The sequence below is a fragment of the Stenotrophomonas sp. MMGLT7 genome, assembly GCF_021168555.1.
Classification (GTDB): domain Bacteria; phylum Pseudomonadota; class Gammaproteobacteria; order Xanthomonadales; family Xanthomonadaceae; genus MMGLT7.
In genome coordinates, this window is record NZ_JAJOZS010000005.1 from 56,531 (window position 1) to 287,216 (window position 230,686).

The following is a 230,686-nucleotide window of genomic DNA, read 5'->3' on the forward strand; positions in this document are numbered from 1 at the left end:
TTCAGCGGCGGCGGGGATAGCTCCTCCCCGTCCAACGACACCCCGGGCGCAAGCGCGCCGAACACGGAAATCCAACAATGAAGACGACCAAGCTCCTTCCCGCCCTGCTCGCCGCCGCACTGGCGGCGGCGACGCCCGCCATGGCCGCCGCGCCGCAGCCTGCGGCGGCCGCCACCGCCGCCTCCAGCCCGGCCGCGCAGCTGGTGATGACCAACAGCAGCCGCGTGCTGGCCACGCTGGAACAGCGCCGCGCCGAGTTCAAGGCCAACCCGCAGGCGCTGCACCAGTACGTCAACGCGCAGCTGAGCCAGTTCTTCGACCGCGACTACGCCGCGCGCCTGGTGCTGGGCATCCATGCCCGCGGCGCCTCCGATGCGGACATCAAGGGCTTCGCCGATGCGCTGGTGGCCAACCTGACCCAGCGCTACGGCTCGGCCATGCTGAGCTTCGAGGGCCATCCGAGCTTCCGCTTCAAGTCGCAGACCCCGCTGCCGAACAACATCGGCGTGCGCGTGTCCACCGACCTGATGCGGCCGGGCAACGATCCCACGCCGGTGGACTACCTGGTGCGCAACGTCGGCGGCCAGTGGAAGGTGTTCGACGTGATGATCGAGGGCGTGTCGTACGTGCAGACGTTCCGCAACCAGTTCGACGCGCCGCTGCGGCAGAAGTCCATCGCCCAGGTCACCGCCGACCTGCGCGCCGGCAACCTCAACGTGGCCGATCCGGCCGCCAACGGCAAGGCCGGCAATGGCCGCTGAGCAGGCCGCCACGCTGCAGCGCCAGGGCGACGCCCTGGTGTTCGCCGGCGCGCTCGACCGCGGCGCCGCCACCGCACTGTGGCAGCAGGCGCTGTCGCAGCTGCAGGGCGTGAGCCGCATCGACCTGGCCGCGGTGCCGCGCGTGGACAGCTCGGGCCTGGCCCTGCTGGCCGAACTGTGCGCCCGCGGCAACGGCATCGCGCTGGCGCAGGCGCCGGCCGAACTGGCCGAACTGTGCGCCGCCTATCGCCTCGATCCCCACCTGGAGTTCCAGGCCTCCTCCGTCCAGGATCCGGTATGAATCTTGTCCGCATGCTTTCCGTCCGCACGTTCTGCGGGCTCGCGCTGGGGGCCGTGCTGACGGCCTGCGCCAGCCAGCCGCAGCGCCAGCCCGCACCATCGCCTTCCTCCGCCCCGGCGGCGGCGAGCGCCACGACCGACACCGCCGCGCCGGCGCAGCAAGCGGCCGCTGGCGAGGCCGGGACGCCGACCCAGGCGGACGACGATTTCGCGGCCCTGTACGGCGGGGAGTCGGCCGGCGGCGGCGTGGCCTACGACCCGTGGGAGAACTACAACCGCCGCATCCACCGCTTCAACGTCGGCGTCGACCGCTACGTCGCCCGTCCCGTGGCGACGGCCTACACCAAGGTCGTGCCGGGCCCGGCGCGGCGGCGCGTGACCGACTTCTTCCGCAACCTGACCTCGCCGGCGACCATGGTCAACCAGGTGCTGCAGGGCCGCCCGGGCGATGCCTGGGTCACCTTCGGCCGGTTCCTGATCAACACCACGGTCGGCATCGGCGGCCTGTTCGATCCGGCCACCCGCGACGACGTGCCGCGCACCAGCGAGGATTTCGGCCAGACCCTGGCGGTCTGGGGCTGGCGCAACTCGCGCTACTTCGAGCTGCCGTTCCTGGGGCCGCGCACCGTGCGCGACACCTTCGGCATCGCCGGCGACACGCCGCTGTCGCCGATCCGCTACGTCGAACGCGACCGCATCCGCTTCGCCCTGCAGGGCCTGCAGCTGGTCGACACCCGGGTCAAGCTGATGCCGCTGGACGACCTGCGCGCCAACGCGCCGGACGAGTACGCGCTGATCCGCGACGGCTGGATGCAGCGGCGCAACTACATGATCCAGAGCGATCGCGAAGGCCGCGGCGGCAACGACGAACTGAACGAGGACAGCCTGATCCCCAGCAGCTCGGTGCCGATCCCCTGATCCGGCGTGGTGGTCCTGCGACGGCAGGCCATGAACGAAGAAGGCCCGGGAGCGATCCCGGGCCTTTGTGCTTGCGCTGGTGTCGGGCGGCGCTGGCGGCAGCGGGCCGGTACGTGGCCCGGGCCGGCACCGCCGGGGAAGCAACGACCCGTAGGAGCGATGTAGGAACGACTTCAGTCGCGATGGGCTTTACCGGGAAGGCCCCATCGCGACTGAAGTCGCTCCTACGAAGGCGGATGCCGGCCGCGCGGCTTACTGCGCCAGCGCGGCGTCGATGGCGGCCAGCAGGCGCGGGTCGGCGGCGGTGACGTCGGGGGCGAAACGGCCAGCCACCTTGCCGTCGCGGCCGATCAGGAACTTCTCGAAGTTCCACAGCACGCCCGGCGCCGGATTGGGCTCGATGCCGAAGCCGGCCAGCTTCTCGCGCATCGGGCCGTCGCCGGTGGCCTGCGGCTGCGCGGCGACCAGCTGCGCGTACAGCGGGTGGATGCCTTCGCCGGTGACGGCGATCTTGGAGAACATCGGGAAGGTCACGTCGTAGGTGAGCTGGCAGAACTGCTGGATCTCGGCCTCGCTGCCCGGCTCCTGGCCCTTGAAGTCGTTGGCCGGGAAGCCCAGCACTTCCAGCCCGGCATCCTTCTTGTCGCGGTAGAGCTGCTCCAGGCCTTCGTACTGCGGGGTCAGCCCGCACTTGGAGGCCACGTTGACCACCAGCAGCACCTTGCCGGCGTAGTCGCCCAGGGTGGCCGGCTGGCCGTCGATGGTGGTGAGCGCGATGGTCTGGATCGATTCGGTCATGGCCATGGTCTTCGGGGAAAGGGGCGACAGGTTAGCGCGTGTGTCGACCGCGTGGTCGGGAGCGGGGGATCCCGGGCCTCCCGTGGCAAGCCGTGTGTGTAGGCGCTACGGGGCGATGCGGCGGCGGCCTGCGGGCTCATTGCTCCGGCGGCGGCACGTCGGCGCCGAGCAGGCCGGCGCTCTCCTCGCTCGGCAGCGATTCCACCTCGCGCAGCTTGCGCTCGATGGCGCGGGTGCGCACGCCGGTGTTGTCGATCTGCTTGCTGGCCTGCTCGAGCTTGTTCTTGACCGAGTCGAGCACCTCGCCGAACTTGCCGAACTCGGTCTTGGCCGCGCCGAGGATGCGCCATACCTCGGCCGAGCGCTTCTCGATCGCCACGGTGCGGAAGCCCACCTGCAGGCTGGTCAGCAGCGCCAGCAGCGTGGTCGGCCCGGCCAGGGTGATGCGGTGCTGGCGCTGCATCGCCTCGAACAGGCCCGGGCGGCGCAGCACCTCGGCGTACAGGCCCTCGGTCGGCAGGAACATCACCGCGAACTCGGTGGTGTGCGGCACCGCCACGTACTTGCGGATCTCCAGCGCCTGCTTGCGCACCGCGCGCTCGAGCGCGTCGCCGGCAGCGCGCACGGCGTCGGCGTCGGCCTTCTCCTGCGCGTCGAGCAGGCGCTCGTAGTCCTCGCGCGGAAACTTGGCGTCGATCGGCAGCCACACCGCGGCCTCGGCCGAGGAGCCGGGGAACTTCACCGCGAACTCCACCCGCTCGCTGCTGCCGGGCACGGTGGCGACGTTGGCCGCGTACTGGTCGGGCGCGAACACCTGCTCCAGCAGCCCGGCCAGCTGCACCTCGCCGAACACGCCGCGCGACTTGACGTTGGTCAGCACGCGCTGCAGGCCGCCGACGTCGGCGGCCAGCTTGGTCATGTCGCCCAGGCCCTGGTGCACCTGCGCCAGCATCGTGGTGACGTTGCCGAAGCTCTCGGTCAGGCGCGTCTCCAGGGTGGCGTGCAGCTTCTCGTCCACGGTCTGGCGCATCTGCTCCAGGCGCGCGGCGTTGTCGGCCTGCAGGTCCTTGAGCCGCGCCTCCAGGGTGGCGCGCATCTCGCCCAGGCTCTGCTGGTTGCGCTGGCCCAACTCGACCAGGCGCTGGCCCAGGCCCTCGGCGAAGCGCTGCTGCGATTGCCCGGCCTCCAGCCGGCCCTTGCGCGCGTCCTCGGTCAACGCCTCGCGCAGCAGGTCCAGGCGCTGGTCGGTGCGGGTGGACAGGTCGGCCAGGCTGCGGGCGAAGCCGTCGATGCGCGACTCCTGCTGGCGCGAGAACGACTCCAGCTGCTCGCGCAGCTCGCCGCGGCCGGTGCGCGACTCCTCGCGCAGGGCCTGTTCCAGCGCCGAGGAATCGGGGCGGCGCAGCAGCAGCACCAGTTGCAGGACGATGACGGCGCAGAGCAGGGCGCCGAGGATGAGGAATTCGGATTGCATGGCGCCAGTGTAGCGGGCGCCGTCTCATCCGCTGCGCCGGCTGCTACGCTGCCGGTTCCCGGCCCCCTCCCCATACCCGCGATGCTGCAGCTCTACGGCAAGTCCTCCTCGATCAACGTGCGCAAGGTGCTGTGGCTGTGCGACGAACTCCCGCTTGCATACGAGCAGCACGCCTACGGCAGCGGCTTCGCGCCGGTCGATACCGAACCGTTCCGCCGCCTCAATCCGAACGCGCAGGTGCCGGTGATCCGCGACGGCGACTTCGTGCTGTGGGAATCGAACACGATCTGCCGCTACCTGGCCGCGCGCGAGCGGCGCGCGGACCTGCTGCCGGACGACCCGCGCGAGCGGGCGCAGGTCGAGCAGTGGATGGACTGGCAGGCGACAGACCTGAACACGGCATGGCGCTACGTGTTCATGGCGCGCGTGCGGCGCAGCCCGGCCTATCCCGACGCGGTGGCGGCCGAGGCCAGCCTGGCGCAGTGGAACGGCTTGATGGCGATCCTGGACGCGCAGCTGGCCCGCACCGGCGCGTACGTGGCCGGCCCGGCATTCGGCCTGGCCGACATCGTGCTGGGCCTGTCGACCCAGCGCTGGCGGATGACCCCGGGCGACAAGCCGGCGCTGGCGGCGGTCGAGGCCTGGTTCGCGCGGCTGTGCGAGCGCCCCGGCTTTCGCCGCCACGGCTGCAACGGCGAGCCCTGAGCCCGATTCGAGGCCGGGCAATCCCTGCCCCGGCAGCGGCGACCCGGACGCGGCGACGGTCCGAAGCCCTGCAAGGGCGATCCTGCGGGAACTCCACCGCAACCGCCGTCCCCAGGCGCGGCCTCCGGGCCTCTGCCGGCTACGCGCCGCCGCCGCGTCTGCGATCATGTACGCCCCCACGCGCCGTGTTCCGCCGATGAAGTCGCTGCCTTTGCTGATGCTGGGCCTGGCCTGCCTGCTGCCGTTGCCGGCCACCGCCGGCAATTCGCAGACCCTCGTCTCGCCCGCCGCCCTGCCGGCGGCCGACACCCGGCCCAAGGTGTTCCTGGCCGGCAGCATCGAGATGGGCAAGGCCGGCGACTGGCAGCGGCAGGTGCAGCAGGCGCTGGCCGACGAGGGTGTGCTGATGCTCAACCCGCGCCGTGCCGACTGGAACCCGGCCTGGCGCGCCGAGGCCGACGAGCCGGAGTTCCGCCGCCAGGTGGAATGGGAACTGGCCGCGCTGGAACAGGCCGACATCGTGCTGATGTACTTCGCGCCCGGCACGCAGAGCCCGATCACCCTGCTCGAATTCGGCCTGTACGCGCGCTCGGGCAAGCTGCTGGTGGCCGCGCCGGCCGGTTTCTGGCGCAAGGGCAACCTGGACATCACCGGCGACCGCTATGGCGTGCCGCGCTACGACGACCTGCCGGCGCTGATCGCCGCGGTGAAGCAGCGCCTGGCCGCGCAACGCGCGCGCTGATCCCGGCGCGACGACCGCCATGCCGTGGATGGGCATCAACGATACCGGCACCTTCGTGATGGCCGTGGTGCTGTTCCTGATGCTGCCCGGCCCGGGCACCTTCACCCTGCTGGCCGCCACCGGCCGCGGCGGCGTGCGCGCTGGCTACGCCACCCTGGCCGGGCTGATGCTGGGCGACCAGTTGCTGATCGCCGCCGCCGCGACCGGGGTGGCGGCGCTGTTGCAGGCGCATCCGGCGCTGTTCGCGGCACTGCGCTACGTGGGCGCCGGCTACCTGGCCTGGGTGGGCGTGCAGCTGCTGCGCGAACCCGCGGCGGCTGGCCCTGTCGCGCCGCCGCCGCGGCAGGGGCGGCGCTGGTTCCGGCAGGCGCTGCTGGTGGGCGTGCTCAACCCCAAGGCGATCCTGTTCTACATGGCCTTCTTCCCGCTGTTCATCGACCCGGCCACGCAGCGCGGCGTGGCGACGCTGGCCACCATGGCGGCGCTGATCGCGCTGTTGAGCATCGCCTGGTGTTCGCTGCTGATCTTCGGCGGGCGCTTGATCGCCCGGCTCCTGGCCGGCCATCCGCGGCTCGGCGCATGGCTGCGGCGCGGGGTCGGCGTATGCTTGATCGGGTTCGGATTGCGACTGGGACTGGAGGCCTGATGCGCCTTCCGGCCCGGTCCGGAGCTCGGGATGGCGATCCACTGCAAGCGCGCCTATGAGCCGGCCGTCGACGGCGACGGCCGGCGCTTCCTGGTGGACCGGCTGTGGCCGCGCGGGGTCGGACGCGCCGCCTTGGACGCCGAATGGCTCAGGGGCGTGGCGCCCAGCGACGAGCTGCGGCGATGGTTCGACCACCGGCCCGAGCGCTGGGACGCGTTCCGCCGGCGCCACTGGCTGGAACTGGCCGCGCATCCACGACGCCTGGCGCCGCTGCGCGACGCCATCGCCGCCGGCCCGGTGGCGCTGCTCCACGGCGCCCGCGACACCGCGCGCAACCAGGCCGTCGCGCTGCGCCAATACCTGCTGGCCCACCGCCGGCGCGGCCGAGCCGGCCGCGCTCTGGCAATGCTGCGCCGCATTCGGCGAAACTCGACGGCTTGTCTTCTCCCGCTCGCCCCACGAGGCCCGCATGCAGTCCTGGCTCCGGCGCAAGTCCATCGACACGATCACCGTCCACGAACCCGGCCGGCGCCTGGTGCCCACGCTGGGCTGGCCGCACCTGGTGGCGCTGGGCATCGGCGCGATCGTCGGCACCGGCATCTACACGCTGATCGGGGTGGGCGCCGACAAGGCCGGCCCGGCGGTGCTGCTCTCGTTCGTGGTGGCCGGCCTGGTGTGCGCCTGCGCGGCGCTGGCCTACGCCGAGATGGCCACGATGATGCCGGCCGCCGGCAGCGCCTACACCTACAGCTACGCCGCGCTGGGCGAGGCAATCGCCTGGGTGGTGGGCTGGAGCCTGGTGCTGGAGTACTCGCTGGTGGTGAGCACGGTGGCGGTGGGCTGGTCGGGCTACTTCGTCGGCTTCCTGGAATGGATCACGCTCAACAGCGGCTGGGACGTGACCCTGCCGGCGGCGCTGGCGGCCGGGCCGCACGCCGGCGGCGTGGTCAACCTGCCGGCGATCGTCATCACCTTCCTGGTCGCCGGGCTGCTGATCGTCGGCACGCGCGAGAGCGCCACGCTCAACGCGGTGCTGGTGGTGTTCAAGCTGATCGCGCTGGCGGTGTTCGTGGCGGTGGCGCTGCCGGCGTTCGACATGGCCAACCTGCAGCCGTTCATGCCGTACGGCTTCCCCAAGTCGATCGGTGCCGACGGCGTCGAGCGCGGGGTGATGGCGGCGGCGGCGATCATCTTCTTCGCCTTCTACGGCTTCGACGCGATCTCCACCGCCGCCGAGGAGACCCGCAACCCGGGACGCGACCTGTCCATCGGCATCGTCGGCTCGATGATCGGCTGCACGCTGATCTACGTGCTGGTGGCGCTGGCCGCGGTGGGCGCGCTGAGCTTCACCGTGTTCGGCAAGAGCGCCGAGCCGCTGGCGCTGATCATGCGCGAGCTCGGCCACGGCACCGCGGCGCTGGTGATCGGCGTGGTCGCCATCGCCGCGCTGCCGACCGTGCTGCTGGCGTTCTTCTACGGCCAGAGCCGGATCTTCTTCGTGATGTCGCGCGACGGCCTGTTGCCGCGCGGCCTGTCCAAGGTCAACCCGCGCACCGGCACGCCGGTGACGATCACCGTGTTCACCGCGGTGCTGGTGGCGGCGATGGCCGGCGTGGCGCGGCTGGACGAGATCGCCGCGCTGGCCAATGCCGGCACACTGGCCGCGTTCACCGCGGTGGCCGCCTGCCTGCTGGTACTGCGCGTGCGCGAGCCGGGGCGCGAGCGCAAGTTCCGCACCCCGCTGGCGTGGATCGTCGGGCCGCTGGCGATCGGCGGCTGCCTGTACCTGTTCTGGAGCCTGCCGCACCGCACCCAGCTGTGGTTCGCGTGCTGGAACGTGCTCGGCGTGATCGCCTACCTGCTGTACGGGCGGCGCCACAGCCTGCTGGCGCGCGGATGATCCAGCCCCGGCTGCGCGAGGCCGCGGTCTGGACCGTCCGCTACGGCCTGACCAGCCTGTTCGGCTTCCTCTCCGGGCTGGCCATGGGCCGCTGGCTGGATACGCCGTCGGCCGACATCGGCGCGCTGTGGTGCGCGATCGCCGGCATGACCACGCTGCAGACCACCGTCAGCGAGACCTGGACGGCGATGCGCGCGCAGCTGCTGGGCACCTTCACCGGCGCGGTGATCGCGGCGGTGTACCTGGCGCTGCTGCCGTTCAGCGCAATCGGGATGGCGCTGTGCATCGCCGCCACGGTGCTGGCGTGCCGGCTGTCGCGCTACGCCGACAACGGCCGCCAGGCGGCGGTGAACGTGGCGGTGATCATGGTGATCTCCAGCCTGCATCCGGACCTGAACCCGTTCGCCAACTCGGCGCTACGCTTCGCCGAGGCCTGCGTGGGCACCGCCATCGCGCTGCTGCTGATGCACCTGTGGAACAGCCGCGAGTACCTGCGCCGGTGGAGCACGGCGCGGCGCGGCCGCCACGACTGAACCGCGCATTGCGGCCATGGCAAACATGCCCGCGCGCTCGCGGACTATCCTTTGCATCCTCCCGGCACACGAGACGCGGCGATGACGAGAACGACCCTGCTGGCCTCGGGACTGGTGCTGGCGCTGGCCGCGCTGGGCGTGGGCCTGGCCGTCGGCACCGCCTCCTCCGGCACCACCACGCACGCGCAGGCCCGCACCGAGGCGGTCGCGGCCGCGGCCGACGCCTTCCTGGCCACGCTCGATGCCGGCCAGCGCGGCAGGGTGCAGTTCGACTTCGATCCGAAGCAGGCGCCGGCCATGGCCAACTTCCCGCGCGGCACGCCGCCGGCACGGGACGCGGCGCCCGGCCAGGGCCGCGATGCCGAGGCGGCAGCGGACAGCGGGCGCAACAAGGGCGAGCCGGCGCCCGGCGGTCGCGGTGGACCTGGCGGGCCTGGCGGGCCTGGCGGCCCCGGCATGGGGCCGGCCGGCGGCTTCGTCGGCGAGCGCTACGGGCAGGCGGTGTGGTCCAACTACCCGGTCAGCGACGTGCCGCGCCCGGGCCTGGCGCTGGGCAGCCTGGACGCGGCCCAGCGCGCGGCCGCCATGCACCTGCTGCAGACGCTGCTGAGCCCGCAGGGCTACCGCAAGGTGCTCGACATCATGGGCTCGGACCAGGCGCTGTCGGAGACCGGCACCAACTACGCCTCCGGCACCGACCACTACACGCTGGGCATCTTCGGCCAGCCCGGCAGCGGCGCGCCGTGGATGGTGCAGTTCGGCGGCCACCACCTCGGCCTGAACGTGGTGATCGCCGGCGAGCACGGCGTGCTCACCCCGACCCTGACCGGCGCCCAGCCCTCGCTCTACAGCGTCGACGGCCGCACGGTCCGCGTGCTCGCCGGCGAGAACGACAAGGCCTTCGCGCTGCTCGATGCGCTGGACGACGGCCAGCGCAAGCAGGCGATCCTGGACTACCGGGTGAACGACCTGGTGCTCGGCCCCGGCCATTCCGGCGAGACCATCGTGCCCGAGGGGCTGCAGGCCTCGCGCATGGATGCGCGCCAGCGCAAGCTGCTGCTGGCGGTGATCGCCGAGTGGGCCGGGATCGTGGACGAGGCCTACGCGCAGCCGCGGATGGCGCAGATCGAGGCGGGGCTGGACCAGACCTGGTTCGCCTGGAGCGGGCCGACCACCCACGAACCGGATCGCAACGGCAGCGCGTACTACCGCATCCAGGGCCCGCGGCTGCTGATCGAGTTCTCGCCGCAGGGCGTGGGCGGCGACCCGACCATGCACGTGCACACCGTGTACCGCGACCCCGGCAACGACTACGGGCGCGCGTTCACTGCGCAATGAGGCCGCCGCGCGCCTGCACGCTGCTCGCCGCGCTGCTGCTGTTCGGCCTGGCCGCGGCGGGACCGGCGCCGGCGCACCGGCTGGACGAGTACCTGCAGGCGGCGACGCTGGACCTCGGCAGCCGCCGCGTCGAGCTGCAGCTGCACCTGGTACCGGGCGTGGACGTGGCCGCGCAGGTACTGGCCACGCTCGACGCGGATGGCGACGGCCGGCTCTCCGACGCGGAGCGGCGCGCCTGCGTGGAGCGGGTGCGGCGCGACCTGGTGCTGGCGGTGGACGGCACGCCGCTGCCGCTGCGGCCCGTCGCCGCCGCCTTCCCGGAGCCGGCGGCGATCGCCCGCGGCAGCGGCGAGATCGTGCTCGGCTTCGAGGCCGAGCTGCCGCCGGGTCCGGGCGAGCGCGTGCTGACCCTCACGCACGCGCATCCCGATCCTGCCGCGGTCTACCTGGTCAACACCCTGGTTCCGCGCGAGCCGGGCATCGCGGTGCTGGCGCAGCGGCGCAGCGCCGACCAGTCGTCGTACCGGCTGGCGTTTCGCACCGACGCACCGCGCACGCCGGCGGCGGCCCGCGCGCCGGTGGACAGCGGTCCGCCGGTGCTGCTCACCTACTTCGTGCAGGGCGTGCGCCACATCCTCGGCGGCTACGACCACCTGCTGTTCGCCTGCGCGCTGGTGCTCGGCGCGGCCACGCTGCGCGAACTGCTGAAGGTGGTCACCGCGTTCGTGCTGGCGCATTCGCTGACGCTGGTGCTGGCGGCGCTGGACCTGGTGCACCTGTCCGCGCGCGTGGTCGAGCCGCTGATCGCCGCCAGCATCGTGTTCGTGGCGCTGCAGAACCTGCTGTGGCCGCGGACCGCGCACGGCCGTGGCCGGCTGGCGGTGGCGTTCGGCTTCGGCCTGTTCCACGGGCTGGGCTTCGCCGGCGGCCTGCTGGAGTTGATGCAGCACCTGCCGCACGCCGCGCTGGTGCGCGCCATCCTCGGTTTCAGCCTCGGCGTGGAGGGCGGCCACCTGCTGGTGCTGCTGCCGCTGTTCGCGCTGCTGCAGGCGCTGCAGCGACGTGGCGGCGCGCAGGCGCCCGCGCGCCTGCGAACGGTGAGGCGGCTGGGCTCGGCCGCGATCGCCGTCGCCGGTACCGGGTACCTGGGCCTGGCGCTGACGGCGGCGGCCTGAGCGGCAGCCGGGCCGCGCATGCCCGTGCCGTCGCGATGCGGCCGGCCGCATGCGCAGCGAAAACTCAGGCCAGCGCGCCGGGCGATTTCAGGTAGCGCTCGCGGATCGCCTTGGCCGACCAGTAGGTGAGCGCGGCCACCAGCCCGGTCGGGTTGTAGCCCAGGCCCTGCGGGAACGCCGAGGCGCCGGGCACGAACACGTTGTGCACGTCCCAGCTCTGCAGGTAGCGGTTGAGCGCGCTGCTGGCCGGGTCGGTGCCCATGATCGCGCCGCCGTTGAGGTGGGTGGTCTGGTAGCTGGTGGTGTCGAAATGGTCGCCGAAGTCCTTGACCAGCACCCGCACCGCCTGCGGCCCCATCGCCTCGGCGATGCCGCGCAGCTTGGCCGCCATGAAGCGGGTCATGCGGATGTCGTTGTCCTTCCAGTCGAAGGTCATGCGCAGCAGCGGCAGGCCGTAGGCGTCGGTGTAGGTCGGGTCCAGGCCGAGGTAGTTGTCGCGGTAGCTCATGTGCGCGCCGTGCGCGTCCATCGACACCGTGTGGGTGTAGTGCTCGGCCACCGCGTCCTTCCACGCGCTGCCCCAGTTGGGCGTGCCCTCGGGCACGGCGATGCCGCTGATCGGCTTGACCCCTGCCTGGTTGACCCACATCGGCGAGCCGCCGACGAAGCCGTGCGGGCCGTGGTCGAAGTGGTCGGCGTTGAAGTCGTCGATGGCGATGCCGTTGCCGCCGGCACCGATGAATTCGTTGCTGTGCACGTCGCCGCCGAAGAACGCCTTCACCGTGGCCATGTTCTGGTAGGCGAAGTTGCGCCCCACCGTACCCTGCCCGGTCGCCGGGTCGTACGGGGTGCCGATGCCCGACAGCAGCATCAGCCGCACGTTGTGGAACTGGAACGCGGAGATCACCACGATGTCGGCCGGCTGCTCGACCTCGCGTCCCTGCGCATCGACGTAGGTCACGCCGGTGGCGGTCCTGCGGTCGGTACTGAGGTTGACCCGCAGCACGTGCGAGTGCGGGCGCAGTTCGAAGTTGGGCATGCGCCGCAGCGCCGGCAGCACGTTGACGTTGGGCGAGGCCTTGGAATAGTTGTAGCAGGCGTAGCCGCTGCAGTAGCCGCAGAAATTGCACGGCCCCATCTGGCAGCCGTAGGGGTTGGTGTACGGGCCGGAGGCATTGGCCGAGGGCAGGTCGTAGGGGTGGTAGCCCAGCTGTGCGGCGGCATCGCCGAAGCGCTGCGCCGACACCGTGCGCTTCTGCGCCGGCAGCGGGAAGTCGTCGGAGCGGTCGGGCGCGAACGGGTTGCCGCCCCTGCCCTGCCCCACCACCTGGCCGTTGACCGACCACGCCGTGCCGGAGGTGCCGAACACCTTCTCGGCGAAGTCGAAGTGCGGCTCCAGTTCCTCGTAGCTGACGCCGAAGTCCTGGATGGCGATGCCCTCGGGCAGGAACGCCTTGCCGTAGCGCTCGAGGTAGTGGCTGCGCAGCCGCAGCTCGACCGGATCGACGCGGAAGTGCACGCCCGACCAGTGCAGGCCGGCACCGCCGACGCCATCGCCGGGCAGGAACGCGCCGAGCTGGCGGTACGGCAGCGCGGTGTCGCCGACGCCGTGGCGGATGGTCACGGTCTCGCGCGAGAGGTCCTGGAACAGCTTCTTGCGGATGCTGTAGGTCAGCTCGTCGAGCACCTGCGGGTAGGCGCCGTCGGGCTGGGTGTCGCGCATCGCGCCGCGTTCCAGCGCGACCACCTGCAGCCCGGCCTCGGCCAGTTCCCTGGCCATGATCGCGCCGGTCCAGCCGAAGCCGACGATCACCACGTCGGCCTTCTTCATCGTCCTGGCCATGCTCAGCCCCGCTGCCCGTGGATCGACACCGGCGGCAGCGGATAGGCCACGTCGCGTTCCACCCAGTCCATAAAGTCCGCGCGCGCACCGGGGAAGCCGATCAGCTTCCAGCCGGCCAGGCCGCGGTTGCCGCCGTGCTGCGGGTCGCAGAAGAAGCCTTCGCGGGCGTTGCCCAGCAGCAGCGCGAAGAACGCCTTCGACGGCAGCGCACCAAATACGATCGCGCCCTGCTCCAGCTGCCCGAGCACCGCATCCTGCTGCGCCGGCGCGAGTTCGGCGAACGGCTTGCCGTGCCGATCGCGGCAGGCGGCGTCGGCCTCGGCGATGCCGAGGCGGTAGATCTCGCGCGGCGCCAGCCGCAGTTGGTAGCCGAGCGTGGCCGCCGCCTCGGGCTGGAACGGCCCGCGCATGTACCACAGCTGCCCGTGCGCCCACGGCGTGGCCATCTGCCGGTCGATGTACTCGGGCACGCCGGCCTCCAGCGCGCCGGGACCGCGCGCGTCGGCGGGAATCAGCCGCGCCAGCGCCGCGCGCAGGAACGTCCATTCGGCGGCGTCGAAGAACGCGGGCCGGTAGTCGTCCGCCGCGGCCGTGCCGCGGTCGCCGTTGCCGCAGCCGGCGGCCGCGGCGGCCGGCGCGACCGCCAGCGACAACTTGAGGAAGCGGCGGCGGGAGGGGGAAGTGCTATCGCTGGACATCATTGTCTCCTTGGAAAAAGCCATTCCTTCTCCCGCTTGCGGGGGAAGGTGCCCGAAGGGCGGATGGGGGCTGCCTGGAGCGTGGGAACGCCACAGCAAAAGCCCCTCATCCGGCGCTGCGCGCCACCTTCTCCCGCAAGCGGGAGAAGGGAGCTGCCGGTCTACGGATTCGGTCAGAAAGACATGCACCGAACTGGATGGAACATGTGGACGATCCGTTGTACCCGCCGCGGCCCTCCCGCCTGCGGCGTACTGCGGTGTTTCCCTCCCGGACTTGCCGCCGTCGCCGGTGGCAAGACGATAGCCACGAACCCTCGCCTCACTCCTCGCCGCTGGCGTCGGTCGGGTCGTGGGCATGGCCCTGCCCGGGCTTGCCCTCCTCGCCCAGGCCGGCGCGGATCTTCTTCACCTGCGCGGGCGTCACCGCCGAGGCCTGGTTGCCCCAGCTGCTGCGCACGAAGGTGCCCAGCTGCGCGACCTCCTCGTCGTCCAGGCGCCAGCCGAAGCCGGGCATGCCCAGGTTGGACGGCGAGACGCTGGTGGACGGCAGGCGGCTGCCGGCCAGGATCAGCCGGACCAGCGAGGTCGGATCGTCGGCCAGCACCGTCGGGTTGCCGGCGATGGCCGGGAACACGCGCGTGTAGCCGTGCGCGTCGGTGCGGTGGCAGGCGGCGCAGCTGTCCACGTACAGCTCGGCGCCGCGGCTGTCGTTGACGCCGGCCTGCAGCGCCTTGGCGGTGCTGTCGTCGGCCGTGTAGCTGGACGGGTCGTCGGCCGAGGCCGGCAGCGTCTTCAGGTAGGCGGCGATGGCGTGCAGGTCCTCGTCGCTGAGCAGCTGGGTGCTGTGCACGACCACGTCGGCCATCGGCTGGCCGATGACCGCGGCGTGGTCGTTGCGCGCGCTGCGCAGGGTGTCGACGATGTCCTGCTCGCTCCAGCGGCCGAGGCCGTCGGCGTCGTTGCCGCGCAGGTTGACCGCGTTCCAGCCGTCGATGACCTGCCCGCCGGCCAGGTACTGCGCGCCGGACTCGTCCAGCGCCTTCTCCTGCAGGGTCAGCGCGCGCGGGGTGTGGCAGCTGCCGCAGTGGCCGGGGCCCTGCACCAGGTAGGCGCCGCGGGCGATCTTCGGATCGGGATAGCGCGCCGGGTCGAAGGCGACCTTTTCCGGGTCCGGGGCGAAGGTCTTGCGCCAGATCGCCAGCGGCCAGCGCATCGACAGCGGCCAGACGATGCCGGGCTTGCGGTTCTCCGCCGCGACCGGCTCCACGCCGTGCAGGAAGTAGGCGTACAGCGCCTTGATGTCGTCGTCGCTCATGCGCGCATACGACGGGTACGGCATCGCCGGGTACAGCGTGCTGCCGTTGGGCTCGATGCCGTGGCGCACGGCGCGGTCGAACTGGTCCAGCGTGTACGTGCCGATGCCTGTGTCCGCGTCCGGGGTGATGTTGGTGCTGTAGATGTCGCCGATCGGCGAGGCCACCGCCAGCCCGCCGGCGAACGGCTTGCCGCCGGGCGCGGTGTGGCAGGCGGTGCAGTCGCCGGCCGCGGCCAGGTAGCGGCCCTTCTCGATCAGCGCGGCGTCGGCGGCCGCCGGTGCCGGTCCGGCGATGGCACGGGTCCGGGTCGGGACCAGCGCGTAGGCCAGCGCGGCGAGGAACACCAGCACGGCGATGGCGACCAGGATGAGCAGAAGTTTCTTCATGGCCGTCTCCTCACGCCTGCACCAGCGGGCCGGGGTTCTTCAGGTACTGCTCGCGGATCGCCGCGGCCGCCCAGTAGGCCAGGCCGCCGACCAGCCCGGTCGGGTTGTAGCCGTTGTTCTGCGGGAAGGCGTTGGCGCCGATCACGAACACGTTGGGCACGTCCCAGCTCTGCAGGTAGCGGTTGAGCGTGGAGGTCTTCGGGTCGTCGCCCATGATCGCGCCGCCGCAGGTGTGGGTGCTCTGGTAGTTGGTGATGTTGTAGTGCGTGCCCGGCTTCTTGGCGTCGCCGGAGATGGCGACCGGGTCGAGCACCTTGCTCATCTGCATCGCCTTGTCGACCAGGAACTGCGAGGCGCGGATCTCGTTGTCGTGCCAGTCGAAGGTCATGCGCAGCAGCGGCCGGCCGAAGCCGTCCTTGTAGGTCGGGTCCAGGCTCAGGTAGTGCTGGCGGTAGGACATGCACGCGCCCTGTACCTCGTAGTAGAACGAGTGCCGGAACGAATCGACGATGGCCTGCTTCCACGGGCTGCCCCAGCCGGGGGTGCCGGGCGGCACGTTGATGCCGCGCACCGGGCCGGCGCCGGGCTGGCGCGCCCAGATGATGCCGCCGCCGACGAAGCCTGCCGCGGCGTTGTCCAGCTGCTTGCCGTTGAGGTCGTCCATGGTGGTGCCGGCGCCGCCGTTGCCGATGAAGCCATTGGCCTGCACGTCCTTGCCGAAGAACAGCACCACGCGGTTGAGGTTCTGGTAGGAGTAGTTGCGGCCGACGGTGCCGGTGTTGCTTTGCGGATCGTAGGCCTGGCCGATGCCCGACAGCAGCATCAGGTGCACGTTGTACAGCGAGAACGCGCACAGCAGCACCAGGTCGGCCGGCTGCTCCACCTCGCGGCCCTGGGCGTCGAGGTAGGTCACGCCGGTGGCCTTCTTGCCGCTGCTGTCCAGGTTGACCTTGAGCACCTGCGCGTGGGTGCGCAGCTCGAACTCCTTGCGCTGGCGCAGCACCGGCAGGATGCAGGCGTTGGGGCTGGCCTTGGAGTAGTTCAGGCAGCCGTAGTCGCTGCAGAAGCCGCAGAAGTTGCACGGCCCCATCTGGCAGCCGTACGGGTTGGTGTACGGGCGCGAGGCGTTGGAGGCCGGGATCGGGTACGGGTGCCAGCCCATCTCGCGGGCGGCGCCGTAGAACAGCTCGGCGCCGAGGTAGTTCGGGTTCGGCGGCAGCGCGTAGTCGCGCGCGCGCGAACCCTCGAACGGGTTGCCGCCCTCCTGCACCACGCCGTTGATGACGCCGGCCTTGCCCGAGGTGCCGCACACGCGCTCGAACATGTCCAGGTGCGGCTCCAGATCCTCGTAGCCGACCGGGAAGTCCTGGATGGTCATGTCGGCAGGGATGAAGCCGCGGCCGTAGCGCTGCTCGACGTTGCTGCGCAGCTTGAGGTCCTCCGGCAGCGGACGGAAATGGCAGCCGGACCAGTGGCTGCCGGCACCGCCGACGCCGGTGCCCGGCTTGAACGAGCCCATCTGCCGGTACGGCACCGCGGTGTCGCCCGGGGCGTGGCGGATGGTCACCGTCTCCTGCGCCAGGCTCTGCAGGTAGCGGCGGTGCACCGAACCTTCCAGCTCGTCGACCACGCGCGGGTAGGCGAAGTCGGGCTGGGTGTCGCGGTCGGCGCCGCGCTCCAGCGCGACCACGTGCAGGCCGGCATCGGTCAGTTCCTTGGCCATGATCGCGCCGGTCCAGCCCATGCCGACGATGACGGCGTCCACTTTCGGTTTCACTGTCGCCATGCTCAGCCCCTCCTTCCTGCCAGGTCCACCGGGCCGAGCGGGTACGGCTTGTCGCGCACTTCCACCCAGTCCATGTAGTCGGCGCGCATGCCGGGGTAGCCGATCATCTTCCACGACCCCATGTCCTTGTTGCCGCCGTGCACCGGGTCGGCGAAGTAGCCGTTGCGCACCTCGCCCAGCAGGTAGGAGAAGAAGGTCTTGGCCGGGATCTCCTCCAGTTCCAGCTTGCCGGCCTCGGCGGCCTTGAGCAGGTCGTCCTGCTGGCCGGGGTCCAGGTCGGCGAAGGCCTTGCCGTCGAAGCTGCGCCTGCAGTGCGCGTCGAGCGCGTCCAGCCCGGTGCGCAGGATCTCGCGCAGCGACAGCCGGCCCTGGTAGCCGAACTCGGGCGCCGCCTCCAGGTACGGCCCCTGCGTGTACCAGATCGCGCCGTTGGCGTACGGGGTGGCCATGTGCCGGTCGATGAACTCCGGCACGCCCAGCTCCACCGCGCCCGGTCCGATCGCGTCGTGCGGGATCAGGCGGTCGGCGATGGCGACCAGCAAGGCGTACTGCGCGGTGTTGAAGAACGTCGGCCGGTACCGGGCGGTGGCCGCGGCGGCCCCCCTGGTAGCGCTACCAGAGTCGCCGGACGAACACGCCGGCAGGGCGGCGGCGATCGGGATCAGGCTCAGGCTCTGGAACAGGCGGCGTCGCGACAGCGAGGCCCCCTCGTGCTTGGATTCGGACATGGCTGGCTCCGGAAAGGCGGCTGGCGCGTGGGCAAGCGGCAGGGCGACGCACCGCGGGTGCGTCACTCTGTCGCAGGTGGTCAGGGTACAACAGATGCCGAAACCGGTTGTCCACGCTGCCACACCGCTTCGATCCTCTGGCTGTCGGCGATGTCGCGGGACGGATCGCCGGCGACCACGATCAGGTCGGCGCGCTTGCCGGCGGCGATGACGCCGCGATCGTCCAGCCCCAGCAGCGCGGCGGCATCGTGGGTGGCCATCCGGATCGCCTGCAGCGGGGTCAGCCCGGCCTGCACCGCCAGCTGCAGCTCGCGATGCTCGGCGAAGCCCGGGATGCGCAGCGGGGTGGCGCCCGAGTCGGTGCCGAAGCCGACCTTCACCCCGGCATCGACCATGCGCTTGAGGTTGGCCTGGTTGGTCTTCAGCGCGCCCTGCCAGGTCTTGAGCTTGGCGGGGTCCGACAGCGTCTTGCTGCGCCAGGCGGCATCGTCGAACTCGGCCGCCAGCTGCGGCTGCAGCGCGGCGCGGAAGAACGGCGACTTCATCCACGCCGGCTGCTCGGCGTAGATGAAGAACGCCTCGTCCAGGTCCAGCGTGGACACGTACCAGGTGCCGGCGGCCTTCATCGCCGCGATCAGCTCATCGTCCACCGGCGCATCGCGCACGCCGTGGGCGAGGACGTCGGCACCGGCGGCGACCAGCTTCTTGGCGTCGTCCAGGTAGTACACGTGGGCAGCCACGCGCAGGCCGAGCCTGTGCGACTCGTCGATGACGGCGCCGTAGATCTCCGGCGTCATCTTGTGTTCGAGGGTGTGGTTGAAGTCGTCCACCCAGACCTTGACCAGGTCCGGCTTGCGCGTGGCCATGTCGCGCACCGCCGCGCGCGCCTCCTCGGTCGTGGCCGGGCGGTAGAGCTGGTCGGGGCCGACGTTCATCGGCGGTGCGCCGTCGGGCACGCCGATGCCGCGGTCGGCGCCGAACACGTCCGCGCCCGGCAGGGTGCCGGCATGCGCCTGCGCCCGCAGCGACTGGAACAGCGGCCCGTTCATGCCCAGCGAGGTCACCGTGGTCACGCCGTAGCGCTGGAACTGCCTGAGCTGGCGCTCGATGTTGGCGCGGGTGTAGTTCTGCGGCCCGGCGCCGGTGCCGTCGGTCATGCCCAGGTGCGAATGGTCGGAGATCAGCCCGGGCAGCACGCTCCTGCCGCGCAGGTCGATCTGGCGCGCGCCGGCGGGCACGTCGACGTCGGCATCGGGGCCGACCGCGGCGATGGTGCCGTCCTCGATCAGCACGGTGGCATTGGCGACCGGGGTGCCGCCCTGGCCATCGATCACGCGCACGTGGCGCAGCGCCACGGTCTCGGCCGTGGCGGTGAAGGCGGTCGCCAGTCCCAGTGTCGCCAGCAGCAGCGGCAGCAACGTGGCCCTGCGGGATCCAGCTCGATGGATCGGTTTCATGGTTCGTTCCTCGTCGGTCTAGGGGGCCGCATTGCGCCCGCTTGGAAGTCCCTCCCTTCTCCCGCGTGCGGGGGAAGGTGCCCGAAGGGCGGATGGGGGTTGCCTGGAGCACCGGGAAGCCACAGCAAAAGCACCCTCATCCGGCGCTGCGCGCCACCTTCTCCCGTGAACGGGAGAAGGGATTTCGTTCGCTGCCTCTCTCACTGCTTCTGCCGCTTCCTCCTCTTCGCTGCCATGGCGGCCGCAGCGCTCACTAGCGGCAGCAACGTGGCCCTTCGGGATCCAACTGGATGGATCGGTTTCATCGTTCGTTCCTCGTCGGTCTAGGGCCACACTGCGCCCGCCTGGAAGTCCTTCCCTTCTCCCGCGTGCGGGGGAAGGTGCCCGAAGGGCGGATGGGGGCTGGTTGGAGCACCGGGAACCACAGCAAAAGCACCCTCATCCGGCGCTGCGCGCCACCTTCTCCCGCACGCGGGAGAAGGGATTTCGTTCGCTGCCTCTCTCACTGCTTCTGCCGCTTCCTCCTCTTCGCTGCCATGACAGCCGCAGCGCTCACTAGCGGCAGCAACGTGGCCCTGCGGGATCCAACTGGATGGATCGGTTTCATCGTTCGTTCCTCGTCGGTCTAGGGCCGCACTGCGCCCGCCTGGAAGTCCTTCCCTTCTCCCGCGTGCGGGGGAAGGTGCCCGAAGGGCGGATGGGGGGCTGGTTGGAGCATGGGAAAGCCACAGCAAAAGCACCCTCATCCGGCGCTGCGCGCCACCTTCTCCCGCACGCGGGAGAAGGGATTTCGTTCGCTGCCTCTCTCACTGCTTCACTAACCCTGTTTCCTTCCTCCTCTGCCATGACGGCCGCAGCGCTCACTCCTCGATATGGCTGTCCGGCTCGCCGCCCAGGCGGCGGCCGGCGTCGAGCGCGGCGATCACCGCCATGTCGTCCTCATCCAGCGCGAAATCCCACAGCGCCATGTTCTGCGCCATGCGTTCGGGGTTCTGCGACTTGGGGATGGGCACGACACCAAGCTGCAGGTGCCAGCGCAGGATCACCTGCGCCACGCTGCGGCCGTGCTTGTCGGCCAGCGCCTGCAGGGCCGGCGCGTGCAGCACCTCGCCGCGGCCGAGCGGGCTCCAGGCCTGTACCGCGATGCCGCGCTCGCGCAGCCACTGGTGCAGCACCGCCTGGCTGAAGTCCGGATGCAGCTCGATCTGGTTCACCGCCGGCAACACGCCGGTCTCGCGCTGCAGCCGCTCGATGTGCGCCGGCTGGAAGTTGGACACGCCGATCGAACGGATGCGGCCTTCCTCCTGCAGCCGGATCATCGCCTTCCAGCTGTCCACGTAGCGGTCGAACATCGGCAGCGGCCAGTGGATCAGGTACAGGTCCACGTAGTCCACGTCCAGCCGTTCGAGGCTGGCCTCGAAGCCGCGCAGAGTGGCGTCGAAGCCCTGGTCGTGGCCGCGCAGCTTGGTGGCCAGGCGGATGTCGGCGCGCGCCACGCCCGAGTCGCGCAGGCCCTGGCCGACGCCGGCCTCGTTGCCGTAGCGCGAGGCGGTGTCGACCAGGCGGTAGCCGGCGCGCAGCGCCTGCGCCACCGCGGTGCGCGCCTGCGCATCGTCCATCGGCCAGGTGCCGAAGCCGATGCGCGGCAGCTGCATGCCGTCGTTGAGATCGAGGGTTGTTTCCATGGGGCACTCCTCAGCTTGGATGGAACAGGCACCGGCACGTCATCGGCCGACGACCCGCAGCCCGGGCAAGCGCAGCACGACCGGGACACCGGAAGGCGCGCGATCTTCGTCCCGGGCGCGCTGCACTTGCCCGGGCTACATGGCCATGCGGCGGTCAGGACGCCGCCGGCACCGGCGCATCCGCGGCGATGAGCTTCTCGTGCCGGAGCTCGGCCCAGAAGTCGGCGGGGATGGCCACGCCCATCGAGGCGACGTTGGCCCTGGCCTGCTCGGCGGTGCGCGCGCCGGGGATCGCCGCGGCCACCACCTCCGGGGCGATGGCGAACTGCAGCGACGCCGTGCGCAGGTCCACGCCATGGCGCTCGCACACCGCCTGCACCCGGCGCCGCTTGTCCGGCGCCCAGTCGGGCACGCTGCCGGAGTACAGGTAGCGGTCGCGCCCGACCAGGTAGCCGGCCAGCAGCGGCGAACCGACCACCACCGAGATGCCGCGCTCGGCCAGCCTGGGGAAGGTCTGCTGCAGCGCGCGCTCGTGGTCGAGCAGCGAGTACTGGCAGGCCAGCAGGAAGATGTCCGGGTCGGCCTCGGCCACGCAGCGCAGCGCCGGCTCGGGATCGTTCACGCCCATGCCCCAGGCCTTGATCAGGCCCTCCTCGCGCATCTTCGTCAGCTCAGGGAACGCGCCCTTGGCGGCCTGCTCGAAGTACTCCGGCCAGCGCTCGCCGATGTCGCCGTTGCTCGGCGCCAGGTCGTGGACGAAGACGATGTCGATCTGCGACACGCCCAGCCGCTGCAGGCTGTCCTCGATCGAACGGCGCACGCCGGCGGCGCTGTAGTCGTAGCGGTAGTCGAACGGCGAAGGATCCTTCCACGAGGTCTTGGGCGGGGTGTGGGTGGCGGTCAGCAGGCGCCCGACCTTGGTGGACAGCACGTAGTCGCCCGGCGCGTGGTTGTGCAGGAAATGGCCGAAGCGGCGCTCGCTCAGGCCCAGCCCGTACCATGGCGAGGTATCGAAGTAGCGCACTCCGGCGGCATAGGCGGCCTCCAGCGTCTGCTCGCTCTGCAGGTCGGTGGACGGCGCGAAGCCGTTGCCGATCGCGACCCCGCCCAGGCCCAGCCGGGTCGGAGGGCGGAAGCGGCCGCCGGCGCGCGGCGCGTTGCCGGGCAGCGGACCGGGACGGACGCTGCCGCGGGTCGGCAGCAGGCTGCCGGGCACCGTCGACTGTGCCAGCAGCGGGCCGGCGGCCAGGGCGGCGCCACCGATGGCGGCGGCGGAAAGGAAACGGCGTCGTGCGTTCATGCGTCCTCCTGGATCTGTGGATGGGGATGGGCAGGGGCGGCAGGCCTTCGCATGGCCGCCACGGTCACGGCGCCGCGGCCAGTTCCTCCAGCTTCAGCACCTGCAGCTCGCCCTGGACCCGCGGCGCCAGCGCCTGCGCCAGTGCCTGGAAGTGCGCGCTGCGCTCGTGCGCGGCCATGGCATCGCCATCGGCCCAGCGCTCGACGAAGACGAAACGGTCCGGATGCTCCCGGTCGCGGTGCGCGGTGTACTCGTGGCAGCCCGCCTCGGCGCGGCTGGAGGCCACGCAGGCGGCGATGGCACGGGCGACGGCCGGCGCCTGCCCGGGCTTGGCCTGGACGATGGCGACGACGCGGATCTCGCTGGACATTGCCTGACTCCTTGAAGTGTCGGATGGAAGGCCGTGGCCGGACTCAGGGCGAAGCGGTGGCCGCGGTCAGCGTGGGCGCCGGCTCGATCGGCGCGCGCACTAGCAGGTACGGTGGCTGGCGCAGGTCGCGGCCCTGGTTGAAGCCGGGCAGGCGATCCCATTGCCCCAAGGTTACGTACACGTGCGTGGCGGTGGCGTAGATGCCGTCCGGCCAGACGATGCGCGGGTCGCGCACGACCACGTCGAAGCGGCCATCGGGCCAGCGCCGCAGGATCGCGTCGTGCTCGCCGTCGGTGATGTACAGCCGGCCCTGCGGGTCGGTGGCCATGCCGTCGGCGAAGCCCTTCTCGCCCAGGTCGGTGACCGCCGCGGCCAGCGTGGCCTCGTCGTTGCCGAAGTCGGCCAGCACCGCGGTGGGGATCGAGTACAGGCGGCGGCTGGTCAGCGGCGCGTAGTACAGCGTCTGCGAGTCGGCGCTCAGCGTGATCGCGTCGGCGCCGCCGACCGGGAAGGTCGGGTGGCTAGGGCCTGTCATCCATTGCCGAGTAGGCCGCGTTGGGTCTGCAGGGCCGTCAGGTGGTGCCGCGTGGCGCCGCGCCTGACTGGCCGTCAGGTCAAGCCGCGCGGCGCCGGCTGGCGGCCCTGCAGACCCAACCCGAAGGGCCGCTCCTGCGCGCACCCGGGGCTGCGTCATCGCTCGGGCGTGGACGCACGTCCACTTCCTCCCTCTTCCTTGCCCCGCGCGCGCGCAGGAGCGGCGCGACCTGCTCGGCAATGGATGACCGGCCCTAGCGTCGTAGCGCATCGGCTTGCCGTCCAGGATCGCCAGCAAGCCGGGCTCGGGCCGGGTGGAGACGTGGTCGCCCAGCACCCGGCGCTGGCGGCCGCTGGCCAGGTCCACCACCACCAGCGCCGGCGCGGTGCCGAACGAGGAATCGCTGATGTAGGCGGTGCCGCGGGCGCCGTGGCTCAGGTCCACGCGCAGGTCGTTCATGTGGCTGTCCTGCAGCAGCGCCGGCGCCTCGAGCACGACGCTGGCGATGGTCCTGCGCGTGTCCGGATCGAAGCCGACCACCTTGGCCGCGCCGTCGGGAATGCCGTCGATGCCGGCGCGCTTGCCGTCGTCGATCACCCACAGGTTGCCGCGCGCATCGGTGGTCATGCCGTGCACCGACACCAGCCACTGCGCATAGGCCGCGCGCGATGGCAGGCTCGTGGCCGCATCCGGGAACGGCAGCAGCCGGCCGTCCACCACTTCGCCCAGGGTCATGCCGGCATGGTTCTCGGCGTGGCGCGGGAAGCCGACGAACACGCGCCCGCCGGGCGTCACCGCGATGCCGGAGGGGCCGGGGCCGTCGAAGCGCGCCACCACCTCCATCGAGCCGGCCGGCACGCTCGCCGGGTCGGCGGCGTCGGCGGCCCACGCGGCCGGCGCCAGCAGGGCCAGCACGCAGCCGGCCAGCCAGGCGCAGGGCGTTGTTTTCCCGGGCTTTTCCATCACGTTCTCCAGGTAGATGGGCGCGGCTCGCCGGAGGTGCTGTCGCGCTCGATGATGCGGAAGCCGCTGTCGATGCGCGGCGAGGCCGGCCGCCGCCCGGCCAGCCGCTCCAGCAGCAGCGAGGCCGCGCGCCGGCCCATGCCGTGCTGGTCCACCGCCACCGACGAGATCGACGGGTACAGGGCGGCGGCGATCTCCAGGTCGTTGAAGCCCATCAGCGCCAGGTCGCGGCCGACCTGCAGCCCGCGCCGCTGCATCTCGAACACCGCGCCGGCGGCGAGGTCATCGTTGGCGAAGAACACCGCCTGCAGCTGCGGGTGGCGCTCCAGCAGCTGCGCCAGCAAGCGCCCGCCGAGCGCGATCGAGAACGGCTCGTCCACGCGCAGGTCGTAGCCGGCGGGCAGGCCGCGCGCGGCCAGCGCGGCGGCGAAGCCCTCGGCGCGGCGCGCGCTGCGCACGTCGTTGGCGGCCAGCGTGCCGGCATAGCCGATGTGCCGGTAGCCGCGGTCGGCGAACCAGTGCGCGACCGCCTCGCCGACGGCGCGGTGGGAGAAGCCGACATTCATGTCCAGCGGCGCGTCCGCCAGGTCCATGAACTCCACCACCGGCAGCCCCGCCGCCACCGCCTGCCGCAGCCGCGCGGCGGTCTGCGGCAGGTGGTCGACGCCGGCCAGCAGCAGCCCGGCCGGGAACCAGCCCAGCAGCGTGGACACCAGCTGCGCCTCGGTGGCGGGCAGGTACTCGGTGGTGGCCAGCAGCAGCTCGTAGCCTTGCCGCTCCAGCACCTCGTGCACGCCATGCAGGAACGGCACGTAGACCGAGTGCGCCAGGGTCGGGATCAGCACCGGCACCACCCGGCTGCTGCCCGAGGCCAGGCCGCTGGCGACGTGGTTGGCGACATAGCCCAGCGCCTCCATCGATTCCAGCACGCGCTCGCGCAGGTGCGGCGACACCTTGTCCGGCTCGCGCAGCGCGCGCGAGGCGGTGATCTGGCCGACGCCGGCATGCGCGGCGACGTCCTTCAGGGTGACGCGGCGCGCGCCGGCGCGCGGCCTGCGGGGCACGGCAGGGGTCATGGCCGGGACGCCCGCAGGCGCGCAGGCCAGCGGGCAACGGTGGATCGGCAAGCGGAAGGCACGTTCTGCTCCACGGCGGCGGCAATCGCCGAGCGGCTATGGTAGCGCTACCATCGACGGCGGCGGTCGAACCCGCGTGAAAGCATCGTCCGGGGCCGCGCCATCGCCGGCGCGGCCCCGGACCCGATCAGAACAGGCGGATGCCTTCGAAGGGGTTCCAGCTGGTGCTGCCCTTGATCCGGTGCAGGTAATACGCGTAATTGGCGCTGGTCGCCACCAGCAGCGACCAGGCGATGCCGAGCACGCGCCCGGCTGCCTCGGGCAGCAGCGACGCCACCAGGATCAGCAGCAGCCACAGGCCGACCAGCGCCAGCGCCTTGCGCCACATGCCGACCACGAGGAAGAAGATCCAGGAGAAGAAGAACGCGTAGAAATTCACCCCGAGCTTGATGCGATCGAGGAAGCCCAGCGAACGGAAGTACTCCTTGTAGCCGGGGCTGCCGGGCGCCCCGTGGCGGGCGAAGGCGTCGAAACGGAACTGCCACTTGGGGCTGTATTGCGAGAAATCCTGTTCTTGCATGACACGACCTGTTGGATGAATCCGTTCATGATACCGGGATTCGGCATCGCGCTCATCGCCGCGCCGCGCACGCCGGCCTGCTCCACACCCCCATTGCCGGGCCTGGCCCGCCGCCAGGACCAGGCCGTCTCCCCCCGCGCCGGGCCAGCGGGGACGCTGTCCGGCTCAGCCCATGACGCGGGCGAACGCCTGGCGGAAGCGCGCCATCTCCTCGGCGGTGCCCACCGAGATGCGCGGGCGCGTCGGCCAGATCGGCCAGTTGCGCCCCACATGCACCCCGAGCTCGGCCATCGCCGCGGAGAACTCGGCGGCCGGGCGCCCCACCTCGACCAGGAAGCAGTTCGAATCCGATGCCGAACACGCATGCCCGCGCGCGGTCAGCCAGTCCACCGTGGCCTTGAGCACCCGCCGGTTCTCGCCGCGGCGCTGCGGCACCACCTCCGGGTCCTGCATGCTGGCGATGCCGGCCGCGGCGGCGGTGACCGGCACGTAGTTGGCCGAGAAGAAATGCTTCATCCGCGCCAGCAGCTGCGGACGCGCCACCGCGAAGCCCAGGCGGATGCCGGCCATGCCGTAGAGCTTGGAGAACGTGCGCAGCACGACCACGTCCTCGCCCGTCCCGACCAGGTCGATCGCCGAGCGCTCCTCGGAGAAGTGGATATAGGCCTCGTCCACCACCAGCACGCTGCCGGCGGGCTTGTTGGCCAGCGCGTACTCGATGTCCCGGCGCGGGGTGACGGTGCCGGTGGGATTGTTGGGGCTGCAGATGTAGAGCATGCCCGCCTTGGGATCGGCGGCGCACATCGCGCGCACGTCGTGGCTGTAGTCCTCGCGCAGCGGGACGCGGTGGATCTGCGCGCCGATCCGGCCGGCGGTGCGCCACGGGTTCTCGTAGCTCGGGTCGGCGGTCACCAGGCTGGCCTGCGGCGAGGCGAAGGCCAGGGTGGCGAACTCCAGCGGCTCGCTGGAGCCGGGATAGGCCACCACGTGGTCCGCCGGCACGCCCTCCTGCTGCGCGAACACCTCGACCACCCCCTTCTGCAGATCCCTCAGGTAGCGGTTGCCGTAGGGCAGGATCGCGGCCATCGCCTCCTGCGCCGCCTGGCACGGCCCCAGCGGGTATTCGTTGGCGCCGATGTAGACGTCGCCGGTGGCCGGCACGCCGAACGGCAGCGGTTTGTTCGCGGCCGGGGTGCGCGCCAGCGCAGGCAGGCCCAGGCCGGCCAGCGAGGTGGCCGCGCCGGCGGCCGACAGTTGCAGGAAGGAACGGCGGGAGACGGAAGCGGACATGGCAACTCTCACGGTGGGGGAAGAGGTCGTGATCGGGAAGCGATGCTTGGCTCAATCGGCCGCGGACGCGGCGGCAGCCTGTCCCGCAGCATAATCCTGCACACGCTGCAGCACCTGCAGCAGATTGCCGCTCCAGATGCCGGCGATCTGCCGCTCGCTGTAGCCCTTGCGCAGCAGCCAGGCGGTGATCTTCGGCAGGTCGGCCACGCTGCGCATGCCCTCCACGCCGCCGCCGCCGTCCCAGTCCATGCCGATGCCGACGTGCTCGGGGCCGGCCACCTGCAGCAGGTGCTCCAGGTGGGCGAAGAAATCGTCCAGAGTGGCCTGGCGCACCGGATACTGGCGGTCCAGCTCGCGCTGCCGCCGGGTCAGTTCGGCGCCCTGGGCGATGGTCAGGCTCTCCCAGTCGCCGCCGAACGCCTGCATCAGCTGCTCCTCGGCCTGCTTGCGCTCGGCGCTGGCGCCGCTGTCGATCAGGTAGCCGCCGTAGGAGTTGACCTGGATGACGCCGCCCTTGGCCGCCAGCTTGCGCAGTCGCGCATCGTCGAGATTGCGCGGATGGTCGTAGATGGCGCGGGCGCCGCTGTGCGAGGCCACGAACGGCACCGGCAGTTCCAGCAGCTGGTCGAACACCGCGTCGGAGGCGTGCGACTGGTCGATGACGATGCCGCGCCGCACCGCCTCGGCCACCAGCGCCCGGCCGGCCGGGCTGATGCCCTGCCATTCCGGGCCCTTGGGATCGGTGGCCGAATCGGCGAACTCGTTATTGGCGAAGTGCGCCAGGCTGAGCATGCGCAGGCCCGCCTTGTCGTAGAAGCTCAGCAGGCTGGGATCCTTCGCCAGCGGGCTGGCGTTCTCCATGCTGACGAACACCACGCGCCTGCCGTCGGCCTTGATGCGGCGGGCATCGGCCGGCGTCAGCGCCAGCGCGAACTGCCGCGGATGCGCGGCCAGCATGCGGTGGATCTCCAGCAGCCGCTGCAGGCCGGCATCGCGGTCGTCCTGCAGTGCCTGGGCGCTGCGGTCGCCCTGGCCGGTGTAGACCGCCCAGAAGCCGCCGTCGAGCGCGCCGGCGACCATGCGCGGGTAGTCCACCTGCGCCAGCGCGTTGTCCGGGTGCGCGGCCAGCACGTCGAAATCGGGCCGGGCGAGGTTGGCCGGGGTGTCGAGGTGGCTGTCCAGGGTGAGCAGCCGGTTCTGCAGCGCGGTCGCCCGCGCCAGCTCGGCCCGGGTGAACTCGACCGCCTGCGCCGACGGCGCACAGGCCAGCGCCAGCGCCAACAGCAGGGAAAGACCGCGCAGTTTCATGATGCCTCGCAGGGGGACGGGGAAAGGGGACACCGCGATGGTAGGCGAACCGACAGCCCCCGCAGGAGCGACTTCAGTCGCGATGGGGCTGTACCGGGAAGGCCCCATCGCGACTGAAGTCGCTCCTACGGCGGGTCAACGGCGTGCCGCGAGCTGCAGAACCAGCACTCCTCGCGGCTGCCGATCGGCGCACCGGGCGGGATCGGCTCGGGTTCGGCGATCGGCTCGGCCAGCGCGCGCAGCTGCGCCGGCGCACCGGTCAGCATGTCGGCCAGGTAGCGGCAGTGATCGGTTTCCAGCGCATCGCCGCGGCAGTCGCGCAGGCGCTCGCCGAAGCGCTGCGCGGCCCCGCGCACCGACGCCAGCGCGGTCGAGGACATGCGCCTGTCCTCCAGCACGCTGGCCAGCCAGGCGGCGTAGCGGGCACGCACGCGCCGCTGCAGTTCCTGCTGCCGCGCCGGCAGGCGCTGCCCCGGCGCCAGCGTGGCGCCGATGCGATCGAGCAGCTGCGGCAGCGACAGCTGCGCCGGGTCGCGCCGGGCCTGTTCGGCCAGCCGGTTCAACCGCTCCGGCGCCAGCAGGCTGTCGAACACGACGTCGGCCGCGGTCTCGGCCGCGCTGGGCAGGTCGAACACGCGTCCGCCGCGGCTGGGCAGCAGCTCGATCTCGTACTGGCGGTCGGGCACGCCGGACTGCATCGACGACAGCAGCTCGATCACCCGGTCCGGCAGGTCCAGCACCTGCGGCTGCAGCGCCGCCAGCAGCCCTTCCAGCGCCGCCTGCTGGCGCGCGGCGGGGATCGTGGCGGCGACGCCATGGCCGTCGCCCTTGACCGCGTAGGCATAGTCGACGCCGCCGATCAGCTTGGCCGCGGCGGCGACCTGGTAGCGGTGGAACAGGTAGATCGGCACCACCACGCGGCGCAACTCGGCCATCGCGGTGCCGTCGGGCAGGCTGTCGGCACCGAAGCGCCGCAGCGCGATGTCGCGCACCTGCAGCGCGTTGGCCAGCCCGGCGACCGCGTCCTCGCCGTCGTCCCACATGTTGCCGTAGGGCTGCGCATCGCCGACGCCGCGGGTATCGGCGTCGGTGACGAAGCGGTAGCCGCGGGCCTGCGCCTCGGCGGCCATGCGCGACAGCGCGGCGGCCTCGTCGGTCCCGGCCGGGAACTGCCGGTACAGCCAGTCGATGGCGAACCGGTCCCACGCGCCGACGCCGCGCGCGTAGGCGTCGGACAGGTCCAGGCGGCCGTCCTGCACCCGCACCCGCGGCGCCGGGTAGTCCATCACCGAGGCGCGGTCGGCGTAGCTGCTGCCGGCGAAGTTGTGCGCCAGCCCGAGGGTGTGGCCGACCTCGTGCACCGCCAGCTGGCGCAGCCGCGCATGGGCCAGTTCGATCGGGTCGTCGGCACCGCCGCCGCCCTCGCCGGCGGTGCCGAGCAGGCCGCGGAAGATCATCTGGTCCTGGCGTACCCGCAGCGAGCCCAGCTGGACCACGCCGCGCACGATCTCGCCGGTGCGCGGGTCCACCACCGAGTAGCCGGTGGACCAGCCGCGGCTCTCGCGGTGGATCCAGTTGATGACGTTGTAGCGCGCATCGGCCGGGTTGACGCCCTCGGGCAGCAGCTCGACCCGGAACGCATCGACGAAGCCGGCCGCGTCGAACGCCTGCGCCCACCAGCGCGCGCCCTCCATCAGCGCATTGCGGATGGACTCGGGCGCGGCGCGGTCCATGTAGTAGACGATCGGCTTGACCACCGGCGAGCGCGCCGCGCCCGGGTCGGTCTTCTGCAGCCGGAAGCGCCGCGCCAGGCGGCTGACCACCGGCCGCTCCAGGTCAGCGGCATAGTCGGTCACCAGCACCTGCGCCGAGGTGCCGCTGCGCGGGTCGTGCGGGCGCGGCGCGAATCCCGGCCCGGGCAGGCGGATGAAGGAATGGTGCACGGTGAAGGTCAGCGCGTGCGCATCCGGCGCCACCCGCGCCACGTCGCTGCCGGGCTCGTCGGCGACGAAGGTCTGCACGGTCTCGAACTCGACGTTGTCCGGGAACGCCAGCACCTGCGCCGGATCGATGTAGCCCAGCGCCGGGGCCGGCTTGTAGCTGCCCTGCCCGGCCTTCTTCAGCCGCCCGGCGATGTCCACCGCATCGCGCTGCAGGAACCCGGCCAGGTCCACCAGCACCGACCCGTCGGCCTGCTCGGCGGCGATCTCGCCCGACCACACCGTCGAGGGCAGGAACGAGGCGCGCACCGCCTCGGCCTCGCCGCGATCGGCGTCCACCGCGCGGAAGCGATGGTTCTCGAACTGCGCCAGCACCTTGTTGCCGACGCGGCGCAGCGCCAGCACCTGGGTCGCGCCGAGCGCGGCACGGTCCAGGCCGACGCCGGTGGCGCCCAGGCCTCCGGCGATCGAGGGCTGGTACAGGTAGCGCCCGAGCACGCCATCGGCATCGGCCCGCGGCAGGCGGATGCGCGCATGCGCGCCATCGCGGTCGGCCTGCACCGGGAACAGCCCGGGCTGGAACGCCGCCGGCGACGGAACCGCGGCCGCAACGGCCGCCGTCGCAGCGGCCATCGATCCGCAGCATGCCAGCGCCAGCAGCAGCGGCGCGCACCAGCGTGCGACCGCGCCGCCGCGACTCGCGCCAAGGCGCTCCCCCGGGGAGCGCCACCCCGCATCCGCCATCGCCGTCACCAGCGGTAGTTGACGCTGGCGTAGACGTAGCGCCCGTTCCAGCTCATCGGCGAGAACAGGCTGTACAGCGCGCCGGTGTCGGTGGTGTCGTTGACCCGCCCGGGGCGGGTGTCGAGCACGTTGTCGGCGCCCGCGGCGAAGTCCCAGCTGCCCAGCGCGTAGCGCGCCGACAGGTCCAGCGTCCACTTCGGCCCGAACCATTCGTCCAGCGCGGCGCTGGTGTTGCTGTAGGTCTTGTACCAGCCGTAGCGGTTGACCGTGCCGTGGAACGACCAATGCCGGCGGGTGTCGTAGTCGGCGCCGAGGTTGAGCTTGGTGCGCGGATTGGTATCGGCCAGCAGGCCCAGGCGCTCGCGCCGCTCGACGCGCTGGGTGTTGACCCCGAGCTGCTCCAGGATGGCCGGGTTGGCCTTCACCTTGACCACCTCGTTGTCGTTGTACGACCAGCTCAGGCTGGTATCGAGGCGATGGCCGCTGGCCAGGTCGAAGCCGTACTGGCTGACCAGCTCGACGCCGCGGGTGCGCGTATCCACCGCGTTGGAGAAGTAGCTCAGGCTGCTGTAGTTGGCGGTGATGCCCTGCTCGGCCAGGTAGGCCTGGGCCGCCTCGGAACCGATGTTGAGGTTGGAGGAGACGTTGATGCGGTCGTCGATGCGGATGTAGAACGCATCCAGGCTCAGGTTCCAGCCGTCGAGCGGGTTGAGTACCAGGCCGAGGGTCGCGCTGCGCGACTTCTCCGCCTTCAGCGGCTCGGCGCCGAGCAGGCTGGCGATCCGCGAGGTGGCCGGGAAGGTGCCGGTCTCCACCAGCACGGTGCCGTTGCCCAGGTCCTGGTACTGGCTGGTGATGTTGGAGTAGTACTGCTGCACCAGGGTCGGGGCGCGGAAGCCGGTGGACACGGTGCCGCGCAGCGCCACCCGCGGGGTGAAGTCGAAGCGGCCGGACAGCGCGCCGGAGGTGGTCGCGCCGAAGTCGCTGTAGTCCTCGCGCCGCAGCGCCAGCGACGAGGAGAAGCGCTCGCTGATGTCCGCCTCCAGGTTCACGTACTGGGCCAGGTTGTGGCGGCGCCACTTGCCCGGCGTGGGGCCGGTCAGGCTGCCGCCGCTGCCGTACAGGCTGTAGATGTCGCCCTGCCCGATCCGGTACTGCTGGCGCAGGTACTGCACGCCGAAGGCCACGGTCAGCGGCCCGTGCAGGCCGGCGACGTCGAAGTCGCGGCTCAGGTCGAGGTCGGCCACGTCCTGGGTGTTCTTGAAGTTGCTGCCCTGGATGCGGAACGGCGTCCAGCCGTAGGCGTTGTAGTAGTCGGCGTTGACCATGTCGTAGCGCTGGTCGTACTCGTTCTGGCCGTGGTTGAGCGAGAGGTCGTAGTACCAGCCGTTGCCGATGGCGCCGCGCAGGCCGGCCACGACCGAGCTGTCGCGCACGATCGGGATGCCCATCGGCAGGTAGCCGTCCGGGTAGATGTCCTTGATGTTGTTGGAGGCGTTGGCGGCGCGGAACACCAGCGCGGTGTCGTAGCGGCCGCGGCGGTACAGCGCATCGACGTAGAGTTCGGCGGCGTCGCTGAAGGCGTAGTGCCCGCTCAGCGCGGCCTTGTTGGAGCGCACGTCCGGATCGCCGCGGCGGCTGGCGACGGTGCCGTAGGCGGCGCTGCCGATCGCGCCGCTGCCGTAGTAGGGGCCGCTGCGGTTGGTGTAGTCGTTGTTCTCGAACTCGGCGCTGACGTGGATGCCGCCGTTCTCGCCGAGCCTGAAGCCGGCATCGCCGGACAGCTGCCGGCGCAGGCCGTCGCCCTCGCTGTAGCCGCCGTACTTGAAGCCGACGTTGCCGCCCTCGTCGCCCTGCTTGAGGATGACGTTGATCACGCCGCCGATCGCGTCGGAACCGTAGCGCGCGGAGGCGCCGTCGCGCAGCACCTCGATGCGGGCGATGGCGCTGATCGGGATCGCGTTGAGATCCACCGGGTTGGAGCCGCGGCCCACCGCGCCGCCCATGTTGAGGAAGGCGCCGTTGTGGCGGCGCTTGCCGTTGACCAGCACCAGCACCTGGTCGGGCGACAGCCCGCGCAGGGTGACCGGGCGCACCACTTCGGCGCCGCTGATGGTCACCGGCTGCGGGAAGCTGATCGCCGGCACCAGCCGTGCCAGCGCCGCGGCGAACTCGGTGGTGCCCAGGTTCTGCAGCTGCTCGGAGCTGATCACGTCGATCGGCTGCAGCGAGCTGGTGACCGTGCGTTCGCCGGTGCTGGTGCCGGTGACGATCACCGTGTCCAGGGTCTTGGAGGAGCCGGCGGCGGTGGCAGCCTCCTGCGCGTGCGCAGGAAGGACCAGGGCCGCGGCGATGGCCGCGGCCAGCAGGGAGTTGTTGATCATCGTGCCCGTCTTGTTCAAGGAAAGGTGGAGGTGGTGCGCATCCTTGCGAGCGGTGCCGGCGATACGTTCCCTGCCGCCGCCGGACATGATCCCTGCGCGGCGCGCCCGCACAGATAACCGTTGCTCATCAACAGATCCCCTGCGCGCAGGATCGCGGCCCGGCCGACGGGCATGGACCAGGTAACGCGGACCCGGGGGTCCTAGGGGATATTCCGGAAGGCATGCGCCCGACCTCGCGACATTGGCAGGGATGCCCCATCTGTCCGTTTGCCTGAGGGCACTACCCCTTCGGCGGCCGCGGCGATGCCGCTGCGCTCTCCAGATTACGTGTCACGCCGGCCGCGCGGTCCTTCTGCCTGAGAGTTTCCGGGGCGGTTGCTCCTTCGGCGCCAGCGCGTGGCTGGTCTCTCCCGTGCGGCCGTGGCGCATCGCGGCCCGTACGGCCGCGACGACGCTTCCGATCCAGTAGGCCACGCGGCTTTCGGCAGGGTCAACGCGGGCGAAGGGTAGGTCCGGCGACCGCGGGTAGGCGCGCGCGCAGGGCGCCCGCGGCGAGCGTGTCCGCATCGGCTGCGGATGCAGGATCGTCGTCGAAACCTCGGAACGGGGCTGGCACCCGAGCAGCCCGGGCAAGCGCAGCGTACCGGGATGTCAGATGACCCGGGCTACGGACATCGTCGGCCGGGCGATGCAGGGATCGGCGCCGCCGCAGCGCAGGCGCCGCCGGCGCCCGGCTACTTCCGCGGCAGGCGGCGATCCATGCCCGGTCTCAGTCCAGCACGCGGCAGAACACCGCCTTGAGGTAGCGCGATTCCTGTGCGTTGGCCATGAACGGATGGTCGGGCCCGGCGCCGGCGACCTTGAGGATCTGGATCGTGCGCCCGGAGAAGAACGACGCGCGCCGCAGCATGTCCAGGAACTCCTGCTCGGCCACCAGTCCGGTGCAGGAGAACGTGGCCAGCAGCCCGCCGGGCTTGACCACGCCCAGCGCCAGCTTGTTCATGTCCAGGTACTTCTTCAGCGCGGTGATGACCTGGTCGCGGTCGCGGGTCAGCTTGGCCGGGTCCAGCACCACCACGTCGTACTGCTCGCCGCGCGCGGCGGCGTCGCGCAGGTACGGGAAGATGTCGGCCTGCACGAACCTGAGCTTGACGTCGTTGAGCCGCGCGTTGCCCTTGGCGATGGCGATCACGTCCTCGTCGATGTCCACACCGACCACTTCCTCGGCGCCGCGCACCTTGGCGTAGACGCCGAAGCCGCCGGTGTTGCAGCACAGGTCGAGCACGCGCTTGCCGGCCACGTGCTGGCTCAGCCACTGCCGGTTCTCGCGCTGGTCGGCGAAGAAGCCGGTCTTGTGCGCGCCGGCCGGGTCGGCACGGAACTTCACCCCGTACTCGCTGATGATCGCCGGCTCGGTGCCGGTGCTGTCGCGGAAGTCGAACGACTCCTGCTTCTGCACGTGCTCCTCGGCGAAGCTGTGGAAGCGGCAGCCGGGAAACTGCGCGCGCAGGGCGTCGTAGATCCACTCGCGGTGGCGGAACATGCCGGCGGCGAAGAACTCCACCACCAGCAGGTCGCCATAGCGGTCCACCACCAGCCCGGACAGGCCGTCGCCCTCGCTGTGCACCACGCGCCAGGCGTCGGAGACGGCGTCCAGCCCGAGCACCTCGCGCCGCAGCGCCACCGCCTCGGCGATCCGGCGCGCGAACCAGCGCTCGTCCACCGCCACCTCCTGGCGCGTCTCCAGGATGCGCACGGCGATGCGCGAGTGGCCGTTGTAGAAGCCGCGCCCGATCCACTCGCCATCGACGCCGACCACGTCCACGATGCTGCCCGGCCTGGGCTTGGCGGCGGGCTTTTCCACCAGTTTCTGGAAGATCCAGGGGTGGCTGGAGCGCCAGGCGTTCTTGAGACGGACCACGGGGACGGGAGTATTCATCCGCCCATTGTATCGCCCGCGTTTGACGCGTTCGCCGCGCACCCGCAGAATGCCCGGCAGAAGGGGAGTAGCTCCCGACGTTGTCGCCGTCATTACGGGCCGCATGCGATCAATGCAGGGCCCCGGTGCAACGGCAGCCGGTGCGCCGGCTGTGAGCGAGACCTTCGCCGCGACGGCGAAGGCCCCCCTGTTTCCGGAATCCCGCAGGACTTCCGTGCAGCAGCCAGCCTTCGCGGCCACTGGCTCGTTCACTCACTCCAACGGGAAATCCGATGCAAACGATAGGCAATGTATGGCTGTGGAGCGGCTTCGCGATCGTGGTGATCGCGGCGCTGCTGGCCGACCTGGTGCTGATGCGCCACGGCGGCCCGCACAAGGTCACCTTCAAGGAAGCGCTGTGGTGGTCCATCGGCTGGGTGCTGCTGGCACTGAGCTTCAATGCCGGGCTGTGGTGGTACCTGCAGCAGACCGCCGGCGAGGCGGAGGCCAACCGCATCGGCCTGGAATTCCTCACCGGCTACCTGGTGGAGAAGTCGCTGGCGGTGGACAACATCTTCGTGTTCCTGCTGATCATGGGCTATTTCTCGGTCCCCGAGCACCTGCGCCAGCGCGTGCTGGTGATCGGCGTGCTCGGCGCCATCGCCTTGCGCGCGGTGATGATCTTCGCCGGCGCGGCGCTGCTGAACCAGTTCCACTGGCTGCTGTACGTGTTCGGCGCGTTCCTGCTGTTCACCGGCATCAAGATGTGGTTCTCCGCCGGCGACGAGCCTGACCTGGAATCCAACCCGGCGCTGCGTTTCATGCGCAAGCACCTGCGGCTGACCCCGCAGTACCACGGCAACCAGCTGGTGGTGGAGAAGGAGGGCAAGCGCTGGTTCACGCCGATGTTCGCGGTGCTGATCCTGATCGCGGTGACCGACGTGATCTTCGCGGTGGACAGCATCCCGGCGATCTTCGCCATCACCATGGACCCGTTCATCGTGCTGACCTCGAACGTGTTCGCGGTGCTGGGCCTGCGCGCGATGTTCTTCCTGCTGGCAGGCGCCGCCGACCGCTTCCACCTGCTGCCCTACGGGCTGGCGGTGATCCTGGTGTTCATCGGCACCAAGATGATGATCGTGGACCTGTACAAGATCCCGGTGCTGGTGTCGCTGGGCGCGGTGGTGCTGATCCTGGCCGCGACCATGATCCTGAGCGTGCTGCGCCCGGCCAAGGGCGGCCACGGCGCCTAGGCGCGGCACCTGGGCGCGCCGCGGCCAGGCGGGATTCGGGAGTAGGGATTCGGGATTGGGAAGGGGCAGCGGCCGGGCTCCTGCGAATCCCGAATCCCGAATCCCGAATCCCGAATCCCGAATCCCGAATCCGCGATTGTCCCGCCGGCGCTGTCCAATGTCCCGTCGGCGCCGTCTTGCAAACCGGCGAGCAACCGCCATTCCACAGCCATGGACATCGCCCACACGCCCACCCCGCCCGATCCGCAGGCCCAGCGCCGCCACGACCGCGGCCGGTTGCTGCGCGCCTTCAACCTGAGCCTGGGCTGCGTGCTGCTGCTGGTGGCGGTGTTCGCCGCGCAGGGCCATTTCGACTGGCGGCCGCTGGCGGTGGCGCCGCTCGAGGCGCATGGCCTGTGGGGCCTGCTGGGCGCGCCGCTGCTGCACGGTTCGCTCTCCCACCTCGCCGCCAACGCCTCGGCGCTGCTGATCCTGGGCACGCTGGCCGGCAGCGTCTACCCGCGCGCCACGCTGGCCGCGCTGCCGCTGCTGTGGCTGGGCTCGGGCCTGGGCGCGTGGCTGCTGGGCGACCTCGGCAGCCGCCACCTGGGCGCCAGCGGCATCACCCACGGGCTGATGTTCCTGGTGTTCGTGCTCGGCCTGCTGCGCCGCGACCGCGCCGCCATCGCCGCCGGCATGATCGGCTTCCTGTTCTACGGCGGCATGCTGCTGACCGTGCTGCCGCACGAGCCCGGCATCTCCTGGCAGTCGCACATGGGCGGCGCGGTGGCCGGCATCGTCGCCGCGCTGCTGTTCTACCGGCGCGATCCGCAGCCGCCGCGCAAGCGCTACAGTTGGGAAGACGAGGAGGATGCCGACGCGGACGCCGGCGCGGACCTGCGCGACGGACTGGAACCGCCCTCGCCGGCCCAGGTACCGGTGCTGTGGCAGCGCCCGGCCGACGACGCGCGCGGCGTGGTGCTGCGCTTCCCGCCGCGCGAGCGCACGCCGCCCTCCTCGGATGCTTCCCCCTAGACCGCAGGCCCCGTAGATCCCGTAGGAGCGACTTCAGTCGCGAACGGGCTTCACCGGTAAGGCCCCATCGCGACTGAAGTCGCTCCTACGGGGCGATCCAGGTTGCGCCGGAGCGCTCAGCGCGGCGTGTCGGTCCGGTCCACCGCGCGCCGGCCCAGCGCCGGATCGTCGGTGAAGAAGGCATCGATCCCGGCGTCGAGGTAGCGCCGGATCTCGGCCACCGATGCGGCCTCGTTGCGCGCGGCCGGGTCGCCGCCCTGGTTGAGGTCGGCGGCGATGAAGTAGTTCTCGGGACGGAACGTGTACGGCTGCACCTGCAGCCCGGCCGCGTGCGCGTCGCGCACCAGCGCGGTCGGCGCCTGCAGCCGCTTGTCCGCATCCAGCGGGATCACCAGGCGCAGTTCCGGGCCGATGGCGTCGGCATAGCCGGCGACCTCGCGCAGGCCCTCGGCGGTCATCAGGTCGGCATAGCGGCGGCCGGCGGCCGGGCCGTCGCGATCGGGCAGCGGATAGCGCGCCGGCGCCAGCAGCTGCAGCAGGCGGATGTTGGAATCGCGCCCGATCTTGTTGCGCAGCTCGCGCAGGTTGCCGCTCTCGAACGACTGGATCGTCACCGGCGCGCTGCGGGTGTAGGCGTGCGCCTGCAGCGTCGCCAGCACCTTGTCCTCCATCGCCAGGCCGATCGAGCGGAAGTAGCTGGGATGCTTGATCTCGGGGATCAGGCCGATGCTGCGGCCGGCGGTGGCCGCCTGCGCGGCGAGGAAGTCGATGATCTCGTCCAGCGTGACGATCTGGAAGCGCCCGTCCCACTCCGTGCTGCGCAGCTGCGGCAGGCGCTCGCGCGCGCGCAGCGTCTTCAGCTCGGCCAGGGTGAAGTCCTCGGTGAACCAGCCCTCGATGCGCTCGCCGTCGATGGTCTTGACGGTCTTGCGCGCGGCGAACTCCGGGTGCTCGGCGACATCGGTGGTGCCGCCGATCTCGTTCTCGTGGCGCGCCACCAGCGCGCCGTCCCGGGTCGACACCAGGTCCGGCTCGATGAAGTCGGCGCCGTCGGCGATGGCCTGGGTGTAGGCCGCCAGGGTGTGCTCGGGCCGCAGCGCGCTGGCACCGCGATGGGCGTAGACCAGCACCTTCCCGGCGATGGGCGCATCCGCAAGCGCGGGCGTGGACAGCAGGATGCAGCTCAGCAACAGCAGCGCTCGGTTCATCGGGAAGATCTCAAGGATATCGGAACGGGATGCGCGCGCCGGCCCGCGCGGGCGGTGCACGCCGCCGTGTGTGCGGCGGGGACGGACAGCGGCGGCAACGGCCCGCGCAGCGTACGCGCGGGCATCGCCTCCCGCCTCCGCGGCGGCGCCGCTCCCGGCCCGGGAACGGCGGCGGCGGCCGGGCATGCGCGCACGTGCACGGCGCTCAGAACGCCGCGTCCAGGGTCAGGAACGCCTGCCGCGGCGCACTGGCATGGAACGACAGCTGGCGCCCGTTCGGGTCGCTGTTGGTATAGCCGCCCAGGTCGGCGGCATAGCGCTTGTCGGTGAGGTTGGCGACGTTGAGCGAGACCCGCAGCGCGCGCAGGAAGCCGACCTGGCCGAAGTCGTAGCCGGCGCCGGCATCGAACGTGGTGTAGCCGCCGAAGCCCTGGTCGTTGGTGTAGGTGTAGTAGCGCTGGCCGGTGTACTTGCCGCGCAGGCTGGCGTTCCAGCCGTTCCAGCGCCAGCTCAGCTCGCTGGACAGCATCACGTCGGGGATGCCGACCACGCGCTTGCCGGCGATCGGCACGGTGGCGCCGGCCTGCTGGTAGTCGTCCTCGTAGGTGCTCTTGTTCCACGAGGCCGAGTTGTACCACTCGATGGTGCCGGTGGGCTTCCAGATGAAGGTCAGCTCGGCGCCCTGGCTCTTCACCGAGCCGACGTTGTAGTAGCGGGTGATGCAGCCGGGCGTGCCGACCAGGATGCTGGCGCAGGGATTGAGCGAGAGCAGGCGGTTGTCGAAGATCGTGTGGTACAGCGCCGCCGAGGCCTGCACGCTGTCGCCGCCGTAGCGCCAGCCGCCCTCGAAGGTGGTCGATTCCTCCGGCTTGAGGTTGCCGCGGCTGTCGTCGAAAGAGGCCTGGCTCACCGACAGCGGGCCGGTGGTGAAGGCGGACAGGTTCTGCGCGTAGGAGGCGAACAGCTCGTGGCCGCCGCCCAGCTGCCAGCCCAGGCCGAGCTGCGGCAGCAGGCCCTTGCTGGCATTGATGCGGCCGCTGGCGTACGGGCTCTCCACGTCCTGCGCCGATACCGCGCGCACCGAGTTGTGCGGGCTCTTGACGCCGATGTCCACCGCCAGCCGGTCGTCCAGCAGCCTGAAGCTGTCCTGCAGGTACAGCTGCTTGGTGATGATGGTGTAGTCCTGGCGGAACAGGCGGCGGTCGGGATTGCGCAGGTACTTGTCGTCGCTGACCGGGCCGTCGATCCAGTAGAAGTTGCGCTCGATGTCGTGGTCGTTGTGCTCGTACCACACGCCGGCCTCCAGCCGGTGCATGCCCAGCTCCCAGCTCAGCGAGGCCAGCGCGCCGGTGCGGTCGATGTAGTAGTTGGTGGAGCGGATCGAAATCGGCAGTTCCTGCGGCGTGCCCGGGTTGGACTTCTGCCCCGGCGCCCACCAGTGGCCCTGGCCCTCGTTCTTGTGGTGGTAGACCTGAGCGCGCGCGCTCAGCGTGTCGCTGAAGCGGAAGTCGCCGGACAGGTAGTACAGGTCGTCCTTGCGCAGCGCGCGGCTCTGGTAGTAGGCGTCGTCGACGTTGTCCACGCCGCCGCTGTAGCCGCACTTGCCGGCGTCGTAGGTGGCGCTGGCGCAGTAGGCCGCGGCCAGCGCGCGTTCCCAGTCCGGCGCGTACAGGTTCCAGTCCCAGCCCAGCCCGCGCGCCATGCCGCTCTTGGAGAGCATGGCGTAGTCGGCCTGCGAGGTGCGCGAGGTGTCGGCGAAGGCGGTCAGCTTGACCGCATCGTTCTGCCACACCGCCTTGCCGTTGAACTGGCGCGTGCTGGTGCGCGAGTACGGGCTGGCCCACATGTCGGCCTCGGCGTTGATGCCGGAGACATAGGCCGAGAAGCCGTCGTGCTCGCCGGTGTCGATGCGCAGGTAGCTGCGGCGGTTACTGTCGCTGCCGAAGGTCTGGCTGGCGCGGCCGCCGAACTCGGTGGACGGGTCGTCGCTGAAGTACTGCACCGTGCCGCCGAGGTTGCTGGTCGAGGCGGTGCCGACGTTGCCGATGCCCACCGCCAGCTCGGCGCCGCCGAAGTTCTCGGAGATCAGCGCGCGGCTGATGTTGAGGCCGTTGAAGTTGCCGTAGGCGTTGTTGCCCAGCGGCAGGCCGTCGAGGGTGTAGCCGAGCTGGGTGGTGCCGTAGCCGCGCAGGCTGATCGACTGCGACTCCTCGTTGGCGCCGTAGGCGTCGTTGGACTGCACGTTCACCCCGGGGATGCGCCCGAGCAGCTTCTGCGGGCTGGTGCCCGCCGGCAGCACCTGCTGGTCCTGCACGCCGATGCGCTGCACCTGGCGGGTCTGGCCCTGGCCGATCACCGAGACCGCGTCGAGCTGCTGCACGGACGTATCGGCACCGCCATCGGCAGGCGCCTCGTCGGCGAGAGCGCCGAACGGAACCAGCAGGGCGGCGAGAATGGCGGACGCGAGGACACGGCGATTGTGCATGGGGGTGAGCACCGGGAGGCGAATATCAGCGTGCAAGGGTGCGACCGCGATCTTTCACTTTCGCGTCACTGCGGTGACGCTTTCCGACATGCCACGCGACTGCCGCGAAAGCGTCACATGGCGGCGCTAGGCTCGCGCCGTCCTTCCAAGCCGGTGGTGAAGCAGGTGGTGGCCTCGTCCCGTTCCCGTTACGTCGCCGCATCGTCCGGCCTGTTGCTGTGCGTGCTGCTGTCGTCCTGCAGCAGCGATGGCGGCGCGCGCGCGGCCGCCGCCGCTGCTGCGCCGGCGGCACCGGGCTCGGTCATCGCGCTGGATGCGCGCGGCTATCTCGATCCGGCCGCACTGCCCGACAGCCTGGCGCTGGTACCGCCGCCGCCCGCGGAGGGGTCGCCCGCCATGGCGCTGGACAGCGCCGTCGCCTCGCGAATGCTCGCGCTGCGGGATTCGCCGCGCTGGCAGCAGGCGCGCAGCGATGCCGCGCTCGCATTTCCCGCCGCGGCCAACCAGTTCTCCTGCGCGCTGGGCATCGAGGTCTCGCAGCAGCGCACGCCGCACCTGATGCGCCTGCTCGGCCGCACGCTGCTCGATGCCAGCAGCGCCACCAGCGCCGCCAAGGCGCGCTACCAGCGGCCGCGCCCGTTCGTGTCCAACCAGGCCCCCGTGTGCACGCCCGAGGACGAGGCCAGCCTGCGCGGCAATGGCGCCTATCCCTCCGGGCACACGGCCATCGGCTGGGCGTGGGGCCTGGTGCTGGCCGAGGCCGCGCCCGAACACAGCGCGGCGCTGCTGCTGCGCGGGCGCCGGTTCGGCGACAGCCGGCTGGTGTGCAACGTGCACTGGCAGAGCGACGTGGTGCAGGGTCGCGTGATGGGCGCGGCGGCGGTGGCCGCGCTGCACGGCAACGCCGAATTCCGTGCCGACCTGCAGGCGGCACGCAAGGAGATCGAGGACGCGCGCCGGGCCGGTGCGGTTCCGGCGCGCGACTGCACGGCGGAAGCATCGGCGCTGGCCGCGCCATTGCCGACGGCGCTCTAGGGCGCGGCCCGATCCGCGCCACGCGAAGCGGCGCCCCCTTCCCCGCCCGGCCATCACGATGGCGGGCAGCGCATGCATCCGGCGGCGATCTCGTACCGTTCGCGGCGATGCCGTGCCACGGTGTCCGATCCTCGAACCGAACCGCCTGACCAGGTCGCCGCATCGCCAAGGCGACGCCCGCAGCCACGCAGGCCTGTCCGGGTTTACCCTTAGCCGTCCGTTTCGCAGACCGGAGGCCATCGCTTGAAGATCGCCATGCTGCACCTCACCGACGGCCAGCACTGCGCGGCGGTGGTGGACGAGCGCGAGCGGCGCTGCTGGCCGGTCGCGGAACTGCTGCCCGGCTTCGACGGCGACATCCTCGCACTGATCCGCGACTGGGAGCGGATTGCGCCCCGACTTGCCCCCTCCGGCCACGGGCGGCCGCTGGACGAGGCGCGCTGCCTGGCACCGCTGCGACCGCCGCGCAACCTGTTCTGCGTCGGCAAGAACTATCGCGCGCATGCCGCCGAATTCGCCCGCTCCGGTTTCGACCGCACGGCCGCAGCCGGCGAGGACGCACCCGAGGCACCGGTGATCTTCACCAAGACGCCGCAGACGGTGATCGGCGACAGCGAGCCGATCCCGCGCCATGCCGGGACCACCGCTGCCCTGGACTACGAGGCCGAGCTGGCCGTGGTCATCGGCCGCGGCGGCCGCGGCATCGCCCGCGAGCGCGCGATGGAACACGTCTGGGGCTACACCATCGCCAACGACGTCACCGCGCGCGACCTGCAGGCGCGCCACCGGCAATGGTTCCTGGGCAAGTCGCTGGACGGCTTCTGCCCGCTGGGGCCGTGGCTGGTCAGCGCCGACGCCTTCGATCCGGCGCGCGCGCGCATCCGCTGCTGGGTCGACGACGAACTGCGCCAGGACGCCTGCACCGGCGATCTGATCTTCGACATCCCCACGCTGATCGCCACGCTCTCGGCGGGCATCGCCCTGCAGCCGGGCGACCTGATCCTCACCGGCACCCCGGCCGGCGTCGGCATCGGCTTCGAACCGCCGCGCTTCCTGCAGGCCGGCCAGCGCGTGCGCATCGCCATCGACGGCATCGGCACGCTGCAGAACCCGATAGGCGCGTAGAGCCGAGCTCGCTCGGCTGGAGCCTTCCCAGTAACGCCCAGCCGAGCAAGCTCGGCTCTACGCGGGCAGGCGCGCACATTCCAGGTGTCCCTCATGCCGCCGCGATCGGCGTTGGCCTATGCTCCGCGGCAGCGCGGCTACAACCGCCGCTCAGTGCGGAATCGGCAATGAACCATCGACACGGGCACTCGGACACGCATCGCGAGAACCGGCCGGACGTGGCGTCCCAGTCCACGACGGATCCGGTCTGCGGCATGACGGTCGACGCGCAGCCGCCGCACCACAGCCATTACCAGGGTCGCGATTTCCGCTTCTGCAGCGCGCATTGCAAGACGAAGTTCGATGCCGACCCGCAGCGCTACGCCGCCAGCCAGGAAGACCACGCGGCGGCGGCGGATACCGCAACATCCACCGGCGTTCCGCCGCGGGCCGCCACGATGCTCTACACCTGCCCCATGCATCCGCAGGTGCGCCAGGACCGCCCCGGCCACTGCCCGATCTGCGACATGGCGCTGGAGCCGGTCGCCGCTGCGCAGGCGCACGCGTCGGACCCTGCCGCGGCCACGGCGAGCCACGATCACGCACACGCCGCCCACCCCGCACAGCCGCCGTCCCGGCCAGCCGCCGCGCCCCCGCCGCCGGGCACGATCTACACCTGCCCGATGCACCCGCAGATCCACCAGGACCATCCCGGCCACTGCCCGATCTGCGGCATGGCGCTGGAGCCGGTGCTGCCGTCGCCGGACGAGGAGGAGAACCCGGAACTGCGCGACTTCTCGCGGCGCTTCTGGTGGACCCTGCCGCTGTCGGCGGCAACCATGCTGCTGGCGATGTTCGGCCACGCCCTGCACCTGTTCGACATGCGCACGCAGAGCTGGGTGGAACTGGCGCTTTCGCTGCCGGTGGTGCTGTGGGCGGGCGCGCCGTTCTTCGCACGTGGCTGGCAGTCCGTGCGCAACCGCAGCCCCAACATGTGGACGCTGATCGCGCTGGGCACCGGCGCGGCGTTCGTCTACAGCGTGGTGGCGACCGTGGCCCCCGGCGTGTTCCCGGCCACGTTCTCGTCGATGGGACGGGTCAACGTCTACTTCGAGGCGGCCGCGGTCATCATCTCGCTGACCCTGCTCGGGCAGCTGCTGGAGCTGCGGGCGCGCGCGCAGACCTCTGCGGCGATCCGCGCGCTGCTGGGACTGGCCCCGCGCAGCGCGCGCCGCATCGATGCCGACGGCAGCGAGCACGACGTGCCGCTCGAACACGTCGCCATCGGCGACCACCTGCGGGTGCGCCCGGGCGAGAAGGTGCCGGTGGACGGGGTGGTGCTCGAAGGCGGCAGCGCGGTGGACGAATCCATGCTCACCGGCGAGCCGCTGCCGCTGCGCAAGCACCCGGGCGACCACGTGATCGGCGCCACCCTCAACACCTCCGGCGCGCTGGTGATGCGCGCCGAGCGCGTCGGCAACGACACCGTGCTGGCGCAGATCGTGCAGATGGTGGCGCAGGCACAGCGCTCGCGCGCGCCGATGCAGCGACTGGCCGACGGCGTGGCGCGCTGGTTCGTGCTGGCGGTGGTCGCCATCGCGGTGCTGACGCTGCTCGGCTGGGGCCTGTTCGGCCCGCAGCCGCGCTGGATCTACGGCCTGCTCAACGCGGTATCGGTACTGATCATCGCCTGCCCGTGCGCGCTGGGGCTGGCCACGCCGATGTCGATCATGGTCGCCAGCGGCCGCGGCGCCTCGCTGGGCGTGCTGTTCCGCGATGCCGCGGCGATCGAGAACCTGCGCCGCGTCGATACGGTCATCGTCGACAAGACCGGCACCCTGACCGAGGGCCGGCCGGCATTCGAACGCGTGCTGCCGGCCAACGGCTTCGACCCCGACGAGGTGCTGCGGTTGGCCGCCAGCCTGGACCAGGCCAGCGAGCATCCGCTGGCGCAGGCCATCGTGCGCCAGGCGCGCGAGCGCAAGCTGGCACTGTCGCCGGCGCAGGATTTCGAGTCGGCATCCGGCATCGGCGTGAGCGGCCACGTCGACGGCCACGCGCTGGCGCTGGGCAACGCCGCGCTGATGCAGCGCCTGCAGGTCGCCATCGACGCCGGCACCGCGCCGGCCGCCGAGCAGCTGCGCGGCGAAGGTGCCAGCACCATGTTCCTGGCGGTGGACGGGACGCTGGCCGGGCTGCTGGCGGTCTCCGACCCGATCAAGCCGAGCACCGCCGACGCGATCGCCGCGCTGCACGGCGAAGGCGTGCGCATCGTCATGGCCAGCGGCGACGGCATCGCCACCGCGCGCTCGGTGGCGGCCAGGCTCGGCATCGACGAGGTCCATGGCGAGGTCACTCCCGCCGACAAGCTGGCGCTGGTGGAGAAGCTGCAACGCGAGGGCCGCGTCGTGGCGATGGCCGGCGACGGCATCAACGATGCACCGGCGCTGGCTCGCGCCGACATCGGCATCGCCATGGGCACCGGCACCGACGTGGCGATGAACAGCGCCCAGGTCACCCTGGTCAAGGGCGACCTGCGCGGCATCGCCACTGCCCGCGCCCTGTCGCGCGCCACCGTGCGCAACATGCGGCAGAACCTCGGCTTCGCCCTGGTCTACAACGCGCTCGGCATCCCGCTGGCGGCCGGCCTGCTGTACCCGCTGACCGGCCACCTGCTGTCGCCGATGTTCGCCGCGCTGGCGATGAGCCTGAGCTCGGCCTCGGTGGTGGGCAATGCGCTCAGGCTGCGGCGCACGCGGCTGGTCTGACGACAGCCGGAGACCATGGCCGCCGTGGGAGGAGCGTGAGCCGCGAGGGGATCTGCTTTTACCCCCTCCCTTGCGAAGCAGGGGAGGGTTGGGGAGGGGTGCCTTTGCTTTGTGCGCTAGCGAGCGCCTTCCCTACCCTCACCGCCCTGCAGCCACACCGGCACCGGCAGGCCACGCCCAGCCAGGAAGGCCGCATCGAACAGCTTGGCGCGGTAGCGCGTGCCGGCATCGGCCAGCACCGTCACGATGGTGTGGCCCGGGCCCAGTTCACGCGCCAGCCGGATCGCCCCGGCCAGGTTCACCCCGCTCGATCCGCCCACGCTCAGGCCCTCGTGCTCGACCAGCTCGTGGATCAGCGGCACCGACTCCTCGTCGCCGATCGACCATGCGCGGTCGATCGGCGCACCTGCGAAGTTGGCCGTCACCCGGCTCGAACCGATGCCCTCGCTGATCGAGCCGCCCTCGGCCTTCAGCACCCCAGTGTTGACGTAGCTGGCCAGCGCCGAGCCGGCCGGGTCGGACAGCGCGATCACCACGCCCGGCCTGCGCGCCTTCAGCGCCCGCCCCACCCCGGCCAGCGTGCCCCCGGTGCCGGTGGCGCAGACGAAGCCGTCCACCGCGCCACCGCTCTGCTCCCAGATCTCCACCCCGGTGGTGCGCTCGTGCCAGTCGCCGTTGGCGGTGTTGTCGAACTGGTCGGCGAACCAGGCGCTGCCCGGCGCCTGTGCGTTCATCGCCTCGGCCAGGCGCCGGGCGACATGCGCGTAGTGGCCCGGGTCGGCATAGGGCACCGCCGGCACCAGCCGCAACTGCGCCCCGGCCGCGCGCACGGCGTCGATCTTCTCCCGGCTCTGCGTTTCGGGCATGGCGATGATGGCGCGGTAGCCGCGGCTGGCGCCGACCAGCGCCAGGCCGATGCCGGTGTTGCCGGCGGTGCCCTCCACGATCGTCGCGCCCGGGCGCAGCAGGCCGCGCGCCTCGGCATCCAGGATCAGCCCCAGCGCCGTGCGGTCCTTGATCGAGCCGCCGGGACTGAGGAACTCGGCCTTGCCCAGGATCTCGCAACCAGTGCGTTCGCTGGCGCGGCGCAGGCGGACCAGCGGGGTGCGGCCGATCAGGCCGGAGACATCGGGGGATGCGTTCATCGGATCGTGGTGTCGGGCAGTGGGGTGATGGGAAGGGAAACGCGCGTGTTCGCGTGGGAGGATGCGTCGGCAGGGTTGGCGGGAAGCATCTGGCGCGGATGCGCTGCGCCTGGCCAGGTATAGAGTTGCCGGACGCGACTGCTCTCTGTTCGGTGTCGGCCTATGGCATCGCCCCTGGTGCGAGCGGCTTTCTTCGGAGCAGGCCGCAGTCGGTGGCGACCCACGCGAAGGCCCGCCGGCCAATCCCGCGTCGCGCCCGCGCATCCCCGCCCTTCGGCAACGGCGGGTGCATCTCAACCGCTACCAATAGCCTTGGGCGTATCGGCACGTGCGCCCCACTCGGTCCACGAACCGTCGTACAGCGCCCCCTCGGGCAGGCCGGCCACGGCCAGGCCCAGCAGCAGGATCGCCGCGGTCAGGCCACTGCCGCAGCTGGCCACCACCGGCCGGCTGCCATCCACGCCGGCGGCGGCGAAGCGCGCACGCAGCGCGTCCACCGGCAGGAAGCGGCCGTCGGCCTGCAACAGCTCGCCGAACGGCAGGTTGGCGCTGCCCGGGATATGCCCGGAAGGCAGGCCCGGACGCGGCTCCGGCGCCTGGCCGCCGAAGCGGCCGGCCGCGCGCGCATCGAGTACCAACTCGGCGCCGCTGGCGAGATTCGCGCGCACGTCGCCCAGCCCGCGCAGCAGCTGCGCACGGGAATCCACGTGGAACGCCGCGGCCGGCTCGACGACCGGCTCGCCCGCCTCCACCGCCTGCCCTGCCGCAGTCCAGGCCGGCAGCCCGCCATCGAGCACCGCCACCGCGTCGTGGCCGAACAGGCGCAGCAGCCACCACGCCCGCGCCGCCGAGAACAGCCCCTTCTGGTCGTAGACCACGATGCGCGCATCGTTGCGCAGGCCCAGTTCCGCGGCCAGCCGCGCGAAGCGGCCCTGCGTCGGCGCAATGTGCGGCAGCGTGGTATCCGGATCGGAGAACAGCTCGATGTCGAAGAAGCGCGCGCCCGGCACGTGCGCCTGCCGATACAGCGCCGCCCCATCCTTGCCCTCGGCCGGCAGGTAGTCGCTGGCATCGAGCACGATCAGGTCGGGATCGTGCAGATGGGCGGCCAGCCAGGCCGCGTCGACGAGGGGTCCGAAAGCGCTCATGCCGCTCCTGCACCGTTGGATGTAGATGATCCGCCAGCGTGGCACTTCCGCGTCCGCAGGGGAAGCGGACCGGAGCACACCGGGGGGAAGCGCTGGAAACCGCTCGGCATATGCTTATGCCGGTCGTGCGGAAACCATCCGAATCGTTCGAGCGGCCATCTTGGGTAGGAAGTAGGCGGCGACCGGGCCGGAGCCAGAGAGGCTCACTTCCCGATGCAGAAGCTCGAAAAGATCTTCCCCAGCAAGTCATCGGCACTGATCCGCCCGGTGATCCCACCCAGCGCCTCGTGCGCCAGACGCAGTTCCTCGGCAGCCAGTTCCAGGCGTTCGTGGTCCAGTTCAGCGGCGGCGGCTTCTAGGTGTTCGCCTGCCTGCAGCAACGCCTCGACGTGGCGCGCGCGTGCGCTGAACTCGCCCTCGCTGCCCTCGCCCGCATCGCCTTCGACCACCGCGCGCAGTTGCCGGCGTAGCTGCTCCAGGCCCTGCCCGGTCACCGCCGAGACGTGGATCGCCGCGTCGTCCGCCGCCGGCCACTGCGGCAGCAGATCGCATTTGTTGTGGATCAGCAGCCGGTGCGGCACCTGCGCGAGCGCATCGTCCAGTGCGGCCAGGCCGGCGGCCGGGTCGCGCGCGTCCAGCACCACCAGCGCCAGGTCGGCGCGCTGCAGTTCGGCGCGGGCGCGGCGCATGCCCTCGCGCTCGATGGCGTCGCCGCCTTCGCGCAGGCCGGCGGTGTCGACCAGTTCCAGTTCCACACCGTCGCTGCGCACGGTCTCGCGCAGGGTGTCGCGGGTGGTGCCGGCGACGTCGGTGACGATGGCGCGCTCGCTGCCGGCCAGCGCGTTGAGCAGCGAGCTCTTGCCGGCGTTGGGCGGGCCCACCAGCACCGCCTGCACCCCGTCGCGCAGGCGGCGGCCGCGCTCGGCCTCGCGCAGCAGCTGCGCCAGCGCCTCGCGCACCTGCGCCAGGCCGGTACGCACCTGTTCGCCACCTAGGGTGTCGAGCGGTTCGTCGGCGAAGTCGATCGCCGCCTCGACGTGGATGCGCAGCACGGTGATGCGATCGGCCACTTCTTCCACGCGCTGAGAGAACACGCCGTCGAGCGAGCGACGGGCGGCACGGGCGGCACGGATGTCGCCGGCGGCGATCAGGTCGGCGATCGCCTCGGCCTGGGCCAGGTCGAGCTTGCCGTTGAGGAAGGCACGCTCGCTGAATTCGCCGGGCCGCGCCTGCCGCGCGCCCAGCTCACGGCAGCGCGCCACCAGCAGTTGCAGCGCCACCGGGCTGCCGTGCGCCTGCAGTTCCACCACGTCCTCGCCGGTGAAGCTGTGCGGGGCGGGAAACCATAGCGCGATGCCGTCGTCGATCGCCTGTCCGCACGCATCGGCAAAGCGCAGGTAATGGGCGTGGCGCGGACGCAGCGTGCGCCCGCCGATGGCGCTGGCGATGGCATGCGCACGCGGCCCGGACAGGCGCACGATGCCCACGCCGCCGGCTCCGGCGGCGGTGGCGATGGCGACGATGGTGTCGGTGGACGATTCGGTCATCGGCAGATTGCAGCACGTCGCCGCGCTGGCGGAAACCGCGTGCATCGCGCAAAGCCGGTCGGAAAGCCGTGGCGCATCGCCGACGCCGGGCACGCGATGCTCGCCATAGACCTCATGCGAAGTCCGGCCACAAGGCTTGCCATGTTCGGCCCCTGCATTCCCGCTCCTGCGAATCCCCAATCTCCAATCCCGAATCCCGGATCCCGCCCCCCCACCAAGCAGGAGGCCCGCCTCGCGGCGGGCCTCCCGGCACATCACTTCGCGACGTTGTCGTGGATGATCTTGCTCGGCTCCTCGCCGTGCTGCTTGATCATCCACCACTGGATCAGCAGGCCCAGTCCGCCGCTGACCACCCAGTACAGCACCAGGCCGGCCGGCATGAAGGCCATCATCACGCCGAACACCAGCGGCATGAACTGCATCATCTTGGCCTGGGTCGGGTCCATGCCCGCGGTCGGGGTCAGCTTCTGCGTGGCCCACATCACCGCCATGTTGAGCACCGGCAGGATGAAGTACGGATCGCGCGCGGTCAGGTCCTGGATCCAGCCCAGCCACGGCGCCTGCCGCAGCTCCACCGATTCCACCAGCACCCAGTACAGCGCGAAGAAGATCGGCATCTGCACCACGAGCGGCAGGCAGCCGCCCATCGGGTTGATCTTCTCCTTCTTGAACAGCTCCATCATCGCCTGCTGGTACTTCTGCCGGTCGTCGCCGTAGCGCTCCTTGAGCTGCTGCAGGCGCGGCTGGAACTTGCGCATCTTGGCGCCGGACTTGTACTGCGCCGCCGACAGCGGATACAGCGCCAGGCGCAGCAGCACCACCAGGCCGATGATCGCCCAGCCCCAGTTGCCGAGCAGCGCGTGGATGTGGTTCAGCACCCAGAACAGGCCCTGGCCGATCACCGCCATCAGCGAGAAGCGGCTGTAGTCGACCACGCGGTCCAGGCCCTTGACGTCTTCCTTGGCGATCGCGCCGACCAGCTTGGGGCCGACCCACAGCCGCGCCTGGGTGGTCGCGCTCTGACCCGGCGCCACGGTGAAGCCGGGGCCGCGCAGCTCGGCCACGTCGCGCGGACCGTCCTGCGCCAGCACGTACAGCGAGGCCTGGTCGGCCTGCGGAATCCAGCTGGTGAAGAAGTGGTGCTGCAGCAGCGCGATCCAGCCGCCGGTGATCTGGCGGTTGAGGCCGCCGTCGTCCATGTAGTCCTTGAACGCGCGGCGCTCGTAGCCATCCTGCGGGCTGTACCAGGTGGCGCCGTTGAAGCTGAACGAGTCCGGGTTGGTCATGCTGCGATCGACGATGCCGGGCACGCGGCTGAGCTTGCGGAACACATAGCCGCTCCAGCTCGCGCTGCCCTGGTTGATCACCTCGTCCTTGACCTGGATCGCATAGCGGCCGCGCTCCAGGGTGAAGCTGCGGCGGATGCTCACGCCATCGGGTCCGTTCCAGACGAACGGCACCACCAGAGTGTCCTGGCCCTGCGCAAGCGCGAACTGCGCCGTGCCCGGCTGCTCGAGCTGGAAGCCGCCCACGCCCGGCACCGGCGACTTGTCGCTGGCCCAGCCACTGATGGCGCTGTAGGGATGCGTCGGGTCCTCGATCAGCAGCTTCACCGGCGGCGCGTCCGGCTCCTTGCTCTGCGGGAACTTCAGCAGTTCGGCATCGAGCACGCTGCGGCCATCAAGCACCAGCCGCAGCACGTCGGTGGTGACCGTCACCCGCGGAGCGGCCTGGCCGTTGGCCGGCGCCGCCTCGGCGGTGGCCGCCGCTGCCGGCGCCGCGCCGGGAACGTTGGCCTGCGGGACCGCGCCGGCGGCGGGAACGGCATCGGCGTCGTTGGCGGCCGGGACCGCAGTGGCGGCGGGAACGGACGGCGGCGGTGCCGCCTTCTCCCGGTTCCACTCCATCCACAACAGCACAGCCACCATCAGCCAGGCAAAGATCAGGAATACACGGGTCTGGTTCATCAGGCGGCAAACTCGGCTCAGCCGGAAGGGAAATCCGGCGTGGAAATGGAGGGAACATCGGCGCGCGAAGGCCGCGGCATTGTGCCGCCCGGCGCCGGGTGGGGCAATGCGCCGGCACGGCGCAGCAGCCGCAGGAAGGCTTCGCGCAGCTGTGCGTTGCTGCTGCGCGAGGCGCCGGCGCGGGCCACCACGACATAGTCGCCGCCGGCCAGCGCGGGCAGGATCTCGCGCATGCTCTCGCGCAGCACCCGCTTGATGCGGTTGCGCGCCACCGCGCGGGTGTCGACCTTGCGCGAGACCGCCATGCCCAGCCGCGCCGGGCCGTCGCCGGCGCGCCAGTGCAGGCTGAACAGCGGCTCGGAGATGCGCCGGCCGTCATTGAAGACGGCAGTGTATTCCGCGCGCAAACGAACCCGCGCAGAGCGAGGGTATCGCTTGCGCGGGTCGGTGGTGTTCACGGTGACGATTGCGGCGGCCGCACGCGGCGGCGCGGCAATCAAGCGCTCAGGCGCTTGCGGCCCTTGGCACGACGGCGGGCGAGGACCTTGCGGCCATCAGCCGTCTTCATACGGGCACGAAAGCCGTGGTCGCGCTTGCGCTTGAGGTTGCTGGGTTGGAAAGTGCGCTTGGTGGCCATGGGGGCCTCTGTATGAATGAGACGGAAAGAACCGGAAATTCTATAGATGCCGCCCCCCTGCAGTCAACCTCCCGTGAAGTAGGGAACGCGGGCGCCTGTGGACCAGGCTGTGAACAAGCGGTGGGAAAACATTCCCGCGTCCGCCCTGCGGTGATAGTCTGATCCATCCATTTTCCCCTTGTGCGGCCCGTGGCGCAGCGCGTCACGCTGCAGCCGCGCGGTCCTGTGACGAACCTACCTGATGGATGTCTGGCCCCGTTGCCTCGAACGCCTTGAAGCCGAATTCCCGCCCGAGGACGTTCATACCTGGTTGAAACCCCTGCAAGCCGAACCGCGCAACGGCGCGCTGGTGCTGTATGCGCCCAACGCGTTCATCGTCGACCAGGTGCGCGAGCGCTACCTGCCGCGGATCCGCGAACTGCTCGGCCACTTCGCCGGCAGCGACGAGGTCGCGCTGGAGATCGGCTCGCGCCCGCGCCCGGTGGAAGCGGCCGCGCCGGTGGCCCCTGCCGCGGTGCAGGCGGCGGTGGCGGTACCGGCGGTACCGTTCGCCGGCAACCTCGATTCGCACTACACCTTCGCCAACTTCGTCGAGGGCCGCAGCAACCAGCTCGGCCTGGCCGCGGCGACCCAGGCCGCCTCCAAGCCCGGCGACCGCGCCCACAACCCGCTGCTGCTGTACGGCGGCACCGGCCTGGGCAAAACCCACCTGATGTTCGCCGCCGGCAATGCCATGCGCGCCGCCAACCCCGCGGCCAAGGTGATGTACCTGCGTTCGGAACAGTTCTTCAGCGCGATGATCCGTGCGCTGCAGGACAAGTCGATGGACCAGTTCAAGCGCCAGTTCCAGCAGGTGGACGCGCTGCTGATCGACGACATCCAGTTCTTCGCCGGCAAGGACCGCACCCAGGAGGAGTTCTTCCACACCTTCAACGCGCTGTTCGACGGCCGCCAGCAGATCATCCTCACCTGCGACCGCTACCCGCGCGAGGTCGAGGGCCTGGAGCCGCGGCTGAAGTCGCGCCTGGCCTGGGGCCTGTCGGTGGCGATCGACCCGCCCGACTTCGAGACGCGCGCGGCGATCGTGCTGGCCAAGGCGCGCGAGCGCGGCGCCGAGATCCCGGACGACGTGGCGTTCCTAATCGCCAAGAAGATGCGCTCGAACGTGCGCGACCTGGAAGGCGCGCTCAACACGCTGGCCGCGCGCGCCAACTTCACCGGCCGCGCGATCACCACCGAGTTCGCCCAGGAAACGCTGCGCGACCTGCTGCGCGCCCAGCAACAGGCCATCGGCATCCCCAACATCCAGAAGACCGTGGCCGACTACTACGGCCTGCAGATCAAGGACCTGCTGTCCAAGCGCCGCACCCGCTCGCTGGCGCGTCCGCGGCAGATGGCCATGGCGCTGACCAAGGAACTGACCGAGCACAGCCTGCCGGAGATCGGCGACGCCTTCGCCGGGCGCGACCACACCACGGTCCTGCACGCCTGCCGCCAGATCAAGAGCCTGATGGAGACCGACGGCAAGCTGCGCGAGGACTGGGACAAGCTGATCCGCAAATTGAGCGAGTAGCCGGCTGGAAGCGGGCCGGTCGGCCGGCCCGGCCGGCGGCACGGCGGTGGCAGGTGGTCATGGTGGGAAAAACGGTGCACGATTTCCGGACAAATCGGGGAGAATCTGTGGATAAATAGACGTCCGCGTCGGCCCGGAAATCTATCCACAGCTTTTCCCTCAGGTCCAGGCCGGGTAATACAGAGGCTTGTGTCCCCGCAAAATCCAACAAAAACAAAGACTTGAACCTGTTTTCAACCAATTCTGCCGCTACCATCACCACCAAGCTTTTGATTTATTCCACATCTTTTAAAGCATAGGGGCACGGAACCACATGCGTTTCACACTGCAGCGAGAAGCCTTTCTCAAGCCACTGGCCCAAGTGGTCAATGTGGTCGAACGCCGCCAGACACTGCCGGTGCTGGCCAACTTCCTGGTCCAGGTCAAGGACGGACAACTGTCGTTGACCGGCACCGACCTGGAAGTGGAGATGGTCTCGCGCATCGCGGTGGACGATGCCGAGGACGGCGAGACCACGATCCCGGCGCGCAAGCTGTTCGAGATCGTGCGTGCCCTGCCCGACGGCAGCAAGGTGACCGTCTCGCAGTCCGGCGAGAAGGTCACGCTGCAGGCCGGACGCAGCCGCTTCACCCTGGCCACGCTGTCGGCCAACGACTTCCCGTCGGTGGACGAGGTCGAGGCGACCGAGCGCGTGGTCGTGCCCGAGGCGGCGCTGAAGGAACTGATCGAGCGCACCGCCTTCGCGATGGCGCAGCAGGACGTGCGCTACTACCTCAACGGCCTGCTGTTCGACCTGCACGACAAGACCCTGCGCTGCGTGGCCACCGACGGCCATCGCCTGGCGCTGTGCGAGACCGAGCTGGAAGGCGGCTCCGGCGCCAAGCGGCAGATCATCGTGCCGCGCAAGGGCGTGACCGAGCTGCAGCGGTTGCTGGAAGGCGGCGATCGCGAGGTCGAGCTGGAAGTCGGCCGCAGCCACGTGCGGGTCAAGCGCGACGACGTGACGTTCACCTCGAAGCTGATCGACGGCCGTTTCCCCGACTACGAGGCGGTCATCCCGATCGGTGCCGACCGCGAGGTCAAGGTCGACCGCGAAGCCCTGCGTGCCTCGCTGCAGCGTGCGGCGATCCTGTCCAACGAGAAGTATCGTGGCGTGCGGGTCGAGGTTTCGCCGGGCCAGCTGAAGATCAGCGCGCACAACCCGGAGCAGGAAGAGGCGCAGGAAGAGATCGAGGCCGACACCAAGGTGTCCGACCTGGCGATCGGCTTCAACGTGAACTACCTGCTCGACGCACTGTCGGCGCTGCGCGACGAGCACGTGGTGATCCAGCTGCGCGACGCCAACTCCTCGGCGCTGGTGCGCGAGGCCGGCAGCGCCAAGTCCCGCCACGTGGTGATGCCGCTGCGGCTGTAACGGCAGGTTCCACGTGGAACGCAAGCGACGCCCGGACTGGTTTCGGGCGTTTCTCGTTCTGGCCACGGCATTTGCGCAGGCGTTATCCCCACTTCCCTGCTTGTGGCTTCCCCCGATTGCTGTGAAGCCATAGGGTGGCCCCTGTCCCACCATCGCGGAGCCACGCGACGCAAGGATGCTGCCGGTCCGCGCAGGGTGATTGAGACCCCCAGGCTGTCGGTCCGCCCGCGGTTGGGGCCATTGCGGCGGTATTGCCGGGTGTTGCGGCGGGCCTCGGCCCGCCCTATGGACTTGATGGGACGATTTTCCCTGGAGAAGTGGCATTGCTCACTCCGTGCCCCTGGCGCGGTCGTGCATACCCCGATCATCGCCATTGCCTTATCCTGCTTCCCTCCCGTTCTCCATGGACCCTGGCACGACGCTGTAGGGATCCGGCCAAGCCCTACCCGCCATGCAGGTCAATCGCCTCGTTCTCTCGCAAATGCGTCGCTTCGTCGACGTCACGCTCGAACCACGGGCGGGGATGAACCTGATCGTCGGCGACAACGGCGCCGGCAAGACCACGTTCCTGGAGGCCCTGCACCTGATGGCCTACGGCCGCAGCTTTCGCGGGCGCGTGCGCGACGGCCTGGTCCGCCACGGGGAAGAGGCCTTGCAGGTGTTCGTCGAATGGCAGGAACCCGGGAGCGACGGCGCCCCCCGGTCGCGGCGCGCGGGCCTGCGCCACAGCGGTCAGGCATGGCAGGGGCGGCTCGACGGCGAGGACATCGACCAGCTCGGGACCCTGTGCGCGGCGCTGGCGGTGGTGACCTTCGAGCCCGGCAGCCATGCCCTGGTCAGCGGCAGCGCGGACTGGCGTCGGCGCTTCGTCGATTGGGGCCTGTTCCACGTGGAACACGACTTCCTCGGCCTGTGGCGCCGCTATGCACGTGCCCTGAAACAGCGCAACGCACTGCTCAAGGCCAATGCTTCCGCTGCAGCGCTGGACGCCTGGGACGTGGAACTCGCACAGGCCGGCGAGCCGCTGACCTCCCACCGCCAGCACTACCTGGACCGGCTGCAGGCCAGGCTGCTGCCGCTGGCCGGGCAGCTGTCGCCCTCCCTGGGCGTGCAGTCGCTCGAGTTTTCCCCCGGCTGGCGGCGCCAGGAGGTCTCGCTGGCCGATGCCCTACTGCTTTCGCGCGAGCGCGACCGCGTCGCCGGCTATACCTCGGTGGGTCCGCACCGTGCGGACTGGAGCGTGCGCTTCGCCTCGGGGATGGGCCGCGAGGCCCTGTCGCGCGGACAGGCCAAGCTGACCGCGCTGGCCGCGCTGCTGGCGCAGGCGCAGGACCATGCACAGGAAAAGGGCGACTGGCCGCTGGTGGCACTGGACGACCTGGCCTCCGAGCTCGATCGCCACCACCAGCGGCGGGTGATGGACTGGCTGGCCGCGACGCCGGCGCAGGTATTCGTCACGGCGACGGAGGTGCCGGCCGCCCTGGCGGGGAACGTGCAGCCGGCGGCCGTGTTCCACGTGGAACACGGCCAGGTCGATCCGGCCGTTTGACCGCCGTTCCCGGGGAAAACCCCCGCAACTGCTATAATTTGATCCGTTTCCCCTATTCCCCCGGCGTATCGCGGCCCCATCGCGATTGCCCGCGTTGTGGAGCCCATGGCAATCGCATGACCGAAGAACAGAACCAGACGCCCTCGACCGCCAACAACACCTACGATTCCAGCAAGATCACCGTCCTGCGCGGGCTGGAGGCCGTGCGCAAGCGGCCCGGCATGTACATCGGCGACGTCCACGACGGCACCGGCCTGCACCACATGGTGTTCGAGGTGGTCGACAACTCGATCGACGAGGCGCTGGCCAAGTACGCCGACAACGTCGAGGTCAGGATCTTGCCGGACGGTTCGGTATCGGTATCCGACAACGGCCGCGGCATCCCGGTCGACATCCACAAGGAAGAGCACGTCTCCGCGGCCGAGGTGATCCTCACCGTGCTGCATGCCGGCGGCAAGTTCGACGACAACAGCTACAAGGTCTCCGGCGGCCTGCACGGCGTCGGCGTATCCGTGGTCAATGCGCTGTCCGAGCACCTGTGGCTGGATATCTGGCGCGACGGCTTCCACTGGCAGCAGGAATACTCGCTGGGCGAGCCGCTATACCCGCTCAAGCAGCTCGAGCCCTCGGACAAGCGCGGCACCACGCTGCGCTTCAAGCCGGCGGTGGAGATCTTCAGCGACGTCGAGTTCCACTACGAGATCCTGGCCCGGCGCCTGCGCGAGCTGTCCTTCCTCAACTCCGGGGTCAAGATCGCGCTGATCGACGAGCGCGGCGAAGGCCGTCGCGACGACTACCACTACGAGGGCGGCATCCGCAGCTTCGTCGAGCACCTGGCGCAGCTGAAGACCCCGCTGCATCCGAACGTGATCTCGGTGACCGGCGAGCAGAACGGCATCGTCGTGGACGTGGCCCTGCAATGGACCGACGCCTACCAGGAGACGATGTACTGCTTCACCAACAACATCCCGCAGAAGGACGGCGGTACCCACCTGGCCGGCTTCCGCGCCGCGCTGACCCGTACCCTGACCAACTACATCGAGCAGAACGGCATCGCCAGGCAGGCCAAGATCACCCTGTCCGGCGACGACATGCGCGAAGGCATGATCGCGGTGCTGTCGGTCAAGGTGCCCGACCCCAGCTTTTCGTCGCAGACCAAGGAAAAGCTGGTCAGTTCCGACGTGAAGCCGGCCGTTGAGAGCACGTTCGGCGCAAAACTCGAGGAATTCCTGCAGGAAAATCCCAACGAGGCGCGTGCCATCGCCGGCAAGATCGTCGATGCCGCGCGCGCCCGCGAGGCCGCGCGCAAGGCCCGCGACCTGACCCGCCGCAAGGGCGCGCTGGACATCGCCGGCCTGCCCGGCAAGCTCGCCGACTGCCAGGAGAAGGACCCGGCCCTGTCCGAACTGTTCATCGTCGAGGGCGACTCGGCCGGCGGCTCGGCCAAGCAGGGCCGCAACCGCAAGAATCAGGCGGTGCTGCCGCTGCGCGGCAAGATCCTCAACGTCGAGCGCGCGCGCTTCGACCGCATGCTCGCCAGCGCCGAGGTCGGCACCCTGATCACCGCGCTGGGCACCGGCATCGGCAAGGACGAGTACAACCCGGACAAGCTGCGCTACCACCGCATCATCATCATGACCGACGCCGACGTCGACGGCTCGCACATCCGCACCCTGCTGCTGACGTTCTTCTACCGGCAGATGCCGGAGCTGATCGAGCGCGGCCACGTCTACATCGGCCTGCCGCCGCTGTACAAGCTCAAGCAGGGCAAGAGCGAGCTGTACCTGAAGGACGACGCGGCGCTCAACGCCTACCTGGCCAACAGCGCCGTGGAAGGCGCCTCGCTGGTCCCGGCCGCCGGCGAACCGCCGATCGAGGGCGTGGCGCTGGAGAAGCTGCTGATCGCCTACGCCTCGGCCAACGACGTCATCGCCCGCAACGCGCACCGCTACGACCCGCGCTTGCTGGCGGCGCTGATCGATTTCGCCCCGCTGGACCCGGCACACCTGGCCCGCGACACCCACCAGCGCGAGGAACTCGATGCGCTGGAGGCCAAGCTCAACGCCGGCAGCATCGGCAGTCCGCGCTACAAGCTCGAGATCCAGCTCGGCAGCGAGCACCGCCTGCCCGCGCTGGTGGCCACGCGCCGGCACATGGGCGAGGAACTGATCCAGGTGGTGCCGTTGTCGGCCTTCGAAAGCGGCGAACTGCGCCCGCTGCGCGAGGTGGCGACGCTGCTGCACGGGCTGATCCGCGAAGGCGCGCAGATCGTGCGCGGCAGCAAGTCCCAGCCGATCACCCAGTTCGCGCAGGCGCAGGCCTGGCTGCTGGACGAGGCCAAGAAGGGCCGGCAGATCCAGCGCTTCAAGGGCCTGGGCGAAATGAATCCGGAGCAGCTGTGGGAGACCACGGTCAACCCGGACACGCGCCGGCTGCTGCAGGTGCGCATCGAGGACGCGATGACCGCCGACCAGGTGTTCAGCACGTTGATGGGCGACGTGGTCGAGCCGCGCCGGGACTTCATCGAGGACAACGCGCTCAAGGTCGCCAACCTCGATATCTGACACCGCCCGGTCCACCGGCGCCGCCTCGCATGCAGCGTGGCGGCGTGCCATCTCCTCCCGAGAAGCGATGACCCCCGCCCCCGTTGCCGCCTCGTCGCCGAACCGCAGCGCCCCCGCCCCGCTGCGTTCGTTGCTGCTCGCCTTCGCCAGCGATGCGCTGATCGCCGCCGGCGTGCTGGTGCTCGCCAGCCTCGCCGCGATGCTGGCCTGGGGGCTGTACCGCGGCTTCGAGCTGGCCCGGCAGGCGCGGGCCGGCGGCGCCGCGCCGGTGGCCGAGGCCATCGTCTCCCAGGTCGGGCAGCCCGGCGCGCTGGGGCAGATGCTGATCGCCCTGGCCGGCACGTCCATGGCCGCCCTGGTGCTGTACTTCTGGCGGCGTCCGGCCAGCGCCGAGGAGCGCGCCCGTTCGCGCCAGGCGTGGCGGCAATCGTCAACCTGGGGCTGGACGCTGCTGGTGGCGCTGGCGGTGTTCGTCGGCAGCAGCGCGATCGCCTCGTTCTTCGAACGCTTCGGCATCAAGCCGCTGCCGACCAACCTGGCCATGGTCAAGGAGGCGCTGCTGCACTGGCCCGCGTTCCTGGTGCTGTTCGCGGTGGTGCTGGCGCCGGCCTACGAGGAACTGCTGTTCCGCCGCGTGCTGTTCGGACGCTTCCTGGCGGCGGGGCGGCCATGGCTGGGGCTGCTGCTCAGCAGCGTCGCCTTCGCGCTGATGCACGAGATTCCCGGGCTCAGCGGCAACGGCCCGGCCGCGATCTGCCAGCTGTGGCTGATCTACGGCGGCATGGGCGCGGCCTTCGCCTGGCTGTACTGGCGCACCGGCAGCCTGTGGGCGCCGATCCTGGCGCACGCCCTGAACAACGCCACCGCCCTGGTCGCCATGCGCTGGTTCGGCGCCAATTGATCTGGTTGCTTGAAAAAGCCAAGCCGGCGGTGCAAGACTCCGGTGCATGGCACAAGGGGATTCCATGAAGGCGTTATGGCTCGGGTTTGCGGTCGCGGCCCTGCTGGCCGGCTGCGCCACCACCACCTCGCCCACCGGGCGCCGGCAGGTCGTGGGCGGGGTTTCCCAGCAGCAGCTGGACCAGCTCGGTGCCCAGGCCTTCAGCGAGACCAAGAGCAAGGAAACCGTCAGCCGCGACGGCAAGCAGAACGGCTACGTGCAGTGCGTGGTCAACGCGCTGGTGGCGCAGCTGCCGCCGCAATGGCGCAGCACCGGCTGGGAAGTGGCGGTCTTCGTCGACAACGAGCCCAATGCGTTCGCCCTGCCGGGCGGCAAGGTCGGCGTCAACACCGGCATCTTCACCGTGGCCAAGAACCAGGACCAGCTCGCCGCGGTGCTCGGCCACGAGATCGGCCACGTCATCTCGCGCCACCACGAGGAACGCATCACCCGGCAGATGGGGGCGCAGACCGGCCTGGGCATCCTCTCCATCCTTGCCGGCGCCGCCTACGGCAGCGGTGCCGCCGACACGGTCGGCCAGCTCGGCGGCATGACCGCGCAGACGGTGTTCCTGCTGCCGGGCTCGCGCACCCAGGAGAGCGAGGCGGACGTCGTCGGCCAGCGGCTGATGGCGCAGGCCGGCTTCGATCCGGCGCAGGCGGTGAACCTGTGGCAGAACATGATCCAGGCCAGCAGCGGCCGCACGCCGCAGTGGCTGTCCACCCATCCCGATCCGCAAGCCCGCATCCAGGAGCTGCGCCGCGACGTGCCCGCGCTCGAGCCGGTCTATGCCGAGGCGCAGCGCGCCGGCCGGCGTCCGAGGTGCGGCTAGGATGCGCCGTCCGTTGCCAAGCCGGCGGCGCCGGCCCCGCGCGCGTTCGCCGCAGGGAAGAGCGACATGGACGTGCGTCCACGCCCCAGCCATGACGCAAATCCGCGTGCGCGCGGCCGCGTCGCGACCGCTTCGGCAAGGGGCGGGAGACATCGCGAGACATCACGGTGTCACTGTTGCAGGACAACATCGAAAACCTTTTCCGCCGCAGCCGGTTTCTGTTAGTTTTGCCGGCTTCGCGTGTTTTGGCCTTACCGCATCATTCAAGTGCCGCATCGGCGGCTCACCGAGGTGAATCATGAAGTTCCAAAATCGCAAGCACGCCCTGTTGTCCCTCGTCATCGCCTCGGTACTGGGCGGCGTGGTGGTGACTGACGCGGTTGCACAGGCTCGCGGTTCGGACCGTTCCGATGATCGCCGCGGTCGCAAGGCACAGAAGGCCGAAGTGCTGTTCCCCAATGCCACCCGCGAGGAGCCCAAGGTCAAGGCCTCGTCCCGGATGGGCAGCAAGCTGCAGAAGCTGATCGACACCTACAACAACGGCGAGGACTATGCCGCCGTGCGTACCCAGGCCGACGAGATCCTGGCCAACGGCTCGGCCAACGAATACGACAAGTCGCTCGCCGCGCAGCTGGCCGCGCAGGCCGCCTACAACCTCGACGACGTCCCCGCCGCCGAGAAGTACCTGCAGCAGGCGCTGCAGCTCGGCGGCCTGGACAACAACGGCCACTACCAGTCGATGCTGATGCTGGCCCAGCTGCAGCTGCAGGACGACGCGACCATCAAGGAAGGCCTGGTCACTCTGGACCGCTACCTGGACGAGACCAAGTCCAACCGTCCCGAGGACCTGATCATCAAGGGCCAGGCGCTGTACCAGACCGAGCGCTACCAGGAGGCCATCCCGGTGCTGCAGCAGGCCATCGCCGCCTCGCCCGAGCCCAAGGACAGCTGGAACCAGCTGCTGATGGCGTCCTACGCCGAGGCCGGCCAGACCGGCGAGGCGGTGAAGACGGCCGAGGCGCTGGCGGCCAGGAGCCCCAACGACAAGAAGACCCAGCTCAACCTGGCCAGCATGTACATGCAGGCCGACCAGATGGACAAGGCCGCCGCGGTGATGGACAGGCTGCGCGCCAGCGGCCAGCTCACCGAGGAGCGCGAGTACCGCCAGCTCTACTCGATCTACGCCAACACCGACAACAAGGAAAAAGATGTCATCGCGGTGATCAACGAGGGCCTGGAGAAGGGTATCCTCAAGCCGGACTACCAGACCTATCTGGCGCTGGCCCAGTCCTACTACTACACCGATCAGGTTCCGCAGGCCATCGAGAACTGGAAGAAGGCCGCGCCCTTGTCCAAGGATGGCGAGACCTACCTCAACCTTGCCAAGGTGCTCCACTCGGAAGGACGCATCCCAGAGGCCAAGCAGGCCGCCCAGCAGGCACTCGCCAAGGGTGTCAGGAAGCCGGACGATGCCAAGAAAATCATCAATCTGAAGTAGGCGGCAAAAAAGCCCTCTCGACCGCGCCGGAACTGTAGTGCGGGCCGCAGGGATTGGTATAAGCTTGGGTTTACTGCGGTGCAGCAAAAACGCCGCCTGAATCAGGATTCGGCCCCAGGTCGGGATCCCACCCCCCATCCACGAGCCATTGGCGCATGACGGAACAACTGATCGTTCACAGGCATACCGAGACAAAAGAGCGCGGCCTGAACTGGGCTCGCATCTTCGGCATCGCCTTCGTAGTTGCATTGCATCTGGCAGCGCTGATGCTGCTGCTGATTCCTGCCGTGGCTCCCAAGGCGCCGGCCGAGAAGGAGCGCAACATCGCGGTGACCATCGTCGATGCGCCGCCACCGCCTCCCCCGCCGCCGCCGCCGCCGCCGCCGCAGGACAAGCCGCCGCCGCCGGTCAAGAACCTGGCGCCGCCGAAGGCCTCGCCGATCCCGCCGCCGCCGGAAGCCCCGGTGGTCGACGTGGCCGAGCCGCGCCCGAGCGACATCGTGGTGCCGCCGTCGCCGCCCGCGCCGCCGTCGCCGCCGGCCGACATCAGCGCCAGCGTGGACATCTCGTCCAAGAACATGAACCCGCCCAAGTACCCGCCGGCCGCGTTCCGCGCCGGTGTCCAGGGCGAGGTCATCCTGATCGTGGATGTCGATGCCAACGGCAACGTCACCAACGTTTCGGTCGAGAAGTCCAGCCGCAACCGCGATCTCGACCGAGCCGCAATGGACGCGGCACGCAGGTGGCGTTTCAATCCGTCCATCGTCAACGGACAGAAGTCCGCCGGTCGCGTCCGCGTCCCGGTCAACTTTGCCCTGAACTGATTGCCGCGGGCCGGTGCGCCGGCCCACGGAATCCGTGTTATTCCAGTTAGCACCACCCTTCTTCAACACACACAACAAAGGTAAGCGTCATGCTGCAGGAAATCTTCATCGCCGCCGCTGCCGGGGGCACCAATCCATCGGCCGCTCTTTCGCAGATGGGTTTCGAGCACTTGATCTCGGAAATGACCGCCAATCCGGGCGAGTTCGCCGTCTCCTGGGTGGTGTTGCTCACCCTCATCTTCATGTCGGCCGCGTCCTGGTACTGGACGGTCATCAACATCTTCCGCGCCACCCGCCTGAAGAGCCAGGCCGCGCGGGTCACCAGCCTGTTCTGGGACGCCCCGAACGCGCAGGAAGCCATCCGTGCGATGGAAGAGCAGCCCGCTTCCGAGCCGTTCTCCAAGATCGCCCTGGACGCCGCCCAGGCCGCCGCGCACTACCAGCGTGCCGAAGGCGTCGGTGCCGGCAGTGCCGAGAGCCTGAGCCGCTCGGAGTTCGTCGATCGCGCCCTGCGCCAGGCCGTCGCCCGTGAGAGCGGCAACCTGCAGTCGGGCATGATCCTGCTGGCCACGGTGGGTTCGACCTCCCCGTTCGTCGGTCTGCTCGGTACCGTGTGGGGCATCTACGGCGCCCTGATCAAGATCGGCGCCAGCGGCAACGCCGGCATCGAGGCGGTGGCCGGCCCGGTCGGCGAGGCGCTGATCATGACCGCGATCGGCCTGTTCGTCGCCATCCCGGCGGTGTTCGCCTTCAACTTCTTCAGCAAGATCAACAGCGCGACCATCGCCAAGTTCGACACGTTCGCGCACGATCTGCACGACTTCTTCGCCACCGGTTCGCGCGTTCACTGATACCGGCATCGACGTTAGTCACCGCAACGATATAGACGGAGCCCGTTATGGCTTTCAGTAGTGGTAACAGCAGCGGCCCCATGGCCGACATCAACGTCACGCCCCTCGTGGACGTGATGCTGGTGCTGCTGATCATCTTCATCATCACCACCCCGCTGATGTCCCACAAGATCCAGGTGGAACTGCCTCGCGCCAATCTCGATCAGAACCCGGACGAAGCGGAAAAGCGTTCGGCTCCGATCACGCTGGCGGTCACGGAAGATGGTTCGCTGTACTGGAACGACGAGCTGATCACCAAGGATGCCCTGGAGTCTCGCCTGTCGACCGCCGCCCAGCAGACGCCGCAGCCGCCGCTGAACCTGCGTGGCGACCGCACGACCAAGATGAGCACGATCAACGAGATCACCAAGATCGCGCAGAGTCAGGGCATGCTGGACATCGGCTTCGTTGCGACCAAAGACAGGGGGCAGTAGGCCATGGCATTCAGTAGTGGCAACAAGGGCCCCATGGCCGACATCAACGTCACGCCGCTCATCGACGTGATGCTGGTGCTGCTGATCATCTTCATCGTCACCGCGCCGATCATGACCTATCCGATCTCGGTCGACCTGCCGCAGCGGGTGCTCAATCCGCCGCCGCAGACGACCGAGCCGCCGCCGCCGATCGAGTTGCGCATCGACGCCAGCAACCAGGTCTTCTGGAACAACAGCCCGGTGGCGGTGAACATCCTGCAGCAGCGGATGGAAGACGAGGTGCAGCGCGATCCGACCAACCAGCCGGAGCTGCGCATCGACGCGAATCCCGACTCGGAGTACGAGGTGATGGCCCAGGTGCTGGCCGCCGCCAAGAACGCGCAGATGAAGCGGATCGGGTTCGTGCAGCAGTAACAGGATTCGACGCAACAGATCCATTGCAACATCCAGTCATGACGCGACTGCAACGCCACCGGAAACGGTGGCGTTTTTTTTGGGGATTTCCGCGGGCTTGCTCGATCGCAGGTCTGCCCTATGCGGCCGCCGTGCGGGCGCTGCCGATTGCCGGCGGATCGGCGAAGATCCGTGCTCTTCCGGCCCGTGGCTGGCGCGAAGCGGACCCGGGCCCGCTCTATGTCGAGCGGAGTTGCCGATGAAGAATCCGTAGTCCGGGCAAGCGAAGCGACCGCAACGACCACCGGTGATCCGGGTGAGCTTCGCTCGCGCCCGGGCTAGGAACTTCCGGGCGCCCGGAGGTGCGGACGCGATCAGCCGTGGGCGGCGAGGATGCGCAGGTAGCTGCCGACGGTGGCGGTCAGGCCGGCGTAGAGCGCCTCGCCGATCAGGGCGTGGCCGATCGACACTTCCTGCACGCCCGGGATCGCGTCCAGGAAGGCCGCCAGGTTGAGCTGCGACAGGTCGTGCCCGGCGTTGACGGCCAGGCCCGCGTCGCGGGCGCGGCGGGCCGTTTCCGCCAGGCGAGGCAGTTCCCGCTGCGCCTGACCGGCGGCGAACGCCGCGGCGTAGGGGCCGGTGTACAGCTCGATGCGGTCGGCGCCGAGGTCCGCGGCGCGCTCGATCAGGGGATTGCCGGCATCGACGAACAGGCTCACGCGGCAGCCTGCCACCTTGAGCTCGGCGATCAACGGAAGCAGGCGCTCGCCGTCGCGCCCGAAGTCGAAGCCGTGGTCGGAGGTGAGCTGGCCGTCGCCGTCCGGCACCAGCGTGACCTGCGTCGGGCCGAGCTCGCTGCACAGCGGCAGCAGCCCCGGATAGCCCGCCCGCGGCGGCGCGAACGGGTTGCCCTCGATGTTGAATTCGGCGCCGTGCTGCGCGGTCAGCCGCGCCAGCGCCCGCACGTCCTCGGCGTGGATATGGCGGCGATCCGGGCGCGGGTGCACGGTGATGCCATGCGCGCCCGCGTCCAGGCAGGCCGCGGCGGCGGCCACCACGTCCGGATCCTGGCCGCCGCGGGAGTTGCGCAGCACCGCGATCTTGTTGACGTTGACGCTCAGCCGGCACGTCAGGGGTGGGGACAGGGGCACGTCAGCGGATCGGTTCGGAGGCGGCGGCGACCGCCTTGCGTGCGGCCGCGGCCTCGCGCAGGCGACGCAGTTCGGCCGGGTCGACCATCGTCGCGGCGTCGCCCTGGCTGTCGCCGACGCGTTGCAGGTACCAGCCGCGGATCCACAGCAGCAGCAGCACCAGGGCCGCCAGCAGCGACAGCACCAGCAGCGACATGTGCGGGGTGGAAAATGCCAGGATCAGCGCGCCGACGGCAAGCAGCAGGAACAGCCAGTGCATGGACGACCCTCCCAGGTGGACCGGCGCAGTGTAGCGCCGCGATGCGGGCGCGTTCCACGTGGCGGGCCCGGCACGCGACGGACGGTCGCTGGCGCCGCACGAGCGCGGCGCCATGCTGTGGCCGCAGAGCGCTGCCGGGGCTAGAGCAGCGGCGAGGTCAGGCGCGCGAATGCCTCGGGCAGCCGGTAGCGCCACACCGAGCGGTTGCGGTCGTTGCGCACCCGCACGGCGCTGGCGAAGTCGCTTTCCAGGATCCGCGACAGCCGGGCGCACAGCTCGCGGTCGTGGAACAGCATCGAGACCTCGAAGTTCAGCCGGAAGCTGCGGTTGTCGAAGTTGGCGCTGCCGACGATGCACAGATCGTCGTCGGCAAGCAGGGCCTTGGTGTGCAGCATGCGCGGCCCGTACTCGTAGATCTTCACCCCGGCCTGCAGCAGTTCGTCGAAGTACGAGCGCGCGGCATAGGTGACCAGGCGCGAGTCGCTCATCTTCGGCACCAGCAGCCGGGTATCCAGGCCGGCCAGCGCGGCCGACGTCAGCGCCATGCGCGCGGCCTCGCCGGGGACGAAGTACGGCGTCACCAGCCACACCCGCCGCTGCGCGTCCTGGATGGCGCCCACATGCACCCGGTGGATCGCTTCCCACGCCGAATCCGGTCCCGACACCAGCACCTGCGCCTCGATCGCGCCGTCCTTGCGGCTGGGTGCATCGGCCGGCCACAGGTGCGGGATGTCGAACGCCTCGCGGCCCTGGCCGGTGGCGTAGATCCAGTCCTCGACGAACACCAGCTGCAGGCTGCGCACGACGTGGCCCTCCACGCGCAGGTGCAGGTCGCGGTAGGCGTCGGGCAGCAACAGTTCGTTCTCCTCGTCGGTGATGTTGATGCCGCCGGTGAAGGCGATGCGGCCATCGACGATGACGATCTTGCGGTGGGTGCGCATGTTCACCCAGGGGCGCTTGAACGGCTTGAGCAGCTGCGCCGGATGGAACCAGGCCATCTCCGCGCCGGCATCGAGCAGGGGCCGCAGGAAGCGCCGGTTGACCTGGGAGGAACCCACCGCGTCCAGCAGCAGCCGCACCTTGACGCCGGCGCGGGCGCGTTCGATCAGCGCGTCGCGCACGGCGGTGCCGCTGCGGTCGCGATTGAAGATGTAGTACTCCAGGTGCACGTGGTCGCGGGCGGCGGCGATGGCCTGCTCGATCGCGGCGTAGGTCTGCCCGCCGTCGACCAGCCACTGCACGTCGGTGGCGCTGCTGGGGGCCAGCCCGGTGGTGGCCTGGCCCACGCGCGCCAGCTCGGTGCAGTCGGCGTCGGGCGGGCAGATCTCGCTGTAGTGCTCCATGCCCGAGCGCGAGCGGCCGCGGCGCAGGCGCTGGCGCTTCACCCGCTGCGGCCCGAGCAGGTAGTAGATGAACAGGCCCAGGTAGGGCAGCGCCGCCAGCGACAGCATCCAGCTCAGCGTGGCCACCGGTTCGCGCTTCTGCAGCACGATCCAGCCGATCAGCCACAGCAGGTACAACACGTAGGCGGCGGTGATGTAGGCCGAGATGTGGGGAATGCCGGACAGCCAGTGCCAGGCGGAGTTCAGGGTCGCGAGCATCGGTGGATTCCAGGGGGCGCCGCCGGGTCCGGCATGCGACGGGATGCGATGGGGAACAGCGGGCAAGTGTATGCCGGCGGATGCGCGCAGCCCGCCGGAGGGTGCAGGGAGGCGGTGTGCCTGCCGGCTGATCCCTGCCCGGGAACCGCCCTTGCCCGCCATGGCGGCCCGGCCGGCGGGGACTCGATGCGTGCTCCTGCTCGCCGCGCAGGTCCCGTGCCGCCGGCATGGCGGGTTCCGTCCCGGCGCATGGAGCACAGGACGCGGATGAAGCGTTCATCCGGCCCCGCGGCGCCATCGCAGGCCCTGCGACAAGTCGCCGCTAGGCTGTGCCGATGGCAACGGCAATCAAGGGGCGCGGCTCCGGCGGGCACCTGCCCGGACGCTTCGAGGTCACCGTCAGCGAGGCGGTGGACGACGGCTGGCATGGCGAGGAGGGCGAGGAGTTCGCCGCCCCGCGCCTGCGCACGCAGGTGCGCGAGGAGACCGCGCGCAGCATCATCAGCCGCAACAGCTCGCCGGACGTGGGCTTCGACCGCTCGGTCAATCCCTACCGCGGCTGCGAGCATGGCTGCTCCTATTGCTTCGCGCGGCCCACCCACGCCTACCTCAACCTGTCGCCGGGGCTGGATTTCGAGACCCGCATCTTCGCCAAGACCAATGCGCCGGAACTGCTGCGCAAGGAGCTGTCGCGCCCGGGCTACGAGCCGCAGCCGATCGCGCTGGGCATCAACACCGACGCCTACCAGCCGATCGAGCGCAAGCTGCAGCTGACCCGGCGGCTGATCGAGGTGATGCTGGAGACGCGCCATCCGTTCACCCTGATCACCAAGAACGCGCTGATCGAGCGCGACCTCGACCTGCTGGTGCCATTGGCCGAGCAGAACCTGGTGAGCGTGGCGTTCTCGGTGACCACGCTCGATGCGCACCTGTCGGCGCGGCTGGAGCCGCGCGCCTCGGCCCCGCACGCGCGGCTGCGCGCGATCGCGCGCCTGAGCCAGGCCGGCGTGCCGGTGGGGGCGATGGTCGCGCCGGTGATCCCGTGGGTGAACGACGCCGAGCTGGAAGCGGTGATGGAAGCCGTGCGCGACGCCGGCGCCAGCTCGGCCGGCTACGTGCTGCTGCGGCTGCCGCACGAGGTGGCGCCGCTGTTCCGCGACTGGCTGCAGACCCATCATCCCGATCGCGCCGCGCACGTCATGAGCACCATCCAGCAGCTGCGCGGCGGCAAGGACTACCAGGCCGCCTTCGGCACCCGCATGCGCGGCCAAGGCGTGTATGCCGACCTGCTGGCGCGGCGTTTCGCGCTGGCGAGCAAGCGCCTGGGTTTCGACCGCGATCGCCATCGCGGGCTGGACTGCGGCCGCTTCGTGCGGCCGCCGCCGCCGCGCCGCGATTCGCCGCAGGGGCAGTTGTTCTGAGGGTGGGATTGGGGATTAGGGATTGGGGATTGGCAACGGCCGCAGTCCCGCGGTCGGGACATGGCGCGCCAGCGAGGCGTCACCGCGCGCCAGGATCGCTTTTGACGAATCCCCAATCCCTAATTCCTAATCCCGCCCATAAAGCACCTGTGCGCCGCGAGGAGCTGTTCTGAGGGGGGGATTAGGGATTGGGGATTGGCAACGGCTGCAGTCCCGCGGTCGGGGACATGGCGCGCCAGCGAGGCGTCACCGCGCGCCAGGATCGCTTTTGACGAATCCCCAATCCCCAATCCCTAATCCCGCCCATAAAGCACCTGCGCCGACTGGAACAGGATCCAGCTGGTGGCGATGAACTTGTCGCCGCCTTGCGGGCGGTTGCCGCGGTGGGTGTGGGTGAAGGCGGTCGGGGCGATCAGCAGGCTGCCGGTGCGCGGGGCGACCTTGCGCTGCTGGAACAGGAACTCGGTCTCGCCCTCGCCGAAGCCGTCGTTGAGGTACAGCGTCCACAGCAGGTGGCGGTGCAGCGTCTCGGCGCCGGCATCGCGCGGGTACAGCTCGCAATGCCAGTACGGATAGCCGCCCTGCCCGGCCTCGTACCACTGCAGATTGACTGCGCCCGGGCGCAGGCAGGTGCGGGCCAGCCCCGCCAGCGCCTCGCCGTCCATGCCGGCGAAATCCTCGGCGCGCAGCCGCTGCGGCTGCCCGTCCGCTCCCTGCACCTGCAGCATCAGCGGTGAGATCAGCGCCTGCGGATAGCGGCGCAGGTAGCGCAGCAGCCCGGCGAACACCGCCTGCTGGATCTGCCGGTCGATGTCGGCCCAGTCCGGCAGCCCGCTGATGCGCAGGTCGCGGCTGCGCTTGAGTTCGGGGAACACGCCGCTGCCGATGGCGCCGGGCTGCAGCTGCGCGCTGGCCTGCAGGCGGGCGACGATGGCCGCGCAGGTCGCCGCGGGCAGCGCGTCGTCGATGATCTCGATGAAGTCGGGGTTTTCCATGGCGCCGACGTTAGAGCATTTTCCCTGCAATGTTTACAGTGCCGTCGTTCGCGCGTAGGCGCAGGACCCAGTGCCTCTCCCGGCCAGATCGCGGTCGCGCCACTGGGCTCCCGCCTGCGCGGGAGCGACGATGCAGGGGCCGTTCCGAGTGCTCGACTCGAATGCTTTGGCAGCGTGCCGCGGCCAGGGCGCGACATAACCGCGCACCGCGGCACGGCCCCTGTGCGTCGTCGCGGGCAGCGCCGACAATGGGAATCCCCCCCTGCTCCCCCCCGTTGCCATGATCCGATCGCTGTATCTCGCCGGTCCCGACGTGTTCCACCCCGATGCCGTTGCACACGGCCGCAGGCTCAAGGCCCTGTGCGCCGAGTTCGGCTTCGACGGCCTGTTCCCGCTGGATGCGCAGGTCGACGACCAGCCCATCGACCACCCGGGCGAGCGCGCGGCGTGGATCTACCGCGCCGACATCGGCCTGCTCGATCGCGCCGACGCGGTGCTGGCCAACCTGGATTTCTTCCGCGGCGCCGAGCCCGACAGCGGCACCTGCTTCGAGCTGGGCTATGCGGTGGCCAAGGGCAAGCCGGTCTACGGCTACGTGCCCGAGTCCGGCACCTGGGCCGAGCGCATCCGCCGCCGGCATCCGCAGCTGGCCGGGCGCGATGCCGCCGTCGATGCCGATGGCTGGGAGCTGGAGGAGTTCGGCCTGCCGCTGAACCTGATGCTGGCGGTGCCGGCGACCATCGTCGTGGGCGGCCCGCGCGAGGCGCTGCAGCGGCTGCGCGCCGACATCGGGGCCTAGAACCGGCTCACGATCTTCCCGTAGGAGCGTCGTAGGAGCGACTTCAGTCGCGATGGGGCGTTACCGGCGAGGCCCCATCGCGACTGAAGTCGCTCCTACGGTGCTCTTACAGTTGGCTCTCGCTGCTTGTCATTCCCGGGCCATAGCGACCGATCGGCACCACGCACCCCACCTGGCGGCCCTGCACACCCGACGCGGCCTACCCGGCAATCGATGGCATGCCCTGACGGCCAGCGGCGTCCGCGGAGCCGTGCGGGCTCCACGGAAGGCGGGGTTCAGGCCTCGCGCGAAATGGCGGCGATGGCCGGGGTGCGCCAGCCCGAGCGCGCACCCCACAGGAAGAACACCAGCCCGAGCGCCGCCACCACCACCAGGTCGATGCCGTAGGGCAGGTAGCCGTGGCCGCCGAAGGTGGTGCTGCCGGCCCACGACACCAGGGCGATGGCCGGCAGGTAGGCGATCATCCACGCCGCGCCCTTGAGGTGCTTGCCGAAGCCGTTCCAGCCCTGCTTGGCCTGGTAGTAGAAGTACACCGGCAGCGCGACCGCCATCAGCAGGATGATCTCGCCGGTCAGCGGCCAGCGTGCCCAGTACAGCAGCTCGGTGGCCATCACGAAGGCGGCGGCGGCCACCACCGGCATGGCGAACACGCGCAGCGGCCGGTGGACGTCGGCCGCGGTGCGGCGCAGCGTCATCGCGCTGACCGGGCCGGTGAGGTAGGAGATGATCGTCGCCACCGAGATCACCGCCGCCAGCGTGCCCCAGCCGCGGAAGAAGAACAGGAACAGGTAGGACACGGCCAGGTTGACGAACATCGCCGGGCGCGGCACGCCCCAGTGCGCGTGCACCTTGCCCAGCACCCTGGGCAGGGTGCCGTTGCGCTCCATGCCGTAGAGCATGCGCGCGGTGGTGGCGGTATAGGTGATGCCGGTGCCGCTGGGGCTGACGAAGGCGTCGATGTACAGCAGCATCGCCAGCCAGTGCAGGTTGACGATGATGGCCAGCTCGGCGAACGGCGAGCGCAGGTCGATGCCGTGCCAGCCGGCCTTGGCCAGCAGTTCCGGCGGCACCGCGCCGAGGTAGGCCACCTGCAGGATCACGTACACCACCGTGGCCAGCGCGATCGAGCCCAGCACCGCGAAGGGGATGCTGCGGCCGGGGTCGCGCGCCTCGCCGGCCAGGTTCACCGGGCTCTGGAAGCCGTTGAAGCTGAACACGATGCCGGCCGTGGCCACCGCGGTCAGGATCGCGGCGAAGTCGAGGGTGTGCGAGTCGCCATGGATGCCGACGGAGAAGTTCTCGCCGTGGAACCCGCTGGCGATCAGCGCCAGGCCGGTGGCGGCCGGCACCACCAGCTTGAACACGGTGATCAGCGAGTTGGAGCGGGCGAACAGCTTCACGCTCCAGAAGTTCAGCAGGAAATACCCCAGCACCAGCACTGCGGCGATCAGCAGGCCCGGCACCGACAGCTCGCCGGCGCCACCCGGCGCCTGCACGTACAGGTCCTGCGCCCATTGCCACGGCCAGGAGGCCATGTACTGCACCGAGGCCTCGGCTTCCACCGGGATCACCGAGACGATGGCGATCCAGTTGGCCCAGCCGGCGATGAAGCCGACCAGCGAGCCGTGCGAGTAGTGGCTGTAGCGCACCATGCCGCCGGACTCGGGGAACATGGCGCCCATTTCCGCGTAGGACAGCGCGATCGTGGTGACGATCGCCGCGCCCAGCACCCAGGCCCAGATCGCGCCGGGGCCGGCCAGGCCCGCCGCGCGCCAGGCGCCGAACAGCCATCCCGAGCCGATGATCGAGCCCAGTCCGGTGAGCATGAGGGCGAACGGGCCGACTTCACGCCGGATAGGACTGCTGTTGGGCATCGGGGGACCAGTGAGAGTGAGGGGAAAACGGGCGGCAATCCGATTCTCGCAAATGCTGCGGTGCAATATCAGCCCTGCGGCGTGCCGTCGCAGCGGGACGGGCGGGAATCAGCGACGGGTACCAGTTACGGATCTTCTCCCGGATGGGACGAAAAGGTTCGCCCGCTTCGGGCCGCTGCAGCGCACCGCGCATCCACGCGCGTGCGAGCCAGTGGCCCGCACGTCCCGTGCCTTCGTCGCGGAGGCGATGCCCGGCATCGCCCAAAGGCGCGAAGCCCGCGGCAGTGCCGGCGCCGCGGTCCAGGCCAGCCTCACTGCCTGGCGTTCGCGTCGTACTGGCGGTAGTAGTGCTCGGCCTCGGCGACCTCGTTCTTCGAGCCCAGGAACACCGGCACGCGCTGGTGCAGCTGGGTCGGCTGCACGTCGAGGATGCGGCCGCGGCCGGTGCTGGCGGCGCCGCCGGCCTGTTCGATCAGCAGGCCCATCGGGTTGGCTTCGTACATCAGCCGCAGCTTGCCCGGCTTGTCGGGTTCGCGCTTGTCCCACGGGTACATGAAGATGCCGCCGCGGGTGAGGATGCGGTGCACCTCGGCGACCATGCTGGCCACCCAGCGCATGTTGAAGTCCTTGCCGCGCGGGCCTTCCGTGCCAGCCAGCAGGTCGGCCACGTAGTTCTGCACGGCCGGGTCCCAGTGGCGCTGGTTGGACATGTTGATGGCGAATTCCCTGGTGTCCTGCGGCACCTTGAGGTCGCGCTGGGTGAGCATGAACGAGCCCTCCTCGCGTTCCAGGGTGAAGGCGTGGGTGCCGTGGCCGATGCTCAGCACCAGCATCGTGCTCGGCCCGTAGATGCAGTAGCCGGCGGCCACCTGCCGGGTACCCGGCTGCAGGAAGCTGTCGTCGGTGGGCACCTCGGTGCCGGCCGGCGCGCGCAGCACCGAGAAGATGGTGCCGACGGAGACGTTGATGTCGATGTTGGAACTGCCGTCGAGCGGATCGAACAGCAGCAGGAAGTCGCCGCGCGGGTACTTGTCCGGCACCGGCTGGCTGTGGTCCATCTCCTCCGAGGCGCAGGCCGCCAGGTGGCCGCCCCAGGCATTGGCCTCGAGCAGGATGTCGTTGCTGAGCACATCCAGCTTCTTCTGCGCCTCGCCCTGGATGTTGCCGGTGCCGGCATCGCCGAGCACGCCGCCCAGGGCGCCCTTGCTGACGGCGATGGAAATGCGCTTGCAGGCACGGCCGACGATGCTGATGAGCTGGCGAAGCTCGGCATCGATGTGTCCGGCGTGCTGTTCTTCGATCAGGAAGCGGGTCAACGAGGTCGGCATGGACGGTACAGCCTCACGGGGATTCGAGACCGTCATTGTCGCCATTTGCGCCGTTCATTTCGATGAAATGCCATGTCGGCCCGCAAAAGCCGCGGTTGCAGGCCGCCGGCCGGCTTGCCCATCCGCCCTGACGCGACCGCCGGCTGCGGCGGAATCCTCGATGGCGCAGGCGGCTACGGCTCCATCGTCGCGGTGGGCCTCGGTCCATAGGCTTCGGCCTCGCAGCCCCCGCCAACGGGGCCGCTCCACCTCGTGGCAGCAACGGCCATGCACGAAAAAGCCGGGAGGCTCGCGCGCTCCCGGCTCGGGTTGCTGCACGGTGGCCGCGATCAGCCCTGGCTGACCTGCGCCACCGCCTGGGCCACGTACTCCAGGTTGTTGCTGTTGAGCGCGGCCACGCAGATGCGGCCGGAGCCGACGGCGTAGATCGCGTAGTCCTGGCGCAGGCGCTCGACCTGGGCCTTGGTCAGGCCGGAATAGGAGAACATGCCGGCCTGCTGCTGGATGAAGCCGAACTGGGTCGCGCCGTGGGCGGCCAGCTTCTCCACCAGGCCCGCGCGCAGCGCATGGATGCGCTCGCGCATGCCCGTCAGTTCCTGCTCCCACGTCGCCCGCAGCTCGGGGCTGCCGAGCACGCCGGCCACCAGCGCCGCGCCATGGGTGGACGGGCTGGAATAGATGGTGCGGATCACCCGCTTGACCTGCGACAGCACCGCCCTGGCCTCGCCGGCGCTGGCCGCCACCACGCTCAGCGCGCCGACGCGCTCGCCGTACAGCGAGAACGACTTGGAGTACGAGCTGGCGACGATGTAGTCGTCGATGCCGACCTCGGCCAGCACGCGCACCGCGTAGGCGTCGTCGTCGATGCCCGTCTTGAAGCCCTGGTAGGCCAGGTCCAGGAACGGGAACAGCTGCTTCTCCTTCAGCACCTGGGCCACCTGCTGCCACTGCTCGTGGCTCAGGTCCACGCCGGTGGGGTTGTGGCAGCAGGCGTGCAGCAGCACCACCGTGCCGGCCTCCAGCTTGTGCAGGTCGGCGAGCATGCCCTCGAAGTCCAGCCCGTGCGTGGCCGGCGAGTAGTAGGCGTACTCCAGCAGTTCGAAGCCGGCGGCGGCGAACACCGCGTGGTGGTTGCCCCAGCTGGGGTTGCTGATGGCGATGCGCGCCTGCGGCAGCAGCTTCTTGAGCGTGTCCGCACCCACCCGCAGCGCGCCCGAGCCGCCCACCGTCTGCGCGGTGGCCACGCGGCCGGAGGCCAGCAGCGGGGAGTCCTCGCCGAACAGCAGCTTCTGCGTGGCCAGGTTGTAGGCCGGCAGACCGTCGATCGGCAGGTAGCCGCGCGGCTTGGCGTCCTGCGCCAGCTGCTGCTCGATCTGGTACACGGCACCGAGCAGCGGAATGCGGCCGTTCTCGTCGTAATAGATGCCTACACCCAGGTTGACCTTGTTCGGGCGGGGATCGGCGTTGAAGGCCTCTGTCAGGCCCAGGATCGGATCGCCTGGAGCCAGTTCCACGTTTGCAAAGAAGGACACGGCGGTACTCGTTGGAGGACTAGGGAGGGGGGAGGACTGCACCCCTGCGCCCCGCGCAGGAGCCAAACCGATTCATCCTAACAGGACGCGGGCCCTTGCGCTGCCCGCGTTTCCATACCGTGGAGTGTGGGTGCGAGCCGGTGTCGTATCGACGATCATAGGCGCATGTCACATGCCCCCCTCCCCCCGCTGTTCGCATGCGGCGTGCTGGCGTTCGGCTTCGTGCCGGTCGTGCCCGCCACGGCGGCCGACGCCGCCACCGCTACCCTTCCCACCGTCCAGGTCCAGGCCGCGCGGGTGCGCGGGGTGGACGACTTCGACCTGCCCGCCTCGTTGAGCAGCATCGCCGTCGACCGCGATGCCAACCGGCCGCAGGTCCAGCTGTCCGAAACCGTCGCCGGCGTGCCCGGCCTGCTCGCGCGCGACCGCCAGAACTACGCCCAGGACACCCAGCTCTCGATCCGCGGCTTCGGTGCGCGCTCCAGCTTCGGCGTGCGCGGCGTGCGCCTGCTGCTCGACGGCATCCCCGCGACCATGCCCGATGGCCAGGGCCAGCTGTCCCACTTCAACATCCTCGGTGCCGAGCGCGTGGACGTGCTGCGCGGGCCGTTCTCGGCGCTGTACGGCAATTCCTCCGGCGGCGTGCTGCAGCTATGGAGCGCCGACGGCCAGCAGGGCGATCCGTGGCGGCTGCGCACCACCTACGGCAGCAACGGCACCTGGACCGCGGCCGCGCAGCTGCTCGGCCAGCAGGGCATCGCCCACTACAACCTCGCCGCCACCCACTTCCGTACCGACGGCTACCGCGACCACAGCCGCGCCCGCCGCGAGTCCGTCAACGGCAAGCTGGGCCTGGACCTGGCGCCGGGCAAGCGGCTGGACCTGCTGTTCAACTACCTCGATTCGCCCGACGCGCAGGATCCGCTGGGCCTGAGCCGCGAGCAGGTCCGGCAGGACCCGCGCCAGGCCACCTCGGTCGCGTACCAGTACAACACCCGAAAGTCGGTGCGGCAGGCCCAGGGCGGCGCGATCTACACCCAGGAGATGGGCGCGCAGACGCTGCGGCTGATGGGCTACGCCGGCAGCCGCTCGGTGGAGCAGTACCTGGCGATCCCGCCCGCCGTGCAGGCCAACCCGCTGCATGCCGGCGGCGTGATCGACCTGGACAGCCGCTACGGCGGCGCCGATGCGCGCTGGGCCTGGCACGGCGAACTGGCCGGGCGCCCGTTCGAACTGACCGTCGGCGCCAACGCCGACCGCCAGCGCCAGCATCGCACCGGCTACGAGAACTTCGTCGGCTCCACCCTGGGCGTGAAGGGCGCGCTGCGCCGCGACGAGATCGACACCGTCAGCAACGTCGACCAGTTCGCGCAGGCGTGGTGGCAGTTCGCCGAGCGCTGGTCGGCGCTGGCCGGGGTGCGCCATACCGAGGTGCGCTTCAAGTCGAGCGATCGCTACGTCACCGCCAGCAACCCCGACGACAGCGGCCGCACCGACTATTCCGGCACCCTGCCGGTGGCCGGGCTGGTGTTCCGCGCCAGCGACGACCTGCGCCTGCATGCCTCGGTCGGGCGCGGCTTCGAGACCCCGACCTTCAACGAACTGGGCTATCGCGCCGATGGCGCCGCCGGGCTGGCGCTGGACCTGGCCGCGGCCAAGAGCCGCAACTACGAACTGGGCGCCAAGTGGCGCGCCCCCAGCGGCGCGCAGGCCGAGGCGGCGCTGTTCCGCGCCGATACCGACGACGAGCTGGCGGTGGCCAGCAGCAGCGGCGGCCGCAGCACCTACCGCAACATCGGCCGCACCCGCCGCGAAGGCTTCGAGGCGCAGTGGCGCCAGCCCATCGGCCAGGACATGCAGCTCGACCTGGCCTACACCTGGGTCGACGCCACCGTGCGCAGCCCCTACGCCACCGGCAACGCCAATGCCGTCGTCGCCGCCGGCTCGCGCCTGCCCGGGGTGGCGCGCCAGCAGTTCTTCGCGCGCTGGCAGTGGCAGCCGCGCACCTGGCAGTTCGCCGCCGAGGCGGTCGCCTCCGGCGACACCGTGGTCGACGACCTGGCCAGCGCCGCCGCGCCCGGCTACACGGTGTTCAACCTGGAGGCCTCGCGGCGCTGGCAGACCGCGCACGGAGCGCTGCGCACCTTCGCCCGCATCGACAACGTGCTCGACCGCGACTACATCGGCTCGGTGATCGTCAACGACGGCAACGGCCGCTTCTACGAGCCGGGTCCGTCGCGCGGGTATACGGTCGGGTTGCAGTGGGATTTCGACCGCTGAGCGCAAAGGCCGGCGCACGGCCAGGCGATGCGCCCATTCCTGGATGACGGCGGCGACCTGCCAGGGGCAGACAAGGACGGGAATTCCCGCGAGTATGGGGATCCGCTTCGGGACCCCGGGATCAGGTGCGCACGTCGATGACTGCGATTAACTTCAAGGAAAAGCTCGCCCGCTTCTCAGAGCACTGGTCGCCTCGCGTCATCGCCGAGATGAACGACTACCAGTTCAAGCTGGTCAAGCTCCAGGGCGAGTTCGTCTGGCACTCGCATGCCGATACGGACGAAGTGTTCATCGTGCTGGACGGCTCGATGGACATCGAGTTTCGTGACAAGGTAGTACCGCTGTCGCCGGGGGAGATGTACGTGGTGCCTGCGGGAGTGGAGCATCGCCCGGTGGCACCGCAGGAGTGCTGCGTCCTGCTGGTGGAGCCGCGCGGCGTGGTCAACACGGGCGAGGCCGGGGGGGCCTACACCGCGGCCAACGATGTCTGGGTATAGCGCACCGGACACTCCGTTCAGGCCGCCTTCCCGCGGCTCGCCCTGGTTCAGGCATCAGGCATTGCATCCATGGCCAGACGAATCCTCATCATCCAGGGCCACCCCGCCAGGCAGAGCTTCTGCGAAGCCCTGGCCCGGGAGTACGAGCGCGGTGCACGCGAATCGGGACATTCGGTCAGGACGCTGACCGTGCGCGAGCTGGGGTTTGACCCGGTCCTGCACGAGGGATACCAGGAAATCCAGCCGCTGGAGGCGGATCTGGTCCTGGCCCAGGACCAGATCAAGTCCGCAGACCATCTCGTCTTCGTCTATCCGACCTGGTGGGGAGGCATGCCTGCGTTGCTGAAAGGTTTCGTCGAAAGGGTCTTTCTGCCCGGTTTCGCTTTCAGGTACCGGCAGGGATCCCCGTGGTGGGACAAGCAACTCACGGGAAAATCCGCGCATGTCATCACCACCATGGATACCCCGCCGTGGTACTCCCGGATCTTCTACAGGGACGCCGGCATCAACCAGATCAGGCGCACGATCCTGCAGTACTGTGGCGTCGGTCCTGTCGCCGTCACGCGGATAGGCCGCGTCAAGGACGCCTCCGACGCCTGGAAGCAGGCGTGGCTGTCGAAGGCCAGGCGTTTCGGGAACAATGCCTGACGATTCGCTCGCACCGATGCCGCCGCGCGACGCGGCTTGATCCGCGTCGTCCGCCCTCTCAGCCATGCTCATTACCGTCAGACGCTGTTTCGATCCCTGGGAGGCGCATATCCTCCGGGCCCGCCTCGAGGCCGAGGGTATTCCGGCGAGCGTCGCCGGCGACCAGCACGTCATCGCGAACTGGCCCTTGTCCGTGGCGCTGGGCGGTGCCGCCCTGCAGGTCCCGGGTGGATACCTGGAGCCGGCGCAGGAGGTCATCGCCGCCTATCACGCGGGCAGGCTGGAGCAGGACCTGATCGCCGAGTACCCCGAGGCGGCCGATACCTGCCCGGCCTGTGGGTCGGCGGCGGTGGCGGGCTCCGTTCCCACCGGGCAACGTGTCCTCCTGCTCGCCGTGTTCCTGCTGGCCTCGGCGTCCTTTCCCACCAGGGCGTCGCGGATGCGGTGCAAGGAATGCGGCCATGGCTGGCGCTACGGGGAAACGATGGACGGCCCTGCCGGGCAGGCCTGACAATCCGCGCCGGCGGCGCCACGCGGTGCCGCCTGTTCCCCTTCCGCGTTGGAGTGCCCGTGAAGTCGCTGCTGCTTCTGCCGATCCTGGCAATCGTTTTTTCCGATGCCCATGCCGATGCCGGCTGCGAGCGCCTGGCGCTGGACCCCGAAGTCCCTGCCGGAATCGATGGCCGCTACGAGATCGTCGGCAAGGATCCGCTCACGGGCAACGGCTACACCGGGACGCTCGCGGTCGCGCTTGGCAAGAACAGCTATACGCTCGCTCGTACGGTCGGCACAGACACCGTTCGCGGAGAGGCCTGGTTCGAACGTTGCGGGGTGGACAGGATCATGATGCTGGTCGTCCGGTACCGTGCCGAGCCGGCGATCGCGGCGGTCTGCTTCAACCGCTCCGATGCCGACAACTACTACCGCATGTCCTGCAGGACCCGCCAGGGCGGCTCCGGCCGCAGCGGACTGGAAGCCTGGTTCCAGCAGGAGTAGCGAGGTGCCGGGTGCGCCGCGGCCGCCGCGATCGTCGGCCCGCCGTACCGGTGCTGGTGTGCAGGCGACAGGCCACCAGGGGAAACGTCCTGCAGCACGTCCCTCTTCCGACGCATCGTCCGTACTCCCCGATTGCGCAGCCATGCTCATCGTCCGACCGATCTCCAGCACCGACTCCATCGACGAACTCACCGCGCTGCTGCACCGCGCCTACGCGCGGCTCGGCGCGATGGGGCTGAACTACACGGCCGTCGACCAGACATCCGAGGTCACCCGCAAGCGCATCGAGGGAGGACGATGCTACGTGGCGTACCGGTCCGGCAGGCTCGCCGGGACGGTCCTCGTACAGCCCACCTACGCGGAGAACGAGTGCGGGTACTACACCCGGCCGGGGGTTGCCGCGCTTCACCAGTTCGGCGTCGAGCCCGGGTTGCAGGGCCTGGGCATCGGCCGCGCGCTGCTGCAGCGGTGCGAGGCGTGGGCGGCCGGGCATGGATTTTCCGAGCTGGCCATGGACACGGCCGAGCAGGCCGCGCACCTGGTCGCCCTCTACTCCCGGCTCGGCTACACCCAGGTGGGCCATGTGCAGTGGCCCGGCAAGTGCTATCGCAGTGTCGTGCTGAGCAAGCGCCTGGAGTAGTTCCCGCGCCTGCTCGAGCGGGCCGATGGCATCCGTCCACGCCTGCCGGGAGCGGTGGCAGGGAAACGCCCGAGAACCTTCCACGACCTCGAGCCGGAGGCAGCACATGCCGAGCGGGCGCCGTGGCGATGGCATGGGGCGGGCGTTCGCCCATCGCTCGGCACTCGTGGCGCAGGTCGTACCTCGCATTGCTTGCCGCCGACCGGCGATGCCATCGCTTCGGTGATCGCGGCCGGCTGCGCCGCGCTGGGCCGAGGCCTGCCCCATGACCCTCGCACGGCTTCCGTCGTCGTCGATGGCACCTGTCAGCGCCTGCGGGGAGGGAGTGGCGGCGGCGAAGGACCCATAGACCAAAGTCGCAGCTGCGACGACTTGTCCGATTGCGTTCCGCCGTGGGACCCTGTTGTCTGACAACCGGACAGGTGCCGATGCTCCAGCTCGAACGCCCCGATACGCTGGTCGACCGTGTGGTCAGCTCGATCCGCAGCGAGATCCGCGCGGGGCGGCTGGCGGCGAGTTCGCGCCTGCCCACCGAGCACCAGCTGGCCGAGCAGCTGTCGGTGAGCCGCTCGGTGATCCGCGAGGCGGTGGCGCAGCTCAAGGCCGACGGCGTGCTGGTCAGCCGCCGCGGCGATGGCTCGTACATCTCGCAGACGCCGGCCGGTCAGGTGTTCCGCCTGCCCGGCGCGCGCGGTGGCGTGCCGGACCTGGTGCAGATGTTCGAGATGCGCCTGTGGATCGAGAGCCAGGCCGCCGCCGTGGCGGCGGCGCGGCGGCGGCCGGCCGACCTGCAGCGCATGCGCCGGGCGATCAAGGTGATGGACGACAACGCCGACGATTTCGCGGTGTCCTCGGCGGCCGACGTGGAGTTCCATCGTGCCATCGCCGCGGCCTGCCGCAACGACTACTTCACCGCCTTCCACGATTTCCTCGGCGGCCAGCTGGCGCAGGCGCGGCTGGCGGCATGGGAGAACTCGGCGCGGCTGAGCGGTGGCGCCCGCAGCGCGCAGGCCGAGCACCGGGCGCTGTACGCGGCCATCGCCGACGCCGACAGCGTTCGCGCCGGCGACTGCGCGCGCACGCACCTGCAGGCTTCCGCGCTGCGGCTGGGCATCGCCCTGCCGCAGACGGGATAGCGCTCTCCATGTCCGCGCCGTCGCGCCGCCGCATCCCCGATTTGTCTGACAACCCTACAAATACAACGGAACCCCAATGACCTACGACTTCTGCGTGATCGGTGGCGGCATCGTCGGCCTGGCCACGGCGATGCGGCTGCTGGAACTGCACCCCGGTGCTTCGCTGGTACTGCTGGAGAAGGAGCAGCGCCTGGCCGCGCACCAGACCGGCCACAACAGCGGCGTGATCCATGCCGGCGTGTACTACGCGCCGGGCAGCCTGAAGGCCGATCTGTGCAAGCGCGGCGCACAGGCGACCAAGGACTTCTGCGACGCGCACGGCATCGCCTACGAGGTCTGCGGCAAGCTGCTGGTGGCGTCCAACGCACTGGAGATGGAGCGCATGGAGGCGCTGCACAAGCGCGCGTTGACCAACGGCCTGAACATCGTGCGCCTCGACGCGGATGAGCTGCACCGGCGCGAGCCGAACATCGTCGGCGAAGGCGGCCTGTTCGTGGACAGCACCGGCATCGTCGACTACCGCCAGGTATGCGAGGCGATGGCGCGGGTGATCGCCGACGCCGGCGGCGAGGTGCTGCTTGGGCAGCGGGTGGAGGCGATCCAGGAGACCGGCGAGCAGGTGCTGGTCGAGGCCGGCGGGCGCACCCTCGCCGCGCGCAGGCTGGTGGTGTGCGGCGGCCTGCAGTCCGATCGCCTGGCGCGCATGGCCGGGTTGCAGATCGAGCACCAGATCGTGCCGTTCCGCGGCGAGTACTACCGCCTGCCGGCGGCCAAGAACGGCATCGTCAAGCACCTGATCTACCCGATCCCCGATCCGGAGCTGCCGTTCCTGGGCATCCACCTGACCCGCATGATCGACGGCGGCGTCACCGTGGGGCCGAACGCGGTGCTCGGCTTCGCCCGCGAGGGCTATCCCAAGTTCTCCGCGAGCCTGCGCGACATGGCCGAGTACGGCCGTTTCCCGGGCTTCTGGCGCACGATCTTCGAGAACCTCGGCTCGGGCCTGACCGAGATGAAGAACTCGGTGTTCAAGCGCGGCTACCTGGAGCAGTGCCGCAAGTACTGCCCGTCGCTGCAGCTGGAGGACCTGCAGCCATGCGAGGCCGGCATCCGTGCGCAGGCGGTGATGCGCGACGGCACGCTGGTGCACGACTTCCTGTTCGTGCAGAGCCCGCGAATGCTGCACGTGTGCAACGCGCCGTCGCCGGCGGCCACCTCGGCCATTCCGATCGGCCAGATGATCGCCGACAAGATCCTCGGCAACGCCTGATCCATCGCGGTCCGGCGCATCCGCGGCGGGCCGCCAATCCATTCGAACGAGGGAGGGAAGCAATGTCGCAAGTGGACAACACCGCCGCAGGGACGGCGGAAACCGATCAGCAGCGCAGGACCCGGCTGCGCAAGGTGGCCGGTGCCACCATCGTCGGCTCGATGCTGGAGTGGTACGACTTCTACCTGTACGCGACGATGGCCGCCATCGTCTTCTCCAAGGTGTTCTTCGACCCCAGCGATCCGCAGACCGCGGTGCTGCTGTCGTTCTCCACCTTCGCCATCGGCTTCATCGCCCGTCCCTTCGGCGGCGTGCTGTTCGGCCACCTCGGCGACAAGTTCGGCCGCAAGCGCATGCTGGTGGTGACCTTCTGCCTGATGGGCATCTGCACCGCGGCGATCGGCCTGATCCCGGGCTATGCCAGCATCGGCATCGCCGCGCCGATCCTGCTGGTGCTCATCCGCATCGTCCAGGGCCTGGGCGCCGGTGCCGAGCTGGCGGCGGCGGCGGTGACCTCCTACGAGCACGCCGCCGAGAACAAGCGCGGCAGCCAGGGCGCGTGGCCGGCGCTGGGCCTGAACCTGGGGCTGCTGCTGTCCTCGCTGACGGTGTACGTGCTCACGCTCAATGGCGATGCGTTCCTGATCAACGGCGGCTGGCGCATCCCCTTCATCGGCTCGATCGTGCTGGTGGCGGTGGGCCTGTGGGTGCGCAACTCGCTTCCCGAGACGCCGGAGTACCAGCAGCTCAAGGACGCCGGCGACGAGGCGCAGAAGCCGCACGTGGAGAAGATGCCGCTGATGACGCTGTTCCGCAACGACCTCAAGGGACTGGCCGTGGTGTTCTTCGTGGCCATCGGCTACAACGCGCTCAGCTACATCTTCAAGACCTTCTCGCTGGCCTACCTGACCCAGTACCAGGGCGTGAGCGCGCACGTGACCTCGCTGTCGGTGACCATCGCCAGCGTGGTGGCGATCTTCGCGGTGCCGCTGTTCGGCCGCCTGTGCGACCGCTGGAGCAGCAAGAAGGTGCTGATCACCGGCGGCCTGCTGTCGTGCGTGCTGGTGTGGCCGTTCATGGCCCTGCTCGAGACCGGCCAGCCGATGTGGATCTACCTGGCCATCGCCGTGGGCACCGGCATCCTGGCGCCGATGATGTTCGCGCCGCAGGGCTCGTTCCTGAGCCGGCAGTTCCCTACGCATACGCGCTCGTCCGGCGTGGGCACCGGGCGCGAGATCGGCACTGCGGTGGCCGGCGGCCTGGCGCCGCTGGGCGCGCTGGGACTGGTGGCGGCCTCGCCCACGCACTCCACCACCGGGGTGGTGGTGATCCTGCTGACGGCGGCCTTGATCCTGGTGGTCGCCGCCGCCTGCGACCAGGGTGGCAAGCATTCGGCGTACAAGAACTGAGTGGGTCTGGCGGAGGCGGGGCATCGCCTCCGCCAGACCGCGTCGTCCCAGCCTGCGCTGCTGCCTCGCTGTAGGAGCGACTTCAGTCGCGATGGGCTGTACCGGGAAAGCCCCATCGCGACTGAAGTCGCTCCTACAGGGGATCGAGGGGCGCTGGGTTCCGACTGATCGGCGTGTTGCCCGACAACCGGGTCCGCGCTCAGCCGTCGCTGCCCGGCCGCAGCCGGCGGTACAGCGTGCTGCGGCTGATGCCCAGCCGGCGCGCGGCCTGCGAGACATTGCCGTCGCACGCGTCCAGTGCCTGGCGCATCGCCGCGATGGTCAGTGCATGCAACCCGCCTTCCGCCGCCTGCATGGATGACGCGGGCGCCGTGGCCGACGGGTCGGGCGCGGCCCGCGCCATGCCGCGTTCGCGCGGCAGGTAGGCCGGCAGCGATTCCACGCCGATGCAGGCATCGGCCTCGCTCAGTGCCGCCAGGGTGCGCAGGCACGCCACCAGCTGGCGCAGGTTGCCGGGCCAGGCGTGGTCGGCCAGCGCGGCCAGGGCATCGACGTGCAGGCGCCTGCCCTGCCCGATCCGCTGCCACAGGTCGCGCACCAGCCGCGCGCGCTCGGGGTGGTCGCGCAGCGCCGGCACGTGCACCGTGTGGTGGGCGATGCGGTAGTACAGGTCGGGGCGGAACTGGCCCTCGGCGATGGCCTGGTCGAGGTCGCGGTGGGTGGCGCAGACCAGGGCGAAATCGAGCTTGACCGGCTTGCCGCCGCCCAGCGGCGACAGCTCGCGGTCCTGCAGCACGCGCAGCAGGCGCGGCTGCAGCGCCAGCGGCATGTCGCCGATCTCGTCCAGGAACAGCACCCCGCCCTCGGCCTGGCGCAGCAGGCCGGCGTTGCCCTGCTTGCGCGCGCCGGTGAAGGCGCCCTCCTCGTAGCCGAACAGCTCGGCCTCGATCAGTCCTTCCGGCAGCGCGGCGCAGTTGACCGCGACGAACGGCTTGCCGGCGCGCGCGCTGCGCCGGTGCAGTTCGCGCGCGAACACTTCCTTGCCGGTGCCGGTCTCGCCCTGCACCAGCACCGGCAGCTCGGCGTCGAGCACGCGGCGGGCGCGTTCGAGCGCGGCGTCCAGTGCGGCGTCGAACAGCGGACCGTCGGGGGGCGGCCGCGCGGCCGCGGCCGACACCGTGATCGGCGCGCGTGTCGTGCGTGCGCGTGGCCGCGTGGCGTCGGCCGCGTCGATGCGGCCGTACAGCGCCCTGCCCTGGCGGTCGAGCAGCGCGCCGTCGTCGTGCAGCCGCGACAGCGGCTGCTCGAACAGCGCCTCGTATGGCGCGCGTCCCAGTTCGCTGCGGTCCAGGCCGAACAGCTTCAGCCCGACGGCGTTGGCCGCCACCAGCCGGCCGCCGCGGAAGCCGAGCACGCCTTCGCGGCTGGTGCCCAGCAGCGCGGGGTCGTGGTGCACGCGCAGCAGCTCGGCCTCGGCGATGCCGTCGTCGAACCAGCGGTGCTCGATGTTAGCCGCCGCCATGCGCGCCAGGCCCATGGCGTGCATGTGCTGCACGCTGGCATCGCCGGAGATGTCGAGCACCCCGGCGAGGCGGCCGTAGGGGTCGAAGACCGGGGTGGCCGAGCAGCTGAGGATGCCGTGCGGGGCAAGGTAGTGCTCGCCACCGCGCACCTCGACCGCGCGGCCCTCGACGATGGCGGTGCCGATGGCGTTGGTGCCGACCACGTTCTCGCCCCAGCACACGCCGGGCATCAGCGCCACCCGCCCGGCCTTGTCGAGGAAGCCGGGGCTGCCCTCGGCATCGAGGATCCAGCCGGCCTCGTCGGTGAGCAGCACGATGCTGCCGGTGGCGGCGGTGTCGGCCGACAGGCCTTCCAGTTCGGCGCGTGCCAGCCGCCACAGTTTCTCGTGGCGTTCGCGCAGCTCGCGCAGGTGTCCGCGCGGCAGCGGGTCCAGGGCCGGATTGCGGTCCAGCGGCAGGCCCTGGCGCTGGCAGCGCCGCCACGACTGCAGGATGGTGTCCGGGACCGCGCCGGCCAGCGCGGCGCCGCGTTCGAAGAACGAGCGGCGGGCATGGCCCAGGCGATGCTGCGACGGTAGCTGTGCCATCGGGTGCTCCTGTGTCGCAAATTGCGACAGCTGTATCGACCGGTGTCCCGATAGACAACACAGCCGGCGCAGGCTTGCAATGGCCGGGCGTGGCGCGCCGCAGCAAGAATCGGCGCTGTCCCGCGACACCGCGGGGTGCGACAGGCTGTCGCACCGCAGCAGCGAAAAGTTGGCATCGGCCTTGCGCATGCCTTGGGGACCCGCACCGGGTTTTCACCCCAAACGCATTCGCAGGAGACACCGATGAACGCCGTCACGTCCGCCAAGCCCCACTCCACCGACCCGCAGTCCATCTTCAAGCAGCGCTACGGCAACTTCATCGGCGGCGAGTGGACCGAGCCGAGGAGCGGCCAGTACTTCGACAACACCTCGCCGGTCAACGGCCGGGTGATCACCTCGGTGGCGCGCTCCAACGCCGACGACATCGAGGCCGCGCTCGACGCCGCGCACGCGGCCAAGGACGCCTGGGGCCGGACCAGCGTCGCCGAGCGCGCCAACGTGCTCAACCGCATCGCCGACCGCATCGAGCAGAACCTGGAACTGCTGGCCTATGCCGAGACCTGGGACAACGGCAAGCCGATCCGCGAGACGCTCAATGCCGACATCCCGCTGGCGGTGGACCACTTCCGCTACTTCGCCGGCGCGGTGCGCGCGCAGGAAGGCTCGCTGAGCGAGATCGACCAGGACACCATCGCCTACCACTTCCACGAGCCGCTGGGCGTGGTCGGGCAGATCATCCCGTGGAACTTCCCGCTGCTGATGGCGGTGTGGAAGCTGGCGCCGGCGCTGGCCGCGGGCAACTGCGTGGTGCTCAAGCCGGCCGAGCAGACCCCGGCCTCGATCCTGGTGCTGCTGGAGGTGATCGGCGACCTGCTGCCGCCGGGCGTGCTCAACGTGGTCAATGGCTTCGGCCTGGAGGCGGGCAAGCCGCTGGCCTCGAGCAACCGCATCGCCAAGATCGCCTTCACCGGCGAGACCACCACCGGGCGGCTGATCATGCAGTACGCCAGCCAGAACCTGATCCCGGTGACGCTGGAGCTGGGCGGCAAGTCGCCCAACATCTTCTTCGCCGACGTGATGGCCGAGGACGACGACTTCCTCGACAAGGCGATCGAGGGCTTCGTGCTGTTCGCCTTCAACCAGGGCGAGGTCTGCACCTGCCCGTCGCGCGCGCTGATCCACGAGTCGATCTACGAGCGCTTCATGGACAGGGCGCTCGAGCGCGTGGCCGCGATCAAGCAGGGCAACCCGCTCGACCCCAACACCCAGGTCGGCGCGCAGGCCTCGTCCGAGCAGCTGGAGAAGATCCTGTCCTACCTCGACATCGGCCGGCAGGAAGGCGCCGAGGTACTGATCGGCGGCGAGCGCAACAACCTGGACGGCGACCTGGCCGGCGGCTACTACGTCAAGCCGACCGTGTTCAAGGGCCACAACAAGATGCGCATCTTCCAGGAGGAGATCTTCGGCCCGGTGGTGGCGGTGACCACCTTCAAGACCGAGGAGGAGGCGCTGGCGCTCGCCAACGACACGCTCTACGGGCTGGGCGCCGGCGTATGGAGCCGCGATGCGTCGCGGCTGTACCGCGTCGGCCGCGGCATCCACGCCGGGCGGGTGTGGAGCAACTGCTACCACGCCTATCCGGCGCATGCCGCGTTCGGTGGCTACAAGCAGTCGGGCATCGGCCGCGAGAACCACAAGATGATGCTCGACCACTACCAGCAGACCAAGAACCTGCTGGTGAGCTACTCGCCCAAGGCGCTGGGCTTCTTCTGAAGCCTGCCCGCCGGCGTACTCCCTCCCCCGCGGGATCGTTCGTCTTCATCGCAAGGCAGGACATGCTTCCTTCTCCCGCGTGCGGGAGAAGGTGGCGCGCAGCGCCGGATGAGGGTGCTTGGCTGTGGCGTTCCCATGCTCCCGGCAGCTCCCCCCATCCGCCCTTCGGGCCCCTTCCCCCGCACGCGGGAGAAGGGAGCTTGTCCCACGCCTGTTGCGATGAAGAGAGAGGAACGTCGATGCCAGGCAGCCGGTTCCCCGCGCGGCCTGCCCTCTTCTCCATCCGTCCCAGCTTGCAGCGAGGAACACCGCATGGCCGTCACCGAAGAAACCCTTTCCGCCACCGTCGCCCGCAGCAACACGCCGACCGACACGCTCCGGCACTGGCTGGCCGGCTTTGCCGACGCGCTGGCACGGCGCGACATCGATGCCGCCCTGGCCTGCTTCGCCGAGGACTGCCACTGGCGCGACCTGGTGCTGTTCAGCTGGAACATCGTCACTGCCGAGGGCAAGGGCGGGATCCGCGACCTGCTCGAGCAGCGGCTGCACGACACCGACCCCTCGCACTGGCAGGTCGAGGGCGAGGCCAGCGCCGCCGATGGCGTGGTCGAGGGCTGGATCGGCCTGGAGACCGGCGCGGCGCGCGGCAAGGGCTACGTGCGCCTGAAGGACGGCCTGTGCTGGACGCTGCTGACCAGCATGCGCGAGCTCAAGGGCTTCGAGGAGCCTCGCGGGCGCCGCCGCCCGCTCGGCGCGCAGCACGGCCATGGCCATACCGACAAGCGCAACTGGGCCGAGCGCCGCCGCGACGAGGAAGCCGCGCTCGGCATCACCGAGCAGCCGTACTGCCTGATCGTCGGCAGCGGCCAGGGCGGACTGGGCCTGGGCGCGCGGCTCAGGCGCCTGGGCGTGCCGACGCTGATCGTGGACAAGGCCGAGCGCCCGGGCGACCAGTGGCGCGGGCGCTACAAGTCGCTGTGCCTGCACGACCCTGTCTGGTACGACCACATGCCCTACCTGCCCTTCCCCGATCACTGGCCGGTGTTCACCCCCAAGGACCAGATCGGCGACTGGCTGGAGATGTACGCCAAGGCGATGGAGCTCAACGTCTGGAACCGCACCGAGTGCGTCAAGGCCGACTTTGATGAAGCTGCCGGGCACTGGAACGTGACGGTGATGCGCGACGGCGTGCCGGTGCGGCTGCAGCCGACCCAGCTGATCCTGGCCACCGGCATGTCCGGCGTGCCCAACGTGCCCAGCTACCCCGGCGCGGAGAGCTTCGCCGGCCAGCAGCACCATTCCAGCCAGCATCCCGGCGGCGACGCCTGGCGCGGCAAGCGCGCGGTGGTGATCGGCGCCAACAACTCGGCCCACGACATCTGCGCCGACCTGGTCGAGCACGGCGCGCAGGTGACCATGGTGCAGCGCTCGCCCACCCACATCGTGCGTTCGCAGACGCTGATGGAGGTGGTGCTGGGGCCGCTGTATTCGGAACAGGCGCTGGAGAACGGCATCACCACCGACAAGGCCGACCTGCTGTTCGCCTCGATCCCGTACAAGGTGATGCCGCAGTTCCACCGCCCCGCCTTCGACGAGGTGCGCCGGCGCGACGCCGACTTCTACGCGCGGCTGGAGAAGGCCGGCTTCATGCTCGACTTCGGCGACGACGACACCGGCCTGTTCATGAAGTACCTGCGCCGCGCCTCGGGCTACTACATCGACGTCGGCGCCTCCGAGCTGATCGCCGACGGCAGCATCGCGCTCAGGAGCGCGCCGGGCCTGAACGTGGACCGCATCGAGCCCGACGCGGTGGTGCTGAGCGACGGCTCGCGGCTGCCGGCCGAACTGATCGTCTACGCCACCGGCTACGGCTCGATGAACGGCTGGGCGGCGCAGCTGATCAGCCAGCAGGTGGCCGACAAGGTCGGCAAGTGCTGGGGCTACGGTTCGGGCACCACCAAGGATCCCGGCCCGTGGGAGGGCGAACTGCGCAACATGTGGAAGCCCACCCGGCAGCAGAACCTGTGGTTCCACGGCGGCAACCTGCACCAGTCGCGGCACTACTCGCTGTACCTGGCGCTGCAGCTGAAGGCGCGCTACGAGGGCCTGGACACGCCGGTGTACCGCCTGGCGCCGAGCCACCACGTGCAATGACGCGGCGGCCGCGCCCGGCCCGGCCTGCGCGCGGCAGCGTCGTCCGCTCCACTTCCCCAACCGACGAGGACGCAACACATGAGCAATCGAGTGGCATTGGTCACCGGCGCCGGCCAGGGCATCGGCCGCGCCATCGCGCTGCGGCTGGCCCGCGACGGCCTGGCCGTGGCCGTGGCCGACCGCAACGCGGCCACCGCGCAGGAGGTGGCCGGCGAGATCGACCGCGCCGGCGGCACGGCCATCGCCCTGGCCGTGGACGTGACCCGGCGCGAGCAGGTGTTCGCCGCCGTCGATCAGGCCCGCCAGCGCCTGGGCGGCTTCGACGTCATCGTCAACAACGCGGGCATCGCCCCGACCACGCTGATCGAGGAGATCACCGAGGAAGTGGTGGACCGGATCCTCGACGTCAACCTCAAGGGCGTGATCTGGGGGACGCAGGCGGCGGTGGCGGCGTTCAAGGCGCTCGGCCACGGCGGCAAGGTCATCAATGCCGCCTCCCAGGCCGGCCATGTCGGCAATCCCGAGCTGGCGGTGTACTGCGCCAGCAAGTTCGCCGTGCGCGGCTTCACCCAGACCGCCGCCCGCGACCTGGCGCCGCTGGGGATCACCGTCAACGCCTACTGCCCGGGCATCGTCAAGACGCCGATGTGGTTCGAGATCGACCGCCAGATCTCCGAGGCCGCCGGCAAGCCGCCGGGCCATGGCACCGCCGAGTTCGCCAAGCGCATCACCCTGGGGCGGCTGTCCGAGCCGGAGGACGTGGCCGGGCTGGTGTCGTGGCTGGCAGGCCCGGACTCGGACTACATGACCGGGCAGGCGGTGCTGATCGACGGCGGGATGGTGTTCGTCTAGCTGCCGGAAGCCACCCGCCCCGGCATGCCGGTCGCCGCCGCCCATGCGGGCGTGGCGTGCCGGAAACCGGGGATCTCGCGGTCGCCGGAGTGCAGCCGCCGGTAAGATGGTTCTTGATCTGAATCAAAGCCTGCCTGCGCAATTCGCTCGCAGACTGACGATTGATCGTTTTCCCTTCCCCCACTCGATTGGTCACACCAGAAGAAGGAAAGCAGACATGCAGAAGACAATGAAAGCAGCCGTGGTCCGTGAATTCGGCAAGCCGCTGACGATCGAGGAGGTGGAAGTTCCGCGGCCCAAGGCCGGCGATATCCTGGTCAAGATCGAGGCCTGCGGCGTCTGCCATACCGACCTGCACGCGGTGGACGGCGACTGGCCGGTCAAGCCCAATCCGCCGTTCATTCCCGGCCACGAGGGCGTCGGCCACGTGGTCGCGGTCGGCGAGGGCGTCACCCACGTCAAGGAGGGCGACCGCGTCGGCATCCCGTGGCTGTACTCGGCCTGCGGCCACTGCGAGCACTGTCTGGGCGGCTGGGAGACCCTGTGCGAGAAGCAGGAAAACGCCGGCTATTCGGTCAACGGCGGTTTCGCCGAGTACGCGCTGGCCGATGCCGACTATGTCGGCCTGCTGCCCAAGAACGTCGGCTTCGTCGAGATCGCGCCGATCCTGTGCGCGGGCGTGACCGTCTACAAGGGCCTGAAGATGACCGATACCCGCCCGGGCGAATGGGTGGTGATCTCCGGCATCGGCGGGCTCGGGCACATGGCGGTGCAGTACGCCAAGGCGATGGGGCTGAACGTGGCCGCGGTGGACGTGGACGACGCCAAGCTCGACCTGGCCAAGCGCCTGGGCGCGACGGTCACGGTCAACGCCAAGACCACCGACCCGGTGGCCTACCTGAAGAAGGAGATCGGCGGCGCCCACGGCGCACTGGTCACCGCGGTCTCGCCGAAGGCCTTCGAACAGGCGATCGGCATGGTCCGCCGCGGCGGCACCGTCGCCCTGAACGGCCTGCCGCCGGGACAGTTCCCGCTGGACATCTTCGGCATGGTGCTCAACGGCATCACCGTGCGCGGCTCCATCGTCGGCACCCGCCTGGACCTGCAGGAGTCGCTGGATTTCGCCGAGATGGGCAAGGTCAAGGCGACGGTGTCCACCGAGAAGCTGGAGAACGTCAACGACGTGTTCGAGCGCATGCACAAGGGCCAGATCGAAGGCCGCGTGGTGCTGGACTTCGCTGCCTGACGGCAGCGGCGCCTGTCCGGGAGGCGGGGAACGCCCGCCTCCCTGGGTTCGCGCTTCGCGCCGCGATTCCCATGGGGCGGCCCTGGCCCGCCGCGGAAGGCTACGCCACGGCGGGCCGGGGCCCGCCCTGTTTCGCTGTTGTAGGAGCGACTTCAGTCGCGATGAGGCTTTACCGGTAGGGCCTCATCGCGACTGAAGTCGCTCCTACGGAAGCCTTGGCTTGATCGCTGCAATGCCTGTTCCCGCAGCAGCGCGATCCCCCTGTCCGGAGACGCTCGCCATGTCCGATCCGCCGCTCCAGGTGATGGCCACGCAGCCGGCGCTGCAGCTGATCGATACCCTGCGCGCCCGCCACGGGCCGCTGCTGTTCCACCAGTCCGGCGGCTGCTGCGACGGGTCCTCGCCGATGTGCTACCCGGTCGACGACTTCATCGTCGGCGACCGCGACGTGCTGCTCGGCCAGATCGGCGGCGCCGACTTCTACATCAGCCCGTCGCAGTTCGAGTACTGGAAGCACACCCAGCTGATCATCGACGTCGTGCCCGGCCGCGGCGGCATGTTCTCGCTGGAGAACGGCGAGGGCGTGCGCTTCCTGGTGCGCTCGCGGCTGTTCCGCGACGAGGAGCTCGCGCAATTGCGGCAGGCCGGGCGGGTCTAGCCCGGATGGGCCAGGGGCGCTGCCGGCTTGGGCCGCAGGATCGGGCGACGACGTCCCGGTTCCTTTCCTCGCCGGTGCAACCCTCTCAGCGCAGGACAGGAACAGACAAGTTCCCTTCTCCCTCCCGCCTGCGGGGGAAGGTGGCGCGCAGCGCCGGATGGGGGGCTTTTGCTTTTGCTTTCCCATGCGCCAGACAGCCCCCATCCGCCCTTCGGGCACCTTCCCCCGCAAGCGGGAGAAGGGAGCTTGGCGGTTGCTGTCTTGCGATGAGGAAGTAGCGCAGGCGGAACCGTGCCGAAGGTGGATGGGGCAAGCGCGCACTGCGCCTGGGCGCAGGCATGCGCGGCCCCGGGCCAGCCTCAATCCGGCGCCTTGGCCGGCACGAACGGCGAGACCGGATCGCTGGCCGGGAATGTCTCCTCCAGCGCCTCGTCCTGGTTCTCGCTTTCGCGGCGCTTGCGCTCGTGGCGCTCGTGCTCGCTTTCCGGCTTGCCCGATCCTGGCGCCTCCGGCGGGTCCTTGCGATCGCGGCCTGCCTGCACGCCGGACTGCTCCACCGGCGGCTTGCCGGGCGCCGGCAGGTCGTTCGGCACCGGCAGCGCCTGCGGGTCCTGCGCATCGTTCTCGCCGGGCAGTACCTCGTCCGGGGCGCGGCCGGCGCCGCGCTCGTCGTTCTCGTCTGCGTCGTGCTTGCCGCGCTGCTCGCCGGGCAACGGCGTCTCGTTCTCGCGCAGGGGATCTCGTGGCATGGTCGTGTCCTCGCTTGCAGGGACTGCAACTGCATACCCAGGCCGGTGAAAACGCCGCGAATCGCACGAACCGAACATTGCGATCACGCCGGCATCACCGCTGCGGCGCTACTCGTTGGCATCCCACCCCGGGATACCCGCCATGACTCCCTCCGAACGCCGCCCGGACCGTTCGCTGGTCCACTGTCATCTCGATCCGCTGCCGCGCCGCTGGCGTCGCCGCTGCGCGCTGCCGGCCGAGCCCCTCGCCACCGCCCAGGACTTCGTCCAGTACACCCTGCGCGACTATGCGCAGCGCCGCTGCCAGGGCGGGCCGTCGTGGCGCGACCTGCGCCCGGCCTATGCCTTCGCCCTGGCCACGCACGCCGCCGACTGGCCGCGCGGCGCCGGCGACACCGAGGGCGACCTGGCCCAGCAGTGGGAGCAGATGCGGGCCGAGTCGCGGCTGGACTGGGCGCGCGCGCGGACGGTGGTGGAGGACGCCTGGCGCGCGCTGGACCACATGCCGGCCGCGGTCGTGCACGGGGCGCGGCACTGATGGCGCGGCCGATCTGGACCGGCACGCTGTCGTTCGGCCTGCTCAACGTGCCGGTGTCGCTGATGTCGGGCGAGCGTCGGGTGGACCTGCAGTTCCGCATGCTCGACTCGCGCGACGGCAAGCCGATCCGCTTCGAGCGGGTCAACGCCGAGACCGGCGAGGAGGTGCCCTGGAAGGACATCGTCAAGGCGTTCGAGTACGACAAGGGCAGCTACGTGGTGGTCGACGAGGACGACATCCGCTCGGCCGCGCCGGAGAGCCACGAGACGGTGGAGGTGGAGGCCTTCGTCGATGCCGGGGTGATCGACCCGCGCTACTTCGAGAAGCCCTACATCCTGGTGCCGGGCAAGAAGGCCGAGAAGGGCTACGTGCTGCTGCGCGAGACCCTGCGCGACTCGGGCAAGGTCGGCATCGCCAAGGTGGTGATCCGCACCCGCGAGTACCTGTCGGCGGTGATGCCGCAGGGCGATGCGCTGGTGCTGCTGCTGCTGCGCTACCCGCAGGAGCTGGTGGATCCGCAGGACTACGCGCTGCCGGGCGAGCCCGCCGCCGCGTACCGCATCAGCGAGCGCGAGCGGGAGATGGCCACGCAGCTGATCTCCTCGATGTCCGGCGAGTGGGACCCGGACAGCTACCACGACGAGTTCCGCGAACGCCTGCATGCGCTGCTGCGCAAGCGCATCAAGGCCAAGGGCGGCACCACCAGGGTGGAGGAGGTGGCCGAGCCGCGCGAGGATGCCGCCACCAACGTGGTCGATTTCATGTCGCTGCTGCGCAAGAGCCTGGACGCGAACAAGCGCACCCCGGCCAGGAAGGCCGCGCTGAAGAAGGTGCCGGTGAAGAAGACGCCGGCGAAGAAGGCCGCCAAGCCGGCGGGCAAGGCCACGGCCAAGCCGGCGCAGAAGGCGGCCAGGAAGACGGCCGCGCGCCGCAAGAGCGGCTGAGGCGCGCATGTCGCTGCGCGATTACGTCCGCAAGCGCCGCTTCGACCGGACCCCGGAACCGGCGGCCGGGCCGGCGCCGGGCACGTCCGCCGCGCGTTCGCCGAAGGCACCGATCTTCGTGGTGCAGTTGCACCATGCCAGCAGCCGCCACTACGACTTCCGCCTGCAGGCCGGCGGCGTGCTCAAGAGCTGGGCGGTGCCCAAGGGGCCCTCGCTGCGGCCCGGCGACAAGCGCCTGGCGGTGCAGGTGGAGGACCATCCGCTGGGCTACGCCACCTTCGAGGGCGACATTCCCGCCGGGCAGTACGGCGCCGGCCACGTGGACGTGTTCGACCACGGCACCTGGTCCTGCCAGGGCGATCCGCTGCAGGCGCTGGCCTCCGGCAAGCTCGACTTCGAACTGCAGGGCGACAAGCTGCGCGGGGCCTGGACGCTGGTGCGCACGCGCATGACCGGGCGCCAGCCGCAGTGGCTGCTGATCAAGCGCCACGATGGCCATGCCGCCGACGTCGAGGCCGACGACCTGGTGCAGGGGCCGGCACCAGCACCGGAACCGGGCCGTGGGCGCGCGGCGCGGAGCGGGCGCCGCGCTGCAGCGGCCGCCACCGATCCGCCCGCAGCGCCGGCCAAGGCCAAGACCAAGACCGCGGCGAAGGGCAGGGCACGCGGCAGCGCGGCGGCTGCACGCGCGCGCCAGGACTGGCGCGCGCAGGCCCTGGCCCTGGACGGCGCCCGCGACGCGCCGTGCCCGGCCGGGCTGGCGCCGCAGCTGTGCACGCTGGTGCCGCAGGCACCCGAAGGCGAGGACTGGCTCAACGAGATCAAGTGGGACGGCTACCGGCTGCTGGCCGACCGCGTGGACGGCACGCTGCGGCTGCGCTCGCGCAACGGCCTGGACTGGACGGCGAGGGTGCCGGCGGTGGCCGAGGCGGTGGCGGCGCTGCCGGTGGACGACCTGCGCCTGGACGGCGAGCTGGTGGTGCTCGATGCCGAGGCCCGCAGCGATTTCTCCGCGCTGCAGGCGGTGCTGGAGGGCAGCGCGCGGCAGCCGCTGCGCTACGTGGTGTTCGACCTGCTCGGCGTGGCCGGCGTCGACCTGCGGCGCACCCCGCTGCTGCAGCGCAAGCAGCTGCTGCAGGCGCTGCTCGGTCCCGGGCCGGGCGTGCTGGCCTACAGCGACCACGTCGTCGGCCATGGCCGCGAGGTCTATGCGGCGGCGGCGGCCAAGGGCTACGAGGGCATCGTCAGCAAGCGCGCCGCCGCGCCCTACGGCGGCGGCCGCGACGGCGACTGGCGCAAGACCAAGCGCGGCGAGGGCGACGAGTTCGTCGTCGTCGGCTACACCGATCCCAAGGGCGCGCGCAGCGGCTTCGGCTCGCTGCTGCTGGCACGCCTGCGCGACGGCGCGCTGCAGTACGTGGGCCGGGTCGGCAGCGGCTTCGACGAGGCCACGCTGGCGCGGCTGTCGGCGCGGCTGCAGTCGCTGGCCACGGCGCAGGCGCAGGTCGAACTGCCGCCGCACGTGACGTTCCCGCTGCGCAGCGTGCACTGGGTGCGCCCGCAACTGGTGGTGGAGGTGGCGTTCCGCGGCTGGGCCAAGGAAGGGCTGCTGCGCCAGGCCAGCTTCAGGCGCGAGCGCCCGGACAAGCGCCTGGCCGACCTGGCCTCCACCGACACCGACCCGCCGGCGCCGTCCGCCGGCGCCGCTGCGCCGCCGCGCCGTCCTCCATCGCGCGACCCGACGCGTCGCGCCCGCGCCACCGGAGCTTCCGCCATGTCCGCCAGCGCCACCGTCGCCATTACCCATCCCGAACGCGTGGTGTACCCGGCCGCGGGCATCAGCAAGGGCCAGGTCGCCGACTACTACCGCAAGGTCGCGCGCTGGCTGCTGCCGGAGGTGGCGCGCCGTCCGCTGTCGCTGCTGCGCTGCCCGGACGGCGCCGGCGGCGAGTGCTTCTTCCAGAAGCACCATGGCCGCGGGCTGGGCGCGCACGTGCATGCGATCGCGCTGGAGCAGAAGAGCGGGGTGGAGGACTACCTGTACATCGACGATGCCGACGGCCTGCTGGAGCTGGTGCAGATGAACGTGCTCGAGCTGCATCCGTGGGGAGCGACGGTGGACGACCCCGAGCATCCGGACCGGCTGGTGTTCGACCTGGACCCGGGACCGGGCGTGGACTGGACGACGGTGAAGCAGGCCGCGCGCGACATCCGCGCGCGCCTGCGCGAGGCCGGGCTGGAGAGCTTCGTGCGGCTGTCCGGCGGCAAGGGCCTGCACGTGGTGGCGCCGATCGTGCCGGGCCCGGACTGGGACAGCGTGCGCGGGTTCTGCCAGGCCTTCGCCCAGGCGCTGGCCGAACACGCGCCGGAGCGCTACATCGCCACCATGAGCAAGGCCCGGCGCGAGGGCGTGATCTTCGTCGACTGGTTGCGCAACGGCCGCGGCAACACCAGCGTGTGCAGCTGGTCGCTGCGCGCGCGCGAGCACGCCAGCGTGGCGATGCCGCTGCGCTGGGAGGAGCTGGGCGGGATCGATTCGCCGCAGGCGTTTGCGCTGGACAAGGCGCTGCAGCGCGCCGCGCGCCTGCGCCGCGATCCCTGGGATGGCATCAAGCGGCTGCGGCAGGCGCTGCCGGGGTAGGGGGATCCTGCCGCCGCCGGATGCGCCTTGCGTCGGTGCCGGCGGCCAGGTGGCGGCACCCGCGCGGCGGCAATCGAAGGCCTGCTCCCCTCGGGCGAGAGGACACGGATTGGGTGCCGGTGGCGCCCGTGCGCGATGAAAGCGCACGGCACTCGATGCCGACCGGCGCCGGGAAGGCTTCCCGCCGCCGCCGGCCCTACGATCAATGGGCGGGGGCGGGGCAACCGTGGCGATCGCGAACGACCGCGCGTCACTGATCCAGATCAAAGCCGCTATCGCCGCCTGCGCGCAGGATCGGCTCGCATCGCGAGCGAGGAGGTCAGCATGCAGGAAAGGATGAACGCCATCCCGGCCCATGGGCACGACGTGCTTCCTGCGGCCGCGGCGACGGGCGTGCCGTAGGCAGGGGACATCCACCAGGCATGCGCACGCATGCGCAGCGGCCGGGCCGGCGCGCGCATCGTGGCCGAAACCGCGGCACCGGCCGCACCAACACCATTCGACCCCGGCGCCTGCCGGACGGGACCCTCGCGATCCCGGCCGGTCCGCGCCGGTACCGATCATCGACCGCCCGTCCCGTCGGCCGCCACCGAGCGAGCCGGCCGGACACCGATCCTCCACCCCGCGGGGCGGCCTCACAAGGGCTTTCTAGAGGAGGTATCCACCATGATCCACGGACATCACGCATGCCGCCGGGCACCAGGCTCGCGCGGCTTCACGAAGCTTGCGGCATCGCTGCTGCTGGCCACGCTCGCCGGCAACGCGGGCGCGGTCGAGTTCCAACCCGGCGGCTACGATCCGGTCGCACCGGGCACCAGCCTGTTGCTGCTGTATGCCCAGCACGCCGAGCGCGACCGCTACTACCAGTCGGACCGGCGCAGCGATGGCATGGGGCTCAGTTCCGACGTCGGCATCCTGCGCTACCTGCACTCCTTCAAGCTGGGCGAGCGTGCGGTGATCGAGCCGCAGGTGCTGCAGCCGTTCGGCCGGATGAGCGGCAATGGCGCGGCCAACTCGCTCGGCCATACCTCCGGCATCGGCGACACCATCCTGGCGGTGACCCTGGTCACCTGGCTGGACGAGGACAAGCGCAACATCCTGGGCTTCACCCCGTACCTGTACCTGCCCACCGGCCGCTACCACGCCGGCTCGGCGCTGAACATGGGCGAGAACCGCTGGCGGCTGGTGCTGCAGGGCGCCTACAGCCATCGCTTCTCCGGGCGGTGGGCGCTGGACCTGGGCGCGGAGGCCTCGCGCGCCAGCGACAACGACGAGTACGGGCAGACGCGCGCCACCCTGAGCGAGCGCACCCGCTACGAGTTCCAGACCTACCTGCGCTACAACCTGGGCAGCCTGACGGAACTGTCGCTGGGCGGCGGCCATGTCGTCGGCGCGGCCACCCGCATCGATGACGTCGACCAGGGCGACCGCCTGGCCACGACCTACGCGCGGCTGACGCTCAACCGGGTGTTCTCGCCGAACTTCCAGCTGCAGGCGCAGCTGGGCAGGGACCTGGACGTGCGCCAGGGCTTTGCCGAGGACGCGCGCCTGAACCTGCGCCTGCTCTGGGCGTTCTGAAACCGGCGGGCCGCGCCGCCGCCACGGCGCGGCCCGCCACCGGCACTGCCGCCGCGAACGCCCGCCGCGTCGGTCGGGCGGCGCGGGCGGACCGGTCATCGCCGCGACGGCTTGGCGGTCGCGGCGGGGCAGGCTTTTTGCGCTGCAGCAATCACGGGTGTAATTAAGACGCTGGACGGTCGCCCCGCCCATTGCGTCTAGGGCGCCTTCCTGCAGTGAACCAGGGGACCGTCGTGCCGCGGTGGTCCGGTCGCCGCGGGAGGATGTCCGCAGGCAAGGGGTGGGTGATCGCCCGGACCCCTTTCAGCCTGTCGGGAGCCGTGCCGTGAATATCTTGCTGTCGGATGCCATCGCCTTCTGCCGCGCCCAGCTCGCCGCGCTGGGCACGCCCGCGCACATCGCCGTGGACGTCGCCGAACACCTGGTGGAGGCCGACCGCGCCGGCTATCCCAGCCACGGCATCTCGATCCTGCCCAAGTACCGGCAGGCGATCGACGACGGCCACCTGCACGCGGCCGCCGAGCCGCAGTGCCGGCGCGCCGACGGCGTGCAACTGGCCTACGACGGCGTTCTCGGCTTCGGCCAGCACGTCGGCAAGCGGGCATTCGCCGCCGCGGTGGAGCGCGCCCGCCTGGGCGGGCTGTGCGCGGTCACGGTCGCCGGCACCCATCACTTCGGGCGCATGGGCCACTACGGCGAGCAGGTGAGCGGGCAGGGCATGGTGCTGCTGGCCTGGTCCAACGTCATCGGCCGCGGGCCGATGGTGGCACCGTTCGGCGGCAGCCAGGCGCGGCTGACCACCAACCCGGTGTGCTTCGCGCTGCCCCTGCCCGGCGGCCGTCCGGCGCTGGTCCTGGACATGGCCACCAGCCAGATCGCGATCAACCGGGCGCGGATACTGGCCGAACGCGGCGAACCGGCCGCGGCGGGGACGCTGATCGACGCACGGGGGCGGCCGACCACCGATCCGCAGGTGATGTTCGCCGATCCGCCCGGGGTGCTGCTGCCGTTCGGCGGCCACAAGGGCTACGGCCTGGGCCTGGTCACCGAACTGCTGGCCGGGCTGCTGTCCGGCGGCGGCACCGTGCAGCCGGCACACCAGCATGGCGCCAGCGTGGCCACCAACAACCTGTTCGCGCTGGTGATCGACCCGGCGCGCTTCGCCGACCCGCAGTGGATCGAGCGCGAGGCGGCCGCCTACATCGACTACCTGCACGCCTGCCCGCCGGCGCCGGGCTTCGCCGCGGTGCAGTACCCGGGCGAGTTCGAGGCGCGCAACCGCGCCGCGCATGCGGACTTCATCGAGATCGACGACCCGACCTGGCACGCGCTGCAGGCACTGGCCAGCGACCTGGGGACCGCGCCGCTGGCCGCCGGCTGAGCCTGCCCGCTGCCCTTCAGCCCGCGGTCGGTGCGCGGCCGCGCGCGCTCGAGCAGGCCAGTCCCAGCACGATCGCGGCGAAGCCGGCGGCATGGTACGCATGCAGCGGCTCGTGCAGGAACAGCACCGACAGCAGCGCGCCGAACACCGGCATCAGGTGGATGAACAGGCCCGCCCGCGCCGGCCCCACGCGGGCCACGCCGAGGTTGTAGAGCAGGTACGCCAGCACCGACGGGAAGATGCCGACGTAGGCAAACGCGGCCAGCGCGTGCGCGTTCCACTGCGGGCGCAGGCCGCCGGCGAACTCCCACAGGAACAGCGGCAGCAGGCACACCACGGCCACGCCGATCTGCGCCTCCATCAGCCCGATCCGGTCGATGTCGGCCGGCATGCCACGCAGCCACAGCGTGTACAGCGCCCAGCAGACCATGGCCGCGAACACCACCAGGTCGCCATGGGAGAACTGCAGCGCCGCCAGCCGCGTCCAGTCGCCGTGCAGCACGATGGTGAGCACGCCGGCGAACGACAGCGCCAGCCCCAGGTACTGCCACGGGCCCAGCCGCTGCCGGTAGAACAGCGCGCCGAACAGCACGATCAGCAGCGGGATGAAGGAATTGAGCAGCAGGCCGTTGGTGGCCGTGGTCGAGCGCAGCCCGGCGTAGACCAGCGAGTTGAACGCGGCCACGCCGACCACGGCCAGCCCCAGCAGCCGCCAGCGATGCTGCCAGTAGCGCGGCAGGTCGCGCCGCAGCGGCCGCCAGGCGAACGGCAGCAGGCAGGCGAAGGCGATCAGCCAGCGGCCGAAGGACAGCGTCATCGGCGGCACGTCGTGGCGGATCGCGCGGCCGACGACGAAGTTGCCGGCCCAGAACAGCGGCGGCAGCACCAGGATCAGCAGGCCGGCCAGGTCCGGGCGGGGGCGTTGGTTGCCGGTCATGGGATTCCTGTGCGATGGCGGTCGCGCATGATCGCGCGTGGTGCGCGGGGCGTCATCCCGAGGCGGGAAGCGAAAGTTGTTTCCTTCTCCCGCTTGCGGGGGAAGGTGCCCGAAGGGCGGATGGGGGTTGCCGGGAGCATGGGAGGGTCTACAGCCAGAGCGCCCTCATCCGGCGCTGCGCGCCACCTTCCCCCGCAAGCGGGAGAAGGGAGTCATGCCGGCGAGCGCGCGCTGCAGCGTCTCAATGCCCGCCGCAGCAATCGTTCCAGCCCCTGCCCTTGGGGGTCTGGCCGATGCCCGGGTTGAAGCTGTTGGTCGGGTCGAGCTGGCGGTAGAACTGTTCCAGCGCCGGCTTGGCCGGGTACAGGTGGCCGACGTTGTGCTCGGCCGGGTACTCGGCGCCGCGCTTGTCCAGCAGCGCCCACATCGCGTGCTCGATCGCCAGCGGGTTGAGGCCCTTCCTGACGATGTAGTCCTGGTGGAACACGTGGCAGAAGAAGTGGCCGTAGTAGAGCTTGGCCACCAGCGTGTCGTCGATGTCCGGCGGCAGCGTCTCCACCCAGTCGCGGTCGTTGCGGCGCAGCGCCACGTCCAGCGCCACGATGTCCTCCACCTCGCGCCGGTGCACCTCGCGGTAGCGCACCGCCGCGCCGGCCACCGCGAAGCGGTGCAGGAACGCCTTGCGGCCCTCGTCGGCATCGCACTTGAACCAGCCGCCGGTGGTGGAGGCGGCGAAGTGCTGCTTGAGGAACACCTCGGTCAGCGGCGCCATCGCCGCGCTGACCTTGAGCAGCAGGTGGTGCTCGTAGCGCTGGCGGAACTGCCGCATGCGCACCGGCAGGTGGCTGGGCAGCAGTGCCATCAGCGCCTGCATCGTCCGGTCGGTGACCCCGCGCAGGCCCAGCCGCTCGAAGAAGCCGTCGATTCGGCTCTTGAGCGCGAACGCGGCCGGCACCTTGTCGGTGCCCAGCCTGTCGATCAGCAGGAAGGTGTCCTTGCCGTACTTCTCGCCGATGTCGTAGGCGTCGCGGTGGATGTACTCGCCGCTGATCGGCAGTTCGTCGAAGGCGGTGAGCATGTAGCGGCGGATCTCGGTCAGGTCGTCCGGCGCGTTGCTGCCGATGTAGAACACCGCCGCGTCCTCGCGCGGGAAGGTGTCCAGCCGCACCGCGAACACCGCCAGCCGCCCGGCCGAGCCGGCGGCCTCGTACAGGCGCACCGGATCGGCGTTGTAGCGCGCCGGCGTCGGCGCATCGACCTCGCGCACGTGCTGGCCGTAGTACGGATCGGAGGCGGCCAGCTGCGGATCGTCGTGGATGTCGGCCTCGGCGTAGTCGCCGGCCTGCAGCCGGGCGAGGATCTGCTCGGGCTCCTGGCCCAGCTCGATGCCGAGGTGGTTGACCAGCCGCAGCACGCCGTCGTCGTCGAGCCGGGCGTACAGCGCCAGCTGGGTGTAGGCCGGGCCGCGCCGCACCAGCGCGCCGCCGGAGTTGTTGCAGATCCCGCCCAGCACCGAGGCGCCGATGCACGAGGAGCCGATCACCGAGTGCGGCTCGCGGCCCAGCGGGCGCAGCTCCTGCTCCAGCCGGTCCAGGGTGGCGCCGGGCAGGCACACCACCTGGCGGCCATCGTGGATCAGCTGCACGCCGGCCAGGCGGCGGGTGGAGAGCATGACGACCTCGCGGTCGTAGTCGTCGCCGTCCGGGGTGGAGCCGCCGGTCAGGCCGGTGTTGGCCGCCTGCATGATGACGATGCGCCCGGCCTCGACGATGGCCTGCAGCGCCTTCCACATCTCCAGCAGGGTGCCGGGCACCACCACCGCCAGCACCGGGCCCTCGCCGAAGCGATAGCCCTTGCGGTAGCGGCGGGTGGCCTTGTCGCCGGTGAGCACGTGGCCGGCGCCGACGGCATCGCGCAGGCGCTGCAGCAGGGTGTCGGAGGGAACGGCGGAACGGTCCATGGCGGTGTCTCCCGGATGTTGTACGCGATTATCGGCCTTTGGCCCCATGCCGGCGTGGGCCGTGGTCTGCCAGCGCCGCCAGCGGCTTGCGTGCAGGAGCAGCCCTACGTGGCCTCCGCGGCATGAGCCGCGAGGGCTTTACCGGGAAGCCGATTGGCGCTCACCGTCAGTTCTCTTATCGAAACCGAACGTCGTCCCCGCGAAGCGGGGACCCAGCGACTTTGGCCTGTGCCGCGGTAAGGCACTGGGTCCCCGCCTTCGCGGGGACGGCAGCTGGAAAACAGTGGCCCTGAGTGAGGCTGGCACCCGACGGTAAGGCCCTCGCGGCGCACGGCCCGTATCGCCGCTCCTGCAGAAATGGCAAGACCATCGCTGCCGGCGGCGATATGCCGTCACGGCGACACCATCGCCTCGCGGGTCACGCCGGTGAGCGAGTCGCGGGTGATCCCGGCTATGGTCTTGGCACCGGTCAGCGTCATCGCCACGCGCATTTCCTTCTCCATCAGCCCCAGCAGGTTCTCCACCCCGGCCTGGCCGGCGGCGGCCAGTGCGTACACCCAGGCGCGGCCGAGCAGCACCGCGTCGGCGCCCAGGGCGATCATGCGCACGATGTCCAGGCCGTTGCGGATGCCCGAGTCGGCCAGGATCTTCAGCTCGCCCTTGACCGCGTCGGCGATGGCCGGCAGCGCGCGCGCGCTGGACAGCACGCCATCGAGCTGGCGGCCGCCGTGGTTGGACACCACGATGCCGTCGGCGCCGAACTTCACCGCGTCGCGCGCGTCCTCCGGGTCGAGGATGCCCTTGATCACCATCGGCCCGGTCCAGAACTCGCGGATCCATTCCAGGTCCTTCCACGAGATCGACGGGTCGAAGTTGGCCGCCAGCCAGCCGATGTAGTCCTCCAGCCCGGTCGGCGTGCCGCGGTAGGCGGAGATGTTGCCCAGGTCGTGCGGGCGTCCCCACAGGCCCACGTCCCAGCTCCAGCGCGGATGGGTCGCGGCCTGCGCCATGCGCCGCAGCGAGGCGTTGGGCCCGCTCATGCCCGAGTGCGCGTCGCGGTAGCGCGCGCCGGGCGTGGGCATGTCCACGGTGAACACCAGCGTGGTCACGCCGGCGGCCTTGGCGCGCTCGAGCGCGTTCTTCATGAAGCCGCGGTCCTTGAGCACGTACAGCTGGAACCACATCGGCCGGTCGATGACCGGCACCACTTCCTCGATCGGGCACACCGACACCGTGGACAGGGTGAAGGGAATGCCGCGCGCGGCCGCGGCGCGCGCGGCCTGCACCTCGCCGCGGCGCGCGTACATGCCGGTCAGCCCGACCGGTGCCAGCGCCGCCGGGATCGCCAGCTTCTCGCCGAACAGCTCGGTGGACAGGTCCAGCGCGGTCATGTCGCGCAGGATGCGCTGGCGCAGCGCGATGTCCTCCAGGTCCGAGACGTTGCGCCTGAGCGTGTGCTCGGCATAGGCGCCGCCGTCGATGTAGTGGAACAGGAACGGCGGCAGCCGGCTCTGGGCGGCGGCGCGGTAGTCGGTGGATGCGGAGATGATCATCGGTCTTGGGAACTCGGGGGAAGTCGGGAGAATCGCGCCAGCCGGGCCTCGTCCTCGTCCAGCGAGCGCAGCGTGGTGTGCACGAATTCCAGGTGGCGGTGCACCGCCTCGCGCGCGGCCGGCGCGTCGCCGGCCAGGATCGCCTGCATCACCTCGCGGTGCTGCGCGGCCAGCTGCTCGAAGGTCTGCGGCAGCGTGTACATCTTCCGCCGGCTGTTGGAGACGTTGGAGTGCAGCAGGTCGAACAGCCCGCGCATGACCTGGGTCAGCACGGCGTTGTGCGAGGCCTCGGCGATGGCCAGGTGGTACTCGGCGTCGCGCCGCGACACCTGCGTCGGGTCGTCGCCGCCATGGAACGGCAGCATCGCCTCGTACGCGGTGCGGATGCGCGCCTTGTCGGCCTCGGTGGCGCGCAGCGCGGCATACCAGGCGGTGGCGCCCTCCAGCGCGTGGCGCACCTCGAGCACGTCGTAGCCGTACTCGGGCAGGCTGCCCAGCAGCGCCGCCAGCGGGGCGACGATGCCGGCGCCGGTCCAGTCGTCCGCCGCCGCGCGCACGTAGGTGCCGCCGCCGTGGCGGCTCTCCAGCACGCCCTGGCTGGAGAGCTTGCCGATCGCCTCGCGCAGCGACGGCCGCGACACGCCCAGCTCGGCGGCCAGCTGGCGCTCGGCCGGCAGCCGGGCGCCGGGCTGCAGGCCCTGCGTCGCGATCAGGGCCTGCAGTTGCTCGGCGATGCGGTCGGACAGGCGCATCGCGGGATTACGGGATCATCCAGGTGAACACGTAGGCCTGCAGCGTGGTGATGATGCCCACCATAACGGTGAAGGCCAGGCTGTGCTTGAGGGTGAAGCGCAGCAGGTCCGACTCCCTGCCGGCCAGCCCCACCGCCGCGCAGGCGATGGCGATGGACTGCGGCGAGATCATCTTGCCGGTGACGCCGCCGGTGGTGTTGGCCGCCACCAGCAGCACCTCGGGCACGCCGATCTGCTGCGCGGTGGTGGCCTGCAGCGCGGCGAACAGCGCGTTGGAGGAGGTGTCCGAACCGGTCAGGAACACCCCCAGCCAGCCCAGGAACGGCGAGAAGAAGGTGAAGGCATGGCCGGTGTGGGACAACGCCAGCGCCAGCGTCGCCGACAGCCCGGAGTAGTTGGCGATGAAGGCGAACGCCAGCACCATGCCGATCGAGTAGATCGGCGTCTTCAGCTCCTTGAGCGTCTCGCCGAAGGTGGCCACCGCCGCCTTCGGGCGCATCTGCAGCAGCACGATGGCGATCAGCGCGGCGAACAGGATCGAGGTGCCGGTGGCCGAGAACCAGTCGAACTTGTAGATCGCGTCGTACGGGGTGGCGGTAGGCACGATCGGCGGCATCTTGTCCACCAGCTGGTGCAGGAACGGCACCGGGATGTTGAGCACCCAGTGCGCCAGCGCGCCGTCCTTGGCGAACAGCGCCTTGAACGGCTTCACGCTCCAGATCGTCACCATCACCGTGAGGATGATGAACGGCGACCAGGCCTTGATGATGGTGCCCAGCGAATGCTTCTGCCCGGCACCGGCCACCAGCGCGGCAGCCGCCTGCGGCGCGGCCTCGCCGGCCTCCTTCTCGAAGCGGAAGATGCGCCTGGGCTTCCACACCTTCAGGAACAGCGTCAGGCACACCATCGAGGCGATCGAGGAGGTGATGTCCGGCAGCTCCGGGCCGATGAAGTTGGAGGTCAGGTACTGGGCGATGGCGAACGCGCCGCCGGCCACCAGCACCGCCGGCCAGGTCTCCTTGACGCCGCGCCAGCCGTCCATGATCGCCATGATCCAGAACAGCACGATCAGGGTCAGGAACGGCAGCTGGCGCCCGGCCATGGCGCCGATGTCGAACGCGTCCAGCCCGGTGACCTGGCCGGCGACGATGATCGGGATGCCCATCGCGCCGAACGCCACCGGCGCGGTGTTGACGATCAGGCACAGCCCGGCCGCGTACAGCGGCTTGAAGCCCAGCCCGACCAGCAGCGCGGCGGTGATCGCCACCGGCGCGCCGAAGCCGGCCGCGCCCTCCAGGAACGCGCCGAACGAGAAGCCCACCAGCAGCATCTGCAGGCGCTGGTCCTCGGTGATCGACAGGATCGAGGAGCGGATGATGTCGAACTGCCCGGTCCTGACCGAAACCTTGTACAGGAACACCGCGCCGACGATGATCCAGGCGATCGGCCACAGCCCGTAGACGAAGCCGTACACCGCCGAGGCCAGCGCCCGGTCCACCGGCATCCGGTAGAAGAACAGCGCCACCGCCAGCGCGATCAGAACCGTGAAGGTGCCGGCCAGGTAGCCCTTCATCCGCACCACGGCCAGGGCGACGAAGAAGAACGCGATCGGCAGCAGCGCGATCAGGCTGGACAACCAGAGGTTGCCAGCGGGGTCGTAGATTTGTTCCCAAGCCTGCATTTCCCACTCCCGGGCATCGGTTGGATCGGATGGTCCGCGAAGCGGTCCGTCGGATATTGGTCATACCAATCAAGCGGTGGTGTGACCAATTGCCGCGGATTACAGGGGTTGGGCCGGGCGGGGTCAATTAGACCATTGGTCGAACGAGGGTCTATTGGTCATACCAATGCCGGGTTGGCGTAATCGGTTCTTCAGGAGAATCGCCGGCAGTACGGCAGGATCGGCAGTCAGTGGACGAGCAGGTTCGTGTAGCAGCGTAGTGGATCGAATCGCGTGAATCGAATGAATCGAACGGTTGATGTAGAATGAAACCGGATACTGCCCAACGGAGGGCGAGATGCAGACATTCACCGCCAATGATGCCAAGACCCGCTTCGGCGAACTGATCGACCGGGTCCAGCGGGAGCCTGTGCGCGTGACCCGGCGCAATCGGGTCGTCGGCGTCATGGTGTCCGCCGAGGACTATGACGCCATGCGCGCGTTCTATGCCGACCGCTTGCGGCACACCTTCAAGCAGAGCGCCGAGGACGCGGCCGCAAAAGGCCTGACTGAGGAGAGGCTAGAGCAGTTGCTTGCCGATGAGGATTGAACGCGTCGTCATCGACACCAACGTCCTGATCAGTGCCGCGCTGTCCGCGCGATCCGCTCCGGCCCGGATCGTGGATTGCCTGCTGCAGCACGCCACGCTGGTGTTCTCCCGCCCTACCTTCGACGAACTGGAGACAAGGCTTTGGCGTCCGAAGTTCGATCGTTATCTTGATATTGAGCGCCGGCAGCGGCTGTTGCACGACCTCGCCGCGATCGCGGAGTGGGTGACCTTGCCTGATCCCGCCGGAGCGGCCTACAGCCGCGACCCCGACGATGACGTGTTCATCCACACCGCATTGCACGGCAAGGCGCAGTGGCTGGTCAGTGGAGACCGGGATCTGCTGGAGTTACCGCTGGGCCCAGGATTGGAGATCTTGTCTCCGGCGCAGGCGTTGGAACGATGGCGCCAGGATTGAAAGCGTAGCCCGGCGCCGCTGACTAACGTCGGGCCTACGGCGTCCGACGTTGCACAATCCCGTTGACTTGCATCACCAACGAGAGGCTTGCCTGCGGCGGAGAAAGAGGTCTGATCCGCTTGCCCCCTCTGTTCGATTGACCACATCGCAGAGTTCGCTGGGAACGCTGGCCTGCGCGCGCTGTTACAAGGCCAGGGCATCGAGATCGCCTGCGGGGCCGGCGACGGCGAGACGCTGTTGGCCGCGTTGCTGGACACGCCGGTGGACGTGGTGCTCAGCGACATCCGCATGCCCGGCGTGGACGGCATCGCCGCCCTGCAGCGGCTGCGCGCGCGGGGCGACCGCACCCCGGTGCTGCTGCTGACCACCTTCGACGATGCCGACCTGCTGCTGCGTGCGACGGAGGCCGGCGCGCAGGGTTTCATGCTCAAGGACGCCGCGCCGGAGGACCTGCGCGAGGCGATTGCCCGCGTTGCCGCCGGCGATACCCTGCTGCAGCCCGTGAGTACTGAGCCGGTGCGCGCGCGCTACCGCTACCGCGACGAAGCGCCGCCGCGCGACATCTTCGGCGAGCGCGAGGTAGCGATCCTGCGGCTGCTGGCTGGCGGCTATTCCAACAAGGAGATCGCGCGCACGCTGTTCCTGGCCGAAGGCACGGTGAAAAACTACGTCTCCACCATCCTCGACAAGCTCGGCACCCGCGACCGCACCCGCGCCGTGCTCAAGGCGATCACGCTGCGGGTGATCTGAGCGCGGGCCAGGGCGCCGTGGGCAGGATCGATCCCGGATGCGGATGGCTGCCGCTTTCTTTTGAAGGCGAGGCCCGGGTAAGCGCTGTCCAAACCCGTGCGTAGCCGACGTAGCTGCCCTGGACGCGCGCTGGTGGAGCGTGCCCGGGTGCCGGCCTGCTGCGGGACAGTGGATCGGGGCCGGTGCCGCGCCGCTTCGATACGCTACCGGGGCAGCGCCAGCCCGCGCATGTCCTCGATGGTGCGATACCCCTTGCGCTGCATGAAGGCCTGCAGCCCGTCGATGCAGTCGGTGAGCGCGCGCGGGTTGTTGAAGGTCGCCGTGCCGATCTGCACCGCCGTGGCACCGGCCATGATGAACTCGACCGCGTCGCGCCAGCTGGCGATGCCGCCCAGGCCGACGATGGGGATGCGCTCGGCCGGCGGCAGCGCCGCCATCGACAGTGCCAGGTCGTAGACCATGCGCAGCGCGATCGGCCGGATCGCCGGGCCGGACAGGCCGGCGCGCACGTTGCGAAACAGCGGCCGGCCGCTTTCCACGTCGATGGACACGGCCTGGAACGTGTTCACCAGGCTCACCGCGTCGGCGCCGGCCAGGCGCACCGCATGGGCGATCGCGGTCACGTCCGGCGCATTCGGCGACAGCTTGACCATCAGCGGCTTGGAGGTCGCCGCGCGCACCGCGTGCGTCACCTGCGACGCCGACTGGCAGTCCAGGCCGAAGCTCATGCCGCCCTGCTTGACGTTGGGGCAGGAGATGTTCAGTTCGATCATCGCCACCGCGCTGGCGTCCAGCCGCTGGGCGCCCTCGACGTAGGACTGTAGCGACGAGCCGGACAGGTTGGCGATGCACACCGGCCCCAGCTGCAGCATCGCCGCCAGCTCGTGCTCGATGAAATGGGGGATGCCCGGGTTCTCAAGGCCGATGGAATTGATGATCCCCGACGGCGTCTCGATCAGCCGCGGCCCGGCGTTGCCGCCGCGCGCTTCCAGCGTCAGGCCCTTGGAGCAGATGCCGCCGATGCGGCCGACCTCGACCAGCGGCGCGTACTCGCTGCCGTAGCCGAAGGTACCCGAGGCGGCGATGAACGGGTTGGCGAAACGCACTCCGGCCACTGTCGTGGAGAGATCCGGTTCTTGCTGCGCGGCGCGCGGCTGCGTCGGTTCGGCCGGCAGGGGGGCCTGGTCGAACACCACGCTGTCGCCGGCGAACACCGGCCCGTCGCTGCAGCAGCGGCGGTTGCCGTCCCGGGTGGTGATCGTGCAGCCCAGGCAGGCGCCGGCGCCGCAGGCCATCGGTGCCTCCAGGCTGAGCCAGCAGGGCACGCCGGCCTCGGCGCAGATGCGCTGCACCCAGGCAAGCATCGGTTCCGGGCCGCAGGCATGCACGGCGGCGTACGCACCGCGCAGCCGCGCCGCGTCCAGCACGTCGGGGAGCCGGCCGCGGACGCCGCAGGAACCGTCATCGCTGGTCAGCACCAGCCGCGCCGGAACGACATGGTCCAGGCCGTAGGCGCCGCTCCTGAAGCCGGCATAGACGTCGTAGCTGCCCGGTGCGAGCGTGGAGGCGAATCCGGCGATCGGCGCGACGCCGATGCCGCCGCCGACCAGTGCGATGCGGGCCGGCGCGCCCGGCGCCTTGGCACTGTCTGGCGCCGGCCGCGGAAAGGTGTTGCCCAGCGGGCCGACCAGCTCGAGCACGCTGCCGGCGGCGGCTGCGCACAGTTCCGCCGTTCCCGCGCCGCGGCGCAGGATCAGGAATTCCAGTTCCAGGGAGTCGTCGCCGCAAACTGGCTGCGTCGGCGCGATCGCCCGGTACACGCTGATCGGCCGGCCCAGGAACACCCCGGACGGGCGCGAGCGCAGCATGTAGAACTGCCCCGGTTGCGGCCGGGCGGCGTCGTCCAGCGCCAGCCGCAGCAGGAAGACATCGGCCTGCACGGCGACGCAGGAAAGCACGCGGCCGGCCGCGAAGGCGGGGCGCGAGATGGTCTTTGCGCTGGAAGCGGACATGGGGACGGGAACCGGGATGATGACGACCAGAGCAGCGCATGCCGCACAGGCCAGCCTGCATGCACGCGATGCCGCCGGAGCGGGTGCCGCCGGGTTCCATCCCGCGCCGCCGCACTCCGAACCTTGCGCGCAAGCATGGGCGAACGCGCGGGGGACCGCCTTGCGCTCGATCAAGGGTGCGGTGCTCCCGCAGTGCCTGCTTCCAGGGAAGGCCCTGGTCGCCGCTCCCGCGCAAGCGGGAGCCCAGGGACGTTGCCTCGATCCGCACGAAGGTCCCTGGATGGCCAGCCGCTCGGCTGTGGTGGAGCACTTCGGCTGCCGAAAAGCGTTTCCCGCGTTCGCACACTGCTGTCAGGGGAAAACGCAGGGGCCGAGAACCTGTTATCCGAAGTGACGCGGTTCATCCCCGGAAAATTCGAATCGTCGTCCCCGCGAAGGTGGGGACCCAGGGACTTTCGCAGTGAAGTCAGCCTGCTACGAAATCTCTCGATAGCCTCATCCTTCAGGGCACGGGCACTGGGCCCCGCTTGACCAGCCATACGGCTGTGGAAAGCCGCAGGGAAGACGAGTAAATGGATGCCGACGCCACGATCCAACAAGTCTCGTCGTCGCCCAGCGACGTCGCAACGACGTTGCCGCAAACCATTACCGACAAAGCAGGAAGACTTCCCCGGGCATCGGTGCGCATGGCGGGGACCCGGTGCTTTCCCGGCCAGATTGCGGTCAAGTGGCTGCGCTCCCGCCTACGCGGGAGCGACGATGCAGGGGCCGTTCTCGAACTGACTGACTCGAAACTGCCCTAGCGCGCCGGTCGGTCGGCAACCGGTGCCTCTTCCTGGGGGCGCAACCGCGCCGCGGTCCGCGCCAGCACTTCGATCCCCTCCCAGTCGCGTGCCTCGACCAGCGTGCGCGGCGTCAGCCATGAGCTGCCGATGCACAGCACGTTGCGCAGCCGCAGGTAGTCCGCTGCGCTGGCGGCGGTGATGCCGCCGGTCGGGCAGAACCGCACCTGCGGGAACGGGCCGGCCCAGGCCGACAGCAGCGCCGGGCCGCCGGCCGCCGCCGCGGGGAAGAACTTGAAGGTGTCCAGGCCGCGCTCCAGCCCGGCCATCAGCTCGGAGGCGGTGGCGATGCCCGGCAGCACCGGCATTCCGCAGTCGCGCGCGGCGTCGTACAGCCGCGGCGTGGCCCCGGGCGAGACGGCGAAGGATGCGCCGGCCCGGCGCACGGCCTGCAGTTGCTCCGCGTCGAGCACCGTTCCGGCGCCGATCGCCGCTTCCGGCAATGCCTGCGCCATGGCGGCGATGGCCGCGACCGCGGCCGGGGTGCGCAGGGTCACCTCGATCACCGGCAGGCCTCCGCGCAGCAGGGCGCGGGCGACGTCCACCGCCTCGTCCACCGCGCCGGGCGTGAACACCGGGATCACCGGGGCGCGCCGCAGCAACGCGCGCAGGGCCCGATCAGCGCCGGACATCGAAGCGACCCTGCTCGTCGGCCAGTGCCTGCACCTCGGCCGCCGACACGCGGTTGAAGTCGCCGGGGATGGAATGCTTGAGCGCGGCGGCGGCCAGCGCGAAGCGCAGCGTCGCCGCGTCGGCCAGCCCCTCGATCAGCCCGTGCAGCACGCCGGCGGCGAAGGCGTCGCCACCGCCGATGCGATCGACGATGCCGGCCAGTTCCAGCGGCGGCACCGTGGTCTGTTCGCCGTCGCGGCGGAACATCCGCGCCGACAGGGTGTGGTGGTCGACGCTGAGCGCCACCCGCTCGGTGCAGGCCATGACCTGCAGCGCGGGAAACTCGGCGAACGCGGCCTCGGCGGCCGCAGCGCTGCGCGCCTGCGGGTCGTCCTGGCCGAAGCGGTGGCCGAGCACCACCTCGATGTCACGATGGTCGGCGAACAGCACCTGGGCGTGGCGCAGCAGCTGGCGCAGCAGGGCCGGCGCGTCGCCGCCCCAGCGCTGCCACAGGCGCGGGCGGTAGTTGCCGTCGAAGGAGACCTTCACTCCGCGTGCGTGCGCGGCCGCAGCCGCATCGATGGCCGCGGCCGCGGCGCCTTCGCCCAGCGCCGGGCTGACACCGGACAGGTGCAGCCACTGCGCCCCCTGCAGCAGCGCGTCCCAGTCGTAGCCGGCGGGGTCGGCCAGGGCGAAGGCCGAATCGGCGCGGTCGTAGATCACCTCGCTGGGACGATGGATCGCGCCCGGCTGCAGGAAATACAGGCCCATGCGGCCCTGGCCACGGGCCAGCGCGGCGGTGTCCACGCCGTGCCGGCGCAGCTCGCCCAGCGCGGCCTCGCCGAGCGCGTCGCCGGCGACGGTGCCGGCCATGGCCGCGGCATGGCCGAAGTTCGCCAGCGACACCGCGACATTGGCCTCGGCACCGCCGACATGGACCTCCAGCAGCGGCGATTGCAGCAGGCGCTGGCGCCCGGGCGGGGCGAGCCGCAGCAGCAGTTCGCCGAAACAGATCACGCGTGTGGACATCGTCCCTCCCAGGAGCGCCAGGCCGTTCTCGTCGCCGGCATCATAGGGCGGCGACGGACTATTGACCATCGGTGTCATGGCCATTGGCCGGCTACCGGGCCATGGAGAGAGTCGAAATAGCACGGGAATACGGTGCTGCGCCGCAAGATGTGACGCGATTGCGACCCTGTTAGCGTAATGACCAGCGGTGTCATCGACGCCGGCCGCCGCCCGCAGCGCCCGGCCGGGACCTGAAGGTGAAACGGGTTTCAAACCCTGGGAGGGGTCACAACATGCAGCAGCATTTCCGCCGCCGGCCGACACCGGTTACCTTGCTCGCGCTCTCGATCGGCCTTGCCCTGCAGGCCGGCGGCGCGTGGGCGCAGCAGGCCGAAGCCGAGGCGCCGGCCCCGCAGGATCCGGTGACCCTGGACTCGGTCAACGTCACCGGCTACCGCGCCAGCGTCGAGCGCGCGCTGGACATCAAGCGCAGCGAATCGGGCATGGTCGATGCCATCGTCGCCGAGGACATCGCCAACTTCCCCGACCTCAACCTGGCCGAGTCGCTCCAGCGCATTCCCGGCGTGGTCATCACCCGCGACGCCGGCGAGGGCCGCAACATCTCCGTGCGCGGCCTGGGCCCGGACTTCACCCGCGTGCGCATCAACGGCATGGAGGCGCTGACCACGGTTGGCGCCTCCGACCAGAGCGGCGGTTCCAACCGCAGCCGCGGCTTCGACTTCAACGTCTTCGCCTCGGACCTGTTCACCCAGCTGATCGTGCGCAAGACCGCCTCGGCCGACGTCGAGGAAGGCTCGCTCGGCGCCACCGTGGACCTGCGCACCGCGCGCCCGTTCGACTACGACGGCTTCACCTTCGCCGCCAGCGGCCAGGCCGGCTACAACGACATGGCGCGCAAGGCCGATCCGCGCGTGGCCGCGCTGATCGCCGATACCTGGGCCGACGGCCGCTTCGGCGGCCTGCTGTCGGTGGCCTACTCGGAGCGGCAGCTGCTGGAGGAAGGCAGCAACAGCGGGCGCTGGGCCAACGGGCCGAGCAACGGCGGCTTCAACCCGGCCTCGCCGTTCGCCGAGGCGATGGCCGAGGACGTGTTCCATCCGCGCTTCCCGCGCTACACGCTGATGGAGCACGAGCAGAAGCGCCTGGGCGTGACCGGCTCGCTGCAATGGAAGCCCGGCGATGCCACCCAGTTCTCGCTCGACGGTCTGTACTCCAAGATCGATGCCAAGCGCACCGAGAAGTACATCGAGGCGATTTCCTTCAGCCGCGGCGCCTCGCAGGGCGGCAAGCCGCAGACCATCGTCAACGACGGCTACGTCGACCCGGCCACCGGTGCGCTGCTGTACGGGCGGTTCGACGACGTGGACATCCGCTCCGAGCAGCGCTACGACGAGTGGAACACCGTCTTCAAGCAGCTCGCGCTCAGCGGCGAGCACCGTTTCAGCGACGCCTTCAGGATCGACGGCCAGATCGGCACCTCCAGCTCCAAGCACAGGAACCCGATCCAGACCACGATCATCATGGACAAGCTCGACGTCGACGGCTACAGCTACGACTACCGCGGCAACAGCCGCTTCCCGGTCTACGACTACGGCATCGATCCCACCGACGGCAGCGGCTGGACGCTGGCCGAGATCCGCCTGCGCCCGCAGTACGTGGAGAACACCTTCGACACCGGCAGCCTGAATTTCGAATGGAACCTGGGGCCGGGCTTCAGCCTCAAGGGCGGGGTGCTGGCCAAGGACTACACCTTCAAGACCAACGAATGGCGTCGCAATTCGGAGGTGTCGGTGCCGACCTTCGCCGATGGCACCACCATCGTGCCGGTCAACATGACCGAGCTGGCCAACCTGGGCGGCATCACCGGGCACCCGGGCAGCTGGGTGGTCCCGGACCTGGGCGCGGTCGCCGACGCGCTGGACATCTACAGCGGCAACGGCACCTTCGCCCTGGCCGAGCGCGTGGTCAACGCGCGCCGCGTCGAGGAGAAGGATCGCGGGGTATGGCTGATGGGCCAGTTCGGCTTCGACATCGGCGCTATCCCGTTCAGCGGCAACCTCGGCGTGCGCTACGTCCGGACCAAGCAGGCGTCGACCGGCTACGCCACCGTCAGCGGCACGCCGGTGCAGACCACGGTCGAGCGCAAGTACGACGACACCCTGCCGTCGCTGAACCTGGTGGCCGAGATCAGCCCCGACTTCCTGATCCGCTTCGGCGCGGCCAAGGTGATGTCGCGTCCGGGCCTGGGCAGCCTGACCCCCGGTGTCACCGTCAACGTCTCCGGCGGCGCACGCACGGTCAGTGGCGGCAATCCGGACCTGGAGCCGATCCGCGCCAAGACCGCCGACCTGGGCTTCGAATGGTATTTCCAGGAAGGCGCGATGCTGGGGCTGGCGCTGTTCTACAAGGACATCGACAGCTTCGTGCAGACCACCCGGGTGGTGCAGCCCTACGCCTCCAGCGGCCTGCCGGCCAGCCTGCTCGAAGGCACCGGCGCCGACGTCAACGACGACTTCGTCTTCAGCGTGCCGCTCAACACCCCCGGCGGCGACCTGAAGGGGGCCGAGTTCAACTACGTCCAGCCCTTCGCCTTCCTGCCGGGGCGCTGGAGCAACCTGGGCCTGCAACTGAACTACACCTACGTCGACTCCAAGATCCAGTACCTGACCGCCACCGGCGCCGACTCGCTGGAGACCGACCTGACCGGGCTGTCTAAGAACTCGTACAACGCCACGCTGTTCTACGAAGGCCGGCAGTTCAGCGGCCGCGTCTCCTACACCCACCGCGACGACTACCTGACCCAGGTGCCGGCGACGGAAGCCGGCTTCGACGTGCACGGGATGAAGGCGATCAACACCGTGGACGCGTCGCTGAGCTGGAAGATCGACGACCGCCTGGAGCTGAGCCTGGAAGGCATCAACCTGACCAACGAGGCCTCGGACGAATGGGTCGGCTCGGCCTGGCAGCTGCCGCTGCAGTACAGCGAGACCGGCCGCCAGTTCCTGCTGGGCGTGCGCTACAAGTTCTGATGCCGTGCGGTGCCTGGCTCCCGCTCGTATCCCCACCCGGCCGGAACGGTCGGGTCGGGCCCGTGACTCTTGCGCGGTACGTATGAAAGACACCGGCTCATCGCCTGCGCGGGGACGACGGTCCTCATCCTCCCTTGCGAAGGGGAGACCCGAACGGGACAGGGGCAACGAGGCAACGAAAGGAAACGCGAGGGACGTGAGCGCCATGGCGTCGGTCGTGCTGCGGCGCAGGATGCGCTTTGCCTCGGCAACGGTAGCTTCGCGCCTGTCCGCCGCTGCCGATCCCGCCACGGCCTGCGCCGGCCGGTTGCGCGGCAGGGCTTCGGACTCTCGTTAGAAATCCACAAGGAATGCCATGCCGGGCCACCTTCGCCTGCCGATGCCGTACGCACTGCTGCTGATCGTCCTGCTTGGCATCCCCGCCGCCGCCACCGCGGCACCGGATGCGCAGGCGCCACGGCTGCTGTTCAAGGTGTCCGCCGACGCCGACGCCGACGCCGGCTTCGCCGCCGACGTGGCCGGCGGCGATGCGCTGCCCAACTTCCGCGACAAGGTGCGGCGGGTGCCCACCGGGGTGAAGGGCGACGCCATCGAGTGGGCCGACGACGGCGTGCTGGCGTGGAACGCGCCGGGCAACGTGTACGCCCAGCGCGGCACGCTGGCGTTCTTCTGGCGCTCGCGCTACCCGGTCGGCGAGGCGCCGTTCGTGATCTTCCGCGTCGGCTACGCCGACCACAGCAGCTGGGACATGGCCTGGCTGCGCATCGACTGGAACGGCCACGGCTTCGATGCCTTCGTCACCGACGCCAACCTGGCGCGCACGCGGGTGTCGTTCCGGCTCGACGCGCCGCCGGCCGCCAGCGACTGGACCCACCTCGCCTTCGCCTGGGACGAGACCCGCGGCGTGCGGCTGTACGTCGACGGCCGCGAGGTGGCGCGCGAGGACTGCGCGCGGGCCTGCCGCGACGGCGGCTCGCTGGACTTCGATGCGGCGCTGGACCAGTTCGGCCTGGCCGGGCGGGTGATGTCGCCGCACCAGGTGCAGAGCCGCTACAACTTCCTGCGCGGCAGCGACTTCGACGAGATCCGCATCTACGACCGCATGCTCGACGCGGCCAGCGTCGCCGCGCTGGCACGGCTCGCCGAGCCGCGCGGTGCCGAGCCGGCAAGCGCGGACGATGCGCACGCCGCCTGGCTGCATCGCCACGGCTGGGACCGTGGCCGCGCGCCGCCGCCGCTGGAGGCGCCGGTCACGCGCATCCGCAAGGTCGAGTTCGCCGATGCCCGCGACCTGAAGCAATGGATGTGGAAGGCCACCGACGGCATCGCCGAGACCACCTGGCCCGGCGTCTACAACCGCTCGCGCCTGCCCGGCCGCAACGACTACTTCCAGCTGCCGGACTGGAACGTCTACGTCGAGGGCGGCAAGGCGCTGGAACTGACGCTGCCGGACGAGCCGTTCAACCGCATCGAGATCCGCGGCGCGGCATTCGGCCAGGCCAGCTGGCGCGGCGGCGACGGCACGGCGCAGCCGCTGTTCTCGCGGGCGCAGGGCACGCTGCGCAGCGTCGACCAGTTCGAGCGTCGCCGCGGCGGCACGCTGCGCTTCGCCAACACCGAGCAGGAGACCCCGATCCAGGAAATCTGGGCCTACGACGTCGATGCCGGCGCCGAGCCGGAAGGCAGCGCCAAGCTCGCCTACAGCGTGCGCAGCGACACCGCGCCCGACTACGACAACCTGGCGCCGCTGCGCGACTACATCGACGGCCGCTACCCGCCCGGCGAGCGCGATACCGTGGTGGCGCTGCCGGCGCGCGCACCGGCGCGCATGCGCACGCTCGCCGCGCCTGCGGCCGACCACCAGCCGGTCGTGCACGTGCTGGTGCCGTCCGGGCTCGGCGATCCGCCGCCGGACCAGCCGCTGATGCGCAGCTGGGCCTATGGTTGGGAGCACATGCACGACGGCCTGGACGGCATCGCCCTGGACCTGCCGGCGCTGGATCTGCCGGCCACCCACGCCGGCACGATCCCGCTCAGTATTCGCGTCAAGGACCCGATCTGGCCAGCGCGCGACATGCTCGACGTGTCGGTCGCGGTGCGGCCGGGGCAGGCGCGCACGCTCTGGCTGGACCTGCGCGACCGCATCCTCACCGGCGACGGCCTGATGCTGTCCATCGCCGCCGCCGCGCCCGGCTTCGATGCGCGCGCGCTGGACGGCATGAACCTGCGGCTGGTGTTCAAGCCGCGCGAGCAGGCCAGGGCCGAGCACCTCGCCGACCGCTTCAACCAGGTCAAGGACAACTGGGGCTTCCTGGTCGAGGAGCACACCAGCTCCAAGCGCCAGCGGCTGTACCGGCGGCTCGATGCCGACATCGGCGACCTGCTGCGGGTGGACCCGGAGCACGCGCCGGGCCGCGCCTACTGGAACGACATCGTCTACGGCAACCAGCCCCCGCCGCCGGTGCAGCTGCCCGAGCCGCCGGCGGGCGTGCCCGGCTGGGCGTTCTGGCAGCTGGAGAACCTCAAGGCCACGCGCCGCTACATCCACTGGTGGATCGACCAGCGCCAGGTGGACTACGGCGACTTCGGCGGCGGCATCTCCGACGACTCGGACCTGCTGCAGCAATGGCCGGGCGTGGCGCTGATGGGCGTGGACCCGGACCGGCTCAACGCCTCGCTGACCGCCCTGTCGGACGCGGCCTACCGCAACGGCATGTTCAGCGGCGGGCTGTCCACCATCGAGACCGACGAGCTGCACGCCTACGAGGAAGGCATCAACCTCGACAGCGCCATGCTCTACCTCAACTGGGGCGACCCGCTCACCGTCGAGCGGCTGATGGCGACGGTGCGTGCGTTCGACGCCGTCATCCAGCCCAACCCGCAGGGCCACCTGCTGTTCTCCAGCAACTGGTTCGGCGGGCGCAAGGTCTACCGCGAGCCGAACTGGCAGTGGCAGAAGCCGTACTCGTTCCCGATCCTGCACCCGGCGCTGCTGCTGGGCGGCTACAACGCCGACCCGCGCAGCCGCCGCATCGTCACCGGCCTGGCCGACGGCTACCTGGCCCACGCGTACACCGACGCGCAGGGGCGCTGGGCGCTACCCAACGAGATCAACTGGAAGACCGGCGAAACCCGTGGCGGCGAGCTGTGGCAGGGCAGCGGCGGTGCCGACACCCTGCACACGTTCTGGGCGGCGTGGCGCTGGAGCGGCGATGCGCGCTACCTGCGGGTGTTCGACTACCGCGTCGCCGACAGCGGGCCCAACGGCCTGTCCAACCTCAACGAGAACGTTCTGGACCTGCTGGGCCGGCGCGAGGACTGGGGCGCACGGCTGGCCCGGTCGGCCGATGCCGGGGCGACGGATTTCCCGCAATACGTGGCCTGGGAGAACAGCGGCGACCCGCGCTGGCTGGAGGCGCTGTACCGCGAGGAGACACGGCAGAAGCTGCGCGACGCCTACCTGATGACCGAGGGCCACTGGTGGACCGATCGCGTCGAGTCGACCACGGTGAACCTGCAGCGCGCGCGCCTGGGCGGGGTGGCGCTCAAGCGCAACCAGACCTGGCCGGGCCACACCGTGAGCTGGCGCTTCGCCGATCCGGAGGCCGCCGTGCAGGTCGCGCTGGCGCTGCCGCGGCCGCAGTCGCAGCGCTTCACCGTCATCGCCTACAACGCCAGCGGCAGGCCGCAGCGCGCCGCCATGACCGGCTGGAACGTCGATGCCGGACAGTGGCGCATGGTCTCGGGCATCGACCGCGACGGCGACGGCCGCATCGACGGCCAGGCCGCCACCCGCGACTTCGCGTTCGAGAAGAGCGCATCGGTGGATGTCGAGTTCCCCTCGGGCAGCACCGTGGTGATGCAGTTCGAACGGCTCGCCGCCGCCGCGGTCCCGGTCGAGCAGCGGCCCGACCTCGGCATCGGCCGCGGCGACGTGCGCATCGCCGGCGATGCGCTCCAGGTCACCGTGCACAGCCTCGGCCACGCCGACGCCCCGCCCGGCATGGTGGTGCTGGAGGATGCGCGCGGCCGCGAGCTGGCCCGCGCCGGCTTCCCCGCGCTGCCGGCGCCCCGCGACCTGCAGCCGAAGACGGCCCGGGTCAGCCTGCCGCTGCCACCGGGCTTCGACCGTACCGGTGCGCGGCTGCGGCTGCAAACCGACGGCGACGTGCCCGAGGTGACGCGGCTCAACAACGCGATGGCGGTGCCGTGACCGCGTGAACCCGGCCCCTCGGGACCGGCTCCGGGCGCGGCACTCGACCGGTCACGCGACGATCGCCAGCAGCGCCGTGGTGGTCGCCGGCACGCCCACGGCTCCCCGACCCGCGCGCCCGCCGCGGGTCGCCCATCGATGCGATCCGGTGTGCGGCGGTCGTCGCGGCCATCCCGTTCCCGACGAGCTGGCCGGGACGGGTAGGGGCCTGGACCTGGACCTCGGTCGATGCCCGCAGGCCGCCGGCGGCGCTGGATGCTTGTTGTAAAATGCGCATCATTCGCATTTAATGCCGGGTCGATAGGTGCCGGCGTGATCCGCTGTGGCGATGAGCCGCCCGGGTCATGCGGCGCCTTTTCGGCTTGTGGCCGCACGCGGCCGATTCCCACCCTCTGCAGGCACCCCAAATGCATTCCACGTGCTCCGCCCACCCGCGATCCGCCAGCGCCTTCAAGATCCCTTCGGCCGTACCCGCACGTGGCAACCTGCGGCTGGCGATCTGCCTGGCCTTGGCCTGCTCGTCGGGCTCGGCGCTCGCCGCAGCCGATGAGGCATCGACCAGCGCGCAGGCCGGCGGCGACAGCGCCACCGACCTGGACACGGTGCTGGTGGTCGCCCAGCGCGCCGAGCGCGTCAGCAACGGCGCCCTCAACCTCGACCTGGCCATCAAGGACACCCCGCAGTCGATCAGCGTGGTGACCCGGGAGCAGATGCAGCAGTTCGGCACCGACAGCGTCAACGAGGCGCTGCGCCTGGCCACCGGCATCCAGGTCGAGGAGTGGGAAACCAACCGCACTACCTTCACCTCGCGCGGCTTCGATATCGAGAACACCCAGATAGACGGCATCGGCCTGCCCAACGACTGGGGCATCGTCACCGGCGCGCAGGACACCTTCGGCTACGAGAAGCTTGAGGTGATCCGCGGCGCCAACGGCCTGCTGACCGGGGTGGGCAACGCCGCCGGCACGATCAACTACGTGCGCAAGCGTCCGACCAACGAGGAACAGGGCGCGGTCGGTGTCAGCTACGGCTCGTGGGGCACCACCCGCGTGGAGGCGGACTACTCCACGCCGTTCACCGCCGACGGCACCTGGGCCGGGCGCATCGTCGCCGCGCACGAGGACGGCGATTCCTGGCTGCGCGGCAAGCAGGACAAGCGCGACTTTCTCTACGGCGTGATCGATGGCCAGGTCGGCGAGAACGGCACCCTGGCGGTCGGCTATTCCTGGCAGAAGGGCAGGACCGACGGCCCCATGTGGGGCGCGCTGACGTTCATGAACAGCGACGGCAGCCAGGCCGAATGGGGTCGCAGCGCCTCCACCACCCAGGACTGGACCTACTGGAACACCACCACCCAGACCGCGTTCGCCGAGTATACCCACCGGCTCGGGGCCGATTGGCAGCTCAAGCTGTCCTACAACTATCGCAATGTCCGCGACGACGACAAGCTGTTCTACGGCACCGACCTGCTCGGTACCGGCCTGGAGCCGGGCACCGGCCTGGGCCTGTACGGCTATCCGTGGGCGGGTAAGGACAAGATGGCCGCCCACCTGGGCGCGGCCACGCTCGATGGCCATTTCGAGCTGTTCGGCCGCGAGCAGGAAGTGATGTTCGGGGTCAGCTGGGCCAAGAGCCAGTACACGGGCCGGGAGTATGCCAATGCGGTGTATCCGAGCGACGATCCGCTTGGCTATGGCTACATCACCATGCCTGGGTTCCCGTATGCCGGCGATTTCGTCGCCGAGCCGGACTGGGGCGACCTCTCCGTCTACAGCACCTTGAACCAGCGGTTGAAGCGTGCGTTCGGCGCCACCCGGCTTGAGTTGACCGACCGGCTCAAAGCCGTTGTGGGCTTCAACTATGCCGAGTATCACCGCGATGGCGTCAACTACGGCGTGGCCTTCAGCCAGACCGAAAGCAAGACCAGTCCCTACGGTGGCCTGACCTTCGATTTCAGCAACCATGTTCTGGGCTACGTCAGCTATTCGGACATCTACCAGCCACAGAGCCAGTCGGACGCCGACGGACGTTACCTCGACGCGACCAAGGGCAAGAACTACGAGGCCGGCATCAAGGCCGACTGGCTGGACAAGCGCCTGCTGACCACGCTGGCCGTGTTCAAGGCCAGGCAGGATGGCCTGGCCACTCTTGCCAACGGCCTCAACTCCGAAGGCCAGACCTATTACACCGGCGTCGATGTCCAATCCAAGGGCGTCGAATTCGAGGCTACCGGCAAGGTCAGCGACAACCTTGACCTGGTGTTCGGTTATACGGCCCTCAAGTTGACCGGCGAGGACGGCGACGACACCTACCGGTGGGTGCCACGCCGCACTGCCAACCTGTTGCTCAGCGCACGGCTGCCGGGCTACACCGCGCTGTCCTACGGCATCGGCGGACGCTGGCAAAGCGAAGTATCGAATGTGGAAACCAGCGGCTATGCCGTGCGCCAGGGCAGCTACGCGGTGCTCAACGCGTTCGCCGCCTGGGACTTCCTGCCCAACGCCACGGTACGGCTCAACGTCAACAATCTCACCGACGAGAAATACATCAACACCCTGCGCTACAGCGGCTACTACGGCGCGCCGCGCAACTACACGCTGAGCCTGAACTGGCGGTTCTGAGCGGCCGCCCCGACCCGCGCAGGCACACGGCATCGATGTCCGCCGGTGGCCGCAACCGGCCGGTCGCCCGGATCCCCGCGCGGCATGCATCGTGACCGCCTCCGTGGTCGGCTGCCTGTCGCTCTGCTAGATTGCGCCCCTTGCCGGGCACAGCCGCCGCCATGCCCTCCATCGTCCGATCGTGGAGAGTGCTGCTTGAGCAGGGTTGGCCCATTGCCGCGGGTTGTCGATCGCCGGGCGCTGACGGGCGGCGGCGGTCATTGGCCGCCGTCCGCTGCCGTGCCCGCACCCGCCGCGACCGCGTGCGGAGCGGCGCCATGACCGTGCTCTACCTGGCCTTGGCGCTGGCCTCGGCGCTCGGTTTCTACCTGGCCAGCGCGCACCAGCGATTGGTCCCGCGATGGCGCGCGCATGCGCGTGGATTGCGCCTGCTGGCATGGGCGCTGGCGCTGCTGGCGACGATCGCCGCCGTCGCCGCGCTCGGCGTCTGGGCCGGGGTGTTCTCCGCGCTGACGATGTTCATGCTGGGGGCGGTGGCGCTGCCGTACCTGGATGCCTGGCGGTGCCTGCGCCTGGAGCGTGGCGATGTGGGGTAAGTCGCTGGCGGCCGCATTGCTCGGCCTGCCGCTGGCCACCCTGCTGGTGGGCCTGGCGGCGCTGCTGTGGCCGGGGTCGCTGCAGGTGAACGCGCTGCCCTGGCTGTTGATGCTGTTCCCGGTATGGATCGGGGTGATGGCGGTGGCGTTCGCGTTCGCCAGCGGCCTGCGCGCGTGGTTGTGGCTGGGGGGCGCCACCGCGCTGTGCTTTGCGCTGCTGCAGGCGGCAAAGGCGCTGGGCTGGACGGAGCTGGCGCCATGAAGGCGGCGACCTTGCGCAGCTTCCTGGCGGTGCACAGCTGGGTCGGGCTGATCGCCGGCATGGCGCTGTTCATCGCCTTCTACGCCGGGGCCATCACCGTGTTCAGCCACCAGCTCAACGACTGGCCGCGGCCGGCGGCGGGCACGGCGAGCGCGCCCGAGGATCCGGTGCCGGCGGCGCAGGCGCTGATGGACGCGGTGCTGGCGCAGCATCCACGCGCGGCCGAGTCGTTCTTCCTGGTACTGGCCGGCGAGCATGGCCCGGTGCCGCGGTTGTACTGGTACGAGCAGACGCCGCAAGGGGACTTCGGCCACCTGTTCGAGCCGGGTGCCGACGGCGCGCCGCGCGAGCTGCCGTGGCGCAACGGCTTCGTCGATTTCCTCTACGACCTGCACTTCACCGCCGGCCTGCCGCGCACCTTCGGCACCTACCTGTTCGGCGTGGTCAGCATCCTCTACGGACTGGCGCTGGTCAGCGGCGTGGTGATCTACGCGCCGGTATTGCTCAAGGACCTGTTCGCATTGCGGCCGGGCAGGAACGTCAAGCGGCTGTGGCAGGACGCGCACAACGCGATCGGCATGCTGTCGCTGCCGTTCCACGTGGTCTTCGCCTGGTCGGGCGCGGTGCTGTGCCTGGGCCTGTTGCTGCTGTCGCCATTCCAGTACCTGGTGTTCGGCGAGCGGCTGATGCCGCTGCTGCAGGTCGACTTCGAGCTGACCCCGCACGTGGAGGCGGCCGCCGTGCCCGCGCAGATGCTGCCGGTGGCCGAACTGCTGGCGCGCGCACGCGCGGCCAGCCCGGGGCTGCGGCCCGACAGCCTGTCCTACCACGACGCCGGCGACGCCAATGCCCGCGCCGAGGTCTACGGCAGCAACGACCAGCGCCGGCTCAACACCCTGGGCGGGGTGGCGCTGGAGGCGGCCACCGGCAAGGTGCTGCGGGTGATGGAGCCGCACACGATGTCGCCGGGCGTGGCCTCGCTGCGCGGGCTGCAGGCGCTGCATTTCGGCAACTTCGGCCATGCGCCGGTGCAGTGGCTGTATTTCCTGCTGGGCCTGGCCGGTGCGTTCCTGTTCTACAGCGGCAACCTGCTGTGGGTGGAGGCGCGGCGCAAGCGCCGCCAGCCCGGCCAGCCCGTGCGCACCCAGGTGATGGCGCGGCTCACCGTGGGGGTGTGCCTGGGCTGCATCGCCGGCGTGTCGGCGCTGTTCGTCGCCGCGCGCCTGCTGCCGCCGGGGCAGGAGAAATACGTCTACTACGCGGTGTTCCTGGCCAGCGTGCTGTGGGCACTGCTGCGGCCCACCGCCCGCGGCGCCTGCGAGCTGCTGCTGGCCTGCGCGCTGCTGACCGCGCTGGTTCCGCTGGTCTCGCTGCATGGCGGAGGCGGGCTTGCGGTGCCCTGGCGCAGCGGCACGGTGCTGATGGTGGATCTGTTCGCGCTGCTGCTGGCATGGAGCTACTGGAGCATGGCCCGCGCCACCGCGCGCCGCGCCCGCGACGGCGATCCGAACAGCGTGTGGGCGTTGCCGCGGAAATGAGGGGCAACGGCCTCGATGCCTCGTTAGCCTGTACGTTACGACGTCGCTCTCTCCCCTCAGCGGGGCTGGAGGGGACACCGTCGCCGTGGCTGGGCTTTCCTGTTCCCGGTTTCCCATGCACCGAACGACCCGCAGGAGCGCAAGACCGCAGGACCGTAGGAGCGACTTCAGTCGCGATGGAGCTTTACCGGTAGAGCCCCATCGCGACTGAAGTCGCTCCTACGGCGCGGCGGCCGCTGCGGCTCCTGCGTGCACCCGGCCCGTGGTTTCGACGGATGCGAGCCAGCGAGGGTGCGACTTTGTAATATCGACCGGATCACCCCCCTCGCAAGGATCTCCCGTGCCCGAGCGCTCAGTGCTGCGACCGCTAGTCCTCAGTGTTGCCCTGTCCGCCGCCCTGCTGGCCGGCTGCGAGCGTCCGGCCCCGGCCGAGGCGCCGTCGCAGGCCGCGGCCACGGCGCCGGCGCGGTCGGTCGGCGAGTTCTTCGCCGAGTTCACCGATACCTGGATGCGCCGGCAGCCGTCGGCCTCGACCGCCAGCCGCTATTTCGACGGCGAGCAGCAGGCGCAGCTGGATCGCCAGCTGACGCCGCTGACCGCGGCGTTCGAGCGCGACACCGTGGCGCTGGCGCGGCAGGGTCTGGACAGGCTCGCCGGCTTCGACCGCGCGGCGATGAGCGACACCGAGCGCGTGTCGGCCGAGCTGATGCAATGGCAGCTGCAGGCGATCGTCGATGGCGAGAAGTACCTCGACCACGACTTCCCGCTGCAGCAGATGAACGGCGCCAACGTGCAGCTGCCCAACCTGATGACGGTGGTGCATCCGCTGGGCAGCGCGCAGGACGCGGACAACTACATTGCGCGGCTGGGGCAGTTCCAGGCGCGCATGGGCGAGGCGGTGCAGCGCGCGCAGGACAATGCCGCCAAGGGGATCGTGCCGCCGCGTTTCATCCTCGACGAGACCATCGCCCAGATGCGCCAGTTCGTGGCGCCGCCGGCGCAGCTCAACCCGCTGGTGACCACGCTGGACGACAAGCTGCAGTCCGTGCAGGGCGTCGATGCGGCGCAGCGCAAGGCCCTGGTCGAGCAGGCCAGCGCGATCGTGGCCGGGCAGGTGTACCCGGCCTGGCAGCAGGCCATCGCCGCGCTGGAGGCGCAGCGCGGCCAGGCCGGCGACGATGCCGGCGCCTGGCGCCTGCCGGACGGCGAGGCGTACTACCGCTACCAGCTGCACCGCTACACCTCCACCGACCTGGACGCGCAGCAGATCCACGCCATCGGCCTGCGCGAGGTGGCGCGCATCGAGGGCGAGATGGACCGCATCCTGACCTCGATCGGCCGCAGCGAGGGCAGCGTGCGCGAGCGCATCGCCCGGCTGGAGAAGGACCTGGCCTACCCGGACGACGACGCCGGCCGCAGCGCGATCATGGCCGACATCGACGGCATCCTCGCCGACGCGAAGACGCGCTCGGCGGCACTGTTCGACATCGTCCCGAAGACCGAGGTGATCGCGCGCCCCTACCCGGAGTTCCGCTGGAACAGCGCCGCGGCCAGCTACACCGCGCCGCCGCTGGACGGCTCGCGCCCGGGCGTGTTCCAGATGCCGCTGCGGCCCGAGCGGCTGACCCGCTTCGGCCTGCGCACGCTGACCTACCACGAGACCGTACCGGGCCATCACTTCCAGATCGCGCTGTCGGTGGAGAACAAGGAGCTGCCCAGGTTCCGCCAGACCCGCGCGCTGGGCGGCATCTCCGCCTTCAGCGAGGGCTGGGCGCTGTACGCCGAGCGCCTGGCGGCCGAGAACGGCTGGTACGACGGCGATCCGCAGGGCCTGCTCGGCCAGCTCGACGCCGAGCTGTTCCGCGCGCGCCGGCTGGTGGTCGATACCGGCCTGCACGCGATGAAGTGGACGCGCCAGCAGGCGATCGACTACGGCATCGAGCGCTCGGAGGTGGACCGCTACGTGGTGTTCCCCGGCCAGGCCACCTCCTACAAGATCGGCCAGATGGAGATCATCCGCCTGCGCGACAAGGCGCGCGCCGCGCTCGGCGAGCGCTTCGATCCGCGCCAGTTCCACGACCGCGTGCTGCTCACCGGCACCGTGCCGCTGCCGCTGCTCGAGCGCGAGGTCGATGCGTATGTCGCCGAGGCCGCGCCGCAGTGAGGCGTGGCCGGCAGCGGAGCGGGAACCGGCCGTCGTTGCACGCATCGGCGTGCCTTCGCTCCAGCGCTCACAACGTCCCGCGCTGCACGAACGGCGCCTGCGCATAGAGCCGCCGCTCGCCGCCGCGCGGGTCGTCGGCCAGCCGGCAGGGCCGGTCGAACAGCATCGTCTGCCGCCGTGGCAGCGAGTACGGCTCCCAGCGCGGCAGCCCGGCGTGGCCGGGATCGCCGTGGCGGGCGAAGGCGATCAGGGCATCGCCCATCGCCGCCGCCACCGACCTGGCATCGGCGCCGTCGCCGCTGCGCGCGCCGGGCCGGCCGGTGGTGCCGAACACCAGCGGGATGTCCAGGGTGTGGAAGGCGCGCAGGCGTTCGCCGTCGCCGCCGCGCGTGTACCAGTCGAGCTGGTAGGCCCAGGTCGGTGCGCCCTGGCGCGCGCGCGCCTGCAGTTCCTCCACCGCGCCGCGCCACGAGCGCCCGGCGGTGGTGGCGGCGAAGAACACCTCCGACGGCGTGTAGTGCGGGTACAGCCGGCGGTACTCGGCGACCACCGTCGCCGGGTCGATGTCCACGTACTGCTGCGCCTGCAGCCGTTGCGGCAGCGCCGCCCAGTCCAGCGCGAAGTTGCGCGGGTCGTGGCCGAGGAAGGCGCGGGTCTCGTCGCGGGTGTTGCCGATCACCATCGGGATGCGCGCCGACTGCGGCGGCGCATCCGGCCAGAACGGATGCCGCGGCAGCACCTGCGCATCGACCACCGGGCCCAGGTACAGCGCGGTGTCCTCCGCGGTGGACGGGTCGCGCACCGCCAGCGCTTCGACCAGCGCCTGCGCCGGCAGGCCGCGCAGGCGTGCCACGGCATCGTCGCGCAGGCCCAGCGCGTCGAGGAAGATCCGCGCCCGCCCGCTGGCCGCGCGTGGGCCGGCGGCGGTGACCTGCTGCCCGCTCATGGTCCAGGCGCGGTGGAACAGACCGCGGGCGGCCGGCATCGCCATCAGCGTGGCGATCTTGGCGCCGCCGCCGGACTGCCCGAACACGGTGACGTTGCCGGGATCGCCGCCGAACTCGCCGGCGTGCTCGCGTACCCACTGCAGCGCCTGCACCAGGTCGAGCTGGCCGACGTTGCCCGACTGCGCCAGCTCCGGGCCGCCGAACTCGTGCAGGAACAGGTAGCCGAAGGCATTGAGGCGGTGGTTGACGGTGACCACCACCACGTCGCCGCGGCGGCACAGCTGGCCGCCGTCGTACAGCGCGTCGCTGCCCGAGCCGGTGCTGTAGGCGCCGCCGTGCAGGTAGACCAGGACCGGCCGCCGGGCGCCGTCGCGCAGGCCCGGCGTCCACACGTTGAGGTACAGGCAGTCCTCGCTGCCGGGACCGTCGCCGCCGGCCTGCGGCGCGGCGGGGCCGTAGGCGTCGGCGGCGCGCACGCCGTGCCAGGCCGGCTCCGGCAGCGCCGGCATGAAGCGCCGCGGCGCGGTGTCGGCGCCGTAGGGCACGCCGCGGAACACGTGCACCGCGTCCTCGACGGTGCCGGCGATGCGCCCGCTGCGGGTGCGCGCCAGGCTGGAGCGGGTCGCCCGCGCGGCGGCGGCGGCGGGCGCCAGCGGCGCCAGCAGCAGGCCGGCGCCGGCGCCGAGGCCGCGCGCCAGCCAGCGCCGCCGCTGTGCATCGGCCGCCGCCGGCGGGTCATCGGGTGCGGGCCTAGCGTCCATCGTCGTCGTCCTCCACGTCGTCTTTCGGCACGTCGCCTTCCAGTGCGGCCATCCACTGCAGCGCCAGCCGTGGCCAGGCAGCGAGCGGGCCGTGGGCGTCGCGGGTGCCGAAGCCATGGCCGCCGTGCGCGAACACGTGCATCTGCGCCGGCACGCCGGCGCGGCGCAGGGCGGCGTGGAAGAGCAGGCTGTTCTCCACCGGCACCGCGGCGTCGTCCTGGGCATGCAGCAGGAAGGTCGGCGGGGTATGCGCATCGACGTGCCGCTGCGGCGAGTGCCGCGCCACCTGCGCGGCGGTGGGCCGGGCACCGAGCAGGCGCTGGCGCGAACTGGGATGCGCCAGCGGCGGGTCCATCGCGATCACCGGGTAGAGCAGCAGCACGAAGTCCGGGCGCGCCGGCAGCCGGTCGGCCGCGTCGACGGGCGCGTACGTGGCCCGCTCCGGCGAGGTGGCCAGGCTCGCCGCGAGGTGGCCGCCGGCGGAGAAGCCCATCGCCCCGATCCGGCCGGGGTCGATGCCCCATTGCCGGCCGTGCGCGCGCAGCAGCCGCATCGCGCGCTGGGCATCGGCCAGCGGCAGGTCGGCGTCTCGCGGCCGGCCGTCGGGCAGGCGGTAGCGCAGCACGAACAGGGTGTAGCCGCCGCGTTCGGCGAAGGCCGGCACCAGTGCGCTGCCCTCCTTGTCCAGCACCACGCGGCGGTAGCCGCCGCCGGGAATGACCAGCAGCGCGCGGCCGTTGGGGCGGGGTGGGCGGTAGACCACCAGGTAGGGATCGGCGACCGGATCGATGTAGCGGTCCGGCTGCGCCGGGTCGTCGCTGCGCTCGACGATGCGCCCGCCGGGAGCCGTGCGGTCCGCGCCGCGGTGCGGCCACAGCCACAGGCGCGACTGCGCCTCCTGCGCGGTTTCCGTGGACGGGTGCTGGGCCTGGACGGGGAGCGCCAGCGGCAGCCACAGGCAGGCGACGAGGCGCAGGCGGTAGATGGTGCGCCTGCGGCCGCGGATGGCCGTCGCGGCGCCGGCCATCCGTTCGCACGGCCGGCGGGGACCGCGATGGCCGGGGCTGTCGCAGGCATCTTCCGCACTGTCCTGTTTCCGCATCCTCATCTCCATCCCTCGTCTCTCGTATCCGCTGTTCGCTGCGCGGGAGCCGGCACCGATTGCGGCAGGAAGCCTTGCGGGCATCCCCTGCGCCCACGGTCCCCGGTGGTCCGAAGGCATGGCGTTCGCCGAGCCGCGTGCCTTGCGGGCGACCCTGCCCACCTACCGCGGGCAGGAAAGACGCGATCACCGGGAGGCCGATGGCTTTTGCCGCACTGCACATTGCACGATGACACCGGTTTCCCATATACCTCCCGGCAGGCCGCGCTGTCGATGGGCGGCGCAGCAATCCCCCACCGGACAGGGAGTCAACTTCTTGAGCAAGCACCCAGCGTCTGCGCAGGACCCCGCCCTGGCGGCCATCGCCGCCAGCTTCGTGCAGGCGCGGCTGCAGGGGCGTGCGCTGGCCGGTTTCCCTGGGCAGGCGCCGGCCGGCCTGGTCGGCGCCTACAGCGTGCAGGACCTGGCCATCGCGCAGTGGCCCGACCGCATCGTCGGCTGGAAGGTCGGCTACATCGCCGAGGGCCGGCGCGAGGCCTCCGGCGACGACCGCCTGCTCGGGCCGATCTTCGCGCGCAGCCTGCAGCCGGCCGCGGACGTGGTCGACATCGAGGTGTTCGCCGGCGGCTTCGGCGCGGTGGAGGCCGAGTACGTGCTGCAGCTCGAAGGCGACGCGCCGGCCGGCAAGGACGATTGGACGCCGGCGCAGGTGGAGGACTTCCCGGCGCGGCTGTTCATCGGCGCCGAGGTCGCCAGCAGTCCGCTGGCCACGATCAATGCGCTGGGCCCGTGCGTGGTGGTGTCGGACTTCGGCAACAACAACGGCCTGGTGCTCGGCGCCGAGATCGCCGACTGGAAGCGCATTCCCGAACCCGAGCTGGTCGCCCGTACCTGGATCGGCGAGCGCCTGGCCGGCAGCGGCGGGGCGGCCACGCTGCCCGGCGGGCTGCGCGCGGCGCTGGCGTTCGCGCTCAACCGTTCGGCGCGGCGCGGGCGCCCGCTGCAGGCCGGCACGCTGGTCGCCACCGGCAATGCCACCGGTATCCACGACATCGCGCCGGGCGAGGACAGCCGCGTCGAATTCGACGGCCACGGCGCATTGCGGCTGCGGGCGGTGGCGGCGCGCCCGCATCCGCGCGCGGAGGGAGGGCACGCATGATCAGCCGCCGTCGCCTGCTGGCCGGCAGCCTCGGCGCCGCCTGCGCCGCGCCGCTGGCCGGCTGCGGTGCCGACCCTGCGCCGGCGGTCGCCGGCGCGCGGCTGCTCACCGCCTCGGACGTGCACGTGTCGGACTATCCCACCGTGGAGGCGGTGCGCTGGATCGGGCGCATGCTCGAACGCGAGACCGGCGGCCGGCTGTCGCTGCGGCTGTACCACTCCGGCCAGCTGGGGCGCGAGTCGGAGGCCATCGACATGGTCCGCTTCGGTGCCATCGACATCACCCGGGTGTATTCCGGAGCGCTCAACAACGCCTTCCCGCTGACCCGCGCGCTGTGCCTGCCGTACGTGTTCGACTCGGTCGCGCACATGCGCCGCGCGCTCGACGGCGGCGTCGCCGACGACGTGCTGCGCGGCTTCGAGGCCCGCGGCCTGGTGGGGCTGGCGATCTACGACTCGGGCGCGCGCTGCTTCTACAACACCCGCCATCCGGTGCACGAGCCGCGCGACCTGCATGGACTCAAGCTGCGCGTGGCCTCCTCGGACATCTTCATCGAGCTGGTGCGGCTGCTCGGCGCCAACCCGACGCCGATGTCGCTGGGCGACACCTTCTCCGGCATGGAGACGCACATGATCGACGGCGCCGAGAACAACCTGCGCAGCTTCCATTCCAGCCGCCACTTCGAGGCCGCGCACTATTGGTCCGGCAGCGAGCATTCCTATGCGCCGGACGTGCTGCTGGTGTCGCGGCGCACGTTCGAGTCGCTGCGCGCGGACGACCGCCGGCTGCTGGTGGACGCCGCGCGCGCCTCGGTGGCGGTGATGCGGCGGCTGTGGGACGCCTCCGAGGACGTCGCCCGCCGCGCGGTGCTCGACTACGGGGTGAAGTTCAACGAGGTGGACATGGCCGCCTTCCGCGCCGCCGCCGAACCGCTGCGCCGCCGCTACCTGGCGCAGCCGGAGCTGGACGCGCTGTACCGCCGCATCCGCCGATTCGCCTGACCTGCACGGACCTTCCGCGATGCCAGACACGCCTCATGCCCCGCCTCCACCCACCGGTCTGCCGCGCCTGATCGATGCGCTGGCGCGCCTGTCCGTCGGCATCGCCGCCGTCTCGCTGCTGGGGCTGGTGGCGGTGCAGGGCTGGCAGGTGTTCGCGCGCTACGTGCTCAACGATTCGCCCAGCTGGACCGAGCCGGTCACGGTGCTGCTGCTGAGCATCGCCATGAGCCTGGGCGCGGCGGCCGGCGTGCACGGCAACCGCCACTTCGGCTTCTACCTGCTGCACGACCACCTGCATCCGCACGTGCGGCGCGCGGTGGACGTGCTGGTGCCGCTGGTGGTGGCCGGCATCGGCGCGGTGCTGGCCGGCTGGGGCGCGGTGCTGCTGGCCGACGGTTTCGCCATCCACGCCGCCGGCGCGGCGCTGCCGCAGAGCATCAACTACCTGCCGCTGTCGCTGGGCGGCGCGCTGATGGTGCTGTTCGCGCTCGAGCGCGCGGTGGCGGCGTTGCGCCGTCCGGCCGGGGAGGCGGGCTGATGGCCATCGCCCTGCTGTTCGGCGTGTTCGCGCTGCTGCTGCTGATCGGCGTGCCGGTGGCCTTCGCGCTGGCAGCGGCCGCGCTGGCCACGCTGCTGTACCTGGACCTGCCCTCGGTGGTGCTGGTGCAGCAGATGTCCGCCGGCGCCGGCTCGGCGTCGCTGATCGCCATCCCGCTGTTCATCTTCGCCGGCGAGATCATGATGCGCGGCGGCATCTCCGAGCGCCTGATCGCGCTGGCGTCGTCGCTGGTCGGGCGCATGCGCGGCGGCCTGGGGCAGGTGAGCGTGCTGTCCTCGCTGTTCTTCGGCGGTGTGTCCGGCTCGGCCATCGCCGACGTCTCGGCGGTCGGCGGCACCATGATCCCGCAGATGGTCAAGCGCGGCTACGACCGCGACTTCGCCGTCAACGTCAGCATCACCGCGGCGCTGGTGGCGCTGCTGGTGCCGCCCTCGCACAACCTGATCCTGTTCTCGGCCGCGGCCGGCGGCGGGCTGTCGATCGCCGACCTGTTCGCCGCCGGCATCGTCCCGGCGCTGCTGATGACGCTGGCGCTGATGGTCACCGGCTACGTGGTGGCGCGCCGCCGCGGCTACGGCGTGGAGGCGTTCCCCGGCTGGCGCGCGGTGCTGCGCCGGCTGGTGGCCGCGCTGCCGGGGCTGGGGCTGGTGGCGCTGATCTTCGTCGGCATCCGCGCCGGCGTGTTCACCGCGGTGGAGAGCGCGGCCATCGCCGTGGTGTACGCGCTGCTGGTCACCATCGTGCTGTACCGGCAGCTGCGCTGGAGCGAGTTCCGCCAGACCGTCACCCATGCCGCGCGCACCACCGGGGTGATCCTGTTCGTGATCGCCGCGGCGGCGGTGTTCGGCTGGCTGCTGGCCTACCTGCAGGTGCCGACCGCGGCGGTGGAACTGCTGCAGTCGTTCGCGCACAGCAAGTACATGGTGCTGCTGATGATCGTGGTGATGCTGCTGCTGCTGGGCACCTTCATGGACCTGGCGCCGATGATCCTGATCTGCACGCCGATCTTCCTGCCGGTGGCGCGCGCCTACGGCATCGACCCGGTCCACTTCGGCCTGGTGCTGGTGCTGACCGGCGGCCTGGGCCTGGTCACCCCGCCGGTGGGCTCGGTGCTGTTCATCGGCACCGCCATCGGCAAGATCAGCGTCGGCCAGAGCATGCGCAGCATCTGGCCGTTCTGGCTGGCCGGGCTGGGCGTGCTGCTGGTGATCGCCTTCTTCCCCGACCTGTCGCTGTGGCTGCCGCGGCTGCTGCGCAGCTAGCGGCGGCGATGCCGACGTGTTGCAAATGCCCGAGGACACCGTGATGCGCAGATGGATCCCGTGCCTGCTGCTCGCCGTGCTGGCCGGCGCCGGCGCCCACGGCGCCGACTGGAAGCGCGGCATCGAACACCAGCGCATCGCCGACCGCGGCGACGGCACCTACCTCAACCCGGTGCTGGCCGGCGACCATCCCGATCCGTCGGTGCTGCGCGTGGGCCGGGACTACTACCTCACCCTGTCCTCGTTCGACGCCTATCCCGGGCTGCCGCTGTGGCACTCGCGCGACCTGGTGAACTGGCAGCCCATCGGCCATGCCATCGACACCAATGTCGGCGCGATCTGGGCGCCGGACCTGGTGCGCCACGACGGCCGCTACTACATCTACTTCCCGGCCCGCACCGGCCAGCGCCGCAGCAACTACGTGGTCTGGGCCGACGCCATCGAAGGACCCTGGAGCGAGCCGGTGGACCTGGGGCTGGAGGGCTACATCGATCCCGGCCACGCGGTCGGCGAGGACGGCAAGCGCTACCTGTTCCTCAGCGGCGGCGACTACGTGCAGCTCAGCGACGACGGCCTGCGCGTGGCCGGCCAGCCGCGGCACGTCTACGACGGCTGGCGCTACCCGCAGGACTGGGACGTGGAGGCCTACGCCCAGGAAGGGCCCAAGATCGCCTTCCGCGACGGCTGGTACTACATGGTCACCGCGGTCGGCGGCACCGCCGGCCCGCCGACCGGGCACATGGTGATCGCCGCGCGCTCGCGCTCGATCCACGGGCCGTGGCAGAACGCGCCCGGCAATCCCATCGTGCGCACCGCCAGCCGCGACGAGCCGTGGTGGTCGCGCGGCCACGCTACCCTGGTGGAGGACATCGCCGGGCGCTGGTGGATGCTCTACCACGGCTACGAGAACGGCTACTGGACGCTGGGCCGGCAGGCGCTGCTGGAGCCGGTCGAGTGGACGCCCGATGGCTGGTTCGCCGCCGCCGGCGGCGACCTCGGCGCGCCGCTGCCCAAGCCTGCCGGCGAGGCGGTGCCGCACGGGCTGACGCTGTCGGACGACTTCCGCGGCGGCCGCCTCGGCCCGCAGTGGGCGTTCCACGACCCGGCGCCCGGCGAGGCGCGGCGGCTGGCGTTCGGCGACGGGGTGATGAGCATGCAGGGCAAGGGCCGTACGCCGCGCGACAGCTCGCCGCTGACGGTGATCGCCACCGACCCGGCCTACCGGTTCGAGGTCGAGATGGAGATCGAGCCCGGCGCCCAGGGCGGCGTGCTGCTGTTCTACAGCGAGCGCCTGTATGCCGGCGTCGGCAGCAACGGCGAGCAGTTCGTCATGCACCGCTACGGCGAGGAGCGCCCGGCCGCACTGGCGCCCAGCCGCACGGGCGGGCGGCTGTGGATGCGGGTCAGCAACGACCGCCACATACTCACCGTGCACACCAGCAGCGACGGCGAGACCTGGGAGAAGTACCCGGTGCAGATGGAGGTCTCCGGCTACCACCACAACGTCGCCGGCCGCTTCCTCGCGCTCAGGCCGGCGCTGTACGCCGCCGGCGACGGCCGCGTGCACTTCCGCCGCTTCCGCTACCAGGCGCTGGATTGACGATGCTACCGGTAGAATCGCGGCATCCCATCGGTTCCACGACATGCCCGCCCGCAAGAAACCCGAAGCCGCGTCCGTGGCCGGCCTGAAGGGCCGCACGGCGACCATCAACGACATCGCGCGCCTGTCGGGCGTGTCGAAGAAGACCGTCTCGCGGATCATCAACCACTCGCCGCTGGTGCGCCAGGACACCCGCGAGAAGGTCGAGGCGCTGATGCGCGAGGTCGGCTACACGCCCGACCCGATGGCGCGCGGGCTGGCGTTCCGCCGCTCGTTCCTGATCGGCATGGTCTACGACAATCCCACCGCGCAGTACGTGGTGGACATGCAGTACGGCGCGCTGGACGCGCTGCGCGGCTCCGGCTTCGAGCTGGTGGTGCACCCGTGCGACAGCCGCAGCCCCGGCTACATCGAGGGCGTGCGCCGCTTCGTGCAGCAGCAGAAGCTGCACGGGGTGATCCTGGTGCCGCGCGCCTCCGAGGACCAGGCGCTGGCCGACATGCTGGCCGGCATCGGCTGCCGCTACACCCGCATCGCCGCGGTGGCGCTGGACGCCACCTCGCAGATGGTGATCACCCACGACCGCGAGGGCGCGGCCGAGGCCGCCGACTACCTGCTCTCGCTCGGCCACCGCGACATCGCCCTGATCACCGGCCCGTCGGCCTACCGCTCCAGCCACGAGCGCACCGGCGGCATCGTCGACGCGCTGCGCCAGCGCGGGCTGGAGCTGGCGCCCGAGCGCATCGTCGAGGCCGGCTACACCTTCGAGTCCGGCGTGGCCGCGGCCGAGAAGCTGCTGGCCGGCCCGTCGCCGCGGCCCAGCGCCATCTTCACCGGCAACGACGAGATGGCCGCCGGCGTCTACCGCGTGGCCATGCGCCTGGGCATCGCCATCCCGCGGCAGCTGTCGGTGATCGGCTACGACGACAGCCCGCTGGCCTCGCGGCTGTGGCCGCCGCTGACCTCGGTGCGGCGGCAGACCCGCGACACCGGCCGCACCGCCGCGGCGATGCTGATCCAGCCCGACAGCGCGCAGGTGCTGGCGGTGGCCAGCGTGCGCCCGCACCTGATCGTGCGCGATTCCTGCCAGCCGCCGGAAAGCTGAGCGGGCGGGCGTGTCCCTGGCTGAGCCGGGCCGCGGGCGTTCTTCGGGGTCAGGCGCGCCCATCGGGAACGAATCTCGCCCCGGGTCCGGCCTTCGTGGTTCGCCTTTGCTGTAGCCCCTGATAGGGAGCCTCGCCAGGAGCAGGCGCCACGCCCCACGTAGAGCCGAGCCTGCTCGGCTCTACGTGGAGCAGGATGCATCGGAGAACGAGAGCCGATGTCGGACGGTTAACCGACGGTCCTGCCTGGCTCGGGGACAACCCTTGGCCAATCGCAAGATGCTTGCCCGGACTGCCCGGACTGCCCGGACTGCCCGGACTGCCCGGGCTGCGCGGCTGCGCGGGGCTGCGACCTGCAACCTGCAAGCACCTCGAAGATGTCGAAAGGGACCGGGGCCAAGAGGGCGCTCGACGGGTCCGCTCCGTGCCCACCACCTTGCAGCGCAAAATGACACCGGTTTCCAATGCCGGCTAGAATCCCCCGGACCCTGCGGGCCGCGCAGCCGCCCCCGCCCCTGGAGAGGCCCATGTCCCTGTATTGCAAGACCCACTACGCCACCCACCCCGACGCCATCAAGGGCGCTGGCAACGACCAGCTGCGCGAGCTGTACCTGCTCGACGGCCTGTTCGCCGACGATGCGATCACGCTCAAGTACACCCACTACGAGCGCTTCGTGATCGGCGGCGCCGCGCCGGTGTCCGCGCCGCTGGCGCTGCCGCGGCAGACCGAGCCGGCCTCGGCCGCCGGCCACCCGTTCCTCGAGCGGCGCGAGCTGGGGGTGATCAACGTCGGCGCCGGCACCGGCACGGTGACCGTGGACGGCACCGCCTACACGCTGGCGCCCAAGGACGGCCTGTACGTGCCGATGGGCAGCGAGGAGGTGGTGTTCGCCTCCGCCGATGCCGCCAGCCCGGCGAAGTTCTACCTCGCCTCGACGCCGGCGCACGCGCGCTTCGAGACCCGGCAGATCTCGATCAGGGACGCGGTGCCGCTGGAGCGCGGCGCGCTGGAGACCAGCAACGAGCGCACCATCTACCAGTACATCGTGCCGGCCACCTGCCCGTCCTCGCAGCTGCTGCTGGGGCTGACCATCCTCAAGCCCGGCAGCGTGTGGAACACCATGCCGCCGCACCTGCACGACCGCCGCAGCGAGGTCTACTTCTACTTCGACCTGGGCGAGGACGACCGCGTCTACCACTTCATGGGCGAGCCGCAGGCGCAGCGCCACATCGTCGTGCGCAACGACGAGGCGGTGGTGTCGCCGCCGTGGTCGATCCACATGGGCGCCGGCACCTCAAACTACGCCTTCATCTGGGCGATGGGCGGGGAAAACCTGGACTACACCGACATGCACGTACTGGACATCTGCCAGCTCAAGTAGCGCCCGGCGGGCCCGGCCGCGCGGCGCGGCAGGCGCCGCCCGCGCAGCCGCATGCACCGCATTCCGCGAGGGGATCCAATGACGCAAAATCCGTTCAGCCTCGAAGGCAAGGTCGCGCTGGTCACCGGCGGCAACGTCGGCCTGGGCCAGGGCATCGCGCTGGCGCTGGCGCAGGCCGGCGCGGACATCGCCGCCGCCGGCATCAACCCGCCCACCGAGACGCGCGCCCGGGTCGAGGCGCTGGGCCGGCGCTTCCTCGCCATCGGCGCCGACCTGTCCAGCATCGAGCCGGTGCCGCGCATCCTCGACGAGACCCTGGCCGGCCTCGGCCGGCTCGACATCCTGGTCAACAACGCCGGGCTGATCCGCCGCGCCGACGCGGTGGACTTCAGCGAGAAGGACTGGGACGAGGTGATCGACGTCAACCTCAAGTCGGCGTTCTTCCTGTCGCAGGCGGCGGGGCGCCACTTCATCGCCCAGGGCCGCGGCAAGATCGTCAATGTCGCCTCGATGCTGTCGTTCCAGGGCGGCATCCGGGTGCCGTCCTACACCGCCAGCAAGTCAGGACTGGCCGGCATCACCCGCCTGCTGGCCAACGAGTGGGCGGCCCGCGGCATCAACGTCAACGCCATCGCGCCGGGCTACATGGCCACCGACAACACCGCCCAGCTGCGCGCCGACGAGGACCGCAACAAGGCGATCCTGGACCGTATCCCCGCCGCGCGCTGGGGCACCCCGGCCGACCTCGGCGGCGCGGCGGTATTCCTGGCCAGCGCGGCCTCGGACTACGTCAACGGCGCGATCCTGCCGGTGGACGGCGGCTGGCTGGCGCGCTGACGGCCGCTCCTCTCTCCCCTGCGGTGATGGTGGCAGCCAAGGCCGGCACGCCCGCGTGCGATTGCCCGCAGGCAGGCGCCGGTACTCTTGCCGATCGCTGCGACCCCACCGCGGCCCGAGGCGCGAAGCGGACCGGAAGGTGGTCGCCGGTCTATGTCGCCGGCGGCGCGATGCGGTATCGCGGAGGTGTGGCGTCCATCAGGTTCTCCACGAAGTAGTCCCACAGGCGGCGCATGAAGTAGACGTCGTTGCGGAAGAATTCGTGATCCTGGTTCGGCAGGTAAAGCAGGTCGTAGTCCTTGTTCGCCCGGGTCAGGGCACGCGCTAGCTGCAGTGTCAGCGCCGGCATGGCGTGCTCGTCGAGGTCGCCATAGGCCAGCATCAGCTTGCCGGCCAGGCGATCGGCAAGCTCGCTGTTGTCGAGTGGCGCGAAGAGTGCCGGAACCGCGTCGGCGTCCGGCCGCACTGCGTGGCCGTCCGCGTAGACCGGACGGCCTCCGACAAGTCGGTCCATGCCGTGGATCGCGCCGCCATACATGCCCTGGAAACCATGGCTTCCCGCCGAGGACACGCCCACCTTGTAGAAATCGGGGTGCAGCAGCAGTGCACGGGTGGAACTGTAGCCGCCGAACGAGTGGCCGTAGATGCCCACCCGTCCAAGATCCATTCCCGTGTAGCGATCGGCCAGCTGGCGGATTGCGGCGACATGGTCGTCGAGCTGGGTATCCGAAGCGGTGAGAAAGCTGCTGTCGTGGAATGCCTTCGATCGCCCGGGTGTGCCGCGTGCGTCGATCGTGACGACGACGAATCCGAGTTGAGCCAGGCTCGAGCGCGAAACCGGGTTGGCCGTCGCCGTTGCATCGAGATAGCCGACCGGGGCATTGGTGACATGCGGTCCGCCGTACATCGCGTCGATGACCGGATGGCGGCCGTCCGGCCTGTAGTCCGGCGGCAGGTAGACGGTGGCATGGATATCGGTCGTGCCGTCGGCCGCCTTGATCCGCTCACGTCGCGGGGCGAGCCAGCCCGCTTCCCGCAGGGCCGTCACATCGGCACGTTCGAGTTCGAGCAGCACCTGCCCGTCACGGGTCGAACGCAGCACGCTAACCGGTGGCTGGTCCACGGTCGAATAGCTGTCGATCACGTACCGGGCCGAAGGTGAAAGCTGGCGGGACGGACGCCCACCCAGCAGCACTCCGGCGCCGCCGTCGATGGCGTGGTCGGCGGACTCGGGGGTGAGGAGAACGGGGGCGCCGCCATCCAGGGAAATGCGGTAAAGCCGGCGCTCGTAGGGATCGCCGGGTTCGCGTCCGCCTGCAGTGAAGAACAGCTGCCGCCTGTGTTCGTCGACACCGACGACATCGCGTACCAGCCAGGAGCCGGACGTCAGTCTGCGCAAGATGCGGCCATCGCGGCGATCGAGCAGATAGAGGTGGCCCCAGCCGTCGCGCTCGGAAAACCATACGATCTCGTCGCTGCTGCGGAGCACGTGTACCGCAGGGCGATTGTAGGTGTAGGAGTTGAGCTGGACGCGGGTGTCGGATCGTTCTTCGAGGATCGTGCGGACCGTACCGGCGCGCAGGTCGATCTCGACCAGGCGCAGGCGTGCCGGCCGGTCGTAGCGGACGATGGCGGTATAGACCTTGTCGGCGGATGCCGACCAGCCCAGCACGCCGGCTTCGGTCAGGCTGTTCCAGCCTTCGGGGATGTCGATCCGGCGCGTGCGCTCCGCTTCGACGTCGGTTACGAACCAGGCATCCCGGACTTGCTCGGCATCGCCCAGCAGCCCCAGGCGCACCTGGTGCACGACCGGGCGGAAGCCATCTTCCGGGGCGTTGGCCAGATACGGATACGGAGCCACTCGACGCTCGTCGTAGCGTACGCCGAACAGTCGCCGCCCATCCGGCGACCAGGACACCGCGAATGGCGGAATCTGCAGTCGGCCTTGTCGCCATGGAATGCCGCGCAACGCGAAATCAGGCAGTACGCCGTAGCCGTGCGACGGCTCACCGTCATGCGTCAACGGCCTTTCTTCCCGCGCGCCATCGGTGCGCAGTACCAGGTTGGCGTCCCGCACCGACACCGAGCGGGTGCCATCGGGTGCAGGCAGCGAGCGCCGATCCGGCGCAGGCGCCGGCGAGAGCCGGCATGTGTAGGCCGGCACATGGCAGTCGATCGCCGAGTCGCGATCTACGCGCAACCTGATACGCAGATTGGACTGCAGTGCCTGTTCCACCGATTCGACGCGTGTGGTGATCGGGGCGGGGTCGGCGGGTACCAGCCCTGCGATGGCCTCGGCCATCCGTGCGGCATCGAACAGCGGCTGGCGATTGGGTCCGGCAGGATCGACCAGGATGAACTCGGCGCCGGCACGCGTCTTGCGCTCGTACCAGAATCGGCCATCGGCCAGCCAATTCGGCGATATCGCGGCGTTGAGGACCCTGCCCCTGAGATTGAAGTCCAGCACGCGTTCGGCGCGGGCATAGGTATCCACCGTTGGTTCCGCATTCGCGAGCGCCGGCAAGAAGCCAACGGCAAGCAGGAACACCACAATGCGCAGCCGCATTCCTGCATGCCGCGTCGGCGCCGCATGCGGACCGGAGCGCCGAGAAGGGGAACATCCATGGACAGGGCGGGCGACAGCGACAGCCTGATGTGGGGGCATGCGGGCTTCTCCGGTGCAGGTTGGGAACGCGGGTTGGATTCCCAGTATTGCTCCGCTGCCACGCTCACACGTCGCCGTCCGCGCTCCAGCCCTCGCCGCTGCCGCGCTGGAACAAGCAGTCCGCGTCCAGCACGGTGCCGGCCGGCAGGTGCGCCTGCTCGGCCAGGCCGGCGTAGATCGGCGCGAAGTCGGGCGCGGTGGCGGCCATCAGCTGCTCGAAGCCGTCGATGACGAAGTAGGTCTTCTGGTAGCTGTCGATGCGGTAGCGGGTGCGCATGATCCGCTCCAGGTCGAAGCCGATGCGGTTGGGTGCGGCCGACTCCAGCGCATGCAGTGACTCGCCGCGGGACGAGACGATGCCGGCGCCGTAGATGCGCAAGCCCGCCGGCGTGTCGACCAGGCCGAATTCCACCGTGTACCAGTACAGCCGGCTCAGGTGCGCCAGCGCTTCCGGGCCGATGCCGTGCGCCTTCACGCCGCCGCGGCCGTAGGCCTGCATGTAGTCGGCGAACAGCGGGTTCATCAGCAGCGGCACGTGGCCGAACAGGTCGTGGAACAGGTCCGGCTCGGCGATGTAGTCGATCTGCTCGGGGCGGCGGATCCACCAGGTCACCGGGAAGCGGCGGTGCGCCAGGTGCTCGAAGAAGTCCAGCTCCGGCAGCAGCCCCTGCACGCCGATCAGGGTCCAGCCGGTGGCCGCGCCCAGCACCTCGTTGAGCTGGTCGAAGCGCGGGATGGAGTGCGGGCTCATGCCCATCTCGTCCTGCGCCTGCAGGAACTCGTCGCAGGCGCGGCCCACCAGCAGTTCGCGCTGGCGCTGGTACAGCGCGCCCCAGGTGGCATGGTCGTCGGCGCCGTAGCGCTCCCATGGCTGCTCGAGCACGGCGGTGGTGTAGACCGGCACGTAGCCCTTGTCGGTGTGCTGGTGTTCGACGCTGTGCGGCGTGGCCTGCATGGCACGGCTCCTGTGGGGCGATCCGTCGATGCTAGCGGCAGCGTCGCGCAACAGGCTTGCGAATATTGCGTCGATAGCGGGTATTGACGCAATCTTGTTGCATCGATTGCTGTTGCGGGGCAACACATGGCCGGGAACATCGCGCTCGACCGCACGGATCTGCGCCTGCTTGCGCTGCTGCAGCGGCAGGGCCGCGCCAGCAATGCCGACATCGCCGCGCAGGTGCGGCTGTCGCCCTCGGCCTGCCTGCGGCGGATCCAGCGGCTGGAGGCCAACGGCGTCATCGGCGGCTATGGCGCGCGGGTGGTACCGCAGGCGGTGGGGCTGGGACTGCAGGCGTTCGTGCGGGTGCAGCTGGAGAAGCACGGCCAGGCCGGCATCGCCCATTTCGCCGCCGCGGTGCAGGAATGGGACGAGGTGGTGGCCTGCCACGCCCTGACCGGCGACATGGACTACCTGCTGCACGTGATGGTGCGCGACCTGGAGCACTTCTCTGCGTTCCTGCTGGACCGCCTGCTCAATGCCGCCGGCGTGGCCGACGTCAATTCCAGCTTCGTGCTGCGCACGGTCAAGGCCGACGCCGGCATCCCGCTGTCGCCGGTGCCGCCGGCATGAGCGGCGCGCCGCCGCGCATCGTGCCCGCGCGCCGGGAAAGGCATCTGCTGGCCTGGACCGTGGCGGCGGCGCTGCTGGCATCGGGGTGCATCGCGCGCGATCGCCTGACCTGGCTGATGGAAGTGATCTGGGTGATCGCGGCACTGCCGCTGCTGGCGTGGCGCTGGCAGCGGTTCCCGCTGACGCGGCTGCTGTGCTGGCTGCTGGCCCTGCACGCGCTGGTGCTGATCCACGGCGGCACCTACACCTATGCGCAGACCCCGGCCGGCTTCTGGCTGCGCGACCTGCTGGGCACCGAGCGCAACCCGTGGGACCGCGTCGGCCACCTGATGCAGGGCTTCGTGCCGGCGATCCTGGCGCGCGAGCTGCTGCTGCGCTGTACGCCGCTGCGCCGCGGCGGCTGGCTGGTCTACCTGGTGCTGGCCGCGTGCCTGAGCTTCTCGGCGTTCTTCGAGCTGCTGGAGTGGTGGGCGGCGCTGGCGTGGGGCGCCGATGCCGATGCCTTCCTGGCCACCCAGGGCGACGCGTGGGACACGCAGTGGGACATGTTCCTGTGCCTGTGCGGGGCGATCGCCTCGCTGCTGCTGTTCTCGCGCCTGCACGACCGCCAGCTGGGAACTGCCGGAACCTGAGCGGCGGCGGCGCTGGTACAGTGGCGCCCCCGGGAACCCTGCGGCGGTGGAAACCGCCCGGGTTCCCCGCAGCCAGCCGATGCCGCCCACCGGCGCCATGCCAGCGCAACGCCTCACACCCGTTCGCCGACACGACAGGACTGCCCGATGACCCGATCCCCTCTGCTCCCGACCGCCCTGGCCGCCGCCATGGTCCTCGCCCTGGCCGGCTGCAAGCCGCAGCCGGCAAGCCCGCCCGCCGATTCCCGGGCCGCCGCGCCGGCGCCGGCCGCTGCCGAGGCCCGCGCGCCCGAGGTGCAGCGCCGGCAACTGGCGCGCGGGCTGTACGAACTGGCCTACAGCCCGTCGCAGGATGCGCTGTTCGTGGCCTCTTCCGGCGGCTTCGGCCCGGATGCGGCGCCGTCGCGGGTGCTGCGGCTGGATCCGCGCACGCTCGAGGTCCAGGCCGAGATCCCGCTCGAGCGCAAGGCCTTCGGCGTGGTGCTCGACGACGCTGGCGGCCGCCTGTACGTCGGCAACACCGTGGACACTTCGGTCACCGTGGTGGACATCGCCGCCAACGAGGCGGTCGGGCTGGTCCAGCTCGAAGCCAAGACCAGGGGCGCGGACGGCCAGGAACGCTACGCGCACGACCTGCGCGAGCTGGTGGTGGACCCGGCGGGCCGGCGCCTGTACGTCACCGGCCACTCCGAGCAGGGCAGCGTGCTGTTCGTGGTCGATACCGACGCGCTGAAGGTGGTGTCGACCGTCGAGGGCCTGGGCAAGGCCAAGGCACCGGGCCTGTTCCTGGATGCGGCGGGCAAGCGCGTGTTCACCTCCAACCTGCTGGGCGAGGTGGTGGTGGTCGATACCGACACGCTGGCGGTGTCGCAGCGCCACCGCACCGGCATCGAGCAGCCGATGAACCTGGCCTACGACCCGGCCGGCAAGCGCCTGTTCGTCACCGACCAGGGCCTGGCGATGATCCGCGACTACCAGGCCAAGTCGATCCCGGGCTTCCAGTCGCGCAACCCCGGCAACCGCATCGTCGTGCTCGACGCCGACAGCGGCCGCGAACTGCACAGCATCGCGACCGAGGCCGGCCCGCTGGCGATCCGCTTCGACGCCCCGCGCAAGCGCCTGTACGTCACCCATCGCGAGGCCGGCAAGGTCACCGTCCACGACAGCGACGACTACCGCCTGCTGCACAGCATCGACCTGCCCACCCATCCCAACAGCCTGGCGTTGGACGAGCAGCGCAACGTGCTCTACGCGAGCATCAAGAACGGCGAGGCGGACCCGGAGAGCGCCGAGGAGAGCGTGGCGCGGATCGCGCTGTAGGGCGCGTCATGCATTGCCGGGCACGGGGTCCGCGGGGGCGTAGCCCAGGCGAGGGCAAGCGCGGCACCCGGGCGCCATGGCCGATCCGGATGCAGCCTGCGGCCGAGCCGGGGCTGCCCGCGCCCGGCACGCCCCGCTTGGGAGTCGACGGCGCCGACGACGAGGAAGCGGGCGTCAATGAGATGAACCGTCTCCTTCTCCCGCTTGCGGGGCGAGGCACCGTTGAGGTGGAAGGTGCCCGCAGGGTGGATGGTGCTTGCCGGGAGCATGGGAAGGCCCCGGCGGAAGGGCCCCCATCCGGCGCTGCGCCCCCTTCCGCGCAAGCGCCAGGAGGGAACGCGCCTGTCCCCGTCTCGCGATGAAGAGGGAGGACTTACCGCGGCCCGGACGCCGCGTGCATCGGCCGCACGGTGCCGGCCCACTGCCGGAACGTCGGCCGCATCCCCCGCGCCACGCCGGTCACTGTGCCGGCGCGGCGGTGCAGTCGCCCTCGCGCCGCATCAGCTTGCTCAGCCGCGAGCGCTTCTCCAGGCAGCCCTGTTGCGCGGCGGCGGCGGCCTGCTCCTGCGCGGCACGCGCGGCCGCGGCGCGCTGGGCCTGCAGCTGGCCGATCTTCTGGCGGATCTGCGGCATCGCCGCCAGCGCAGCGCGCTCGCCTTCCAGGATCGCGGTGTTGCGCTGGGTGAAATCGGCCGCGCCGATGTCCAGCACCTTGGGCCGGATCACCACGTCGGCACGCTCCAGCTCGGCCTTGCCCAGGCGCTGGCCCATGATCGCGATCGACTGGTTGACGGTGCCGAACAGGCCGCCCGGGGTGCTGCCGCTGGCCCTGTTGGAGATGTCCACGGCGATGACGAACTCGGCGCCGAGCTGGCGCGCCGCGTCTACCGGCACCGGGCTGACCACGCCGCCGTCGACGTAGTGGTACTGGCCGATGGCCACCGGCTCGAACACGCCGGGGACGCTGCTTGAGGCGCGTACCGCCTGGCCGGCGTTGCCGCGCACGAACACCGTGCGCTCGCCGTCCTCCAGCCGCGTGGCCACCGCGGCGAACGGCCGCCCGAGCTTCTCGATCGGGCGGTTGCCCAACTGCTGGTTGACGTAGTCCTGCAGCTTCTGCCCCTGCACCAGCCCGCCGGAGAACAGCCGCACGTCGCGGATGCTGGCCTGGTCCAGCGCCACCGCCTTCTCCTGCATGGCGAACGCATCCATGCCGCTGGCGTACAGCGCGCCGACCACGCTGCCGGCGCTGGTACCGGACACCACCACCGGCTCGAAGCCGTTGGCCTCCAGCATCTTGATCACGCCGATGTGGGCGAAGCCCTTGGCGGCACCGCCGCCGAGGGCGATGCCGATGCGCACCGGCTTGGCCTCCGGCGCCGCCGCTGGGCCGGCCACCGGCGGCGCCGGAGGGCGGACATTGTCGCCACCGCAGGCGGCCAGCAAGCCGAGCAGGGCAAGGGGCAGCAGCAGGCGCGGGCGCAGCGGTTTCATCGACTAAGGTCAGGTCGGGAGAGGGCGCAAGCATACCCGCCCCCGGCACAATCCCGGAGCAACGGCGGCGCGGCCGCCTGCGTGCCGTCCGTGCGTCATCGCCGCGGCCCGGCAGGCTAGCCCCGCGATCCCGGCGACTCGCGATCCCGGCGCCGGCGCGACCCGATGTTCCGCGCATCGGAACCGCGCCGGTCGGCGGCGTGGAGCCGACCGGCGGCACGGCATTGCGCCGCCATCGCGCCCCGCTCCGCATCGCGCTCATGACGCGAACGGATAACCATATTCCCGTTGCTTATCGGCGATCCTTTGACATCGTTGTCGTGCCCGGGCGTCATATGCGCTGCTCGGTTGCGGCCGTATCGCGGTCCAGCGGTTCCTCCCCCTCTCCCCCCGATCAGGACCGGCGCCCAGGCGCCGGCTGGTATGCGCGAATGACGTCCAGGCTGTCCGTTTCCCTCCTCTCCGCCGCCCTCGCCGCGGGCCTGCCGGCTGCCGCCGTGGCCGCCGACCCGCCGGTCTCCACCCTCGATGCGCTGGTGGTCACCGGCAACCGCGGCCAGCCGCGCACGGTGACCGACAGTCCGGCGCCGATCGACGTGATCTCCGCCGAGCAGCTGTCGCGGCTGGCCGCCGGCGCGCCGCTGCGCGACGTGCTGAGCCAGCTGGTGCCGTCCTACCAGAGCATGTCCGCCGGCAGCTCGTCGTGGAGCAGCGTCGCCCGCCCGGCCGGCCTGCGCGGCCTGTCCGGCGGCCACGTACTGGTGCTGGTCAACGGCAAGCGCCGCCACAACAGCTCGCTGGTGGACCTGAACACCGGCAACGTCGCCAACGGCGTCAACGCGGTGGACCTGGACCTGATCCCGGTCAGCGCGATCGGCCACATCGAGATCCTGCGCGACGGCGCCGCCGCGCAGTACGGTTCGGACGCCATCGCCGGGGTCATCAACGTCATCCTCAAGTCCGACGCCGAAGGCGGGCAGCTGAGCCTGCAGGGCGGCGCGCGCTATCCGTGGAGCTACCGCGACGGCAGCCGCACCCGCAACGACGGCGAAACCGTGCAGCTCGGCCTCAGCCACGGCTTCGGCCTCGGCGATGGCGGTTCGAGCACCTGGTCGATGGACTACAAGAGCCAGCAGTCGGCCTCGCGCGGCATCCGCTCCACCAGCACCTTCTATGCCGCCGGCGATCCGCGCGAGGCCACGGTCGACAAGCGCGTCTATGCCGGCGGCCTGCCCAAGCTGTGGCAGTTCGGCCTGGCGCAGAACACCGTGCTCCCGCTCGGCGACGGCCTGGATTTCTACAGCAACGGCACCTTCGCCTGGCGCCATGCCGAGGTCGGCCAGGCCGGACGCCTGCCCAACTCGAGCAACAACCTGGTCGAGGTCTACCCGGACGGCTTCACCCCCTGGTACGCGATGGACGAGTACGACTACCAGCTCACCGGCGGCCTGCGCGGGCTGTGGGGCGAGTGGGACTGGGACCTGAGCACCAGCTTCGGCCGCAACCACGTCGACCACGGCTCGGAGCATTCGCTCAACGCCTCGCTGGGCAGCGCCAGCCCGACCCGCTTCGACACCTTCACCTCGATCTCCGACCTGTGGGTGACCAACCTCGACCTGACCCGCGCGGTGCAGCTGGCCGGGCGGCCGCTGCAGATCTCCGCCGGCCTGGAGCATCGCTACGAGGCCTTCCGCACCCGCGCCGGCGACCTGGCCGCCTATGCCGACGGCGGCTACGTCTATTCCGGCGGCAGCCTGGCCGGCCAGCCCGCGGCGGTCGGCGCGCAGGGCGCGATCATCGTCACCCCCGAGGACGAGGCCGACCTGCACCGCAACGACCTGGCCGCGTACGCCGACTTCTCCTGGGACCTGAGCGAGCGCTGGGTGCTGGGTGCGGCCGGCCGCTTCGAGCACTACGACGACAGCGCCGGCAACGTCGCCAGCGGCAAGCTGACCAGCAAGTTCGCCTTCACCCCGTGGCTGTCGCTGCGCGGCACGGTCAGCAACGGCTTCCGCGCGCCATCGCTGTCGCAGATGGGCTTCGGCCAGTCGTCCACCGCCTACGCCAACATCGACGGCGCCTACACCGCGATCCAGTCCAAGACCGTCTCCTCCAGCAGCGCGCTGGCGCGTGCCCTCGGCGGCCAGGACCTGGAGCCGGAGAAATCGACCAACTACAGCCTGGGCCTGGTACTGACCCCGGCCGACGACCTGTCGCTGACAGTGGACGCATACCGGATCGCGCTGCGCGACCGGGTCATGCTGACCGGCTACCTGTCCGGCAGCGGCGTGGACGCGATCCTGGCCGCCAACGGCTTCTCCACCGACCAGTACGTGCGCTACTTCGCCAATGCGCTGGATACGCGCACCACCGGCGTGGACGTGGTCGGCACCTGGCGCCAGCGCAGCGCGGGCCTGGGCCAGTTCGACTGGAGCGTGGGCTACAACTGGAACAAGACCGAGATCACCGGCATCGCCGCCAACCCGCCGGCGCTGGCCGACCTGGGCCTGACCCTGTTCAACCGGCAGATGCAGCGCTACGTCACCGACGGCACCCCGCACAACAAGCTCGCGCTGGCGCTGAACTGGCGCTACGGCCGCTTCGACGTCAATCTGCGCCAGACCCGCTACGGCAGCTTCGTCAATCCCGGCACCAGCGCCGCCTACGACGAACGCTACGGCGGCAAGTGGATCACCGACCTGGACCTGGGCTACCGGCTGACGCCCAGGGTCGCGCTGGCGATCGGCGCCAACAACCTGTTCGACCGCTATCCCGACGCGCTGCAGGCCACCAACACGATCGGCTCGGCGCCCTATGCCTCGAACTCGCCGTTCGGCGTCTATGGCGGCTACTACTATGCGCGAGTGACGGTGGACCTGTAGCCCCCTACGAAACGAGACCCGGCCGATGAAGCGATTGCTGCTGCTGTTGCTGTGCCTGTGCCCGGCCATGCCGCTGGCCGCCGCCAACGACACCGGTGCGTCCGTGCCCGGCCGCGGACAGGTGCTGTGGGACCGCTACGGCGTGCCGCACGTCTATGCCAGGGACGAGGCGGGGCTGTTCTACGGCTTCGGCTGGAGCCAGGCCCGCAGCCACGGCGACCTGCTGCTGCGGGTGTACGGCGAGGCGCGCGGCCGCGCCGCAGAGTACTGGGGCGGGAAGTACGAGGCGCAGGACCGCTGGCTGCTGAGCAACGACGTGTACGAGCGCGCGCGGCAGTGGTACCGGCAGCAGCCGGCGCAGTTCCGCGCCGACCTGGACGCTTTCGCCCAGGGCATCAACGACTACGCCGCGCGGCACCCGCGCGAGATCGGCGCCGAGGTCCGGGTGGTGCTGCCGGTCAGCGCCGTGGACGTGGTCGCGCACGCGCACCGGCTGATGAACTTCACCTACGTGGTCTCGCCCAACAAGGTGTTCCAGGGTTCGACCGGCAGTGCGGCCAGCAGCGCGGCCGGCGCCTCCAACGGCTGGGCGGTGATGCCCTCGCGCACCCGCGACGGCCACGCCATGCTGCTGGCCAACCCGCACCTGAGCTGGACCGAGGGCGTGTTCCGCTACTACGAGGCGCACCTAGTGGCGCCGGGCGTGGACATCTACGGCGCCACCCAGGTCGGGCTGCCGGTGATGCGCTTCGCCTTCAATCCCGACCTGGGCTACACGCACACGGTCAACACCATGCTCGGCTACACCAACTACGCGCTGGAACTGGCCGACGGCGGCTACCGCTTCGACGGCAAGATGCTGCCGTTCCACAGCCGCAGCGTGCGCTACCGCGTGCGCCAGGCCGACGGTAGCGTGCAGGACAAGCTGCTGCAGATCCGCAGCAGCGTGCAGGGCACGGTGTTCACTCGCGACGACGGCAGGACCGTGGCCCTGCGCGTGGCCGGGCTGGACCGCCCCGGCGCGCTGCTGCAGTACTGGAAGATGAGCACCGCGCGCGACTTCGCCGGCTTCCAGCAGGCGCTGCGGATGATGCAGGTGCCGATGTTCAACATCGTCTATGCCGACCGCGCCGGCCACGCGATGTTCCTGGACAACGGCCTGCTGCCGAAGCATCCCGATGGCGACCTGGACCACTGGCGCGGGCTGGTGCCGGGCGACACCTCGGCCACGCTGTGGACCGAGCTGCACGGCTACGACGACCTGCCCAAGGTGATCGACCCGCCCGGCGGCTTCGTGCAGAACGCCAACGACCCGCCATGGAACTCGACCTGGCCGGCGCAGCTGCACGCCTCCGACTTCCCGGCCTACGTGGCCGCGCCCGGCCCGTACTCGCTGCGCGCGCAGACCTCGCTGGCGCTGCTGCGCGAGCATCCGCAGCTGGATTTCGAGCAACTGGTCCGGCTCAAGACCACCACCCGCTCGCGCCTGGCCGATCGCGTGCTCGGGCAACTGCTGCCGGCCGCGGCCGCCGATACGCGCCCGCTGGTGCGGCAGGCCGGGCAGGTGCTGGCGCGCTGGGACCGCGACAGCCTGCCCGACAGCCGCGGCGCGCTGCTGTTCGAGCGCTGGGCGCTGCACTTCGCCGGCCCCACCTTCTCCGGCCAGGGCCACTACGCGCGCAAGTGGAGCGCGGACGATCCGCAGGCCACCCCGGCCGGGATCGCCGACGTGGCGGGTGCGCTGGACATGCTCGAACAGGCCGCGCAGGAGACCGTGCAGCGCTACGGCAGCCTGGACCGTCCGTTCGGCGAGGTCTCGCGCTTCCGCATCGGCGAGGTGGACGTGCCGGGCAGCGGCGGCTTCGGCAACACCGGCGCGTTCCACGTCATCACGTGGGGCGAGCCGGGCGACGACGGCGTGCGCACCCCGCGGCACGGCGAGACCTGGGTATCGATGGTGGAGTTCTCCACCCCGCTCAAGGCCGTGGGCCTGCTGAGCTACGGCAATTCCACCCAGCCCGGCAGCGCGCACGCCGGCGACCAGCTGCCGCTGCTGTCGCGCCGGCAGTACCGCACCCTGTGGCTGAGCCGCGACCAGGTGGAAGCGAACCTGGAAGCCACCGACACCCTGCCCTGATGCCCGAGGACCACTGCGCATGAACATCGTCCGCCGCCTGTCCGCCGCGCTGCTGCTGGCGGCGCTGCCGCTGGCCGCCAGCGCCGCCCACCCGTTCGACGGCCGCTACCGGGTGCAGCCCGAGCGCGTGGTCTGGAGCAACGGCCAGTTGCCGGCCGGCTTCAGCCTGACCCTCGACCTGGCCTTCGAAGGCGAGCGCATCCACTACCGCTCGGTCAACGACACCAACCCGCGCGATCCCAAGCGCAACGACTTCTACATCGAGCTGGACAACCGCCCGCACCCGCTGCCCGGCTATGCCCGCTACAACCAGATCCAGGGACGCCGGCTGAGCGCCAGCGAATACGAGGTACTGCACCTGCAGGACGGCGACGTGATCGTGGCCGAGTTCTGGCAGTTCCTGCCCGACGCCCGGCAGCTGGTGCGGCGCGGCGTGGGCAAGTCGCCGGAGGGCCGCTCCAAGGCATTCGAGGAGTACTTCCAGCGGATCGACTGAGCGCGCGCGCAGGCGCGATCCGCACGCCGGACCCGTAGGAGCGACTTCAGTCGCGATCGGGCTCTGCCGGTAAAGCCCGATCGCGACTGAAGTCGCTCCTACGGAAGAAGGCGAAGCGGGCAGCAGAAGGCGAAGCGGGAACCACGGGCCGGGGCCACGCCTCCGACGCCACGCAAGCAACCTGGGCGCGATCGTTCCCGGAACCTCAGAACCGGTTGTCGCCGTCCAGGATCCGCCCCAGCCCGCCCAGCACCGAGCCCTCGCCGCGGGCCTGCCCGCCGCCCTGCGGCGCGGCGGCGAACATGCGCCCGGCCAGCCGCGAGAACGGCAGCGACTGCAGCCACACGTGGCCCGGCCCGGTCAGGGTGGCCAGGAACACGCCCTCGCCGCCGAACAGCATGCTCTTGATGCCGGCCACCCGGCGCACGTCCATGTTCACGCTGGCGTGGTAGGCGACCACGCAGCCGGTATCGACGTCGAGGCGCTCGCCCGCGGCCAGTTCGCGCTCGACCAGGGTGCCGCCGGCGTGCACGAACACCCAGCCGTCGCCTTCGAGCTTCTGCATGATGAAGCCCTCGCCGCCGAACAGGCCGGTCATGATGTTGCGCTGGAAGGCGATGCCCAGCGACACCCCGCGTGCGCCGGCCAGGAAGCTGTCCTTCTGGCAGATCAGGCGACCGCCGTGGTCGGACAGCTTCAGCGCCAGCACCGTGCCCGGGTACGGCGCGGCGAAGGCGACCTTGGCCTTGCCCTGGCCGGTATGGGTGTAGACGGTGGTGAACATGCTCTCGCCGGTGACCACGCGCTTGCCGGCCGACAGCAGCTTGTCCAGCAGGCCGCCGCCGGCGCCGCTGTGGCTGCCGTCGCCGAAGATCGTGTCCATCTGCACGCTGGCGTCCTTGAACATCAGCGCGCCGGCCTCGGCCACCGCGCTCTCGCCCGGGTCCAGCTCCACTTCGACGAACTGCATGTCGTGGCCGACGATGCGGAAGTCGATCTCGTCGGCGCGCGCGCCGTACCCGCCCGCCGGCGGCGGGGGCGGCGGCATCGACGCCGCCGCGCCGCCGAGCTCGGCGATCTCGCCGATCGGCTTCCAGCCGCTCATGCCCTCGCGCCAGCCCAGCGCGCGAGGATTGAGCCGGGCGTACTCGCGCGCGTCCTGCTCGTCCAGCGGGCCGGTGCGGTCGGGCAGGCCGGGGATGTGGAAGTACCACTGGGTCATGGAAGCCACTCCTGCGTGATGGGGGAATGGAGTCTACGACGGGACGATGGCCGACGACGCGCATCGACGCAGGTGCCTGCGGGGATGGCGCAGCCGCCGCGACCGGGAAAACGGCGAGGTAATCGCGGTTTGCGTGTGCGGCAGGACAGGAGCGGGTGGCCTGGCCATGCCCGCTCCTGCCGCTGCGGTGCGGAGGTCAGAAGTCGTAGCGCGCGGTGAACCAGGTGGAACGCGGCGACTGGTAGGCTGGCAACCCGTAGGTCGCGTAGACGCTGCCATCGGAGTTCTCGTAATCCTCGTCGCGGTCCACTATCCCCTTGCGGTTGGCGACGTTGGTCATTTTCAGGTCCAGGCGGACCTTGCCGTGGCTGCCCAGGTCATAGGTGTAGCCGGCACTGAGATCCAGGCTCCAGTAGAACGGCAAACGCCCCTGCGAACCGCGCGTCGCCAGATCGCCGCCGCAGTAGAAGAAGTCGCCGGCGTAGCTGGTGAGCGTGCCGTCCGGCGAAGCCCCCAGGCAGCTGAGCGGGCGCCCGCTGCTCATCTGCACGCCGGCACCGAGCCGCAGGCCGTTGTCCCACTGGTAGTAGCCCAGCGCCTTCAGGCTGTGGCGGATGTCGGCCGAGAGATCGCCGGTGGCACCGACACCGAGCAGGGGGTAGTCGAATGCCGCATTGGACGACACGTTGCTGGTGCTCTTCTGGGTGACGTTCATCGCCCCGTCGTAGTTGCCGTACAGGTGCTGCCAGGTGTAGCTGACCTTGGCGTAGTAATGGTCGGAGAACGGATGCTCGAGGGTCAGGCCCAGTGCGTAGCGTTTGCGCTTGGCCTTGTCGATGCCGAGATAGCTGGAGGGGATGGTGATCCGCTCCAGGCTGCCGTCGCCATTCACGTCGCGCAGCAGCACCTGGTCCTCGCCGGGGTTGACCAGGATGCACGACACCGTCTCGCCGGAGTAGTCGCTGTAACCCAGCACGTCGCGGATGTAGGCATTGCGCGTGGTGGCATCGCAGGTGTCCTCGACGATGTTCTTAAGGTTGCGATAGCTCGCCGTGGCCTTGCCGAACCAGCCGTCCGCCGCATTGCCCATCCACGCCGGCGCGACGACGGAGAGGTCCTGCTCCAGGCTCAGCGCGTACTGGTCCTCGTACGAGGGTTTCAGGTTGTGGGACGCCACCAGCCGCGAGTCGGTGATGGTGCTGTTGTTGTTGTAGACGATGTCGCCGATCTGGCTGAGCCCGGTCGGGGTGGAGTCGCCGTCCATGCCGGTATAGCTGTAGTAGCCGTACCAGCTGGTGGTGGCCGTGCCGACGGTCTTGTTGATCGACAACGGCAGCGGCAGCGAGTAGCGGCCTGCGGAGAAACTCAGCTTGCGCGAGCCGTCGCCGGCCATGTCCCAGGACACGCCCAGGCGCGGCGCGTTCAGCGCCAGGTCGGCGAAGCTCGATCCGATCGAGGTGTAGTTCTGGTAGCTGTCGCGGCGCAGGCCCAGGTAGACCACGACATCGTCGGTCACGTGCCAGTTGTCGTCGATGTAGAAGCCGGTGCGCTTCGAGTCGAAGCTGCCGCCCGAGCTGTAGTAGTAGCGCCGCGCGTAGTGGTCCCCGGGAGTGAAGCCGGATACCCCGTTGACGATGCCGGTGGACGGAACGATGCGGTAGGTCCAGTAGTTGTTGTAGACCGACGCCGAGTGCACGAAGGTCTTGTAGGTCTCCGCGCCAAAGCCGATGTGGTGGTCGCCCAGGTCCCATTCGAAGTCCAGGCGTCCGCCCTTCTTGGTGTAGACGAAGTCGTCCGGCTTGGAGGCGCTGACGCCGTTGAGCGTGGTGTAGCTCGAGCTCGTGTCGTAGTACAGCACGTAGGGCTCGTCGTAGTAGTTGCCCGAATAGGCCAGGTCGCGCCGCATGTAGCCGGTCATCGCCTTCATGGTGAAGGCGTCGGTCACCTGCCACTGGTAGTTGGCGATGGCGGTCTTCACCACGTCCGTGGTGGCGTACGAGGCGTAGTAGTCGTAGCCGTCCGCATCGTCGTAGGACGTGTGCAGCTTGCTGTAGTCGGTAGCGCCGTTTGAGCGCGAACGGCTGTAGTAGGCGTTGAGCGTCTGCCGGTCGGTGATGTTCCAGGTGAGGTCGACGATGCCGCTCCTGGCGTCGTCGCTGTAGTCGTAGCGATAGGTCTTGCCCGTGGCGCGCGAATCGTACGGATAGGTGCGCGTACCTGCCACGTTGAAGAACAGGCGGTCCTTCAGCAGCGGGCCGGAGAGATAGACCGTCTGCGACAGCGTTCCATCGGTATGGTCTGCGTTGTTGTAGTCGTACCAGTTCCCGTCGGAGTCCCTGACGCTCGGGGCGTTGGGGTTGAGGCGGCCGGTGGCGGGCGTGTAGGTCAGCAGCGTGCCGCCATGGAGGTCGTTGGTGCCGGTGCGGGTGACGCTGCTGGTCACGCCACCCACGGCATTGCCGTACTTGGCCGGGAAGCCGTCGGAGATCACCTCGGTGGACGCGAGCGCCTCGTAGCTCGGCGCCGTGTAGCCCAGGCCGGTGTAGTCGTAGGTGATGTCGAAGCCGTTGATGTAGAACCGGTTCTCGGCAGGGGTGGCGCCGTTGAAGGCCGGCAGCGAGGTCCCGGTCGCGCTTTCGGAACGGACATTGGCGTTGGTCGCCGCCACCGCGCTGATGGAGCGCGACATCGGCAGGTTGTCGACGTCCTGGGTGAGCATCGCGGTCGAGGTGAACGGCGTGGTGACATCGATGGTGCTGGCACGTGCCGCAGTGACCTGCACGCCCTCCAGCGACGTGGCTCCCTCGCCGTCCAGGTTCAACGCGGTTGCCGAGCCGGCGGCCACCTGGACCTGCGCCACGGAAACGCTCTTGCCGTCGACCAGCAAGGTGACGTCGTAGACGCCGGGAGCGAGCCCGGAAAGCTGGAACCTTCCCTTGCTGACGGGGATCTCGCGGACGAAACCGGAGGCATTTCGCTCTATCCGGGCGGCCGTGTTCCCGCCTTGCGGAAGATGTTGCGCGTAACCGTTGATACCACCCGTCACCGTTTGCGCATCGACCTGGCCACAGGCCAGCAACACGGCTGCGGCCAACGCCGCAACCCTGGCATTGCATCTCGACATCTTGATTGATTCTCCGGACATGATGGCCTTGGCAGGGCGTTCTGCCTGCCGGCGGCCGGTTGACTGCGGGCCTCCTCCCTTAACGGAATATATACAGCGGCGGAAAGTTGTTTATGTCGCTGGAACAGGGGTTTTGCCCGTCGTCCGGCATGCAATGACAAGAGATGACATCCGCGTTGCGCCGCCGCTTCGCCGATCGGCCAAGCGGCGGCGTCACGGCCGTTTCAGCCGTGGCGAATCCCTGGGTTGGGGAGAGTGGCCCGGGGCGCTGCGCGGCAGCGGCCAGCCGGGGGGGCGGGGCCGGTCCGCAGCGGGACCAGGGCTCCGTTGCTCGCGGATCCGGCGGCCAGGCGCGCGCCTGCGCCGGGACGGCGAAGCCGGCTACAGCGCGCTGGCCGGCCTCACCTGCAGCGCCGCGGCCTCCGCCGCGCAGTCGCGCGACGGCTTCAGGCCGCCGGCGCGGGCGGCGGCGATCTCGCTGCGCGCCGCTTCCAGGTCGCGGCGGAACTCGGCGCTGCCGTGCAGCCTGGCCACCGCCGCGGCGCCCATGAAGCGGCCCTGCAGCACGTCGCTCTGCCAGTGCACGTTGCACACCAGCCGGCTTTCGCCGTAGTTGCGTCCTCGCGCCAGCAGCCGGTCGGCATTGGCCGGGTCGATCTCGCTCAGCACCAGCGCCCAGGCCCAGCCGATGGAGGTGTGGCCGGAAGGATAGGAGCCGTTGCCGCGCAGCCCGGCCTCGTCGTCCGGGGTGCAGGTGGGCTGGTGGTTGACCATGAACGGGCGCGGGCGCTGGTAGCGCTGCTTGGCGGTGCGGGTGGCGGCGCCGGCATCGGCGCGCACGCGCGACAGCAACTGGTACAGGTGCGGGGTCTGTGCGGGATCGATGTCGATGCCGAGTGCGCAGCTGAACTGCTGTGCGCCGGCGGGGAAGCCCAGTTCGGCATCGCGTGAGGCCTGTTGCCAGCGTGCGCTGCCGCGCAGCGCCAGGGCCTCGCGGTTGACCGTATCGTCCAGCGCGGCGGCGGCCGAGCCGGCCTGCGGCGGCGCCGGCACCAGCAGCAGGCTGTCCGGCACCGCGTCCGGCGGCAGATAGCCGGCGACGCGATGCCCCGGCGGCTCCGGTGCCGTCGGCGCGCGCGCGGCGGGCGCGCTGCAGCCGGCCAGAGCCAGCAGCAGCGCGGCCAGTACGGCGGGTCGGAATCGGGCGGACGGAAGGGTGGCGGCACGCGGCATTGCGTTGTCTCTGCATGGGTGGAGGCCGCACAGTGTAGGAGCCCGTTCGAGTTCCGGGTATCGGCGGGACATGCCGGTCCGGCGGTCGCCGCTCAGCTCGCTGCAGCCACCGTCCAGCTGTACCGGTCGCCGTCGCGCCGCACCCGGATGGCCCCGCCGAAGGCATGCGACAGCGTGGCGTCGCCGAGCAGATCGGCGGTGGGGCCGTCGGCGAGGATGCGGCCCTCGCGCATCAGGATCACCCGCCCGATCTCGGGCACGATCTCCTCGATGTGGTGGGTCACCAGCACCAGGGTGATGCCTTGCCGCGCCAGCGTGCGCATCGTCTCCAGCAGCGACTGCCGCGCGACGATGTCCAGTCCCGCGGAGGGCTCGTCCAGCAGCAGCGCCCGCGGCCGGTTGACCAGCGCGCGGGCGATCAGCACCCGCCGTGTCTGCCCGGCCGACAGTTCGGCATAGGCGCGTCCAAGCAGCGGCAGCGCGCCGGCCAGCTCCAGCGCCTCGCGGGCGCTCGCTCGCATGGTCGCGGTGACCTCGCGGTGCGGCGGCACCACGTAGCTGGCGAAGAAGCCGGAGATCACCGCGCTCTCCACGTCCAGCCCTGCCATGCCGGACAGGTTGAAGCTCAGGTCCGTGCTGACGATCCCCAGCTGCGAGCGCAGCCGCTCCACCTGCCAGCGGTCCTGTCCCATCACCTTGACCGGGCTTTCGCCCTCGCGCGCCAGCGGATGGAGCTCGCGGGTGATCAGCTTGATGAAGCTCGACTTGCCGCAGCCGTTGGGGCCGAGGATGGCAGTGTGCTGGCCCAGGTCGATGCGCAGGCTGAGCTCGTGCAGCACGCGGGCCTGGCCGCGGATCACGCTGGCGCGGTCCAGTTCGATCAGCGGGGCGGCGGGGGACGATGTGGCGGACGACGGGGGCATGGACGGAGCCGGGCGGACGGGGTGGACCGCCTGAACACCATACGGCGGCGGTGGGTGAAGTTTGCCCTTTCAGCCCTCATCATGTCCCTTCATATCACCCGCCGCCTGGAGCCGCAGCCATGTCCGATTCGATCCTCGACTTCCTCGGCGCAGGCCTGGCCGGGCTGGGCTGGTGGGGCATGCTGGCGGTGCTGCTGGTGTTCACCCAGATCACCATCTTCGCCGTGACCCTGTACCTGCACCGCAGCCAGACCCACCGCGGCGTGGACTTCCACCCCGTGGTCGCGCACTTCTTTCGCTTCTGGGTGTGGCTGACCACCTCCATGATCACCAAGGAGTGGGTGGCGATCCATCGCAAGCACCACGCCAAGGTCGAGACCGAGGAGGACCCGCACAGCCCGCAGGTCAAGGGCATCGGCAACGTGTTCTGGCGCGGCGTGGAGCTGTACCGCGAGGCGCGCGCGCAGCGCGAGGACATCGAGCAGTACGGCCGCGGTGCGCCCGACGACTGGATCGAGCGCCGCCTGTACACCCCGCACGCCAACCTCGGCCCGGTGACGCTGCTGGCGATCAACTTCGTGCTGTTCGGCATCCCCGGCATCGCGCTGTGGGCGATCCAGATGGCGTGGATCCCGTTCTGGGCCGCCGGCGTGGTCAACGGCCTCGGCCACTGGTGGGGCTACCGCAACTTCGAGTCGGCCGACACCTCCACCAACCTGACGCCGTGGGCGGTGTGGATCGGCGGCGAGGAGCTGCACAACAACCACCACGCCTTCCCCAGCTCGGCGCGCTTCTCGATGCGGCGCTGGGAGTTCGACATCGGCTGGGTAGCGATCCGCGGCCTGCAGAAGCTGGGCCTGGCCAAGGTGCTGCGGGTGGCGCCGACGCTGGACATCCGTCCCAACATCGCCGTGCCCGATGCCGACACCCTCAAGGCGCTGCTGTCGCACCGCTTCCAGGCCATGACCGACTACCAGCGCAACGTCATCAAGCCGGCGCTGCGCGAGGAAGCGGCCGCCGCCGGCGCCAGGCTGCGCCAGCTGCTGCCGCGGCGCATGCGTCGCGGCCTGGTCGACGATGGTCGCTGGCTCAAGCCCGAGGCACGCGAGCAGCTGCAGGCGTGGGTGTCGCAGCGGCCGCGCATCCGCACCGTGGTCGAGCACCGCGCGCGGCTGTCGGCACTGCTGGAGGCACGCTCGCACGATGCCGCCGAGCGGCTCAAGCAGCTGCAGGCCTGGTGCCACGAGGCCGAGGCCAGCGGCATCGCCGCGCTGCAGGCCTACGCCGCACGCCTGAAGGGCTACGCGCTGGCGCATTGATGCCGGCGTCGCGGCCTGCCGCCATCCAGGTGCCCGGACGCCGCCTCGTGCGGCGTCTGTGCGTCTGCGTGGTGGCGATCGCGCTGCCCGCTGGAGCCCCGGCGCAGGTGACCGGCGGCAACGAGTACCTGCAGCGCATGGACCGCGACGGCGACGGCCGCGTCGGCCTGGAAGAATACCTGGCCTGGATGAGCTACGGCTTCGACCAGCGCGACCGCAACGGCGATGGCGTGCTCGACGGCGACGAGCTGCTCGGCGGCCGCGGCCAGCCGGTCACCCGTCTGCAGCATCGCGCCGCCCTGGCCGAGCGCTTCCATCGCCAGGACGCCGACGGCGACGGCTACCTGAGCGCCCGCGAACTGCTGGCGCCGCCGCGCTGAGATGCGGCGTCTCTCCACTCCCTTCTCCCGCGTGCGGGGGAAGGTGGCGCGCAGCGCCGGATGAGGGCGCTCTGGCTGTTGCTTTCCCATGCTCCAGGCACCCCCATCCGCCATTACGCGCCGCTCCTGCGGCACGCCCTTCGGGCCGGCTTCGCCGTTCGCTTCGGCATCCTGCCTTCGCAGTCGGGCACCTTCCCCCGCAAGCGGGGGGAAGGGAAGCCTGGCCAGGCCCGCCCCCGAATCGCCGACGTCCTAGAATCCCCCCATGCCCGAACTGCCCGAAGTCGAGACCACCCGCCGCGGCCTGGAACCGCACCTGCTCGGCCGCCGCATCCACGGCGTGATCCTGCGCCGCCCGGACCTGCGCTGGCCGATCCCGGCGGAGGTCGAGCGCGAGCTGCCCGGCCAGCGCATCGCCGCCGTGCGCCGCCGCGCCAAGTACCTGCTGGTCGATACCGAGGCCTCCGGCAGCGCGCTGCTGCACCTGGGCATGTCCGGCAGCCTGCGGGTGCTGCCCGGCGACACCCCGCTGCGCGCGCACGACCACGTCGACATCTGCCTGGACAACGGCCGCGTGCTGCGCTTCAACGACCCGCGCCGCTTCGGCTGCCTGCTGTGGCAGCCGGCCGGGCAGGTGCACGAACTGCTGCGCGAACTCGGCCCGGAGCCGCTGTCGGAGGCGTTCGACGGCGACTACCTGTACCGGCTCAGCCGCGGCCGCAGCGCGCCGGTCAAGAGCTTTTTGATGGACCAGCGCACGGTGGTCGGGGTGGGCAACATCTATGCCGCCGAAAGCCTGTTCCAGGCCGGCATCGGCCCGCGGCGCGAAGCCGGCGAGGTCTCGCGCCAGCGCTACCGGCGGCTGGCCGACGCGGTCAAGGCGATCCTCGGCCACGCCATCGCCCGCGGCGGCACCACCCTGCGCGACTTCATCAGCCCGGACGGGGCGCCCGGCTACTTCGAGCAGGAACTGCTGGTCTACGGCCGCGAAGGCCAGGCCTGCAAGCGCTGCGGCCGCCCGCTGCGCCACGCCAGCATCGGCCAGCGCGCCACGGTGTGGTGCGCCTCGTGCCAGCGCTGAGCGGCCGCGGCGGGCCGAAACGCCGCCGGCGGGCGTATTCATGTTGTAGCCATCGCCTTCGCCGGCGACTGTCTATGATGAATGCTCCTTCGACGACGCCACCGCGCCCATGCAACGACGACGATTCCTGAAGAATGCCGCCGCCGCTATCTCCGCCCTTGGGCTGCCGGCCATACCGCAGTGGGCCCTGGCCGCCGACAAGGCGGTGGGCCTGCGCCGCCTGGGCGAGCCGCACCCGTTCGACTACGCCTGGCTCAAGGGCCAGGCGCGCGCGCTGGCCGCCGCGCCGTACAAGACCCACAAGCGGGTGCTGCCGGCGCCGGTGGAAGCGCTGGACTGGGACCAGTACCAGTCCATCCGCTACCGCCAGGACCATGCGCTGTGGGCCGATGGCGATGCGAAGTTCCAGGCCAAGTTCTTCCACCTGGGCCTGTACTTCCACTCGCCGGTGCACATGTACGACGTGGTCGACGGCCAGGCGCAGGAGCTGGCCTACGACCCGGCCGCGTTCGACTACGGCAGCAGCGGCCTGAAGGGCAAGCCGCTGCCGGCCGACCTGGGCTTCGCCGGCTTCCGCCTCAACACCCGCGCCGACACCGAGCGCGACTTCGCCGCGTTCCTCGGCGCCAGCTACTTCCGCGCGGTCGGCAAGGAAGGCCAGTACGGCCAGTCCGCGCGCGGGCTGGCGATCGACACCGGCACCGGCGGGCCGGAGGAATTCCCCGACTTCATCGCCTACTACCTCGAACAGCCCGCGCCCGGCTCGGACACCGTGGTGGTCCATGCCCTGCTCGACTCGCCCAGCGTGGCCGGCGCCTACCGCTTCGCCATCACCAACGGCGACGTGCTGCTGATGGACATCGACAGTGCGCTGTACCCGCGCGAGACCATCGAGCGGCTGGGCATCGCCCCGTGCACCAGCATGTTCCAGTATGGCGAGAACGACCGCCGCATGGCCTGGGACTGGCGCCCGGAGATCCACGACACCGACGGCCTGCAACTGTGGACCGGCGGCGGCGAATGGATCTGGCGGCCGCTGGCAAACCCGACGCACCTGCGCTTCAACATGTTCATGGACGACAACCCGCGCGGTTTCGGCCTGCTGCAGCGCGACCGCGACTTCAACCACTACCAGGACGACGGCGTCTTCTACGAGAAGCGCCCGTGCCTGTGGGTGGAGCCCAAGGACGGCTGGGGCAGGGGCTCGGTGCAGCTGGTGGAGATCCCCACCGTGGACGAGACCTTCGACAACATCGTCGCGTTCTGGAACCCGGAGCAGAAGCCGCAGCCGGGCGAGGAACTGCTGTACGGCTACCGCCTGTACTGGGGCGCGCAGCCACCGGCGTCCTCGCCGCTGGCGCACTGCGTGGCCACCCGCACCGGGCTGGGCGGGGTGGTGGGACAGAAGCGCAAGCATTTCTCCTGGCGCTTCGCCGTGGACTTCGAGGGCGGCGAGCTGGCGGCGCTGGCGCAGGCCAACGACCTGACGGTGGAGGCGGTGCTGCAGCTCTCGCGCGGCGGCACCGAGATCGTCTCGGCGCGCCCGCTGCACCAGATCAAGGGCTACCGCGCCATGTTCGACGTGGTGCCGCCGGACGAGTCCACCGAGCAGATCGACATCCGCCTGTTCCTGCGCCGCGCCGGCAAGCCGCTGACCGAGACCTGGCTGTACCAGTGGAACCCGCCGCCGCCGGCCGAGCGCACGCTGTACTGAGTACCGGCCGTAACCGCAGGAGCGTCGTAGGAGCGGTCGCCCCGGCCGCCCCCCGGGTGACATTGCCCGGATGCTGCCCGCGGATCTCAAGGTATCCACGGGCCGGCACGCGCCATCAGGCCGGGACGGGCAGTTCCTGGCCGGCCTCGACGCGCTGGGCCTTGGTGGGAATGCGCAGCGCGAAGCGGGTGCCGTCGCTGCCGGAGGTGATCTGCAGCTCGCCATGGTGGGCGCGGGCGATCTCCGCGGCCATGTGCAGGCCCAGGTCCATGCCCGGCTGCGGGTGCCCGCCGGTATGGGGGAGCATGGACACCCTGAGCGTGGCCAGCTGCCTGTCGGCGATGCCGTCCAGGTTGTGCACCAGCAGGTCCAGGTAGCCGCCGCCGCTGGTGGCCGACACCTTGATCAGCGACTCGGGCCGGCCGTGGACGATGGCGTTGATCATCAGGCTGCCCAGCAGCTGCGCCATGCGCACCGCATCGCAGTGCACCGGCTCGTCGATGGCCACGTGCGCGGACAGCACCTGCGCCGCGTAGGCGGCGCGGGTCTCGGCCACCACCTGCAGCAATGCCTCCTGCAGCTCGCCGCTGTTGCCGTAGTCGAGCGCGATCCAGCCGAAATCGCCGCCACGGGCGAAATCCAGCGCGAAGTCGATCAGTTCTTCCATGCGCAGCAGGCTGCGCTGCATCGAGCGCAGTGCCACCGCGTTGCGCTGGTTGAGCTGGTCCAGCACCAGCATGTCCACCAGTGCGCGCATCGACAGCAGCGGATTGCGCAGGTCGTGCCCGAGGATGCCGATCAGTTCCTCGCGCAGGCGCGCCGAGGCGCTGGCCTTGCCCAGCTCGGAACGGGCCGCGCGCGACTGCAGCTCGCTGCGTTCTGCGCGCGCCTCGGTCTGCAGCTGCGCGCCGACCAGCTGGGCCAGCAGCTCGATCTTCTCCACCAGCAGCGGCGACATCGGCCGCGGCTCCGGATCCAGCGCGCACAGCGTGCCGAACACGCTGCCGTCCTCCTGCAGGATCGGCACCGACACGTAGCTTTCGAAGCCGAAGTGGCGCGTGATCGGATGGTCGCGGAAGCGGGGATCGGCCGAAGCCTGGGCGAAGAAGATCGGCTGCCGGTTGCGGCAGATGCTGTCGCAGAAGGTCAGGCGCAGCTCGAGCTGGCTGCCCGGCTCCAGGCCCAGGCCGTCGCCGCCGTGCACCTGGCAGGCGATCCAGTGCTGGTCGGTGACCCGCGCCACTGCGGCGAAGCGCATGCCGGTCAGCTGCGCGACGATGCGCAGGACCTCGGGGATGGAGTCGAGGCGGCCGGCCCGCTCGACGTCGGCCTGCAGTTCGGGAGGCAGCGTAGCCATGCGTGTTCGATTCGTGGAAATGCGGCCAGTGTATGCCCTTGCGCGCAGAGCGACGGTGACGATCTGCCGGCGCGACCGGCAGCTGAGCCGCGCCAGCTGCCGGCCGCCGCGCCGGCCTACAGCGGCAGCGATTCCTGCACCGGCTCGATGCGGCCCTCGCCGCGCATGATCTTCTTGAACTCGGCGCGGCTGACCGAGATGTAGCGCTCGTTGCCGCCGATCTCCACCTGCGGCCCGGCCTGCACCGCGTGGCCGTGCTCGTCCACGCGCACGGTCATCGTCGCCTTGCTGCCGCTGTGGCAGATGGTCTTGATCTCGTCGATCTCGTCGGCCCAGGCCAGCAGGTACTGGCTGCCCTCGAACAGCTCGCCGCGGAAGTCGGTGCGCAGGCCGTAGCACAGCACCGGCACGCGCAGCTGGTCGACCACTTCCGACAGCTGCCACACCTGCGCACGGGTGAGGAACTGCGCCTCGTCCACCAGTACGCAGTCGAGCTTGCCGCGGTCGCGGATGTCGTCCTTCACCAGCCGCTCCAGGTCGGTGCCGTGCTCGAAGGCCACGCCCTCGGCACGCAGGCCGATGCGCGAGGCGACCACGCCGGAGCCGGCGCGGTGGTCCAGGCGCGGGGTCAGGATCAGCGTGCGCATGCCGCGCTCGCGGTAGTTGTGCGCCGATTGCAGCAGCGTGGTGGTCTTTCCGGCGTTCATCGCCGAGTAGTAGAAGTAGAGCTTGGCCATGGGGGAATTCTAATGGGCCAGGCCCTTCCTTAGAGCCTAGCTTGCCCGGCTGGGGCTTTCGCGGTGAAGTCCCGGCCGAGCCCCGGAAAAGGGATGCAAGCACAAGCTTGGCTCTCTAGCCCCGTGAAGCCCCGGCCGGGCACGCTCGGCTCTACGTCCCAGGCGATCGCCAGTACAATGCGCGGCCCATGCACGGTCTCAATCCCCCCCAGCGCGCCGCGGTCCTGCACTGCGAAGGTCCCCTGTTGGTGCTCGCCGGCGCCGGCAGCGGCAAGACCCGCGTCATCGTCGAGAAGATCGCGCACCTGATCGCCACCGGCCGCTACCCGGCCCGGCGTATCGCCGCTATCACCTTCACCAACAAGTCGGCCAAGGAAATGCGCGAGCGCGTGGCCAAGCGCATCAAGGGCGATGCCGCCGACGGGCTGACCATCTGCACCTTCCATGCGCTGGGGCTGAAGTTCCTGCAGATCGAGCACGAGGCGGCCGGCCTCAAGCGCGGCTTCTCGATCTTCGACGCCGACGACGCGGCCGCGCAGATCAAGGACCTGATGCACGGCGCCAAGCCTGACGCGGTGGACGACGTGAAGAACCTGGTGTCGCGCGCCAAGAACGCCGGGCTGTCGCCGGCGCAGGCGCTGGCCGCCGCGCGCGGCAACCGCGAGAAGGAGGCCGCCGGCGTCTACGAGCGCTACCAGGCGCGCCTGTCCACCTTCAACGCGGTGGATTTCGACGACCTGATCCGGCTGCCGGTGCAGATCCTGGAGGACAACCCGGACATCGCCCTGGGCTGGCGCGAGCGCATCGGCTACCTGCTGGTGGACGAGTGCCAGGACACCAACGATGCCCAGTACCGGCTGCTGAAGATCCTCGCCGGCGAGCGCGGCAACTTCACCTGCGTGGGCGACGACGACCAGAGCATCTACGCCTGGCGCGGCGCCAATCCGGAGAACCTGCTGCAGATGGGGCGGGACTACCCGAGGCTGGAAGTGATCAAGCTGGAGCAGAACTACCGCTGCTCCAACCGCGTGCTGCGCGCGGCCAACGCGCTGATCGCCAACAACCCGCACGAGCACCTGAAGAAGCTGTGGAGCGAGCAGGCCGACGGCGAGCGCATCCGCGTGTGGGAATGCCGCGACAGCGACCACGAGGCCGAGAAGGTCGCCGCCGAGATCTCCTACATCGCCACCGCCAGGCAGGCGCCGTGGAGCGACTTCTGCATCCTGTTCCGCGGCAACTTCCAGTCGCGTCCGCTGGAGAAGGCGATGCAGCTGCTGCGCATCCCCTACCACCTGACCGGCGGCACCGCGTTCCTGGAGCGGCAGGAAGTCAAGGACACGCTGGCGTGGCTGCGGCTGATCGTCAATCCCGACGACGACGCGGCGTTCCTGCGCGCGGTGCAGTCGCCCAAGCGCGAGGTCGGCGCCGCCTCGCTGGCCAAGCTGGCCGAACTCGCATCGGCCAAGCACGTGCCGATGTCGCGCGCGGCCGAGTCGATGGGCGCGCTCAAGCTGCTGCCGCCGCGCGCGGCCAACGGCCTGTCGGCGTTCACCGATGCCCTGCACGACCTGCGCCACCACGCCGCGCAGCTGCCGGCCGGCGAACTGGTGCGGCGGCTGGCCGAGAAGTCCGGCCTGCTCCCCGAACTGCGCAACCAGAGCAAGGACGAGGTCTCGTTCCAGCGCCGCCGCGCCAACCTGGAGGAGCTGGCCGAGTGGTTCGAGGGCGGCCCGCGCGGCGCCAGCGCCGGCGACCTGGCCGCGCAGCTGGCGTTGCTCTCGCGCAACGACAAGGACGACGGCGGCAACCAGGTGCGGATGATGACCCTGCACGCCTCCAAGGGCCTGGAGTTCCGCTACGTGTTCATCGTCGGCTGCGAGGACGGCACGCTGCCGCACGAGGTCAGCCTGGACGAGGGCAACCTGGCCGAGGAGCGGCGCCTGCTGTACGTGGGCATCACCCGCGCCAAGGAGCAGCTGTGGCTGAGCCACAGCAAGCTCACCCGCAAGTTCGGCGAGCAGATCCGGCTCAAGCCCAGCCGCTTCTTCGACGAGCTGCCGGCCGAGGAGCTGCAGCGCGACGGCGCCGACCCGGTGGCCGACGCGCAGCGCAAGCAGGAGCGCGCCAAGGCCGGGCTGGCGGCGATCCAGGCGCTGTTCGACCCGTAGGCCGGGCCCGTGCGGCCGGACCCGCAATCCTTCGCCCGGGCAGGCGCGGCGCACCCGGGCAGGCGCGGTGCTCCCGGGTGCACCGCGCCTGCCCAGGCGGCGCGCTGTCCGACCGACCCGCGGCCACTTGCCAGCGGGTGCCGACGCGGCCACGCTGCACGGCAGTTTCCCCACCCGCATTGGCCGATGACCCTGGTCACCGAAACCCCGCGCCTGCGTCTGCGCCTGCTCGATGCCGAGCGCGATCTGGCCGCGATGCTGGAACTGCAAAACGATCCGGCCTTCCTCGAGGGCATCGGCGACCACGGCGTGCGCACACTGGAACAGGAAGCGGCATTCCTGCGCCGGTGGGGTGGCTTTCGCTACGCGCAGTACGGCTTCGGCCACTACGCGATCGAGGATCGGCAGGGCGCATTCCTCGGCACCGCCGGATTGATCCAGCGCGACGACCTGCCGGCGCCGGACATCGGCTACGCGCTGCTGTCGGCACACCAGGGCCGCGGCTATGCCGAGGAAGCGGCCCGCGGCGTCATGGCCCATGCGCGCGACGTGCTGAAGCTGCCGCGCCTGCTCGGCATCGCCTCGCCGCACAACACCCGTTCGATCCGGCTGCTGGAGAAGCTCGGCCTGCGCTGCCAGGGCGAGTACGTCATGCTCGAGGGCAAGCCGGATGCGTTGTACGCGATCGATTTCGGCGACGCACAGGCAGGCGAGGATCGTTAGGGCGCTTCCGGTCCAAGTGTCGCCAGCTCCTTCCCCCGCATGCGGGAGAAGGGAACAGCGCTCGCTCATCCGTAATCGCCGCGGAACTTCCTTCTCCCGTTCACGGGAGAAGGTGGCGCGCAGCGCCGGATGAGGGCGCTTCTGCGGTGGCTCTCCCATGCTGCAGGCAGCCCCTATCCGCCCTTCGGGCACCTTCCCCCGCACGCGGGAGAAGGGAACAGCGCTCGCTCATCCGGAATCGCCGCGGAACCTCCCTTCTCCCGTTCACGGGAGAAGGTGGCGCGCAGCGCCGGATGAGGATGCTTTTGCTGCGGCTTTCCCATGCCCCGACCAGCCCCCATCCGCCCTTCGGGCACCTTCCCCCGCACGCGGGAGAAGGGAACAGCGCTCGCTCATCCGGAATCGCCGCGGAACCTCCCTTCTCCCGTTCACGGGAGAAGGTGGCGCGCAGCGCCGGATGAGGGCGCTTCTGCGGTGGCTTTCCCATGCTCCAGACAGCCCTCATCCGCCCTTCGGGCACCTTCCCCCGCAAGCGGGAGAAGGGAACAGCGCTCGCTCATCCGGAGTCGCCGCAGGACCTCCCTTCTCCCGTTCACGGGAGAAGGGGGCGCGCAGCGCCGGATGAGGGCGCTTCTGCGGTGGCTTTCCCATGCTGCAGGCAGCCCCCATCCGCCCTTCGGGCACCTTCCCCCGCACGCGGGAGAAGGGAGGTTGCCTGTTCCTGCTTCAGGGTGAACAGACAGGTGAAGGCGGGAACCCTATGCCGGTGCCTTGAGGGAGGGACCGTGAGATTCCATTGCTCATCGTGCAAGTCGCGGGGTCCCCGCCTGCGTGGGGACGACGGATTACCGGGCGCCGCGCCACTTCGACGGGCAGGTGATCGGCCGCGCATTGCCCCGGACAGTCGCGACAACGAATCGTTCCCTCGGCAACGGCGGCGTTTCCACAAAAAGAGACGGCGCCCGCAGGCGCCGTCCTTCGCGAATCGTCAGATCGACGCGATCACTTGCCGCCGCTCACCGAGGCGTGGATCGTGTCCAGCACCTGCCGCAGCTGCTTGACGTCGACCTGGCCGGGCGCGGAGGGCACGCCGATCATGCCGAAGGTCATGTCGCTGCCGAACACCTCGCCGGACAGGCGCGAGATCGCACCCAGGCCGCCCATGGACATGGTCAGCTGCGGCTTGAGCGAGTACTTGGCGCGCACCTGCTCGGTGGCGTCGAGCAGCCGGAGCACGTCGGCCGGGTTGTGCGGCATCACCGCGATCTTGAGCACGTCCGCGCCCAGCGCGTCCTGCTTGCGCAGGCGGGCGACGATCTCCTCGGTGGCCGGGGTGGCCTGGAAATCGTGGCTGGACATGACGATGCGGGTGCCGGCCTTGTGCGCGGCGGCCACAACCTGCTCGACCACCTTCTGCTCGCGGAACATCTCCACGTCCAGCAGGTCGATGAAGTCGGCCTTGATCAGCGCCAGGTACAGCTTGCCGTAGTCGGCGTCGCTGATGGGCTTGGCGCCGCCCTCGGCCTTGGTGCGGAAGGTGAGGATCATCGGCTTGCCCTTGGCGGCCTGGGCGACCTGCTTGCCCAGCGCGGCGACCTTGGCCGGGTCGGTGGCGAAGTCCAGGTAGTCGATGCGGAACTCGATCAGGTCGGCATCGGGGTTGGCGCCGATCACGCGGGCCTGCTCCAGCACCTGCTGCGGGTTGGCGCCGGTGGTCGGGACGATGGTCTTGGGCGCGCCCTGGCCGATGACGGTGTTGCGGATGGTGAACGGCTGCGCGTGGCGCACGTTCACTGCGGCGGCGCCGGCGCTGGTGGGCGCGGCGGCCAGGGCATCGGTGGTGCCGGCGGCCAGCATCGGGCCGGCGAGGAATGCGGAGATGGCGAGCATCAGGATGCGGTTGTTCATGGCAATGACCTTGAGTCTAGGCAATTGGAGCGGCGGCAGCGAACCCGCCGCCGCTCGAGGGGGGGATGCGGCGGTCAGAAGGTGATCTTGGCCTGCAGGCCGAGCGCCAGCACGTTGTCGGTATTCTTGTAGCGGAACGTGCCCGGGTTGGTGATGTACTGCACGTCCGGACGCAGCGACAGCCACGGCTTGACCTGGAAGGTGTAGGCCACCTCCCACAGCTCCTCGGCCTGGTTGAGCTCCCAGTCCGGGTCGCTGATCAGGCCCATCGCCTGCAGCTGCAACTGCTGCTCCAGCAGGTGGCGGTTGATCGAGGCGCGCACGTAGCCCACCGCCACGCGGTCCTGCGGACGGCTGTGGAAGATCCCCTGGTAGACGAAGCCGGCGGAGAACCAGCGGTTCATCACCGCGGTCTGCTGCGACTGCGCGGTGTACTGCGCGAACAGGCTCAGGCCGCCGTCGACCGCGTTGTTGGTGATCTTCTGGTCGGTCATGATGTAGCCGCCCTCGCGATGGTCCGCGATCAGCGCGTTGCGGTTGCCGACCATCCTCGCGTCCGAGGTGTCGTAGTAGTAGCCGATCTTGTAGTGGCCGGGGAAGTTGCCCTTGTTGGCGGTGCCCGGCGCCCATTCGAACTCGATCGGGTACAGGTGGCCGGTGGTGCCGTGCTCGTGCAGGCTCCAGCGGTTGGCCTCCAGGTTGTAGTTGGTGTTGACCAGCACCATGCCGGTGCGCAGCGTCGTCTCCGGCGTGGGATGGATGGTGACGTGGGTGGCCCAGCGCGGCCGCGGCCAGTTGGTCCAGCCGGCGCTGGTGGACAGCGAGATCGGGTGTGCGCACAGCGCGGCGTTGACGAAGTTGGTCATGATCTGGTTGATGCCGAAATCATTGCCCATCACGTAGAAGCCGGCCTTCCAGTTGAGCTTCTTGTCGAAGAAGTTCTGGTCGTAGCTCAGTTCGGTCAGGCGGGTGAACTGGTCGCTGTAGATCTCCTGGATCGGCATGTAGTCGTTGCCGGCCAGGTCCTGCGAGGTGCCGCGGCCGCGGCGGTCGTTGATGGTCAGGTGGAAGCGGGCGTCGCCCCAGAAGCTGGTGAGCTTGCCCATGTCCAGGTCCACGCCGACCTGGGTCTGGAAGGCGTTGCGCGCGCTGTGGTCGATGCCGCCGTCCACCACGCCCATGGCCTCGGTGATGAAGCCGCCGCGGAAGGAAATGCCGTTGGCGGCCCACTCGCTGCGCTTGCCGTTCCAGTCGCCGGTCATGGTCTTGCCGGTGTACAGGTCCGGTACCGCCGCCGCCGCCGCGGCGGACGCCAGCGCGACACTCCCGCCCGCGGCCGCCCCGGCCGGGGCGCCGGCCTCTTCGGCCAACGCCGTCCACGACGGGCCCGCCAGGGCGCAGGCCACCAGCAGCGGCAGCGCCGCGCGGCGGGGATGTCTGTGATTGATCGTGTTCATGTACTGCCTCGTCTTCAGTTGATCGTCGTCGTTGTCGTGTTGCCGTAGGCGGCCATCGACGGCCGCCCGCATCGTTCGGGTCCGACCCGGCCGGCCGCGACGGGCGGCTTGCCGGCCATGCGCATGGCATCCGGGCCGTCGTGGACCGGAAAGCCAGCCGGGGGAGAGGTGCGCAACGCCGGGGGAGCGGCGCTGCGCGGGAGCGCGCGGGTGTCCTCGTCACACCCGCACGTCCCTGGGACTTACTTGCGCAGCGCCAGCGGCTTGCTCAGCGGCGAGGTGGCGCCGTCGACCGTGGTCACCGTCGCGGTGACGTTGGCGATCCCGGCGGCGTCCTGGCCGGCCAGCTCGTAGCTGAAGCTGGCTTTGCCCTGGGCGTCGACCGGCACGCTGACGTAGCCGAGGTAGCGCTCGGCCTCGTCCTGCTCGGGCCGGCTGTTGGCGAACAGCTCGACGCGGTAGAGCGTGCCCGGCTGGCCGTCGAAGCGTCCGTCCACCTGCACGCCCTTGCCGCTGCGGCGCGCCGCGGTCAGCACCGGCGCGGGCTGGCCGTAGTTCGGGGTCTGCTCGCAATCGGCGCTGTCGCCGTCCAGCGCGCAGATCTTCTCCAGCTTGCTCGGATCGCTCTCGATGCCGCCGCCACGGTTGCCGATGTACTTGCCGTGCTCCAGCCCGGGCACGTTGAACACGATCGCGCCCTTCTGCTCGGGCAGGCAGGCGCCGCCGGCGAAGCAGCGGAGGATGTCCTTGCCGTTGTCGACCATCACGTTGCCGGTGATGGTGTTGATGGACGGGCCGAGCACGCGGTTCTTGCCGTAGGTGCCGTCGGGGCCGGGCAGCGCTTCCGGGCGCACCGACACCGCCACGCGGTTGCCGCGCATGATGTTGCCCGAGACGATGTTGCCGGTGCCGCTGAGGGTGACCGCCGAGGAGATCCCGGTGAAGGTGTTGCCGGAGATGAAGTTGCGGTTGCCCCAGTTCAGCTGCACGCCGTCGGACATGTTCTCGAAGTGGTTGTGCACGATCGTGTTGTCGTTGCCCCACAGGATCTCCAGGCCCTGCGACGGCTCCTTGTTGTTCTTGTCGCTGCTGGTGATGTAGTTGTCGGCGATCAGGTTGAACGCCGAGCCGCGCGTGGCCTCCATCGCGTCGCCGTTGTCGATGAACACGTTGCGCAGGATCTTGTTGTGCACCGTGGTGGTCGCGGTGGAGTTGCCCTGGCCGTCGTCGCCGGTGAGCATGATGCCGGCGCCGCCGATGTTGTGGACCAGGCGGTTTTCGTGGATCAGGCTGCCGCTGGCGCGGTTGAGCAGGATGCCGATGCAGAAGTTGCGCACCTCGATGCCGTGCAGTTCCACGCCATTGGTGTCGCGCAGGATCAGGCCGGGCAGCGTGGTGGTGCGCACGTTGGTGCCGAAGGTGCCGGGAACGGCGCCGGGGCACGATTCCGGGTCGGTGCCGCCAATGTACTCGGAGCCGTCGATCACCACGTAGGTGCCGTTGCGGTTGTAGTCGACGTTGTCGATCACCACCGGTCCCTTGATCGGCGGCAGTTCGCTCTTGGTCTTGATCACGTACGGGCCCTTGCCGATCGCCGACAGCTCGATGCGGTACTTGCCCGGGGCGGCGTTGTTCTGTTCCAGCGCCCAGCGGAAGGTGCCCTGGCTGCCGTCGTCGGCGTAGCTGGTGACCTTCAGTACCTGGCTCGGCTGCGGACGCGGCTGCGCCATGCCGGCGACGGCCGGATCATGGCCGGCGTTCTGGGCGAGGGCGGGCGTGGCCATCAGCGCCAGGGCCAGCAGGGAATAGGAAGTCGTGGTGCTCATCTTGCATTTCCTTGTGTTGACGTTCTCGTCGTAATCGAATGACGGGGCAGAGGCGGCTCAGCGGTCGTGCCTGTCCCACAGGATCTTGGTGCCGAAGCCCAGCCGGTTGTCGGTGAGCTTGAGCTGCAGCAACTGGATCTCCCATACCGGTGCGGACATGCCGCGGGCCTGCGGGAAGCGCTGGTAGTACATCGCCAGCGCCGCTTCGCGTTCGCTCTCGTCCTCGAGGACGCGGGCCGGGCCGTAGAACTGCAGCCCGCGCACCTCGGAGATCTCCAGCGGCTGGCCGGTGATGGTACCGGCGGCGTAGCGATTGGCCAGCAGCATCTCGCTGTGGCGGGTGTCGCGGCTGCCCAGCAGCACGAAGCGGTTGCTTCCGGCGTCGAAGGCGAAGAAGGCGTTGGCGGCCCACGGCACGTCGCCGAAGCACACCGCCAGCGACAACACGTGGTGTTCGAGCAGGAAGTCGGCGATGGGGTCGGGCAGCGGTTTCATGGAAGTTCCGGAAGGGGTCGGGGTGGACATCTGGGTTCAGCCGAAGACCCGGACCCAGAGTGCCGAGATCGGCATGGCGAACAGCAGCGCCGGCAGCATGTTGGCGACCGGGAAGACCTTGATGCCGCAGATGCGGAAGCCGGTTGCTAGCATCAGCAGGCCGCCCACCGCGGAGAAGTCGGCCTGCATCGCCGGCGTGGTCAGCGGCAGGATCAGCACCGCGCCGAAGGCCAGCGCCAGCTGGATGGCCAGCTGCGGCACGGCGATGGTGGCCACCGCGTAGCCGAGCGTGGTGGCGAAGATCGCCGCAGTGAAGAAGTCCAGGAACGACTTGGCGATCAGCACCGAGGAGTCGCCGGTCATGCCCTCGTGCATGGAGCCGAAGATGCCGGTGCCGCTGGCGCAGAACAGCACGATGATGGCGACGAACTTCTCCAGGAATTCCTCCTGGGTGATGCCGGTCTTGGGCGCGGGCAGGATCTTCTCCACGCCGTTCCTGGCGAAGTTGCCGAGCTTGCCGATGCCCTTCTCCAGGTAGATCATCTCGCCGACCAGCGCGCCGAGGATGCCCGAGAGCACCATCACCGGCATGTGCGCGGCCTTGTTGATGAGGATGACCGACATCGCCATAGAGGCGGCGCCGAAGGTGAGCGGCATGGCGCTGCGCAGCCGCTCGGGCATGCGCTTGGCCAGCATCGCGCCGCCGATGGCGCCGAAGAGAACGGCGGCACCGTTGATATAGGGTCCGATGATCATGGGGCTTCCCCTTCTTGGGTGATGGCGGGCAGGGTCTCGCCCCACCGCGGCAGAGTCTTGGAATCGAAGCCGAGCAGGCCGATGGCCCGGGCGGCGCTATGGGTGACGATCTGGTCGATCGATTGCGGGCCGGCGTACAGCGCCGGGACCGGCGGGAACACGATCGCCCCGTATTCGGTGGCGGCGGCCATGTTGCGGATATGGCCCAGGTGCAGCGGTGTCTCGCGCACCATCAGCACCAGCTTGCGGCGCTCCTTGAGCACCACGTCGGCGGCGCGGGTGAGCAGGTTGTCGGTGATGCCGTTGGCGATGGCGGCCAGCGAGTGCATCGAGCACGGCGCCACGATCATGCCGGCGGTCTGGAACGAGCCGCTGGAGATCGCCGCGCCCACCGCGCCGGTGGGATAGAACACGTCGGCCATCGCGATCACCTCGTCGCGGCTGAGCTGGGTCTCCTGCTCGCGGGTCAGGCCGGCGGCCTTGGACATCACCAGGTGGGTCTCGGCCCCCAGCTCCCGAAGGAGCTGGAGTGCCTTGACGCCATACTGGAAGCCGGTGGCACCGCTGATACCGACGATCACCCTCGGTCTTTGCATGGCGTGGCTTTGCATGGTGTCGCTCCGCTTACTGCTTGTTGAAGCCGGGGATGAAGCGGTTCACGTCCACTTCCAGGAACTGCGAGCGCTGGAAGTTGGCCTTCAGCTTGTACGGCACCGTGCAGTCGTAGATGGTCTTGCAGGTGACGCCGTGGTCGCGGATGGACGGACTGAACGCGGGATCCTGCGACGGATCGAGCGGATGGCAGCGCACGCCGGGGATGAAGATGGTGTCCACGTCGCCCTGGTAGCGGGTGGTCATCGCCCACATCACGTCCGACAGGTCGAAGATGTCCACGTCCTCGTCGACCAGGAACACGTGCTTGAGCTCGGAGAAGGCCGAGAAGGCCAGCAGCGCGGCCTGGCGCTGGCGTCCCTCGTCCTGGCCGGTGCGCTTCTTGATCTGCAGCACCGCCACGTACTTGCCGGTACCCGGCGACGGGCAGTGCACGTTCTGCACCAGGCCCGGCAGCGCCATCTCGATCAGGGTCAGGATGCTGGCCTCGGTCGGGATGCCGGCCATGTTGGTGTGCTCGTCCGACGGGCCGATGCAGGTCTGCAGGATCGGGTGCTTGCGGTGGGTGACGGCCTTGACCTTGATCACCGGAACCGCGGCCTTGGCCTCGCCGGTGTAGCCGGGGAACTCGGGCATGGCCTTGCCGGTGTTGGTGTTCTGGTCCTCGCGCACGCGGTAGTCCGGCAGCAGCTCGCCTTCGATCACGATCTCGGCGTTGGCGATGCCCAGGGTGCCCTTGACCGCCACGCCCTCGACCAGCTCGACCGCCTTGCCGCGCAGGCCGCCGGCGATGGACAGCTCGTCGAAGCCCAGCGGGGTGGTCGGGGCCTCGAAGCAGGCGCCGATCTCGATGGCCGGGTCCACGCCGATGGAGATGGTGATCGGCATCGGCTTGCCGTCCTTCTCGTACTTCTGGCGGAACTGGTCGAGGTGGCGGCCGGGGACGAAGTACATCGAGATCTCGTCCTTGCCCTGCACGCACAGGCGGTGGATGGTGACGTCGTGCTCGCCGGTCTCCGGGTCGGCGCCGTAGCACATGCCCAGGGTGAAGTAGGGGCCGGCATCCTCAGGGGTGTTCTTCGGCGCCGGCAGCAGCGTGCGCAGGTCGAAGCCGGGGTCGCTGGCCAGGTGCACCACTTCCTGGCACACCGCCTTCTCCTTGGGAATGACCACCGGCGCGATCGCGTTCTTGACCGCTTCGCGCATCTGGAAGCCGAGCTTCTCCTTGTCCATGCCGAACATGCGCGCCACGCGCTGGCGCGAGGCCAGCAGGCCGATCAGCACGCGCACGTCGTCGAAGCCCTTGACCTTGTTGAACATCATCGCCGGACCGGTCTGGGTCGGGCGCTGCACGGTGCCGCCGGCGCCGACATAGCGATAGACGCCGGACAGTTCGGCTTCCGGATCGACCGGCTCGTTGGTCTCGATGTATTCGCCTTCGTACTGCTTGAGCAGTTCGATCGCTGAGCGCAGATCGTGTACCTGCGAGGCGTTGGGGGTGTTGTTGCTCATTGTCATGTGTCTCCGGGAATGAAGGTTTCCGCCAGGCTTCCGCCGCAGCGAATACTCCTCCCTCGCGGGCCGGGACACATTGATCCTGATCAATCTAAGTCATTGATTATTAAGGACTTTTTCGCAAAAGAAATGGCGCCCGTCCCGCGCTGCCACTGCGGGAAAGGACGCCATCGGATGGGGGGCTGGGCAGGGTTGGCTTCCAGCTTTGGGCGCAGCATAGGGGCCGCCTGCGCGGAAACTTTGCAAAAGTGTGGCGTGCGCGACGGGCGCCGGATGCAGGCACCCGCTGCCGCGTTTCGGCCATGGCCGTAGGAGCGACTTCAGTCGCGATGAGGCCTTCGCGGGAAGGCCCATTCGCGACTGAAGTCGCTCCTACACGGGACGCCGCAGGTCGCTCCTGCAAGAGGCCTTGAAAGAAGGCTGGAGGGCTCGCCGATGTCCTCACGGCGCCTGGCTCCTGCGGGAGCCGGCGGGCCGCCGCTCAGGCCATCGCGTCAACGTCGCGATGCGACGGCAGCACGATGCTGGCCACCAGCCCGCCCGAGGCGCGGTTGTGCAGGTGGATGTTGCCGCCGTGGGCGCGGATGCAGTCGCGCGCGGTGGCCAGGCCCAGGCCGACGCCGTTGCCCTTGTCCTCGCGGTTGCGCGACGGGTCGAGCTGGAAGAACGGCTCGAACACGCGTTCGAGCAGGTGCTCGGGGATGCCCGGGCCGTGGTCGGCGATGTCGATCAGGATGTCGCCGTCGCGCTGGTCGCGACGCATCGACACCTCGGCGCGCTGGCCGTGGCGCAGCGCGTTCTCGATCAGGTTGCTGAGCGCGCGCTTGAGCGCCAGCGGGCGGCAGCGGTAGGACAGGCGCGACGGCGCCCGCAGCTCCACTTCGTGGCCGAGGTCGCGCTGGCGATCGAGCACGTCGTCCATCAGCTGCACCAGGTCCACCTGTTCGCTGGCTTCGCCGCGGGCGTTCTGGTGGGCGAAGCTCAGGGTCTCGTTCACCATCTGCCGGACCTCGTCGAGCGTGCGCAGCATCTCGTCGCGCTCCTCGCTCTCGGGCAGCATCGCCGCCTGCAGTTCCAGCGAGGTCAGCGGCGTGCGCAGGTCGTGGCTGATCGCCGCCAGCATGCGCGTGCGCTCGTCGACGAAGCGGGTCATGCGCTCCTGCATGTCGTTGAACGCCAGCGCGATCTCGCGGATCTCGTCCGGTCCCTGGATCGTCAGCGGATCGATGCGTTCGCCGCGGCTCATGTTCTCGGCCGCCGCGGTCAGCGCCGCGGTCGGGCGCAGGATGCGGTTGACGAACACGTACATCAGGATCAGCACCGGCGGGATGCCGACGATCAGCGAGAAACGCAGCAGCTGCCAGCCCTCGCGCCACAGCGACTGCGTGGGCAGCGACTGCCGCGTGTGCAGCCAGCGGCCATGGTCGAGCGCCAGGTCGATCTCGACGCACTCGATGCTGTCGCCGGCGACGTTGTCCATCTGTGCCAGCGAACGGCTGGCGGCATCGCGGCGGCACGGCATGCGCACGGTGACCGCCTGCGCGTTGAGGCGCTGCTTGAGCGCGGTGGCCAGCGACAGTTCGCGCTCGTCCATGTCGCGCACGTTGGGCGTGTGGTCGATCCACAGGTGCGCGACCTGGGTATTGAACGAGTCCAGCCAGTTGTCGCCGCCTTCGGCCGGCATCCGGTTGGCCAGCCGGTAGGCGGTGATGGTGCGCGAGAGCGCGTGTTCGCGCGCGATCGGGTGCAGCGCGCCGGCCTGCGACCACAGCCCCAGCGTGCCGAACAGGTTGCCGACGATGAAGCCGCCGAACATCAGCACGAACAGCTGTCCGCCCAGGCTGCGCGGCAGCAGCTTCATGCCTCCACCTTCCTCACCTCGGCGGCGAACAGGTAGCCGTCGCCCCAGATGGTCTTGAGCAGCACCGGGTGGCGCGGGTCGTCCTCCAGCTTCTTGCGCAGCCGGCTCACCTGGCTGTCGATGCTGCGGTCGAAGGCGCTGTTGTCGCGGCTGGTCAGGTCGAGCAGGTCGTCGCGGCTGAGCACCTGGTTGGGCCGCTCCAGGAACACGCGCAGCAGGCGGAACTCCATCGTGCTCAGCGGCACGTCCTGCCCTTGCGGGTCGAGCAGGGTGTGGCGGGTCAGATCCAGCGTCCAGCCTTCGAACTGCAGGCTGCCGGCCTCGTCCAGCACGGCCGGCGGCGGCATGTTCGCCCGGCGCAGCACGCTGCGGATGCGCGCCACCAGCTCGTCGACGCTGAAGGGCTTGGTGACGTAGTCGTCCGCGCCCAGGTCCAGGCCGACGATGCGGTCGGAGAACTCGGCCTTGGCGGTGAGCATGATCACCGGCGTGTGCAGCTCGGCGTCGATGTAGCGGCACAGCGACAGCCCGTCCTCGCCCGGCAGCATCAGGTCCAGCACGATCAGGTCGAAGCGCGTCTCGGCCAGGCGCGCGCGGGTGGAGGGTCCGTCGCTGGCGGTGGTCACCTCGAAACCCTGCCTGCGCAGGTAGGCGGCCAGCGGCTCGCGGATGGAACGGTGGTCGTCGACAACCAGGAGATGGGCCACGGCAGCGGGAAGGGTGTGGGTCGGAGGCGGGGAAAATACCAAGTTGTCGATGCCGGTGCCGTAATGGTCGCACTCACATCCATCCGTACTTGCTGGTAACGTCATCCCATGTCTCCCCCTAGCACCGCCGCCGATCCGCTGATCCTGGTCGATGCCCAGGACCGCCCCCTGGGGCCGCTGGACAAGCCCGACTGCCACCGTGGCGAGGGTATCCTGCACCGGGCGTTCTCGGTATTCCTGTTCGATGCGGCCGGGCGCCTGCTGCTGCAGCGTCGCAGCGCGCTCAAGCCGCTGTGGCCGCTGTACTGGGCCAACAGCTGCTGCTCGCATCCGCGCTGGGGCGAGCAGCTGCAGCCGGCGGCCGAGCGCCGCGTGCGCGAGGAACTGGGCACGGCGGCGCAGGCGCCGCTGGCCTGGCGCTTCAGCTTCGTCTACCAGGCCCGCTATCTCGATGTCGGCAGCGAGCACGAGTTCTGCCACGTGTTCACCGGATGCGTCGATGCGTCCACGGTGCGGCCCGACCCGGCCGAGGTGGACCAGGTGCGGTGGATCGAGCCGGAGCAGCTGCAGCGCGAGCTGGACGACCCGCAGGCGCCGTTCACGCCGTGGCTGCGGCTGGAGTGGCCGCGGCTGCGGGCCATGTGCCCGCAGCCGTGACCTGACCGCCGCGCGGCGCACGACCCGCGGCGGCTCAGCTACGGGCGTCGCCGGGCCTCGGCGCGCACAGGCTGATCACGCTCCAGATCGCCAGGATGACGAAGGTGACCAGGCTCCAGGCCGGCATCGACAGGCCCAGGAACGTCCAGTCGATCACCGCGCACTCGCCCGAACCGGTGAACACCTGGCGCAGCACGTCGGCCAGCGGCCAGGACTGCATCATGAAGGCCAGGTCGGGGCCGCAGGCCGGCACCAGCTCCGGCGGCAGCGTCTGCAGCCAGACGTGGCGGGTGGCGATGGCCGCGCCGATCGCCGCGGCGATCACCGCCAGCAGCACGTAGACCGCGCGTCCGCCGCGCCCGCGCGGGCCGTGCATGGCGCCGACGAAGAACACCAGTCCCAGCAGCACGAAGGCGCCGCGCTGGAAGGTGCACAGCGGGCAGGGCTGCAGGCTGTCGAAGAACTGTACGTACAGCGCGTACAGCAGCACGCCCAGGCAGCCCAGGCCGCCGGCCAGGAAGCGTTGCCGGAAGGTCCAGCTGAAGGGATTGAGGAGTTTCGGTTGTGGGGTCGGTGACATGTCCTTCTACCTCCGGGTTGAATGCGTTGGCGTGCCGGCGCGAACGGCCGCTCAGTTGCCGTGGCGGTCCCACAGCAGCCGGGTGCCGTAGCCCTGCACGTCGTCGACGTACTTCACCTGCAGCAGCTTGATCTCCCACGCCGGCGCGGAGACGTCCAGCACCCGCGGGAAGCGCCGGCGATAGATCGCCAGCGCCGCCTCGCGTTCGCGCGGGTCCTCCAGTATCCGCGCCGGGCCGTAGAACTGCAGGCCGCTGGCGACGGAATAGTCGCGCGGTTCGCCGGCGATGGTGCCGGCGGCGTAGCGGTTGGCCAGCAGCATCTCGCTGTGGCGGGTGCCGCGGCCGCTGAGCATGACCAGGCGATTGTCCTGCTCGTCGAAGGCGAAGAAGGCATTGGCCGCCCACGGCACGTCGCCGTAACAGACCGCCAGCGACAGCAGGCGATGCCGCGCCAGAAAGCCAATGATGGGGGCGGGCAGGGGTTTCATGCAGGCGGCACCGGCATCGGCCGGCCAGGCAAGGGGTACAGGTCGGGGAGCCGCGCGCTGCGGGGACGGGGGCTGGACATGGATGTGGCTCCGGGGGAGGTGTTGGGCAGGGAACGTTGCCGCCGTGCTCCACGATCCCGCCTGTCATCTGCAGCCGCATTGATTCGCATCAAAGCTGTCGCCGGATGCTGAATCCGTTACGAAAGGCGAAGGACGCTTGACGACGCCACGGCGTGCGCGTGGATCTGAGACCTGTGGCGGCCTTTCATCGCCGCTTGATCGGCTGGACTGCGTTGCCGTGCAGGCCGTTGTCGCCAGCGTCGGTGGCATTGCTGCCGGATCGCCTTCGAGAGGCGGGCGTCCGCGGAACATCCGCGTCGTCGCTCCCGTGCAGGTGCGGGCCATCCATGGACGTTGCCGCGATCGGCCGTCCGTCCCTGGTTCCTCGCTTGCGGACACTGCTGTCCGAGGAGGATGTTCCTGCGTGTCGGTGAACGCTTGCGGCAGCAGGGTTGCGGCATCGCTGGGCAGCGGCGGGATGCGAATCGTGTGTCGGCATCCCTCCTGCCCGTTGTCCCCGCGAAGGCCTGTCCGGGGAAACTTTCCTGCCTGGCCGGCGATGACTTGCGGCAGAAACCTTGCGCCCTCGCTGGCGACGGCGGGACTCGGACCGTGGTCCGCCATCCATGTGCTCGTCGTCCCCGCGCAGGCGGGGACCCAGCGACTTGCGCGGCGAAATCGATCAGCTACGCAATCTCCCGGTTCCACCTTTCAATGCGCAGGCACCGGGTCCCCGGCTGACCTGCCATGCGGCTGTGGAAAGCCGCGGGGACGATGGTTTCAGGCTTTCCGGGCGTGAGCCAACCACTCCGGCTGACAGCTGGCCCAATCCTGTGTCTTTCTGCGGACGGTGCGGCGCTGCAATGCGCCTGGCAGTAACGGCGGCTTCGAGTTTCCCGAGCACCGGCAGCATCGGCCCCGCCGTTTCACCTATCGCTGCGCGGCCGCCTAGGCCTGCGGGTCGATGCGTTGCAGCCGCTGCTGCAGCTGCTCCAGCCGGTCCTGCAGCTCGGCCACGGTGTCCTCCAGCTGCGCCAGCCGCTGCTGCACGCCGGCATCGGCCGCCGCGGGTGGGGTCGAAGCCGGCAGGCGTGCCGCCAGCGCCTGCACGTCGACCGGGCCGCACAGCTGGTGCGTGTAGCGGTCCTCGCGCTGGCCGGCCGCGCGCGGCAGCTGTACCGCCAGGCCGCGCTGCGCCAGGCGTTCCAGGTGGTGGTGCACGTCGTCGGCATCGCTGAACTTGGCCAGCCGCTCGCTGCGCGAGAACAGTTCGCCCAGGGTCTGCGGCCCGCGCAGCAGCAACAGCCCCAGCAGCGCCACCTGCTGCCGGGTCAGGCTGAGCGCGCCGGCCACGCAGTGCTCGTAGCGCTCGGCGCGCGAGGAAAACTGCTGGCGCACCAGCCGCCGCGATTCCAGCCGCCGCAGCGCGCCGTGGACCTCGCCCGGCTCCAGCGCCAGCACCGGATCGCGCGCGGTCTTCTGGTTGGCCGCCACCAGCGTGGCGTTGACCGTGAGCGGATAGGCATCCGGCGTGGTCGCCTCCTTCTCGATCAGGCAGCCCAGCGCGCGCGCCTCGGCGGCATCGAGCACGGGGATCTCGGCGGTGGCGGTTTCCTGGTTCATGGTCTGGCCGTGGGCATCGGGGCCGGGCAGCATAGCCGAGCGCGGCGGCCGCGAAGGATCGGCCGCGCCGGATCGGCGACATGCCGAGGCGCTAGAATCGCCCGCTTGTTCCCAGCCGGTTGCCGACGCATGCGTGGTTTTCTCGCGACTTCCTTCCTTGCCCTGGCGCTCGCCAGCGCGCTCTCCGCCTGCAAGCGCGCGGAGCCGCCGCCCGCGCCCGCGGCCGCGCCGGCCGCAACCGCGCCGGCGACGCAGGCGGCCGACGACAACCTCAACGCGGTGCTGTGGATGCAGCGCTCGGAGGAGTACCGCGCGCTGGCCGAGCAGACCTACCGCGCCGCCGCCGACCGCCTGGACGAGGCCCTGCGCCAGCCCAACTGGGACGCGCTGGTGCCCGAGGAGCGCGACAACGCCGTCAAGGGCCTGAAGCCGGCGGTGGTGATGGACGTGGACGAGACCGTGCTCGACAACTCGCCCTACCAGGCGCGCCTGATCCACGACGGCAAGGAATACGACGAGCTCAGCTGGGACCAGTGGGTGGCCGAGAAGAAGGCCAGGCCGGTGCCCGGCGTGGTCGATTTCGCCAGGGCCGCGGACGCCAGGGGCGTGACCATCCTGTACATCTCCAACCGCGCCGTGCACCTGAAGGAGGCCACCCTGGCCAACCTGCGCCAGGCCGGGCTGCCGGTGGCCGACGACAGCGTGTTCCTGGGCCTGGGCACGGTGCTGCCCGGCTGCGAGCAGAACGGCAGCGAGAAGGACTGCCGCCGCCGCCTGGCCGGGCAGAAGTACCGGGTGCTGATGCAGTTCGGCGACCAGCTCGGCGATTTCGTGCAGGTGGTGTCCAACACCCCGCAGGGCCGCGGCGAGCTGCTGCAGCAGTACCACGACTGGTTCGGCGAGCGCTGGTGGATGCTGCCCAACCCGAGCTACGGCGGCTGGGAGCCGGCGCTCTTCGGCAACGACTGGGCGCAGCCGCGCGAGCAGCGGCGCCAGGCCAAGCGCGCCGCGCTGGAGCTGGCGCGATGAGCCGCGCGCCGCTGTCGCTGGGCCCGCGCGAGCGGCTGATCTTCGCCCTGGACGTGCCCGGCCGCAGCGAGGCTGTGGAGTGGATCGAGCGCCTCGGCGATGCGGTGTCGTTCTACAAGATCGGCATGGAGCTGCTGGCCTCGGGCGAGTACTTTCAGGTGCTGGACGAACTGGCGCGGCGCGGGAAGCGGGTGTTCGTCGACCTGAAGTTCTTCGACATCCCCGCCACCGTGGCCGGCACCATCGCCCGGCTGTCGGACTGGCCGGTGAGCTACTGCACGATCCACGGCTGGCACCCGGCGATGATGGAGGCCGCCGCCGACGCCAACCGCAACCCGGGCATGCACCTGCTCGCGGTCACCGTGCTGACCTCGATGGGCCGCGCCGACCTGGCGCAGATGGGCATCGACCGCGCGCCGGTCGAGGTGGTGGTCGAGCGCGCGCTGACGGCCCGCGCCGCCGGCATCGACGGGGTGATCGCCTCGGGCCAGGAGGCCGCGCCGATCCGCCATGCCGCCGGCCCCGGTTTCGCCATCGTCTGTCCCGGTATCCGTCCCGGCGGCCCGGTCGGCGACGACCAGCAGCGCACGGTCGGCGTGGCGCAGGCCTTCGCCGCCGGCGCCGATGCTATCGTGGTCGGCCGGCCGATCCGGCTGGCGCGCGATCCGGGCGCCGCCGCGGAAGCCATCCAGGCCGAGATCGCCAAATCAATTCCCAATTAATTCATTGGGTTGCATCGCAAAACTTCACGTGTTGCTTCAATTGCGCAGGCAGCGTAGGATGCCCGCCATCCGGCCTCGCGGCCGGGATTGCGCCACCACCGAGTCTTCCGGCCCCTGGCCGGTTTTGAGGGGGCCGCCTGCGGGCGAGCCCCCTTGTTTTTCTGTCGCGGCGGCGCGCCTGCGGCCCTGCCGGGGGCGCACCGCGGCGCTTGCTGGGTCCGGCCGCCTGCACGCAAGATGCGGGTTCCCAGGCCATCCGCCCACCTCCATGACCGCCATCCCCCCTCCCTGGCGTCTGCTCTGGTTCGGCCTGCTGGCGAGCTGCCTGCTGCTGGCGGCCTGCCAGCGCCGCCAGCCGGAACTGCCCGGGCAGGCCGCCGAACCGGCCGAGGCGGTGCGCCAGCTGGCCCGCCACCTGCACGACAACGACCTGGTCGGCTACGCCCGCGCCTCGGTGGCGCCGGACCAGTACGCGCAGCTGGAATCGGCCTGGCGCCGCGGCCAGAGCCGCTGGCCACTGACCGACCTGCCGCTGTCGCGGCAGTTGCCGGGCCTGCTGGCCACGCTGTCGGCGCCCGGCGCCGAGCAGTCGCTGCAGCGGGCGTTCCGCGCCCAGTTCGCCGGGCAGGGCGCGGCGATCCGCCAGGCGGCCAATTCGCTGGGGCTGTTCGGCGTGCAGTACCTGACCCACCAGGGCGACTACACCGCCACCCAGCGCGAGCACTACCTGCAGGTCGTGGCGGCGCTGAGCCGCTGGGCCGCACAGGCGCCGCTGAGCGACAGCGCCCATGCCGATGCCGCGATCGCGCGCCTGACCGCCGCCGCGCGGCGTACCGGGCTGGCCTCCGACGCCGACCTGCAGCAGGCCGGCATGGAGGAAAGCCTGCGCCGGCTGGGCCCGTTCATGGCCGAGTTCAAGGCGGTGCTGGCCGGCTACGGCCTCGACCTGAACCTGGTGCAGCTGCGCGCGGGCGTGATCGAGCAGCACGGCGACAGCGCCATCGTCCGCATTCGCTACCCGCTGGCCGGCAGCGAGATCGACCTGCGCGAGTCGATGGTTCGCCGCGGCCGCCACTGGTACCTGGCGCAGACCCAGCAGGAAGTGGCGCAGTTGCAGCAGCGCATCGCCGCGGCCGCCGCGACTGCGAGCCAGGCCGATGCCGCCGCCGGGCCCGACGCGGCGCCGGCATCGACGCCTGAGCCATAATGATGAAGATGCCAGAACAGAATCCCCTGCCCTTCCCGGGCGAACGCCCCGGCCCGGACGATGCCGCCGCCGCGCCCGCCGCCGAGACCACCCAGCAGGCCCCGGCTGCGACCGATGCCACCGCGACCGCGCCTCCGCTCGAGGCGGCGGCCGCCGTCCGTGGCGGCGCGCGCCGCCCGCTGTGGGCGCGCCTGCTGGGCTGGCTGGTCGATCCGTGGCTGGGCCTGAAGATCGAGCCGGACGACCCCGGCCAGTACGACGACGGCCGCCCGGTGGTCTACGTGCTCGAGGACTACGGCCTGTCCAACGCGCTGATCCTGGACAAGGCCTGCCGCCAGGCCGGGCTGCCCTCGCCGCTGGTGCCGCTGCCGGGCGACCCGCTGGGGCGCAAGCGCGCCTACCTGGCGCTGTCGCGGCGCAGCTCCAGCAACTCGCTGATCCCCGAGCAGCGCGGCGCCAAGACCCACTCCGATTCGCTGGCGCGGCTGCTGCATGCCCACCGCGCGCGCCGCGAGATGGACGTGCACCTGGTGCCGGTGTCGATCTTCGTCGGCCGCGCCCCGGACAAGCAGAGCGGCTGGTTCGCGGTGCTGTTCTCGGAGAACTGGGCGCTGGTGGGCGGCTTCCGCCGCCTGCTGGCGGTGCTGCTCAACGGCCGCGACACCATCGTGCGCTTCTCGCCGCCGGTGTCGGTGCGCGAGACGGTCGACGAGGGGCTGGATCCCGAGCGCACCGTGCGCAAGCTGCAGCGCGTGCTGCGCACCCATTTCCGCCGCATCCGCGAGTCGGTGATCGGCCCGGACCTGTCCACCCGGCGCCTGCTGGTGGGCAAGGTGCTCGAGTCCGAGCCGGTGCGCGAGGCCATCGCCGCGCAGGCCAAGCGCGACAACAGCACCCCCTCCGAGGCCTGGAAGAAGGCCCATGCCTATGCCTGGGAGATCGCCGCCGACTACTCCAGCCCGGTGGTGCGCTCGGCCAGCTTCCTGCTCACCCACGTGTGGAACCGCATCTACGACGGCGTGCTGGTGCACCACCTGGACAAGTTCAAGGAAGCCGCGCCCGGGCACGAGATCATCTACGTGCCCAGCCACCGCAGCCACATGGACTACCTGCTGCTGAGCTACCTGCTGTACGAGCGCGGCATCGTGCCGCCGCACATCGTGGCCGGCATCAACCTTAACCTGCCGGTGGTGGGCACCCTGCTGCGCAAGGGCGGGGCGTTCTTCATCCGCCGCTCGATCCGCGGCAACGCGCTGTACTCGGCGGTGCTCGGCGAGTACGTGGCGCAGCTGGTGGGCGGCGGCTACTCGATCGAGTACTTCGTCGAGGGCGGTCGCTCGCGCACCGGCCGGCTGCTGCAGCCCAAGGGCGGAATGATCGTGATGACGCTGCGCGCGTTCCTGCGGCAGCCGAAGAAGCCGGTACTGTTCCAGCCGATCTACATCGGCTACGAGAAGCTGATGGAGGGCACTAGCTACCTGGACGAGCTGTCCGGCCGGCCCAAGGAGAAGGAGTCGATCTGGGCGCTGCTGTGGGGCATCCCCAAGGTGCTCAAGCAGAACTTCGGCCAGGTGGTGGTGAACTTCGGCCAGCCGATCGCGCTCAACGAGGTGCTGGCGCGGCAGGCGCCGGAGTGGAACGGCGAGCCGATCCCCGAGGACGCCAAGCCGGCTTGGCTGTCGCACACCGTCGATACCCTGGCCGAGCAGATCCAGGTGCACATCAACGGCGCCGCCGACGTCAACCCGATCAACCTGCTGGCGCTGGCGCTGCTGTCCACGCCCAAGCACGCCATGGGCGAGGCCGACCTGATCGCGCAGATCGAGTTGTGCAAGAAGCTGCTGGCCGACCGGCCGTACTCGGACCGGGTCACCGTCACCCCGCACTCGCCCGAGCGCATCATCGCCCACGCCGAGCACATCAACGTGCTCAGCCGCATCAAGCACCCGCTGGGCGACGTGCTCAGCGTCAGCGGCGATACCGCGGTGCTGCTGAGCTACTTCCGCAACAACGTGCTGCACCTGTTCACCGCCTCCTCGTGGGTGGCGTGCTGCTTCCAGAACAACCGCCGCATGAGCCGCGCCACGCTGGTGCGGCTGGGGCGCAGCGTGTACCCGTTCCTGCAGGCCGAGCTGTTCCTGCCGTGGAGCGAGGACGAGTTCGCCGCGCGCATCGAGCACACCATCGAGGTGTTCGTGCGCGAAGGGTTGCTGCAGCACGTCGGCGACGACGACGGCGGCATGCTGGCGCGCAACACCGGGCAGACCGACGAGGTGTTCCGCCTGCGCGCGATCGGCCATTCGCTGCAGCAGGCATTCGAGCGCTACTACATCACCATCTCGGTGCTGGTGAAGAACGGCCCCGGCACGCTCGGCGCGGCCGAGCTGGAGAGCCTGTGCCAGCAGGCGGCGCAGCGGCTGAGCCTGCTGTACGCGCCGGCCGCGCCGGAGTTCTTCGACAAGACCCTGTTCCGCGGCTTCATCCACAAGCTGCGCGAGCTCAAGCTGGTGTGGCCGGACGAGAACAGCAAGCTGGTGTTCGACCATCGCCTGGACGATTGGGCAAAGGACGCCAAGTTCATCCTCGGCCGCGAGCTGCGCCACACCATCGAGCGGGTCAGCCCGGAAGCGGCCAAGATCGAGGAGCCGGCGCCGCAGGCCTGAGCCGGCAGGCGCGCAGGTTGGGAGCGGGTTGTCCCCGGGGCCGGCGGTGACATGCGGGCGCGTGGCGACGCGACCGGCATCGCGGCGCCTCGGCTGGAGTCGAGGCGCGGGCCAAGGACGCCAAGTTCATCCTCGGCCGCGAGCTGCGCCACACCATCGAGCGGGTCGGCCCGGAAGCGGCCAAGATCGAGGAGCCGGCGCCGCAGGCCTGAGTCGTCGGGGATTCGCCGTTCCCGCCCTGCGTGCGCCGCTGTCCGGGGAGGTTGCCCGTGCCATCGGTGCGGAACCGCGCCAGCAGCGTCGCACTATTGACTTGGCAACAGCGGGATTCGAATCGAACGCCGGCGGGTTCGGATTTTCCCGGCATGAGCGGGTCCCACCGTTTCGATCCACGGTTGTTCGTTCCCGGTGCTTTTCCCGGCAGTCACGCCATCCCGGGGATTTGCCGAGAGCCTCATCGCCCTCCCGACCTGGTCCGATCTGCGCGTTCGACCCGGCCCCGCGCGCCTGCGCCGCATTCACCTGCGTCCTTCGTGATGGCAACCTGCCGGTCGGTGCCGGCGGCGGCGTCATCGCGCCGTCGCCGCCCATCGTGAAGCAGCGCATCGACCGCTGCCTTCGCTACATCGGCGCCCGCCAACCGCGTGGCCGGGAAGACCCCGGCCCGCGGGCGGGCGTTTCCGTTGCGCGAGCCACATACGACTTGTCCGTGGAGAGTTACCCCAATGCTGATCGGCGTCCCCAAGGAAATAAAGAACCACGAGTACCGCATAGGCCTGACCCCGGCCGGTGCGCGCGAACTGGCCGAGCATGGCCACCAGGTCATCGTGCAGCGCGGCGGCGGCAGCGCCATCGGCCTGACCGACGAGCAGTACCTGAGGGCCGGCGCGGAGATCGTCGACACGGCCGAGGAGATCTTCCGGCGCGCTGGCATGATCATCAAGGTCAAGGAACCGCAGCCGGGCGAATGCGCGATGCTGCGCCCCGGCCAGTTGCTGTACACCTACCTGCACCTGGCGCCGGATCCGGCGCAGACCGCGGCACTGGTCGCCTCCGGCGCCACCGCGATCGCCTACGAGACCGTCACCGACGACAGGGGCGGCCTGCCGTTGCTGGCACCGATGAGCGAAGTGGCCGGGCGCATGTCGATCCAGGCCGGCGCGCACGCGCTGGAAAAGGCCCAGGGCGGGTCCGGCGTGCTGCTGGGCGGGGTGCCGGGGGTGAAGCCGGCCGAGGTGCTGGTCATCGGCGGCGGCGTGGTCGGCATCAACGCCGCGCGCATGGCCATGGGCCTGAATGCGCACGTCACCGTGCTGGACCGTTCGCTGGAGCGGCTGAAGTACCTGGACGAGGTCTACGGCGACCGCCTGACCACCATCTATTCCACCCGCGACGCCATCGAGGAGCGCCTGCCGTACACCGACCTGGTGATCGGCGCGGTGCTGATCCCGGGTGCGGCCGCGCCCAAGCTGATCGCGCGCGGCCAGCTCGGGCTGATGCGTCCGGGCTCGGTGCTGGTGGACGTGGCCATCGACCAGGGCGGCTGCTTCGAGACCAGCAGGGCCACCACCCACCAGAACCCGACCTACGAGGTGGACGGCATCATCCACTACTGTGTGGCCAACATGCCCGGCGGCGTCGCGCGCACGTCGACCTTCGCGCTGACCAATGCCACCCTGCCCCACGCGCTGCAGCTGGCCGACAAGGGCGCGAAGGCATTGCTGGACGACGAGCACCTGCGCAACGGCCTGAACGTCCACGCCGGCCACGTCACCTACAAGGCGGTCGCCGACGCGCTGGGCTACGAGTACGTGCCGGCGGTGCGCGCGCTGGATTGATCCAGCGCCTGTTGCGGGGAGAGGAGGACAGGGCCGGCGGCGGCTCCCCGGACGCGGGGGGCCGCCGTCGTGCCGGCGCGATGGCGGCGGTACTGCCGCGCGCACGCTGGCGGCTCGGATGCGCCGCTGGCGGCCGCCGAGTGGACGGCGGGCCGGCACCGGCGGATGGTGACGGGAGGATGGTGCAGGCCGGGATGCAGCAGAGCGACCAAGGGGACCATTCCCGCCGTACCCGCGAAGGCGCACTACCGTCCGATGAAAACGCAGGATCCGGCCAGCTGCCAGCCGGAGTGGATGGCTCCGGCCCGGAAGTATCGACTCGTCGTCCCAGGCCGGGGATCCGGCGACTTGCGCGGTGAAATCGATCAGCTACGCAGTCTCCCGGTAGCTGCACCTTCCAAGGCACAGGCACTCGGTCCCCGCCTGCGTGGGGACGACGAGTGCTGGGAGGGCGGCCCACGGCCCGAGTCCCGCTGTTTCTGGCGAGGTCGCAAGGCCTCTGCCGCAAGCCCTCGCCGCCAGGCAGGAAAACTTCCCAGGACAGCAGTGCGCGAAGGCGGGGACCCAGCGGCTTTCGTCCAGTTGAAGGTCAAGCCACTGGATCGCCGCTTGACCGGCCATTGGGCTGCTGAAAAGCCGCGGGAATGGCGCGTTTCGTCGGAGGCTCCCGCAGGTCCAGGTCCAGGTCCAGGTCCAGGTCCAGGTCCAGGTCCAGGTCCAGGTCCAGGTGCAACCGGCGCCCGGCGCCCGGCAGCGCGTCGGCTGCGGCTCAGGCCGGTTCGTCGGGGATCAGCGCGCTTTCCAGCCGGGTGATGCAGTCCTTGAGCTGCAGCTAGCGTTTCTTCAGCCGCTTGAGCGCCAGCTCGTCGGCCTGCAGGTCGGCCACGCGGCTGGCGATCTCCTGGTCCAGCGCGCGGTGCTCGCAACGCAGTTGCGCCAGGCGCTGGGCGATGTCGGCGGGATCTTGGCTCACCGGTCGAGCTTACACCGGCGCACCGTCCCGTGGCTTGCCGACAGCGGGCGACCGATGCGATGCAAGCGGGAAAGCAAGGCCCGCCTCGACGGAATCCGGTAGCCCGGACAAGCGCAGCGCACCCGGGACGATGCCCCCGGCCGCGAGCGTCGTCGCGGGTGCGACCTTCGGCCTTGCCCAGGCTACGCACTGCCGCGCAGGCAGCTCGGAAAAGCGCAGGCTACAACCTGCTCAACGGACGCAGCGTTCGCTGCCGCATAGGCAGCTCGGAAATCGAACGGGCAGGGATCGTTGGCGCTGCCGCCGTTCACTGCCGCGCATGCAGTTGGGAAATTCAGTGCCGGGCATGCCGTCCGCTGCGGCCTGTTCATCGCCTTCACGGCATGAGCGCCGGCTTACCGGCCGCCCGGCGGTGCCGACGGCGGGCGGCTAGAATGGCTGGTCCATGAGTGCCGTCATCCCCCTGCCCGATCCGCGCGCCCGCCGTCGCCCCGCCGCCGGTGGCGGCGATCGCGCCTGCGCCCGGCTGGGCCGGCAGCTGCGCCGGCAGGTCGGCCAGGCCATTGCCGACTACGGCATGATCGAGGCCGGCGACCGGGTGATGGTGTGCCTGTCCGGCGGCAAGGACAGCTACACGCTGCTGGACATGCTGCTGCAACTGCAGGCGCGGGCGCCGGTGCCGTTCTCGATCACCGCGGTGAACCTGGACCAGAAGCAGCCGGGCTTTCCCGCGCACGTGCTGCCGGACTACCTGCGCGCGCTCGGCGTGGATTTCCACATCATCGAGCAGGACACCTACTCGGTGGTCAGCCGGGTGATTCCCGAGGGCGCGACGATGTGCTCGCTGTGTTCGCGCCTGCGCCGCGGCGCGCTGTATGCGCACGCGGCCGCGCACGGCTTCAGCAAGATCGCGCTGGGCCACCATTGCGACGACACGGTGGCGACCTTCTTCATGAACCTGTTCCACCACGCCCGGCTGGCGGCGATGCCGCCCAAGCTGCTGTCCGACGACGGCCGCCACGTGGTGATCCGGCCGCTGGCGTACGTGCGCGAGCACGACATCGCCGACTACGCCGCGGCACGGGGTTTCCCGATCATCCCGTGCAACCTGTGCGGCAGCCAGGAGAACCTGCAGCGGCGCCGGATCGCGCAGATGCTGCGGCAGTGGGACCGCGACAGTCCCGGCCGTGTCGAGCAGGTCGCGCGTGCGCTGGCCGACGTGCGGCCCGCGCAATTGGCCGACCCGCGGCTGTTCGATTTCCTCGCGCTGGGCCATCGCGAGGGAGCGGGGCAGGCCGACGCGCCGGTCAGCCAGGCCGGGGTCGGGGACACGTAGACCCTCCCACCGCCGCCCGAATCCCGAATCCCTAATCCCCAATCCCCAATCCCGGTACCTAGATGTTCTTTCGCAACCTGACGCTGTTCCGCTTCCCCACCACCATCGATTTCTCCGAGATCGACACCTTGCTGCCGGAGGTGAAGCTCAAGCCGGTCGGCCCGCTGGAGATGTCCTCGCGCGGCTTCATCTCCCCGTTCGGCCGCGACGAGCAGGAGGTACTCAGCCACCGCATCGGCGAGTTCCTGTGGCTGACCGTGGGCGGCGAGGACAAGATCCTGCCCGGCTCTGTGGTCAACGACCTGCTGGCGCGCAAGCTGGCCGAGATCGAGGAGAAGGAAGGCCGCAAGCCCGGCGGCAAGGCGCGCAAGCGGCTCAAGGACGACCTGGTGCACGAGCTGCTGCCGCGCGCCTTCGTCAAGTCCTCGCGTACCGACGCCATGCTCGACCTGCAGCACGGCTACGTCGCGGTGGACACCTCCAGCCGCAAGAGCGGCGAGAACGTGATGAGCGAGATCCGCGGCGCGCTGGGCAGCTTCCCGGCGCTGCCGCTCAACGCCGAGGTCGCGCCGCGCTCGATCCTCACCGGCTGGATCGCCGGCGAGCCGCTGCCCGAGGGTCTGTCGCTGGGCGAGGAGTGCGAGATGAAGGACCCGATCGAGGGCGGCGCGGTGGTCAAGTGCCAGCACCAGGAACTGCGCTGCGACGAGATCGACAAGCACCTGGAGGCCGGCAAGCAGGTCACCAAGCTGGCATTGAACCTGGACGACCACGTCTCCTTCGTGCTCGGCGACGACCTGGTGATCCGCAAGCTCAAGTTCCTCGACGGTGCCCTCGACCAGTTGGAGGACAGCGACGCCGATGGCGTGCGCGCCGAGCTGGACGCGCGCTTCGCGCTGATGAGCGGCGAGGTGCGGCGGCTGTTCCTGCTGCTGGAAGAGGCGCTGAAGCTGAGCAAGGCCGAGACCTGAGAACCTGTTCGCGATCTCCCGTAGGAGCGACCGTAGGAGCGACTTCGGTCGCGATGGGGCTCTACCCGTAAAGCCTCATCGCGACTGAAGTCTCTCCTACATTCGTACGGGCGGCTCGCCTGCGCATTCCCGGGCCACCGCGACCCGCCGGCACCGCTGCACCCACCTTGGGAATGCCCGGACATCCGCCGGCAAACCGTCCCGGCGTATGCTGTGACGCATGCCGAGCTTCCTCCACCGCCTGATCGCGCAGCCGCCGCGGGTCGTCGAGCGCGACTGCGTGCGCCTGCACCTGGACGGGCGCGAGATCGAGGTGCTGCGCGTGCGCGATCCGCGTGCGCGCCGCATCAAGCTCAGCGTGGACGAGCGCGGCGCGCGGCTGACCCTGCCGCCGCGCGCCAGCCTGGTGGCCGGCGAGCGTTTCCTGCACGAGCATCGCGACTGGCTGGCATTGCAGCTCTCGCACTACCGGCAGGCCGACAGCCTGGCGCCGCTGCAGCGTGGCCAGCCCGGCGAACTGCCGCTGCGCGGCGAGCGGCTGCCGGTGCACTGGCACGAGTCGCGCTATGCGCGGATCGAGGTCGAGGACGGCATCGCGCACCTGCACCTGCCGGTGCGCGCGGGCGAGCCAGCGCTGCGACGCGCGCTGAAGGACTTCTACGAGGCGCAGGCGCGTGCCGACGTCGGCCGCTGGCTGCCGAAGTACCTGCCGTCGCTGCCGCGTGCGCCGCGCGCGGTGCGCTACAAGACCATGTCCTCGCAGTGGGGCTCGCTGGCCCCCGATGGCTCGATGGCGCTGGACCTGGCGCTGGTGCTGGGGCGGCCCTCGGCCTTCGAGTACGTGCTGGTGCACGAGCTGTGCCACCTGATCCAGGCCAACCACTCGCCGGCGTTCTGGCACGAGGTCGAGATGCGCTTCCCGGGCTGGCGGCAGGAGCGCGACTACTTCCACCAGCACGGCCGCCAGCTCAAGGCGCAGTTGCGGCGGCTGCAGTCGGTCGAACCGCTTCCTCCCTCCTGACGGTGGCCTGCGGAGCCGGCCCGGCTCCATGCGGACCGCGGCGCTCAGGCCGTGGCCGCCAGCCGCAGCGGCGGTTCCGCCGGGACCGGCCCGGCCTGCAGCCGGAACACCGACACGGTCTCGCTCAGCTGACTGGCCTGCTCGGCCATGGCCCGTGCGGCGGCAGTGGCTTCCTCCACCAGCGCGGCGTTCTGCTGGGTGGTCTCGTCCATCTGGGTCACGGTCTGGTTGACCTGCTCGATGCCGGCCGACTGTTCCTGCGAGGCCGCCGAGATCTCGGCCATGATGTCGGTCACCCGCTGCACCGAGGTGACGATCTCGCCCATGGTCTTGCCGGCCTCGTGCACCAGCGCCGAGCCGTCGGCGACCTTGCCGACCGAATCGTCGATCAGGCCCTTGATCTCCTTGGCGGCATTGGCCGAGCGCTGGGCCAGGGTGCGCACCTCCGAGGCGACCACGGCGAAGCCGCGGCCCTGCTCGCCGGCGCGAGCCGCTTCCACGGCCGCATTCAAGGCGAGGATGTTGGTCTGGAAGGCGATGCCGTCGATGACGGAGATGATCTCGGCGATCTTCTTCGAGGAAGTCTCGATGGCGGACATGGTGGTGACCACCTGGCCGACCACCTCGCCGCCCTGCTGGGCGACCCCGGCCGCACCCTGGGCGAGCTGGTTGGCCTGGCGGGCGGACTCGGCGTTCTGGCGCACGGTGGAGGTGAGTTCCTCCATGGAGGCGGCGGTTTCCTCGAGATTGGCTGCCTGCTGCTCGGTGCGGCGCGACAGGTCCTCGTTGCCGGCGGCGATCTCGGTGGCGGCGGTGTCGATGGCGCCGGAGGCCTGCTGGATGCGGCCGACGATGCCGGTCAGGCGCTGCACCGTGGCATTGGCGTCGTTGCGCATCTGCGCGAACACGCCCTGGAACTCGCCCTCCATGCGCGCGCGCAGGTCGCCGTCGGCGATCGCGCCGAGCAGGGCGGAGAGCTTGCCCAGGTTGGCGTCGCTGACGTCCATCATCGCGTTCAGGTCCACCACCATCGCGGCGAAGTCGTGCTCGAAGCGGCCTGCGTCGCCGCGCACGGCGAAGTCGCCGGCCGCGGCGGCCTGCGCCAGCCGCTTGATCTCGGCGTTGATCGCCTGCAGGTTGTGCTTGACGGTGTCCATGGTGCGGGTGAGCGCGGCCTTCTCGCCGGGATAGCGCTCCAGGTCCGGCGCCAGGTCGCCGACCGCGTAGCGGCCCATGATGTCGAGCAGGTGCATCTCCATCGCCACGTGCGAGCCGACGAAGGCGTTGGTCTCGCGCACCAGCTGCCCGTACTCGCCGGGGAAGCGCGTTTCGTCCATGCGGAAGCTGATCATGCCGGCGTCGTGCTGCCGCGCCATCTCGAGCTGGGCCTCGGTCACCGCCTTCAGCTGCTGCTGCATGCGGTCCATGTTGTGCAGCAGCTGGCCGACCTCGTCGCGCGCGGTGTCGCCGATGGCGTTGCCGAAGCGCCCGGCGGCGATGTCGGAGGTGATCTGCGTGGCGCGCTGCAGCGGCCGGGTGATCGACCGGGTGATCAGCCAGCTCACGCCGCTGAGCAGCGCCCATATCAGCGCGAACATGCCGCCCAGCCGCAGCATCTGCTTCCAGAAGGCGGCCTGCACGTCGTCGATGTAGATGCCCGAGCCGATGATCCAGTTCCACTCGGGGATCCCGCGCACCTCGTTGATCTTGGCGACCGGCTCGGGGCTGCCGGGACGCGGGAACAGCAGCTCGATCGTGCCGCCGCCCTGGCTGCGGACCAGGCGCACGAACTCGGCGTCGGCATCGCCGTCGGCGATGGTGTCGACCAGCTTGTCGTCGCCGCCGTGCATCAGCCGGCGCATGCGCCGGTCGTCGAGCACCTCGTTGGCGAAGAAGTAGCTGTCCTTGCCGTAGCGCATCTGCCGCAGCGTCGCCAGCGCCTGCTGCTGCGCCTGCTGCCGGCTCATCTGCCCGTCGGTGGCCAGCTGCACGTAGTGCTGCGCGGCGTGGGTGGCGGCATCCATCATCTGGCTCAGGGCGTCTTCGCGCTCGGCCATCAGCGAGGTGCGCATGCTGTAGCCGGAATAGGCGCAGATCGCCAGCAGTCCCAGGATCGAGATCGCGTTGAGCAGGTGCAGGCGGGTGGCCAGGCGCAGATCGCCCCATTTTTGCGCCAGCCGCCGCCGTCCGGTGGGCGACAGGGAACGGGTCGAGGTTTTCATGCGGGCAGACTCCCGGAAGGCAACAGTATGTGGGCCGGGCGTCCGGGCCTGATCGTGTCGTTGGCGTGCCAAGTCGGGAACAGGGAGCCGCGGCGTACGGGTCGCCTACCGTCTATCGGCCGGGCATGCCCGTGGTTTAGCGCCGCGGGACCGGATCGGATGCGCCCAGGCTGCGTCCTGGTGTCGCAGCCGAAGCGCCCGGAGCACGTCCACGCTCCCAGCAGGGGTGCAGCAGATGCCGATCGGCCGCCGGGGCTCAGCAACCACGAGCCGCCCGTAGGAGCGACTTCAGTCGCGATGGAGCGTTACCGGTAAAGCCCCATCGCGACTGAAGGCCCGGAGGCCACGCAGAGTCGCTCCTACAAAAGATCGCGAACGGGTTCCCGGTGCGCCGCGAGGAAGCGCGCGATCACCGCGGCGACCGGCTCCGGCATTTCCATGTGCAGGTGATGCCCGCCGGGGATGACCGCCAGTTCGCCGTGCGCGAGCAGGGAGGCGCGGTGCCGGCGCAATGCCTCGGGGAAGTACGTCTGCGGCGGATCGGCGTAGATCACCTGGGTGGGGCATTCGATCGCCGCCACCAGGTCGTCGATCTGCGCCTCGGTCATGCGGATCGAGGTGGGCAGGGTCAGGCGCGGGTCGCTGCTCCAGACCAGGCCGCCCTCCACCGGGCGGATGCCGCGCTCGACCAGCAGACGCGCGCAGTCCTCGTCGAGGTGGTTGGCCAGCATGCGCGCGCGTACCGGCATCGCCAGGTCGGGGAAGACGCGCAGCGCCTTGCCCGCCAGCGCGCGCCGCTGCGCGATGGCCTGGCGCAGCCGCGAGGCGGTGTTGCCTGCGTTCTCGGCCAGGCCGCCGAGAGCCTCGATCGCCACCAGCGCCTCGATCCGTTCCGGTGCGGCGGCGGCCGCCAGGCTGGCGATGCCGGCGCCCATCGAATGCCCCAGCAGGCAGAAGCGCGTCCAGCCGAGCGCGTCGGCGATCTCCAGCACGTAGGCGATAGCGTTGGCCGCGGTGTACTCGACGCCGTGCGGCAGGTGCGCGCTGCGGCCGTGGCCGGGCAGGTCGGGCATCACCAGCTCCAGCTGCGGCAGCCGGCCGGCGAGCGGCACGAAGCTGGCGGCGTTGTCCAGCCAGCCGTGCAGCGCCAGCACCCGGCGCCCGCCCGGCGTGCCGCTGCGCAGCCCGGCGATGCGGCCGATGGAGATGTCGCAGCCGAACTCGGCCGCCGTGCCGTCGGGCCTCATCGCCGTGACGGCGAGCGGGGGCCGGTGGACGAGGCGCGACGGAGCATCGGGATCACGCGCGTGTCGCCAATGCCGCCAGTGCCTGCGCGTGCGCCGGCGCATCGTTGAGGCAGGGGATGTAGCGCAGCTGCGCGCCGCGCTCGGCCACCGTATGCACGAAGCCCATCGCCACTTCCTCCAGCGTCTCCAGGCAGTCGCAGGCGAAGCCGGGGCAGGCCACGTCGATCCGTCGGGTGCCGGCCTCGGCCAGCGCCCACAGCGCCGGTTCGGCGTACGGCTGCAGCCAGCGCTCGCGGCCGAAGCGCGACTGGTAGCCCAGCGACCAGTCCTGCGCGCCCAGTCCCAGCGCGGCGGCGATCGCCTCGGCGCTGGCGCGGCAGCGCTGGGGATACGGGTCGCCGGCATCGGCCACCCGCTGCGGCAGGCCGTGGAAGGAGAACATCAGGTGTTCGCCGCGGCCGTGCTGCTGCCACCATTGCTCGATCGAGGCGGCCACCGCCGCCACCCAGGCCGGGTCGGTGGCGTAGTCCTCGATCACGCGCACCTCGATCTGTGGCGCCTGCCGGCGCCATGCGTCCACCACGTCCTCGATCGAGGCGGTGGTGGTGGTCGAGTACTGCGGATACAGCGGCAGCACCACGACCCGGGTGATGCCCTCGGCACGCAGCGTGTCCAGCGCGCCGCGCAGCGCCGGCTCGCCGTAGCGCATGGCGTCGCGCACCCGCCACTGCGGCAGCTCGCGCTGCATGCCCTCGGCCAGCCGCCGGGTGTACACCGCCAGCGGCGAGCCCTCGGGCAGCCAGACCTGGGCGTACTTGTGCGCCGAGCGCGGGCCGCGCAGGGGCAGGATCAACCCGTGCAGCAGCGGCTTCCAGAGCAGGGGCGGAAGCGAAACCACGCGCCGGTCGCCGAGGAACTCGGCCAGGTAGCGCCGCACCGCGGGGGCGGTCGGGGCCTCGGGCGTGCCTAGGTTGACCGCCAGCAGGGCGGTATGGGGAGCGTCGGGCATGCAGGCATTGTCGCAGAGCGCGGCACCGCTGCCATGCACATGGTGTTGATCGTTGCGATAGGGCCGGGATTGGGGATTCGGGATTGGGGATTGGCAAAAGCGCAGGCGATCCCGGCTTTGACGAATCTCCAATCCCGAATCCCCAATCCCGGCCCCACCCGAAAATGCTCATTGCCGATTCATTGCATAGCGATTAGGTTCAGCGGCTTGCGATCCCTTGTTGCGAATCCACTTCCGGAGCCTGCCATGCGTCCCCTGCCGCGCCTGCTGTTGCTGATTTCCCTTGCCGCCACCGCCGGCCACGCCATCGCCGGCCCGCAGGAGGACGAGCGCGCGCGCAATGCCACGCGGGTGCTGAGCGAGATCCAGGGCATTCCCGAGCAGGGCATCCCCGACAAGCTGCTCGACGAGGGCCGCGCGGTGGTGGTCATCCCCGATACGCTCAAGGCCGGGCTGGTGATCGGCGGGCGTCGCGGCCATGGCCTGATGTCGGTGAAGAACGCCGACGGCAGCTGGTCCAACCCGGTGTTCATCAAGCTCACCGGCGGCAGCATCGGCTTCCAGGCCGGCGTGCAGTCCTCCGACGTGGTGCTGGTGTTCCGCAACGACCGCAGCCTGGACAACATCGTCAACGGCAAGTTCACCCTCGGCGCCGATGCCGGCGTGGCCGCCGGCCCGGTCGGGCGCAATGCCGCCGCCGCCACCGACGGCCAGCTCAAGGCCGAGATCTGGTCGTGGTCGCGCGCCCGCGGGCTGTTCGCCGGCGTCGCCCTGGACGGCGCGGCGCTGCAGATCGACGACGACGCCAACCAGGCCGCCTACGGCCCCAGCACCACGCCGCGGATGATCTTCGAGGGGCGCCTGAACGAGCGTCCGTCCAGCGACGTGGTCGCCTTCCGCGACCGCCTGGAGGAGGCCACCTATTCGGCCCGGCAGAGCCGTGGCACCGCGACGCCGGCACCGGTGCAAACCGCCGTCGCCGCACCGGCACCGGCACCGGCCGCGCCCTCGGGCGAGGCCAGCACCGCGCCGCTGCAGCCGGGCAGCGCCCAGACGCAGCCGCAGCAGGGCTTCCAGCCGGTGTCCGAGGGCGAGATCCGCAGCGAGTCGCTCGACGGCAATCCCTGAGCGTTCGTCCACGATCGGGCACGCCTGCCCGCAGGAGCGGGGGCGCCGTAGGAGCGACTTCAGTCGCGATGGGGCCTTATCGATAGAGCCCAATCGCGACTGAAGCCGCTCCTACGGCGCTGCTGCGGACGGCTCCAGCCCGATGGCTGAAGATGCGCGGCCGATGAATCGCAGCGGTGCGCCACGGCCAACCCGCTGGGTTATCCTCACCGTCCCTTCGGACTTATTGCGAGCGGATCATGGGCAGTTTCAGCATCTGGCACTGGATCATCGTGCTGGTCATCGTGCTGCTGGTGTTCGGCACCAAGCGGCTGACGAGTGGCGCCAAGGATCTGGGCAGCGCGGTCAAGGAATTCAAGAAAGGCATGCGCGACGACGACAAGCCGGCCGGCCAGCTGGGCAGCGAGTCGCGCAGCCACGAGCAGGACAAGCACGAGACGCCGGCCGGGCAAGACCGCGATCAGCGCTGATCGCGGGGCCACGGCGTGTTCGGTCTCAGCTTCAGCGAACTGCTGGTCATCGCGCTGGTCGCGCTGGTGGTGCTCGGCCCCGAGCGCCTGCCCAAGGCGGCGCGCTTCGCCGGGCTGTGGGTGCGCCGCGCCCGCACGCAATGGGAGTCGGTGAAGCAGGAGCTGGAACGCGAGCTGGAGGCCGACGAGCTCAAGCGCGAGCTGCAGGCCGCTCAGGATTCGCTGCGCCAGGTCGAATCGCAGCTGCGCCAGGAGAGCGACCAGGTGCGGCGCGAGGGCCAGGCGTTGAAACAGGCGGTGCAGCAGGACATCGCCACCTCCGCGGACCATGCCGACGCTTCCGCCGCCGCGCCGCCTGCAAGCCTGGCGGCGCCTTCGGCCACGGCCACAGGGGTGGCGGACGCGGCGGCGACCGCAAACACCCCGCTGCCGCCGCAGGATGGCGCTGCGCTGCAGCCGGCCGTTCCCGAGCCGGCCGCCGCCGGGCATGAGCGCAAGGAGGGCGCGTGAATCCGTTCCCCCCCGATCACGAGGCCGAGAGCAGCCTGATCGATCACCTGGTCGAACTGCGCGCGCGGCTGGTGCGCGCGTTGGTGGGGCTGGGCGTGGTGCTGCTGGCGGTGCTGCCGTTCGCGCGGCCGATCTACAGCTGGCTGGCCGGGCCGCTGATCTCGCAGCTGCCGGCCGGGCAGACGATGATCGCGGTGAACCCGGCCGGCGCGTTCTTCGCCCCGCTCAAGCTGGCCTTCTTCGTGGCGCTGTTCATCGCGGTGCCGTGGCTGCTGTACCAGGTCTGGGCATTCGTCGCGCCGGGCCTGTACCAGCGCGAGAAGCGCCTGGCGCTGCCGCTGCTGGCCTCGGCGGTGGCGCTGTTCTACATCGGCTGCGCCTTCGCCTACTTCCTGGTGCTGCCGGCGGTGTTCCACTTCCTCACCACGTTCAAGCCGGACGTCATCGCCATCACTCCCGATGCCGCCTCGTACCTGGATTTCGTGCTGGTGATCTTCTTCGCCTTCGGCGCCAGCTTCGAACTGCCGGTGGCACTGGTGATCCTCACCCTGCTGGGCTGGGTCACCCCGCAGCAGCTCAAGGACGGCCGCGGCTACGCCATCGTCGGCATCTTCGTGCTGGCGGCGGTGATCACCCCGCCCGACGTCATCTCGCAGCTGATGCTGGCCATCCCGATGTGCCTGCTCTACGAGATCGGCATCCACGCCTCGCGCTGGCTGCTGCCGCGCGACGACGCGGCCACGAGCGGTAGCTGAGGCAAGGCCTCGCGGGACGTGGGTCGGGCCGCGTCACGCTGGTGCCCGCTCCCCAGGCGCTGAAGTCAGATCTCATGCCCCCTCACTTGCGCGCAGCGCAGCGCAGCGCAGGGGAGGGCTGGGGAGGGGTGCTTTTTGCCTCGGCGCTTGATCGCCGGCTGGTCGATGGCTCGCTGGCCCGAAGCGGATCAAGCGCGACGGCAGCCGCAACGGCACCCCTCCCCAACCCTCCCCTTCACCTTCGGCGAAAGGGAGGGGCAACGGCGCCGGCTCGGGTGCGGTTGTGCGGGCCTTCCGGCTTGTGCGCCTGTACCCGCCCGGCGCGTCAGGCGGCGATCACGTCGTCCCGCGGCGGCGGTTCGGTGGTCGAGGCGGGGCCGAACATCTGCTTCCACGCCGCGTAGACCGAGCCGCCGAATACCGGCATGGTCACCGCCATCATCAGCAGCTGCGCGATCCACATGCCGACCACCTGGCCGGCGATCAGGCTGCCGATCATCGCCACCAGCATCACCGCGAAGTAGATCGCCATCAGCGCGATGAAGGCCAGCACGAAGAACACCAGCATCGCCGGCAGGTTGTGCAGGCAGGCGTTGAGGCTGTTGCGCAGCGCCTGCCAGCCGCCGGTGCGCTGGAACATCACCTGCGGCGCCATCACGAACATCGCCAGCGCCAGCGCGGCAAAGGCGACCACCACCAGCAGCAGCCACAGCAGGATGCGTCCGGCCGGCAGGCTGCCGACCAGCTGTTCGATCTGCGCCGGGTCCGGCTGCTGGCCGGACTGGCTGATCTCGTTGAGCCTGGTCATCACCTCGCCCAGCTGCTGCAGCCCGGAGGCGCCCATCAGCACCAGCAGCAGCACGCCCAGGATCAGGCCGGCCACCAGCTGCGGCAGCAGCGTGACCAGCAGGTGCGGCGCGCGGCCCTCCTGCACGCCCTGCAGCAGGTGCGCCGGACGTGCGGCGCGGCCCTGGTCGACCTCGCGGATCGCCCACAGCAGCCCGCCCATGAACAGCGGCCCGGCCAGGATCAGCAGCAGCTGCACCAGCGTGCCCAGCGCCGGCACCAGCAGCGACAGCGACAGCACCAGCGACACCGATACGCCCCAGATCACGCCCAGCCCGCCCAGCGCCAGCGGCGCACTGCGCAGCAGCGCGAAGCCGGTCAACAGCCATTCCGCGCCGGCCGAGGCCGGGACCTTGCGAATTTCGCTCATTCCAGTTCCAGCAAAGGGTGATGTTTGGAGAAAGAACGCGCCGGTGAGTCCGGCGCGCCGGGAGATTATCGCCGTTTTCCCGGTCCGGCGCCGGCCAGGGGCACGGGTGGCGGGAATGTCCGGCGGCGGAGCCGTCCGCGACGGGAGTAACAGGGGCCACGCCCCTCGTAGAGCCGAACTTGCTGGGCTGAAACCTTCCCGGTGCAGCCCCAGCCGAGCAGGCTCGGATCCACGAAGCTCAGGATGCTTCGTCGGAGCATCGGCAGAACCGATGCCGGAGGGTTAGCGGGATTCCCGACGGGTCCTGCCAGGCTCGGGCGACGGGCCTCGGTCGTCTCGGGATGCTGGCCCGGACTGCGCGGCTGCGCAAGGGAACTGCGGCCCGCGACCTGCACGCATCTCGAAGACGTTGAAAGGCATGGCTCCGACTGCCGGGCAAGAGACCCGACGCGGCCTATCCGGGAACCGGCGCAACGCCCTAGCCGGCGCCCGGCTGCATGCCCCGCGCATGGCGCACGAAGCGCTTGAGCAGCTTGCGCGCCAGCGGCGCGGCGGTGACCTCGCGGGCGATGGTGCGGGCGCAGCGGCCGCTGCGCTGCAGGCAGTCGGCGCGGGCCTGGACGTAGCCGCGGATGTGGTGGGTGGCGAATTCCGGGTGGAACTGCACGCCCCAGGCCGAGTCGCCCCAGCGGAAGGCATGGCACTGGTCCTGCAGCGAATGCGCCAGCACGGTGGCGCCGTCGGGCGCGCGCAGCACCGTCTGCATGTGGGTGGCGTGGGCCGGGAAGCGCTCGGGCAGGCCGGAGAACAGCGGGTCCTCGAACGCCGGCGGCTCCAGCCGCAGTTCGATGGTGCCGGACTCGCGCCCGGCCGGGTTGTAGTCCACCTGGCCGCCGAGCGCGTGCGCCAGCAGCTGGTGGCCGTAGCAGATGCCCAGCAGCGGGGTGCCGCCGTGGGCGGCCTCGCGCAGCCAGTCGGCCGAGCGCTCGCTCCAGTCGGCGTGGTCGGTGACGAAGGCGGCCGAGCCGCTGACGATGACCCCGGCGAACAGGCCGCGTGCCGGCAGCGCCTCGCCGGCTTCCACGTTCACCGAGATGGCCTCGCCCGGCTCCAGCCCGGCGGCGACGCGGATCCAGTGCGGGAAGCGCCCATAGCGCTTGACCGCCGGCAGCGGCTGGCCGGTTTCGAGGATCAGGAACGGCGCGGGGTTCATTCCGAAGGGGGGAGCACCGACAGGACTTCGGCGATTGTAGTCAGACCGGCGGCCACCTTTTCAAGGCCGGTGCGGCGCAGCGTGCGCAGGCCGTCGGCGCGGGCGGCGCGGGAAAAGGCCGCCAGGTCCATGTCGGCACGGATCAGGCTGCGCAGCCGGGGAGTGATCGGAAGCAGCTCGTACAGGCCTATGCGGCCCAGGTAGCCGGTGCGGCGGCACTCCAGGCAGCCCACCGGCGCATATGTCGCCACGTTATCCGGTAATGCCTCATCGCCATCACGCAGCACCGCCCAGTCGGCCTCGGCGAGGGCGTGTTCGCGCTTGCAGTGCGGGCACAGCGTGCGCACCAGGCGCTGGGCGAGCACGCCGGACAGGGTGCTGGCCACCAGGTAGTGCGGCACGCCCAGGTCGAGCAGGCGGGTGATCGCGGAAGGAGCGTCGTTGGTGTGCAGGGTGGACAGCACCAGGTGGCCTGTCAGCGAGGCCTGCACCGCCATGTGCGCGGTCTCCAGGTCGCGGATCTCGCCGATCATGATGATGTCCGGGTCCTGCCGCAGCAGGGTGCGCACGCCGCTGGCGAAGTCCAGGTCGATGTTGTTCTGCACCTGCATCTGGTTGAACTCGGTCGCGATCATCTCGATCGGGTCCTCGACCGTGCACACGTTCACGTCCGGCGTGGCCAGGCGCTTGAGCGTGGAGTACAGCGTGGTGGTCTTGCCCGAGCCGGTCGGGCCGGTGACCAGCACGATGCCGTTGGGCCGCTCCACCAGCGCGTTCCAGCCGGCCGCCTCCTCCGGGCTGAAGCCGAGCTGGTCGATGCTCTTGAACGCCGCGTCCGGGTCGAAGATGCGCATCACGCACTTCTCGCCGAAGGCGGTGGGCATGGTCGACAGGCGCATCTCCACCTCGCGCCCGCCGGGGCTGCGGGTCTTGATGCGGCCGTCCTGCGGGCGGCGGCGCTCGGCCAGGTCCATGCGCCCGAGCACCTTGATGCGGCTGACCACCGCGGTCATCACCGCCGGCGGCACCTCGAACACCTTGTGCAGTACGCCGTCGATGCGGAAGCGCATGCGCCCCATGTCGCGGCGCGGCTCCAGGTGGATGTCGCTGGCGCGCTGCTCGTAGGCGTACTGCAGCAGCCAGTCGACGATGTGGACGATGTGGTGGTCGTCGGCGTTGACGTCGCCGGCGCGGCCCAGCTCCACCAACTGCTCGAAGCTGGGCAGGCCGCTGCCCTGCTCGTTGCGGCCGTCGCGCGCCCCGCGCACCGAACGGCTGACGCCGAAGAACTCCATCGTGTAGCGGTGCAGGTCCAGCGGGTTGACCATCGCCACTTCGATGCGGCGGCGCGCCAGGTGCTGCAGGTCGGCGCGCCAGTCCAGCGCCAGCGGCTCGCTGGTGGCCACCAGCACGCGCTCGCCATCCACCGCCAGCGGCAGGATGCGGTGGCGGCGCGCGTAGGCGTGCGAGACCGCCGCGGTGGCCGCGGCCACGTCCACCCGGGTGGGATCGATGCGCAGGTAGCGGTGGCCGGTGCGGGTGGCCAGCCATTCGGTCAGCCGTTCCAGCCCCAGTTCGCCGGCCGGCGGCTGCGCCGCGGTGAGCTTGAGGTTGGCCAGCAGCACCAGCGGATGCACCTCGCTGGGGGTGCGCGCGCCGCCGGCCGAGAACTGCATGCGCGCGCGATCGGCCGGCGCCACCAGGCCATCAGTCACCAGCGCGGCGGCCACGCGCTCGAACGCCAGCCGGCCCGGCGGCAGGCTCGCCGCGACCGGAGCGGGCGCTGCCGGCCCGGTTGCTTGCCGCTGTTCCATCGTCCCCATGCCTGCTGCGCGGACAAGTGCCCGCCGACCGGCCGGTATACTAGCGCACCCCTTTTTCAACCGGCTTCCGCTGCATGTCCGCCTCCCGGCCTGTTCCTCCCCCCGACTTCAAGGGCCTGACCTTCCAGGACCTGATCCAGACCCTCAACCGGTACTGGGCGCAGCAGGGCTGCGTACTGATCCAGCCGCTGGACCTGGAAGTCGGCGCCGGCACCTTCCACCCGGCCACCTTCCTGCGCGCGCTCGGACCGGAGCCGTGGGCGGCGGCCTACGTGCAGCCCTCGCGCCGTCCCACCGACGGCCGCTACGGCGACAATCCCAACCGCCTGCAGCGCTACTACCAGTACCAGGTGGCGATGAAGCCCAACCCGGACGACCTGCAGGAGCTGTACCTGGGCTCGCTGAAGGCGCTGGGCATCGATCCGCTGGTGCACGACCTGCGCTTCGTCGAGGACAACTGGGAGTCGCCCACGCTCGGCGCCTGGGGCCTGGGCTGGGAGGTCTGGCTCAACGGCATGGAGGTGACCCAGTTCACCTACTTCCAGCAGGCCGGCGGGCTGGAGTGCAAGCCGGTGCTGGGCGAGGTGACCTACGGCCTGGAGCGGCTGTGCATGTACCTGCAGGAGTGCGACAACGTCTACGACCTGGTGTGGACCTTCGGCCCGGACGGCACGCCGGTGAGCTACGGCGACGTCTACCACCAGAACGAGGTCGAGCAGAGCGCCTACAACTTCGAGTACGCCGACGTGGCCGAGCTGTTCCACCGCTTCGACGCCTGCGAGCGCGAGGCCAACGTGCTGGTCGAGGCCGGGCTGCCGCTGCCGGCCTACGAGCAGGTGTGCAAGGCCAGCCACAGCTTCAACCTGCTCGACGCGCGTCGCGCGATCTCGGTCACCGAGCGCCAGCGCTACATCCTGCGCGTGCGCGCGCTGGCGCAGGCGGTGGCCCGCGCCTACTACGCGCAGCGCGAGAAGCTGGGTTTCCCGGGATTGAAGAAGACGTGACGTGATCCCTTCCCCCGCTGGCGGGGGAAGGTGCCCGAAGGGCGGATGGGGGCGCTCGCCGCACCGTCCGCAGCTCCGGGCAAGAGCACCCTCATCCGGCGCTTCGCGCCACCTTCCCCCGAAAATGGGGCCTTGTCCCGCCCGCGGGAGAAGGAAAACCTAAGGTTTACTGCAATGAGTGAAATGAAGCCGCTGTTGGTCGAACTGGGCACCGAGGAGCTGCCGGTCAAGGCGTTGCCGGGGCTGGCGCAGGCGTTCTTCGACGGCATCCTCGCCGGGCTGGAGAAGCGCGGCATCGCCGTCGAGCGCGGCGACGCCAGGCCGCTGTCCACGCCGCGCCGGCTGGCCGTGCTGCTGCCGGGCGTGGCCGCCGAACAGCCCGAGCAGGCCGGCGAAGTGCTGGGGCCATACCTCAACATCGCCCTGGACGCCGACGGCCAGCCGACCCGCGCGCTGGCCGGCTTCGCCGCCAAGGCCGGGGTTGAGTGGACCGCGCTGGAACGCACCACCGACGCCAAGGGCGAGCGCTTCGTGCACCGCTCGGTCACCCCGGGCGTGCGCACCGCCGAGCTGTTGCCGCAGATCGTGGCCGAGGCCATCGCCGCGATGCCGATCCCCAAGCCGATGCGCTGGGGCGACCACGACTACGCCTTCGCCCGCCCGGTGCACTGGCTGGTGCTGCTGTTCGGCAGCGAGGTGGTGCCGGCGCAGCTGCTGGGCGTGAGCGCCGGCCGCGACAGCCGCGGCCACCGCTTCATGCACGATGCGCCGGTGCCGCTGGCCGCGCCGGCCGACTACGTTGCCGCGCTGGAGGCGGCGTACGTGCTGGTCGACCCGGCGGTGCGCCGCGCGCGCATCGTTGCCGAGGTCGAGGCCGCCGCCCGCCAGGCCGGCGGCAACGCCCGCATCAGCGAGGACAACCTCGGCCAGGTGGTGGACCTGGTCGAGTGGCCGGCCGCGGTGCTATGCAGCTTCGACCGCGATTTCCTGGCGGTGCCGCAGGAAGCGCTGATCGAGACGATGGAGATCAACCAGAAGTTCTTCCCGGTGCTCGACGACGGCGCGCGCATCACCGAGCACTTCATTGGCATCGCCAACATCGAGTCGAAGGACCCGGAGCAGGTGCGCCGCGGCTACGAGCGGGTGATCCGCCCGCGCTTCGCCGATGCGCGCTTCTTCTTCGACGAGGACCTCAAGCAGGGCCTGGTGTCGATGGGCGAGGGCCTGGCCAGCGTGACCTACCAGGCAAAGCTGGGCAGCGTGGCCGACAAGGTCGCGCGCGTGTCGGCGCTGGCGCAGGCCATCGCACCGCAGGTGGGCGTGGACGCGGCGCTGGCCGCGCGCGCCGCGCAGTTGAGCAAGAACGACCTGCAGTCGCGCATGGTCAACGAGTTCCCCGAACTGCAGGGCATCGCCGGCCGCCACTACGCGGCGGCCGCCGCCGAGCCGGCCGAGGTCGCGCTGGCGATCGACGAGGCCTACCGCCCGCGCTTCGCCGGCGACGACATCGCCGCCTCGGCCACGGGCAAGGTGCTGGCGATCGCCGAGCGCCTGGACACGCTGGCCGGCGGTTTCGCCGCCGGGCTCAAGCCGACCGGCAACAAGGACCCGTTCGCGCTGCGGCGCAATGCGCTGGGGCTGGCGCGGACGGTGATCGAGAGTGGGTTTGAGCTCAGTATTAAACAATGGCTACTCGTAGCCTCTGCTTACGCACAGCTGGCCATACATAGAAAGCAGTCAATCGACTTTCTGAAACAGATGGCGCCGCTTTCCAATCAAATGTCCGACTTTGGAGTGGACGTTGATGTGGAGAAAGCCTTGGGGCAGCACCCAGACGGTCAGAAGTTTCATGCAGACCTCAAGGCCGTAACCGAAGAGCTATACGACTTCATCCTCGACCGCCTGCGCGGCTACTACGCAGACAAGTCCGATGGGAGCGGGGGCGTGCCGGCCACCCACTTCAACGCGGTCGCCGAGCTGAGGCCGGCCTCGCTGTACGACTTCGACCGCCGCCTGGACGCGATCGCCACCTTCGCGCAGCTGCCCGAGGCGGCGGCGCTGGCGGCGGCGAGCAAGCGCATCCGCAACATCCTGCGCAAGGCCGGCGATGCCATCCCCGGCGAGATCGACCCGGCGCTGCTGCACGAGCCGGCCGAGGCCGAGCTGGCCGAGTCGGTGGAAGCGGCGATCACCGAGACCGGCGCCGCGCTGGCGCGGCGCGACTACGTCGAGGCGCTGGCCTACCTGGCGCGGCTGCGGCCGCAGGTGGACGCGTTCTTCGAGCAGGTGCTGGTCAATGCCGAGGACGCGGCCGTGCGCGGCAACCGCCTGGCCCTGCTCAAGCGCCTGGGCGACCGCCTGGACTGCGTGGCCGCGCTCGAGCAGCTGTCCTCGTAGCGCATGGCTCTAGCTGTTCCTTCCCCCGTTTGCGGGGGAAGGTGGCGCGCAGCGCCGGATGGGGGGCTTTTGCTGTGGCTTTCCCATGCTTCAGGCAACCCCCATCCGCCTTCGGCACCTTCCACCCCGAGGGTGCCCAGCCCCGCAAGCGGGGGAAGGGAGCTTTCCTGCTTCACAGAGACGGGCCGTAGAGAGGGGGCACGCCCCGCCGTCACACGCTTCCGTGCACGTGTAGTTAACGACTTCACACGCGGTGCCGGTATTCTGGTGCCATGCGACCCGTTCCCCTCCTCGCAGCCGCAGTGCTGCTTTCCTGCGCCGGTATCGCCCACGCTCGCGGCACCATCGACAAAGTGCAGATCACCGGTCTGGACAGCGGCGACGAGGCCGCGATGATCGAGAACATCGAAGTCTCGCTGTCGCTGTACGAGGCCATCGGCAAGGAGCAGGGCGAATCCCGGCTGGAATACCTGCTCAGCCAGGCGCAGCGGCAGGCGCGCGAGGCGCTGGAGCCGTTCGGCTACTACTCGCCCACCATCACCGTGGAGGCGCCGCGCAGCAACGACCACCTGACCGTCACCATCCACGTCGACAAGGGCGAGCCGGTGCGGGTGCGCGAGTCGCACGTCGAGATGGAGGGCTGGGCGACCGAGGACCGCTACCTGCAGGCCGACGTCAAGGCGTTCAAGCCCAGGCCCGGCGACGTCTTCGACCACACCACCTACGAGGCCAGCAAGGTCACCATCACCCGCCGCCTGGCCGAGCGCGGCTATTTCGATGCCGACTTCACCCAGCGCCGGGTGGAGGTCACGCGCGCCGAGCATGCCGCCGACATCGACCTGGGCTGGGACAGCGGCCGCCGCTACGACATGGGGCCGGTGCGCTTCCACCAGGACTATTTCCGCGAGAAGCTGCTCGACCCGCTGGTGTACTGGGAAGAGGGCAGCTACTACCACGAGGGCAAGATCGACCGCCTGCGCGAGTCGCTGACCAAGCTGGACTACTTCAGCACCATCGACATCCAGCCCAAGCCCGAGGAGGCCGACGACCAGGGCCGGGTGCCGATCGACGTCAGGCTCGAGCGCGCCAAGCGCACCATCTACACCTCCGGCCTGAGCTACGGCAGCGAGAGCGGCGCCGGTGTGCGCGGCGGCGTGGAACGGCGCTACGTCAACGATCGCGGGCACAAGATCAACACCCAGCTCGACTACGCGCAGAAGCGCAAGTCGCTCAGCACCACCTACCGCATCCCCGCCTTCCGCTGGCTCGACGGCTGGTATGCCTTCACCGGCCGCCTGTACGACGAGCAGACCGACTACATCGACCTGCGCAACGTCAAGGTCAGCGCCGCGCGCAGCGGCGAGATCAACGAGCACTGGAGCGCGGTGGCCTCGATCAACTTCCTGCGCGAGCGCTGGCGCTACAGCTCCGGCGAGGATGACGACTTCAGCGGCTCGATCTACCAGACCTCCTCGCTGGTGTACCCGCAGCTGGAGGCCAACTACGCCAACGTCGACGACCGCACCTTCCCGCGCCGCGGCGTGGCCATCAACATGATGATGCGCGGCGGCGTGGAGGGGGCCGGTTCGGACACCAGCTTCCTGCAGGGCTCGGGCAAGCTGCGCTGGTTCCTGCCGGCCGGCGACAACGGCCGGCTGATCCTGCGCGGCGAGGGCGGCACCACCTGGACCGGCGACCTGGTGGCGATGCCGCCGAGCCTGCGCTTCTTCGCCGGCGGCGACGACAGCATCCGCGGCTACGCCTTCCGCGAGGTCGGCCCGCGCACCCCGGCGCCGGACCGCTACGCGCTCGGCGCCAAGCACGTGGTCACCGGCAGCGCCGAGTTCGAGCACTATTTCAGCGGCGGGCCGTGGGGCGCGGCGGTGTTCGTCGACAGCGGCAGCGCCTTCGACGACACCCCGGACTGGCATACCGGCGTCGGCGTGGGCATGCGCTGGCGCTCGCCGGTGGGGCCGGTGCGCATCGATGTCGCCCACGGCCTGAACGACCCTGACTCGCAGTTCCAGCTGTACCTCAACATCGGAGTCAACCTGTGAACGCGCCGACCGACGCCGCACCGCCGCCGCCGCGCCCGCGCTTCTACCGGCGCCGCGGCTTCTGGCTGGGCTCGGGGCTGGGCGTGCTGGGCGTGGTCCTGCTGGTGCTGCTGGCGGTGTACTGGCTGCTGCAGACCGTGGCCGGGCGCGACGTGCTGCTGGCGCAGGTGGTGGCACGCCTGCCCGCCGGCGCCTCGTTCACCTGGGGCGAGGTCGACGGGCCGGTGGCCGGGCCGCTGACCCTGCGCAACGTCGATTTCCGCTACCAGGACACCCACTTCACCGCCGAGCGCGTCTACCTGGACCCGGACATCCGCCCGCTGCTGGGCCGCAAGCTGCGGCTGGACGCGCTGGAACTGAGCGGCGCCACCCTCGACCTGGGCAAGAGCGAGGAGCCGTTCAAGATGCCGAGCTGGCCCGGCTCGCTGCCGCAGATCGCCACGCCGCTGGCGCTGCAGGCCGACACCATCGTCGTCGACAACCTGCGCATCACCCAGCTGCAGCAGCCGATGATCGACATCCGCCGGATCCGCGGCGGCGTCGAAGTGGCCAACGGCGAGCTGCGCGTGCAGCAGCTGGTGGCCGATACCGATCGCGGCGACTTCCGCGTCGACGGCCGCTACCTGCCCGGCAGCGACTACAGCACCGACCTCACCGCCACCGCGGTGCTGCCGGCGCCGCGCGGGCGCACCCCGGCCAGCGTCGGGCTGGTCGCCCGCGGCGACCTGGAAAGGATGCGGGTGGCCGTGGCCGGCCGTGCGCCGGCGCCGCTGCATGCCGACCTGGTGCTGAACGGACGCGACGATCCGAGCTGGGAACTGACCGCCAGCAGCGAGGCGCTGGACCTGTCGCTGCTGCTGCCGCCGGCCGAGGGCGCCGCCGCGCCGGCGTCCGAGCCGCTGGCGTTCGACTTCACCGCCACCGGCAAGGGCGGCGACGCCCGCCTGCAGGGCAAGCTCAGCCAGGGCGACGACCTGGCGGTGACGCTGCAGCCTTCGCACATCGTCCTGGCCGACCAGGTGCTCACCGTCGAGCCGCTGGTGATCGACGCCTTCGACGGCCGCACCGAACTGCGCGGCAGCGCCGATTTCCGCGACATGGACAACGCCAGCTTCCGCTTCGCGGTCAATGCCAACGGCCTGAAGTTCGTGCCGGCGCCGGACCCGGCCACGCCCGAGGCGCAATCGCTGCCGGTGGAACTGGTGGAGGCGCGGCTGGGCGTGGCCGGCACGCTCAAGGCCTGGGCCGCGATCGGCCGCGCGCAGGTCGAGCGCGACGGCGGCCAGGCCACACTGGTGTTCGACAGCCGCGGCGACGACCGCCATGCCGAACTGCGGCAGGTGGAGGCCACCACGCCGGGCGGTTCGCTGAAGGTCACCGGCGAGGTCGCCTGGCAGCCGCAGCTGGGCTGGGACGTGCAGGCGGTGCTGGCCAAGTTCGATCCGGGCTACTTCGTTCCCGGCTGGAACGGCAACCTGTCCGGCACCATCGCCTCCAAGGGCGAGCAGCTGCCGGCCCCGGCCGGCGGAGTATCGCCGGGCTACCAGGCGACCGCCGAGATCGCCTCGCTCAGCGGCCAGCTGCGCCAGCGCCGGCTCGACGCCAAGGGCCGCTTCGCGCTGCAGGGCGACCAGGGCGAAGGCCAGCTCGACCTGGCGCTGGGCAACAGCCGCGTCGCCGCCCACGGCAAGATCGGCGACCGCCTCGACATCGATGCCCGGCTGCAGCCGCTGCAGCTGGACGACCTGCTGCCCGGCGGCGCCGGCAGCCTGCGCGGCAGCGTGCAGGTCACCGGCAGCCGCGATGCCCCCGACATCGCCGCCGACCTGACCGGCAGCGGCCTGCGCTGGAACGACTGGAGCGCCGAGAGCGTCGAACTGCGCGGCCGCCTGCCCTGGCGCGGTCGCGGCGGCGACCTGGCGCTGCGCGGCACCGCGATCGACGTCGGCATGGTCCTGGACAGCGTGCGCGTGCAGGCGCGCGGCGCCGTGGAGGACCTGGACCTGGACGTGGAGGCAAACAACCCGATGGCGGCGCTGGCGCTGCAGGGCGCGGCCCGCCGCAGCGGCACGCGCTGGCAGGGCGAACTGGCCAGCCTGCGCATCGCCCCGTCCAAGGGCGACGCCTGGGCACTGCGGCAGCCGGCGCAGTTCTCGGCCAATGGCCCGGCCTTTACCCTGTCCGAGGCCTGCCTGGCCGCGACCGGCGGCGGCGCCCTGTGCGTAAGCGCCAACTGGCCGCGCGAGGGCCTGACGCTGCATGCCGACAGCCTGCCGCTGACGCTGGTGCAGCCGTGGCTGCCGCCGCAGAACGGCCGCCCGATCACCTTGCGCGGCGACGTCTCGCTCGACGGCAGCTTCAGGCCGCGCGGCAACGCCTGGGAAGGCAGCTTCCGCATGGCCTCCAAGGAAGGCGGCGTGCGCCTGGGCGAACGTCCCGACGCGGTGAGCGCGGGCAATCCCAACCGCGGCGAGCTGATCCGCTACGACCAGTTCAGCGTCGAGGCCACATTCGACCCGCGCCACATCAATGCCCGCCTCGGCGTCGGCTTCCAGGGCAACGGCTTCATCGACGCCAAGTTCGACACCGGCTGGGATCCCTACGCGCCGCTCAACGGCGAGCTGTACATGAACATCTCGCGGCTGTACTGGCTGGAGCTGTTCGTGGCCGAGATCGATCGCCCGCAGGGGCTGATCGAAGGCCACGTCAGCCTGCGCGGTACCCGCTCGCAGCCACTGCTCGGCGGCGATGCCACCTTGAGCAACTTCACCGCCGAATACCCGTCGATGGGCCTGGCGCTGAGCGAGGGCAAGGGCCGCTTCGACGCCCAGCCGGACGGCTCGGCCAAGATCACCGCCTCGGTGAAGTCCGGCGACGGCACCCTGACCGTGGACGGCGGCCTGTCCTGGTACGGCGACGGCACCCCGCTGCAGCTGAACATCGGCGGGCAGAACGTGCTGGCGTACAACACCCCCGAGCTGCGCGTGATCGCCAACCCGGACCTGCAGTTCGGCCTCGTCAACAACACCATGCGCCTGCGCGGCCAGGTCACCGTGCCCGAGGCCGACATCGACCTGGAGCGGCTGGATCGCGGCACCTCGGTGTCCGAGGACGTGGTGGTGCTCGATCCGGTGGACCCGGAAGAGGCGCCGGCCTCGCCGCTGGACATGGAGCTGGCGATCGTCCTGGGCGAGAAGGTGAACATGAGCGGCTTCGGCCTCAAGGGCGGCCTCGGCGGGCAACTGCAGATCCGCGCGCGCCCCGGCCGCGAGATGACCGCCAACGGCGGCCTAGACGTGCGCGGCCGCTACAAGGCCTACGGCCAGGACCTGACCATCACCCGCGGCCAGCTGACCTGGAACAACAACATCGTCTCCGACCCGCGCATCAACATCCGCGCCGAGCGCAAGATCGGCGACGTCACCGCCGGCATCGACGTCAGCGGCCGCGCCGAATCGCCGCGTGCCGACGTCTGGTCCGAGCCGGCGATGTCGCAGTCCGAGGCGCTGGCCTACCTGGTGCTCGGCCGCAGCCTCAACACCGCCAGCAGCGACGAGAGCGCCCAGGTCAGCGCCGCTTCGGCCGCGCTGTCGGCCGGCAGCGGCCTGGTGGCCTCGCAGCTCGGTGCCAAGCTCGGCCTGGACGAGGCCGGCGTCAGCCAGTCCAGCACCCTGGGCGGCTCGGTGGTCGGCTTCGGCAAGTACCTGTCGCCGAAACTCTACGTCGGCTACGGCGTATCGATGGTCGGCAGCGGCTCGGTGCTGACGCTCAAGTACCTGCTGCGGCGCGGATTCGACGTGGAAGTGGAATCGAGCACGGTGGAGACGCGCGGGTCGATCAACTGGCGGCGGGAGAAGTAGGGCCGTTGCACTGCGCGGCTTTGCGAAACGCAACCGCCCTCATCCGGCGGCTGCCCGACATGCATGGTGAAGGACGCCCGCTCCAGCGGGCGCCCTCGCCAGTTCAGTTCGTTATCTGCACGTCATCGACATAAACATTGACGTCATACGCGGTCTGCGCACGGTATAGCCAGATCGCGTCCAGGGTGACGCTGGCGGCGGTGATCGCGCCGTTGCCGCCGGCCCAGGCGTTCCACTGCGCGTCGTCGGTGAGCGACCACGACACGTAGGTCCAGGTGTTGGCCGGCAGGGTGCGGCTGAGCGAGCGTTCGGTGCCGTCGCTGTCGTCGATGCCCACCGCCACGCTCAGGCCGCTGCCGGCCGGGTAGACCCAGAAGCCGATCGTGCCGCCGCTGCGGGTGAGCGCGGTGTTCGAGGAGGGCGAGCCGGCGCCGGAGAGCAGCCGCACCGACCAGGCGGCGGAGCTGGCGCTGTCGTCCTTGAGCAGGACCCGCAGCGAGCAGGCGCCGTTGCGGGCGGTGCTGCAGTCGCGGGTCGCGGTCGAGCCGCTGCCGATGCCGGTGGTGCTGCCCGAGTAGGTCGGGCTGGTGGCGAAGTGGCCGACGCTGCTCTCGAAGCCGTCCAGCACGCTGGCGGTGCCCGAGCCGCCGCTGCCGGGGTTGAGCAGGGCGTAGTAGCGCGCCCAGTTCCAGTTGATGCCCGGGTCGGTGTGGGTCTGCCCGCTGAAATGCTGGTGGCCCTTGATCTTGACGCTGTCGGCGAGCACCTGGATGCCGCTGCTGGGTGCGCCGCTGTAGGCGCTGGCGCAGGGGATGGCGCTGTAGCCGGCGCAGAAGCTGCGCACCAGCGCCGCCGAGGCGTCGTACATCGCGCTGGTGTACCAGGAGCTGTTGTCGACGTAGCCCTCGTGCTCGATGCCGAGGGTGTAGGCGTTGTGGTTGCGCACGTGCCAGGCGGTGTGGGCATTGCGCACCATCTGCGTGACCTGGCCGTCGGAGCTGCGGATCACGTAGTGGGCGCTGACCTGGGCGGAGGCGTTCTTGAACCAGGAGATGGTGCCGGCGTAGCTGCCCTGGGCGGTGTGCAGGGTGACGGCGCTGACCGCGGCACTGCGCGAGGCGGTGTAGTTCGAGGACGAGGCCGGATCCCAGATCGCCGGGCCGTAGTCGGTGCTCTGGATGCCGGCATCGGTGTCCGTCGCGGTGTTTTCGGTCGACTGTGCGCGGGGGTCGGGGGTGTCGCGCCGCTGCAGGGTCTCGGTGACCGGGTCGATGCCGATGCCGCCGGCCTCGATGCGGTCGCGGGTGGCGTCCAGCCGCAGCATCGGCGCGCGCAGCTGGATCAGCCGCTGCACGTCGAAGGCGCGTTCCCATTGCACCGGCCGCTCGGGCACGACGATGCCGCGGTCGTCCACGCCGCGGTCCAGCGCCAGCAGTACGTCGTAGGCGAAGCTGCTGCGTGCGTAGTCGTCGATGTTGCCTTGCGCACGGATGCCCGCCTGCGGCGAGAAGCCGGCGTAGCGCTCCAGGGCCGGGCGGATGTCCTCCAGCGCGGGCGCCAGCGAGATGCCCGTCAGGCCGGTCCTGTCGCCGGCGGGGAAGTCCTGGCGGATCTGCCGGTCGAGCAGTGCGGCGGCGGCCAGGATGTTGGTGAGCGGGTCCTCGCGGACCTGCTGCGGTCGCACGCCGAGCAGCTGCGCGGCCTCGGACACCTGGTCGGCGAAGCCCTGGCCGCCGTACAGGCCCATCACGCCATAGGCCGCCGGCATGTGGTTGTGGGCGTGCTGCTGGCCCTGCAGCGGATCCGGCCGCAGGTGCTGCCAGCGGGTCTGCACGTAGGCGATCGATTCCAGCGTGCCTGTGGGAATGGCCGGATAGCGCGCATGGGCCTGGCGGAAATGGCGCGCGAACGCCTGGCGTTGCGGCAGCACCTGCAGTTCCTCGTTGCGCAGTTGCGTGTCCAGCACCGTGGATGGTGCGGAAGCGGCTGCCTGGGCAAGACCGTTGCCGCTGGCCATCAGGCCAGCCAGCGCGATGCACAGTGTGTGTCGGTAACGTCGTTCCATGATGCATACCTCGACAAGAGAGCCCCCTGCACCGGCGGTTTTACCGTGCATTGCCGCGATCGCCGGAATGGATGCCCGGTTGTGTGACCGGTGTTGCCCCGGCGATGTGTCGGCGTACGTGAAATGACGGCCGCCGCGATGGCGGCGAACGATGGTTCCGCGTTTCCCGGGGCCGGATCCAGCCGGTCCGCAATGCCGATAACGGCCGATGTCACCGGCCCATCCTTAAGCCATGCGCGGCGATGCTTTGTCGTCGTGCATCGCGTTGCGCCGTGGCGGGCACGATTCTGCGTCCTATCCGCGCACTGGCGAGGGAAAGGCCGGAGCCGGGCATAGGATGATCCCGGCGCCGCGAAAGCGGCCGACGACCTGGATTTGGGAGAGTCCCATGAAACGCGTTGCGATGACGAAGTACATGACGGTGCTGGGCATGGTCCTGGCGTTCTGTACGGCCGGCACGGCCTGGGCCGAGAAGGACGGTTCCAGGTTCTATCTGCCCGGCGACATGACGATGGCGCAGGCGCACAAGGCCATCGAGGCGGCGGTGAAGCAGGCCAATGCCCAGGACACGCTGATGAACGTCGCGGTGGTCGATGCCGGCGGCAACCTCAAGGCCTTCGCGCGCATGGACGGCGCTTTCCTGGCCAGCATCGACATTTCCATCCGCAAGGCCAGGACCGCCCGTTCGCTGAACATGTCCACGCTGCAGCTCGCCGAGCTGGCCAAGCCCGGCGGCGAGCTCTACGGCATCGAGGTCGTCGATGGCGGCACGATGATCTTCGGCGGCGGCGAGCTGATCGTGAATCGCAGCGGCCAGGTGATCGGGGCCATCGGGGTGAGCGGCGGCTCGGTGGCGCAGGACGTGGCGGCGGCCAAGGCCGGGGCGGCGGCGCTGGCCGCGGAGTGAACGAAGGAGTGTGGTTGCCGGTTCGCGTGGCGTCGCGGCCGCGGCCGCATGGGGAGATCGGCGCCGGCGCGTGTCCGCGCCCGCCGGTCCCCGGATCTCCGGCTCAGCGGCGGATCCGCGCGGTGCTCCAGCCGCGGGTACGGAATTCGCCGCTGTCGCCGGTGAGGGCATAGCGCGTGGCGCGCCAGGCGGACGTCAGCGGCCCGGCTTCCCAGCCGCGCGCCAGCCTGTATGCCTTGCAGAAGTGCCTGACCATGGGGCACTTCTAGCACGCGTTTGTTGACGGATTGTTGGCGCAGCGGCGCGGGACCAGGACGAAGCCCTGCCTGGGCACGCGCGCGCGCGGTTTGCCGCGGACGGTGCGCTGGCATGCCGGCGGCTGGCCGCCTTGCCGCTCAATCCGCTGGCAGCTGCGCCGCCGGCACCGGCCGGCCCAGCAGCCAGCCCTGGCCCAGGGCGTCGGGGGCCAGCCGCAGCACGCTGGCGGCCTGCTCCTCGCTTTCCACGCCCTCCACCACCAGGCCGACCTGCAGGCGCCTGGCCAGGGCGCAGATCGGCTCGATGATCAGTTCCACCGGCGAGCCGGTGCCGATGGAGCCGGTGAACATGCGGTCGACCTTGATCGCATCGATCGGCAGCCTGGCCAGGTAGGCCAGGGTGGAATAGCCGGTGCCGAAGTCGTCGATGTAGAACCGGTAGCCGCGCTCGCGCAGCCTGCCGATGCTCTCGGCCAGCTCCGCGTGGCCGGTGGTGGAGCGCTCGGTGATCTCCAGCACCAGCCGGTCGGCGGCGATGCCATGGTGGCGGATCTGCTCGTCGAGGTAGCGATGGAAGTCCGGATCGGCGATTTCGGCCACGGACAGGTTGAGGCTGACGTAGAAGCCGTCGTCGCCGCGCAGGCGCGCGCCCAGCTCGGCCAGCGCCTTGCGCACCACCTGGCGGGCCATCGTCCCGGCCAGGTGCAGCTCTTCGGCCATCGCGACGAACACGTCCGGTTCGACCCACTGGCCGGACTCGCTGCACCATCTCGCCAACGCCTCCACGCCCGCCAGCCGGCGGTCGCGCAGGGGGCGCAGGGGCTGGTAGTGCATGACCAGGCCGTCGCCCTCCAGCGCGCGCTGCAACTGCATGGGCAGCGACCGCCGGCGCATGCGGATGCCGACGATCGTCAGGCCGATGCCGATGCCGGCCAGCGCGCCCAGCAGGCCCAGCCCGGCGGCCTGCACCGGCGATTCGGCGAACAGGCCGGCAGGGCGGTAGTAGGCGACCGCGCAGACGTTGAAGCCGCTGCTGCAGCGGCGCAGCTGTCGGGTGCGGCCGAGCGGGTCCCGGCCGGCGCCGACGTGCGCCTGCAGGCGGGCGACATCGCCGAGGGCGTTGTAGGTGTAGCGTCCGTCGCGGCTGAGCAGCAGGGCGGCCATGCCGGAGCGGGGCGGGTCCATGCCGGCGAAGGCCGCCGGTGCGGTCGCCACCGTCACGTCCCGATAGGCGCTGGCGTCGGCGACGATGCGCGGGTCGGGCGGGTACCGCGTGGCCTTCCAGAAGCGGTAGCCGTCGTGTTGCAGGTCGGGACGGGGGAGCGGCTCGGCCTGATGGATCACGCCCCAGGCGCCCGAACAGACCACGTGGTTGTCGCGCAGGCGGCCGACGTCGCGCAGGAAGCGGGACTGGAACATCAGGAACCTGAGCTCGGCGATGTCGGCCTCCGAGCAGGGCGCGGTCCGCAGTTCATGGGCGCGCTGCAGGGTTTGGCTGGAGTCGGCGGCCACCTCGATGGCGCGCGCCAGCAGCTTGTCGGCATAGGTATCGAGCGCGGCCTGCTGTCGCCCCGCCTGCAGGATCCGCCCGCCCGCCAGGGCCGCGGCCGCGGTGGCCAGCAGCAGGATGCAGACGATCAGGCAGTCGCTGCCAAGCAGCCCTTTCCGGGATAGGTGGAAACTCATGCTCGTTCCTGGTTCATGGCCTGGCGGTGACAGGCGAGGGTTCCTGCTGGCGTGTTCGTTGCATCGGCCAGGCCGTGCCGATATTGAGCGTCGTCCTCGACCGGAACATTGCGGTACCCGATGCGGAAAGGCTAGTGTCCTCGACCGGCCTTCTATCCACTAGCAGGAAGATCCACCGCCATGCCCGCCAACAACCGCCTTGCCGCCTCGCTCGCCCTGGGCCTCGCCCTGGGCGCCCCAGCCCATGCCGACGAAGGCATGTGGATGCCCGCACAATTGCCGCAGCTGGCCGATACCTTGCGCGAGGCCGGTTTCCGCGGCGATCCGGGCGAGCTGGCCGATGTCACCCGGCCGCCGCTGAGCGCGGTGGTGAAGGTCGGTGGCGGCACCGGTTCGTTCGTCTCCGCCGACGGCCTGCTGCTCACCAACCACCACGTCGCCTTCGGCGTGATCCAGTACAACTCCAGCGCGAAGGAGAACCTGATCGACGAAGGTTTCGTGGCCAGGGACCGCGGCGACGAGCGTGCCGCCAATCCCGATTTCCGGGTGCTGGTGACGGTCGGCTTCGACAAGGTCACCGACCAGGTGCTGGCCGGCGCGCGCGGCAAGCACGGACGCGCCTACTTCGATGCGGTGGATGCGGCCAGCAAGCGCATCGTCGCCGACTGCGAGGCCGGCGGGCAGGTGCGCTGCAGCGTGGCCAACATGTACTACGGCACCGACTTCTACCGCATCACCCAGCTGGAGCTGAGGGACGTGCGCCTGGTCTACGCGCCGCCGCGCGCCATCGGCAACTACGGCGACGAGATCGACAACTTCATGTGGCCGCGGCACAGCGGCGACTTCACCCTGCTGCGCGCCTACGTCGGCCGCGACGGCAAGCCGGCCGCCTACAGCGCCGACAACGTGCCGTACCAGCCGCCGGCGCACCTGCAGATCGCCAGCGAGGGTCCCAAGGCCGGCGACTACGCGATGCTGGCCGGCTATCCCGGCACCACCTACCGCCATCGCACCGCGGCCGAGTTCGACGAGCAGGTCAACGCGGTGCTGCCGCAGCGAGTGGAGGTGCTGGACCAGCTGATCGGCGTGATCGAGGCACAGGGCCGGCGCGACGCCGATGCCCGCACCCGCTACGCCTCGCAGCTGCAGTCGCTGAAGAACAACCGCAAGCGCGCCGCCGGCGAGCTGGAAGGCCTGCAGCGCAGCGATGCGGTGCAGCTGCGCCGGCAGGACGAGCGCGGCATGCTGGCCGCCACCGGTGGCGCCGATGCGCGCGACATCGCCGCCCTGCAGCAGGTGCTGGCGCAGGGCTCGGCACAGCGCGAGCGCGACCTGCTGCTGGGGCTGGCCGGCGCGCAGACCCAGCTGTTCAGGGCGGCGCTGGCGCTGGAGCGGCTGCGCGCCGAGGCCGCCAAGCCCGATGCCGAGCGCGAGAGCGGCTACCAGCAGCGCGACCTGGCGCTGATCGAGGGCCAGCTGCGGCAGGCGCAGCGCCGCTACGCGCCGGCGGTGGAGAAGGCGCTGCTGACGGCGCTGTTCACCCGCTACCAGCAGTTGCCCGACGCCCAGCGCGTGCCCGAGTTCGATTCCGCCTTCGGCCGCACCCCGGCGCAGCTGGCGGCCGCGCTCGACGCGCTGTACGCCGGCACCCGGCTCGGCGAGGAGGACCAGCGCCTGTCGCGGCTGGCCGCCGCACGCCAGGGCCAGCCGCTGGCCGCCGACCCGCTGCTGGAACTGGCGGCCAAGCTGGTGCCGGCGCAGCTGCGCCTGGAGGGCGAGCGCAAGGCGCGCGAGGGCGAGCAGCTGCGCCTGCGCCCGGCCTACATGCGCGCGCTGGTGGCCTGGCGCAAGCAGCAGGGGCGCGCGGTGTATCCGGACGCCAACAGCACGCTGCGGGTGAGTTACGGCCGGGTCGAGCCGCTATCGCCGCGCGATGCGGTGAGCTACGCGCCGGTGACCACGGTGGCCGGCATCGTCGAGAAGAACACCGGGCAGGTGCCGTTCGACGCGCCGAAGCCGCTGCTGGAGGCCATCGGCAAGGGCGACTTCGGCAGCACCGCCGATCCCCAGCTCAGGACCCAGCCGGTGAACTTCCTCACCAACCTGGATACCACCGGCGGCAATTCCGGCTCGCCGGTGCTCGACGCCCAGGGACGGCTGATCGGCCTGAACTTCGACAGCAACTGGGAGTCGGTCAGCGCCAGCTGGTGGTACGACCCGCGCTACAAGCGCGCCATCCACGTGGACATGCGCTACCTGCGCTGGCTGATGGCCAAGGTGTACCCGGCCCCGCAGTTGCTGCAGGAGATGGGATTGCCGGCGCAGTGAGGTTTCCTTAGCCGCGAGGCTGCTGTTACCGGCGGCGCCGGCCACCGCGTGCCGGCGGACTGCCGGCACGCCAGCCGCACGAGGTGCGCGGTCGTCCCGCCGCCGCCTTGGCGATCGTGCCGCGAGCTGCCGCTGCGCCTGCACCGGGGTTCCCGCGGGTCCTCGATCGCATCGCATACGGAGCGATCCGCGCCGGCGCCGGGAAGTCGTCCGCTGAGGTGACAGCGGCATCGGTCGAGGACGATGCCGACGAAACCGTGGCACTTCCGTTCCCGCGGCCGCTGCCCGGTTGTCGCGAGGCGCTTGCACGCCGGGTTGCCGGCGCCTGGTCGACGCAGAATGTCGGCAGGCAAGGCCGATGCTTTCCCCTGTGGCGCGCGAACGCGTGCGCCATTCCGGCGCGGACATGCCCGCTTTCCGCAACCGTCCTTCCGGGCCACCGATCGTCAGTGGACCGGTTGCCTGTCGCTGCGACGTGGCTTCGCGTCACGGACGCGATTGGCCAGCGACGGCATTCCCCCTGTCCGATCCCGGGCAACGGCGCCGAGGCGAAACCCGTGACGTCGACGCCGCCGGCAGCGGCCTCCGCCGGCCACACCGACGCTGCGGCCGCGCGCGATCCGCTCGTTCTCCGGTGGGACACGAACCCGTGTGCCCGGCGATCGCCGTAGCCAGTCGATCGGCGGATGGTTTGATCAGGTTTCCGCATGAAAGTCAGGGAGGTCCCGACCCTAGAATCAAACACAGGAAACGACGGCAGCTAGTGCGTCGACCAGGACATCCGCACAGGCCGGAGGTCCCGGAAATCCGGATTCACGGCTGACGAGTGCGGGGAAATGGAACCGAAGAAGAACGATCTCGGCGCATGGGGCAGGAAGTACGGGCTCCTGCTGGCTGTCTTGGTACTGCTTGCGGTGTGGCTGCTGCCGACGCCGGAGGGGATGCAGCCCGTCCAGCACCAGATGCTCGCCATCTTCTGCGGCATGGTCGTGCTGTGGATCACGCAGTGCGTCAGCTTCGCCACCAGCGGCATCATCCTGATCCCCGTTCTCTACCTGTGGGTCGGCAACGCCACCGGCGCGGTCGACGCGTCCGGCCACCTGGTCCGCTCGGCCGACTTCGCGCTGGCCGGCTACGGCACCTCCTCGCTCTGGCTGCTGGTCGCCGGCTACATGATCTCCACCGCGATGATCGCCACCGGCCTGGCCAAGCGGCTTGCCCTGCTGATGCTCAAGCGCTTCGGCAAGACCCCGTTCGGGGCGACGCTGTCGCCGATGATCGCCGGCCTGATACTGGCGCCGCTCACGCCCTCCAACACCGCCCGCTGCGCGGCGATCCTGCCGATCGTCGAGGGCGTGGCCCAGGCCTACAAGCTGGAGAAGGGCAAGAGCAACTTCGGCAAGGTGCTCTACCTGGCCAACATGTACTCGCACTCCACCACCGCCGGCGCCTTCCTGACCGGGACGATCCCCAACCCGGTCGCCATCGGCATGATGCTCGGCGCCATGGGCGGGGTGGTATCGAGCCAGACGAGCTGGGGGTTCTGGGCGATCGCGGCGTTCCCGACCAGCTTCGTGCTGCTGATCGCGACGATCTACCTGCTGTTCTGGCTGTTCCCGTCGGAGATCAAGGAACTGCCCGGCGGGTTGTCCTACATCGACGTCGAACTGGCGGCGCTCGGCCCGGTGTCGGCCAGGGAAAAGCGGGCGCTGGGGTACTTCATGCTGGCCCTGCTGCTGTGGTCGACGGACATGGTCCACCACCTCAACTCGACCATGGTCGCGCTGCTGGTATCGGCGCTCATGCTGCTGCCCCGCTTCGGCGTGCTGAGCTGGAAGGAGGCCCAGCAGGGCATCCCGTGGGACCTGTTCGTGTTCTTCGGCGGCGTCATCACGCTGAGCGGGATCACCACCACCACCGGCGCCTTCGCCTGGGTCATCAACAGCGTGATCGGCGGCCTCGGCCTGGAAGGCGTGTCCATGCTGCCGTTGCTGATCGCCTTCATGGGCTTCCAGATCTTCAGCCATGTCATCTGGTCGACCACCACCGCCATGGCCGGGGTCATGATCCCGATCTACATCGGCATCGCCCAGGCGTTCGGCTTCCCCATCGTCGGCTTCGTCCTGCCGCTGGCCATCCTCGGCTCGTACGCATGGTTCCTGCCGTTCAACACCATGACCAACATCATCATGTACGGGCCGGGGTACTTCACCGTCGCCGAGCAACTCAAGTCCAGCATCCTGCTGGGACTCATCGCATGGGCCCTGTGGGCGGTCACGGCCCTCACCTGGTTTCCGCTCATCGGCCTGTACTGAAGGCGCGGCTCCCGGCGATCCGTCTCCGGGAACGACGCGGAAACCGCACCACCTGAGGAGTATGGAGATGCTTAGAAGATCACTCGTCGTCAGTCCGAAGGACACGGTGGCCGTCATCCTCGAGGACGGCCACCGGGGAGACACGGTGCGTACCGCCGATGGCGACATCGTCCTGCTGGAGGACGTCGAGTTCGCGCACAAGTTGGCCATCGTTGACCACGCCGGAAGGCAGCCGGTCATCAAGTACGGGCACGAGATCGGCTACGTCGATCAGGCAACACCCAAGGGAAGCTGGATCCACAGTCATAACCTGCGTTGCGACCGCGGTACCTAGGGTGCGTCATCCACTGCCGAGCGGGCCGCGTTGGACCTGCATGGCCGTCAGAGCCTGCCCCGCGGCGCCGGATGGCGGCCATGCAGGCCCAACCCGAAGGACCGCGCCTGCGCGCACCCGGGACGGCGTCATCGCTCGGGCGTGGATGCACATCCACTTCCTCCCTCTTCCTTGCCCCAGGCGCGCGCAGGAGCGGCGCGACCTGCCCGGCAATGGATGACACACCCCAAGGAGACATGATCATGAAATTCATGGGCTACAAGCGTCCGACCGGAAGGGCCGGGATCCGCAATCACATTGCGATCATCCCTTCCGTCTTCTGTGCGAACACGACCGTGGCGCGCATCGCCGCGCAGGTCGAGGGATCGGTGGCGCTGCGCCACCCGGTGGGGTGTGCGCAGGTGGGTTACGACCTGGAGATGACCGCGCGCACCCTGAAGGCGATGGGTACGCACCCCAACGTGGCCGGGGTGCTGGTGGTGGGATTGGGCTGCGAGCGCTTCAAGCCTGCCGAGCTCTACGACAGCATCAAGGCCTCGGGCCGGCCGGTGGAGATGCTGGTGATCCAGGACGAAGGCGGCTCCACCAGGACCATCGAGGACGGCGTGAGGATCGTCCGCGCGATGGTCGAGCAGGCACGCGCGGCCAGGCGCGTGGAATGCGACATGTCCGAGCTGATCGTCGCGCTCAAGTGCGGCGGCACCGACGCCACCAGCGGCCTGGCCGCCAACCCGACCCTGGGCGCGATGTGCGACAGGCTCACCGCCCTGGGCGGCAGCGCGATCATCTCCGAGCTCAACGAACTGCTCGGTACCGAGGACCTGCTGGCGGCGCGGGCGATCAACGAGGAGGTGGCGGTCAAGATCTACAACGCCATCTACGAGATCGAGGAAGTCCTGCGCAGCGCCATCGACCCGCGTTTCCCCAGCCGCAATCACCTCATCTCGCCCGGGAACTTCGACGGCGGCGTGAGCTCGATCGTCGAGAAGGCGCTCGGCGGCTACCACAAGTCCGGCAGCTCGCCGATCGTGGACGTGCTGCAGTACGCCCTCCCGCCCCGGCTCGACCAGCACGGCATGTTCGTCATGAACTACGAAAGCCACGACGGCGAGGTGGTGACCGGCATGGTCGGCTGCGGTGCCCAGCTCGTGGCCTTCACCACCGGGCGGGGAAACCCGACCGGCTTTCCGATAGCGCCGGTGCTGAAGGTCACCGGCAACGCCAAGACCTTCCAGAAGATGCGCGAGCACTTCGACTTCGACGCCAGCCCGGTCATTTCCAGGGAGGCGCCGTTCGAGGAGACCGGCGCGGACTTCCTCGACATGGTGATGCGCGTGGCCAATGGCGAACAGACCGCCTCGGAGAAGTTCGGCAGCGACGAGCTGTTCTGCGTTGCCCGGCGCCAGGGCCCGCAATCGGTGATCGAGGAGCGGCGCAAGCGCGTGGATTCCTACTGCCCTGCCTGACCGCCGGTTCCGGGGCGGGCCCGGTCTCCATCGGCCTGCGGCCGGTGGCGGTCGGGTGGCGGCGGCGGATTCCTTCCGCCGCGGGTGCCGTCGTCCGGGAGGCGACGGGCCGGACCATCCCCGGGTGTCCGAAGCCAATGCCTTTCGAGGCCTTCGGGTGTCTGGAGATTGCAGATCGCAGCGCTTTCCCTGCGCAGTCGCACAGGGAGGGCCTCGGCTCGCCATCACCGGATCCGCCCGCGGCGGGCCGAGGCCCGCCCGATACCAGTGAGCGACGACGATCTCCCGAGGCACTCCCGTCTGGCGCCTTGCTCGGCCGGATGACGTAGCAGGCGGGATCGCGGGCCGGAGCGCGTCCCGATGCCTCGCGGTCTTCCCTGCGCCATGCCGATCCGCCGGAGACAGCGATGCGGGCGGTCGATCAGGTCTGCCCGGCGGCAACGGCGCACCCGGGCTCGCCTTGCGGGACGCGGGCCGGGCCCCTGGAGTCCTGGCCTCCCATGTCCGTGAGGCGCTGCCAGAAGCGCTCGGCGGTCCAGGTCAGCCGAGCGCGCGGCCGGAACAGGCGTATCTCGATCGGGATCTCCTCCAGCGGTCCCTCGATCCTGGCCAGGCGGCCGTCCGCGATGTCGTTGGCGACCAGGCTCAGCGGCGACCACGCCAGCCCGTGCCCGTAGCGCGCCATCGTCACCAGCGCGGTGGCCAGGTGCGAGGAAAAGCACGGCTGCGGCAGCGGCGGCTGCCCCGTCTCGTTCCAGGCGGCCGCCAGGATGCGTCCCATCCACGACGTGGCCGAATAGCCCAGGTAGGGCACCGGCTCCCCGGCCCCGGACGCGGCCAGCGACGGCTTCGCCACCGGGACGAGCACGTCATGGCCGAGCAGGATCGAATGGAAGCGCTGGTCCGGCAGGCCGACCGGGACCTTCGGATGGTGGTGGCAAAGCAGGAACTGCACGTTCCCCTCGATCATCCGCTGCTGGCAGCTGATCATGATGTCGGCCGTGAGCTGCACCGCGGCCATGAATGGCGCGGTGCCCTTCATCCGGTGCAGCCATTGCGGGAAGAAGCTCAGCGACAGCGCCTGCGTCGATGCGAACCGCAGCGTGTCCGCAGCTGATTGCGCCGCGGTGCGCGCATCCTCGCGCCCGGCCTCGAGCTGGCGCAGCGCTTCCTCGGCGAACGGCTTGAGCCGTTCGCCGGCCGCCGTCAGTTCGATCGAATGGGTCCGCCTGTCGAACAGGGGCGTGCCCACCCATTCCTCCAGGCACTTGATCCGCCGGCTGAGGCCGGCCTGGCTGATGGCACGGCGATCGGCCGCGCGGGAGAACCCTCCCGAACTGACGACCGCCAGGAAATCCTTCAGCCAGATCGTGTCCATCGCCTCGTT

177 protein-coding genes, 2 pseudogenes and 2 riboswitches (2 of these 181 cut by a window edge) are annotated in these 230,686 nt (G+C 70.4%); of the genes and pseudogenes, 101 read left to right on the forward strand and 78 right to left on the reverse strand.

Annotated elements, in window-relative coordinates; translation table 11 throughout:
• The 4 genes in view from mlaD to LRX76_RS08460 are tightly spaced (at most 11 nt apart) and all read left to right on the forward strand, a layout consistent with a single transcriptional unit that may run on beyond the window.
• A protein-coding gene (mlaD, locus tag LRX76_RS08445; RefSeq protein WP_231804049.1) for an outer membrane lipid asymmetry maintenance protein MlaD crosses the window boundary here: on the forward strand, window positions 1-81 show its 3' end. It extends 444 nt beyond the left edge of the window; only the last 81 of its 525 coding nucleotides appear in the window; its start codon lies off the left edge, out of view; the stop codon is at window positions 79-81.
• Complete coding sequence (locus LRX76_RS08450; protein WP_231804051.1) at window positions 78-761, forward strand: ABC transporter substrate-binding protein; 684 nt, start codon at window positions 78-80, stop codon at window positions 759-761. Before mlaD ends, LRX76_RS08450 begins: the two co-directional genes overlap by 4 nt.
• Window positions 751-1,062 carry an STAS domain-containing protein gene (locus tag LRX76_RS08455; protein WP_231804053.1) on the forward strand — a complete coding sequence of 104 codons (312 nt, stop codon included), beginning with the start codon at window positions 751-753 and terminating at the stop codon, window positions 1,060-1,062. The genes LRX76_RS08450 and LRX76_RS08455 overlap by 11 nt, the downstream gene beginning before the upstream one ends.
• Before the next feature lie 11 nt (window positions 1,063-1,073).
• The gene (locus LRX76_RS08460; RefSeq protein ID WP_231804055.1) at window positions 1,074-1,979 is read left to right on the forward strand and encodes a VacJ family lipoprotein; all 906 of its coding nucleotides are present in this window, start codon (window positions 1,074-1,076) and stop codon (window positions 1,977-1,979) included.
• 252 nt (window positions 1,980-2,231) lie between these two features.
• Here LRX76_RS08460 and LRX76_RS08465 read toward each other — a convergent pair whose 3' ends face one another.
• Both LRX76_RS08465 and rmuC read right to left on the reverse strand, forming a co-directional pair.
• Window positions 2,232-2,777, reverse strand: a complete 546-nt coding sequence (locus LRX76_RS08465) for a glutathione peroxidase (protein ID WP_231804057.1) — start codon at window positions 2,775-2,777, stop codon at window positions 2,232-2,234.
• A 136-nt stretch (window positions 2,778-2,913) separates the two neighbouring features.
• The gene (rmuC, locus tag LRX76_RS08470) at window positions 2,914-4,251 is read right to left on the reverse strand and encodes a DNA recombination protein RmuC (RefSeq protein ID WP_231804059.1); all 1,338 of its coding nucleotides are present in this window, start codon (window positions 4,249-4,251) and stop codon (window positions 2,914-2,916) included.
• 81 nt (window positions 4,252-4,332) lie between these two features.
• Between rmuC and LRX76_RS08475 the strand changes: the two genes are divergently transcribed.
• The 8 genes and pseudogenes from LRX76_RS08475 to LRX76_RS08510 all read left to right on the forward strand — a co-directional run bounded on the left by LRX76_RS08475 (window position 4,333) and on the right by LRX76_RS08510 (window position 11,290).
• Window positions 4,333-4,956 (forward strand): glutathione S-transferase, encoded by a 624-nt coding sequence (locus tag LRX76_RS08475; RefSeq protein ID WP_231804061.1) that lies wholly within the window; start codon window positions 4,333-4,335, stop codon window positions 4,954-4,956.
• A 196-nt stretch (window positions 4,957-5,152) separates the two neighbouring features.
• The gene (locus LRX76_RS08480; protein WP_231804063.1) at window positions 5,153-5,698 is read left to right on the forward strand and encodes a nucleoside 2-deoxyribosyltransferase domain-containing protein; all 546 of its coding nucleotides are present in this window, start codon (window positions 5,153-5,155) and stop codon (window positions 5,696-5,698) included.
• 28 nt (window positions 5,699-5,726) lie between these two features.
• Window positions 5,727-6,344 (forward strand): leucine efflux protein LeuE, encoded by a 618-nt coding sequence (gene leuE, locus LRX76_RS08485; RefSeq protein ID WP_231804065.1) that lies wholly within the window; start codon window positions 5,727-5,729, stop codon window positions 6,342-6,344.
• A gap of 30 nt (window positions 6,345-6,374) precedes the next feature.
• A pseudogene (locus LRX76_RS08490) lies at window positions 6,375-6,695 on the forward strand (DUF488 family protein); the annotation flags it as partial.
• Window positions 6,696-6,813: 118 nt separating this feature from the next.
• On the forward strand, window positions 6,814-8,244 hold the full coding sequence (locus tag LRX76_RS08495; RefSeq protein WP_231804067.1) for an amino acid permease: 1,431 nt from the start codon (window positions 6,814-6,816) through the stop codon (window positions 8,242-8,244).
• Complete coding sequence (locus LRX76_RS08500; RefSeq protein ID WP_231804401.1) at window positions 8,241-8,777, forward strand: FUSC family protein; 537 nt, start codon at window positions 8,241-8,243, stop codon at window positions 8,775-8,777. The genes LRX76_RS08495 and LRX76_RS08500 overlap by 4 nt, the downstream gene beginning before the upstream one ends.
• Window positions 8,778-8,858: 81 nt before the next feature.
• Window positions 8,859-10,115 carry a DUF3500 domain-containing protein gene (locus LRX76_RS08505; protein WP_231804069.1) on the forward strand — a complete coding sequence of 419 codons (1,257 nt, stop codon included), beginning with the start codon at window positions 8,859-8,861 and terminating at the stop codon, window positions 10,113-10,115.
• Complete coding sequence (locus LRX76_RS08510; protein WP_231804071.1) at window positions 10,112-11,290, forward strand: HupE/UreJ family protein; 1,179 nt, start codon at window positions 10,112-10,114, stop codon at window positions 11,288-11,290. Before LRX76_RS08505 ends, LRX76_RS08510 begins: the two co-directional genes overlap by 4 nt.
• A gap of 64 nt (window positions 11,291-11,354) precedes the next feature.
• Here LRX76_RS08510 and LRX76_RS08515 read toward each other — a convergent pair whose 3' ends face one another.
• From LRX76_RS08515 to LRX76_RS08595, 17 genes are all read right to left on the reverse strand, one after another.
• Entirely contained in the window at window positions 11,355-13,121 is a 1,767-nt protein-coding gene (locus tag LRX76_RS08515; protein WP_231804073.1) for a GMC family oxidoreductase, read from the reverse strand.
• Window positions 13,122-13,135: 14 nt separating this feature from the next.
• A complete protein-coding gene (locus LRX76_RS08520) occupies window positions 13,136-13,831 on the reverse strand; it encodes a gluconate 2-dehydrogenase subunit 3 family protein (RefSeq protein ID WP_231804075.1) in 696 nt (231 codons plus the stop codon).
• 319 nt (window positions 13,832-14,150) lie between these two features.
• The gene (locus LRX76_RS08525; RefSeq protein WP_231804077.1) at window positions 14,151-15,533 is read right to left on the reverse strand and encodes a cytochrome c; all 1,383 of its coding nucleotides are present in this window, start codon (window positions 15,531-15,533) and stop codon (window positions 14,151-14,153) included.
• A gap of 10 nt (window positions 15,534-15,543) precedes the next feature.
• Window positions 15,544-17,319, reverse strand: coding sequence for a GMC family oxidoreductase (locus LRX76_RS08530; RefSeq protein WP_231804078.1), 1,776 nt, complete (start codon window positions 17,317-17,319; stop codon window positions 15,544-15,546).
• A 2-nt stretch (window positions 17,320-17,321) separates the two neighbouring features.
• Window positions 17,322-18,047 (reverse strand): gluconate 2-dehydrogenase subunit 3 family protein, encoded by a 726-nt coding sequence (locus tag LRX76_RS08535; RefSeq protein ID WP_231804080.1) that lies wholly within the window; start codon window positions 18,045-18,047, stop codon window positions 17,322-17,324.
• An 80-nt stretch (window positions 18,048-18,127) separates the two neighbouring features.
• Window positions 18,128-19,504 carry an amidohydrolase family protein gene (locus LRX76_RS08540; protein WP_231804082.1) on the reverse strand — a complete coding sequence of 459 codons (1,377 nt, stop codon included), beginning with the start codon at window positions 19,502-19,504 and terminating at the stop codon, window positions 18,128-18,130.
• Between the two features lie 860 nt (window positions 19,505-20,364).
• Complete coding sequence (locus LRX76_RS08545; RefSeq protein ID WP_231804084.1) at window positions 20,365-21,189, reverse strand: aldo/keto reductase; 825 nt, start codon at window positions 21,187-21,189, stop codon at window positions 20,365-20,367.
• Between the two features lie 154 nt (window positions 21,190-21,343).
• Window positions 21,344-22,489, reverse strand: a complete 1,146-nt coding sequence (locus LRX76_RS08550; RefSeq protein WP_231804086.1) for an aldo/keto reductase — start codon at window positions 22,487-22,489, stop codon at window positions 21,344-21,346.
• A gap of 64 nt (window positions 22,490-22,553) precedes the next feature.
• Complete coding sequence (locus LRX76_RS08555; protein ID WP_231804088.1) at window positions 22,554-22,859, reverse strand: putative quinol monooxygenase; 306 nt, start codon at window positions 22,857-22,859, stop codon at window positions 22,554-22,556.
• Window positions 22,860-22,902: 43 nt separating this feature from the next.
• Window positions 22,903-24,357, reverse strand: a complete 1,455-nt coding sequence (locus LRX76_RS08560; RefSeq protein WP_231804090.1) for a major royal jelly family protein — start codon at window positions 24,355-24,357, stop codon at window positions 22,903-22,905.
• The gene (locus LRX76_RS08565) at window positions 24,357-25,433 is read right to left on the reverse strand and encodes a LacI family DNA-binding transcriptional regulator (protein WP_231804092.1); all 1,077 of its coding nucleotides are present in this window, start codon (window positions 25,431-25,433) and stop codon (window positions 24,357-24,359) included. The genes LRX76_RS08560 and LRX76_RS08565 overlap by 1 nt, the downstream gene beginning before the upstream one ends.
• A gap of 187 nt (window positions 25,434-25,620) precedes the next feature.
• On the reverse strand, window positions 25,621-26,013 hold the full coding sequence (locus tag LRX76_RS08570) for a DUF2628 domain-containing protein (protein ID WP_231804094.1): 393 nt from the start codon (window positions 26,011-26,013) through the stop codon (window positions 25,621-25,623).
• 165 nt (window positions 26,014-26,178) lie between these two features.
• A complete protein-coding gene (locus LRX76_RS08575; RefSeq protein ID WP_231804096.1) occupies window positions 26,179-27,303 on the reverse strand; it encodes a pyridoxal phosphate-dependent aminotransferase in 1,125 nt (374 codons plus the stop codon).
• Window positions 27,304-27,354: 51 nt separating this feature from the next.
• Window positions 27,355-28,611, reverse strand: coding sequence for a dipeptidase (locus LRX76_RS08580; protein ID WP_231804098.1), 1,257 nt, complete (start codon window positions 28,609-28,611; stop codon window positions 27,355-27,357).
• 125 nt (window positions 28,612-28,736) lie between these two features.
• Complete coding sequence (locus LRX76_RS08585; protein ID WP_231804100.1) at window positions 28,737-31,184, reverse strand: zinc-dependent metalloprotease; 2,448 nt, start codon at window positions 31,182-31,184, stop codon at window positions 28,737-28,739.
• A 116-nt stretch (window positions 31,185-31,300) separates the two neighbouring features.
• Window positions 31,301-33,679: a TonB-dependent receptor gene (locus LRX76_RS08590; RefSeq protein ID WP_231804102.1), complete on the reverse strand. Its 2,379-nt coding sequence runs from the start codon at window positions 33,677-33,679 to the stop codon at window positions 31,301-31,303.
• A 249-nt stretch (window positions 33,680-33,928) separates the two neighbouring features.
• Window positions 33,929-34,011, reverse strand: a riboswitch (glycine riboswitch).
• Between the two features lie 6 nt (window positions 34,012-34,017).
• Window positions 34,018-34,102, reverse strand: a riboswitch (glycine riboswitch).
• 346 nt (window positions 34,103-34,448) lie between these two features.
• Window positions 34,449-35,618 carry a class I SAM-dependent rRNA methyltransferase gene (locus LRX76_RS08595; RefSeq protein ID WP_231804104.1) on the reverse strand — a complete coding sequence of 390 codons (1,170 nt, stop codon included), beginning with the start codon at window positions 35,616-35,618 and terminating at the stop codon, window positions 34,449-34,451.
• A 272-nt stretch (window positions 35,619-35,890) separates the two neighbouring features.
• Between LRX76_RS08595 and LRX76_RS08600 the strand changes: the two genes are divergently transcribed.
• Window positions 35,891-36,850, forward strand: coding sequence for a TerC family protein (locus LRX76_RS08600; protein ID WP_231804106.1), 960 nt, complete (start codon window positions 35,891-35,893; stop codon window positions 36,848-36,850).
• A gap of 210 nt (window positions 36,851-37,060) precedes the next feature.
• Window positions 37,061-37,864, forward strand: coding sequence for a rhomboid family intramembrane serine protease (locus tag LRX76_RS08605; protein ID WP_231804108.1), 804 nt, complete (start codon window positions 37,061-37,063; stop codon window positions 37,862-37,864).
• A 116-nt stretch (window positions 37,865-37,980) separates the two neighbouring features.
• Here LRX76_RS08605 and LRX76_RS08610 read toward each other — a convergent pair whose 3' ends face one another.
• The gene (locus LRX76_RS08610) at window positions 37,981-39,072 is read right to left on the reverse strand and encodes a glycerophosphodiester phosphodiesterase (protein WP_231804110.1); all 1,092 of its coding nucleotides are present in this window, start codon (window positions 39,070-39,072) and stop codon (window positions 37,981-37,983) included.
• Between the two features lie 205 nt (window positions 39,073-39,277).
• Window positions 39,278-41,557: a TonB-dependent receptor gene (locus tag LRX76_RS08615; protein WP_231804112.1), complete on the reverse strand. Its 2,280-nt coding sequence runs from the start codon at window positions 41,555-41,557 to the stop codon at window positions 39,278-39,280.
• A 117-nt stretch (window positions 41,558-41,674) separates the two neighbouring features.
• Between LRX76_RS08615 and LRX76_RS08620 the strand changes: the two genes are divergently transcribed.
• The 3 genes from LRX76_RS08620 to LRX76_RS08630 all read left to right on the forward strand — a co-directional run bounded on the left by LRX76_RS08620 (window position 41,675) and on the right by LRX76_RS08630 (window position 46,464).
• Window positions 41,675-42,592, forward strand: a complete 918-nt coding sequence (locus tag LRX76_RS08620) for a phosphatase PAP2 family protein (RefSeq protein WP_331716766.1) — start codon at window positions 41,675-41,677, stop codon at window positions 42,590-42,592.
• Window positions 42,593-42,835: 243 nt separating this feature from the next.
• Entirely contained in the window at window positions 42,836-43,717 is an 882-nt protein-coding gene (locus LRX76_RS08625; protein WP_231804114.1) for a fumarylacetoacetate hydrolase family protein, read from the forward strand.
• 167 nt (window positions 43,718-43,884) lie between these two features.
• Window positions 43,885-46,464 carry a heavy metal translocating P-type ATPase gene (locus LRX76_RS08630; RefSeq protein WP_231804116.1) on the forward strand — a complete coding sequence of 860 codons (2,580 nt, stop codon included), beginning with the start codon at window positions 43,885-43,887 and terminating at the stop codon, window positions 46,462-46,464.
• Window positions 46,465-46,580: 116 nt separating this feature from the next.
• On the opposite strand, the gene LRX76_RS08635 is transcribed toward LRX76_RS08630, so the two are convergent.
• The 6 genes from LRX76_RS08635 to rpmH all read right to left on the reverse strand — a co-directional run bounded on the left by LRX76_RS08635 (window position 46,581) and on the right by rpmH (window position 52,908).
• Window positions 46,581-47,609, reverse strand: coding sequence for a cysteine synthase A (locus tag LRX76_RS08635; protein WP_231804118.1), 1,029 nt, complete (start codon window positions 47,607-47,609; stop codon window positions 46,581-46,583).
• A gap of 293 nt (window positions 47,610-47,902) precedes the next feature.
• The gene (gene sseA / locus LRX76_RS08640; protein ID WP_231804120.1) at window positions 47,903-48,757 is read right to left on the reverse strand and encodes a 3-mercaptopyruvate sulfurtransferase; all 855 of its coding nucleotides are present in this window, start codon (window positions 48,755-48,757) and stop codon (window positions 47,903-47,905) included.
• Between the two features lie 203 nt (window positions 48,758-48,960).
• Complete coding sequence (gene mnmE, locus LRX76_RS08645) at window positions 48,961-50,304, reverse strand: tRNA uridine-5-carboxymethylaminomethyl(34) synthesis GTPase MnmE (RefSeq protein ID WP_231804122.1); 1,344 nt, start codon at window positions 50,302-50,304, stop codon at window positions 48,961-48,963.
• 254 nt (window positions 50,305-50,558) lie between these two features.
• A complete protein-coding gene (gene yidC / locus LRX76_RS08650) occupies window positions 50,559-52,271 on the reverse strand; it encodes a membrane protein insertase YidC (RefSeq protein ID WP_231804124.1) in 1,713 nt (570 codons plus the stop codon).
• Window positions 52,272-52,288: 17 nt separating this feature from the next.
• On the reverse strand, window positions 52,289-52,729 hold the full coding sequence (gene rnpA, locus LRX76_RS08655) for a ribonuclease P protein component (RefSeq protein ID WP_231804126.1): 441 nt from the start codon (window positions 52,727-52,729) through the stop codon (window positions 52,289-52,291).
• Window positions 52,730-52,767: 38 nt separating this feature from the next.
• Complete coding sequence (gene rpmH / locus LRX76_RS08660) at window positions 52,768-52,908, reverse strand: 50S ribosomal protein L34 (protein WP_019397383.1); 141 nt, start codon at window positions 52,906-52,908, stop codon at window positions 52,768-52,770.
• 241 nt (window positions 52,909-53,149) lie between these two features.
• Between rpmH and dnaA the strand changes: the two genes are divergently transcribed.
• The 11 genes from dnaA to LRX76_RS08715 all read left to right on the forward strand — a co-directional run bounded on the left by dnaA (window position 53,150) and on the right by LRX76_RS08715 (window position 65,840).
• Window positions 53,150-54,481, forward strand: a complete 1,332-nt coding sequence (gene dnaA / locus LRX76_RS08665) for a chromosomal replication initiator protein DnaA (RefSeq protein ID WP_231804128.1) — start codon at window positions 53,150-53,152, stop codon at window positions 54,479-54,481.
• Window positions 54,482-54,794: 313 nt separating this feature from the next.
• Window positions 54,795-55,895, forward strand: a complete 1,101-nt coding sequence (gene dnaN / locus LRX76_RS08670; protein ID WP_231804130.1) for a DNA polymerase III subunit beta — start codon at window positions 54,795-54,797, stop codon at window positions 55,893-55,895.
• Between the two features lie 451 nt (window positions 55,896-56,346).
• The gene (gene recF, locus LRX76_RS08675; protein WP_231804132.1) at window positions 56,347-57,444 is read left to right on the forward strand and encodes a DNA replication/repair protein RecF; all 1,098 of its coding nucleotides are present in this window, start codon (window positions 56,347-56,349) and stop codon (window positions 57,442-57,444) included.
• A gap of 116 nt (window positions 57,445-57,560) precedes the next feature.
• Entirely contained in the window at window positions 57,561-60,008 is a 2,448-nt protein-coding gene (gene gyrB, locus LRX76_RS08680; RefSeq protein ID WP_231804134.1) for a DNA topoisomerase (ATP-hydrolyzing) subunit B, read from the forward strand.
• A gap of 67 nt (window positions 60,009-60,075) precedes the next feature.
• On the forward strand, window positions 60,076-60,909 hold the full coding sequence (locus LRX76_RS08685) for a CPBP family intramembrane glutamic endopeptidase (RefSeq protein WP_231804136.1): 834 nt from the start codon (window positions 60,076-60,078) through the stop codon (window positions 60,907-60,909).
• Window positions 60,910-60,973: 64 nt separating this feature from the next.
• On the forward strand, window positions 60,974-61,780 hold the full coding sequence (locus LRX76_RS08690) for a M48 family metallopeptidase (RefSeq protein WP_231804138.1): 807 nt from the start codon (window positions 60,974-60,976) through the stop codon (window positions 61,778-61,780).
• A 298-nt stretch (window positions 61,781-62,078) separates the two neighbouring features.
• Window positions 62,079-63,278: a tetratricopeptide repeat protein gene (locus LRX76_RS08695; protein WP_231804140.1), complete on the forward strand. Its 1,200-nt coding sequence runs from the start codon at window positions 62,079-62,081 to the stop codon at window positions 63,276-63,278.
• 266 nt (window positions 63,279-63,544) lie between these two features.
• Window positions 63,545-64,102, forward strand: coding sequence for an energy transducer TonB (locus LRX76_RS08700; protein ID WP_231804403.1), 558 nt, complete (start codon window positions 63,545-63,547; stop codon window positions 64,100-64,102).
• Window positions 64,103-64,191: 89 nt separating this feature from the next.
• On the forward strand, window positions 64,192-64,953 hold the full coding sequence (gene exbB, locus LRX76_RS08705; RefSeq protein ID WP_231804142.1) for a TonB-system energizer ExbB: 762 nt from the start codon (window positions 64,192-64,194) through the stop codon (window positions 64,951-64,953).
• A 47-nt stretch (window positions 64,954-65,000) separates the two neighbouring features.
• The gene (locus tag LRX76_RS08710) at window positions 65,001-65,426 is read left to right on the forward strand and encodes a biopolymer transporter ExbD (RefSeq protein ID WP_231804144.1); all 426 of its coding nucleotides are present in this window, start codon (window positions 65,001-65,003) and stop codon (window positions 65,424-65,426) included.
• 3 nt (window positions 65,427-65,429) lie between these two features.
• Complete coding sequence (locus tag LRX76_RS08715) at window positions 65,430-65,840, forward strand: biopolymer transporter ExbD (protein WP_231804146.1); 411 nt, start codon at window positions 65,430-65,432, stop codon at window positions 65,838-65,840.
• A 353-nt stretch (window positions 65,841-66,193) separates the two neighbouring features.
• Here LRX76_RS08715 and LRX76_RS08720 read toward each other — a convergent pair whose 3' ends face one another.
• From LRX76_RS08720 to cls, 3 genes are all read right to left on the reverse strand, one after another.
• Window positions 66,194-66,952, reverse strand: coding sequence for a pyridoxine 5'-phosphate synthase (locus LRX76_RS08720; RefSeq protein ID WP_231804405.1), 759 nt, complete (start codon window positions 66,950-66,952; stop codon window positions 66,194-66,196).
• 19 nt (window positions 66,953-66,971) lie between these two features.
• Entirely contained in the window at window positions 66,972-67,229 is a 258-nt protein-coding gene (locus LRX76_RS08725; RefSeq protein WP_231804148.1) for a hypothetical protein, read from the reverse strand.
• Between the two features lie 140 nt (window positions 67,230-67,369).
• Window positions 67,370-68,830 carry a cardiolipin synthase gene (gene cls / locus LRX76_RS08730; protein WP_231804150.1) on the reverse strand — a complete coding sequence of 487 codons (1,461 nt, stop codon included), beginning with the start codon at window positions 68,828-68,830 and terminating at the stop codon, window positions 67,370-67,372.
• Between the two features lie 335 nt (window positions 68,831-69,165).
• Between cls and LRX76_RS08735 the strand changes: the two genes are divergently transcribed.
• Complete coding sequence (locus tag LRX76_RS08735) at window positions 69,166-70,251, forward strand: PA0069 family radical SAM protein (protein WP_231804152.1); 1,086 nt, start codon at window positions 69,166-69,168, stop codon at window positions 70,249-70,251.
• Window positions 70,252-70,544: 293 nt separating this feature from the next.
• On the opposite strand, the gene LRX76_RS08740 is transcribed toward LRX76_RS08735, so the two are convergent.
• Entirely contained in the window at window positions 70,545-71,246 is a 702-nt protein-coding gene (locus tag LRX76_RS08740) for a 2OG-Fe(II) oxygenase (RefSeq protein ID WP_231804154.1), read from the reverse strand.
• Window positions 71,247-71,526: 280 nt separating this feature from the next.
• Here LRX76_RS08740 and LRX76_RS08745 point away from each other — a divergent pair, with 280 nt between their 5' ends.
• Window positions 71,527-72,045 (forward strand): nucleoside 2-deoxyribosyltransferase, encoded by a 519-nt coding sequence (locus tag LRX76_RS08745; protein WP_231804156.1) that lies wholly within the window; start codon window positions 71,527-71,529, stop codon window positions 72,043-72,045.
• Between the two features lie 275 nt (window positions 72,046-72,320).
• On the opposite strand, the gene LRX76_RS08750 is transcribed toward LRX76_RS08745, so the two are convergent.
• The 3 genes from LRX76_RS08750 to LRX76_RS08760 form a co-directional block, all read right to left on the reverse strand.
• On the reverse strand, window positions 72,321-73,919 hold the full coding sequence (locus tag LRX76_RS08750) for an APC family permease (RefSeq protein ID WP_231804158.1): 1,599 nt from the start codon (window positions 73,917-73,919) through the stop codon (window positions 72,321-72,323).
• 311 nt (window positions 73,920-74,230) lie between these two features.
• Complete coding sequence (locus LRX76_RS08755; RefSeq protein WP_231804160.1) at window positions 74,231-75,247, reverse strand: class 1 fructose-bisphosphatase; 1,017 nt, start codon at window positions 75,245-75,247, stop codon at window positions 74,231-74,233.
• 329 nt (window positions 75,248-75,576) lie between these two features.
• Window positions 75,577-76,779, reverse strand: a complete 1,203-nt coding sequence (locus LRX76_RS08760) for an amino acid aminotransferase (protein WP_231804162.1) — start codon at window positions 76,777-76,779, stop codon at window positions 75,577-75,579.
• 165 nt (window positions 76,780-76,944) lie between these two features.
• Here LRX76_RS08760 and LRX76_RS08765 point away from each other — a divergent pair, with 165 nt between their 5' ends.
• The 9 genes from LRX76_RS08765 (at window position 76,945) to LRX76_RS08805 (ending at window position 85,655) form a co-directional block, all read left to right on the forward strand.
• Complete coding sequence (locus LRX76_RS08765) at window positions 76,945-79,059, forward strand: TonB-dependent receptor (protein ID WP_231804164.1); 2,115 nt, start codon at window positions 76,945-76,947, stop codon at window positions 79,057-79,059.
• A gap of 137 nt (window positions 79,060-79,196) precedes the next feature.
• Window positions 79,197-79,556 (forward strand): cupin domain-containing protein, encoded by a 360-nt coding sequence (locus LRX76_RS08770; protein WP_231804166.1) that lies wholly within the window; start codon window positions 79,197-79,199, stop codon window positions 79,554-79,556.
• Between the two features lie 69 nt (window positions 79,557-79,625).
• Entirely contained in the window at window positions 79,626-80,204 is a 579-nt protein-coding gene (locus LRX76_RS08775; RefSeq protein WP_231804168.1) for an NAD(P)H-dependent oxidoreductase, read from the forward strand.
• Window positions 80,205-80,268: 64 nt separating this feature from the next.
• Window positions 80,269-80,715 carry a hypothetical protein gene (locus LRX76_RS08780; RefSeq protein WP_231804170.1) on the forward strand — a complete coding sequence of 149 codons (447 nt, stop codon included), beginning with the start codon at window positions 80,269-80,271 and terminating at the stop codon, window positions 80,713-80,715.
• A gap of 59 nt (window positions 80,716-80,774) precedes the next feature.
• Window positions 80,775-81,200, forward strand: a complete 426-nt coding sequence (locus tag LRX76_RS08785) for a hypothetical protein (RefSeq protein ID WP_231804172.1) — start codon at window positions 80,775-80,777, stop codon at window positions 81,198-81,200.
• A gap of 142 nt (window positions 81,201-81,342) precedes the next feature.
• Window positions 81,343-81,840 carry a GNAT family N-acetyltransferase gene (locus tag LRX76_RS08790; protein ID WP_231804174.1) on the forward strand — a complete coding sequence of 166 codons (498 nt, stop codon included), beginning with the start codon at window positions 81,343-81,345 and terminating at the stop codon, window positions 81,838-81,840.
• Window positions 81,841-82,268: 428 nt separating this feature from the next.
• Window positions 82,269-82,976, forward strand: a complete 708-nt coding sequence (locus LRX76_RS08795; RefSeq protein WP_231804176.1) for a FadR/GntR family transcriptional regulator — start codon at window positions 82,269-82,271, stop codon at window positions 82,974-82,976.
• Between the two features lie 76 nt (window positions 82,977-83,052).
• Entirely contained in the window at window positions 83,053-84,246 is a 1,194-nt protein-coding gene (gene lhgO, locus LRX76_RS08800) for an L-2-hydroxyglutarate oxidase (protein ID WP_231804178.1), read from the forward strand.
• A gap of 62 nt (window positions 84,247-84,308) precedes the next feature.
• Window positions 84,309-85,655, forward strand: a complete 1,347-nt coding sequence (locus LRX76_RS08805) for an MFS transporter (protein ID WP_231804180.1) — start codon at window positions 84,309-84,311, stop codon at window positions 85,653-85,655.
• Window positions 85,656-85,854: 199 nt separating this feature from the next.
• Here the strand turns inward: LRX76_RS08805 and LRX76_RS08810 are convergent, their stop codons facing one another.
• Entirely contained in the window at window positions 85,855-87,765 is a 1,911-nt protein-coding gene (locus tag LRX76_RS08810; RefSeq protein WP_231804182.1) for a sigma-54-dependent Fis family transcriptional regulator, read from the reverse strand.
• 243 nt (window positions 87,766-88,008) lie between these two features.
• On the opposite strand from LRX76_RS08810, the gene adh reads away from it, so the two are divergent.
• The 5 genes from adh (at window position 88,009) to LRX76_RS08835 (ending at window position 94,448) form a co-directional block, all read left to right on the forward strand.
• Window positions 88,009-89,538 carry an aldehyde dehydrogenase gene (gene adh, locus LRX76_RS08815; protein ID WP_231804184.1) on the forward strand — a complete coding sequence of 510 codons (1,530 nt, stop codon included), beginning with the start codon at window positions 88,009-88,011 and terminating at the stop codon, window positions 89,536-89,538.
• A gap of 312 nt (window positions 89,539-89,850) precedes the next feature.
• Window positions 89,851-91,692, forward strand: coding sequence for an NAD(P)/FAD-dependent oxidoreductase (locus tag LRX76_RS08820; RefSeq protein ID WP_231804186.1), 1,842 nt, complete (start codon window positions 89,851-89,853; stop codon window positions 91,690-91,692).
• 78 nt (window positions 91,693-91,770) lie between these two features.
• Window positions 91,771-92,544 carry a (S)-acetoin forming diacetyl reductase gene (locus LRX76_RS08825; RefSeq protein ID WP_231804188.1) on the forward strand — a complete coding sequence of 258 codons (774 nt, stop codon included), beginning with the start codon at window positions 91,771-91,773 and terminating at the stop codon, window positions 92,542-92,544.
• A 217-nt stretch (window positions 92,545-92,761) separates the two neighbouring features.
• Window positions 92,762-93,790, forward strand: coding sequence for an alcohol dehydrogenase AdhP (gene adhP, locus LRX76_RS08830; RefSeq protein WP_231804190.1), 1,029 nt, complete (start codon window positions 92,762-92,764; stop codon window positions 93,788-93,790).
• Between the two features lie 280 nt (window positions 93,791-94,070).
• The gene (locus LRX76_RS08835; protein ID WP_231804192.1) at window positions 94,071-94,448 is read left to right on the forward strand and encodes a DUF779 domain-containing protein; all 378 of its coding nucleotides are present in this window, start codon (window positions 94,071-94,073) and stop codon (window positions 94,446-94,448) included.
• A gap of 359 nt (window positions 94,449-94,807) precedes the next feature.
• Here LRX76_RS08835 and LRX76_RS08840 read toward each other — a convergent pair whose 3' ends face one another.
• Complete coding sequence (locus tag LRX76_RS08840) at window positions 94,808-95,197, reverse strand: hypothetical protein (RefSeq protein ID WP_231804194.1); 390 nt, start codon at window positions 95,195-95,197, stop codon at window positions 94,808-94,810.
• Between the two features lie 142 nt (window positions 95,198-95,339).
• On the opposite strand from LRX76_RS08840, the gene LRX76_RS08845 reads away from it, so the two are divergent.
• The 5 genes from LRX76_RS08845 to LRX76_RS08865 all read left to right on the forward strand — a co-directional run bounded on the left by LRX76_RS08845 (window position 95,340) and on the right by LRX76_RS08865 (window position 102,279).
• Window positions 95,340-95,735 carry a hypothetical protein gene (locus LRX76_RS08845; RefSeq protein WP_231804196.1) on the forward strand — a complete coding sequence of 132 codons (396 nt, stop codon included), beginning with the start codon at window positions 95,340-95,342 and terminating at the stop codon, window positions 95,733-95,735.
• A complete protein-coding gene (locus LRX76_RS08850) occupies window positions 95,735-96,679 on the forward strand; it encodes a Ku protein (RefSeq protein WP_231804198.1) in 945 nt (314 codons plus the stop codon). Before LRX76_RS08845 ends, LRX76_RS08850 begins: the two co-directional genes overlap by 1 nt.
• A 7-nt stretch (window positions 96,680-96,686) precedes the next feature.
• Entirely contained in the window at window positions 96,687-99,320 is a 2,634-nt protein-coding gene (gene ligD / locus LRX76_RS08855; RefSeq protein WP_231804200.1) for a DNA ligase D, read from the forward strand.
• 666 nt (window positions 99,321-99,986) lie between these two features.
• Entirely contained in the window at window positions 99,987-100,898 is a 912-nt protein-coding gene (locus LRX76_RS08860) for a transporter (RefSeq protein ID WP_231804202.1), read from the forward strand.
• 325 nt (window positions 100,899-101,223) lie between these two features.
• Window positions 101,224-102,279 carry an Ldh family oxidoreductase gene (locus LRX76_RS08865; protein ID WP_231804204.1) on the forward strand — a complete coding sequence of 352 codons (1,056 nt, stop codon included), beginning with the start codon at window positions 101,224-101,226 and terminating at the stop codon, window positions 102,277-102,279.
• 16 nt (window positions 102,280-102,295) lie between these two features.
• Here LRX76_RS08865 and LRX76_RS08870 read toward each other — a convergent pair whose 3' ends face one another.
• From LRX76_RS08870 to lldP, 5 genes are all read right to left on the reverse strand, one after another.
• The gene (locus LRX76_RS08870) at window positions 102,296-103,216 is read right to left on the reverse strand and encodes a DMT family transporter (RefSeq protein ID WP_231804206.1); all 921 of its coding nucleotides are present in this window, start codon (window positions 103,214-103,216) and stop codon (window positions 102,296-102,298) included.
• Window positions 103,217-103,457: 241 nt separating this feature from the next.
• Window positions 103,458-105,176: a D-lactate dehydrogenase gene (gene dld / locus LRX76_RS08875; RefSeq protein WP_231804208.1), complete on the reverse strand. Its 1,719-nt coding sequence runs from the start codon at window positions 105,174-105,176 to the stop codon at window positions 103,458-103,460.
• Between the two features lie 392 nt (window positions 105,177-105,568).
• Window positions 105,569-106,729, reverse strand: a complete 1,161-nt coding sequence (lldD, locus tag LRX76_RS08880; protein ID WP_231804210.1) for an FMN-dependent L-lactate dehydrogenase LldD — start codon at window positions 106,727-106,729, stop codon at window positions 105,569-105,571.
• A complete protein-coding gene (gene lldR / locus LRX76_RS08885) occupies window positions 106,726-107,481 on the reverse strand; it encodes a transcriptional regulator LldR (protein WP_231804212.1) in 756 nt (251 codons plus the stop codon). Before lldR ends, lldD begins: the two co-directional genes overlap by 4 nt.
• A gap of 7 nt (window positions 107,482-107,488) precedes the next feature.
• Window positions 107,489-109,162 (reverse strand): L-lactate permease, encoded by a 1,674-nt coding sequence (lldP, locus tag LRX76_RS08890; RefSeq protein WP_231804214.1) that lies wholly within the window; start codon window positions 109,160-109,162, stop codon window positions 107,489-107,491.
• A gap of 337 nt (window positions 109,163-109,499) precedes the next feature.
• Here lldP and LRX76_RS08895 point away from each other — a divergent pair, with 337 nt between their 5' ends.
• The 3 genes from LRX76_RS08895 (at window position 109,500) to LRX76_RS08905 (ending at window position 110,916) form a co-directional block, all read left to right on the forward strand.
• Window positions 109,500-109,751 carry a type II toxin-antitoxin system prevent-host-death family antitoxin gene (locus LRX76_RS08895; RefSeq protein ID WP_231804216.1) on the forward strand — a complete coding sequence of 84 codons (252 nt, stop codon included), beginning with the start codon at window positions 109,500-109,502 and terminating at the stop codon, window positions 109,749-109,751.
• Window positions 109,741-110,166, forward strand: a complete 426-nt coding sequence (locus LRX76_RS08900) for a putative toxin-antitoxin system toxin component, PIN family (RefSeq protein ID WP_231804218.1) — start codon at window positions 109,741-109,743, stop codon at window positions 110,164-110,166. The genes LRX76_RS08895 and LRX76_RS08900 overlap by 11 nt, the downstream gene beginning before the upstream one ends.
• 135 nt (window positions 110,167-110,301) lie before the next feature.
• Window positions 110,302-110,916, forward strand: coding sequence for a response regulator transcription factor (locus tag LRX76_RS08905; protein WP_231804407.1), 615 nt, complete (start codon window positions 110,302-110,304; stop codon window positions 110,914-110,916).
• Window positions 110,917-111,119: 203 nt separating this feature from the next.
• Here LRX76_RS08905 and LRX76_RS08910 read toward each other — a convergent pair whose 3' ends face one another.
• The 3 genes from LRX76_RS08910 to LRX76_RS08920 form a co-directional block, all read right to left on the reverse strand.
• The gene (locus LRX76_RS08910) at window positions 111,120-112,928 is read right to left on the reverse strand and encodes a dihydroorotate dehydrogenase (protein ID WP_231804220.1); all 1,809 of its coding nucleotides are present in this window, start codon (window positions 112,926-112,928) and stop codon (window positions 111,120-111,122) included.
• Between the two features lie 799 nt (window positions 112,929-113,727).
• Window positions 113,728-114,402, reverse strand: coding sequence for a bifunctional 4-hydroxy-2-oxoglutarate aldolase/2-dehydro-3-deoxy-phosphogluconate aldolase (gene eda, locus LRX76_RS08915; protein ID WP_231804222.1), 675 nt, complete (start codon window positions 114,400-114,402; stop codon window positions 113,728-113,730).
• A complete protein-coding gene (locus tag LRX76_RS08920; protein ID WP_231804409.1) occupies window positions 114,389-115,411 on the reverse strand; it encodes a sugar kinase in 1,023 nt (340 codons plus the stop codon). The genes eda and LRX76_RS08920 overlap by 14 nt, the downstream gene beginning before the upstream one ends.
• 272 nt (window positions 115,412-115,683) lie before the next feature.
• Here LRX76_RS08920 and LRX76_RS08925 point away from each other — a divergent pair, with 272 nt between their 5' ends.
• From LRX76_RS08925 to LRX76_RS08955, 7 genes are all read left to right on the forward strand, one after another.
• Window positions 115,684-118,440 (forward strand): TonB-dependent receptor, encoded by a 2,757-nt coding sequence (locus LRX76_RS08925; RefSeq protein ID WP_231804224.1) that lies wholly within the window; start codon window positions 115,684-115,686, stop codon window positions 118,438-118,440.
• Between the two features lie 355 nt (window positions 118,441-118,795).
• Window positions 118,796-122,653, forward strand: a complete 3,858-nt coding sequence (locus LRX76_RS08930; protein ID WP_231804226.1) for a LamG domain-containing protein — start codon at window positions 118,796-118,798, stop codon at window positions 122,651-122,653.
• Window positions 122,654-123,162: 509 nt separating this feature from the next.
• Window positions 123,163-125,274, forward strand: coding sequence for a TonB-dependent siderophore receptor (locus LRX76_RS08935; RefSeq protein ID WP_231804228.1), 2,112 nt, complete (start codon window positions 123,163-123,165; stop codon window positions 125,272-125,274).
• 317 nt (window positions 125,275-125,591) lie between these two features.
• Window positions 125,592-125,870 carry a hypothetical protein gene (locus LRX76_RS08940; RefSeq protein ID WP_231804230.1) on the forward strand — a complete coding sequence of 93 codons (279 nt, stop codon included), beginning with the start codon at window positions 125,592-125,594 and terminating at the stop codon, window positions 125,868-125,870.
• On the forward strand, window positions 125,860-126,132 hold the full coding sequence (locus tag LRX76_RS08945; RefSeq protein ID WP_231804232.1) for a hypothetical protein: 273 nt from the start codon (window positions 125,860-125,862) through the stop codon (window positions 126,130-126,132). Before LRX76_RS08940 ends, LRX76_RS08945 begins: the two co-directional genes overlap by 11 nt.
• Complete coding sequence (locus LRX76_RS08950; protein ID WP_231804234.1) at window positions 126,129-127,670, forward strand: PepSY-associated TM helix domain-containing protein; 1,542 nt, start codon at window positions 126,129-126,131, stop codon at window positions 127,668-127,670. The genes LRX76_RS08945 and LRX76_RS08950 overlap by 4 nt, the downstream gene beginning before the upstream one ends.
• 340 nt (window positions 127,671-128,010) lie before the next feature.
• Window positions 128,011-129,834 carry a DUF885 domain-containing protein gene (locus LRX76_RS08955; RefSeq protein ID WP_231804236.1) on the forward strand — a complete coding sequence of 608 codons (1,824 nt, stop codon included), beginning with the start codon at window positions 128,011-128,013 and terminating at the stop codon, window positions 129,832-129,834.
• A gap of 67 nt (window positions 129,835-129,901) precedes the next feature.
• Here the strand turns inward: LRX76_RS08955 and LRX76_RS08960 are convergent, their stop codons facing one another.
• Window positions 129,902-131,542: a carboxylesterase/lipase family protein gene (locus tag LRX76_RS08960; protein WP_231804238.1), complete on the reverse strand. Its 1,641-nt coding sequence runs from the start codon at window positions 131,540-131,542 to the stop codon at window positions 129,902-129,904.
• Window positions 131,532-132,644: an alpha/beta hydrolase gene (locus LRX76_RS08965; protein WP_231804240.1), complete on the reverse strand. Its 1,113-nt coding sequence runs from the start codon at window positions 132,642-132,644 to the stop codon at window positions 131,532-131,534. The genes LRX76_RS08960 and LRX76_RS08965 overlap by 11 nt, the downstream gene beginning before the upstream one ends.
• 316 nt (window positions 132,645-132,960) lie before the next feature.
• Between LRX76_RS08965 and LRX76_RS08970 the strand changes: the two genes are divergently transcribed.
• The 8 genes from LRX76_RS08970 to kduD all read left to right on the forward strand — a co-directional run bounded on the left by LRX76_RS08970 (window position 132,961) and on the right by kduD (window position 141,547).
• A complete protein-coding gene (locus LRX76_RS08970; protein ID WP_231804242.1) occupies window positions 132,961-133,803 on the forward strand; it encodes a 2-keto-4-pentenoate hydratase in 843 nt (280 codons plus the stop codon).
• On the forward strand, window positions 133,800-134,804 hold the full coding sequence (locus LRX76_RS08975) for a TRAP transporter substrate-binding protein (RefSeq protein ID WP_231804244.1): 1,005 nt from the start codon (window positions 133,800-133,802) through the stop codon (window positions 134,802-134,804). Before LRX76_RS08970 ends, LRX76_RS08975 begins: the two co-directional genes overlap by 4 nt.
• Before the next feature lie 19 nt (window positions 134,805-134,823).
• Window positions 134,824-135,342 (forward strand): TRAP transporter small permease, encoded by a 519-nt coding sequence (locus tag LRX76_RS08980; RefSeq protein ID WP_231804246.1) that lies wholly within the window; start codon window positions 134,824-134,826, stop codon window positions 135,340-135,342.
• Window positions 135,342-136,625: a TRAP transporter large permease gene (locus LRX76_RS08985; protein ID WP_231804248.1), complete on the forward strand. Its 1,284-nt coding sequence runs from the start codon at window positions 135,342-135,344 to the stop codon at window positions 136,623-136,625. The genes LRX76_RS08980 and LRX76_RS08985 overlap by 1 nt, the downstream gene beginning before the upstream one ends.
• 43 nt (window positions 136,626-136,668) lie before the next feature.
• Entirely contained in the window at window positions 136,669-138,225 is a 1,557-nt protein-coding gene (locus tag LRX76_RS08990; protein ID WP_231804250.1) for a family 43 glycosylhydrolase, read from the forward strand.
• A 43-nt stretch (window positions 138,226-138,268) separates the two neighbouring features.
• Window positions 138,269-139,330, forward strand: a complete 1,062-nt coding sequence (locus LRX76_RS08995) for a LacI family DNA-binding transcriptional regulator (RefSeq protein ID WP_231804252.1) — start codon at window positions 138,269-138,271, stop codon at window positions 139,328-139,330.
• Between the two features lie 525 nt (window positions 139,331-139,855).
• Complete coding sequence (gene kduI / locus LRX76_RS09000; RefSeq protein WP_231804254.1) at window positions 139,856-140,710, forward strand: 5-dehydro-4-deoxy-D-glucuronate isomerase; 855 nt, start codon at window positions 139,856-139,858, stop codon at window positions 140,708-140,710.
• Between the two features lie 78 nt (window positions 140,711-140,788).
• Window positions 140,789-141,547, forward strand: coding sequence for a 2-dehydro-3-deoxy-D-gluconate 5-dehydrogenase KduD (gene kduD, locus LRX76_RS09005; protein ID WP_231804256.1), 759 nt, complete (start codon window positions 140,789-140,791; stop codon window positions 141,545-141,547).
• A 151-nt stretch (window positions 141,548-141,698) separates the two neighbouring features.
• Here kduD and LRX76_RS09010 read toward each other — a convergent pair whose 3' ends face one another.
• Window positions 141,699-144,113: a DPP IV N-terminal domain-containing protein gene (locus LRX76_RS09010; RefSeq protein ID WP_231804258.1), complete on the reverse strand. Its 2,415-nt coding sequence runs from the start codon at window positions 144,111-144,113 to the stop codon at window positions 141,699-141,701.
• Window positions 144,114-144,276: 163 nt separating this feature from the next.
• Window positions 144,277-145,167, reverse strand: coding sequence for a phenylalanine 4-monooxygenase (gene phhA, locus LRX76_RS09015; RefSeq protein WP_231804260.1), 891 nt, complete (start codon window positions 145,165-145,167; stop codon window positions 144,277-144,279).
• Window positions 145,168-145,293: 126 nt separating this feature from the next.
• On the opposite strand from phhA, the gene LRX76_RS09020 reads away from it, so the two are divergent.
• The 3 genes from LRX76_RS09020 (at window position 145,294) to LRX76_RS09030 (ending at window position 147,734) form a co-directional block, all read left to right on the forward strand.
• The gene (locus LRX76_RS09020) at window positions 145,294-145,782 is read left to right on the forward strand and encodes an Lrp/AsnC family transcriptional regulator (RefSeq protein ID WP_231804262.1); all 489 of its coding nucleotides are present in this window, start codon (window positions 145,294-145,296) and stop codon (window positions 145,780-145,782) included.
• A complete protein-coding gene (locus tag LRX76_RS09025) occupies window positions 145,779-146,414 on the forward strand; it encodes a DUF2238 domain-containing protein (RefSeq protein ID WP_231804264.1) in 636 nt (211 codons plus the stop codon). The genes LRX76_RS09020 and LRX76_RS09025 overlap by 4 nt, the downstream gene beginning before the upstream one ends.
• 147 nt (window positions 146,415-146,561) lie before the next feature.
• On the forward strand, window positions 146,562-147,734 hold the full coding sequence (locus LRX76_RS09030) for a YncE family protein (RefSeq protein WP_231804266.1): 1,173 nt from the start codon (window positions 146,562-146,564) through the stop codon (window positions 147,732-147,734).
• 459 nt (window positions 147,735-148,193) lie between these two features.
• Here LRX76_RS09030 and LRX76_RS09035 read toward each other — a convergent pair whose 3' ends face one another.
• Complete coding sequence (locus LRX76_RS09035; protein ID WP_231804268.1) at window positions 148,194-149,228, reverse strand: patatin-like phospholipase family protein; 1,035 nt, start codon at window positions 149,226-149,228, stop codon at window positions 148,194-148,196.
• A 431-nt stretch (window positions 149,229-149,659) separates the two neighbouring features.
• Here LRX76_RS09035 and LRX76_RS09040 point away from each other — a divergent pair, with 431 nt between their 5' ends.
• The 3 genes from LRX76_RS09040 to LRX76_RS09050 are packed head-to-tail and all read left to right on the forward strand — an operon-like array spanning window position 149,660 to window position 154,743.
• Window positions 149,660-152,110 (forward strand): TonB-dependent receptor, encoded by a 2,451-nt coding sequence (locus LRX76_RS09040; protein ID WP_231804270.1) that lies wholly within the window; start codon window positions 149,660-149,662, stop codon window positions 152,108-152,110.
• A gap of 25 nt (window positions 152,111-152,135) precedes the next feature.
• Window positions 152,136-154,247 (forward strand): penicillin acylase family protein, encoded by a 2,112-nt coding sequence (locus LRX76_RS09045; protein ID WP_231804272.1) that lies wholly within the window; start codon window positions 152,136-152,138, stop codon window positions 154,245-154,247.
• Window positions 154,248-154,266: 19 nt separating this feature from the next.
• A complete protein-coding gene (locus tag LRX76_RS09050; RefSeq protein WP_231804274.1) occupies window positions 154,267-154,743 on the forward strand; it encodes a hypothetical protein in 477 nt (158 codons plus the stop codon).
• 205 nt (window positions 154,744-154,948) lie between these two features.
• Here LRX76_RS09050 and LRX76_RS09055 read toward each other — a convergent pair whose 3' ends face one another.
• From LRX76_RS09055 to LRX76_RS09070, 4 genes are all read right to left on the reverse strand, one after another.
• Window positions 154,949-155,965, reverse strand: coding sequence for a TIGR00266 family protein (locus LRX76_RS09055; protein ID WP_231804276.1), 1,017 nt, complete (start codon window positions 155,963-155,965; stop codon window positions 154,949-154,951).
• Between the two features lie 196 nt (window positions 155,966-156,161).
• Window positions 156,162-158,852, reverse strand: a complete 2,691-nt coding sequence (locus LRX76_RS09060) for a hypothetical protein (protein ID WP_231804278.1) — start codon at window positions 158,850-158,852, stop codon at window positions 156,162-156,164.
• A 618-nt stretch (window positions 158,853-159,470) separates the two neighbouring features.
• The gene (locus tag LRX76_RS09065) at window positions 159,471-160,322 is read right to left on the reverse strand and encodes a phosphatase PAP2 family protein (RefSeq protein WP_231804280.1); all 852 of its coding nucleotides are present in this window, start codon (window positions 160,320-160,322) and stop codon (window positions 159,471-159,473) included.
• A gap of 92 nt (window positions 160,323-160,414) precedes the next feature.
• Window positions 160,415-161,245 (reverse strand): ATP-binding cassette domain-containing protein, encoded by an 831-nt coding sequence (locus LRX76_RS09070; protein ID WP_231804282.1) that lies wholly within the window; start codon window positions 161,243-161,245, stop codon window positions 160,415-160,417.
• 119 nt (window positions 161,246-161,364) lie between these two features.
• On the opposite strand from LRX76_RS09070, the gene LRX76_RS09075 reads away from it, so the two are divergent.
• From LRX76_RS09075 to LRX76_RS09090, 4 genes are all read left to right on the forward strand, one after another.
• Window positions 161,365-162,564, forward strand: a complete 1,200-nt coding sequence (locus tag LRX76_RS09075; RefSeq protein ID WP_231804284.1) for a fatty acid desaturase — start codon at window positions 161,365-161,367, stop codon at window positions 162,562-162,564.
• Between the two features lie 137 nt (window positions 162,565-162,701).
• Window positions 162,702-162,944, forward strand: a complete 243-nt coding sequence (locus tag LRX76_RS09080) for a calcium-dependent protein kinase 21 (RefSeq protein WP_331716767.1) — start codon at window positions 162,702-162,704, stop codon at window positions 162,942-162,944.
• Between the two features lie 265 nt (window positions 162,945-163,209).
• Window positions 163,210-164,025 (forward strand): bifunctional DNA-formamidopyrimidine glycosylase/DNA-(apurinic or apyrimidinic site) lyase, encoded by an 816-nt coding sequence (mutM, locus tag LRX76_RS09085; protein WP_231804286.1) that lies wholly within the window; start codon window positions 163,210-163,212, stop codon window positions 164,023-164,025.
• 109 nt (window positions 164,026-164,134) lie between these two features.
• On the forward strand, window positions 164,135-165,739 hold the full coding sequence (locus tag LRX76_RS09090; RefSeq protein ID WP_231804288.1) for a glucan biosynthesis protein D: 1,605 nt from the start codon (window positions 164,135-164,137) through the stop codon (window positions 165,737-165,739).
• A 115-nt stretch (window positions 165,740-165,854) separates the two neighbouring features.
• Here LRX76_RS09090 and LRX76_RS09095 read toward each other — a convergent pair whose 3' ends face one another.
• Together LRX76_RS09095 and LRX76_RS09100 are read right to left on the reverse strand one after the other, a co-directional pair.
• Window positions 165,855-167,096 (reverse strand): GAF domain-containing sensor histidine kinase, encoded by a 1,242-nt coding sequence (locus tag LRX76_RS09095; protein WP_231804290.1) that lies wholly within the window; start codon window positions 167,094-167,096, stop codon window positions 165,855-165,857.
• A gap of 116 nt (window positions 167,097-167,212) precedes the next feature.
• Window positions 167,213-167,833, reverse strand: a complete 621-nt coding sequence (locus LRX76_RS09100) for a thymidine kinase (RefSeq protein ID WP_231804292.1) — start codon at window positions 167,831-167,833, stop codon at window positions 167,213-167,215.
• A gap of 188 nt (window positions 167,834-168,021) precedes the next feature.
• On the opposite strand from LRX76_RS09100, the gene LRX76_RS09105 reads away from it, so the two are divergent.
• Both LRX76_RS09105 and LRX76_RS09110 read left to right on the forward strand, forming a co-directional pair.
• Window positions 168,022-170,001, forward strand: coding sequence for a UvrD-helicase domain-containing protein (locus LRX76_RS09105; RefSeq protein ID WP_231804294.1), 1,980 nt, complete (start codon window positions 168,022-168,024; stop codon window positions 169,999-170,001).
• 186 nt (window positions 170,002-170,187) lie between these two features.
• Entirely contained in the window at window positions 170,188-170,724 is a 537-nt protein-coding gene (locus LRX76_RS09110) for a GNAT family N-acetyltransferase (RefSeq protein ID WP_231804296.1), read from the forward strand.
• A 1,002-nt stretch (window positions 170,725-171,726) separates the two neighbouring features.
• Here LRX76_RS09110 and aroD read toward each other — a convergent pair.
• The 9 genes from aroD to LRX76_RS09155 all read right to left on the reverse strand — a co-directional run bounded on the left by aroD (window position 171,727) and on the right by LRX76_RS09155 (window position 181,861).
• Window positions 171,727-172,632, reverse strand: coding sequence for a type I 3-dehydroquinate dehydratase (gene aroD, locus LRX76_RS09115; RefSeq protein WP_231804298.1), 906 nt, complete (start codon window positions 172,630-172,632; stop codon window positions 171,727-171,729).
• Between the two features lie 74 nt (window positions 172,633-172,706).
• Window positions 172,707-174,089, reverse strand: coding sequence for a carbohydrate porin (locus LRX76_RS09120; protein WP_231804300.1), 1,383 nt, complete (start codon window positions 174,087-174,089; stop codon window positions 172,707-172,709).
• Between the two features lie 242 nt (window positions 174,090-174,331).
• Complete coding sequence (locus tag LRX76_RS09125; protein WP_231804302.1) at window positions 174,332-175,915, reverse strand: right-handed parallel beta-helix repeat-containing protein; 1,584 nt, start codon at window positions 175,913-175,915, stop codon at window positions 174,332-174,334.
• A 57-nt stretch (window positions 175,916-175,972) separates the two neighbouring features.
• Entirely contained in the window at window positions 175,973-176,410 is a 438-nt protein-coding gene (locus LRX76_RS09130) for a pyridoxamine 5'-phosphate oxidase family protein (RefSeq protein WP_231804304.1), read from the reverse strand.
• A gap of 36 nt (window positions 176,411-176,446) precedes the next feature.
• Window positions 176,447-177,166: a DUF554 domain-containing protein gene (locus LRX76_RS09135; protein ID WP_231804306.1), complete on the reverse strand. Its 720-nt coding sequence runs from the start codon at window positions 177,164-177,166 to the stop codon at window positions 176,447-176,449.
• The gene (locus tag LRX76_RS09140) at window positions 177,163-177,762 is read right to left on the reverse strand and encodes a UbiX family flavin prenyltransferase (protein ID WP_231804308.1); all 600 of its coding nucleotides are present in this window, start codon (window positions 177,760-177,762) and stop codon (window positions 177,163-177,165) included. Before LRX76_RS09140 ends, LRX76_RS09135 begins: the two co-directional genes overlap by 4 nt.
• A 28-nt stretch (window positions 177,763-177,790) precedes the next feature.
• Window positions 177,791-179,290 (reverse strand): UbiD family decarboxylase, encoded by a 1,500-nt coding sequence (locus LRX76_RS09145; protein ID WP_231804310.1) that lies wholly within the window; start codon window positions 179,288-179,290, stop codon window positions 177,791-177,793.
• 484 nt (window positions 179,291-179,774) lie between these two features.
• Window positions 179,775-181,154, reverse strand: a complete 1,380-nt coding sequence (locus LRX76_RS09150; RefSeq protein WP_231804312.1) for an ATP-binding protein — start codon at window positions 181,152-181,154, stop codon at window positions 179,775-179,777.
• On the reverse strand, window positions 181,151-181,861 hold the full coding sequence (locus LRX76_RS09155; RefSeq protein ID WP_231804314.1) for a response regulator: 711 nt from the start codon (window positions 181,859-181,861) through the stop codon (window positions 181,151-181,153). The genes LRX76_RS09150 and LRX76_RS09155 overlap by 4 nt, the downstream gene beginning before the upstream one ends.
• Window positions 181,862-181,969: 108 nt before the next feature.
• Between LRX76_RS09155 and idi the strand changes: the two genes are divergently transcribed.
• Complete coding sequence (gene idi / locus LRX76_RS09160; RefSeq protein ID WP_231804316.1) at window positions 181,970-182,518, forward strand: isopentenyl-diphosphate Delta-isomerase; 549 nt, start codon at window positions 181,970-181,972, stop codon at window positions 182,516-182,518.
• A 34-nt stretch (window positions 182,519-182,552) separates the two neighbouring features.
• Here the strand turns inward: idi and LRX76_RS09165 are convergent, their stop codons facing one another.
• From LRX76_RS09165 to LRX76_RS09175, 3 genes are all read right to left on the reverse strand, one after another.
• Window positions 182,553-183,098: a disulfide bond formation protein B gene (locus tag LRX76_RS09165; protein ID WP_231804318.1), complete on the reverse strand. Its 546-nt coding sequence runs from the start codon at window positions 183,096-183,098 to the stop codon at window positions 182,553-182,555.
• Window positions 183,099-183,149: 51 nt separating this feature from the next.
• Window positions 183,150-183,587, reverse strand: coding sequence for a pyridoxamine 5'-phosphate oxidase family protein (locus LRX76_RS09170; protein WP_231804320.1), 438 nt, complete (start codon window positions 183,585-183,587; stop codon window positions 183,150-183,152).
• A 1,008-nt stretch (window positions 183,588-184,595) separates the two neighbouring features.
• Window positions 184,596-185,270 (reverse strand): DUF480 domain-containing protein, encoded by a 675-nt coding sequence (locus LRX76_RS09175; RefSeq protein WP_231804322.1) that lies wholly within the window; start codon window positions 185,268-185,270, stop codon window positions 184,596-184,598.
• A gap of 129 nt (window positions 185,271-185,399) precedes the next feature.
• On the opposite strand from LRX76_RS09175, the gene LRX76_RS09180 reads away from it, so the two are divergent.
• From LRX76_RS09180 to ald, 5 genes are all read left to right on the forward strand, one after another.
• Window positions 185,400-186,299, forward strand: a complete 900-nt coding sequence (locus tag LRX76_RS09180) for a 5'-nucleotidase, lipoprotein e(P4) family (protein ID WP_231804324.1) — start codon at window positions 185,400-185,402, stop codon at window positions 186,297-186,299.
• Window positions 186,296-187,021, forward strand: a complete 726-nt coding sequence (gene pyrF / locus LRX76_RS09185; RefSeq protein ID WP_231804326.1) for an orotidine-5'-phosphate decarboxylase — start codon at window positions 186,296-186,298, stop codon at window positions 187,019-187,021. The genes LRX76_RS09180 and pyrF overlap by 4 nt, the downstream gene beginning before the upstream one ends.
• A gap of 268 nt (window positions 187,022-187,289) precedes the next feature.
• Window positions 187,290-188,228 carry a hypothetical protein gene (locus tag LRX76_RS09190; protein WP_231804328.1) on the forward strand — a complete coding sequence of 313 codons (939 nt, stop codon included), beginning with the start codon at window positions 187,290-187,292 and terminating at the stop codon, window positions 188,226-188,228.
• Complete coding sequence (gene plsB / locus LRX76_RS09195) at window positions 188,228-190,891, forward strand: glycerol-3-phosphate 1-O-acyltransferase PlsB (protein WP_231804330.1); 2,664 nt, start codon at window positions 188,228-188,230, stop codon at window positions 190,889-190,891. The genes LRX76_RS09190 and plsB overlap by 1 nt, the downstream gene beginning before the upstream one ends.
• Window positions 190,892-191,616: 725 nt before the next feature.
• Window positions 191,617-192,729, forward strand: a complete 1,113-nt coding sequence (gene ald / locus LRX76_RS09200; RefSeq protein ID WP_231804332.1) for an alanine dehydrogenase — start codon at window positions 191,617-191,619, stop codon at window positions 192,727-192,729.
• A 769-nt stretch (window positions 192,730-193,498) separates the two neighbouring features.
• Here ald and LRX76_RS09205 read toward each other — a convergent pair.
• Window positions 193,499-193,702 (reverse strand): annotated as a pseudogene (locus LRX76_RS09205) (DUF465 domain-containing protein).
• 445 nt (window positions 193,703-194,147) lie between these two features.
• Here LRX76_RS09205 and ttcA point away from each other — a divergent pair.
• The 3 genes from ttcA to LRX76_RS09220 all read left to right on the forward strand — a co-directional run bounded on the left by ttcA (window position 194,148) and on the right by LRX76_RS09220 (window position 197,030).
• The gene (gene ttcA / locus LRX76_RS09210) at window positions 194,148-195,038 is read left to right on the forward strand and encodes a tRNA 2-thiocytidine(32) synthetase TtcA (RefSeq protein WP_231804334.1); all 891 of its coding nucleotides are present in this window, start codon (window positions 194,148-194,150) and stop codon (window positions 195,036-195,038) included.
• Between the two features lie 62 nt (window positions 195,039-195,100).
• A complete protein-coding gene (locus tag LRX76_RS09215; RefSeq protein WP_231804336.1) occupies window positions 195,101-196,009 on the forward strand; it encodes a recombination-associated protein RdgC in 909 nt (302 codons plus the stop codon).
• A 220-nt stretch (window positions 196,010-196,229) separates the two neighbouring features.
• Window positions 196,230-197,030, forward strand: a complete 801-nt coding sequence (locus tag LRX76_RS09220; RefSeq protein WP_231804338.1) for a SprT family zinc-dependent metalloprotease — start codon at window positions 196,230-196,232, stop codon at window positions 197,028-197,030.
• 44 nt (window positions 197,031-197,074) lie between these two features.
• Here the strand turns inward: LRX76_RS09220 and LRX76_RS09225 are convergent, their stop codons facing one another.
• The 3 genes from LRX76_RS09225 to hemH all read right to left on the reverse strand — a co-directional run bounded on the left by LRX76_RS09225 (window position 197,075) and on the right by hemH (window position 201,508).
• Window positions 197,075-199,252 carry a methyl-accepting chemotaxis protein gene (locus LRX76_RS09225; protein ID WP_231804340.1) on the reverse strand — a complete coding sequence of 726 codons (2,178 nt, stop codon included), beginning with the start codon at window positions 199,250-199,252 and terminating at the stop codon, window positions 197,075-197,077.
• A gap of 359 nt (window positions 199,253-199,611) precedes the next feature.
• On the reverse strand, window positions 199,612-200,499 hold the full coding sequence (locus LRX76_RS09230; protein WP_231804342.1) for an alpha/beta hydrolase: 888 nt from the start codon (window positions 200,497-200,499) through the stop codon (window positions 199,612-199,614).
• 52 nt (window positions 200,500-200,551) lie between these two features.
• The gene (gene hemH / locus LRX76_RS09235; protein WP_231804344.1) at window positions 200,552-201,508 is read right to left on the reverse strand and encodes a ferrochelatase; all 957 of its coding nucleotides are present in this window, start codon (window positions 201,506-201,508) and stop codon (window positions 200,552-200,554) included.
• 246 nt (window positions 201,509-201,754) lie between these two features.
• On the opposite strand from hemH, the gene LRX76_RS09240 reads away from it, so the two are divergent.
• The 4 genes from LRX76_RS09240 (at window position 201,755) to tatC (ending at window position 204,371) form a co-directional block, all read left to right on the forward strand.
• Complete coding sequence (locus LRX76_RS09240) at window positions 201,755-202,636, forward strand: YSC84-related protein (protein ID WP_231804346.1); 882 nt, start codon at window positions 201,755-201,757, stop codon at window positions 202,634-202,636.
• Window positions 202,637-202,875: 239 nt separating this feature from the next.
• Window positions 202,876-203,106: a Sec-independent protein translocase subunit TatA gene (tatA, locus tag LRX76_RS09245; protein WP_231804348.1), complete on the forward strand. Its 231-nt coding sequence runs from the start codon at window positions 202,876-202,878 to the stop codon at window positions 203,104-203,106.
• Between the two features lie 15 nt (window positions 203,107-203,121).
• The gene (gene tatB, locus LRX76_RS09250; RefSeq protein WP_231804350.1) at window positions 203,122-203,616 is read left to right on the forward strand and encodes a Sec-independent protein translocase protein TatB; all 495 of its coding nucleotides are present in this window, start codon (window positions 203,122-203,124) and stop codon (window positions 203,614-203,616) included.
• Window positions 203,613-204,371, forward strand: coding sequence for a twin-arginine translocase subunit TatC (gene tatC / locus LRX76_RS09255; protein WP_231804352.1), 759 nt, complete (start codon window positions 203,613-203,615; stop codon window positions 204,369-204,371). The genes tatB and tatC overlap by 4 nt, the downstream gene beginning before the upstream one ends.
• A gap of 325 nt (window positions 204,372-204,696) precedes the next feature.
• On the opposite strand, the gene LRX76_RS09260 is transcribed toward tatC, so the two are convergent.
• From LRX76_RS09260 to LRX76_RS09270, 3 genes are all read right to left on the reverse strand, one after another.
• Window positions 204,697-205,587, reverse strand: a complete 891-nt coding sequence (locus LRX76_RS09260; RefSeq protein ID WP_231804354.1) for a BPSS1780 family membrane protein — start codon at window positions 205,585-205,587, stop codon at window positions 204,697-204,699.
• Window positions 205,588-206,065: 478 nt separating this feature from the next.
• Window positions 206,066-206,800: a glutamine amidotransferase gene (locus LRX76_RS09265; RefSeq protein ID WP_231804356.1), complete on the reverse strand. Its 735-nt coding sequence runs from the start codon at window positions 206,798-206,800 to the stop codon at window positions 206,066-206,068.
• Window positions 206,797-208,614: a GspE/PulE family protein gene (locus LRX76_RS09270; protein ID WP_231804413.1), complete on the reverse strand. Its 1,818-nt coding sequence runs from the start codon at window positions 208,612-208,614 to the stop codon at window positions 206,797-206,799. The genes LRX76_RS09265 and LRX76_RS09270 overlap by 4 nt, the downstream gene beginning before the upstream one ends.
• 83 nt (window positions 208,615-208,697) lie before the next feature.
• On the opposite strand from LRX76_RS09270, the gene glyQ reads away from it, so the two are divergent.
• From glyQ to LRX76_RS09290, 4 genes are all read left to right on the forward strand, one after another.
• Window positions 208,698-209,627 (forward strand): glycine--tRNA ligase subunit alpha, encoded by a 930-nt coding sequence (glyQ, locus tag LRX76_RS09275; protein WP_231804358.1) that lies wholly within the window; start codon window positions 208,698-208,700, stop codon window positions 209,625-209,627.
• A 174-nt stretch (window positions 209,628-209,801) separates the two neighbouring features.
• Entirely contained in the window at window positions 209,802-212,024 is a 2,223-nt protein-coding gene (gene glyS, locus LRX76_RS09280; protein WP_231804360.1) for a glycine--tRNA ligase subunit beta, read from the forward strand.
• 272 nt (window positions 212,025-212,296) lie between these two features.
• Window positions 212,297-214,081: an autotransporter assembly complex family protein gene (locus tag LRX76_RS09285; protein WP_231804362.1), complete on the forward strand. Its 1,785-nt coding sequence runs from the start codon at window positions 212,297-212,299 to the stop codon at window positions 214,079-214,081.
• Window positions 214,078-217,941, forward strand: coding sequence for a translocation/assembly module TamB domain-containing protein (locus LRX76_RS09290; protein ID WP_231804364.1), 3,864 nt, complete (start codon window positions 214,078-214,080; stop codon window positions 217,939-217,941). Before LRX76_RS09285 ends, LRX76_RS09290 begins: the two co-directional genes overlap by 4 nt.
• Before the next feature lie 103 nt (window positions 217,942-218,044).
• Here LRX76_RS09290 and LRX76_RS09295 read toward each other — a convergent pair whose 3' ends face one another.
• Entirely contained in the window at window positions 218,045-220,006 is a 1,962-nt protein-coding gene (locus tag LRX76_RS09295) for a peptidoglycan recognition family protein (protein WP_231804366.1), read from the reverse strand.
• A 388-nt stretch (window positions 220,007-220,394) separates the two neighbouring features.
• Here LRX76_RS09295 and LRX76_RS09300 point away from each other — a divergent pair, with 388 nt between their 5' ends.
• The gene (locus LRX76_RS09300) at window positions 220,395-220,913 is read left to right on the forward strand and encodes a heme-binding protein (protein ID WP_231804368.1); all 519 of its coding nucleotides are present in this window, start codon (window positions 220,395-220,397) and stop codon (window positions 220,911-220,913) included.
• A 103-nt stretch (window positions 220,914-221,016) separates the two neighbouring features.
• Here LRX76_RS09300 and LRX76_RS09305 read toward each other — a convergent pair whose 3' ends face one another.
• Both LRX76_RS09305 and LRX76_RS09310 read right to left on the reverse strand, forming a co-directional pair.
• Window positions 221,017-221,169: a hypothetical protein gene (locus LRX76_RS09305; RefSeq protein WP_231804370.1), complete on the reverse strand. Its 153-nt coding sequence runs from the start codon at window positions 221,167-221,169 to the stop codon at window positions 221,017-221,019.
• Window positions 221,170-221,308: 139 nt separating this feature from the next.
• Window positions 221,309-222,856 carry an EAL domain-containing protein gene (locus LRX76_RS09310; protein ID WP_231804372.1) on the reverse strand — a complete coding sequence of 516 codons (1,548 nt, stop codon included), beginning with the start codon at window positions 222,854-222,856 and terminating at the stop codon, window positions 221,309-221,311.
• Window positions 222,857-223,036: 180 nt separating this feature from the next.
• On the opposite strand from LRX76_RS09310, the gene LRX76_RS09315 reads away from it, so the two are divergent.
• The 4 genes from LRX76_RS09315 to LRX76_RS09330 all read left to right on the forward strand — a co-directional run bounded on the left by LRX76_RS09315 (window position 223,037) and on the right by LRX76_RS09330 (window position 229,299).
• Window positions 223,037-225,184, forward strand: a complete 2,148-nt coding sequence (locus tag LRX76_RS09315) for a S46 family peptidase (protein ID WP_231804374.1) — start codon at window positions 223,037-223,039, stop codon at window positions 225,182-225,184.
• An 836-nt stretch (window positions 225,185-226,020) separates the two neighbouring features.
• The gene (locus LRX76_RS09320) at window positions 226,021-227,499 is read left to right on the forward strand and encodes a DASS family sodium-coupled anion symporter (RefSeq protein ID WP_231804376.1); all 1,479 of its coding nucleotides are present in this window, start codon (window positions 226,021-226,023) and stop codon (window positions 227,497-227,499) included.
• 67 nt (window positions 227,500-227,566) lie between these two features.
• Entirely contained in the window at window positions 227,567-227,833 is a 267-nt protein-coding gene (locus tag LRX76_RS09325) for a UxaA family hydrolase (RefSeq protein ID WP_231804378.1), read from the forward strand.
• Between the two features lie 251 nt (window positions 227,834-228,084).
• Window positions 228,085-229,299: a UxaA family hydrolase gene (locus tag LRX76_RS09330; protein WP_231804415.1), complete on the forward strand. Its 1,215-nt coding sequence runs from the start codon at window positions 228,085-228,087 to the stop codon at window positions 229,297-229,299.
• Window positions 229,300-229,720: 421 nt separating this feature from the next.
• On the opposite strand, the gene LRX76_RS09335 is transcribed toward LRX76_RS09330, so the two are convergent.
• Window positions 229,721-230,686, reverse strand: the 3' portion of a protein-coding gene (locus tag LRX76_RS09335; RefSeq protein ID WP_231804380.1) for a LysR family transcriptional regulator. 204 nt of this gene lie beyond the right edge of the window; the window shows 966 of its 1,170 coding nt (coding positions 205-1,170); its start codon lies beyond the right edge, outside the window; its stop codon occupies window positions 229,721-229,723.

Coding starts and splice junctions, on each gene's coding strand:
- tatA (WP_231804348.1), top strand. CDS start 202,876: ATGGGCAGTTTCAGCATCTGGCACTGGATCATCGTGCTGGTCATCGTG.
- LRX76_RS08745 (WP_231804156.1), top strand. CDS start 71,527: ATGATCCGATCGCTGTATCTCGCCGGTCCCGACGTGTTCCACCCCGAT.
- LRX76_RS08535 (WP_231804080.1), bottom strand. CDS start 18,047: ATGTCCGAATCCAAGCACGAGGGGGCCTCGCTGTCGCGACGCCGCCTG.
- LRX76_RS08995 (WP_231804252.1), top strand. CDS start 138,269: ATGCCCGCCCGCAAGAAACCCGAAGCCGCGTCCGTGGCCGGCCTGAAG.
- LRX76_RS08585 (WP_231804100.1), bottom strand. CDS start 31,184: ATGGCCGCTGCGACGGCGGCCGTTGCGGCCGCGGTTCCGTCGCCGGCG.
- glyS (WP_231804360.1), top strand. CDS start 209,802: ATGAGTGAAATGAAGCCGCTGTTGGTCGAACTGGGCACCGAGGAGCTG.
- LRX76_RS09075 (WP_231804284.1), top strand. CDS start 161,365: ATGTCCGATTCGATCCTCGACTTCCTCGGCGCAGGCCTGGCCGGGCTG.
- LRX76_RS08820 (WP_231804186.1), top strand. CDS start 89,851: ATGGCCGTCACCGAAGAAACCCTTTCCGCCACCGTCGCCCGCAGCAAC.
- LRX76_RS09020 (WP_231804262.1), top strand. CDS start 145,294: ATGGCCGGGAACATCGCGCTCGACCGCACGGATCTGCGCCTGCTTGCG.
- LRX76_RS09135 (WP_231804306.1), bottom strand. CDS start 177,166: ATGATCATCGGACCCTATATCAACGGTGCCGCCGTTCTCTTCGGCGCC.
- LRX76_RS09180 (WP_231804324.1), top strand. CDS start 185,400: ATGCGTGGTTTTCTCGCGACTTCCTTCCTTGCCCTGGCGCTCGCCAGC.
- LRX76_RS08590 (WP_231804102.1), bottom strand. CDS start 33,679: ATGATCAACAACTCCCTGCTGGCCGCGGCCATCGCCGCGGCCCTGGTC.
- LRX76_RS08775 (WP_231804168.1), top strand. CDS start 79,626: ATGGCCAGACGAATCCTCATCATCCAGGGCCACCCCGCCAGGCAGAGC.
- LRX76_RS09140 (WP_231804308.1), bottom strand. CDS start 177,762: ATGCAAAGACCGAGGGTGATCGTCGGTATCAGCGGTGCCACCGGCTTC.
- LRX76_RS08835 (WP_231804192.1), top strand. CDS start 94,071: ATGTCCGATCCGCCGCTCCAGGTGATGGCCACGCAGCCGGCGCTGCAG.
- LRX76_RS09070 (WP_231804282.1), bottom strand. CDS start 161,245: ATGCCCCCGTCGTCCGCCACATCGTCCCCCGCCGCCCCGCTGATCGAA.
- LRX76_RS09260 (WP_231804354.1), bottom strand. CDS start 205,587: ATGAGCGAAATTCGCAAGGTCCCGGCCTCGGCCGGCGCGGAATGGCTG.
- ligD (WP_231804200.1), top strand. CDS start 96,687: ATGTCGCTGCGCGATTACGTCCGCAAGCGCCGCTTCGACCGGACCCCG.
- LRX76_RS08695 (WP_231804140.1), top strand. CDS start 62,079: ATGAAGTTCCAAAATCGCAAGCACGCCCTGTTGTCCCTCGTCATCGCC.
- LRX76_RS08595 (WP_231804104.1), bottom strand. CDS start 35,618: ATGAATACTCCCGTCCCCGTGGTCCGTCTCAAGAACGCCTGGCGCTCC.
- LRX76_RS08735 (WP_231804152.1), top strand. CDS start 69,166: ATGGCAACGGCAATCAAGGGGCGCGGCTCCGGCGGGCACCTGCCCGGA.
- eda (WP_231804222.1), bottom strand. CDS start 114,402: ATGTCCGGCGCTGATCGGGCCCTGCGCGCGTTGCTGCGGCGCGCCCCG.
- LRX76_RS08520 (WP_231804075.1), bottom strand. CDS start 13,831: ATGTCCAGCGATAGCACTTCCCCCTCCCGCCGCCGCTTCCTCAAGTTG.
- LRX76_RS08780 (WP_231804170.1), top strand. CDS start 80,269: ATGCTCATTACCGTCAGACGCTGTTTCGATCCCTGGGAGGCGCATATC.
- LRX76_RS09145 (WP_231804310.1), bottom strand. CDS start 179,290: ATGAGCAACAACACCCCCAACGCCTCGCAGGTACACGATCTGCGCTCA.
- LRX76_RS08790 (WP_231804174.1), top strand. CDS start 81,343: ATGCTCATCGTCCGACCGATCTCCAGCACCGACTCCATCGACGAACTC.
- LRX76_RS08455 (WP_231804053.1), top strand. CDS start 751: ATGGCCGCTGAGCAGGCCGCCACGCTGCAGCGCCAGGGCGACGCCCTG.
- LRX76_RS08755 (WP_231804160.1), bottom strand. CDS start 75,247: ATGCCGACCTCGTTGACCCGCTTCCTGATCGAAGAACAGCACGCCGGA.
- LRX76_RS08930 (WP_231804226.1), top strand. CDS start 118,796: ATGCCGGGCCACCTTCGCCTGCCGATGCCGTACGCACTGCTGCTGATC.
- LRX76_RS08575 (WP_231804096.1), bottom strand. CDS start 27,303: ATGTCCGCTTCCGTCTCCCGCCGTTCCTTCCTGCAACTGTCGGCCGCC.
- lldR (WP_231804212.1), bottom strand. CDS start 107,481: ATGCGCCTGTCCGACCGCATCGCCGAGCAACTGCAGGCCCTGATCGCG.
- LRX76_RS08945 (WP_231804232.1), top strand. CDS start 125,860: ATGTGGGGTAAGTCGCTGGCGGCCGCATTGCTCGGCCTGCCGCTGGCC.
- LRX76_RS08810 (WP_231804182.1), bottom strand. CDS start 87,765: ATGGCACAGCTACCGTCGCAGCATCGCCTGGGCCATGCCCGCCGCTCG.
- LRX76_RS08450 (WP_231804051.1), top strand. CDS start 78: ATGAAGACGACCAAGCTCCTTCCCGCCCTGCTCGCCGCCGCACTGGCG.
- yidC (WP_231804124.1), bottom strand. CDS start 52,271: ATGAACCAGACCCGTGTATTCCTGATCTTTGCCTGGCTGATGGTGGCT.
- LRX76_RS09010 (WP_231804258.1), bottom strand. CDS start 144,113: ATGCGGCTGCGCATTGTGGTGTTCCTGCTTGCCGTTGGCTTCTTGCCG.
- LRX76_RS08565 (WP_231804092.1), bottom strand. CDS start 25,433: ATGACCCCTGCCGTGCCCCGCAGGCCGCGCGCCGGCGCGCGCCGCGTC.
- LRX76_RS08510 (WP_231804071.1), top strand. CDS start 10,112: ATGAGGCCGCCGCGCGCCTGCACGCTGCTCGCCGCGCTGCTGCTGTTC.
- LRX76_RS08475 (WP_231804061.1), top strand. CDS start 4,333: ATGCTGCAGCTCTACGGCAAGTCCTCCTCGATCAACGTGCGCAAGGTG.
- LRX76_RS09105 (WP_231804294.1), top strand. CDS start 168,022: ATGCACGGTCTCAATCCCCCCCAGCGCGCCGCGGTCCTGCACTGCGAA.
- kduI (WP_231804254.1), top strand. CDS start 139,856: ATGTCCCTGTATTGCAAGACCCACTACGCCACCCACCCCGACGCCATC.
- LRX76_RS08870 (WP_231804206.1), bottom strand. CDS start 103,216: ATGACCGGCAACCAACGCCCCCGCCCGGACCTGGCCGGCCTGCTGATC.
- LRX76_RS08845 (WP_231804196.1), top strand. CDS start 95,340: ATGACTCCCTCCGAACGCCGCCCGGACCGTTCGCTGGTCCACTGTCAT.
- LRX76_RS08550 (WP_231804086.1), bottom strand. CDS start 22,489: ATGAACGCACGACGCCGTTTCCTTTCCGCCGCCGCCATCGGTGGCGCC.
- LRX76_RS08920 (WP_231804409.1), bottom strand. CDS start 115,411: ATGTCCACACGCGTGATCTGTTTCGGCGAACTGCTGCTGCGGCTCGCC.
- LRX76_RS09175 (WP_231804322.1), bottom strand. CDS start 185,270: ATGAACCAGGAAACCGCCACCGCCGAGATCCCCGTGCTCGATGCCGCC.
- LRX76_RS08715 (WP_231804146.1), top strand. CDS start 65,430: ATGGCATTCAGTAGTGGCAACAAGGGCCCCATGGCCGACATCAACGTC.
- LRX76_RS08620 (WP_331716766.1), top strand. CDS start 41,675: ATGGCGGCGCTAGGCTCGCGCCGTCCTTCCAAGCCGGTGGTGAAGCAG.
- LRX76_RS08465 (WP_231804057.1), bottom strand. CDS start 2,777: ATGACCGAATCGATCCAGACCATCGCGCTCACCACCATCGACGGCCAG.
- LRX76_RS08690 (WP_231804138.1), top strand. CDS start 60,974: ATGAAGGCGTTATGGCTCGGGTTTGCGGTCGCGGCCCTGCTGGCCGGC.
- dld (WP_231804208.1), bottom strand. CDS start 105,176: ATGGACCGTTCCGCCGTTCCCTCCGACACCCTGCTGCAGCGCCTGCGC.
- LRX76_RS08685 (WP_231804136.1), top strand. CDS start 60,076: ATGACCCCCGCCCCCGTTGCCGCCTCGTCGCCGAACCGCAGCGCCCCC.
- LRX76_RS09035 (WP_231804268.1), bottom strand. CDS start 149,228: ATGAAACCGCTGCGCCCGCGCCTGCTGCTGCCCCTTGCCCTGCTCGGC.
- LRX76_RS08500 (WP_231804401.1), top strand. CDS start 8,241: ATGATCCAGCCCCGGCTGCGCGAGGCCGCGGTCTGGACCGTCCGCTAC.
- LRX76_RS09120 (WP_231804300.1), bottom strand. CDS start 174,089: ATGAACACGATCAATCACAGACATCCCCGCCGCGCGGCGCTGCCGCTG.
- lhgO (WP_231804178.1), top strand. CDS start 83,053: ATGACCTACGACTTCTGCGTGATCGGTGGCGGCATCGTCGGCCTGGCC.
- LRX76_RS09125 (WP_231804302.1), bottom strand. CDS start 175,915: ATGAGCACCACGACTTCCTATTCCCTGCTGGCCCTGGCGCTGATGGCC.
- LRX76_RS09215 (WP_231804336.1), top strand. CDS start 195,101: ATGTTCTTTCGCAACCTGACGCTGTTCCGCTTCCCCACCACCATCGAT.
- idi (WP_231804316.1), top strand. CDS start 181,970: ATGTCTCCCCCTAGCACCGCCGCCGATCCGCTGATCCTGGTCGATGCC.
- LRX76_RS08600 (WP_231804106.1), top strand. CDS start 35,891: ATGCAAACGATAGGCAATGTATGGCTGTGGAGCGGCTTCGCGATCGTG.
- LRX76_RS08725 (WP_231804148.1), bottom strand. CDS start 67,229: ATGCACTGGCTGTTCCTGCTGCTTGCCGTCGGCGCGCTGATCCTGGCA.
- LRX76_RS08530 (WP_231804078.1), bottom strand. CDS start 17,319: ATGGCGACAGTGAAACCGAAAGTGGACGCCGTCATCGTCGGCATGGGC.
- LRX76_RS08900 (WP_231804218.1), top strand. CDS start 109,741: ATGAGGATTGAACGCGTCGTCATCGACACCAACGTCCTGATCAGTGCC.
- LRX76_RS09265 (WP_231804356.1), bottom strand. CDS start 206,800: ATGAACCCCGCGCCGTTCCTGATCCTCGAAACCGGCCAGCCGCTGCCG.
- LRX76_RS08795 (WP_231804176.1), top strand. CDS start 82,269: ATGCTCCAGCTCGAACGCCCCGATACGCTGGTCGACCGTGTGGTCAGC.
- LRX76_RS08515 (WP_231804073.1), bottom strand. CDS start 13,121: ATGAAGAAGGCCGACGTGGTGATCGTCGGCTTCGGCTGGACCGGCGCG.
- LRX76_RS08750 (WP_231804158.1), bottom strand. CDS start 73,919: ATGCCCAACAGCAGTCCTATCCGGCGTGAAGTCGGCCCGTTCGCCCTC.
- LRX76_RS09220 (WP_231804338.1), top strand. CDS start 196,230: ATGCCGAGCTTCCTCCACCGCCTGATCGCGCAGCCGCCGCGGGTCGTC.
- LRX76_RS08805 (WP_231804180.1), top strand. CDS start 84,309: ATGTCGCAAGTGGACAACACCGCCGCAGGGACGGCGGAAACCGATCAG.
- LRX76_RS08910 (WP_231804220.1), bottom strand. CDS start 112,928: ATGTCCGCTTCCAGCGCAAAGACCATCTCGCGCCCCGCCTTCGCGGCC.
- adhP (WP_231804190.1), top strand. CDS start 92,762: ATGCAGAAGACAATGAAAGCAGCCGTGGTCCGTGAATTCGGCAAGCCG.
- LRX76_RS09325 (WP_231804378.1), top strand. CDS start 227,567: ATGCTTAGAAGATCACTCGTCGTCAGTCCGAAGGACACGGTGGCCGTC.
- hemH (WP_231804344.1), bottom strand. CDS start 201,508: ATGCCCGACGCTCCCCATACCGCCCTGCTGGCGGTCAACCTAGGCACG.
- LRX76_RS09100 (WP_231804292.1), bottom strand. CDS start 167,833: ATGGCCAAGCTCTACTTCTACTACTCGGCGATGAACGCCGGAAAGACC.
- LRX76_RS08850 (WP_231804198.1), top strand. CDS start 95,735: ATGGCGCGGCCGATCTGGACCGGCACGCTGTCGTTCGGCCTGCTCAAC.
- LRX76_RS09170 (WP_231804320.1), bottom strand. CDS start 183,587: ATGAAACCCCTGCCCGCCCCCATCATTGGCTTTCTGGCGCGGCATCGC.
- LRX76_RS08950 (WP_231804234.1), top strand. CDS start 126,129: ATGAAGGCGGCGACCTTGCGCAGCTTCCTGGCGGTGCACAGCTGGGTC.
- LRX76_RS09330 (WP_231804415.1), top strand. CDS start 228,085: ATGGGCTACAAGCGTCCGACCGGAAGGGCCGGGATCCGCAATCACATT.
- adh (WP_231804184.1), top strand. CDS start 88,009: ATGAACGCCGTCACGTCCGCCAAGCCCCACTCCACCGACCCGCAGTCC.
- LRX76_RS09110 (WP_231804296.1), top strand. CDS start 170,188: ATGACCCTGGTCACCGAAACCCCGCGCCTGCGTCTGCGCCTGCTCGAT.
- LRX76_RS08700 (WP_231804403.1), top strand. CDS start 63,545: ATGCTGCTGCTGATTCCTGCCGTGGCTCCCAAGGCGCCGGCCGAGAAG.
- LRX76_RS09315 (WP_231804374.1), top strand. CDS start 223,037: ATGCCCGCCAACAACCGCCTTGCCGCCTCGCTCGCCCTGGGCCTCGCC.
- LRX76_RS09225 (WP_231804340.1), bottom strand. CDS start 199,252: ATGAAAACCTCGACCCGTTCCCTGTCGCCCACCGGACGGCGGCGGCTG.
- LRX76_RS08960 (WP_231804238.1), bottom strand. CDS start 131,542: ATGGACGCTAGGCCCGCACCCGATGACCCGCCGGCGGCGGCCGATGCA.
- LRX76_RS08505 (WP_231804069.1), top strand. CDS start 8,859: ATGACGAGAACGACCCTGCTGGCCTCGGGACTGGTGCTGGCGCTGGCC.
- LRX76_RS08895 (WP_231804216.1), top strand. CDS start 109,500: ATGCAGACATTCACCGCCAATGATGCCAAGACCCGCTTCGGCGAACTG.
- LRX76_RS08580 (WP_231804098.1), bottom strand. CDS start 28,611: ATGAAACTGCGCGGTCTTTCCCTGCTGTTGGCGCTGGCGCTGGCCTGT.
- LRX76_RS08825 (WP_231804188.1), top strand. CDS start 91,771: ATGAGCAATCGAGTGGCATTGGTCACCGGCGCCGGCCAGGGCATCGGC.
- glyQ (WP_231804358.1), top strand. CDS start 208,698: ATGTCCGCCTCCCGGCCTGTTCCTCCCCCCGACTTCAAGGGCCTGACC.
- LRX76_RS08975 (WP_231804244.1), top strand. CDS start 133,800: ATGATCAGCCGCCGTCGCCTGCTGGCCGGCAGCCTCGGCGCCGCCTGC.
- LRX76_RS09190 (WP_231804328.1), top strand. CDS start 187,290: ATGACCGCCATCCCCCCTCCCTGGCGTCTGCTCTGGTTCGGCCTGCTG.
- LRX76_RS08925 (WP_231804224.1), top strand. CDS start 115,684: ATGCAGCAGCATTTCCGCCGCCGGCCGACACCGGTTACCTTGCTCGCG.
- gyrB (WP_231804134.1), top strand. CDS start 57,561: ATGACCGAAGAACAGAACCAGACGCCCTCGACCGCCAACAACACCTAC.
- phhA (WP_231804260.1), bottom strand. CDS start 145,167: ATGCAGGCCACGCCGCACAGCGTCGAACACCAGCACACCGACAAGGGC.
- LRX76_RS09090 (WP_231804288.1), top strand. CDS start 164,135: ATGCAACGACGACGATTCCTGAAGAATGCCGCCGCCGCTATCTCCGCC.
- LRX76_RS08765 (WP_231804164.1), top strand. CDS start 76,945: ATGTCACATGCCCCCCTCCCCCCGCTGTTCGCATGCGGCGTGCTGGCG.
- LRX76_RS09285 (WP_231804362.1), top strand. CDS start 212,297: ATGCGACCCGTTCCCCTCCTCGCAGCCGCAGTGCTGCTTTCCTGCGCC.
- dnaN (WP_231804130.1), top strand. CDS start 54,795: ATGCGTTTCACACTGCAGCGAGAAGCCTTTCTCAAGCCACTGGCCCAA.
- LRX76_RS09310 (WP_231804372.1), bottom strand. CDS start 222,856: ATGAGTTTCCACCTATCCCGGAAAGGGCTGCTTGGCAGCGACTGCCTG.
- LRX76_RS08555 (WP_231804088.1), bottom strand. CDS start 22,859: ATGTCCAGCGAGATCCGCGTCGTCGCCATCGTCCAGGCCAAGCCCGGG.
- rpmH (WP_019397383.1), bottom strand. CDS start 52,908: ATGGCCACCAAGCGCACTTTCCAACCCAGCAACCTCAAGCGCAAGCGC.
- LRX76_RS09055 (WP_231804276.1), bottom strand. CDS start 155,965: ATGACCCAGTGGTACTTCCACATCCCCGGCCTGCCCGACCGCACCGGC.
- LRX76_RS08940 (WP_231804230.1), top strand. CDS start 125,592: ATGACCGTGCTCTACCTGGCCTTGGCGCTGGCCTCGGCGCTCGGTTTC.
- ttcA (WP_231804334.1), top strand. CDS start 194,148: ATGAGTGCCGTCATCCCCCTGCCCGATCCGCGCGCCCGCCGTCGCCCC.
- LRX76_RS08570 (WP_231804094.1), bottom strand. CDS start 26,013: ATGCAAGAACAGGATTTCTCGCAATACAGCCCCAAGTGGCAGTTCCGT.
- LRX76_RS08980 (WP_231804246.1), top strand. CDS start 134,824: ATGCCAGACACGCCTCATGCCCCGCCTCCACCCACCGGTCTGCCGCGC.
- LRX76_RS09050 (WP_231804274.1), top strand. CDS start 154,267: ATGAACATCGTCCGCCGCCTGTCCGCCGCGCTGCTGCTGGCGGCGCTG.
- LRX76_RS09095 (WP_231804290.1), bottom strand. CDS start 167,096: ATGGCTACGCTGCCTCCCGAACTGCAGGCCGACGTCGAGCGGGCCGGC.
- LRX76_RS09045 (WP_231804272.1), top strand. CDS start 152,136: ATGAAGCGATTGCTGCTGCTGTTGCTGTGCCTGTGCCCGGCCATGCCG.
- LRX76_RS08985 (WP_231804248.1), top strand. CDS start 135,342: ATGGCCATCGCCCTGCTGTTCGGCGTGTTCGCGCTGCTGCTGCTGATC.
- LRX76_RS09305 (WP_231804370.1), bottom strand. CDS start 221,169: ATGGTCAGGCACTTCTGCAAGGCATACAGGCTGGCGCGCGGCTGGGAA.
- LRX76_RS08710 (WP_231804144.1), top strand. CDS start 65,001: ATGGCTTTCAGTAGTGGTAACAGCAGCGGCCCCATGGCCGACATCAAC.
- LRX76_RS09165 (WP_231804318.1), bottom strand. CDS start 183,098: ATGTCACCGACCCCACAACCGAAACTCCTCAATCCCTTCAGCTGGACC.
- plsB (WP_231804330.1), top strand. CDS start 188,228: ATGATGAAGATGCCAGAACAGAATCCCCTGCCCTTCCCGGGCGAACGC.
- cls (WP_231804150.1), bottom strand. CDS start 68,830: ATGCTCGCGACCCTGAACTCCGCCTGGCACTGGCTGTCCGGCATTCCC.
- pyrF (WP_231804326.1), top strand. CDS start 186,296: ATGAGCCGCGCGCCGCTGTCGCTGGGCCCGCGCGAGCGGCTGATCTTC.
- lldD (WP_231804210.1), bottom strand. CDS start 106,729: ATGATCATCTCCGCATCCACCGACTACCGCGCCGCCGCCCAGAGCCGG.
- LRX76_RS08560 (WP_231804090.1), bottom strand. CDS start 24,357: ATGGAAAAGCCCGGGAAAACAACGCCCTGCGCCTGGCTGGCCGGCTGC.
- sseA (WP_231804120.1), bottom strand. CDS start 48,757: ATGAGCGCTTTCGGACCCCTCGTCGACGCGGCCTGGCTGGCCGCCCAT.
- LRX76_RS08740 (WP_231804154.1), bottom strand. CDS start 71,246: ATGGAAAACCCCGACTTCATCGAGATCATCGACGACGCGCTGCCCGCG.
- LRX76_RS09295 (WP_231804366.1), bottom strand. CDS start 220,006: ATGGAACGACGTTACCGACACACACTGTGCATCGCGCTGGCTGGCCTG.
- aroD (WP_231804298.1), bottom strand. CDS start 172,632: ATGAACAACCGCATCCTGATGCTCGCCATCTCCGCATTCCTCGCCGGC.
- LRX76_RS08460 (WP_231804055.1), top strand. CDS start 1,074: ATGCTTTCCGTCCGCACGTTCTGCGGGCTCGCGCTGGGGGCCGTGCTG.
- LRX76_RS08965 (WP_231804240.1), bottom strand. CDS start 132,644: ATGCGGAAACAGGACAGTGCGGAAGATGCCTGCGACAGCCCCGGCCAT.
- LRX76_RS08545 (WP_231804084.1), bottom strand. CDS start 21,189: ATGGAAACAACCCTCGATCTCAACGACGGCATGCAGCTGCCGCGCATC.
- exbB (WP_231804142.1), top strand. CDS start 64,192: ATGCTGCAGGAAATCTTCATCGCCGCCGCTGCCGGGGGCACCAATCCA.
- LRX76_RS09240 (WP_231804346.1), top strand. CDS start 201,755: ATGCGTCCCCTGCCGCGCCTGCTGTTGCTGATTTCCCTTGCCGCCACC.
- LRX76_RS09300 (WP_231804368.1), top strand. CDS start 220,395: ATGAAACGCGTTGCGATGACGAAGTACATGACGGTGCTGGGCATGGTC.
- LRX76_RS08840 (WP_231804194.1), bottom strand. CDS start 95,197: ATGCCACGAGATCCCCTGCGCGAGAACGAGACGCCGTTGCCCGGCGAG.
- LRX76_RS09150 (WP_231804312.1), bottom strand. CDS start 181,154: ATGAAGCTGCTGCCGCGCAGCCTGGGCGGACAGCTGTTCGTGCTGATG.
- LRX76_RS09230 (WP_231804342.1), bottom strand. CDS start 200,499: ATGAGGCCCGACGGCACGGCGGCCGAGTTCGGCTGCGACATCTCCATC.
- LRX76_RS08495 (WP_231804067.1), top strand. CDS start 6,814: ATGCAGTCCTGGCTCCGGCGCAAGTCCATCGACACGATCACCGTCCAC.
- kduD (WP_231804256.1), top strand. CDS start 140,789: ATGACGCAAAATCCGTTCAGCCTCGAAGGCAAGGTCGCGCTGGTCACC.
- LRX76_RS08525 (WP_231804077.1), bottom strand. CDS start 15,533: ATGAAGAAACTTCTGCTCATCCTGGTCGCCATCGCCGTGCTGGTGTTC.
- LRX76_RS09030 (WP_231804266.1), top strand. CDS start 146,562: ATGACCCGATCCCCTCTGCTCCCGACCGCCCTGGCCGCCGCCATGGTC.
- LRX76_RS08610 (WP_231804110.1), bottom strand. CDS start 39,072: ATGAACCGAGCGCTGCTGTTGCTGAGCTGCATCCTGCTGTCCACGCCC.
- LRX76_RS08480 (WP_231804063.1), top strand. CDS start 5,153: ATGAAGTCGCTGCCTTTGCTGATGCTGGGCCTGGCCTGCCTGCTGCCG.
- rmuC (WP_231804059.1), bottom strand. CDS start 4,251: ATGCAATCCGAATTCCTCATCCTCGGCGCCCTGCTCTGCGCCGTCATC.
- recF (WP_231804132.1), top strand. CDS start 56,347: ATGCAGGTCAATCGCCTCGTTCTCTCGCAAATGCGTCGCTTCGTCGAC.
- LRX76_RS09270 (WP_231804413.1), bottom strand. CDS start 208,614: ATGGAACAGCGGCAAGCAACCGGGCCGGCAGCGCCCGCTCCGGTCGCG.
- ald (WP_231804332.1), top strand. CDS start 191,617: ATGCTGATCGGCGTCCCCAAGGAAATAAAGAACCACGAGTACCGCATA.
- LRX76_RS08630 (WP_231804116.1), top strand. CDS start 43,885: ATGAACCATCGACACGGGCACTCGGACACGCATCGCGAGAACCGGCCG.
- leuE (WP_231804065.1), top strand. CDS start 5,727: ATGGGCATCAACGATACCGGCACCTTCGTGATGGCCGTGGTGCTGTTC.
- mutM (WP_231804286.1), top strand. CDS start 163,210: ATGCCCGAACTGCCCGAAGTCGAGACCACCCGCCGCGGCCTGGAACCG.
- mnmE (WP_231804122.1), bottom strand. CDS start 50,304: ATGACCGAATCGTCCACCGACACCATCGTCGCCATCGCCACCGCCGCC.
- LRX76_RS08605 (WP_231804108.1), top strand. CDS start 37,061: ATGGACATCGCCCACACGCCCACCCCGCCCGATCCGCAGGCCCAGCGC.
- LRX76_RS09080 (WP_331716767.1), top strand. CDS start 162,702: ATGGACCGCGACGGCGACGGCCGCGTCGGCCTGGAAGAATACCTGGCC.
- dnaA (WP_231804128.1), top strand. CDS start 53,150: ATGGATGTCTGGCCCCGTTGCCTCGAACGCCTTGAAGCCGAATTCCCG.
- LRX76_RS08770 (WP_231804166.1), top strand. CDS start 79,197: ATGACTGCGATTAACTTCAAGGAAAAGCTCGCCCGCTTCTCAGAGCAC.
- LRX76_RS09320 (WP_231804376.1), top strand. CDS start 226,021: ATGGAACCGAAGAAGAACGATCTCGGCGCATGGGGCAGGAAGTACGGG.
- LRX76_RS08990 (WP_231804250.1), top strand. CDS start 136,669: ATGCGCAGATGGATCCCGTGCCTGCTGCTCGCCGTGCTGGCCGGCGCC.
- LRX76_RS09040 (WP_231804270.1), top strand. CDS start 149,660: ATGACGTCCAGGCTGTCCGTTTCCCTCCTCTCCGCCGCCCTCGCCGCG.
- LRX76_RS08635 (WP_231804118.1), bottom strand. CDS start 47,609: ATGAACGCATCCCCCGATGTCTCCGGCCTGATCGGCCGCACCCCGCTG.
- LRX76_RS08615 (WP_231804112.1), bottom strand. CDS start 41,557: ATGCACAATCGCCGTGTCCTCGCGTCCGCCATTCTCGCCGCCCTGCTG.
- LRX76_RS09130 (WP_231804304.1), bottom strand. CDS start 176,410: ATGAAACCGCTGCCCGACCCCATCGCCGACTTCCTGCTCGAACACCAC.
- LRX76_RS08860 (WP_231804202.1), top strand. CDS start 99,987: ATGATCCACGGACATCACGCATGCCGCCGGGCACCAGGCTCGCGCGGC.
- LRX76_RS09065 (WP_231804280.1), bottom strand. CDS start 160,322: ATGCCGCGTGCCGCCACCCTTCCGTCCGCCCGATTCCGACCCGCCGTA.
- lldP (WP_231804214.1), bottom strand. CDS start 109,162: ATGCAGGCTTGGGAACAAATCTACGACCCCGCTGGCAACCTCTGGTTG.
- LRX76_RS09025 (WP_231804264.1), top strand. CDS start 145,779: ATGAGCGGCGCGCCGCCGCGCATCGTGCCCGCGCGCCGGGAAAGGCAT.
- LRX76_RS08540 (WP_231804082.1), bottom strand. CDS start 19,504: ATGAAACCGATCCATCGAGCTGGATCCCGCAGGGCCACGTTGCTGCCG.